A 230686-nucleotide genomic window follows, 5' to 3' on the forward strand; every position below is an offset into this window, starting at 1 on the left:
CGGGCTCTTTGTTGTAAAATCCTATAGATTTTCACTACATTCCACCCATGATATCATTCAATCTCAGGTTTCCAGAAGATCCACACGTTCCGCTCGTTCGTTCTTCTTATACTGAGTGGGGGATTCGCCCATCGTGTTTGTGAAAAGATTGGTGAAATAATTCGCATTCTGATAGCCCAGTACATGTGCAATTTCACTTATCTTCATGTCCGTTGTGATTAGCAGCCGCTTCGCTTCTATACCAAGTGAGAGTGCCCGGGGTCCTGATATCATTTCAAAAATCATGCACCGTCACACACAGCTGAATCGCGATGCCAAACGGATCCCGTACAATGCCGTATCCTGGGCTGAATTCATTTTGCTCGTAAGGTACCAGTACCTTCACGCCCTCATGTTGCATCAGAGAATGATACAGTTGATCGATTGTATTTTTATCCTTGGATTGAATACATAGTGACGTGCTGTTCCCCAGCTGCCATGCTCTCTCCGTGTCCATTGCTTCTTCCGCAATCATGACTTTGTTAACCCCAATCTCCAGCACCGAATGTGTAATATACTCATCTTGACCGGCAGAGTACTGGAAACCCGGGTTCATCTCCTTCATCTCTTTATAACTTTTCTTGAATATCACCTTGGCGCCCAGAAACTCTTCATAAAAAGCAATGGCTGCCGCCGCATCCCCGTTCATCGACAAAAATGGTATCACTTCAAAATTCATTATATTGCCTCCTTGTTCCTATTGGATTACACTTATCACTATAACAACGAAAGGTGCCAATCTATGGCACCATTAAGAGGGTTCGATATGAAAAAATCAGAACGCATGAACCAGATGCTGCGCTTCATTAATCAAAAACAACAGTTCACCCTGCAAGATCTTATGCAGGAGTTCCAGATCTCCAAACGAACCGCGATAAGAGATATCGCTTCATTGGAAGAGTTGGGGGCGCCCATCTATGTCGAATATGGACGCTACGGCGGATATCGACTGCTGCAACAGATGCAGCTGCCTCCCATATCATTTAACACAGGCGAGCTTCATGCCCTTTATTTTGCGATGCAGGCCCTCCGCAGTTTCTCCAGCTTACCCTTTCAGGTTTCTTTCCGTACCATTCATGAGAAATTTATGAGCGCGTTATCCGACAAGCAACGACAGGATATTGAGAACATTCAACACCGGGTATCCTTCCGACATACGGAGCAGATCCGCGATAGTGCACATTTGGAATTTCTGTTGATGGCTGCTGTGCAAAATATCGTGATCCAGATTACGTACGCTAATCAGCGTAGATCCCCTGATCAAAGGCAATCTCCTTCAAACCTTCCTGATTCTGAACAATCAGATCCATCATCTAGTACATCCAACACCAATAACCGCACCATTCAACCCATCTCGCTCTATGCCAGAAAAGGCTACTGGTATTGCCAGGCCTATGATCTGCACAAACAAGCGTACCGAGTGTTCCGCTGCGACCGGATCATTTCAGCCGAAGTGTCCGACGTTGAACCTTTAGCTCATGTTATTAAACTTCATGCACAGGATACCTTTTCGTTATGGGAACCATCGGAACAAGCAATTCCATTCAAATGCCTGATTGACGAAGCCGGGGTTGAACTATTCCAGCAAGAACATTTTCCATCCATGCAGATCATGCACTTCAACGAATCGGGCAGTGAATCGGCACAAACACTTCTTGTCGGTTCGTATGAACCTCACGAGCTTGACTTCATTGTGAGATATCTTGCGGGCTATGGTAAATCGATTAAGATTGTGCAGCCCGTCATCTTACAGAAAGCGTTAAGGCAGCACTATCTGGACTTGTTAGATCATGTATAAAGATACTATTTCTATATCCATCTTACTTTACATGCCTTTTAGCTCCTGCTCATGATCCACAACTTTTGAGCTTTTTTTATTGCCAATAGCCAATTGAACGATAATCTGCAACACGATGATGATAGCCAAACCATAGAATGCTTGCACGAAGCTGCCTGTCAGGTCGTGGAGCCAACCAATCGCCAGCGGCCCAAGTGCTCCAAGAATGTAGCCACCAGATTGAGTCATTGCCGACCAGCTGCTGGCTTCCTGAGCATTGCTTGTCTCATCAATCGGCAACATGAGTGCAATCGGGAACAGTCCACCTGCACCAATACCGAGCGGGATCGCCGCGAGCCACGGACTCACAGAGAGATTCAGCATCAGGACACCTATCAATTCCAACAACGCACATCCGACAAGCCAGAATACACGTCTTTGGTACCGGTGTACAAGCATGGGGATGAATAACGTTGAGGGCAGCGATATTAATGTAAATAACGTTTGGATGTTGCCGGCAGTCTCTTGGCTATATCCCTGGCTTTGAATGGCTGGCGCAAGCCAAGCGGTTAACGAATAGAAGATCGCAGCCATCAGTCCGAAGAACAAAGTTAGCACCCATGCACGCCTGTTCTTCACCGGGAGTGATGCATGAATGACAGCCGAAGTTTGTCCGGATTGCCGCTCTGTACGCGCAGACCAGGCTAATTTCAACCAGATCGGTAATGCAATGACTGCGAGTAATGCCCATGTAGCCAAAGAACCTCTCCAAGATCCACCCAGCGTATGTTGAAGCGGAACCGATAATCCCACACTAATGCTGGCCCCCATCACCATCGCAGTAGAGTAGATGCCTACCATGGCTGCTACTCGGTTAGGGAAATATTGCTTAATGAAGCTGGACAACAACGGCCCTGCCAATGCAATCCCTACACCCGACAGAAAAGAAGTGAACATCATCAACGGAGTTGCACCTACGAACAATCTCAATCCCGTACCTATCCCAATAAGGATTAAAGCCAGCACAATGGCACCTTCGTTCCCCCACCTTCTACTTAATCTTACGGAGAACGGAGCGAATATACCCATACATAATACAGGTAGTGTAGTTAAAAGACTGGCGGTCATACCGCTCAAACCCAGATCATGCTGTATGGTGCTCATTAGCGGAGAAATGGAGGTAATCGGTGGTCTTAAGTTCAGTGAAGCCAGGATAAGCGCCAAAACAATATAAAAAATTTTCATTATGGATCACCTCATGGTAGTAGTTTTGAAGCATTTACCAAGATCTTATTCTTTAATGACAAGATCTTCGGGTGGTGCACGATTAAGTATAGGATCATTAGAATGATTGAACAATACTATTATTTCTATTAAAATGATTACTAAAACCAATTATTAGAGGTGAATTCATGGAGATTCGTCAGATGGAAAACTTTATTACAGTGTGTGAGGAGCTTCATTTTACACGGGCAGCTGAGAAACTTGGTATATCTCAACCTACGTTGAGTCAACAAATACGTGGGTTGGAGGATGAACTTGGTGTTCCTTTGTTTGACCGTGTCGGCAAAAAGATTGTGATGACCCAGGCTGGGACTCTGTTTCTGGAGCACTGTGTGCAGATGGTCCGGCATGTACAGAATACCCAGGATGCGCTAGCTGAATTCCGCAATGATCAGCGGGGACGATTGGTTATCGGTGTTCTTCCATCCGATTTGGATTACCGTCTCACTCCACTGCTCGTTGATTTTCATGCCCGATTCCCCAAGGTGCAATTGAAGGTTATTTCTTCGATCTATGTTGTCAATCAAGTGTTGGAAAATGAAGTCGACATCGGCATCGAGATCACGTCTGCCCCTGATGATCGGCTTGTACGCATTCCTTTGTGTAGTGAAGAATATGTACTGGTCGTTTCTGAGAATCATGATTGGGCTGGAAGAAACACAATTGAAATTCAGGAGCTGCGTGATATCCAAACGGTGATGTTTCCCGAAGGATTTACAGGCAGAGAATTGGTTGACGGCTATTGCCGTAAATATGGATTCAGCCTAAATACCATCATGGAGACCAGTTCGGCAACCTCCATCATTAGCCTGGTCAAAGCCAACGTCGGAGGAACACTGCTGCCTTATCCTCTGATCCAAGCCATGAACGAACCCACGCTACGTTGCATCCGAATTACAGACGATCCGCCATACCGGCACTTTGAGATCATCCATCGGTCTGACCGTTATCTGACGCAATCGGCCAAAGCATTTATTGAGAAGACGATTGAGTATTTTAATCAAGGGATAGTGTAGGAGAAGAGGTATTAAAATAAAATGAAAATAAGAGAAATTGGTTTGTTGACCCATCATATTGAGGCTATAAAAGAGTTTTACACGATTTCATTGGGAATGGATCTGATGGAGGGTAGTACAACATGCGTTTCATTCCGTGCCGGAGACTCGGTCCTTTCTTTCAAGAAGGCTCCAGAGCAAGAGAAGCCATACTATCATCTAGCGTTTACGATTCCAACGAATACACTTGCTGATGCGAAAAAGTGGGCCCAAGACCGTAATATTTCGCTGCTTTCCAAAGATGGACAGGATGAATTCTATTTCCCCTACTGGGATGCAACAGCCTTCTATTTCTATGATCCGAGCGGCAACTTGATGGAATTCATCGCTCACCACTCACTCGATAATGCAGTCGATGAAGCTTTCGAAGTGAAACATCTGTTATGTATTAGTGAAATCGGTCTGCATGTCGATGATGTTCCTGAGACGATGAGCACATTGAATGGGCTTTATCAACTTGAGCCCTTTGCCGGAGACGGGAAGAAATTCTCCCCCACGGGTGATGCAGAAGGCATGTTTATTGTCCTTGATAAACAGATGCCCTTGTTCCCGGATGGGCGCATGCCTGGTGTATTTGCCACTGAAGTAAAAGTTGAAACTGGGCAGCCTGGTAGTCTGCGTTTACAGGACGATATGTACTCAATTGAATCGATTTAAAGGAAAAAACTAAAAAAGCCGAATGAACTCAGGAATATGATCCTGACCTCACTCGGCTTCCATGACTTGACTTAATTCAATTCATTTCGTACTAACCGTATACTGAAATGCACCAAAAATAATACGGCATACACCCAAGCTGGGTGAAGGATTAGAAAATAATATCAATAGCCTCTAACACATCTTGCTCCTGTTCGGATTGCCCGTTCAGGGAAATATCCTTTAACAACACCGAAGGCTGTTCGCCAATTTGGGTGATGATCATGAGCAGATCCTGAGCGAAATTGTCGATCAGATTGCGCGTAAACAACTTGGTCGCATATTCAAACTGCCCGTTCATTCCCTCATCCAAGAGCGAAATGACCAAGGTAAGGTCAAATTGGGAAACCGCATGCGTTTCCGGATAAGATTCGATCTGGATATCCCCAAAGCTTTGAACGTTATCTTCCTTCGTTTCCAGTGCAAACATGACATCGAATACAGGATTGCGGCTTTGATCGCGCGGCACCTGCAGCTTTTTCACAAGCTCTTCGAACGGATAATCCTGGTGGTCGTAGGCCCCCAGCATCGTTTCTTTGACTTCGTTCAAGTAAGCGAGGAATGTCTTCTCCCCGGATGGATAATGGCGAATCGCCAAAGTGTTGACAAACATTCCGATGAGCGGCTCCAGGTCGGCATGTGTGCGGCCCGAAACCGGCGTGCCTACAATGAAGTCTTCTTGTCCCGAGTACTTGCTGAGCAGGATTGAATAGGCAGCCGATAACACCATATAAAGGGTAGCACCGTTCTCATCGGCAATGCGCTGCAAGCTGTCGGTCATCTGCTTGTCGATGCTGAAAGGCAGCACATCTCCCTCAAAGCTGCGAGCGGCAGGTCTGACAAAGTCCGTAGGCAGTTCAAGCGTTGGCAGTTCGCCTTCCAGCATGTCCAGCCAGTAGGCTTCCTGGCGTTTCAGCCGTTCTTTTACAGGTTCGGACTGCTGCCAAGCGGCGAATTCCTTGTATTGAATCCGAAGCGGTTCCAGAGTCTCACCGTTATACAGGCGCAGCAGCTCTTCAACGAAGATGCCCATCGACATGCCATCCGTGACGATATGATGAATGTCCAACATAAGCAGATGCCGTTCCGCTCCCCATTCAACTAAGCCCACACGCAGCAGCGGCGGCCGCTCCAAATCAAAGACACGTACAAAGGCGTCCGCAATGCTTTTCGTTTCATTTTCCGTCGCTTTTGTATACTCGACAGCAAACTCCAAGTCCGAATAAATCCGTTGTACCGGTTCACCGTCGACCATTTCGAAGCCGGTTCGCAAAACTTCGTGACGAGCGATTAATCCTTTGAGCGCCGCCTCGAATTGATTCCGCTCCAAGTGCCCGACGAGAACCGTCATGCCAGACATGTTGTAGCTAAGCTCGGCGCCTTCCATCTGCTGCTGGATGTACAGCCGTTTTTGCACGGAGGAAAGCGGATAATACTCCCTTTTATCCAGAACCGGAATGGAGAGGAATTCCTGCTGCTCCAATTGGCTGATCACTTCGGCCATCGCTTCAATGGTCGAGTGCCGGAACACATCGCGCAGCGGCAGGTCCACGCTCAGCTCCTTGTGCACTTTGCTGACAAGCGTCGTCGCCCGCAGGGAGTGCCCGCCGAGGTCAAAGAAGTTGTCCGTCACGCCAATCGTGACCGGCCCGAGCACGTCCTGCCAGATGGCGACCAGTTTCGCCTCCAGTTCGGTGTGCGGTGCCACGTATTCGCGGCCTCCCCCTTCCGGCGCTGGCAGCGCCTTCCGGTCGATTTTCCCGTTTGGCGTCAGAGGTAAATGCTCCAGCTCCACGAAGTATGACGGGATCATGTAACCCGGCAACTCGCTGGCAATCGCCCGTTTCAGGTCTGCCGCCGTCAAACCTTCTTCCGCTGTATAATAAGCACACAACGCTTTCTGACCTTCTTGATCTTCCCTGACAATGACGACCGTTTCCTTCACACCACCTACACTCAGCAACTGCGACTCGATCTCCCCCGTCTCAATCCGGTATCCCCGGATTTTCGCCTGGTTGTCGATCCTGCCGATGAAGTCCACGTTACCGTCCGGCATCCACCGCGCCAAATCTCCCGTGCGATACAACCGCTCACCTGCGGTGAAAGGGCTGTCTACAAACTTCTCTTCCGTCAGCTCTGGACGGTTCAAGTACCCAAGTGCTACCCCAACGCCGCCGATAACCAACTCGCCCAGCACTCCGACGGGTACGGGATTCAGATGTGCATCCACGATGTAAAACTTCGCATTCAACCACGCTTTGCCAATCGGCACATGGCCTGTTTGCGGCAGTTTCGCCAACTCCTCGTCATAGAAACTGGAGTCAATTGCCGCTTCCGTCACACCGTAGGCGTTAATAATGCGGAACGACGAGCCAAACCGCTCCTGCAAGGTACGGTAATCCGCTACACTGCAGCTGTCCGAGCTTGTGATCAACAGCTCCATACCGCTTAACTTTAGCCCCTGCTCATGCACGTATTCCATAAACGGCACGATCAGTGCTGGTGTTGATTCAAAGATCGTCACTTGCTCCTGCTCTATCCAGTGGTGCAGACGAGACGGATCAATCCGGTCGTCCTTCGGTACAATGACCATGGTGCCTCCGTTATACAACGTGCGTGCGATATCGCCCACGAAAACATCAAACGAGAAGCTTGCGAGCTGCAGCAGTCGCACCGGGAACTGATCCAACCGGTATTCCCGTCGGTAGCCCGCTGCCGTGTTCACCAGGCTGCGATGCTCGATCATTACACCCTTGGGCTTACCCGTTGTTCCCGACGTGTAGATGACATACGCCAAGTCCTCCGGACGGGCTTCATGGAAGCTGTCCATACCGACAATATCAACATCATTTGGATAACTCTCGCCACCACCGTTCACAGCCCCCGTTAGCTTGCCGTTGACTGGATCGGGAGCACTGCTAGAGCCTTGGCCGAAGCCCATTGGCGCATTGCTTCGTTCCTCGTTGTACGATGCTTCATCGTCGAGGTACAGCACCGTCGCCAGTGCCAGTTCCTCTTCACCGAGCCAGGCTTCGGCACGCTCTCGCAGCGGTGTTTGTGTCAGCAGCACCTTCGCTCCGCTGTCTTCGAGCATAAACCGCACGCGGTCCGCCGGATAATCCGGGTCAAGCGGCACATACGCCCCTCCCGCTTTCCAGACGGCCAACACGGCCACCAGCAAATCGACCGAACGCTCGGCGAGAATGCCAACAATCTCCTCTCGGCCAATGCCGCTTCCGCGCAGCGTAGCCGCCAAGCGATTCGCCCGCACGTTCAGCTCCGCATACGTCAGCCGATCGTTCTCGTATACGACGGCTTCCGCTTCTGGCGTGTGTTCCGCCTGTTCCTCGAACAGTCGATGGAACGCTGCCACAGGAGCAACTTCCGGCTGCGCCGGGTTAAACGCGCCGACAATCTGCTCTTTTTCCTCTGCCGTTAACAAGTTAAGCTCGGCAATCGTCGCCGACGGGTTGCGGAGAATGGATTCAAGCAACTGCAAGTAGTGAACAGCCAATTTCTCCACCGTTTCGGTTTTATATAGAGCCGTGGCGTATTCAAACAGATATTCCAAGCCGTCCTCAATCTCCGTAACGTCCAAGCTGAGATCGAATTTGGACACAATTTCTTCGCTGGCATACGTCGACAGATGCAGTCCCGGAAGCTGGATTTCCACATTTTCTGTATTCTGCAAAGCAAACATCGTATCAAACAGCGGATTACGGCTTAAATCACGAGCCACGTTTACCTTATCCACCAGTTCCTCAAACGGATAATTCTGATGTTCAAAAGCACTCAGCGTTGTCTCCTTGATTTCCTTCAAGTAGTCAAGGAACGTTTTACCGGCAGCCGGGTAACTGCGGATGGCCAATGTATTAACGAACATCCCGATCAGCGGTTGAACGTCGCTATGATTTCTGCCCGCAATCGGAGTACCAACCACCACGTCTTCCTGACCTGAATATTTATGCAGAAGCACGTTATATGCCGCAAGCAGAACCATGTAAAGCGTTGCGCCGTTTTCAGCTGCAAGCCGTTTCAGACCTTCGCTTTTCTCAATATTCATAAACAATTGCAGCGTGCGGCCCTCATAGCTCTGCATAGCCGGGCGCGGATAGTCCGTCGGCATTTCCAGAACTGGCAGTTCTCCGCGGAACATGTCAATCCAGTAGGCTTCCTGCTTGGCAAGCTGCGTTTTCTGCTCGTCCGATTGCTGCCATACTGCATAATCTTTGTACTGAATGCGGAGTGGCTTGAGCGGCTCCCCGCTGTACAAGTGCACGAACTCTTCGATCAGTACGTCCATTGAAACGCCGTCCGATACGATATGATGTGTATCGAACATCAGAATGTGCCGGTCCGGCGCGAGTTCGGCAATGCCCACCCGCAGAAGTGGCGGCTTCGCTAGATCAAACGCACGAACGAATTGGCGCACCGTTTCTTCCGCCTGCTCCCCGCTGATCTGCACATATTGCACCTGGAAGGTGACCTCTTCGTAAATCCGCTGAACCGCTTCGCCTTCAACCATCTCAAAGCCGGTACGCAGCGTTTCATGACGAGCTACGAGCCCGCGGAACGCTTCTTCAAACCGGTGCCGGTCGAGCTGCCCTTCGAGCAGCATAGCTCCCGGTATGTTGTAGCTCAGCTCGCCTCCTTCCAGCTGGTTCAAGATATAGAGACGTTTCTGAGCAGAAGAGAGCGGATAATACTCGCTAGGTTCCGCAGCCGCAATAGCCGTAAACGTGCCGATCTCCAGCCGCTCCATAGCCGTAGCCATTTCCTCAACCGTCGAGTAGTGGAATACGTCGCGAAGCGGGAATTCGACGCCTAACTCCTTATGCATTTTGCTGACAAGCGTCGTCGCCCGCAGGGAGTGTCCGCCAAGGTCGAAGAAGTTGTCCGTTACGCCTACCGCCTTCTCCCGAACAAGCACATCCTGCCAAATGGCGGCTAGTTTTGCCTCAAGTTCAGTGCGCGGCGCCACGTATTCGCGGCCTCCACCTACTCCCCCTTCCGGTGCTGGCAGCCCCTTCCGGTCGATCTTTCCGTTCGGCGTCAGAGGCAGGCGCTCCAGCTCGACGAAGTACGACGGGATCATGTACCCCGGCAGTTCGCTGGCAATTGCCCGCTTCAGGTCCGCCGCCGTCAAGCCTTCTTCCGCTGTATAATAAGCACACAACGTTTTCTGACCTTCTTGATCTTCCCTGACGACGACGACCGCTTCCTTCACGCCACCTGCACTCAGCAGCTTCGCTTCAACTTCGCCCGTCTCAATCCGGTACCCCCGGATTTTCGCCTGGTTGTCGATCCGGCCGATGAAGTCCACGTTACCGTCCTCCATCCACCGTGCCAGGTCTCCCGTGCGGTACAGCCTCTCGCCCGCGGCGAACGGGCTGTCCACGAACTTCTCTTCCGTCAGCTCCGGACGGTTCAAGTACCCCCGCGCCACACCGACGCCGCCGATGACCAGCTCGCCCAGCACCCCGACCGGCACCGGATTCAGGTGCGCATCCACGATGTAGAACTTCGCATTCAGCCACGCTTTGCCAATCGGCACATGGCCCGTCTGCGGCAGCTTCGTCAACTCCTCGTCATAGAAACTGGAGTCAATTGCCGCTTCCGTCACACCGTAGGCGTTAATGATGCGGAACGATGAGCCGAACCGCTCCTGTAAGGTCCGGTAATCTGCTACGCTGCAGCTGTCCGAGCTTGTGATCAGCAGTTCCATCCCGCTCAACTCCAGCTGCTGCTCGTGCACGTACTCCAGGAACGGCACGATCAGCGCCGGTGTTGATTCAAAGATCGTCACTTGCTCCCGCTCTATCCAGTAGTGCAGACGAGACGGATCGATCCGGTCGTCCTTCGGTACAATGACCATGCTGCCTCCGTTGTACAACGTCCGTGCGATATCGCCCACAAACACGTCGAACGAAAAGCTTGCGAGTTGCAACAGCCTTACTGGGAACTGATCCAACCGGTATTCCCGTCGGTAACCCGCTGCCGTGTTCACCAGGCTGCGGTGCTCAATCATCACGCCTTTTGGCTTGCCCGTCGTTCCCGATGTATAGATGACGTACGCCAGATCCTCCGGACGGGCTTCATGGAAGCTGTCCATACCGACAGCATCATTTGGATGACTCTCATTGCGGTCGTTCACAGTCCCCGTTAGTTTGCCGGAGACTATACCGGAAACCCTACCAGAGCCCATCGGGGCATTTGCCCGATCTTCGCTGTACGACGCTTCATCGTCGAGGTACAGCACCGTCGCCAGTGCCAGTTCCTCTTCGCTGAGCCAGGCTTCGGCACGCTCTCGCAGCAGCGTTTGTGTCAGCAGCACCTTCGCTCCGCTGTCTTCCAGCATGAACCGCACGCGGTCCGCCGGATAATCCGGGTCAAGCGGTACATACGCTCCTCCCGCTTTCCAGACGGCCAGCACGGCCACCAGCAAATCGACCGAACGCTCGGCGAGAATGCCAACGATCGTCTCCCGGCCTATTCCGCTTGCACGCAGCGTTGCCGACAGGCGGTTCGCCCGCTCGTTCAGCTCCGCATACGTCAGCCGATCGTTCTCGTAGACGACGGCTTCCGCTTCCGGTGTGCGTTCCGCCTGTTCCTCGAACAGGCGATGGAAGGCGGCCACAGGAGCCACTTCCGGCTGCACCGGATTAAACACGCCGACAATTTCTTCTTTTTCCGCCGCCGTCAAAAGCTCTAACTCATTTACACGAACATTCGGATTAGCCGCAACCTGCTCCAATGCACGGGCAAAATGACCGTGCATCTGCCTAATGTCTTGCTCTCTGAATGTCAGTGCATTGTACGTAAACCGCAGCAAAATATGCTCTTCCGGAATGACGGTAATGTCCAGATCGTAGTTCGTTTGTTCCGGCGATTGGATATTAGCGATTTTCAGCGCTTCTTGTCCTCCGCCGACAACCTGCTCAATCTGTTCTTCCATCGGATAATTTTCAAAGACCATAATATGGTTGATCAAGTCGCGCTTTTGCTCACTCAGGGACTGAATTTCGAACAGTGGGAACGTTTCATATGCTCCCGATGCCAGCGCTTGATCTTGGGTTTTTCTCAAAATATCGGCTACCGTCTCCTCGGCTTTACCTTGAATACGGACCGGAATCGTATTAATAAACAGGCCAATCATGCTTTCGATGCCCGGAATTTCCGCCGGACGCCCGGATACAACGGAGCCGAATACGACATCCTCGCTGTTGTTGTATATCTGCAGGACCAGTCCCCATACAGTCTGCATAAACGTGTTGAGTGTTACCTGCTGCTGGCGCGCCACACGCTCAATTTGCCCAGTCAATCCTTTGCTGAGTTCCACATCGATTTCAGCCATTTCAAAAGCATGCTGTTTCAGCTGCGTTCTCTCCTGCGGCAGCTTGGTCTGCTGATCGTAATTGGCCAAATACTCCGACCAGTACCCCGAAGCTTTCGTTACATCTTGAGCTTCCAGCCATTCGATATACCGGGAGTACGAGGTAACCGGAGGAAGCTCTAGCGTTCGCTTCTCCTGAAACGCAAAGTACGTGTCGAACACTTCCTTGATCATGAAGGACATGCACCAGCCATCCATCAAAATGTGATGATGACTCCAAATCACATGGTAGGACTCGTCTCCTGTGCGCAAAACGGTCACACGCATAAGAGAGTCTTGGGCCAAATCGAACTTGTTCGCTTTATCCGCGCTGACAAAATCGGCTATCGTCTTCTCCGGGTGTCCATCTCTTGCAGAACGAATATCTTCAAAGTACACTTCACACTTCCGCTCGCGGAATACCACTTGAATCGGCTCGTCTCTCCAGCCGGTAATAAAGTTGGTCCGCAGCGCCTCATTCCGCTGCACCAGCGTATCCAATCCGCGGGTGAAGGCTTCCACATTCAGGCTTCCATACAGATCGAAGGTCACCTGTTCGAAGTAAGCTTCCGAATCGGCATCCAACAGGCTGTGGAACAACATCCCTTTTTGCAGCGGGGTCAGGGTGTATACATTCTCCAGTTCGCCGAGTGCCGCCGTATGTTCGGACAGCCGCTCCAGTTCCTCCACCGTCACATCTTGAAGCAGTACGTCACTAGGGGTAAGCTCCGGCCGCTCTTTTGATACGCAATGGCTGATGACTTCACGCAAGCTCGATTGAAGCAGGGTGCCCAGACGCTCAACCGTCTCCCGTTGATACTGAGTTTCCCCATAACGGATCGTGAGTTCCAACACGCCTTCCGACACCATACCGTTGATATCAAGGACATAATCCATCACAGCATTCGGACTTGAATCGGAGCCTGAGCTGAACGGAGACGGCTGCGAGCTGCTGCTTTCGTAATCCTGGTCGAACTGACCCAAATAGTTAAAACTAATCTCCGGCTCCAAAGCGAAGTACTCTCCGTCACGCGGCGCCGACAAATAACGCAGGATGCCATAGCCGATCCCTTTGTTCGGAATGCGGCGCAAGTTTTCTTTCACCTGTTTCACCTGATGACCGAGTGACTGAGCGTGACCCGACTCCAGAACGACAGGGAATTGGCTTGTAAACCAGCCTACCGTGCGCGTAATGTCCACATCTGGCAAAAGTTCTTCTCGGCCGTGGCCTTCAAGATTCACCAGAACGCGTTCCTGACCGCTCCAAGCTTGTACTGAGAGGCCCAGCGCGGCAAGCAGCAAATCGTTCATTTCCGTATGGTAAGCACGGTGAGCCTGCTTCAGCAGCTGTTCGGTTTCGTCCGCCGTCCATCGAACGGTTACGAGCCCGCTGTCCTTCAGCTTGGATTTTCCTTGTTCAAAATCTTTTGGAAGCGGCTCATGGGCCAATTGCTCGATAAACTGCCAATATGCTCTCTCACTTTCCATCGCCGGCCCGTTCGCATAATCAGCGAGCTGTTTCGCCCACGTTTGGAAGGAATCCGTTTTGAGCGGCAGACGGATCGGCTGCCCTTGCAGCGCCTGCTCATAGGCGGCAGCAAAATCCTCAAGCAGAATCCGCCAGGATACGCCGTCTACGACCAAGTGATGGATTGCGATGAGCAGATGGTCGCCGTCGTCGCAGCGGAACAAGCCAAGCTTCACCAGCGGACCGTTTTCCAGATCGATGCTCACTTGAATGTCATTTGCCTTAGCCTCTACCGCTTCTTTCACGTCGCGGGCTCCCTTGAAATCGACAACCTCCAGATCGAACAACACTTCGTTCTCCCCGGCGCCTCGGTTCCAGGCGATATAACCATTCTCGGTTTGACGATAAACCGTACGAAGAGCATCGTGATGCACGATAAGCTGACGCACCGCTTGGCGTAAAGCTTTTTCATCAAAGCCTTGCTTGGAGAACTGCATGAATGCCTGATTGCTGTGATGCACATCGGCCGGATTTTGTTCAAAGAACCAGCGCTGAATCGGGGTCAGGATAACCTCTCCCGTCACTTCGGCCTGGCTTGCCGTTCTCTCCGCCGTTTGCAACCGCAAACTAAGGGCGGAAATCGTCGGGTAATGGAACAAATCTTTCATGACCAGCTTGTACCCCGTTTGCAAAAGACGAGAAGATACCTGTAAAGCTTTAATTGAATCTCCACCAAGCGCAAAGAAATTATCCATGGTGCCAACCTGATCCACACCTAACACTGACTGCCAAACCAACGCGAGTGCTTGCTCGGCAGGAGTACACGGCGCCGTGTATGCAGCCTCGGCACGAATGCTTCCTTCCGGCACAGGCAACGCTTTGCGGTCGATCTTGCCGTTAGGTGTAAGCGGCAGTTGATCCAAGCACATGATGCGCGAAGGCACCATATGAGAAGGCAGTACGGCGTCCAGATGGGCCACAAGACCTTCCCGATCGAAGCCGGAATCCACTACGACATACCCGCACAAATATTTCTGCCCCCGCTCGTCCGTCCGGTCGATGACAAGTGCTTGACGCACCTCGGCAACATTTTTCATAGCCGCTTCAATCTCACCAAGCTCGATCCGATAACCGCGAATTTTCACCTGATTGTCGATTCGGCCGATGAAATCTACGTTGCCGTCAGGCATCCAGCGTGCCAGATCACCCGTCCGGTACAACCGCTCCCCAGCGGTGAACGGGCTGTCTACGAATTTCTCCGCCGTCAAATCCGGGCGGTTCAAGTAACCGCGGGCCACACCCGCTCCGCCGATAACCAGCTCGCCGAGCACCCCGATCGGCACCGGCTTCAGATTTGCATCCACAATGTAGAACTTGGCGTTCAGCCACGCTTTCCCGATCGGCACACTGCCCATGTTCGGCAGCTTCTCCATCGGCTCGTCATAGAAGCTGGAGTCTATCGCCGCTTCCGTTACACCGTAGCTGTTAATAATACGGAACTGCGAGCCAAAGCGCTCCTGCAAAGTGCGGTAATCCGCTACGCTGCACGCATCCGAACTTGTGATCAGCAGCTGCATCGAGCTGAGGTCCAGACCCTCGGCATACACATGCTCCATGAACGGCACGACCAGCGCCGGAGTTGATTCGAACACCGTCACGGCGTAGTCGCGAATCCAGCCATAGAGGCGGGTTGGATCAATCCGGTCTTCCTTCGGCACGATGACCATGGTTCCACCGTTGTACAGCGTCCGTGCAATGTCACCAACGAACACGTCAAACGAGAAACTGGCAAGTTGCAGCAGCCGGATCGGGAACTGATCCAGACGGTAGTCCCGCTGGTATCCCGCCGCCGTGTTCACCAAGCTGCGGTGTTCCACTGCCACGCCCTTAGGACGGCCCGTCGTACCGGAGGTGTAGATGACGTAAGCCAGATCGCCTGGCTTGTTCACATTTGCCGGATTTGATGCGAGATCCTCCGCTTGTACGTTCTGCTCAGCTTCTGCCGTGGCAGATGTTTCGACAGCAGCCGTTGCCACTTGCGCCAAAGCCTCCGCCATTATATCTGCTTCGCCCAAAGCTTGTACGCCTACAGCTGTTTCCACCGTGCCTAGGCTGTACGCCGCGGCGTCATCAAGTGCAAGCACCGTTTGCAGCGTTAAAGCTCCGTCGCTGCGCCAAGCTTCCGCCTGCTCCAACAGGCAGGTCTGCGTAAGCAACACCGATGCCCCGCTGTCCGCGAGCATATATTCGATCCGCTCCGCTGGATAGTCGGGGTCAAGCGGTACATAAGCACCTCCAGCTTTCCATACGGCGAGCACCCCGATCAGCAGCTCGGCCGAACGGTCGGCCAGAATGCCAACCACCTGTTCCGGCTTCACCCCACGTTCCCGCAGTACATACGCCAGACGATTCGCTTTGGCGTTCAGCTCCGCATACGTCAGCTTGCTGTCTTCATATACAACCGCCAGCGCTCCCGGAGTGCGTTCCGCCTGCTCCTCGAACAGCTCGTGGAACGTTCTCCCTCTCCACGACTCATCTGCTTCCAAACCTGTACCCTCTGCGGTGTATTGCTTCGCAAGAGCCGAAGACGACACGTCAAACCCGACCAATAAATTATCCTTTTCGCTGTTCGTCAATATATCCAAATCCGAAATCCGCGCTCCCGGCTGAGCCAGGATCGACGCCAAAAGCTGCTCGTAATGACCCGCCAGCCGTACCATCGTTTCCTGTCTAAACAACGAGGTAGCGTACTCGATCTTGCAAACCAACTCGTTACCCTCTTCCACGATATCCAAGCTAAGATCAAACTTCGCCGTCTTTTCCTCGATGTCAAACAGTGACCATTGCAAGCCTTCAAGAGTTAAATCCAGGCTTTCGTGCTTTTGCAAAGAAAACATGGTGTCAAACAGCGGATTTCGGCTTAAATCCCGGGTCACCTGAAGAGCTTCTACCAGTTCCTCAAACGGATAGTCCTGGTGCTCGAAGGCTCCAAGTGTCGTTTCCTTCACTTCCTGCAAGTAATCCATGAACGTCCGCTCTGCCGTCGGACCCAAGCGAAGGGCCAGCGTATTGACAAACATGCCGATTATCGGCTGCAAGTCGGCGTGAGAACGAGCGGCAATCGGAGTGCCAACTACTATATCTTCCTGTCCCGCGTATTTATGAAGTAATACAGAGTACGCAGCCAGCAGAAGCATGTACAACGTTGCCCCCGAATCGCTGGCAAGCTGTTTGAGAGCCTCGCCTTTCTCCGCATCTAGCCTAAACGTGAGCGTTTGACCGTCAAACTGTTGAACAGCTGGACGAGAGTAGTCAAGAGGCAGCTCAAGAACCGGAAGCTCGGAGCTGAATACCCCGCGCCAGTATTCCTCCTGTCGTTTGATGCGTTGACGCTGTTCCTCGGATTGCTGCCAAACGGCGTAATCCTTGTACTGAATTCGCAGCTCCGGCAATTCTTCCCCATTGTACAGCAGCACGAATTCGCGCAGCAGCACGTCCATGGAAAGGCCGTCGGAAGCAATGTGATGCATATCCAGCGCGAGCAAGAATTTTTCTTTCTCCAATTCAATCAACAGGGCGCGCAGTAAAGGCGGCTGGGTCAAGTCAAAAGGCTGAATGAAGCCTTCAAGAATGGCTGCAACCTGATCTTCGCTTGCTTGAATCTTCTCGATCTTGAAAGCGATGAGCGGGTGAATACGCTGAATCGGCTCCCCATTCATGATTTCAAAACCGGTGCGCAACATATCGTGCCGGGCCATCAAAGTAGTCAGCACATCTTCTACTTTGGCCTCGTTCAAAGCCCCTTCCAATTGCAAGGCGCTTGGGAGGTTATAATTCAGCTCCAAGCTATCCAGCTGGTGCAGGATATACAGCCTTTTTTGAGCAGAGGAAACCGTATAGTTCGCTTTCTCTTCCGCTTTTGGAATCGAGCTATGCTCTGATTCATCCAAGCTGGCAATAGCCCCGGCCATCGACTCTACCGTCATATAGCGGAACACATCGCGCAGCGGAAGTTCAACGTTCATTTCCTTCCGAATCTTGCTGACAAGGTTTGTCGCCCGCAAGGAATGCCCTCCCAGTTCGAAGAAACTGTCCATGACTCCAATGCCGGAGTAACCCAGCACTTCCTCCCAGATCTTCACAAGCCGGGACTCCGTAAGGTTACGCGGCGCTACGTATTCGACGCCCGTTTGCAAGCCGCCTTGCGGCTCCGGCAATACTTTGCGGTCCACTTTGCCGTTGGACGTCAGCGGCATGCGTTCCAGCTGCACGAAGTACGACGGGATCATGTATCCCGGCATTCCCTGGGCCAGCGAGGTTCTCATTTCGCTAACCGTAAGCGTCCGGTCCGCCACAAAGTAGGCAACAAGCGCCTTCTCGCCCCCGCTGTCCTGACGGGCGAGCACCACCGCTTCTTCCACACCCTCCACGTTCAGAAGCTGCGTCTCAATTTCGTCCAACTCGATCCGGTACCCGCGGATTTTGACCTGATGGTCGATCCGGCCGAGGTATTCAATGTTGCCGTCCGGTAGCCAGGCCGCCAAGTCGCCTGAGCGATACAGTTTTTTCCCTTCCGCAAACGGGGAATCAATGAACTTTTCCGCCGTCAAATCCGGTCGATTCAGGTATCCTCTCGCCAAGCCTTCCCCGGCTACGTACATTTCGCCTGCTACGCCGATCGGAACAGGACGACGGTTTTCATCCAGAACGTACACGCTCAGCGTTGGGATCGGCTTGCCGATATTACTTTTCGCTGCCTCCATCTCCATCCATGTGATTTCCTTATACGTCACGTGAACCGTCGTTTCGGTAATACCGTACATATTGATCAGCTTTGTCTCCGGGTACTTTGTCTTAAAACCCTTGAGCAACAGCGGGCTGAGCGCTTCGCCGCCGAAGATGACGTTGCGAATCTGCAGATCGTACGGATGGTCCGCTAAAACCTCACGCAGCAGTTGGTAGAAATATGTTGGCGTCTGGTTCAAAATCGTGACCCGTTCGCGGCTCAGCAGTGCCAGGAACTCAGCAGGATTTTTCGCCGTAAGCGGTGGTACGATAACCAGCTTGCCTCCGTACAGCAACGCTCCGTACATTTCCCAGACGGAGAAATCGAAGCAGAACGAGTGGAACAACGTCCACGTGTCGGACGGCCCAAAGTCGAACAGGTTCTTGTCGTTGAACAAAAGGCGCACGACGTTTTTATGCTCAATCAACGTGCCTTTGGGTTTGCCGGTCGTTCCCGATGTGTAGATGACATAAGCCAAGTTACCCGGGCCAGAAATTGGCTCCAGATTCGAAGCGTCCAGCGCACCAGCGGAGTCCGCCCCTTTGTCGCCCCAAACGAAATCGCCCAATTCAAGGCGCGTTCCTGCGAAGTCGGTCTTCTCATGCAAATGCTTTTGAATCAGCAATAACGGTGCGCCCGAATCCTCAATCATGAAGCGGATGCGTTCCTCCGGGTAGTCGGGATCAACAGGCACGTAGGCTCCGCCCGCTTTGAGAATCGCCAGAATGCCGACGACCATATCAAGCGAACGTTCGGCCAGAATCGCTACCAACTGATCCGCTTCAACTCCTGTCTCCCGCAGCTTACGCGCAAGGCGGTTGGATCGCTCGTTCAGTTCGCGGTAGGTCAGCTGCCGCTCGTTCATGACGGCGGCCACGTTGTCCGGGTAAAGCTTCGCCTGCTCTTCAAACAAGCCGTGAATCGTCTGCTCCCGCGGGTAGTCCGCCTCCGAATCATTGAAACCGCGCACCAGCTCGCGGATTTCCTCCTCTGTGAGCATTTCCAGCGAGGCAATATCCCTGTCTGGCGCTGCTGCGATAGTTTCGAGTAGCTTGTCATAATGTCTGGCGAACCGCTCCGCGGTCTCCTGTTTATACAAAGCCGTAGCGTACTCCAACCGGCATTCGAGCTGATCGTCCAGCTCCGAAATGTCCAGGAGCAGCTCGAACTTGGATGTTCGGTTTTCCAATGGATAAAACGATTGCTCCAGCCCCTCAATAATAATTTGCTCGTTCTCCGTATTTTGCAGGGAGAAGAACGTATCAAAGAGCGGATTCCGACCAGTCGCGCGCGGAATGTGAAGACTTTCCACCAAGTCTTCGAACAAATAATTTTGGTGTTCGAAAGCCCCGAGCGTGATGTCCTTGATTTCTTCCAGATACGAAAGGTACGGCTTGGAACGCTCCGGACGGCTGCGAATGGCCAGCGTGTTGATAAACATGCCTACGATCGGCTGCACTTCTTCCTGCGTTCTTCCCCCAATCGGCGTTCCCACGATCAGATCTTCCTGACCCGAATATTTATGCATAAGGATGGAGTAAGCAGACAACAGCACCATGTACAGGGTTGTTCCCGTCCCTGCGGCCAGTTCTTTCAGCTTTTCCGTCCGTTCTTTCCCAATATCAAACTTCACGGTCCGGCCGTCAAAACTTTGCACCGCAGGCCGCGGGAAGTCCGTCGGCAGTTCCAATACAGGCAGCTCGCCCGACAGCTGTTCCAGCCAGTACTCCTTCTGCGGCTGGATCAACAACCCGTAGGCTTCGGAATGCTGCCAAACGGCATAATCTTTGTATTGAATACGCAACGGAGCCAGCTCCTCACCCCGATACAGGCGGCTGAACTCGTCGAAAAGCAACGCTGTCGAGATGCCATCCGAGACGATGTGATGCATATCGAACAGTAGAATGTGGCGATCCTCGGCGAGTTCGATCAGGCCGATGCGAAGAAGTGGCGGCTTGGTCAGATCAAACGGGTGAAAGTATGCTTCCACCACTTGGTCCACTTCTCCCTCGCTCACCTGGAAATAATCTACAGCAAACTCCACCTCGTCATAGATGCGCTGCACAAGCTCGCCTTGAACCTGCTCGATCCCGGTACGCAGCGTCTCATGGCGCTGAATCAGCGCCCGGAACGCGTACTCTACGCGCGTGCGGTCCAGCTTGCCTTCGAGAAGAAGCGCCGCCGACATATTGTAGCTACGCTCGGCTGCGTCAAGCTGGCGCAGGACGTACAGACGCTTTTGCTCGGATGAAACCGGATAGTACTCAGCCTCTGCCGCCTTTGTAATCTCATACGTCTCCTGCTGCTTTAAACCGCTAATTCTTTGAGTAAGTTGTTCGATCGTGGTGTAGCGGAAAACCTCCCGCAACGGAACCTCGACTTGCAACTCTTTTCGAATCTTGGAAACAAGCGCGGAGGCTCGCAAGGAATGACCACCAAGGTCAAAGAAATCGTCATGGACTCCAACTCGCGCAATACCCAGCACCTGCTGCCAAATAAGCGCAAGTCTTGTTTCCAGCGTTGTACGAGGAGCCACATACTCACGGCCCACTTCTACCTCTCCGGTCGGTTCAGGTAGCGCTTTACGGTCAACTTTTCCATTCGGTGTGAGCGGAAGCTTATCAAGAGACACCAGCCGTGCCGGAACCATATGCGCAGGCAGCTCTTGTTTCAATTGGGACAACAGATCGCTCAGCTGCACGGAAGCATCCGCCGCCACGTAACCGCACAAATACTTTTGCTCCTGCTCATCCGTACGGTCAGTCACCACAGCCTGCTTGACACCCGGGAAACGCAACAGGGCCGATTCAATTTCGCCGAGTTCGATCCGGAACCCGCGAATTTTCACCTGATAGTCGATTCGGCCGATGAAGTCAACGTTGCCGTCTTCCAGCCAGCGGGCCAAATCTCCTGTCCGATACAGACGTTCGCCAGGCACAAACGGGCTGTCTGCAAACTTCTCGGTGGTTAGGTCCGGACGGTTCCAATACCCGCGCGCCACCCCGGCGCCGCCGATGACAAGCTCACCCGGAACCCCTACAGGAACCGGCTTTAACCCGGCATCGACAATGTAAAACCGGGCGTTCAGCCAGGCTTTGCCAATCGGCACATGACCCAACGATGGCAGCTTGTCCAGCGGCTCATCGTAAAAGCTGCTGTCAATGGCCGCTTCGGTAACGCCATAGCTGTTGATGATGCGGAATTGTCCGCCGAATCTTTCCTGCAGCAATCGATAATCAGTGACACTGCAAGCATCCGAGCTGGTAATCAGCAACTGCATGGAGCTGACGTCCAGACCTTCTTCATAAATATGCTGCATGAACGGCAGGATGAGCGCAGGTGTCGATTCAAATACCGTAATGTTTTGCTCCCGAATCCAGCCGTATAAGCGGTGCGGATCAATCCGGTCATCTTTTGGCACAATTACCATTGTTCCTCCGTTGTACAGCGTCCGCGCGATGTCTCCAACGAACACGTCAAACGAAAAGCTTGCCAGTTGCAGCAACCGCACCGGGAACTGATCCAACCGGTACTCGCGGCGGTACGCATCCGCCGTATTCATGAGACTACCATGCTCGATCATGACACCTTTTGGGCGTCCCGTCGTACCCGAGGTGTAAATCACATAAGCCAAGTCTTGCGGGGCATTGTCAGCAGATTCAAATTCCACGGCTGAGGTATCCCCGTTATACATCTGTTCATCGTCCATCGCATAGACAGCTTGAAGCTTCAGACGGTCATCGGCCAACCAACCTCCGGCCCCCTCCAACAGATGACGTTGCGTAAGCAGCACCGATGCTTCGCTATCGCTGAGCATGTACTCAATCCGCTCCGCTGGATAATCGGGGTCCAGCGGTACATAAGCTCCGCCGGCTTTCCATACGGCGAGCACCCCGACCAGCAGTTCCACCGAGCGATCCGCCCAGATCCCCGTAATCGTCTCCCTTCCTACGCCCTGTTCACGAAGGAGCGAGGCCAGCCGCTCGGCGCGTTCGTTCAATTCGCTGTAGGTCAGCTTTTTGTCCATGTAAACGACTGCCGGGTGATCCGGAATGTCTCGGGCAAACTTTTCAACATACCGATGAAACGCTTCTCCCTCGCTCAGTGCTGCCACCGGCGGGTTAAACACGCCCAGAATACGGTGTCTCTCCTCATCGCTCAGTAGAGAAATCTCGCGTACCCGCAGTTCGGGAGTCTCAAGAAACTGGTCCAAAACGGTTACATACTGTTCCATAATGCGATCAATCTCGGCCGTCTCGAACAGGCCGGTACGATAGGAAGCATGGAGAATGACATGGCCTTCATTCAGCATATGGTCGAAGCGCAGCAGCAAATCATCCATCTCGTGCCTGGCAAAGTGAGCCTCCAGGCGTACCTTGATTTCTTCGTACTCCACGATTTTCAAAGGCAGATATTCCAAAGACGTGCGGAACAGCTCCGAAAGATCGTTGCGGCCGTGTTGTTCGCGTAAATCCTGGATCAATTGGTTATAAGGATATTTCTGATGCCGCAGATCCGCCATATTTTCCTTGGAAACCGTTTGGATCAAGGAAAGCACGGACCCATCTGGATTCAGACCAATCCGCGTAGCCACGGTGCTGACGAACATACCGATCGTTTCTTTTTCCTTCTTGCTGGTTCGATTGGCAAAAACCGTGCCGACCGGCACATCGGTGCTGTCGGTCAGCTTATACAATAAGACGTACATGGCGGACAAAAATAATGTATATAAACTGACCTGATATTGTTCGCTAAAAGCCAGAATGCGGTCATACCGGGAACCATCCAACGTGATGGAACGTTTATTTGATTCGCTGCCAATCGAGAATGGTGGAACCGATTTAATGCCACTCGTTTCAGGCAAAGTGTTGTACTTGGTCAGCCAGTATTCCTTGCCTTTTTGATAACGCTGCGATTGCTCATATTCATGCTCAGTTGAAATATAATCCAGATAGGAAGGGGCCTGGTAACTGCTGAAGATGCCTTTGCGCAGTTCCAGGTATTTTTCCATCACCGCATGCAGCAAAGCAGTGACGGACAAGCCATCGGCAATGATATGATTTACAGTCAAATTAAGCCATACTTGGCCGTTCGCAAAATGGATCACCGTAAATTGATAGAGGTGTTCGTCGAACACACTGGCCGGTTTTTCGGTTACTTCTTTCACCCAAGCATAGAATTGTTCGGTTGTGCCTATTTCGAGGTGGCTTATCCTGGCTTGGACATTCTCCGGCTCTTCGAACCACTGCGTTGGATTTTGCAAATCCCCGCTAATGCGAATTCGGAAAGCGTCATAGGTTTTGACAATCTCTGCCGCCGCTTGCTCCAGCAGCTTTGTGTCGATCTCGCCCGTAATCTGGTAGGTCGCGGAAAGCATCGTGATGGATGTGCCCGGATTCATAATTTCCATGAACCATATCCGGCGCTGGGCTTGCGTTAATCCATATTGCTTGTTCGTATTCTCTCTCACATCGACACACTCCCGTATTAGAGATTGTTTGTAGATAGGCTTTGTACCTATAAATTGAACTAAAGATGATTTACACGGAACACTCCGATGACAGAATAACCTTCCAATCGCTGTTATCCCCAGATTTTTTCGCATCCCTTTTTCAAAGGGAAAATCCGGTGATAAAGGCGAGGTTTATGCTTCCGATGCAGCTTTCTTTCAGAAAGCTTTTAGCTCCGCTTTTTCAGGTTTTTTCTGTCCTCTCCGTTTTTATGTAAATGAATAGTTCAATTTATATAGATAGCAGCAGGAAGCCGCCCGCCGTAAAGCGGGTCTATCCGTACAGCCGCGCGTAATAACCTCCGAGCGCCAGCAGGTCCTGATGGCGACCCCGTTCGACGACCGTTCCTTGGTTCATGACCGTAATCAAATCCGCATGTTCCACCGTGCTGAGACGATGGGCAATCAGAATGGTGGTCCGCCCCTTCATCAATACGTTCAGAGCTTGCTGTACCCAATGCTGGGATTCGTTATCCAATGCAGAAGTCGCTTCGTCCAGCAGCAGAATCGGGGCGTTTTTGAGAATCGCCCGGGCGATTGCAATTCGCTGCCTTTGTCCGCCTGACAACGACGCTCCCCTCTCTCCCACCGGCGTTTTATACTGTTCAGGAAGTTCCTGAATGAAATGGTGAGCGTACGCAGCTTTGGCCGCTTCAACCACTTCTTCATCCGTTGCATCCGGGTTGCCGTAGCGGATGTTTTCCTCAATCGTGCCGGTAAACAAAAACGGCTCCTGCGGAACGTATGCAATCTGCCTGCGAATTTCGTCCAGCGTGTAATGGCCGAACGGTTTGCCCTGGAGCAGGATATCTCCGCTGTCCACAGGATAAAAGCCGAGCAGCAGCTTGATCAGCGTACTTTTGCCGCTGCCACTGGCTCCCACGATCGCAGCGACCTGACCAGGAAACACCTGCATGGACATGTCGACAAGTACCTTTTTATCTGCCTGATAGGAAAATTCCACATCGCGAAACTCCACAGCAGCCTCCGATACAAGCTCGCTACGAGAAGATCCCAGACGCTCCGGTTCCTCTTCCTCGCTTAGTACCTCTTGAATCCGGTGAGCGCCCGCGAGCGAATTTTGGGTCATTGACAGAACCATCCCCAAGTTCAACAAGGCGTGCGTCAGGTTCACTTGCAAAACTGCCAGAGCGGCGACGCTTCCCATTCCCATCAATCCGTAGGCATAAAGAAGACTGCCGATGACGATGATCCCGCAAAACGTGACGTAGCTGATAAAATGGTTCACCGCAGCCTGCATACCGTTCTTTTTCGCCGTTTGCCGAAGCGTTTGCGTCATTTGTTCGTTCAACGCCTCGTACTGGCCGTAAATCGTGCGGATACGGAACAGCTTCACAATTTGAATGCCGCCCATAAAATCTTTGAATTTTTCGGTCATTTTACCTAGCGTTTGCAAGCCTTGTTCGGACAAGACACGAATATCCCGTGCAAATTTCAGGCTGACCAGAGAGGACAGCAGCAGAATGACGAAGGATACGCCGGCAAACCGCCAATCGATCACCACCATGGAAACAATGGAGCCGATGCAGAAGACAACTTGAAGCAGCAAAACGAAGTAAACCTGCGAGAATGTAAACTCAACGGTCGTTACGTCGTTGTTCACCCGCGACAGCAAGTCCCCATGGTGCGTCTGCTCCAGGAATCTCGGCCGCACCCGGCACAGCTTGTCATAAAGACGTTTGCGGATATTCAGCACAGTCAGCTCGACACTGCGTTGATATAAGTAAATGAACCAGGGAGAAATGATATTTTCCAAGAACAGGGCCGCGCCCAAAATAATAAAGGCTTCCACCATCAGGGACGTATCTCGGGACACGGCGAAATCAACCAAGTTATGTACGACCAAGCTGAAGGCGATCAGAAACAATGTCTGGGTGAGCGCCGTTACAGCAAGGCCAATCGCGTACTGGGTTTTGCGCTTGCGGTTCATAAACGTCAGCAAGTAACCGAGTTCTTTCACTTGCGAGAGCCTTCCGCCCTTTTTCATGTGTACGACACCTCCCTGCGTTCGGCAGACTCGGTAAATTCCTGGTAGTACGACTGGGCGTACAGTCCCTTCCTCTCGAGCAATTGTTCATGAGTGCCCTTTTCGACAATATTTCCTTGTTCCATAACCCAAATTTCATCGGCGTTTTGTACCGTAGAAAGCCGGTGGGCAATAACCATGGTCGTTCTCTGCTTCATCAATACGCCCAGCGCTTCCTGAACCGCGCTTTCCGACTCCGGATCAAGAGCCGATGTGGGCTCGTCCAGCAGCAGAACGGGAGCATCCTTCAGAAAAGCCCTGGCCATTGCTATGCGCTGGCGTTGCCCACCGGACAAAAAGCCGCCGCGCTCTCCGACATACGTCTGGTAGCCGCCCTCAAGCTGCATAATGAAAGAATGAGCCTGAGCGGCTTTGGCGGCTTCGATAATCTCGTCCATCGACGCTTCTTCCCGCCCATAGCCGATATTTTCGGCGATCGTACCGCTAAATAAATATGAATCTTGGGTTACCACGGAAAAATGAGACCGAAGCTGCTCCGGATCAGCGCCGTGGATCAGGCTTCCGAACACGCGGATCTCGCCCTGATCCTCCGGAAGTGGATAAAAGCCGCATACCAGCTTAAACACCGTACTCTTCCCTCCGCCGCTCGCTCCGACAAGTGCAATCGTCTTGCCTTCCGGCACCGAGAAGCTCACATTCCGCAGAATCGGAGAACTCTCTTCATACCCGAAGGTTACGTTCTGAAACTGGATGGGGGCGGCGCTCGCTTTTGGAAGCAAACGGCCATTTTCTGTTTCAGTCGGTTGCTCGACGATTTCGGAGACCCTTCTCAGGGCACCGGTCATTTCGAACGTGCGCGTGATGAGTTCGGGAATATGCTCCAGCGGCTCCAGACACAGATTAAGCAAGTACAGGAAAGCAATCAGTTCTCCCGCGCCTAGCTGCCCGTTGTAGATCAAATAGCTACCGTAACTGACGGCGAAAATGATCGGGCTGATCATCAGCGTAGAAAGCAGCGGGTTGACCCAGGCTTCCCGCTTTTTAACGGCCAGCTTTTTTTGAGCCGTCAATTGCAGTAACACTTGGTAGGAGCGAGATAACATACCAGATAGCAGATAGCTTTTCACAATAGGTATCCCTCCAAGCGTATCCTGGAGGTTGATGTTCATTCGGCCCATGTTCGCCTGGGCTTCCTCCGTCAACTGTTCCAACTGCTTGCCGATCCATTGGGAAACCAGCAGTGCTACGGGAAATAACAGCAGGCTGTACAGCATCAGCTCCCATTGGAGATACATCAAATAAGCGAAACAGCCGATAAATAATAGCGGATGATAAAACCACTGGGCGAGGTCCCGAATCATAAATTGCTGGATGAGCTGCAGATCGTTGTTGATCCGCGACAACACGTCGCCGGAGTGCTGCTTTTCCAAATAGGGGACCGGGAGTTTGCCGATATGACGCATGACATGGTTGCGGATATCCTGCACCGCAGAGGCACTGCTTCGCTCCACACCGAAGCTCATGAAAAACTTCGCCGGCACACCGATCAAGATGACCACAAAGACCGTGTACACGATTTGCAGAACGTTTGCCCCCGCCCCACTCTCGGCCTGTGTGGTCAGCTGCTCGACCAAACGTCCCGTCCATATCTCAATAACAGCAGCGGCAATTGCGGACAGGATACCGACGATCATCCAGCCTTTGTGACGGCTTACATAGGACATCAGCCAGCGGAACGCTTTCCAGGTGGCATAAGCGGTTCGGCGCTTGGAAGGCGCCGCTGTGCGTTGTTCTTGAACAGACGTCTGCCGGTCAGCTCCCATGCAGGACCCCGGCCTCTGCTTCGATCTGCCGCTTGATTTGCACTAAGATGTCACGGATGACAACGGCCGTTTCGTCCACGCGCGCGAGTTCCAGTAACTCCTCGTGTGCGCCCTCCAGCCGGTAATCGGCGTAAGCTTGCGTCGTTGCCCTCTGCCAGGACGGCAACTGGTGCTCCAGGCGGAACGCTTCACTGTCCTTCGCAATCAGTTCGTAAATCCGGGCAGTTATCGTGCCTGAATTAATAAGCTGCGCTTCGTACGTCAAGGTGGCTTTGATCTTCCGATGAACACGCTCCCGCACGAGCGGATTGCTCATTAATTCCTTCTCTTCTTCGTCGAAATCCGCAAGCATTTCTTCAAGCTCTTTCTCAGACGTTTCATAAGGCGTGAGTGTGTCCTTAATCCACGAGTCCACCATGAGCACGTCCGTTACGGAATACCCTCTTCTTTCCATCGTTTTGACTACCTCGAACGTCAGGTTGCCTCCGAAGCAGTAACCGAGCAGCACGTAAGGTCCTTCAGGCTGGATGCGAACAATCTCATCCACATAACGGTTTAGCATGGTCTCGTAATCGGTGGCATCGTCGATAAAATCAATGCCGTAAAGCACGAACCGGCCGTCTAACCTGCTTGCAAACTCTCGGTAACCGATGCCGAAGCCGCTGCCTGGAGGGAAGCAGAACACGTTCAGATCCCCTGTTTTATTCAGCTTAATGAAGGAGTCTCCCCCTTTATCCAGACCCAGATCCTCCTCTCCAAAAGCCATGGCTTCAACGGTTACATGATGGAATTGGCGATTCAGCGGTATTTCGATGCCCGTTTCATCGTAAACGGCTTGAACGAGCCTCATCAGACTTAAGGAATTGCCTCCCAGCTCAAAAAAGTTATCCTTTACGCCGACCTGTGGAATGCCAAGCGTATCCTGCCAGACACGGGCGATCTTCATCTCGAGCAGTGTTCTCGGCGCAACATATTCCGCTCCTCCAGCCGAGGCCTCCTCCGGTAGCGGCAGCGCTTTGCGGTCAATTTTTCCGTTCGCGGTCAGTGGCATCTGCGAAAGCTGCACAAGATGCGCAGGAATCATATACCCCGGAAGCTGCTGGGCGAGCTGCTCCTTGAGTTCATTCGCCGCCAGCTTTGTTTCCGCGACGTAATAAGCAACAAGTTGCTTATGGCCGTTCGCGTCGTCCCGGGCGAGTACCACCGCTTCTTCCACGCCCTGGGCGTTCAGAAGCTGCGTCTCGATTTCGTCCAACTCGATCCGGTAACCGCGGATTTTCACCTGGTGGTCAATCCGGCCCAGGTATTCGATGTTGCCGTCCGGCAGCCAGGCCGCCAAGTCTCCCGAACGGTACAGCTTCTCCCCCTCTGCAAACGGGGAATCGACGAACTTCTCCGCCGTCAGATCCGGACGGTTCAGGTATCCTCTCGCAAGGCCTTCCCCGGCCACGTACATTTCGCCCGCTACGCCGATCGGCACTGGGCTTCGGCTTTCATCCAGGACGTACACCCTCAACGTTGGAATCGGCTTGCCGATATTGCTCTTCGCTGCCTCCATTTCGACCCACGTAATTTCCTTATACGTCACGTGAACCGTCGTTTCGGTAATGCCGTACATATTGATCAGCTTTGTCTCCGGGTACTTCGTCTTGAAGCCCTTGAGCAACAGCGGACTGAGCGCTTCGCCGCCGAAAATGACGTTGCGAATCCGCAGATCGTATGGATGATCCGCCAAGACCTTACGCAGCAGCTGATAGAAGTACGTTGGCGTCTGGTTCAAAATCGTGACCTGTTCGCGGCCCAGCAGCGCCAGAAATTCGGTCGGATTTTTCGCCGTGAGCGGCGGTACGATAACCAGCTTGCCTCCATACAACAGCGCTCCGTACATTTCCCAGACGGAGAAATCGAAGCAGAACGAGTGGAACAGCGTCCACGTGTCGAACCGCCCGAAGTCGAACAGGTTCTTGTCGTTGAACAAAAGGCGTACAACGTTTTTATGCTCGATCAACGTGCCTTTGGGTTTGCCGGTCGTTCCCGACGTGTAGATGACATATGCCAGGTTCTCCGACCCGGAAATTGGCTCCAGATTCGAAGCGTCCAGCGCACCTTCCGAGTCCGCCCCGCTGTCGCTCCAAACGAAATCATCTATTTCAAGGCGCATTCCTGCGAAGTCGGTCTTCTCATGCAAATGCTTTTGAATCAGCAATAACGGTGCACCCGAATCCTCGATCATGAAGCGGATGCGCTCCTCCGGGTAGTCGGGATCGACAGGCACGTAGGCTCCGCCCGCTTTGAGAATCGCCAGAATGCCGACAACCATATCGAGCGAACGTTCGGCCAGAATCCCTACCAGTTGGTCCGCTTCAAGTCCCGTCTCCCTCAGCTTGCGCGCAAGCCGGTTGGATCGCTCGTTCAGCTCGCGGTAGGTCAGCTGCCGTTCGTTCATGACAATGGCCACGTTGTCCGGGTATAGCTCCGCCTGTTCTTCAAACAAACCGTGAATCGTTTTCCCCCGCTCGAACCCGGTTTCGGTGTCATTAAATCGATTCAGCAATGTATCCCTCTCGTCCAAGGAAAGCACATCGGCTTGTCCAAGCTCCAGATCCGGCTGAAATACAAGCACAGACAGAAGCCGAACAAGATGGTCGGCCGCCTGTTCCACAAATGCCCGTTCGTATCGATTCCGGTCAAAGCTTATATCCAGCTCGATAGAGTCGTTTTGGCGGTCGAATCGAAAAACCGTATCTGCCGCCACCCGGTTACCCAGCGGTTCAGGATGAATCGGTGCGAAGGATGCAACGGTGTTAACGACTGGAACGCCTTCCCCTGTATAGTCCAGATGGAGCGGCTCCACCATTTTCCGAAAAGGCAGATGCTGATGCTCCAGCGCCTCGCCGATGGAGGCTTTGATGCCCCCGAGCAGCGTTTTCAGCGTAGTCTGGCTGCGTACGGACGTTTTGATCAACAGGATGTCATGTGGCGGCTGAGTCACGTCCGGGTCCCCGCTATAAGAAGGCATGCCGACCAGTACTTGATCCTGCCCGGTATATTTGAACAGCAGGCTTTTTACTCCTGCCAAAACAATCATGTACAAAGCCAGATCCGAACCATTGGCGAGGCGAATAATTCTCTCCGAGAGCTCACTCGGCAGGGTACGGTAAAGCAAGTCCGGCTCTGCCGCAACTTCGCCACCCGCAGATAATTTGGAGGATTGACTGTAGGGAAGGAAGCTCAGGCTGTCATCGTCGTCAAACTTGCTGCTCCAGTACCGTTCTTCCTTTTCAAATAAAGATTTCATTCGTACCTCCCCTAAAAATGAAGTGACCGCATGCCCCGGCGCAGGTCCGAAATAACTTGCTTTCGGCCTGCGCGTTTACGGGCTTGATTTACGGACGTGCAAGTTGTTCGCCGTCTTCCATGGGATGCGCACCACTTTCGCTTGACGGCGGAGCGCGCTTGTAATATTAGAACGCGAATTCGATCGTATCGACGGCACTCTTTGCGCCTGCCGCCGGTTTATGACATTCAATCCGACTTAGCTCAAGTTGTGGATTTTCCGCAATTTGAGAAAGTACCCGCAGGTAATCCTCGGTTAAGGTGCGGATCATCGTTTCTTTGAACAGCTTGGTGGCGTAGAAAAAGCCCCCGCTCAGCGCCCCTTCGTTTTCATACATAAACAACGTCAGATCAAACTTCGCTTCTTCCAAATGGTCAAGCTCGTAATTCTTCAGGCTGACCCCTTCCAGTTCGGCGTCGCGTTCTTCGATATTTTGCAAGTCGAAAACGGCATCGAACAACGGGAAGCGACCAGGCTCCCGCTTCACATTCAAACGCTCCACGAGTTCCTCAAATGGATAATCCTGGTTTTCAAAAGCTCCTAAAGCCGTTTCCTTTACTTCTTCCAGGTAGGACAAGAACGTTTTGTCGCCCGACGGACGATTGCGGAGCGCCAGCGTATTAACAAACATGCCGATGACCGGCTCTAAATCGGCGTTTGTTCTTCCCGCCACCGGAGTGCCCACGATTAAGTCCTCCTGACCACTGTACTTGGATAGCAGCACGGTATAAGCCGCAAGCAGCACCATGAACAGCGTGCTTTCACGCTCGGCCGCCAATTCACGCAGCCGCGCAGAGAGAGAAGTTTCGACATCGAACTCCAGATGCGCGCCTTCGTAGTTGCGAACTGTAGAACGTTCGTAGTCCATCGGCAGATCCCCCGTCGGCAACTCACCTTCGAAGGTTCGTAGCCAGTACGCTTCCTGCCGTCCTATCCGCTCTCGGTGGGCCTCCGACTGCTGCCAAACGGCATAATCCTTATATTGAATGCGTAGTGGCGGCAGTTCTTCCCCGGCGTATAAACTCGAGAACTCATCCATCACAATCGCCATCGATACGCCGTCCGACACAATATGGTGCATATCGAAAAGGAGAATATACCGGTTCGGCTCCAGTTCGACGACTCCGGCGCGCAGCAGCGGCGGCTTGCCGAGATCAAACGGACGAACGAAGTTGCGGACGATCTCCTCGATTTGAGCTGCATCCTCTGTATCCGCTTGATGATGCTCAATAGCAAAATCGACCTGCGGGTAAATCCGCTGAACCGCTTCGCCCTTCACCATTTCAAAACCGGTGCGCAATGATTCATGCCGTGTTATCAATTTCCGCAAGGCGGCTTCCAACCGCTCTAAATCAAACTTGCCTTCCACCTGCACCAGTTCCGGCATGTTGTAAAGCTGATCCGCTCCATCCAGCGTGTGCTGAATGAACAGCCGTTTCTGCGCGGAGGACAGAGGGTAGTACTCTCTCTCTTCCGCTTGAGGGATGGTCTCATGCTCCCGCCGTTCCATCCGGGCAATCGCATCGGCCATCGCCGCAATCGTGGAGTGACGGAATACGTCGCGCAGCGGGAGGTTGACGTTTAGTTCCTTAAATACCTTGCCTGCCAGTGTCGTCGCTCGCAGGGAGTGGCCGCCGATGTCGAAGAAGTTGTCGTAAACGCCAATCTCCTTCGCAAGCCCAAGCACCTCCTGCCAAATCACCGCCAGCTTCGTTTCCAGCTCATTGCGCGGTGCGACGTACTCCGTTCCACTTCCCGCTTCCCCTTCCGGCGCTGGCAGCGCCTTCCGGTCCATCTTCCCGTTCGGCGTCAGAGGCAGACGCTCCAACTCCACGAAGTACGACGGGATCATGTATCCCGGCAACTCCTGTGCCAGTGCGTTGCGCAGATCGTTCACTGCCAGCTCGATTCCGGTATCCGGTGTGTAATACGCACATAGCGCCTTTTGACCGTTCGCGTCACTTCGAACCAGCACCACCGCTTCACGCACGCCTTTCACCCGCAGCAGCTGCGACTCAATCTCGCCCGTCTCAATCCGGTAGCCCCGGATTTTCGCCTGGTTGTCGATCCTTCCGATGAAGTCCACGTTGCCGTCCTCCATCCACCGCGCCAGATCTCCCGTACGATACAGTCGCTCACCCGCAGCGAATGGACTGTCTACGAACTTCTCTTCCGTCAGCTCCGGACGATTCAAGTACCCACGTGCTACCCCAACTCCGCCGATAACCAACTCGCCCAGTACCCCGACAGGCACCGGATTCAGATGCGCATCCACGATGTAAAACTTCGCATTCAGCCACGCTTTGCCAATCGGCACATGGCCTGTCTGCGGCAGCTTCGTCAACTCCTCGTCGTAGAAACTGGAGTCAATTGCCGCTTCCGTTACGCCGTAAGCGTTGATGATGCGGAATAACGAGCCGAACCGTTCCTGCAAGGTCCGGTAATCTGCCACGCTGCAGCTGTCCGAGCTTGTGATCAACAGCTCCATCCCACTCAACTCCAGCCCCTGCTCATGCACGTACTCCAAGAACGGCACAATCAGCGCCGGTGTTGATTCGAAGATCGTCACTTGTTCCCGCTCTATCCAGTGGTGCAGACGAGACGGATCAATCCGATCGTCTTTCGGTACAATCACCATCGTGCCGCCATTGTACAGCGTACGCGCAATGTCGCCCACGAACACGTCAAACGAGAAGCTGGCGAGCTGCAGCAGACGCACCGGGAACTGATCCAACCGGTATTCGCGCCGGTACCCCGCCGCCGTGTTCACCAGGCTGCGGTGCTCGATCATTACACCCTTTGGCTTACCCGTCGTACCTGACGTGTAGATTACATAGGCCAAATCCTCTGGACGAGCTTCATGGAAGCTGTCCATACCAACAACATCAACATCATTTGGATGACTCTCGCCACCACCGTTCACAGCACCCGTCAGCTTGCTGGAGACTTTACCGGAAACCATGCTGGAGCCAAGCGGTGCATTCTCCCGGTCTTCGCTGTATGACGTTTCGTCGTCGAGGTACAGCACCTTCGCCAGTGACAGTTCCTCTTCGCCGAGCCAGGCTTCAGCACGCTCTCGCAGCGGCGTTTGTGTCAACAGCACCTTCGCTCCGCTGTCTTCCAGCATGAACCGTACGCGGTCCGCCGGATAATCCGGGTCAAGCGGTATATACGCCCCGCCCGCTTTCCAGACGGCCAGCACGGCCACCAGCAAATCGACCGAACGCTCGGCGAGAATGCCGACGATTGACTCCCGGCCGATGCCACTTGTGCGCAGTGTAGCCGCCAAGCGGTTCGCTCGTTCGTTCAGCTCCACATACGTTAGTCGGTTATTTTCATACACGACGGCTTCCGCTTTCGGTGTGCGTTCCGCCTGTTCCTCGAACAGTCGGTGGAACGCCGCCACAGGAGCCTCTTCCGGCTGCGCCGGGTTAAACGCGCAGACCATTTCTTCTTTTTCCGCTTCCGTCAGCAAATTCAGCTCGGCAATCTTCGCATCCGGATGGTTCACAATTGTCACGAGCAACTGCTCGTAATGTTTTGCCAGTCGTTCAATCGTCTCCCTTTTATAAAGAGCCGTCGCATATTCGAAGCTGTAATCCAATCCGCCGTTTTCCTCGCCCACATCCAAGCTGATATCAAACTTCGCAGTATCCAGTACGCTCGGATAAGGAATCAGGCGAAGCCCTTCCAGCTCAAATTGCTCATTCTCCGTATTTTGCATCGTAAACATCGTGTCGAAGAGTGGATTACGGCTTAAATCACGGGTGACTTGCACCTTGTCCACCAATTGTTCAAACGGATAGTTTTGATGCTCAAAGGCGTGCAGAGTTGTTTCTTTGACTTCATTCAGATATGACAAGAATGTTTTCTCCGAAGACGGATAACTGCGAATCGCCAGCGTGTTTAGGAAAATCCCGATCAACGGCTGCACATCTCCATGATTCCTTCCGGCAATCGGTGTACCAACAATCACGTCTTCCTGACCTGAATATTTGTGCAAAAGCACGTTATACGCCGCAAGCAGCACCATAAACAGTGTCGTGCCCGTTTCAGAAGCCAGCTGTTTCAAACCGTCGGTTTTTGAAGCGTCGAAGAAAAACTCCAGCGTTTGACCCTCATAGCTCTGTACAGCCGGACGTGGATAGTCAGTCGGCATTTCCAGCACCGGAAGCTCGCCTTGGAACATATCCAACCAATACGTCCCCTGATGCTGAAGCCTTTCCTGCTGCTCCTGCGAATGCTGCCAAACGGTGTAGTCTTTGTACTGAATGCGCAGCGGCTCCAATTGCTCTCCACCATACAAGCGCACGAATTCTTCAACAAAGATTTCCATCGAAACGCCGTCAGAAATAACATGATGCATGTCGTACATCAGAATATGGCGTCCCGGAGCCAGCTCAACAAGGCCTACCCTCAACAGCGGTGGCTTAGCCAAGTCAAACGGACGGACGAAACCGTGAACCACCGCTTCGACCTCTTGCTCATCCGCTTGATAGAACTCCACCGCAAAATTCACATCCTGGTAAATCCGCTGTGATGCTTCGCCGTCCACCATTTCGAACCCGGTGCGCAGCATTTCATGCCGCGTCACGAGCTTACGGAACGTTTCTTCGAACCTTGTCCGGTCCAAAGCACCTTCCAGCAGCATCGCTTCCGGCATGTTGTAGCTAAGCTCAGCACCTTCCAGCTGATTCAGGATAAAGAGACGTTTTTGAGCAAAAGATTGAGGGTACACCTCTCGGTCATCCGCCACCGGAATGGCAACGAATGTCTGCTCATCCAGCCGGTATATGACGGCAGCCATGCTCTCGATCGTGGAATGGCGGAACACGTCGCGCAGTGGCAGATCCACGTTCAAGTCTTTATGAATCTTGCTGACCAACGTTGTCGCGCGCAGGGAGTGGCCGCCGATGTCGAAGAAGTTGTCGTGAACACCAATCTCCTTCGTAAGCCCCAGCACTTCCTGCCAAATCACCGCCAGCTTCATTTCCAGCTCATTCCGCGGTGCGACATACTCCGTTCCACTCCCCGCTTCTCCTTCCGGCGCCGGCAGCGCCTTCCGGTCTATTTTCCCGTTCGGTGTCAGAGGCAGACGCTCCAGCTCCACGAAGTACGACGGGATCATGTAACCCGGCAGTTCCTGCGCAAGCGCACTGCGCAGATCGTTTACTGCCAACTCCGCTCCGGTATCCGGCGTGTAATACGCGCATAGCGCTTTCTGCCCGTTCGCGTCACTTTGAACCAGCACCACCGCTTCGCGCACACCTTCCACCCGCAGCAACTGCGACTCGATCTCACCCGTCTCGATCCGGTACCCCCGGATTTTCGCCTGGTTGTCGATTCGGCCGATGAAGTCCACGTTGCCGTCCTCCATCCACCGCGCCAAGTCGCCTGTGCGATACAGCAGCTCGCCCGCGACAAAAGGGCTGTCTACAAACTTCTCTTCAATCAGCTCCGGACGGTTCAAATACCCGCGCGCTACCCCGACTCCGCCGATAACCAGCTCGCCCAACACACCGACCGGCACCGGGTTCAGATACGCATCCACGATGTAGAAATTCGCATTCAGCCACGCTTTGCCGATTGGCACATGACCTGTCTGCGGCAGCTTCGCCAACTCCTCGTCATAGAAACTGGAGTCGATCGCCGCTTCCGTCACGCCGTAGGCGTTAATAATGCGGAACGATGAGCCAAACCGCTCCTGCAAGGTCCGGTAATCCGCCACACTGCAACTGTCCGAGCTTGTGATCAACAGCTTCATCCCGCTTAACTCAAGCCCTTGCTCGTGCACGTATTCCATAAACGGTACGATCAGTGCTGGTGTTGATTCAAAGATCGTCACTTGCTCCCGCTCTATCCAGTAGTGCAGACGAGACGGATCGATCCGGTCGTCCTTCGGTACAATGACCATGCTGCCTCCGTTGTACAACGTCCGTGCGATATCGCCCACAAACACGTCGAACGAAAAGCTTGCGAGTTGCAACAGCCTTACTGGGAACTGATCCAACCGGTATTCCCGTCGGTAACCCGCTGCCGTGTTCACCAGGCTGCGGTGCTCAATCATCACGCCTTTTGGCTTGCCCGTCGTTCCCGATGTATAGATGACGTACGCCAGATCCTCCGGACGGGCTTCATGGAAGCTGTCCATACCGACAGCATCATTTGGATGACTCTCATTGCGGTCGTTCACAGTCCCCGTTAGTTTGCCGGAGACTATACCGGAAACCCTACCAGAGCCCATCGGGGCATTTGCCCGATCTTCGCTGTACGACGCTTCATCGTCGAGGTACAGCACCGTCGCCAGTGAAAATTCCTCTTCGCCGAGCCAGGCTTCGGCACGCTCTCGCAACGGCGTTTGTGTCAGCAGTACCTTCGCTCCGCTGTCTTCCAGCATGAACCGCACGCGGTCCGCCGGATAATCCGGGTCAAGCGGTATATACGCCCCGCCCGCTTTCCAGACCGCCATCACGGCCACCAGTAGGTCTACCGAACGCTCGGCGAGAATGCCGACGATTGACTCCCGGCCGATGCCACTTGTGCGCAGTGTAGCCGCCAAGCGGTTCGCTCGTTCGTTCAGCTCCACATACGTTAGGCGGTTATTTTCATACACGACGGCTTCCGCTTTCGGTGTGCTCTCCGCCTGTTCCTCGAACAGCCGGTGGAACGCGGCCACAGGAGCCACTTCCGACTGCGCCGGGTGGAACGCGCCGAGAATTTGCTCTTTTTCATCTGCCGTCAACAAGTTCAGCTCAGCGATCTTTGCATTCGGACGGCTTACGATCGCCGCAAGCAAATGTCCAAAATGAATCGACAGCCGCCGGATCGTGCTTTCTTTATAAAGAGCCGTTGCAAATTCAAAGCTGCACTCCAGACCGCCATTTTCTTCTGTTACATCCACACTCAGGTCAAACTTGGCCGTACCGTACTCGCTAGGGTACGGGGACAATTTCAGCCCTTCCAGCTCAAACGCTGACTCCTCCAGGTTTTGCAGGGAGAACATCGTGTCAAACAGCGGGTTGCGGCTCAAATCCCGGCTAACCTGCACTTTATCGACAAGTTTTTCGAACGGATAATTCTGATGCTCGTAAGCGCCTAAGGTCGTTTCTTTCACTTCTTCCAAATACGACAGGAAGGTCTTCTCCGAAGCCGGATAATTGCGGATCGCCAGCGTGTTAACAAACATTCCGATCAAGGGCTGCATATCGCCGTGCGTTCTGCCCGCAATCGACGTGCCAACGATCAAATCATCCTGACCTGTGTATTTATGCAAAAGCACGGTATATGCGGCAAGCAACACCATATATAGCGTCGTTCCTCTTTGAGCGGCTAGCCGCTTCAAGCCTTCGTTCGTTGCCTCGTCCACAAAAGACGTCAGCGTATGTCCCTCATAGCTCTGTACAGCAGGACGCGGATAGTCCGTTGGCATTTCAAGAACCGGCAGCTCGCCCCGGTAACGGTCCAGCCAGTAAGCTTCCTCGCGTTTCAATTGTACTTTTTGCTCGTCCGATTGCTGCCATACCGCATAGTCCTTGTACTGAATGTGCAAAGGTTCTAATGACTCGCCGCCGTACAAACGAACGAGTTCCTCAACGAACACGTCCATCGAAACCCCGTCGGAGATGATATGGTGCATGTCAAACATCAGTAAATAACGATCGGCTGCCAGCTCTACGAGCTCGGCACGCAGCAACGGTGGCTTCGCCAAGTCGAAAGGTCGGATAAAAGCCTGCACGACTGCAGATGCTTCTTCCTCGTTTGCATGTCGACACACAACGGCAAAATCAACGCTCTCGTAAATACGCTGTACCGCTTCGCCTTGCACGATCTCAAATCCGGTTCGCAACGTTTCATGACGTTCGATCAGTCCGCGGAAAGCTTTCTCCAGCAGGCTGTGGTCAATCGATCCTTCGAGCAGCAGCACACCCGGCATGTTATAGCTCTGATCGGCTCCTTCCAGCTGATTCAGGATAAACAGCCGCTTCTGAGCTGAGGAAAGTGGATAATACGCTCTTTCATCTGCCAGCGGAATCGACGAGAACAACTGCTCTTCAATCCGGGAGAGGGCGAGAGCCATCTCTTCGATCGTTGAGTAGCGGAATACGTCGCGCAGAGGCAACTCGACGTTCAACTCCTGATGCACCTTGCTCACCAGTGTCGTTGCCCGCAGGGAATGGCCGCCCAAGTCAAAGAAGTTGTCATGAACCCCGATGTGTTCCAATCCGAGCACGCTTTTCCATATTTCAGCCAAGCTGGCTTCCAACGGAGTCCGAGGCGGAGTATGTCCTTCGCCCGGCTGCAAGCTCTCCTCAGGTGCCGGGAGGGAGCGGCGGTCGACCTTGCCGTTCGTCGTCAGCGGAAGCCGTTCCAACTGGATCAGGTACGCCGGGATCATATAGGCAGGAAGTTCCTGGGAAAGAACGCTCTTCAGCTCGGCCGCCGGAAGCTCACGGTCCGCTTCATAATAGGCGCAAAGCTGCTTCTCGCCGGAGGCGTTTTCCCGCGCAAATATCGTCGTTTTCCGAATTCCCTCCACTTTCTGAAGCTGAGCTTCGATCTCGCCCAGCTCAATACGGAAGCCGCGGACTTTCACTTGATCATCCGTCCGCCCCACGTATTCAATCGTGCCGTCCGGTAGCCATTTTGCCAAATCCCCTGTCCGGTACATGCGCTCTCCCGGCACAAACGGATGGTCCACAAACTTCTCCGCCGTTAGCTCCGGCCGGTTATTGTAGCCCTGTACCAAGCCTTCTCCGCCGACGCAAAGCTCCCCGGCCACGCCGATCGGCAGAAGTTTATTCTGGCTGTCGACGATATACACCGTCGTATTGCTGATCGGCCGTCCGATGGGTACGGTAACCGCGGACTCATCGACAAAGTCGACTGGAAGATACGTGGTATAAACCGTGCTTTCTGATGGGCCGTACAGGTGGTTGAGCCTGCCCGGTCCGATATGGGCGAGCGCTTTACGCACATGGCCGACCGACACGCGCTCTCCTCCGAACAAAATCACCCGGACATCCCGCAGACAGTCGACGTTCACATCCACAAGGACGTTGAAGAAAGCCGTCGTAATCAGCATGACCGAGATTCGCTCGCGCTGGATGAGATCCGCCAGCTGGCCGATTTCCAGCAAAGTCTCGTGGGGAATCAGCACCAGCCGTGCCCCGTTGGTCAAAGCACCGAAAATATCAAAAATCGCTCCGTCGAACGAATAACTCGAAAGCTGGAGGACATGATCCCGCTCAGTGATGTCGATATAATTCGTATTTCGCACGATCCGCACGATATTGCGATGCGAAACAAGGTTGCCTTTTGGCTTGCCCGTCGTGCCTGACGTATAGATGATGCAAGCCAGATCTGTCGCTTCGTTGCCCGAATTTAGATTTGTGTGGTCCTCGGGATAGAAGGACTCGTCATCCAGTAAAATCACGGAGTCCGAACCCGCCAGGCGCTCGCGCAATCGGCTTTGCGTCAGCATGACTTGCGCACCCGAATCCTCGATCAAGAAACGGATACGCTCCTCGGGATATTCCGGGTCAATCGGTACGTAAGCCGAACCGGCTTTGTGTGCCGCCAGCATACCCACCACCATATCGATGGAACGCTCAGCCATAATGGCGACCAGGCGGCCTTTGGATATCCCATGGCTACGCAAGGTACGAGCAAGGCGGTTAACGCGTTCGTTCAGCTCGCGGTAGGTCAGCTCTTGCCCATTCAAGGAGATGGCAGCTGCATCCGGGATGCGCTCCGCCTGCTCTTCGAACAATTGAATGAGCGTTTTCCCGCGCGGAAATTCCGTTGTGGTGTCGTTAAAACGTCCGAGAAGGTCAGCTTTTTCCGCCTCCGTCACAAGTGCCAGCTCGCCCACGGTAATCTCCGGGTTATCCGTCACCTGCTCCAGCAAATGAACGAGATGCCCCTTGAGCCGCTCAATGCTATCTTTATCAAACACTTCTGCGTTAAAGTCGAACCGAATTTCAATCTCGTCTCCCGGCACCACGGTGACGTTGAAGTTATAGTTTGTCTGCTCATCCATCTGAACATCAGCAATCGTCAGATCGCCGTGTTGCTGGTCCCCCGCCTGCTCCATCTGCTCGTCCACCGGATAGTTCTCAAAAGCGATGATATGGTTGATCAGGTTCTGCTTTTGCACGCTGCGGGCCTGAATTTCATACAGCGGATAGTAATCATAACGCCCGGACTCCAGTGCCCGCTCTTGAAGCTTCGCCATCAGGTCGGCGAACACGGTGTCCGCTTCACTCGTGACCCGGACCGGCACCGTATTGATGAACAGCCCGATCATGGACTCAATGCCCGGGATTTCCGCCGGTCTTCCGGCCACGACGCTACCGAATACGGCATCGTTTGTTCCGTTATATTTTTGCAGCATCACACCCCAAATAGCTTGCAGCAGTGTATTGACCGTAACCAGGCGCTGTTTCGCCACCCGGTCCATCCGCTCGCTCAAGTCCTTGCCCAGCTCGGCGGTGACGTGATCAGCCGTAAATCTGCCGTTGGGCGCCACTTCCTTTTGTCCCGGGAGTACGGTTTGCCCTTCATAACCTGCCAGGAATGCCATCCAATAGCTTGATGCCGCCTGATCGTCCTGTTTCTCCAACCATTCGAGATAGGCGCCATAATCCGATCCCTTATCTCCCGCTGACTGCTCGCCGGATGCCAAGGCCGAGTATGCCTCAAACAGCTCCTGTGTCAGCTGAGCCAGGCACCAGCCGTCCATCAAAATATGTTGGAAACTCCACAGTACATGATAACTTTGCTCTTCGGTGCGCAGGATCGTGAACCGAACGAGCGCGTCATGTTCCATATCGAAGCCGCGAAGCTTGTCCTCCTCGGCCTTTTTATCCAAGTAAGCTTGTTTCTCGTCCATCTGCAAATGAAGCAGCTCTTCATATTCAAAACCGACCGGTTTGTCGCGGTATATGATTTGCAGCGGCTCGCCCGCCGGTCCTTTCACAAAATTCGCCCGCAGCACCAGATGACGTTTCGCAAGTTCCATCCAACTCCTCTCAAAAAGTTGGACATCGAGCGCTCCCCGCATCGTAAACCGCGTCTGCTCAAAATAAGCTGCCGTTTGCCGGTCAAGCGCACTGTGGAACCACATCCCCTTCTGCATCGGCGTAAGTGAGTAAATATTTTCGATTTCCCCGAGATGCCCCGAGCGCTGGGAGATTTGCTCCAATTCTGCAATGGTCAAGCCTTTAAATTGCACGTCGCTCGGCGTCAATTCAGTGTTTTCTTTGCCTGCACAGTGGAAAATGAGGTCTCGGAGACTTTGCTCAAGCCGCTGAGCGAGGGCTTCCATCGTTTCCTTGTGATACTGCTTCCGGCTGTAGCTGAGATCGAGCGATAAAGTGCCGTCCAGCACCATACCGTTGATATCCAGCACAAAGCTGCGGGCCTGCCGGTCGCTAGCCGGGCTGCCGCTGGAATAAGAAGATATGCCGATCTCGTCCTGGTTGACATCATCGTCGAACTGGCCAAGGTAGTTAAAATTAATTTCCGGCTCTGCGCCCCAAACCAATCCATCCTCCGATTTCGAGAGATAGCGGCATATGCCGTACCCTAGCCCCTTGTTCGGAATACGCCGCAAGTTTTCCTTGACCTGTTTAATCTGATATGACAAATCTCGGGCGGTCTCCGGCTCCAGGACGACCGGAAACTTGGTCGTAAACCAGCCAACTGTACGCGTGATGTCGATATCCGTTCCGATCGATTCACGTCCGTGTCCTTCGAGATTAATCCGCACCCGTTCGTGCCCCGTCCATTTGCGTAAGGCTATGCCGAGCGCCGTTACCAAAATATCATTCATTTCGGTGTTGTAGGCACGGTGAACCCGCTTCAGTAGCAGCTCCGTTTCTTCGGGAGTCAAACGGACAAACAGCGATTCGCTTTCATGCTGCGTCGTAACGTCCGCCTCCATATCCTTCGGCACGGCCAGAACCTCCATTTGTTCCACGGCCTGCCAATAGGCCCGTTCCTTTGCCATCTCCGGACTTTGCGCGTAAGCAGCCAGCTGCTCTGACCAAGTGCGGTACGCATCTGTTTTCGCCGGGAAACGAATTCCCTCGCTTTTGCCAATCTGCTCGTAACCTAGAGCGAAATCCTCCATCAAAATGCGCCAAGATACGCCGTCTACCACGGCATGATGAACCGCGAGCAGCAAATGATCTCCGTCCTCGCACTGGAACAGTGCCGCCTTCATAAGGGGCCCGTTCACCAGATCGATGCCTGCTTGAATGTCCGTTGCCTTCCCTTCCACAACCTGCGTGGGATTCTCCGCATCCTTAAAGTCGAACACGTCAAGCGTGAACAGTCCGCCTTCCTGAATCGCGCGGGTCCGCGCGCTAAATCCTTGTTCCGTCTTGCCGAACACCATCCGCAAGGCGTCATGATGCTCGGCCAGCTTTTGCAGCACCTGATACACTATCTCTTCGTTGAAGCGATCCTTCCGGTACAGCATCACCGACTGGTTGAAATGATGCGGGTCCGCAAAGGAACTCTCGAAAAACCAATGCTGAATCGGCGTCAATGCCGTTTCACCCGTTATTTCGCCTTGATCGATGGTACGTCTGATCGGTTTCACATGCAGGCTGAGCTGTGAAATCGTCGGATATTTGAACAAATCCCGGATTTCCAGCTTGTACCCGGCTTGATGAAGCCGCGAAGATACTTGAATGGACTTGATCGAGTCTCCGCCCAGCTCAAAGAAATGATCCGTTACCCCAACACGATCGGCGTTTAATACCGCCTGCCACACATCAGCAAGCGTTCGCTCAGCTTCATTGCGGGGAGCTACGTACGCGCCGCCAGTCATTGCGTTTCCTTCCGGGGCAGGTAAAGCCTTACGATCGATTTTGTCGTTCGGCGTGAGCGGCATCCGCGGAAGCTGAACAAAATGCGCCGGAATCATGTAATTCGGCAATTTTTGCGCCAGCGCGCTTCTCAGCTCGCCGAGCGTAAGAGGGAGGCTCGCGACCAGGTAAGCGCACAATTCTTGCCCGCTTTTGCCTTCCCGCGCGATTACAATCGTCTCCTGCACCGAGTCGATCTTCAGAAGCTGCTCTTCAATCTCACCGACCTCGATTCGGAATCCACGGATTTTCACCTGATGGTCGATCCGGCCCAAGTACTCCATATTTCCGTCCGGCAGCCAGCGGGCGAGATCTCCTGTCCGGTAAAGGCGTTCTCCCGGCGCAAACGGATGTTCCACGAACTTCTCTGCCGTCAGCTCCGGTTGGTTCAGGTAACCTCTCGCAAGCCCCACGCCTGCCACGCACAGCTCGCCGTCCACTCCCGGAGGCACAAGTTGCAGGTGGGCATCCAAAATAAAAATCTGGTGATTAGCCAGCGGGCGCCCTATCGGAATGATTCTGCGCTCAGACTGCAGCTCATCCGCATCCCAAAGCGTCGTAACGATCGAAGCTTCGGTAGGGCCGTAAGCATTGAAATAATGGACCTTCGATTTCCACATCTGCACGAATTCGGCCGATACCGCCGAACCTCCCGTTACAAGCTTTGTTAAGCTGGGCAGGCGGTCCGGGTTCAAATGAGCGCTGTACGTCGGAGGCAAAATGGCAGCTGTAATCGCATGCTCGTTCATATAACTCTCGAACAGGCGAGTGTCGAGAATCGTCTCGGCCGTTGGGATGTACAAAGCCGCGCCAAAATAGAGCGCTTTGAACACTTCCCAGCAGGACGCGTCGAACGACAGGCTGGCGAATTGAACGATCCGGTCATGCTCCGTGATGCCCAGCCTGTCTGCGAACATCAGCTTCAAGCTGACCAAACCGCGATGCTCCAGCATGACCCCTTTGGGTTTGCCCGTCGTACCTGATGTATAGATGACATAAGCCAGATCATTCGGACCACTAGCCGGCTCCAGATTCGAGCCATCGTCGCTGTAAGCCTGCTCGTCATCCAGCGCCAGCACGGTCCCCTCGAACGGCACCTGCTGTAGCAGCTCCCTTTGAGTCAGCAGCAGCTGCGCGTTCGAGTTCTCCAGAATGTAGCGGATGCGTTCTTCCGGGTACTCCGGGTCGATCGGCACGTAGGCACCGCCAGCTTTCAGAACCGCCAGAATGCCAACGACCGTCTCCGGCGATCTCCGGGCCATTAAGCCTACCAACTGATTGGGCAGCACGCCGACCGATCGTAGCGTACGCGCCAGTCGGTTCGCCCGTTCGTTCAGCTCTGCGTACGAAAGCCGCCGCCCCTCAAAGACAACCGCCGTCGCTTCCGGCACCCGCTTCGCCTGCTCCTCCACGAGCTGATGAATCGTCTGATCACGGGGATAGTCCTTCTCGGTATCGTTAAAGCTTTGCAGTAATTGAAATATTTCGTCCTCTGACAGTATGTCCGCCCGCACGATGTCCAGCTCCAACTCGTGAAGCCCCACGACCAGCAGGCGATTCAGATGGCCGACGACCCGAGTCATGAACTCGGAGTCATATAAGTGCTCGTTATATGACAGCGCTAGCTGTATCGTCCCGTCGGTTAAGCTGAATTCAAAGGAACAATCCGTGACCACGTTTTGCCCGATTTCGTCCAGATGCAACTCCTTAAGGGATACTAGCGTATGGACGAAGGGTATCCCTTCAGCATATTGCAGATCCAGCTTCTCCGTCATTTTCAAGAACGGAATATGTTGATGCTGAATCGCTTCTGGCAAGGAAGTCCTCAGCTCGCTCAGAAGCGTTTTGAAAGTCGCACCCGCCGAAAGCGAGTTTTTCAAAATAACCGTATGATTAACGGATCGGCGCGTCTCCGCCTTTTTCTGTACAACCGGCATGCCGACCAGAATGTCTGAAGCTCCTGTATATTTATGCAAGAGTGCCTGAACACCGGCGAGCAAAATCATAAAAGTAGCCAGCGGAGCACCCTTGCCCATTTGAAGGACGCGCTGCGCCGCTTCCTCCGAGAGCGAACCGCCAACGGTTTTCACATTGGGCACCAGGGAGTTTGGAGCTTTGCTGTAAGGCAACCGCGTCAAGGTATAATCTTCACTACCGAATTTTTCGTTCCAAAACAAAGTTTCTTTTTCAAATGCCATCTGGATCGTTCCCCTCTCTTCATCGGTAAAAGCAATCCGGCGGAGCATATGCCGAAGCAACGCTCCAGCCTCGCTCCTCTCCTTTTCAAACATCTGACAACAACATCAATGGCTTGCGCAATGTCACCGCTTCATTTGCCCGGTTGATCGCATGCGGCAATCCTCTGCCTAGCAGCTGTCCCGCTCGGCTCCCATGCGTAAAGGGACAACAACAAGCATCGTTCTACGCAAGAGATGCGGTTACTTCGGACTCCTCTGCTTCAATAAGATTGCTGCCGACGAGTCACCCGAAGACGGGATTTGGTTTAACATGGGATTCAGAATTGGATTTGGGGATAGACGACAAGGAATGTTCCTCCTGTCGATGTAAGGCTTGCCGCAGGGTTCCAGCCGTCCAGCAGGAAGTCGACCGTACCTCCTGATTTGGCACCCGAGCTGCCTTTGAGAAGCCTATGTTTAAGGGGTATTGATACACTCTATGTACGATTTGCTTATTCCCCCACAGCCCTGGTGTGGATAAGTAAAGATTAGGCTGCAGGGTAGTGAGCTTTTCCTGACGATTAAATTTAACGAGGGTACTGCATGAGACTCAAGGAATGCTCCGTATGGCACGAACGGTACTGCCCTTGGATTGCCGGAGATTTCCATGCTGATTGACGTTACCGCAGGTAGCATGAGGAGAAAGCGCTACCTTAACATCAAGTCTGCACGCCCTCCGGAAGGCACTTTCATGCCTCTTGCCGGGGGCGGCCATCGGCTTGGCCAAGCTTAGGTCGTTACTAACAAATCCTTGGTCTCCTGAGAGATCACCTGCTGCATACTGGACTTGATAATGGCGCAGCCGGCGGTCAGATGCTCCATCGAGACGGTAAGCGGAGGCATGATCTTCAGCACACAATCTCCTCTGCCGGCTCTTTCAATGATGAGCCCGTTCTCGAAGCTGATATCCGTCACCCGCTTCGCCCCGGCTTCATCCATGAACCCCGAGACGTCAATGCCCCAGATCAGGCCGAGTCCGCGGATGGCGATGGACGGATGCAGAGGCTTGATTTCTTGATCAAGGAACGAGCGCACATACTCTTCCTTCTGCTTCACCTGAGCTTCCAGTTCGGTTCTATCCCGGAACTCGAGAGCAGCCTTCGCGGCCACAAAAGCCAGCTGGTTGCCGCGGAAGGTGCCGTTGTGCTCGCCCGGCGTCCAGATATCCAGTTCGGGCTTCAGCAGCAGGAGGGACATTGGCAGGCCGTACCCGCTGATCGACTTCGACAGGGTAATGAGATCCGGCTCGATCCCCGCACGTTCGAAGGAGAAGAATTCGCCTGTCCGGCCGCATCCTACTTGAATCTCGTCTGTAATGAGCAGAATATCGTGCCTGCGGCAAAGCTGCTGCAGCTCGCGTAGCCACTGCGCGTCGACAACGTGAATTCCTCCTTCGGCTTGTACCGTTTCAAGCAGGATCGCGGCCGGCTTATCGATTCCGGAGTGCGAATCAGTCAGGATATTCTCGATATAGCCGAGCGTATCCATTTCTGCAAAAGCCCCGCTCGGGTGCGGCATGAACGTAACTCCGTCCAGAGGAAGCCCCGCCCCTTCTCTCATGGACTTGGAGCTTGTCGCCGACAGACTGCCGAGCGACATGCCGTGGAAGCCACCCATGAATGCGAATATTCCACTTCTCTTCTTCGCCTTGCGTGCCAGCTTCAGGGCCGCTTCCACCGCATTCGTCCCTGTTGGACCGCAGAATTGAAGCTTGTAATTCAGCTTCTTCGGCTCCAGGATCCGCTCTGAGAAGCTCTGGATGAATTCACGTTTGGCCATTGTATACATATCCAGACCGTGCATAATCCGGTCGGAAGTCAAGTAATCGAGAACCCGGTCTTTAATATAATCGTTGTTATGGCCGTAATTGAGTGCCCCGGCACCTGCAAAGAAATCAATATATGCTCTTCCGTCCTCAGAATATAAAAGGTCTCCCTTGGCCCGGTCGAATACCACCGGAAAACTTCTGCAGTAAGATCTTACGTTGGATTCCAGCTTTTCAAAAATGCTCACTCACTTCATCCTCCATCGGAATTGGGATAAGGTTGGCTCCATCTTTCTGAACCTTCCTTTCTGAACCTTCTGACGTCATGGAGCAACATATTCTAGGCTGTCATTTTCCACAATTGTTGGTCCCCGCATCCCGGCTTGTTGGTTAGCCAGTAGACTGGTCTCTCGCACACAGCTTGGATGGGTATAAAAAACCCTACAATTCCATTTATTAGAATAATAGGGAATAAGACCTAGGTAGAATTATATCAAAATTTCGAAGAATGTATAGTAAAATTTTTGTTAAATTTAGTAAAACCTTTGTTAAATTTGGTCTATGGAACATAATGTGTTAATATTTTGTCAAAAAAAAGTGAATAGAGAAGAAAAAAAACGGGGATAATTTCCATAAATTGAGGGAGTCGACGCGTGTCGACATTCAGCCGGAGTACAGGATAATTCGGGATATTTCCTGTAGATATTCTCTGCCGGTGCTCCGAATCCTTGCGCTTTGCAATAACTTAACATGATTACCTGACGAATTTCTGGAAGCCTGCCTGGAAGCTGGCCGCAGCGTTCGCCCAGATGGCAGCCGGCATAGTTTTCTATCCCGCCGTCTTCACTGCGCCTCTGCTAGAGTAAAGGGCAGATAAATTCTGCTCCCCCTCATCAAACCGTACGTGAGGTTTTCCCTCATACGCTTTCCGATGTTCATCATTCATGTGCATGCAGATTACAATAGCCTTCTGATTCCGAGTTGAACGGACAATGATTTCACTTCGAGTAATGAGCTCCTCCATCGAGCGCGTTGACGCTTCTTGGCATACCATTTTGTGAGTCACTGAAGGATGTGCCAGTCACGTTTAGCCATCTTCCTTTATCGTTCGAATGATCTCGTATGCCTGATCCGCATCCTTCTTGGGGATAAGTTGGCGCTTTACGGATTGCGGATGGTAATCGCTTTCTTTTAGAAGTCGATAACATTCCTGCACGAAAAATATTTCAAATGTGAGAATTACAAAAAGGTACTCTTCCTAAGGTACTTTAAAATCCGGTGGATTTTCGTTCAATGAATGACCGCAATTTACGATGCACAAACACAAATAAGGTGGTTCTAATATTCAGAACCACCTATTTTAACTTCTGTACCTACTTTATGAATAACATCTTATTTTCAGATTTTATTTTGCTCTAATTCGCTCAAAGTCCCTTGCGATACTCCTATTAATTTCGAAAATTCAAGTTTGTTTTATTTATGTAGTTTCCGAATGCGTCTTATTTTCTCTCCAACAGTTTACATTGTTTCCCCCTTCCTTAAACATCAAAAAAGTCCTGATGACTTAGAGCCATCAGGACCATTATTTTGTTTAGACATTATTGGTTTACTGATTCTATTGATCAACCCGTTATCCATGTCATCGGACAACAAAGTAATTTGTACAGAATCCCTTACTCAACCGTTACACTCTTCGCCAGGTTACGTGGTTTATCCACATCGTGACCCAGTGCCAGAGATGCGTAGTATGCCAGCAATTGCAATGCAACTACAGACAGAGCCGGACTAAGCAATGGCAACGTCTTAGGAATCGCAAACGCTTGGTCTACAGATTTCAGCAATGGTGCTACGTGCTCTTCATACGTAATTGCCAATACATCTGCGCCACGTGCTTTCACTTCTTTGATGTTGCTCACTGTTTTCTCAAGTACGTTTTCCTGCGTTGCCAGGGCAATAACAGGGATACCGTCTTCGATCAATGCGAGCGTACCGTGTTTCAACTCACCCGCAGCATAAGCTTCAGAGTGAATGTAAGAGATCTCTTTCAGTTTCAACGATCCTTCTTGAGCTACTGCATAGTCAAGACCACGGCCGATGAAGAAGAGATGTTCATGTTTGGAGATTTGCTCTGCATATCCTTTGATTGCATCCGCTTGCTCCAACATGGATTCCACTTGCTCAGGCAATGCTTGCATCGCTGCCAGCGTGTGTGCAATCTCTTCTGCGGATTGAGTACCACGAACTTGTGCAAGGTACAGACCGAGCAAGTTGAACGCGATCAACTGCGAAGTATACGCTTTGGTAGAAGCTACTGCAATTTCAGGACCTGCCAATGTTGCGATAACATCATCTGCATCACGTGCAATGGAGCTGCCCACTACGTTCGTGATTGCCAGTACATGTGCGCCATTGGATTGTGCTTCGCGCAATGCAGCAAGCGTATCGGCAGTTTCACCGGATTGACTCACTACAATTACGAGTGTATCTTTGTGCACAATTGGGGAACGGTAACGGTACTCGGAAGCCACATCTGTTTCAACCGGAATACGCACCAATTGCTCAATCACTGTACGTCCAACCAGACCTGCATGGTACGCTGTACCACATGCAATAATTTGAATGTTACGGATATTTTTAATTTGTTCTTCTGTCATTTTCAACTCAGGAAGTTGAACCTTTTTGCCTTCATTATCGATGCGACCCAGCATTGTATCACGGTATGCTTTTGGTTGCTCATGAATTTCTTTCAGCATGAAGTGCTCGAATCCGCCTTTTTCTGCGGTTACAGCATCCCAATCGACACGAATCATTTCCCGAGAAATAAAGTTGCCTTCAATCGTCATCAATTCGACAGCATCATGTGTCAATACAGCCATTTCACCATCATTCAGAATGTACACGTTACGTGTATGTTCCAGAATTGCCGGGATGTCGGAACCAATGAAGTTCTCGCCTTCACCAATACCAATAATCAATGGGCTTGCTTGACGAACAGCTACGAGTTTCTCAGGCTCATGCTCTGTCAAGACACCCAGTGCGAATGCGCCACGCAACAACGTGATCACTTTTTGCACTGTTTTAACGATATCACCATTGTATTCACGTGCAATCAGGTGAGAGATAACCTCAGTATCTGTCTCGGAAGTGAAGGTGTGACCTTGAGCCATTAATTCGTCCTTCAGATCCAGGTAGTTCTCAATAATACCATTATGCACAACAGAGAACTTCTGGCTTCCATCGGTGTGTGGATGGGAGTTCTCATCCGATGGTTTACCATGAGTTGCCCAACGTGTGTGTCCGATTCCGGCATTACCTACCAGTGGTGTACCATCCAGCTTGGCTTCAAGGTTCGCAAGACGACCGAGAGCTTTCGTGATTTGCAGACCTTCCGGTGTGAATACCGCGATACCTGCAGAATCATAACCACGATACTCGAGTTTCTTCAATCCTTCGACCAATACCGATTGAGTGTTCTTATTACCAATATATCCAACAATACCGCACATAGTTTATTTCCTCCGTTTGTATATGAATACTGTGTAACGAAGAGAAACAGGCAGAGGCGGCATATCGGAAAAATGAGTGATTGCCTAGCGTTTCATGAATACTTGTTACCTATTCAATTATCAATGATCAGAGCGACCTCGTGTCGCCCCGCAGTCATCATAAGCTGTTATGAATGCAATCATGAATGTACATCATTTTCCCGTCCGCGTACTGTTTACGCTCTTCACGCACATTCATTTGAATTTTAGTTTAACTCTTGCACCTGCACCGGCGCGTTGTGTGGACAGTCACCTATCCATTTTCCGCAATCCGGTTTACGGCTCTGGTGCTTCACCGGGAGGTCCCCGCCGAACAATCCGAACACCTCCACCTCGTCAGCTTGATTGCCGTTGGTGTTAATCAGCCATCTCTTCGACTTAAAGATAATTCTGATCAACATCATCCCGCGCAACTCCAAGCTCTGGCGCTTGTGTAACTGTAACCTTACGTTCCTCACTTTCTGTGTCTGAATGACGACTCCACTCATTATATGCACGTCAGGTCCATTTTGCAATGGAGCAAAGTACCTGTGGCAATTTCAGCATATTTACCCACAATCCCGACCGGATAAACGGACCCATGGTCTCATCAGGCCGGGACGCAGGAATATCCATCATTAGAGGTAATTCAAAAAGTCCGCTTTTGATTACGAATCATGCCTAACGGCATCATCAGCATCGAATATGAAATTCAGCCGAAATGTCCGTTGCTCACGTAGTTTCCCTACGCTCCGCTACTCCATTTCTATCTTCATTCCATCTTCTCGGTACTGAAAACCAGACTTTTTGAACACGCACTATAAGTCCTAAATCATGTTATATTATACCCTTTACCACACAACAATTCCCTTAAGAAAACCGTATGCAGAAGTTATTTCTTACATCTTCCAGTCCTATACTAGTTCCTTTTGCACTACATCTGCGATTTGAGACACAAATTGTTCAAGTTCTTCTTTATCTGGTCCTTCCGCCATAACACGGATCAGGGATTCAGTACCTGAAGCACGAACGAGTACACGTCCATTATCGCCGAGTTGTTGTTCTACTGTAGCAATAGCCTGCTCGATCGCAGAATTGCCCTCGTATTTACTCTTATCTTCAACACGCACATTGACCAATACTTGTGGGTACTGGGTCATCAGCGCTTTTAGTTCACTCAGTTTTTTACCAGAAGCCTTGAGTGTATCCACGAGTTGAATCGCAGTCAGCATACCGTCTCCGGTTGTATTGTAATCAAGGAAAATAACGTGGCCAGACTGCTCTCCGCCCAGGTTGTAACCGCCGCGACGCATTTCTTCCATCACATACCGGTCACCTACTGCCGTTTTAGCTGTTTTCAGTGCAAGTTTCTCCGTTGCTTTGTAGAATCCAATATTACTCATAACGGTCGATACAACGGTACTGTCCTTCAACTTGCCTGCACGATTCATCGCATCACCACAGATGCACAGAATGAAGTCTCCATCCACCTCAGCGCCTGTCTCATCAATAGCAATCAGACGATCCGCATCCCCGTCAAAAGCAAGACCCAGATCCGCTTTATGTTTGAGCACTTCCTGTTTAAGGTTCTCTGGATGAGTTGATCCACATTGCTCATTAATATTCAGGCCGTTAGGCTCAGCGCCAATGGCAATGACTTCTGCACCAAGTTCACTGAACAATTTCGGTGCCAGCTCATAAGCTGCTCCGTTTGCACAGTCCAAAACAATTTTAAGACCGGAGAATGACTCATTTACAGTTGTTTTCAGGAAATCGAGGTAACGATAGCGGGATTCCTCATCCGTCGTTACGGTACCCAGACCGCCACCAACTGGCCGTGGCAATTGATCTGTCTCCGCATCCATCAGCTCTTCAATCCGGTTCTCTGTCTCATCGGACAGCTTGAAGCCATCTCCGCCAAAGAACTTGATTCCGTTATCCTCAACCGGATTGTGGGAAGCCGAGATCATCACGCCCGCATCAGCCTTCAACAAACGTGCAATGTATGCCACTCCCGGAGTGGATACAACGCCCAGACGAATCACATCAGCGCCGATGGACAACAGACCTGCAACCAGTGCGGATTCTAACATCAATCCCGAGATACGAGTATCCATGCCGATAACCACTTTCGGTCTTTCCACACCACCTGCAAGCACGTAACCACCACAACGTCCAATGCTGTAAGCCAGCTCTGCCGTTAGCTCTTTATTGGCAACCCCTCTTACACCGTCTGTACCAAAATATTTCCCCATGATTTAACTCCTTCTATTCGCATCTTATACGAGCACTGTTATTATTTTTTAAGAATTTTAGAATTAGAACGTTACGGATTTGAGCCACTTTTACTGCCACTACCGCTGTTATTGTTATTTAAATTACCTCGATTGGTTGTGCTCCCCTGTTGACCCTGATCCTGATTGTCCGTATTCGATTCCGTCTCTTCTTCACCAGGAACAGGCTCAGTTTCCCCATTTTCGACCTCGGCTGGTGTAGGGTCAGGTGCTACCGTTCCCTCATCCGTCGGTTCTTCGCCAGGAGAGGTCGTTGTATCTTCAGCCTTTTCGCTAATTTGGACCGTTGCACTCAGAGCATTAGATGATTCCTCCAGTTTGGCAAAACGGGGCAAGTCGGCTTCAAGCTTGATCTCATGCGTTCCGACCGCAAGTCCAGCAAGATCCCCCGTCAACGTGAGATCATCACTACTCAGACCCTCAAGCATACTAGCTGAGCCTGTGAGTGTGAGGTTTAGACCGCCACTTCGAGGCGTAACCAGCGTACCTTCCAGTCCATTCCCCACACCCGTAAGTGTGATGGGGACATTCGGAAAGACTTTCGTCGTCTCCTCTGCCTCGTCAAATGGTGATATGGTTACCTTGATCTGAATCGAACTAGGCTCGATTTTCTCAAAACCGGAAGGCGGCGTCAAGTCCACGTTAACTGTCGACGTACCTGACTGCTCAAACTGCGTCAGATCAAGGGTTACTTGGTCGTAGGACTGTATACCCGCAAGCGCATCCTCTGATCCATAAACCGAGACTTCTTTCACGCTAGGCTCTACCGTGGAGAGAACCAGGCCTTCAGGCAACTGTCCCGAATATTTGATTCTTAAGGGTACAGATGTATAGGGCTGATTGACCGGAACCCGGACTTCAACCGTTTGTGGCGTTATAATCGCATTTTCAATGACCTTGCCCTCAGCATCGTATGCCTGAAGCTTCACTTTTTTCTGTATGACATCTTCCTTGGCATCTTTTACGCTCACACTGCCCTGGACCTTCGCTACAGCCTCAAGTTGCCCTTCGGGCAGAGTTACCTTAACCGGACCTGAAGGTTCAATTACGGGCGTCCCAGCACTGTATCCGGCGGATGTTTCTCCTTCGGGTACAATATTCACATTGAAAGATTTGGTGCCCAATTTTTCTACATTCACGGTAACCATGGAAGGCTCCATGCTGACCACTTCTACCCCGGAAGGCAGATCAGGCACTAGCGGCAGTGTATTGGACCCATCTTTCACCTGACTCAGATCGACCAGTACCTTATAATCGTCATTGGTAAAAATCGATGTTAGCATCGAACGCTGCCCTTTGATTTCCAGCCGGACCTCATCCGTACTTAATGAAGTAAGCACATAACTGTTGCTGTCTAATCCATAAGGTTGAACAGGCACCGTACGTTCCACAACCTTATTGGTTGTCCCTGTCGTAATCGTAGGGGTGGTTGGTACTTCATCCAAATGAATCATGAACCAGAGCAGCAGGCTCACCGCGAGTGCAAGTATTTTGGCAAAGTTATTGTTGTTAAACCACTTATCCATTGTTACGTCCTCCCTTCCGTTTCCAGAAGGTTGTCCAGCCATTCTTTTTCAGATTGGATGTAGGGCGCAACTCCTCATACAGTTTGGCAATCAGCGATTCTTCCTTAATATCACGAACGACCTGTCCATTCATCGCCAGCGACACCTGTCCTGTCTCCTCAGAGACAACCAAACAGATCGCATCTGCAACTTCGGTAATCCCGATTGCTGCACGGTGGCGTGTTCCCAATTCCTTGCTGATAAACGGATTTTCGGATAATGGCAAATAACAGGCTGCCGCCGAAATTTGTTTTCCCTGTATAATGACGGCTCCATCATGGAGTGGTGTATTTGGAATAAAGATGTTAATCATCAGCTCGGAGCTGACGAGAGATTGCATCTTAATGCCCGATTCCGTGTAATCGTTCAGACCCGTTTCACGTTCAAATACGACCAATGCACCTATTTTACGCCGTGACAAATAATTAACAGACTTAATAATCTCACCAATTAACACCGTTAATTCTTCATCACTTGCTGCCGCTGAACGTCCAAACAGCTTACCGCGTCCCAATTGCTCCAGACCACGACGCAGTTCCGGCTGAAAGATAATGAACACCGCAACGACACCAAACGTAAACATCTGGTTCATTAACCATTTGAGCGTATACAGGTTTAGCCACGTACTTAATGCCCAGATCAACACAAGGAACAGAATCCCTTTTAGGAGCTGAACCGCACGCGTACCCCGCACAAGCAGAATCAGTTTGTACATAATATAGGTAACGATCAATATATCGATAACGTCCTTAATGGACTCTTTCCACGTTAAGTCAGCAAAATAATTCATAAGCCAGCCCCCGCTATCCCCATTGATGAGTAAACCCTGATCTCATATTAACCCATTAGGATTTTATATAATCCTTTGTCTCCGCATTTTTGCATCATTGGATTCCTGCAAAATGCTTATCTATATGTAGTAGTATGTTCTCTTTAGTATCTAGGTTATAACGTTAACGTTCAGGTTGCAAGTTACGGCAGTCACAAACTGCACATAACATCACATTTACCATGAATTACAAAGTTTACGTATAAAAAAAGAGTACCCCATGCAATCTGGAGGTACCCTGCTTGGTATATACCATTGAAGATTTTACCCTGTTCTAGCGATAAGCCACTTCATTTACCATATTGGTTATTTTGTACCAGAACCAGTCCAGCGCCTGATCAATACTTTTCACCTGACCTGAAATATGCGCCGTTGAAGCCTGAAACAGTTGTCCGTCGATAACCGTCAGATTGCCGTTCACATCACCATATACTTGTGCAGTTCCATTTTCTATCGTAAGATCGCCAGCAATTGACTTACCTTCAGGAACAATAACCGTGTTACCCTGAATCACGATCTGGTCCAGATTATTTCCCTTAACGACCATTTCGTTATTCTGATTCCAGAAATTCAAGGCGCTAAAGAGCATCACGACCAAAAAGAAGGCTGCCGCCGTCAGCGCGGGATGTCCTTTGACCCATTTGAGCCATGCTTGCTGTCTCTTGGGCTGGGGCAGAGCATTCATAATTCGATTGGTCAGCTCATCCGAGGCAGACGGTGAATAGTGTTTCATGGCAAAAAGTAGCATTTCCGTCTGTTCCAACTCTTTAAAGCGCATGCGACAATCCGGACAGACCACAAGGTGACTTTTCAGTTCAACCTTCTGGGCCGGGGACAACGACTCATCCAAACATTCATGCATTAAAGAGACGGCCGAGTTGCAATCCATATGAGAGCCAATCCTTTCTTAAATCACTTAGTCCATGAGCACTTAAAAAGCACGCATAAGACTTGCATACATTACATACGCATCCGTTTCGGATATGTTTCAATTAATTTCGCCCAGATTTAAAGACGTTTAACATTTATAACTTATACTCCAATTTTTTACGTAGAAAATCACGGCCCCGATGAACGCGTGTCTTGATCGTTGTTACGGGCATACCTGTCACATCACTGATTTCCTGTAGCGACAAGTCCTGTAAATATCTCAGAATCATAACGGACTTATACTTGGCTGGCAAACTGTCAATAGCCTCACGAATGAGTGTCTGCGTTTCTGACAGAAGTGCTTCACTCTCCGGTGTACGATCATCACTCGGGAGCATCGCATAACCATCAGATCCTTCCTGATCATTCAGTTCAGCATCCAAAGAGTATGAAGGTTTCTTTCTGCGCAGTCGGTCAATACACAGATTAGTCGCAATCCGGTAGATCCAGGTCGAAAACTTCTGGTTCGGATCGTACTTCTCCATATTACGAAACACACGTAAAAACGTCTCCTGCACAACGTCTTCAGCTTCATGACGATTGTTCAGCATCCGGTATGCCAAATGAAACAGCTTGTCCTTATATAGTTCAACGATTTCTGCGAAGGCTCTCTGGTCGCCCTTAAGCACCAGTTTCACAAGCCTATTCTCCAAATTGTCCACCCTTATTCCCCCAGACATGCTGATGGGTCTTCCGTCTTCTGATACCCGTCCACACTTGTAATTCACCAATCAAATCGTAAATCAACTTTGGTCAAAAATCAAGACTGTATGACAAATATCTGCCAAAAACAGTAAAAACGGGAACTCCAGCAGGAGTCCCGTTTCATCTCTCACTCCGTAGAGCAGAGAATGGAGCTTTTAGTTAACAAAGTAATGGGTACTTTGTTTCATATAATCATTCATTTGCAACAGTTTGATAATCAACCTGTATTACGCAGTCCTGCAGCGATGCCGTTGATTGTCAGCAATACTTCTCTAAGCAGTTCCGTATCATCCTCACCACGTTCGCGCATATCTCTGAGCTCGCTCAGAAGTTGAACTTGCATGTAGGACAACGGATCCACATAAGGGTTACGAAGACGAATGGATTCTTGAATAACCGGTACATCATCCAGAATTTCAGCTTCTCCGGTAATTTTAAGAATCAGCTCTTTTGTGAGCTTGAATTCAGCTTCGATCTGACCGTATATGCGATCACGCGCTTCCTTGTTGGAAGTCATGGCTGAGTACTCTTTGGCAATCACCAGATCTGCCTTGGCTACGGCCATCTGTACCGTATCAATTAATGTACGGAAGAATGGGAAGCTTGCATACATTTCTTTCAGGACAATCAGATTTTCCTCTTTATCCTGATAGTAACTTTGCAGTCCTGTTCCTGCCGCATACCATGCTGGAAGCAGATAACGACTTTGTGTCCAAGCGAATACCCAAGGGATCGCTCTCAGATCTTCAAACTTGTCGCTATTTTTTCGCTTGGACGGACGGGAACCAATATTCAGTTCACCAACCTCCGGAAGCGGTGTTGATTCTTTGAAGAAGGTGAAGAAGTCCGGATCACGGAAAATCAGATCCTGATATTTTGTCAGGGATACTTCCGAAATCTCTTTGATGATGCTGTCCCAATGGCGCTCGGATGCTGACTCTTGCGGCTCAAGACCATTGAGTGCTGCTGTGATCAGAGCCGAAGTTGCCTGTTCCAGACTGCGGTATGCAATCCCCTGAAGGGAATAACGGGAAGAAATGACCTCTCCCTGCTCCGTAATCTTGATACCTCCACCAATCGTATGCGGTGGTTGAGCAAGAATACTACGGTTGAGCGGCATACCGCCACGTCCAAGAGCTCCGCCGCGTCCATGGAAGAACTTCAGCTTAACGCCGTGTTCATTACCTACAGCCGTGATGGCATTCATTGCTACGCGCAGTTCCCAGTTGGCTGTAACCACTCCGCCATCCTTGTTACTGTCTGAATAACCAAGCATGATTTCATGGAGTTCATTGCGTCCTCTTACGCTTGCGCGGTATACAGGAAGGTTGAACAGCTTCTGCATAATATCCGAAGCCGCATGTAGATCATCAATCGTTTCAAACAATGGAACTGCCTGAAGTGTAGATGTAATTTCACCGTTGTGTCCTTTGGTGAATAAGCCCACTTCCTTCGCAAATACCATAACCTCCAGCAAATCACTTGCTCCCTGCGTCATACTGATCAGGTAACTTGTGATACAGCCGGCCCCGAACTCGTTCTGGGCACGCTTAATGGTACGGAAGACATCCAGACACTCTTTGGTTCCCTCCGTGTATTGATGATAAGGAGAAGTAAGCGGACGCGGATCATCCAGCAAACGAGCAAGCAGATCAATTTTACCGTCCTCTGTCAGACGCGCATAATCTTCTACAATGTTCATTTTGGCCAAAATCTCAGACATCGCATTTTCATGTTCCTTACTGTGCTGACGCACATCCAATGCTGCGGTATGGAAACCAAACAACTCCACTTGACGAATCATTTTGCGAATAGTCGTATCAGCCACGTAATCAGCAAAATGATGGCGCAGACTTCGATCAATAATCATCAGATCATCAATCAAATCCTGAGCGCTATGATAACGGTCAGGTTGACCTAATTTGTTCTCGTCTAATACATTGTTCAGCTTGGCAATCATATAAGCCAATTTGATGCGATATGGCTCTTTTTCATTCCGCCAGATATCCACTTTTTTCAATGTAACACAACTACGGTCCTGCTCAATCGACTGCACCAGCTCATCCGATACATGGATGATGTTCGTGCTGAAGCTGAGATGGCCCATAAGTTCAATCATAATCCGTTGGTATTCACGCAAAGCGAGCTTGCGTTGCATCAACAGCGTCTGCCATGTTACATCTGAAGTTACCGAAGGATTTCCATCCCGGTCTCCACCGATCCAGGAACCGAAACGCAAATACGTCGGCACATGCCAGTCATGGTCTGGATAAAATTTATTCAGGCAGCGTTCCAACTCCTGATATACATCCGGAAGTACGTGGAACAACGTTTCATGAAAATAATACATCCCGTTCCGCACTTCATCGAGTACAGTCGGTTTGCGGTCGCGAAGTTCATCCGTCTGCCAGAGGGTAATAACCTCATTCAGCAGTTTCTCCCGCAACTGTTCACGTTCACGCAACGTCAGCGTAGGATTATCAAGTAGCATGACATCTTCGGATATCCGTTTGTGGATGTCCAGAATAACCCGACGCATGGCTTCGGTTGGATGAGCTGTCATAACGAGTTCCAGCGATAATTCGTCCAGAATCTCTTCTACTTCCGTATGAGACAGTCCACGTTCCTTGAGATCCTGTACTGCTTTTTCTATTGATCCTGGCTGCACCGCGTTCCCTGCAGAACGCTCATAATCCCGTTTACGCCGGATCCGATGGTTTTGTTCAGCAATATTAACTAATTGAAAATAAATAGCGAAAGCCCGAATAACCTGGTGACGATTGTCCGAGTCTAATTCCTGGATCATCGTTTTGAACTCTGCATACAGTTCTGGCAGAAATTCTGCACGCAACGATTTGCTCGTTTCCCGAATCTTCTCAACGATATCTAGAAGCTCCGTGCCGCCTTGATGGACAAGAACTTCCCCGAGAATATTGCCCAGGAACCGCACGTCTCGCCGAAGCAGGTTGTTGGATTGGCTTTTGCTGGCGGTTACCATAGTTTCAGTCATGCTTATCCTCCCATCTGATCGTTCCATTCGTACACGTAAATTTGACACCTTCATAACATCATACAATAAAATGGTACGAAAATCTTTATTTTTCTACTAGAAAAAATGGGGATTATCCCCGATTTACAGCACAAAAACACGCTTTTTTATTCATTTTCTTGTTCTGCTTCAATTAATGGTCATATGCTGTCGCATGATACCTTTTTCACGTACTTTAGATAAATCAAATGTCTCATACCTATGCTTAAAAATTCATAAATATACAGTTCTTTTAGATACGATTCAATGTACGTGTTATTAAGGTTAAAACCGCATAATATCATTGTTTGAGATCAGATGCCATACGAAGAAACATGACCGGCAAAGCAAGCTTTTGTATACTTTACCACAGTGACGCAATAAATTAAAGATGTAATTATAAATTTTCTTCCTAATACAGTCTGCTTATTAGGAAAGTTTCTTATGTATGTTTGCTAACCACGTGTAATCAAAGGAATATCTTAACAGACCATTTCTACATAATGTTCTTACCTTCTTGGGCAGATTACTCTATAGGCTCTAACCAAAAAAGGAGGAATCCAAATCATGAAAAAAGCTACAACTATTATTGCTTCTGTGCTTCTTGTCGCGTCAATAGCTGGCCCTGCTGCTGCTGATGGTCATATGACCAAAGGAATGGATACAAACGGCTCCCGTGTCCAGTCTTATCAGGACACCAACTACATGGACCGTACCAACACTAACATGAACATGAATGGAAACTACCGCAACAATGGTGACTATCGTGCCAATAATGTTCGTGCTAATGCCAATACCACCGACCGTGACAACGGTATGGATTGGGGCTGGCTCGGTTTGCTGGGATTGTTGGGTTTAGCTGGCATGCGTAAAAGAGTGACAGACCATAACGAACGTTAACAGAAATTAAGGCACGTTACAATCACTACTGCTGCATTTTAGCGGTACCTCAGAAGCAGAAGTAAACACAAGAGCCAAGACCTCCCTATTTTAATTGCAAAAGGGTCTTGGCTCTTTTAAACAAGAAATGTACTCTACATATAATAATTGATGTTTTATTGCGTAAAAATACAAATAAAAGAGCCTCTGCATCTGCGAGGCCACTGAAGAACTCGCATTTTTCCTTGTAGCTACGTACCTATTACAAAAAGAAGACATCCGGATCCCTATTTTGGGATGGATGTCTTCTTTTTGTGAACCCTAAGCAAGTTAGATTCCCGAATTTATTCATCTGCTAACTTCAGTATTCGCTTTAGATTTACAGCAAATATGGCCATTGCACCTTGTAATTGCATGCCAAGTAAACCCGAGGATGTGGCTATGTCATACCCGTGTCCATGTTTGAGTTCACTGTTTTTTGCTTCAATTTTGTAACGCTCTTTGGATTTATTTTTGAAATATTCTGTTTCTTGAAATGCCATTTGTTCGGAGTGTTCTTCGGATTTAATCGAAACGGAATACGTCTTGCTTTTGGCACCTTCTTTGTAGCAACCTTCCTTTAGTGGACAACGCTTGCATTGCTCTACATCAAAATAATAGGTGTCTGTTTGGTTTGTACCGACACCTTTCTTGCCTTGACGTGCCTTGCGGAGGGCCATATGCCCAGCTGGACACACGTACAACCCTGCGTCCTTATTAAATAGGAACTTCTCTTCCTTCTTACGGTTGCCTTGCGTAATGAGTGGATTGCGTTTCGCTACAAGTTCAATCTCATTTTTATTAGTATATACAATATTATCCTTTTCGGAATAAGCTGCGTCTCCAATGACGGTCTTCACTTGCATGCCAGCTGCTTTGCTTTTTTTGATTAATTCCTGCAGTTGTTTACCATCATTTTTCTCTCCTGTTGTAATGACGGCCGCTGTAATAATCCGTTCCTCGGTCATCGCCAGATGTGTTTTATATCCAAAGAAAGCAGAGTCTGCGCTCTTGTGTCCCACTCGTGCATCGGGGTCCGCCGCCAGGCGAAGTTGCTCGACGTCATCTGCAATCGTTTCTTTCAGCAGGTTGAGAGGCTCTAGAATTTTCGGCACTTGTGCGATCCCAGATTCAGTTTCGATGAAAGCGACAAGCTTCTGGCAATACTCGATTTCACCTTCGAGTTCGTTGGTTGTATTCTTTGTCGGCATGTTGGCTTTGGCCGATTCATCCAAGGTATACACAGCTTTGCGCAATTTCCGCGCACGGTCTTGCAGAATTTCTCGTGGTGACTTCTGGTTGTAGCGTGCTTTTGTATGCGTAGCATCAACAATAATGGAATGGCTCTTCACGATATTCTGCTCGATCGCAAGCGTCACCGTTTGACCAATGAGCATGTCCAGCAAATCCATATCTTTCAATCGCAGTTTGCGAAATTTTGTCAGGGAGCTTGGGTCGATAACGGAATCTTCTGGCGCCATACCGAGAAAGTATTTGAACGACATGTCGTACTTCGAGCGTTCGACGATATCTACGTCAGACAGTTCAAAGATAGCTTTAAGCAGTAAGTATTTAAACATGCGAATAGGATCGATGGCGTTACGTCCATTGTCCAAACAATATTTAGCTTCGAGTTCTTCATAAATGAAAGTGAAATCCACGAGCTCGTTAATTTTACGGAGCATATTGTCCTTCGGAACGACGATGTCATACAGTGCCGCATAAGGACTCAGGACTAAGGTTTGTTGTTGTCGGATCATCCGCTCTCACCTACTTTTCGTGATAACCCAATTATACGCAAAAAAGGTAAGGTTCTTCAATTTTCTTGAAGAACCTTACCTTTTTCTAAATGAGAACTTTTTCAGTGGCCTCGCATCTGCAAAGGCTCTTTTATTATGTCATGTAAGCGGGTGATGGGAATCGAACCCACGCTATTAGCTTGGAAGGCTAAAGTTCTACCATTGAACTACACCCGCATAAGCATAAAATCGGGATGACACGATTTGAACATGCGACCCCCTGGTCCCAAACCAGGTGCTCTACCAAGCTGAGCTACATCCCGATACTAAAAAAATAATGGCGCGCCCTGAGAGATTCGAACTCCCGGCCTTTTGATTCGTAGTCAAACGCTCTATCCAGCTGAGCTAAGGGCGCAAAATATTGGAGCGGAAGACGGGAATCGAACCCGCGACCCTCGCCTTGGCAAGGCGATGCTCTACCGCTGAGCCACTTCCGCAAATAAGGGATGCGCGTGGAGGGACTTGAACCCCCACGTCAAAGACGCTAGATCCTAAGTCTAGTGCGTCTGCCAATTCCGCCACACGCGCATATAATGGTGAGTCATGAAGGGCTCGAACCTTCGACACCCTGATTAAAAGTCAGGTGCTCTACCAACTGAGCTAATGACTCATAATAAAATGGCTGGGGATATAGGATTTGAACCTATGCATGACGGAGTCAAAGTCCGTTGCCTTACCGCTTGGCTAATCCCCATTAAATTAGATGGTGGAGGCTGAGGGGATCGAACCCCCGACCCTCTGCTTGTAAGGCAGATGCTCTCCCAGCTGAGCTAAGCCTCCATCTATATGACCCGTAGGGGATTCGAACCCCTGTTACCTCCGTGAAAGGGAGGTGTCTTAACCCCTTGACCAACGGGCCCCATTTTCAAAGCTCTCAACCGGGATCGAACCGGTGACCTCATCCTTACCATGGATGCACTCTACCTACTGAGCTATGAGAGCAAATGGCTCCCCGAACAGGGCTCGAACCTGTGACAACTCGATTAACAGTCGAGTGCTCTACCAACTGAGCTATCAGGGAATAATATGCATTTGCGGTGCAAATGCAACTCATCGTACAACGTCCACATGCAGAGCCTGTTTTCTATGTATGATGAAAGAGTTCGCTTGGCGGCGTCCTACTCTTCCAGGACCCTGCGGTCCAAGTACCATCGGCGCTAGAGGGCTTAACGGTCGTGTTCGGGATGGGTACGTGTGGAACCCCTCCGCCATCGCCACCAAACGGGCATTTGTATAACAAATGCGTTCGCGTTCCATTCGGTCCGGGCACGGCTGTGTGGATGAATGGTTCAGCGCATCTTCAGAGTGTTGTTCTCTGAAAACTAGATTCGAAACGAAACCTACGAATTACAACTTGCATATTGGATAAGCCCTCGACCGATTAGTACTGGTCAGCTCCATGCATTGCTGCACTTCCACCCCCAGCCTATCTACCTCGTCGTCTTCAAGGGGTCTTACATACTGGGAAATCTCATCTTGAGGGGGGCTTCACGCTTAGATGCTTTCAGCGTTTATCCCTTCCGTACATAGCTACCCAGCGGTGCTCCTGGCGGAACAACTGGTACACCAGCGGTACGTCCATCCCGGTCCTCTCGTACTAAGGACAGCTCCTCTCAAATTTCCTACGCCCACGACAGATAGGGACCGAACTGTCTCACGACGTTCTGAACCCAGCTCGCGTACCGCTTTAATGGGCGAACAGCCCAACCCTTGGGACCTACTTCAGCCCCAGGATGCGATGAGCCGACATCGAGGTGCCAAACCTCCCCGTCGATGTGGACTCTTGGGGGAGATAAGCCTGTTATCCCCAGGGTAGCTTTTATCCGTTGAGCGATGGCCCTTCCATGCGGTACCACCGGATCACTAAGCCCGACTTTCGTCCCTGCTCGACTTGTAGGTCTCGCAGTCAAGCTCCCTTATGCCTTTGCACTCTTCGAATGATTTCCAACCATTCTGAGGGAACCTTTGGGCGCCTCCGTTACTCTTTAGGAGGCGACCGCCCCAGTCAAACTGCCCACCTGACACTGTCCCCGCACCGGTTTACGGTACCAGGTTAGAACCTAGATACGATCAGGGTGGTATCCCAACGTTGCCTCCACAGAAGCTGGCGCTCCTGCTTCAAAGGCTCCCACCTATCCTGTACAGATCGTACCCAAATTCAATATCAAGCTGCAGTAAAGCTCCATGGGGTCTTTCCGTCTTGTCGCGGGTAACCTGCATCTTCACAGGTATTAAAATTTCACCGGATCTCTCGTTGAGACAGCGCCCAAGTCGTTACGCCATTCGTGCGGGTCAGAATTTACCTGACAAGGAATTTCGCTACCTTAGGACCGTTATAGTTACGGCCGCCGTTTACTGGGGCTTCGGTTCACAGCTTCGGGATTGCTCCCTAACCACTCCCCTTAACCTTCCAGCACCGGGCAGGCGTCAGCCCGTATACTTCGCCTTACGGCTTCGCACAGACCTGTGTTTTTGCTAAACAGTCGCTTGGGCCTTTTCACTGCGGCCCCCTCGTGCTATTCACACTACCGGGGCACCCCTTCTCCCGAAGTTACGGGGTCATTTTGCCGAGTTCCTTAACGAGAGTTCTTCCGCGCGCCTTAGAATACTCTTCTCGCCTACCTGTGTCGGTTTGCGGTACGGGCACCATCACCTGGCTAGAGGCTTTTCTTGGCAGTGTGAGATCATGACCTTCGCTACTGTAATTTTCACTCCCCATCACAGCTCAGCCTTACAATGTGCGGATTTGCCTACACATCAGCCTTACTGCTTAGACGGACATCCATCAGTCCGCGTCACTACCCTACTGCGTCCCCCCATTGCTCATAACGGCTTACGGTGGTACAGGAATTTCGACCTGTTGTCCTTCGACTACGCCTTTCGGCCTCGCCTTAGGTCCCGACTTACCCTGAGCGGACGAGCCTTCCTCAGGAACCCTTAGGCTTTCGGCGGATCAGATTCTCACTGATCTTTTCGTTACTCATACCGGCATTCTCACTTGTGTTGTGTCCAGCGCTCCTTACGGTACACCTTCAACCCCAACACAACGCTCCCCTACCCCTGATGCAAAGCATCAAGCCATAGCTTCGGTGGTGTGTTTAGCCCCGTTACATTTTCGGCGCAGAGTCACTCGACCAGTGAGCTATTACGCACTCTTTCAATGGTGGCTGCTTCTAAGCCAACATCCTGGTTGTCTGTGCAACTCCACATCCTTTCCCACTTAACACACACTTGGGGACCTTAGCTGATGGTCTGGGCTGTTTCCCTTTTGACAATGGATCTTAGCACTCACTGTCTGACTCCCGGAAGTAAGTCTATGGCATTCGGAGTTTGACTGAGCTTGGTAACCCTTGCGGGCCCCGCACCCAATCAGTGCTCTACCTCCACGACTCTGTTTTCCGAGGCTAGCCCTAAAGCTATTTCGGGGAGAACCAGCTATCTCCGAGTTCGATTGGAATTTCTCCGCTACCCCCACCTCATCCCCGCATTTTTCAACATGCGTGGGTTCGGGCCTCCAGTGCGTGTTACCGCACCTTCACCCTGGACAGGGGTAGATCACCCGGTTTCGGGTCTACGTCCACGTACTCACTCGCCCTATTCAGACTCGCTTTCGCTGCGGCTCCGGCTCTTCACCTTAACCTTGCACGGGAACGTAACTCGCCGGTTCATTCTACAAAAGGCACGCCATCACCCCTAAAACGGGCTCTGACTTTTTGTAAGCACACGGTTTCAGGTTCTATTTCACTCCCCTTCCGGGGTGCTTTTCACCTTTCCCTCACGGTACTGCTTCACTATCGGTCGCTAGGAAGTATTTAGCCTTGGCAGATGGTCCTGCCGGATTCATACGGGGTTTCACGTGCCCCGCACTACTCGGGATCCGTCTCGGAGGGAACCAACTTTCAATTACAGGGCTTTTACCTTCTTTGGCGGGCCTTTCCAGACCTCTTCGCTTAACCGGTTCCTTTGTAACTCCATGTGAGACGTCCCACAACCCCAGAGAGCAAGCTCTCTGGTTTGGGCTTCTCCGCGTTCGCTCGCCGCTACTGACGGAATCACTATTGTTTTCTCTTCCTCAGGGTACTTAGATGTTTCAGTTCCCCTGGTATGCCTCTGCACAACCTATGTATTCAGTTGTGAGTAACTGGAAATTACCCCAGCTGGGTTTCCCCATTCGGACACCCCCGGATCAAAGCTTGCTTACAGCTCCCCGAGGCAGTTTCGTTGTTCGCCACGTCCTTCATCGGCTCCTAGCGCCTAGGCATCCTCCGTGTGCTCTTAGTAGCTTAACCATATTGCTCCGGTTTTGACTGCTCGCTTCCCTTGTTTTGCTTACGCAAAGCCAAAAGTCACTCCCATTCAATACCATCGCAAAAGCAATTAACTACCGTTTTTATTGAAACTTGTTTACACAAGTTCAGCTAAAAAGGAATGTTCTAATTCGCATTTACTTTCGTTTCGATATCTAGTTTTCAAAGAACAAACTTGTAAATCATTATTGGTGGAGCCAAGCGGGATCGAACCGCTGACCTCCTGCTTGCAAGGCAGGCGCTCTCCCAGCTGAGCTATGGCCCCATATGAAATTAAAAAATGTAGATGGTGGGCCCTGGTGGACTCGAACCACCGGCCTCACCCTTATCAGAGGTGCGCTCTAACCAACTGAGCTAAGGGCCCACATTATATATACTATTTGAACCCAAAATGGGTTACGCTTGGCGGCGTTCTACTCTCCCAGGACCCTGCGGTCCAAGTACCATCGACGCTGAAGGGCTTAACGGTCGTGTTCGGGATGGGAACGTGTGGAACCCCTTCGCTATCGCCACCAAACGTTTGAGAGTTTGAGCTCTCAAAACTGAGCAACGAGTGAGTGTTGTGCTCTTCATTTCATCCACACCGAAGTGATGGACCGAAATGAATCGCTGTCGCAGGTTCTAAGAACCTGCTGATTTGAATGTTTCCGTTACAGGAAACGATTCTCCATAGAAAGGAGGTGATCCAGCCGCACCTTCCGATACGGCTACCTTGTTACGACTTCACCCCAATCATCTATCCCACCTTCGGCGGCTGGCTCCTTGCGGTTACCCCACCGACTTCGGGTGTTATAAACTCTCGTGGTGTGACGGGCGGTGTGTACAAGACCCGGGAACGTATTCACCGCGGCATGCTGATCCGCGATTACTAGCAATTCCGACTTCATGCAGGCGAGTTGCAGCCTGCAATCCGAACTGAGACCGGCTTTGTTGGGATTGGCTCCATCTCGCGATTTCGCAGCCCGTTGTACCGGCCATTGTAGTACGTGTGTAGCCCAGGTCATAAGGGGCATGATGATTTGACGTCATCCCCACCTTCCTCCGGTTTGTCACCGGCAGTCTATCTAGAGTGCCCACCCGAAGTGCTGGCAACTAAATATAAGGGTTGCGCTCGTTGCGGGACTTAACCCAACATCTCACGACACGAGCTGACGACAACCATGCACCACCTGTCTCCTCTGTCCCGAAGGAAAGGTACATCTCTGTACCGGTCAGAGGGATGTCAAGACCTGGTAAGGTTCTTCGCGTTGCTTCGAATTAAACCACATACTCCACTGCTTGTGCGGGTCCCCGTCAATTCCTTTGAGTTTCAGTCTTGCGACCGTACTCCCCAGGCGGAGTGCTTAATGTGTTAACTTCGGCACCAAGGGTATCGAAACCCCTAACACCTAGCACTCATCGTTTACGGCGTGGACTACCAGGGTATCTAATCCTGTTTGCTCCCCACGCTTTCGCGCCTCAGCGTCAGTTACAGCCCAGAGAGTCGCCTTCGCCACTGGTGTTCCTCCACATATCTACGCATTTCACCGCTACACGTGGAATTCCACTCTCCTCTTCTGCACTCAAGTCACCCAGTTTCCAGTGCGATCCGGGGTTGAGCCCCGGGATTAAACACCAGACTTAAATGACCGCCTGCGCGCGCTTTACGCCCAATAATTCCGGACAACGCTTGCCCCCTACGTATTACCGCGGCTGCTGGCACGTAGTTAGCCGGGGCTTTCTTCTCAGGTACCGTCACCTTGAGAGCAGTTACTCTCCCAAGCGTTCTTCCCTGGCAACAGAGCTTTACGATCCGAAAACCTTCATCACTCACGCGGCATTGCTCCGTCAGGCTTTCGCCCATTGCGGAAGATTCCCTACTGCTGCCTCCCGTAGGAGTCTGGGCCGTGTCTCAGTCCCAGTGTGGCCGATCACCCTCTCAGGTCGGCTACGCATCGTCGCCTTGGTGAGCCGTTACCCCACCAACTAGCTAATGCGCCGCAGGCCCATCCCCAAGTGACAGATTGCTCCGTCTTTCCAGTTCTCTTCAGGCGAAGAAAACAACTATTCGGTATTAGCTACCGTTTCCGGTAGTTGTCCCAAACTTGAGGGCAGGTTGCCTACGTGTTACTCACCCGTCCGCCGCTAAGCATCCAGGAAGCAAGCTCCCTATCAACTCCGCTCGACTTGCATGTATTAGGCATGCCGCCAGCGTTCGTCCTGAGCCAGGATCAAACTCTCCAATAAAGTATTGAAAAGAGCGATAAGCTCATTTTGAATCTGACGAGATTAAAAATCTCATTTGTGCTCCAGCCGAATCCAAGCCAAGACTTGTTTCCAACTTTCGCGTTCATTCTGCAAGCAGAATGTTTACTCACTCGTTGTTCAGTTTTCAAAGATCAAACATTCAATTTGTTGCTGTTTTTCATGTTGTCGTCGTTTCAGCGGCGACTTTTATAATATATCATGTTGAAGTTCTCTTTGCAAGCATTATTTTTCGATTGTTTTAAATCGCTTTATTTTCATGCTTGTTTCGGTGAACAGATCCTAAAAAAGGAACGAAAATTAATTTACCATATGAATTTAGAAAGGTCAACCCTTTTTCGACAAAAAGTATAACCCTTATGACAAATTCACTATGATCATGGTTCAGAGGTACAGCACCCACTTTTAAGAGCCGCACCTCACTTCCAATACTATACAGCGAATATATGACCAGCTTCAGCATTACGGCTTCGACTTTTTCAGCTTCCCACCTCTTGCATACTTGGACAACTCTTTTGGCGGAGCAAAGCGTGCATACATGCGGAACACAGTCTTATATCGGCTCGCGATAGCATATTTGATCTCTTGGTCAAGACGATTATCACTTAGATCGAACAGCATTTCATCTAACTCTTTACGCAGCACATAGTCTAGTTCCTTGCATTCCTTCTCGTTAAACAACATACCCAGCATTAGAGTTCTCCTTTTTGTGCATAGCCTCTTTATCACACTTACACAAGTTTCATGCAACACCCCGTGCATTCGCTTTTTGTGGGTGCTGCTGGAACCCGTTTTATTGTTATGGTCAACTTTCTGAAAATTTATGAATGCCAACCATCACAAAATTTTATCCTCTCACCAGAGCATACGTAAGTGTACTTTCAATGATGGCTGCAACAAGAAGCAAGATAACAACCCAGAAGGATGCAGTTAACGTTCTGTTCATGAATACTCTCCACCGTGTACCAATCGTATTTCGTTTGTCACTTCCAAGTTGAACAAGACTTTTGATAACCAGCCCACCAAACTTCAGCCCGAATGCGCAAGCAATGATAATGACCGGAATCTCAATAATGCCATGTGGAAGTAAGCCCTTAACCACAATATCATAAAAGCTTGCCCCATAATTCATCGTGGTGTGCACTACAAATCCAAGGACCATACCATTGATTAGCAGGAAAATAACAGGCAGAATTCCAAAGAATATACCGGCATAAATGACAAGTACACTTTTGATCGCATTATTGAAAAAGATGAACAGGAAGAAGTTCCATTGCACATTGCCCCTCTGCTCCAGCCGTTCACTGACCTCGCGTAATCCTCCGATTTGGTTCAACAACAGTTCCTCCAATGGACCTGTACTCACCCATCCCGCCCCTATTCCTGCGGCAAACAAAACCAGGGACCAGATCAATGCACTGCGGATGGAACCAAGATCTTTAAGAAATGTACTGAATTTTAACATAATAACCTCCTGTAGAATCTAAAATGATGGACAAACAAGGATCAGTGACGAATAACTGGGCAGTACGAGCATACATTGGAGAGTAAACAAGCATTTCTTATGGGAGAGGGGCGCTTATTGAAATGAACTCGTTCTATGTATTTAGCGGCAAAAAGATTAAACGTTACCTGATTGTCCTGGTTGCTGCCGTCTTTGCGATCGGTATTATCTATCTGGAGAGCGGTAATGTCTCCGTATTCTCGGAGGAAGCACCATCAGCCGTCTACAGCGTTCCAACCGAGAAGAAGGTGATTGCACTAACCTTTGACATTAGCTGGGGTGATAAACGGACAGAACCGATTCTGAAAGTTCTTCAGGAGAATAAAGTGCAGAAGGCTACCTTTTTCCTTTCCTCCCCCTGGAGCAAGACACACCCCGAGATTGTCACAGCTATCAAAGATGCAGGATATGAAATTGGCAGCCATGGACACAGACATGAGAACTACAGCAGCCTGACCGAGGAAGAAATTCGCAAAGAAATTTCGACAGCTCATAGCATTTTAACCGATTTAACGGGAAAAGAACCGAAGTTACTGCGTCTGCCCAACGGGGATTTTGACAAACGTGTGCTTCAGGTAGCCAATAGTCTGAACTATCAGGTGGTGCAATGGGATACCGACTCCTTGGATTGGAAAAACCCTGGTGTACAGACGATTGTTGATCGAGTAGTTAGCAAAGCGCATCCAGGTGACATTGTGCTGCTGCATGCCAGCGATTCCTCCAAACAAACTCATGAAGCCCTCCCTGTCATTATCGACAAATTAAAAAATCAGGGATATGAATTCGTCACTGTGTCAGAGTTACTGAACCATTCCAGTGTAGAAGGTAAGGAAGTTCGTGACCAAGCCAGCGGTCAATAATTGCTAGATTATTGGAGTGACAGCTCAATTAGTGACGCAAAAGTTGAAAAGAGCTAACTAAGTTAGCTCTTTTTGGTATGTTTTTATTTTCAAAATAAAATCTATGCTCGACTTTCCTTCAACGGCTCTGTCTTTCCACTTTCATTTACGCTCTGGTTCGTCGATACATCCACCAGCCTGTGCAATATCAGCATTTGGTATGCATTACATAAGAGCAAGGGAACCACAATAAATATGGTTGCAGCATTCACATCAATGCGCAATACGCCGATCGTCTCCACTACGGTGACGGCAATCATGAAAAAGAGTGTCGGTACGAGCGCGGAAATATGAGTCAATCTCACCTTGACGTAAGCGGTAACAATTGCAGCTGCTAAAATCATGATACCTAGCACAATATCCGATATGCGTTCCCGATTCCCCCCTACGAACAGACGCAAAAACATCACGTCAAGCAGGGCTAACACCGTTAAGATAATCTGCACGATCTGCCAACCGCGCTTGGGAAATACACCTTTACCCATATAATTCAGTATCAGATATGCAAAGAAACCCATTTGTGAATACACGCTGATCATAACCCCGGATCCAAACAGGATCAGAAGATACAGAAGAAAATCATTTAACCCATTTGTCTTCTCCCCGTTCACCAGCATCATAATTAATCCCGTAACCAATGATCCCGCGGCCCCAATAAGCAAGGCTGTCCAAAACAGGAAAAACCATTTACGTAAATTCAAATGTTTTCCACCCCCGAGTGTTTATTTTACCAACCTTCTCAGCAAAAAACCATCATTGCTCAACATATTTCCCCCTTTCCCATCACATACTACATCCAGTATCTAATCAAGGAGGGATTGTACACATGAAACGGCCTTTGTGGCAGCTATGCTGTGTCGTACTGGGGCTATCCGTCATGCTTGCCGGCTGCGGTTCAGATCAGAGTTCTTCGCCTCCTCAGGGCAGTTATAAAGAGATGAAAACGATGGTTGTCGATATTTTGAAAAGTGATGAAGGCAAGAAAGCGGTGGAGGAGGCTCTTACCGGTCAAAGCTCATCCAGTGGTGAAGGCGGCGGTTCAGAAGAAGGTGGCGGCGGATCGGGTGGTGGTTCGGGAACCATTGGTATGAAAATGTTAATGCCTGTGCAATCTTCGGAACAAATACGTATTGCAGTAAAAGACACCATTACAGCTCCCGAATACCAGAAGGAATTCGAGAAGATCATGACAGATCCACAGTTTGCCGGGGAATTTGCCAAAGTGATCAACGCTCAAAGCAAACAACTTCATATGCAGTTGATCAAAGATCCCACATATCAAAAATCTGTTGGAGACATCATGAAGTCACCTGAAGTATCCAAGATGTTCATGGATATGACGAAGACTCCAGATTATCGTAAACAAACGATGACTGTTATGCAGGAAGTAATGCAGAACCCGTTGTTCCGCATGGAAGTACTCACTTTGCTCAAGAAGGTTGTGCAGGACGAATTGCAACCCAAAGTAGAAAGTGGCGGAGAAAAGGGCCAAGAGAAAGGCGGAGAACAAGAAGGTCAGGAAGGTAGCGATGGCGGAGATGGTGGAAGTGGAGATTCGGGCGGCGGAGGATCATAAACAGTAGGTGTTAATACGCACCACAGATACTGAAAAGCCTGCATCCAAGTGGACGCAGGCTTTATTTGTATTTATAACGAACATCGCGTTAGAATTTGGATTCGATGGATCGAGCCACTTCATCGTAGATGGCCCCGATACGGGAGTCTGCTTTGTATACAGACGGTGAGAAGTCAGGCTCGGAAGGATGATTATCGGGAGTACCCAAAGGAATCTGGGCAAGCAAGCTCGTATGCAGACTTTCTGCAAGCCTCCCCCCGCCTCCACGACCAAAGACATAATCCTTCTCTCCGCAACTGCCACACTCGTAATAAGCCATATTTTCAACCACACCAAGTAACTCATGATCGGTCTGGATGGCCATGGCACCTGCACGTGCTGCAACAAAAGCTGCTGTTGCATGCGGTGTAGTAACGATAATCTCCTTGCTCTGGGGCAACATCTGATGCACATCCAGAGCGACATCACCCGTACCTGGTGGCAAGTCCAGTAACATATAATCCAACTCGCCCCACTGGACATCAGTAAAGAATTGACGCAGCATCCGACCAAGCATAGGTCCGCGCCAGATTACCGGGTTGTTCTCACGAATAAAGAAACCCATCGACATAACTTTGACACCGAAACGTTCAACTGGTTGAATAACGCCATCTTCCACAACCGGATATTCTTCGATCCCCATCATGTCCGGTACACTGAAACCATAGATGTCAGCATCAATTAATCCCACCTTCTTGCCTTGACGTGCCAAGGCCGCAGCGAGATTAACCGTCACTGTTGATTTACCAACGCCGCCTTTACCACTGGCCACCGCAATAAAACGAACGCCTGATTCAGGACTTAACAGTTCATGTCCATCCAGACCCGCTGCGTGACCTTTTACGAGCACTTCGTCCCGATCTTGCTCTTCATCAGGTTGTCCCATATTCAGGCTCTCACGATCATGCTCAGAAGCTGCACGCACGCGAATATGTACATCCTTCAATCCATGCTGGGATAACAGATTACGCGCAGCATCACTCAAGGCCGTTGTATCCTCAGGTCGGTTCTCCAGTGTCACCATGGTCAGAGCCACATGATTTTCTTTCACCATAACATCACGAATCCATTCCAATTCGGTCAGACTTACTCCCAATTGCGGTTCTTGTAATGGCTGTAATAGTTCAAGTATCTGTTCTTTTGATAACATCAGACAGCACCTCAGCTTTATCTATTGGCATGTAATTTAGGTATGCTGTTCCAATTATATCATTACCTTTCTTGTTCTGACTAACTTTTAGGCCGTTCTCCTGAGGAATATCTAAGAACCCCATTGTAGATCGAAGCAGCTACTTTACGTTGGTAGGCTTCATCGGCAAGCAAACGTGCCTCTTCCGGATGAGAAAGAAAACCTACTTCTACGAGTGCTGACGGGATCTTCAAGGCCTGTAACAGATAAACCGTGTTAACCGTTTTGGCGATTCGATCTGTATTCTCCAGATTACGAACCATCTCTTGTTGAAGCAGATTGGCCAGTCCTTCGTTATCCGGATGGTTAGGTGTATAGAAAACCTGCGCTCCACTCCATCGGTTAGAAGGAACACTGTTCATGTGAATGCTGATGAAAAGATCTGCTTGCTTATCCTCTATTCGCCGCACTCTTTGCTTCAGATCTTCGGTCTTGCGTTTGGAGTATCCCTTGGTGTCCGATTCGGCCAGATCAGTGTCAATTTCTCGTGTCATAACCACTAAGGCCCCTGCCTGTTGCAAATAATCTCTCACATACAGGGCGATAGACAGGTTGATATCTTTTTCAATAACCCCCTGTTTACTCACAGCTCCTCCATCCGGACCTCCGTGTCCTGCGTCAATGGCAATGACTTTACCTGCCATTGGCAAACTCCAGTAGCCTGATGTCTTGGCGGAAGGTAACTCGTAGGACATTACTGCCACTAACATGGCTAACAGACAGAGGCTCAGCATAACCCTTTTAATTGTTTTTAACCTGATCCAGACTACAAAGTGCTTCCCCATATTTTTACGCATAAAAAAACCACCTCGTCCCTATAAATGACTCTAATCATCTATATGGGACAAGATGGACAAATATACCGTTAGGATCGGACTTGCTCCGCCATTCCTTCAATCAACACCTCAGCTACCTCAGGGCGGGTAAATTCAGGTGGAGGACACTGGCCGTCACGCAGCAACCCGCGCACTTTGGTGCCGGAAAGCGTCATGTGGTGCTCCTTATCATGTGGGCAAGTTTTGCTGGAAGCCATGTTTCCACATTTCGTACAGAAGAAGCTATGTTCGAAGAACAACGGGGTAATCCCCAGTTCCTCCGCTGTAAAGTTAGTGAAGATCTCCTGTGCTTCATACGTTCCGTAATAATCACCTACACCCGCATGATCACGACCGACGATAAAGTGGGTACAACCGTAATTTTTGCGGACCATCGCATGAAAAATAGCTTCTCGTGGTCCGGCATATCGCATAGCTGCGGGGAACACACCAAGAAACGCACGATCAGCCGGATAATAATTCTCCAGCAAAACCAGATAACTCTTCATGCGAACATCTGCCGGAACATCATCCGACTTCGTCTCTCCAACGAGTGGATTCAGGAAGAGTGCGTCTACAATCTCCATAGCACTCTTCTGGATGTACTCATGAGCCCGATGGACCGGGTTACGTGTCTGAAAACCGACTACGGTCTTCCAACCCTTCTCTTGGAAAATCTTCCGGGTATCTGCAGGATCATAATAGAACTCTTCGAACTTCACGGGTTTCGGACGATTCAGAACTTGGATTGGACCTCCTACATATGTTGCAGGACGCTCCAACAGTTTTTTAACACCCGGATGCTCTGGATCATCTGTTTTGAATACACGCCGTGCTTCTTCACCCTGATCCACTTGGTATATACTTTGGACTTCGAGCAATCCATAGGTTACCCCATCTTGATCACCAACAAGTTTCACGAGTTCACCAAGCTGAAGGGATGCCGCTTGTTTATCGTCAACAGCAAGTGTAATCGGTATACTCCAGACTGTCCCATCCGCGAGACGCATGCGTGACACAACTGAAAGATAATCTTCCTCATTCATGAAACCTTGAAGTGGTGAGAACGCCCCCACCCCAATCAGATCCAAATCTGATATCGTCCAGGTATTAATACGCAAAGAGGATAAATCCTTACTGTCTTGCAGTAGTTGCTCCCGTTCTTCTCCTTGTACGATACGCTGAACCAGCGTACCTCCATGAGGCAGAATCGATGTCATCTTGTCAGCTCCTTGTTTATCTATTATTTATGAAGGCCGCATTCCGTTTTATCATTACCAGACCAACGTCCAGCACGAGGGTCCTCGCCAGGCATAACCTGACGTGTACAATGCTCACAACCAATACTCGGGTAGTTCTGATCATGAAGCGGGTTATATACAACGTTGTTGTCACGAATATATTGCCATACATCCTCCGTCGTCCAGTGCGCAATCGGATTAAACTTCATCAGACCGAATTTTGAGTCATATTCAACCTTTTTCGAGTTAGCACGAGTTGGTGCTTGATCTCTACGGATACCTGTAATCCATGCATCATACTGAGAAAGGATACGTGTTAACGGTTCGACTTTGCGAATGTTACAGCACCCATTGGGATCAGACTTCCACAACTCTTCACCGTGTTGAGCTGCCTGTTCTTCCGGAGTAATCTTAGGTGACACGCGTACAAATTCAAGGTTGTAGTTCTCCTGCATCTTATCACGTGTTTCGTATGTTTCTTTAAAGTGAAAATCGGTATCCAGATAAAAAATATCTGTGGATGGGCTGATCTTCTGCAACATATCTACAAGTACAACATCTTCTGCACCAAAGCTACATGCAAAAGTGATATTTGGAAATGTTTCAATAGCATACCGAATGATATCCTCTGGACTGGCATGTTCCAGTTCCTCTGCCTTAGTCCGTGCCAATTCTTCTTTCTCCAACAAGTTCATCTGTGAATTTCCCCCATTCTGTATTTCAATACATCCTAAAGCCGACTAATCTAATGTGAATTATGTTTAGTATAAATCTTTCATTGGGGATGTCAATGCCTGCCATATGGTAAATTAAATCAGTTTTTGCCCATTTTTGAACGTCGCTCTTACACAATATTTTAGTTCAATTTATCCATTTCTCTGTTGATGAGATAAAAACAATGATGTTGGTTCAAGTCATTGGCCAGGTGAAAATACATCTCTTAGCCTTAGAAACCTTTGCTGCTGCTGCGTTTGGACATTTCATGTCGCCAAGAACAGCATGAAAAAATCACTGGTCGATTAAAAATGAAGAAAGAGAAGCAGAAATTTTTAAGAGGAGCAGAGTTGCGACATTTAGCGATTGATATGTAAGGGACTTTTATCGTTTCTATAAGAAATACTGATAAGGCTTCCACTAGAGAATTAAGTGGATAACAGCAAACTGAACGCATACAAGAGCTTCGGCGTGAGTCCTAATAGATGATCTTATAACGAGCTGTTACAGAGAATGGAGGTGAAATGGTGGATAGGAGCAAATCGAATGTTGTAAAACGAATTAGAGAGGTTATGTAAGATGTATTAACGCACATATTAAAGAAGTGTATTGAGGGACATTAAGAGGACATTGAAAAGTGCAATGAAGGGAAAATGCACAAGCATGAGGAGAGACATCACAGATATGAGAGCTATTGCACAAACTGATATAGTATAAGGCGGGATAGTCATGAATATATAAAAAAACCTTTGACCGAGGCCAAAGGCTTTTAATATTAACGTTTGGAGAACTGAGGTGCGCGACGAGCCGCTTTAAGACCGTATTTTTTACGCTCTTTCATACGTGGGTCACGAGTCAGGAATCCTGCTTTTTTCAGGGATGCACGGTATTCCGGATCTGCTTTCAACAGAGCGCGGGAGATACCATGACGGATAGCGCCAGCTTGACCGGAGATTCCGCCACCATGAGCGATAACAAGAACGTCATAGTTATTGAGCGTTTCTGTCAAGTTCAGTGGTTGTTTTACAATCAGTTTGAGTGTTTCCAAACCGAAGTATTCATTAATATCACGTTTATTGATGACAATGCGTCCTTCACCCGGTACAAGGCGAACACGTGCTACCGAATGTTTACGACGACCTGTCCCATAGTATTGTACTTGTGCCATGAAACTGTCCTCCTTTTAATTAACCGCGAAGTTCGTAAACTTCTGGTTTTTGTGCTGCATGTGGATGCTCAGTGCCTCTGTACGCTTTAAGTCTCAACTTCATTTTCTCTCCCATGCGAGTTTTAGGAAGCATACCGCGAACAGCCAATTCCAACATACGCTCAGGTTTGTTTTTAACCATCTCTTCAGCTGTAGTTACTTTCAAACCACCTGGGTGCATTGAGTGACGGTAGTATTTTTTACCTTGCATTTTCTTACCAGTCAATACGATTTTCTCAGCATTGATGATAACAACGAAATCGCCAGTGTCCACATGTGGAGTGAATTGTGGCTTATGTTTGCCGCGAATCAAAGCAGCTGCTTCGCTCGCCAAACGTCCGAGGGTTTTGCCTTCAGCATCAATGATGTGCCATTGGCGCTCAACTTCGTTAGGCTTCGCCATGTACGTAGTACGCATGAAAAGTTCCTCCTTAAAATGTTCAAAATCATCATTTTCATTTATCTTCGTTCGTTAAGTTATAACTTTAGGTGTTGATGGATTGTAAATTCGATGTGAACCTCTTAATTGGGGCTGTGGGAAAGCCATTAAGAAAACACAACTTTTATATTACATGATAGGAGATTAAATCGCAAGTGTTAATTAAGCTTTTCACTCACCAAATCTAATCTTTTTTGTATTCAAGATCCCAGAGCATTAAACCGCAGCTAACTGCAGTAGGTCCTGCAGCAGATCGATTACATGCAGCAATCATATTCGGTACATCAGAGGCTTTCCGTTTGCCCTCTCCGATCTCCAGCAGTGTCCCTACAATGATACGAACCATATGCTGCAAAAAGCCGTTACCACTCACATAAATGTGAATGACACCCTGATCGCGCGGATGGTCTCTGCACATTGATCGGTCCACTTCCATCCATGCTTCGTATACCGAACGGACATGATTCTCTTTCTGAGACTTGCGTGAAGCAAAAGAGGTAAAATCATACGTCCCTATGAAATGTCGTAAGCCCTCCTGCATTGCCATAATATCAAGCTTCGCATGATGATGATACTGCAGTCTTCTGTTGAATACATCCGGAAATTGATTCGCATTGACTGTATAACGATACGTTTTCTTTTTCGCTGCATAGCGAGAATGAAAATCAGCCGAAACTTCAATCGCATCAATAACGACAATATCGGAGGGTAATCTGGAGTTGAGCGCAATACACCAACGTTCAATCGGGATCTGGGACTCCGTAGGAAAATTGAAGATCTGTCTGCGAGCGTGAACACCTGCATCAGTTCGGCCTGAACCTGTAATTTTAACCTTCTCACCGGTCAAAGCACGAATCGCATCTTCAAGATGATCCTGAATGGTATTCCCACCCGGCTGAACTTGGAAGCCGTAATAGGCAGTGCCATCATAAGTTAACGTCATACATAAGTTCCGCATTATTACCACACCTTTGTTCCATACTATACATATGCCTATCCCGAACAGCAAAAGAAGCCCCTTACGGAGCTTCTATTACAGCACGAATTCCGAAATGAAGAGAAAAAAAGGGTTAATCCAGAATCGTTGATTCTGTCCCCTTTCCTCATCTCATCTGTTTTACGCGCGGTCTACCAGTTCCAAGTAAACCATTGGCGCTGCGTCACCACGACGAGGTCCCAGTTTCAGGATACGAGTGTATCCACCTGGACGCTCAGCGTAACGACCGGACAATTCGCTAAACAGTTTTTGGATTGCATCTTGCTCTCCATCGATCGTTTCGCGGCGAACATAAGCTGCCACTTGGCGACGGGCATGAAGATCTCCCTTTTTCGCTTTAGTGATCAGTTTTTCAGCAATAGAGCGAACCTCTTTTGCTTTCGCTTCAGTTGTCTGAATGCGTTCGTATAAGAACAGGTCGGTTACCAGGTCACGGAACAAAGCTTTACGTGCGCTGGAATTACGGCCCAACTTTTGGTATGCCATTGTTTTCCCTCCTTCACTTCAAGCACTCGGCTGTCTATTCTTCTGTACGGAGTCCCAAACCAAGTTCCTCAAGCTTCTCTTGAACTTCTTCCAAAGACTTGCGTCCGAGGTTACGGACTTTCATCATGTCTTCTTCCGTTTTCGTAGTCAGCTCTTGCACCGTATTAATACCGGCACGTTTGAGGCAGTTGTAGGAACGAACAGAGAGATCCAGCTCTTCGATCGTCATTTCGAGTACTTTTTCTTTTTTGTCTTCTTCTTTTTCGACCATGATCTCTGCATCTTTCGCTTCGTCTGTAAGACCCACGAAGAGCATCAAATGCTCAGTCAAAATTTTAGCGCCAAGGCTTACAGCCTCTTCAGGACGAATACTTCCATCAGTCCAAACTTCCAACGTGAGCTTGTCATAGTTGGTCACTTGACCGACACGCGTATTTTCCACAGCGTAGTTAACGCGACTGATCGGGGTGAAGATGGAATCGACTGGGATGACGCCGATCGGCTGGTCATCGCGTTTATTCCGATCTGCCTGGACGTAGCCGCGACCGCGATTGGCAAAAATACGCATGTGAAGTCTCGAACCTGGTCCGAGCGTAGCAATGTGCAAATCCGGGTTAAGGATTTCCACATCGGAGTCAGCACGGATATCTCCAGCCGTAATCGCTCCTTCGCCTTCAGCATCAATCTCGAGCACTTTCTCCTCATCCGAATGAATCTTAAGCGACAAAGCTTTCAGGTTAAGAATAACCTCCGTAACATCTTCCATTACGCCAGGAACTGTAGCAAATTCATGCAGAACGCCATCGATTTGAACCGAAGACACTGCCGCACCCGGCAGTGACGAGAGCAAGATTCGGCGAAGCGAGTTTCCAAGCGTCGTACCGTATCCGCGCTCAAGCGGTTCTACTACGAATTTCCCATAGGTGCCATCATCGTTGACGTCTACCGTCTCAATTTTCGGCTTTTCGATTTCAATCACTGCAATACCCCTCCTTCAAAACGTCGGTCCTCTATGAAACATTTACCTTCTCTTGCGAAAACATGTAGTAGTATGCCTAAACAACCATTATTAGCAGATTGTGCTGGAAATATACCACACGCAGGGGCAAATCTCATTAGACACGACGACGTTTTGGAGGACGGCATCCGTTATGCGGGACTGGAGTTACGTCTTTGATCAGGTTAACTTCAAGACCAGCAGCTTGCAAAGAGCGGATCGCTGCTTCACGGCCTGCGCCTGGTCCTTTAACCATAACCTCAACGGCTTTCATCCCATGTTCCATTGCAGCTTTGGCAGCAGTCTCAGCAGCCATTTGTGCAGCAAACGGAGTCGATTTACGGGAACCTCTGAATCCGAGACCGCCGGAGCTTGCCCACGAAATTGCATTTCCGTGAGGATCCGTAATAGTAACGATAGTGTTATTGAAAGTGGAACGGATATGCGCCACGCCAGATTCAATATTCTTACGGTCACGACGTTTAGTACGTACGACTTTTTTCGGTTTAGCCATTTTCTCTTATCCCCCCTTATTATTTCTTCTTGTTCGCTACTGTACGACGAGGACCTTTACGAGTACGAGCATTCGTTTTCGTACGTTGTCCACGAACAGGCAGACCACGACGATGACGAACTCCACGGTAACAACCGATCTCCGTCAAACGTTTAATATTCAAAGAGATTTCTCGACGCAGGTCACCTTCTACTTTGACCTCTTTATCGATACTTTCACGCAATTTGCTGACTTCATCTTCCGTCAAATCACGAACACGAGTGTCCGGATTGATGCCTGTTGTGCTCAGAATTTTCTGGGAAGTCGTTTTACCGATTCCGAAAATATAAGTCAAGGCGATCTCAACGCGCTTATCACGTGGCAAATCCACACCAGCTATACGTGCCATTTTACGCTACACCCCCTTCTTTAACCTTGTTTTTGTTTGTGTTTCGGATTTTCACAGATAACCATAACATTCCCTTTGCGGCGAATGACTTTGCATTTTTCGCAAATCGGCTTGACCGAAGGTCTTACCTTCATGTGAATTACCTCCTCAAAGTTTTGCTAAGCAAAACCCTCTTCGTAAGCATTGACCTTGTTCTACTATTGTAAAACCGGCTTCGAAGCTTTCGCAAGTTTTGCCGGGCAAAACCCGCTTCATAAGCTTCACAGTTCATTGCAACTGTCTACTACTATTTACGGTAAGTTATGCGACCTTTTGTTAAATCATAAGGCGACAACTGAACAACTACTTTGTCTCCAGTCAGGATACGGATAAAGTGCATCCGTAGTTTTCCGGAAACGTGAGCGAGAATTTGATGACCGTTCTCAAGCTCAACCTTGAATGTTGCATTCGGTAGCGGTTCGAGAACCGTACCTTCCACTTCAATGACATCTTCCTTGGCCATTAGTCAGTCTCCTTTCTCTTCAGCTTGAATGTTGGTGGATTCCAGAAATGAATGAACCGCGTAACGGAGCTTTCCATTTGTCACCCGACCACTCTCGTTTAAACTGTTCACAACCTCGCTGCTAATCATGGGCTGGAGTTCAAGATGAAGAAGATTCTTCTTCTTCGGTTGATCAAACTTACGTTTGTCTCCATCCGCAATATATACGAACTTACTGTCCGCTATAGCAACAATTACTGCGGCTTGGTCCGCATTGCGGCCTTTACGGATCTTCACAAGTTGACCGAGCTGCGGATTAGACTGACTATTCATGCCTCATCACCTACGCATTCAGTTTCGTGAAAATTTCCATACCATCTGGTGTAACTGCTACGGTGTGTTCAAAGTGGGCACATAACTTGCCATCAACCGTGACGACAGTCCAGTTATCTTCCAACGTTTTCACATACCGTCTACCTACGTTAACCATCGGCTCTATGGCCAGCACCATGCCCGCTTTAAGCCGTGGTCCCCGATCGGGAAGACCATAGTTCGGAATCTGTGGTTCTTCATGCAGATCTGCGCCTATGCCGTGACCGACATATTCACGAACTACGGAGAACCCTTCATCTTCAATATATTTCTGAATCGCATGAGATATTGTAAACAAGCGAACGTCAGGTTTTACCAGCGCCAGACCTGCGTATAATGAAGCCTCGGTAACGTCCAGAAGACGACGGGCTTCTTCGGAAATACGGCCGACCGGATAAGTCCAGGCGGAATCTCCATGATACCCCTGGTACTGCGCGCCAATGTCAAACGTAACGATATCGCCCTCGTTCAACTTGCGTTTGCCGGGAAATCCATGTACCAACTCTTCATTGACTGAAGCGCACACACTGGCAGGGAAACCGTTATAACCTTTGAAAGACGGCACAGCTCCTTGACTGCGGATATATTGATCGGCCATATGGTCAAGTTCTCCAGTCGTAATACCGGGAGCGATATGCTCTGCCAAGAGACGATGCGTTTCCGCAACAATTCTCCCTGCTTCCCTCATCAAGCCCAGTTCCGTTTCGGACTTACCAATGATCATCAATTAACCTCTCAGTAAGGACACGATTTCTTGAGAAACTTGATCGATATCCTGTTCTCCGTTCATTTGACGAAGAAGGCCTTTAGTCTCATAGAACGTGAGGAGTGGTGCTGTTTTGTTGATATACTCGTCCAGTCTTGTACCTACACTCTCTTCATTATCATCAGAGCGTTGATACAACTCACCAGCGCATTTATCACAAATACCTTCCTGCTTAGGCGGATTGAATACCACATGATAAGTGGAACCACAGTTTTTACAAATTCGACGACCCGTCAAACGAGCGAGCAATTTGTTGCGATCCACTTTCAGGTTGATTACATGATCGAGACCTGAGTTCAATCGATCCAGAATGCCATCGAGCGCTTCTGCTTGGGAAAGGGTTCTTGGAAATCCGTCCAAGAGAAAACCTTCTCTGCAGTCAGGCTGCTGCAAACGTTCTTCAACGATGCCAATGGTTACATCATCTGGTACAAGCAATCCTTGATCCATATATTCCTTGGCTTTCATGCCAATGGGAGTTCCCTGTTTGATCGCGAGACGAAATGCATCGCCTGTTGAAATATGGGGAATACCGAACTCTTTCACGATGACGTCTGCTTGCGTTCCTTTTCCTGCCCCCGGAGGGCCCATGAATAGGATGTTCACGTTATGTCACTCCCTCCAAGACTACCCTACATCAACAAACAGCACAATAGGTGCCGGCAAGTAAATCTTCACTCGACCGGTACCTATTGCCTATTTATTGATAAAACCTTTGTAGTGGCGTTTGATCAATTGGCTTTCGATTTGCTTCATCGTATCCAGCGCAACACCGATAACGATCAGGAGGGATGTTCCTCCAATTTGCGCAGATTGAGGCAAACCAGAAAGTGCCCCTAAGAATACAGGCAGAACGGAAATGACTGCCAAGAAAATGGCTCCGGCCATTGTCAAACGAGTCATGACACGGGTCAGATATTTCTCGGTTGCTTTACCCGGGCGAATGCCTGGGATGTAACCGCCGTTCTTTTTCATATTATCAGCCATCTGCTGTGGATTCATCTGTACGAAAGTATAGAAGAATGTGAAACCGAAGATCATCACGACATACAGCAACATACCCAGAGGTTTGTGCGTAGTCAGATTCTGTCCGATCCACTGTGCCCAGAGGCGATCTGCCCAGAAGTTGGCGATGATCGTTGGGAACATCAACAGCGATGATGCAAAGATGACAGGGATAACACCTGCTGCATTAATTTTCAGCGGGATATGTGTATTCTGTCCACCGTACATTTTGTTACCTACGACACGTTTAGCGTACTGTACCGGAATTTTCCGAATCGCCTGCTGAATGTAAATGACCCCTATGATGATCAGCACAATAACAATTGCGATGATTACACCTTTAAGAATATTCATAAACAGTTGGTCAGGTTGAATGAAGTCAGATTCGACCGTTTGTTTGATAATGTTAGGCACCGTAGATAGGATACCCGCAAAGATCAAGATTGAAATCCCGTTTCCTATGCCCTTCTCGGTGATCTGCTCACCAAGCCACATCAGGAATGAAGTACCAGCCGTAAGTACAATCGCAATCAAGATATAATCTGCAAATGTAGCGTTAGGTACCATCTCTGTATTGTACAAGCGGTTGAATCCGATCGACGTACCAAACGCTTGAATCAATGCCAGCCCGATGGTTAAATAACGGGTCAACTGTGCAGATTTCTTCTTACCTTGTTCACCTTGCTTTGCCCACTCCGCTAATTTAGGAATAACGTCCATGGAAAGCAACTGTACTATGATAGACGCAGTGATGTAAGGCACGATCCCGAGCGCAAAGATCGAGAACTGGAAGAGCGCTCCACCCGAGAACGTATTGAGAAGTCCAAAAACTTCTTTACCCGCAGAATTTGTCGCTTCGAACACATCTTTGTTAACTCCCGGTACGGGAACAAAGGAGCCGATGCGGTAAATGATCAGTACAAAAAGGGTAAATAATACCCTTTTGCGCAGATCTTCAACCCGCCAGATATTCTTTAGGGTCTTGAACATTAAATCACCTCGGTTGTACCGCCAGCAGCTTCAATTTTCTCAATAGCAGATTGAGAAAACTTGTTAGCTTTAACAGTCAGCTTCACAGTGACATCACCGTTACCCAGGATTTTGATTCCGGATTTAGCGTTTTTAACTACGCCGTTCGTCATCAAGAATTCTGGAGTTACTTCAGTACCTGCAGCAAAACTGTTCAGGTCTTCAGTATTCACAACTGCATATTCTTTGCGAGTTGGGTTTACAAAACCACGTTTTGGCAAGCGACGATACAATGGATTTTGTCCACCTTCGAAGCCTGGACGTACTCCACCGCCAGAACGAGCGTTTTGTCCTTTGTGACCGCGACCTGATGTTTTACCTGTACCACTACTTGGACCGCGACCAAGACGTTTACGTTCTTTGCGGGATCCAGGAGATGGTGAAAGCTCATGTAACTTCATCGTTCGTTGCACCTCCTTAAAGATTTGTGGGATTAACCCGATATTAAGCTTCTACTTCTTTAACAGCAACCAAGTGGCTTACTTTGTTAATCATACCACGGATGGCAGGATTATCGTTTTGTACCACTTTGCTATTGATTTTGCGCAAACCCAATGTTTTCACAGTTGTTCTTTGCGTCTCCGGACGTCCGATCAAGCTGCGGACGAGGGTAATTTCTAATTTAGCCATGAGAATTCCCTCCTTAACCCAGAAGCTCTTCGACGGATTTTCCGCGCAGTTTAGCCACGTCTTCAGCACGCTTCAAACGGGACAAACCTTCCAAAGTCGCATTGACCATGTTCATGGAATTCGAAGAACCCAGAGATTTTGTCAAAATGTCACCTACACCAGCAAGTTCGAGAACCGCACGTACAGGACCACCAGCGATAACACCAGTACCTTCAGATGCTGGTTTCAACAGCACGCGTCCTGCGCCGAACTTACCTGTTACCAAGTGAGGAATCGATGTTCCTACGAGTGGAACGTGTACAAGGTTTTTCTTAGCGTCTTCAATACCTTTGCGAATTGCATCAGGTACTTCGCCCGCTTTACCGATACCAGCTCCAACCCAGCCGTTGCCGTCGCCGACTACAACCAGTGCGCTAAAGCTGAAACGGCGTCCGCCTTTTACTACTTTAGCTACGCGATTAATATTTACAACTCTTTCAGTCAGTTCCAAAGTATTCGGATCTACACGCAAGTCGTTAACCTCCTTTTGAAAAATATCTTAAAACTCAAGTCCTGCTTCACGAGCCGCTTCAGCCAAAGCTGCGATACGACCATGGTACAGATATCCGCTACGGTCAAATACGATGTTGGAAACACCTTTGTCTTTCGCACGTTTAGCAACGAGTTCGCCGACTTTACGAGCTGATTCAACAGATGCACCATTTTTGATGTCAGTGCTCAATTCTTTGTCTACGGTAGACGCGGAAGCGATTGTTACACCAGCAACATCATCGATAATTTGAGCATACATATGTTTACCAGAACGGAATACGTTCAAACGAGGACGTGCTGCCGTTCCTTGGATTTTCTTACGAACACGAAGGTGTCTTTTCAGACGAGCCTTGTTTTTATCTGGTTTCGTAATCATCTCAAAGATTCACTCCTTTCAGGTTACCTCGCTGGCTTCAAAGCAGAAGCCACGGGGTATATTAGAAACACACGAAGCAAGCAAGCCGAAAGCCGCGCAAAGGCGGTAAGAGAAATCTTATTTCTTCTTACCGGCTTTACCTTCCTTACGGATGATACGCTCGCCTTCATATTTAATACCTTTACCTTTGTACGGCTCAGGTTCACGAACGGAACGGATTTTAGCAGCGTAAGCACCTACACGCTCTTTATCGATTCCGCGAACGATGATTTTCGTATTCGAAGGTACTTCGAATTCGATTCCCGCTTCTGGTGTAATTTCAACCGGGTGAGAGTAGCCAACGTTCAGAACGATTTTATCTCCGGATTTGCTTGCACGATATCCGACCCCAACCAATTCCAGAGATTTCGCGAATCCTTCAGTAACGCCGCTCACCATATTATTTACAACGCTACGCGTTGTGCCGTGCAAAGAACGGTGAGTTTTGTTATCGGAAGGACGCACAACTGTGATTTCGTTATTTTCAACTGTAACCTTCATGTCTTTATGAAGCTCACGAGTCAAAGTTCCTTTTGGTCCTTTTACCGTAATTACGGTGTTGTCCAGGGTGATGTCTACACCACTTGGTACTGTGATTGGTTTGCGACCAATACGAGACATATGTTGCACCTCCTATCTTGTGACGTTATATTACCAAACGTAGCAAACGACTTCTCCGCCGGATTTCGATTGACGAGCTTCTTTGTCCGTCATGATACCTTTAGATGTCGAGATGATCGCGATTCCCAGGCCACCAAGTACACGAGGTACTTCGTTGCTTTTCGTGTAAACACGAAGACCAGGTTTACTGATTCTTTTCAGACCAGTGATAACGCGCTCGTTATTTTGACCGTATTTCAGGAAAACACGGATAATCCCTTGTTTGTTATCATCGATAACTTCAGCGTCACGGATGAAACCTTCACGCTTCAGGATATCGGCGATTTGTTTTTTCATTGTCGAAGCAGGCATTTCTACTGTTTCGTGACGAACAGTGTTCGCGTTACGAATACGAGTAAGCATATCTGCAATTGGATCAGACATAGTCATTGTGAGTTAACCTCCTTCCCGTTCAGGACTTTTTACCAGCTTGCTTTTTTCACGCCAGGGATCTGGCCTTTATAAGCTAATTCACGGAAGCAAATTCTGCAAATTTTGAACTTTTGCAGGACCGAATGTGGACGTCCGCAACGCTCACAGCGTGTATATGCACGTACTTTAAACTTTGGTGTACGTTGTTGTTTAACTTTCATCGAAGTTTTTGCCACTTAGCCTGACACCTCCTAAATAATTTCGGAGAAAAGGGAGTCTTTCCAGACACCCGGAAACGTTATACCAACATTACTTAACGAAAGGCATTCCCATTTGCGTGAGCAATTCGCGGGACTCTTCGTCTGTTTTCGCCGTTGTTACGATGACAATATCCATACCGCGGACTTTATCAACTTTATCATACTCGATCTCTGGGAAGATCAGTTGCTCTTTCAGACCCAGTGTGTAGTTACCACGTCCATCGAATGCTTTACTCGATACACCGCGGAAGTCGCGGACACGAGGAAGCGTTACGTTGAGCAATTTATCTAGGAAGAAGTACATGCGCTCACCGCGTAATGTTACTTTCACACCGATAGGCATATTCTCACGCAGTTTGAATCCTGCGATAGATTTTTTAGCACGAGTGATTACAGGTTTTTGACCTGCGATCAGTTGCAAATCGCTTACTGCGGAATCCAACACTTTAGAGTTTTGGACAGCGTCGCCCACACCCATGTTGATAACGATTTTCTCGATTTTCGGCACTTGCATTACCGTTGTATAGTTAAACTTCTGCATCAAAGCAGGAGCGATTTCTTGCAGGTAACGTTCTTTCATTCTTGATGCCATGAATCATAGCCCTCCTTTCTCATTCGGTTCAATTAGTCGATAATTTCTCCGGAACGTTTAGCAACGCGCACTTTCTTTCCGTTATCCAAAACTTTGTAACCTACACGGGTTACTTTTCCGCTCTTCGGATCGATGTGCATTACGTTGGAAACGTGAATCGGAGCTTCCTTCTCGATAATGCCGCCTTGCGGATTTTGCTGGTTAGGCTTCTGGTGTTTTTTCACCATGTTAACACCTTCCACAAGGACGCGGTTCTCACGAGGATAAGCAGCGATGACACGGCCTTTTTTACCTTTGTCTTTACCGCTGATCACCATAACCGTATCTTCCTTTTTAACGTGAAGTTTGTTGTTATGGGATTCCAGAACTTTTTTCACTCTTGGCATTTCGTACACCTCCTGTTTCTAACATCACGAGATTAAGCTTTAGATAACTTCTGGAGCCAAGGAAACGATTTTCATGAAGTCTTTATCGCGAAGTTCGCGAGCAACTGGTCCGAAAATACGTGTTCCACGTGGGCTTCTGTCGTCTTTTACAACAACCGCTGCATTTTCATCAAAACCGATGTAGGAACCGTCTTTACGACGTACAGAACGTTTCGTACGAACGACAACCGCTCTAACTACATCACCTTTTTTGACAACGCCGCCTGGTGTTGCTTGTTTAACCGAACAAACGATCAGATCACCGATTTGAGCTGTACGACGTCCCGTACCGCCGAGTACGCGGATACACATCAGTTCCTTCGCACCGGAGTTGTCAGCCACAGTCAAACGTGTAAATGGTTGAATCATTTAGTATTCCTCCTTTCAGCAGTGCTGCTGAGCATTAGATGATAACCGCTTTTTCTACGATTTCAGTAAGTCTCCAGCGTTTATCTTTCGAAAGCGGACGAGTCTCCATGATTTTCACCGTGTCACCGATTTTCGCAGTGTTTTCTTCGTCATGTGCTTTGAATTTTTTAGTAACCTTAATGCGTTTATGGTACAAGTTGTGTTTTTTGTAAGTTTCTACAGCAACAACAATTGTTTTGTCCATTTTATCGCTGACCACTTTACCAGTTTGCACTTTACGTGCGTTACGTTCTTCGCTCATTGTTGGCCTCCTTCCTGATTACGGACGGATTGTACATCCGATCCCTAATTAACCGATTCCCAATTCTCTCTCACGGATAATGGTTTTAGCACGAGCTATTTCTTTCCGCACATCACGGATGCGAGTCGGGTTATCCAGCTGACCGGTAGCTAATTGAAAGCGGAGGTTAAAGAGTTCTTCTTTAAATCCGGCAATCTTTTGCTCGATTTCAGCAGAGGTTAGGTTGCGAAATTCACTAGCTTTCATTTGCTTCACCACCCAATTCTTCACGTTTCACGAACTTCGTTTTGATTGGCAGTTTGTGAGCGGCAAGACGCATTGCTTCGCGTGCAATTTCCTCCGGTACACCAGCAAGTTCAAACATGATCTTACCTGGTTTCACTACTGCAACCCATTTTTCTACGTTACCTTTACCGCTACCCATCCGAACCTCGAGAGGCTTTTGAGTGATTGGTTTGTCTGGGAAAATTTTGATCCAAACTTTACCACCACGTTTGATGTAACGAGTCATCGCAATACGAGCCGCTTCGATCTGACGGTTCGTAATCCAAGCCGGTTCCGTAGCTTGCAGACCGTATTCGCCAAAGTTCAGAGTCGTTCCGCCTTTAGCTTGGCCTTTCATATGTCCACGTTGTTGCTTACGGTGTTTTACACGTTTTGGTACCAACATGATTAGTTGCCTCCTTCCTTAGCAGCTTGTTTCTTAGCCGTAGGAAGAACCTCTCCACGATAGATCCATACTTTTACGCCGATACGTCCGTAAGTAGTATGAGCCTCTGCTGTACCATAGTCAATGTCAGCACGCAGTGTGTGCAGTGGAACAGTTCCTTCGCTGTAGCCTTCAGAACGTGCGATCTCAGCACCGCCAAGACGTCCGCCTACTTGAGTTTTGATACCTTTAGCACCAGAGCGCATAGTTCTTTGAATTGCTTGTTTCAGAGCACGACGGAAAGAAACGCGACGTTCCAATTGTTGTGCAATGCTTTCAGCTACAAGAATAGCGTCCAGGTCTTGATTCTTAATTTCAGAAATGTTGATGTGTACTTTTTTACCGCCAGCAATTTTCGTAATTTGGTTACGAAGATTTTCAACTTCCGAACCACCCTTACCAATAACCATACCTGGTTTAGCAGTGTGAATCGTTACGTTTACGCGGTTAGCCGCTCTCTCAATTTCTACACGAGATAAAGCGGAGTCTTTCAATTTATTTTTCAGGAATTCACGAATTCTCACGTCTTCCATCAAAAGATCACCGAAGTCTTTGCCTGCATACCACTTAGATTCCCAGTCACGGATAATTCCGACACGGAGTCCGACTGGATTTACCTTTTGGCCCACACATTTCCCCTCCTTCTACTTCTCAGATACCACCAAAGTGATGTGGCTAGTACGTTTGTTAATACGACTTGCACGTCCCATTGCACGAGGGCGGAAACGTTTCATTGTCGGTCCTTGGTTCACGTAAGCTTGCGAGATAACCAAGTTATTAACATCCAAAGAATAGTTATGTTCCGCATTCGCAATAGCGGAGTTAAGCAACTTCTCAACGATAGGAGAAGCGGATTTCGGAGTGTGACGGAGAATGGCAACCGCCTCACCTACTTGCTTGCCGCGAATCAAGTCAACAACGAGTTGAACTTTACGAGGAGCAATCCGGATAAACTTAGCATGTGCTTTTGCTTCCATTGTGTAACCTCCTCTCAAACATTAAAGATGTTCATTTATCTTCTTGTTTTCTTATCATCATCAGTATGGCCTTTGTACGTACGGGTTGGAGCGAACTCACCCAGTTTGTGTCCGACCATGTCCTCAGTTACATACACTGGCACGTGTTTACGACCATCGTAAACGCCAAATGTGTGTCCGATGAATTGTGGGAAAATTGTAGAGCGACGGGACCAGGTTTTGATTACGTTCTTCTTACCTGAAGCTTCCATCTCTTCTACCTTTTTGAGCATGTAGCCATCAATGAATGGCCCTTTTTTCAAACTGCGACCCATGTGGAGATCCTCCCTTCAAACGTAGCTATTATGCATCCGCAGATGCCTCACGAAGTTATGCACAGTGTGTATTACTTCGTGCGGCGGCGAATGATGTATTTATCAGAAGCTTTATTTTTCTTACGCGTTTTGTAACCAAGAGTAGGTTTACCCCATGGTGACATTGGCGATTTACGTCCGATTGGAGCACGACCTTCACCACCACCGTGTGGGTGATCGTTAGGGTTCATTACTACACCACGAACCTCAGGACGTTTACCCAACCAACGGCTACGACCGGCTTTACCGATTTTGATGAGCTCGTGGTCTTGGTTACCAACAGATCCGATTGTTGCGCGGCAAACTTTCAAAATACGACGAACTTCTCCTGAAGAGAGACGAACGGAAACGTATTTTTCTTCTTTACCAAGCAATTGAGCTTCTGTACCAGCAGCACGAACCAATTGTCCGCCTTTACCTGGTTTCAGCTCGATGTTGTGGATAACGGTACCCACTGGAATGTTTTCAAGTGGCAGTGCGTTACCAATTTTGATGTCTGATTCCGGTCCGGAGAATACTTGATCTCCAACTTTCAAACCTTTAGGAGCGATGATATAACGTTTCTCACCATCAGCATAGTGAATCAGAGCGATGTTAGATGTACGGTTCGGGTCATACTCAATCGTAGCAACGCGGCCCGGTATTCCATCTTTAGTACGTTTGAAGTCAATGATACGGTATTTACGTTTGTGTCCACCACCATGGTGACGAACTGTAATTTTACCTTGGTTGTTGCGGCCTGCTTGTTTACTCAACGGGGCCAACAACGATTTCTCCGGCTGATCTGTGGTGATTTCCTCAAATGTAGAAACGGACATATTCCGTCTTGCCGGGGATGTTGGTTTATACTTTTTGATTGGCACTGGGTTTCCCTCCTTACTTCAAAAATTCAATTATACAGTTTCAAAGAACTCAAGCGTTTTGCTGTCTTTTGTCAACGTTACAAACGCTTTTTTCCATTCGCTAGTATATCCGGAATAACGTCCGTACCGTTTTGGCTTAGCTGGAACACGAAGCGTGTTCACGTTTTTCACTTTTACGTTGAAAATAGCTTCTACGGCCTTTTTGATCTCGGTTTTGTTTGCACGGATATCGACTTCAAATACATATTTCAAGTCATTCATCATGTCAGCAGTACGTTCCGTAATAATCGGACGTTTTACAATATCACGAGGATCCTTCATTACGCGAGCACCTCCTCTACCTTCTGAACTGCTTCTTTCGTAATGATCAATTTGTCGTGCGAAAGCACGTCAAGAACATTAATACCGTCAGCAGCTACGAATTTCACGCCTGGAATATTCCGTGCGGAAAGAGCTACATTATCATCATAGCTAGGAGCTACGATCAAAGCCTTACGTCCCACTTTGAGGTTACTCAAGATGGCAGCAAATTCTTTAGTTTTAGGTGTGCTCAACGTGAGAGCGTCCAAAACGATAATGTCATTGTCAAGCACTTTGGATGAAAGGGCTGATTTGATCGCCAAGCGACGAACTTTCTTAGGCAGTTTATACGCATAGCTCCGTGGTGTTGGACCAAATACGATACCGCCGCCTTTCCATTGTGGTGAACGAATTGAACCTTGACGAGCGCGACCTGTACCTTTTTGTTTCCAAGGCTTACGTCCACCACCACGTACTTCAGAACGTCCTTTTACTTTGTGGGTACCTTGACGAAGGGAAGCGCGTTGCATGAGAACCGCATCGTACAGAACGTGTTGGTTCGGTTCAATTCCGAAAACCGCATCGTTCAATTCAACTTCGCCTACTTGGCTACCATCTACATTGTAAACTGATACTTTTGGCATTTTGTGTTCCTCCTTTCTTCAGTGGTTATTTTTTCACCGTTTCTTTAACTTTAATGAGACTGTTTTTCGGTCCAGGAATGGAACCTTTCACGAGCAACACGTTACGCTCAGCGTCTACTTTAACTACTTCAAGACGTTGGATTGTAACAGTATCATGTCCCATGTGCCCTGGCAGGCGTTTGCCTTTAGGAACGCGGTTAGCTTGGATCGAACCCATTGAACCTGGGCCACGGTGGTAACGCGAACCGTGTGACATAGGTCCAGTGCTTTGTCCCCAACGTTTGATAACGCCGGCAAAACCTTTACCTTTAGAAATACCCGTTACGTCAACGAATTCGCCTTCAGCGAAAATGTCAGCTTTCAGTTCTTGGCCAACTTCATATTCTGCGATGTTGATACCGCGAACTTCACGAACGTAGCGCTTAGGGGCAGTGTTCGCTTTTTTAGCGTGACCTGCTTCTGGCTTGTTAGCGTTTTTCTCTTTCTTATCGGAGTAACCGATTTGAATTGCTTCGTAGCCATCATTCTCAATGTCTTTCTTTTGCAAAACAACACAAGGGCCTGCTTCGATAACCGTTACTGGTACAACGTTACCCTCAGGTGTAAATACTTGAGTCATTCCGAGTTTTTTTCCTAAGATTGCTTTCATGTTGACACCTCTTTTCCTTTATACATGGTCTTTGTTGTAGCTAATATTACAATTTAATTTCGATATCTACACCGGACGGCAGATCCAAGCGCATCAAGGCATCCACAGTTTGTGGAGTCGGGTTAACGATGTCGATCAAACGCTTATGTGTGCGTTGTTCGAATTGTTCCCGAGAATCCTTGTACTTGTGCACCGCACGAAGAATAGTAATGATTTGTTTTTCAGTAGGAAGCGGAATCGGACCGGATACACCAGCACCCGAACGTTTTGCTGTTTCAACAATTTTCTCCGCGGATTGATCAAGAATTCTGTGGTCGTAAGCTTTCAAACGAATACGAATTTTTTGCTTTGCCATTTTAGTCCCTCCTTCTATCGCCCAATTTTTTATCGGACATACTCCGTGAAAATTTTCTAGCCACTGTCCCATGGCAAAGGGGCCGGGTGTGCCAGTAACCTCTCACATCATCGCAACGTCTCAGAACAACATTCATTATTATATAGAAAAGATAGGCGTATTGCAAGCATATTTAAGAAAAACATTTAAACTTATCTTTTCTGATGAAATGACTTCGTTTATTGCAGTGTTTATCTTCAATATACAGGCTGCCTTGCCAATCCTTCTAAACTCGTAAATGATGTTCATCTCATATGACGCAGGTTCCGAAACTTTACACATAATAAAAGAGTTCTCTATCCGATGTCGGATAAAGAACTCTTCCGAAGCTTCGTTACAGTACAATGTTACTCGTTCCAGTACACTGTTGCTTATGCTTTATTCAGCGTAAAGCCGAATTATTTTTGGATCGATGCTACGGAACCGGCACCTACTGTACGTCCGCCTTCACGAATGGAGAACTTAGTTCCTTCTTCAATCGCGATTGGGGAGATCAGGGAAACAGTAACAGTGATGTTATCACCAGGCATTACCATTTCAGTACCTTCAGGCAAGTTGATGATGCCTGTTACGTCAGTTGTACGGAAGTAGAACTGTGGACGGTAACCAGTGAAGAATGGTTTGTGACGTCCACCCTCTTCTTTAGTCAGAACGTAGATTTGAGCTGTGAATTCTGTGTGAGGTTTAACAGAACCCGGTTTAGCCAAAACTTGGCCACGCTCGATGTTGTTACGGTCAACACCACGAAGAAGTGCTCCGATGTTGTCACCAGCTTGAGCGGAATCCAGCAATTTGCGGAACATCTCAACGCCTGTTACAACAGATTTTTTAGTTTCTTCAGTGATACCAACGATTTCGATCTCTTCGCCGACTTTAACAGTACCACGCTCTACACGGCCAGTAGCAACAGTACCACGACCAGTGATGGAGAATACGTCCTCGACAGGCATCAAGAAAGGCTTGTCAGTTTGACGCTCAGGCAGTGGGATGTAAGTGTCGATCTCTTTGAACATCTCAACGATTTTTTGAGCCCACTCACCATCAGGGTTAGCCAATGCTTCACGAGCGGATCCACGAGTGATTGGAGTATCGTCACCTGGGAACTCATATTCGTTAAGAAGGTCGCGAACTTCCATCTCAACCAATTCCAACAACTCTTCGTCTTCAACCATGTCACATTTGTTCAAGAATACAACAATGTAAGGTACGCCTACTTGACGGGAGAGCAAGATGTGCTCACGAGTTTGTGGCATTGGGCCGTCAGCTGCGGATACTACCAAGATAGCTCCGTCCATTTGTGCCGCGCCAGTGATCATGTTTTTAACATAGTCGGCGTGACCTGGGCAGTCTACGTGAGCGTAGTGACGAGTGTCAGTTTCGTACTCAACGTGTGCTGTGGAGATAGTGATACCGCGCTCGCGCTCTTCTGGAGCTTTGTCGATTTGGTCGAATGCTACAGCAGCACCACCGTAAGTTTTGGACAATACAGTTGTGATTGCAGCAGTCAGAGTTGTTTTACCGTGATCGACGTGACCAATAGTACCGATGTTAACGTGTGGTTTATTACGTTCGTATTTAGCCTTTGCCATTTGAACGTGGCCTCCTTAAAATTATAATTTTATGTTTTCACTGAATGAAGTGCTCCGAAATGAATTCTTATGCACTTGCATCCAGTGTGAGAAAACTACTCGGTGCCTTTTGTTTTGGCAACGATTTCTTCAGCGATGCTCTTAGGAACTTCTTCATAGTGAGAGAGTTCCATGGAGAATACGCCGCGTCCTTGAGTACCGGAACGAAGAGTTGTAGAGTAACCAAACATTTCAGACAGAGGTACCTTAGCACGGATGATTTGAGCTCCACTACGGGAATCCATACCTTCGATGCGGCCACGACGGGAGTTCAACATACCCATTACGTCACCCATGTACTCTTCTGGAACTGTTACTTCTACTTTCATGATTGGCTCAAGCAGAACTGGTTTACACTTGTCTTTTGCTGCTTTCAGCGCCATAGATCCGGCAATTTTAAATGCCATCTCATTGGAATCGACATCATGGTAAGATCCGTCTACGATTGTAGCCTTAACGTCTACAAGCGGGAAGCCTGCAATAACGCCGTTTTTCATTTGCTCTTCAATCCCTGACAGTGCAGGTTGAATGTATTCTCTTGGAACGGAACCACCGACAACCTTACTTTCGAACTGGCTGCCTGTACCCGGCTCGAGAGGTTCGAACTCAACCCATACGTGACCGTATTGACCACGACCACCGGATTGACGTACGAATTTACCTTCAACGCGCGCTGGAGCACGGAATGTTTCACGGTAAGCTACTTGTGGTTTACCCACAGTAGTTTCAACCTTGAACTCACGACGCATACGGTCGATGATGATATCAAGGTGAAGCTCACCCATACCTGCCAAGATTGTTTGACCTGTTTCTTCGTCAGTATGAGCGCGAAGAGTTGGATCCTCTTCAGTCAACTTACCGAGAGCAACACCCATTTTATCTTGGTCAGCTTTGGTTTTAGGTTCAACGGCGATTTCGATAACCGGATCAGGGAAATTCATTGACTCCAAGATAACCGGATTTTTCTCATCACATAGTGTATCACCTGTACCCGTATCTTTCAAACCTACGGCAGCTGCAATATCACCGGAGTAAACTACAGTGATTTCTTGACGGCTGTTCGCATGCATTTGAAGGATACGACCGATACGCTCACGCTTGTTTTTAGTGGCATTCAATACATATGATCCGGATTGAAGAACACCAGAGTATACGCGGAAGAATGTCAATTTACCAACGTAAGGGTCCGTCATGATTTTGAATGCCAATGCGGAGAAAGGCTCTTCATCGGATGACTGACGGACTGCTTCAGTTCCATCTTCAAGATGACCAGTGATCGATGGAACGTCTGTTGGAGCTGGCAAGTAATCGATAACAGCATCCAACATCAGCTGAACACCTTTGTTACGATACGAGGATCCACAGATAACCGGGAAGATCTTAACATCTACAACACCTTTACGGAGAGCAGATTTGATCTCAGCAATAGTGATCTCTTCGCCTTCCAGGTATTTCATTGTCAAATCTTCGTCAAGTTCTGCAACACGCTCGATCAATTCGTTGCGAAGTTCTTCAACTTGCCCAACAAATTCCGCAGGAATTTCGGTTTCTTCAATATCTTGTCCCAGGTCATCTTTGTACATATGAGCCTTTTGTTCAACGATATCAATGATACCAGTGAAATCATTTTCAGCGCCGATTGGAAGTTGAATCGCAACAGCGTTCGCTTGAAGGCGATCACGCATGTCAGATACAACGTTCAGGAAGTCAGCACCGATGATATCCATTTTATTTACATATGCGATACGAGGTACGCCGTACTTGTCAGCCTGTCTCCATACGGTTTCGGACTGAGGCTCAACGCCTTCTTTCGCACTGAATACACCAACTGCTCCGTCCAATACACGAAGGGAACGTTCAACTTCAACAGTGAAGTCAACGTGTCCCGGGGTATCAATGATATTAACGCGGTGGCCTTTCCAAGCAGCGGTAGTTGCAGCGGAAGTAATCGTAATTCCGCGCTCCTGTTCCTGTTCCATCCAGTCCATTGTCGCAGCGCCTTCGTGTACTTCACCGATTTTGTGCGTACGTCCTGTGTAGAACAGGATCCGCTCAGTTGTCGTGGTTTTACCCGCATCAATATGAGCCATGATCCCGATATTACGTGTATTTTTCAAGGAGAACTCTCTAGCCATGAAATGGGTCTCCCTTCAAAATTGAAGTTTTTTATTGTGAACTGAATCCTACCAACGGTAGTGAGCAAACGCTTTGTTTGCTTCAGCCATTTTGTGCGTATCTTCACGTTTTTTAACGGAAGCGCCTGTGTTGTTGGAAGCGTCGATGATCTCAGCCGCCAAACGCTCTTCCATTGTTTTCTCACCGCGGTTGCGGGAGTAGTTCACGAGCCAACGTAATCCCAAAGCAGTACGTCTCTCTGGTTTCACCTCGATTGGTACTTGGTAGTTGGCACCGCCGACACGGCGAGCTTTAACTTCCAGGACTGGCATGATGTTCTTGATTGCTGCTTCAAATACTTCCATAGGGTCATTACCCGTACGTTCTTGAATCAACTTGAACGCATTATACAGAATGCTTTGAGCAACACCGCGTTTTCCGCCGATCATGATACGGTTGATTAAACGAGTAACCAACTTGCTGTTGTATAACGGATCAGGCAACACGTCTCTTTTCGTAACTGGACCTTTGCGTGGCATGGATATCCCCCTTTCTTTCTTGTTCAGCAGATCCTGTACCTTCCAGACTTAGGCCAGAAGGATTTCAGGCTTACTGCTTATAATGGTTTAGGCTTTTTTAGCTTTTGGACGTTTTGCACCGTATTTCGAACGAGCTTGCATACGGTTGTTTACGCCTGCAGTATCGAGAGCTCCACGAACGATGTGATAACGAACCCCTGCAAGGTCTTTAACTTTACCTCCGCGGATCAATACCACACTGTGCTCTTGAAGGTTATGTCCGATTCCCGGGATATAAGCAGTTACCTCGAGACGGTTCGTCAAACGAACACGGGCATACTTACGAAGTGCAGAGTTTGGTTTACGTGGAGTCATTGTACCTACACGAGTGCAGACACCACGTTTTTGTGGGGCACTGATGTTAGTAGATTCACGTTTCAAAGCGTTGAATCCTTTTTGCAAAGCTGGAGATTTTGACTTCTCAACTTTTGCTTGACGTCCTTTACGAACCAGTTGGTTAATAGTTGGCATGTGATTGCCACCCCCTTCCTCAAATATTCATGTTTCTTTATAAACCTCTTTTCGCTAAGTCCACAGACCCAGGCGGTTCATAAAAAGACAAATGAAAAGTTTTTGCCTTGGAGAATTCTTAAAAGTTCTCGGACAAAAACGTTCCTTACACTATCATTTTACGACAGCAGCCATAGCTGCTCCCACTCCAATCCCGCAAGCTTTGCCAAGATTTTTCATTGTATCCACTTTCGTGTACTTCACATTGTGTTGTTCACACAAAGCAATGATTTTGGAAGTGAGCTGCGGATCACTATCTTCTGCGACATAGACTTCAGAAGCCATACCTGTCTGCACCATCCGCATGGTCTGTTTAGTACCTATTTTGACATGAGCATCTTGCAAGGCTTTTTCATTAGACATTGTGCATTCCTCCGAATAGAACCATGTACAATCAGCTGCCCACGCACCTTTGATATATTAGCATCTAGCGCAAGCATTGTCAATGCTAATCCTAAAACATTTTTTTTAAAAGTTTACGCACATCAGGAATCGTCCGCCTGCATTATACAAGCGTCCGCCTCCTGACGTACAAAACTCTCATTTTCCTCTAAATGAGGAGAAATCTATTTAATCAACCGAAACTGGCTCGAGTTCTTCTACTGAAGATTGGCCATCTTCTGGCTCGGCAAATTTGATGCTGCGGTAACGGTGCATACCTGTACCTGCAGGAATCAATTTACCGATGATTACATTTTCCTTCAGACCGAGCAACTGATCGACTTTACCTTTGATCGCTGCATCTGTCAGTACACGTGTAGTTTCTTGGAACGAAGCCGCCGAGAGGAAGGAGTCTGTTTCCAGGGATGCTTTTGTAATACCGAGCAGGATTGGTTTGGCAACCGCTGGCTCTTTATCACTAAGAATCGCAATTTTGTTAGCTCTTTCGTACTCATGCGTATCTACGAACGATCCTGGCAACAGCGTTGTATCTCCTGCATCTACGATGCGGATTTTACGCAGCATTTGACGGATCATAACTTCAACGTGCTTGTCATTGATTTCTACGCCTTGGTTACGGTAAACGCGCTGTACTTCCTGCAAAATGTAGTTTTGTACGCCACGTACGCCTTTAATGCGCAGCATTTCTTTTGGATCGATGGAACCGTCTGTCAACTCGTCACCCGCTTCAATTTCCATGCCTTCGCTTACGCGCACACGGGAACCGTAGGTAACGGAGTATACTTTGGATTCCGCTTCACCTTGAATTTCAATTTCACGACGATCTTTCGCTTCGCGAATCTCTTTAACTACACCATCAATCTCACTGATCGTTGCTTGCCCCTTAGGATTACGAGCTTCAAACAACTCTTGGATACGCGGCAAACCTTGCGTAATATCGTCTCCGGCTACACCGCCGGTGTGGAACGTACGCATTGTAAGCTGTGTTCCTGGCTCACCAATGGATTGTGCTGCAATAATCCCAACTGCTTCACCGATCTCCACGTGTTTACCTGTCGCAAGGTTACGACCGTAACACTTCTTGCAGACACCATGACTAGCACGGCAGCTGAGTACGGAGCGAATTTGCAATTTGGTGATTCCCGCTTTGATAATCGCTTCTGCTTTATCGGAGTCAATCAATTCATTGCGACCTGCAATGATTTCTTTCGTTTCCGGATGACGAACTGTCTCGAAGCAGTATCTGCCTTCAATACGGTCGTAGAGATCTTCAATAACCTCTTTACCATCCTGAATACGACTTACCGTAAAGCCTTTATCTGTACCACAATCATCATCACGCACAATTACGTCTTGGGCTACGTCTACGAGACGACGAGTCAGGTAACCTGAATCGGCTGTACGCAGGGCTGTATCCGCCAAACCTTTACGTGCTCCGTGAGTGGAGATAAAGTACTCGAGTACTGTCAGACCTTCACGGAAGTTCGATTTAATTGGGAGTTCGATAATTCGACCGGATGGGTTGGCCATCAGACCACGCATACCGCCCAATTGGGTGATCTGCGATTTGTTACCCCGTGCTTTGGAATCTACCATCATCATGATCGAGTTGTATCGATCCATGGACTTCATCAGAATCTCAGTGATGTCATCTTTGGATTTTGACCAGATATCAATAATACGGTCATAGCGCTCTTCATTCGTTATCAGACCACGACGGTACTGATTCGTAACGATTTGTGCTTTTTCCTCAGACTGTCTAAGAATTTCAAACTTCTCAGGCGGAACGATAACATCAGATACCGCAACCGTAATACCGGCACGAGTAGAATATGTGAATCCGAGTTGTTTGATTTTATCCAAAATAACGGCTGTTTCCGTTGTGTGATAAATTTCAAAACAACGTGCAATGATGGAGCCGAGGTATTCTTTACCGACACCGCCAGCCAGAGGAGCATTCATAATAGCTTCTCTGAGATCAGCACCTTTTTCATATACAAATGAGTGATCTGCAGTACCTTGGTACAGGTTAGCACGAGTCGCATCATTGATATACGGGAAGCTTGCCGGGAAAATTTCATTGAAGATAATTTTACCGATAGTTGTCAGCAACATTCCTTCTTGCTGCTCTTCCGTGAAGCTTGTTTTACCAAGCGCCTTAACCGGAATAGCTACACGCGCATGCAGACCAGCAGTACCACGTTGGTATGCCGATACAGCTTCGTTAACTGTACGCAAGATCATACCTGTGCCCTTTTCTTCCTTGTTGTCCATAGTGAGGTAGTAAGAACCGAGCACCATATCCTGGGAAGGAGTAACAACCGGTTTACCGTCTTTCGGGTTCAAAATGTTACCTGATGCGAGCATCAGGATACGTGCTTCCGCTTGAGCTTCAGCGGACAACGGAACGTGCACGGCCATTTGGTCACCGTCAAAGTCGGCATTGTATGCCGTACATACGAGTGGGTGAAGACGAATTGCTTTACCTTCAACGAGAATCGGTTCAAATGCTTGAATACCGAGTCTGTGAAGCGTAGGGGCACGGTTCAACAGAACCGGATGCTCCTTGATTACTTCTTCAAGAACATCCCATACTTCAGGACTTACACGCTCAACTTTACGTTTCGCGCTCTTGATGTTGTGGGCAAGCCCTTTATTAACAAGCTCTTTCATAACAAAAGGCTTGAACAATTCAAGTGCCATATCTTTTGGCAGACCACACTGATACATTTTCAGGTAAGGTCCGACAACGATAACGGAACGACCAGAATAGTCAACCCGTTTACCGAGCAAGTTCTGACGGAAACGTCCTTGTTTACCTTTCAGCATGTGGCTGAGAGATTTCAATGGACGGTTACCAGGACCCGTTACCGGGCGTCCGCGACGACCATTATCGATCAATGCGTCAACAGCTTCCTGCAACATCCGTTTTTCATTTTGCACGATAATATCTGGCGCGCCCAGATCAAGCAGACGTTTCAGACGGTTGTTCCGGTTGATTACACGGCGATACAAGTCATTCAGGTCAGACGTTGCAAAACGTCCACCATCCAACTGTACCATTGGACGAAGTTCCGGCGGGATAACAGGAAGTACATCCATGATCATCCACTCTGGCTTGTTGCCGGAGTTGCGGAATGCTTCGATAACTTCCAGACGTTTGATTGCACGATTACGACGTTGTCCTTGCGCAGTCCGGAGCTCTTCTTTCAGGAACTCGAGCTCTTTGTCTATGTCAAGGTCTTGAAGCAATTTTTTAACTGCTTCTGCGCCCATACCAGCCTGGAAACCATAGCCGTATTTTTCACGGTAGCTGCGGTATTCTTTCTCGGACAACAGCTGTTTTTTCTCCAGTGGAGTTTCTCCTGGATCAGTTACAACATATGATGCAAAATAAATAATCTCTTCGAGTGATCTTGGAGACATATCCAGAGCAAGACCCATGCGGCTCGGAATACCTTTGAAGTACCAGATATGCGATACCGGAGCAGCGAGCTCAATATGGCCCATCCGTTCGCGGCGTACTTTCGCACGTGTTACTTCAACGCCACAACGATCACAGACAACGCCTTTATAACGGACGCGTTTGTATTTACCGCAATGACATTCCCAGTCTTTTGTAGGGCCAAAAATCTTTTCGCAGAACAGCCCTTCTTTTTCCGGTTTCAACGTACGATAGTTGATCGTTTCCGGTTTTTTCACTTCTCCGCGGGACCAAGAACGAATTTTCTCTGGGGAAGCAAGCCCGATCTTCATGTATTCGAAATTGTTGACGTCCAACAAGGAGCAACCCTCCTTAACCAATTCCTGTATTCTAGGTTACGCCCACTCCGGCCGAAGCCGGAGCAAGACGCGAGCCTGATGAAAAACGCCGGTCATCATGCGCTCGAAGCGGTTATTCCGCTCCGACCTCTGTACCCTCAAGGTTGAGGCTGAGCTTATCGCTCGCAGCGTCATCTTCATCGTCCATTTCTCTCATTTCAATCTCTTGCTCATCTTCACTCAAAATCTTAACGTCCATACCCAAGCTTTGCAGCTCTTTGATCAATACTTTGAATGATTCAGGAACGCCTGGTTCCGGAACATTCTCGCCTTTGACGATGGATTCATACGTTTTAACCCGACCAACAACGTCATCGGATTTAACGGTCAAGATTTCTTGCAGTGTATAAGCAGCACCGTATGCCTCAAGCGCCCATACTTCCATCTCCCCGAAACGCTGTCCACCGAATTGGGCTTTACCACCCAATGGCTGTTGCGTAACAAGTGAGTAAGGACCCGTGGAACGGGCATGGATCTTATCATCAACCATGTGTGCCAATTTGATCATGTGCATGACACCTACGGTAACTTCACGTTCAAACTCTTCACCTGTACGACCATCATACAGGACAGTTTTACCATTACGTTGCATACCTGCTTCTTCCATCGTATCGAAGACGTCATACTCCTTCGCTCCGTCGAATACAGGAGTTGCTACGTGAATACCCAGTTGCATCGCCGCCATACCCAAGTGAACCTCAAGTACTTGACCGATATTCATCCGGGAAGGTACGCCCAGTGGGTTAAGAACGATCTGAACCGGTGTACCGTCTGGCAGGAAAGGCATATCTTCTTCCGGCAAGATGCGGGCCACAACCCCTTTGTTACCGTGACGTCCGGCCATTTTATCACCCTCGGAAATTTTCCGTTTTTGAGCGATATATACACGAACGAGTTGGTTAACACCTGGAGGCAGCTCATCACCGTTTTCACGGGTAAATACTTTCACGTCTACTACGATACCGTCAGTACCATGTGGTACACGCAAGGAAGTATCACGTACTTCACGTGCTTTCTCACCGAAGATTGCATGCAAGAGACGTTCTTCTGCTGTCAGCTCCGTTACACCCTTAGGTGTTACTTTACCAACCAGAATGTCGCCAGCACTGATCTCAGCACCGATGCGGATAATACCGCGCTCATCCAAGTTACGCAACGCTTCTTCCCCAACGTTAGGGATGTCACGTGTGATCTCTTCAGGTCCGAGCTTGGTATCACGTGCTTCTGACTCATACTCCTCGATATGGATGGATGTGTATACATCTTCCTTAACGAGTTTTTCACTGAGCAAGATCGCATCCTCGTAGTTGTAACCTTCCCAAGTCATGAAGGCAACAACGACGTTACGTCCCAGAGCCAATTCACCCATTTCCGTTGAAGGACCATCAGCGAGGATATCGCCAGCTTTGACAGCAGCACCTCTTTTGACAATCGGACGCTGGTTAATGCATGTTCCTTGGTTCGAACGCATAAATTTGTGTAATTTATATTTAACGATATCGCCTTTGACTTCCTGACCGTCCACTTCTTCAACACGACGGAGCCAAATCTCGTTCGCAGAAGAACGTTCAATAATTCCGTCATAATCGGAGACAATACATACACCAGAGTCTTTTGCAGCTTTGTGCTCCATACCTGTTCCTACAAGTGGTGCTTTCGGAATCAAGAGTGGAACCGCCTGCCGCTGCATGTTTGATCCCATGAGTGCACGGTTGGAGTCATCGTTCTCAAGGAACGGGATCAGCGCTGTAGCGACGGATACAACCTGTTTAGGAGATACGTCCATGTAGTCAACTCGCTCACTCGGCATCGTAAGGATGTTATCCGACTGTTTGTTGTAACGTACAATGATCGCTTCTTCTTCAAATGTACCGTCTTCGTTCAACTTCGCATTCGCTTGCGCGATGACATAGTTGTCCTCTTCGTCCGCTGTCAGGTAATCAATTTGCTCGGTTACAATACCTGTCTTCGGATCGACCCAACGATATGGAGCTTCAATGAAGCCATATTCGTTCACACGGGCAAATGTAGACAAGGAGTTGATCAAACCGATGTTTGGTCCCTCTGGCGTCTCGATTGGACACATACGGCCATAGTGGGATGGATGGACGTCACGTACTTCCATACCTGCTCGCTCACGCGTCAAACCACCGGGTCCGAGTGCGGACAAACGACGTTTATGTGTCAACTCACCCAGCGGGTTCGTTTGATCCATAAACTGTGACAACTGGGAGCTACCAAAGAACTCTTTAATCGATGCAATAACAGGACGTATGTTGATCAATGCCTGCGGTGTAATTACGTTAGCATCCTGAATGGACATTCTCTCACGAACCACACGCTCCATACGGGACAAACCGATACGGAACTGGTTCTGCAGGAGTTCACCCACCGAACGCAAACGACGGTTACCCAGATGATCGATATCATCCGTGCTACCAATTCCCTGCAGAAGGTTAAGGAAATAACTGATGGAGGAAATGATATCCGCCGGAGTCACGTTTTTAACGGACTTGTCAATGTTTGCATTGGCAATCAGTTTGACCACTTTACCATCTTCAGTTGGTGAAAACACATCAATCGTTTGCATAGGGATATCATTGGCATCCAAAACGCCGTTGCCCACGTGGTACGTGCGGAATCCAACGCTTTTCTCCAGATACGGCATAATTTCATCCAACAAGCGACGATCAACCATTTGACCTGCTTCAGCAATGATTTCACCTGTTTCAGCGTCAACAAGTGACTCAGCCAAACGCTGGTTAAACAAACGGTTTTTGATGTGAAGTTTTTTATTCATTTTGTAACGACCCACATTAGCCAGGTCATAACGTTTTGGATCAAAGAAACGAGCTACGAGCAAGCTTTTCGCATTATCAAGCGTTGGCGGCTCGCCCGGACGAAGACGCTCATAGATCTCAATGAGTGCTTTCTCCGTGGAATCCGTGTTGTCTTTGTCCAGTGTGTTGCGGATATATTCGTCATTACCGAGCAGATCCAGAATCTCAGCATCTGTGCCAAAACCAAGTGAACGCAGGAGAACCGTAACCGGTATTTTACGTGTACGGTCGATCCGGACGTAAACAACATCCTTCGCGTCCATCTCCAGTTCGAGCCAAGCGCCGCGGTTAGGAATAACTGTAGCGGTATACGTTTTTTTGGCGTTTTTATCTACTTTGGTACTGAAGTAAACGCTAGGAGAGCGAACCAACTGGCTGACAATAACCCGTTCCGCACCATTAATAATAAATGTGCCCGTGTTGGTCATCAGCGGGAAATCTCCCATGAATACTTCCTGCTCTTTGACTTCGCCGGTTTCCTTATTAATGAGCCGGACTTTGACCCGAAGCGGTGCTGCATACGTAACGTCACGCTCTTTCGCGTCGTCTACTGTATACTTCGGTTCACCGAGACTGTAATCGATAAATTCCAAAATCAAGTTACCTGTAAAATCCTGGATCGGCGAGATATCCTGGAACATTTCGCGCAACCCTTCCTCCAAAAACCAATCATAGGATTTTTGTTGGATTTCGATCAGGTTCGGAACTTCGAGTATCTCGTTAATTCGTGCATAACTGCGCCGAGTGCGTCGACCATATTGAACAAGATGTCCTGCCAACTTAAACTCACCCCTCAATGTCTACTCACTTTAAAAATTTCGTTGCGAACCTCTGTTTGTAACCTTATAATGGTACACATACAGAGCAAAGCAATGCATCCACAAATAAAGAAAAGCCCTTACTCGAAATGTCGTTCGAAAAAAGAGCAACTTTGATCGGCGGATGTCTTTCCAAATCATTCTTATCCCCAGTTTGCCCAAAATGTACATATTATACGCCAAACGTAGGCATAATAAGCCCGTTCGGCGTAAAAAAAGGTTGACATTTTTAGTTAGCTAAAGCCAAGTAGGGCATCTTAATACTGACATTTTACAACTATACCACGACCTGAATTTCAAGTCAATAGTCCTATTGCAAAAAAAATGATCCCCTGCTTACTTTACAAACTCGGATTCAGCTTTTAGTAGATACCTCTTCCGATTTCACCGCTTTGAAAATCCGATAGCCTTTATCCTTCGTCACTTCTTCCACTCTTCCAAACAAAGATTCCAGTTTTGCTTTCGCTGACGGGGCTCCTTGCTTCTTCTGAATGACAATCCACAACGAACCGCCTACCTTCAGATGGCGATGTGCCTGTTCGAAAATAGTATGAACCGTCTCTTTCCCAGCCCGTATAGGCGGGTTGGTTAGGATAACGTCAAAATCTTGCTTTTTCACTTCAGCCAGTAGATTACTTTGCAATACCGTAACATTGTTAATTCCGTTCGTTTTTGCATTTTCCCTGGAAAGTTCAACGGCTCTCTCGTTGATATCGATCATGGTGACATGCCCATCCGGTACAAGTTTGGCTGCTGTAAGACCCATTGGCCCGTATCCACAGCCCACATCGAGAACATGAGCCCCTGATGGCAACTCTATCGCATCAATCAATACTCTGCTGCCATAATCGATTCCGTTTTTGGAAAACACACCGGCATCCGTCACGAATCGCAGACTGAATCCGCGAAGAACCGCTTCAGTTGCTCTGCGATCATGCGCTACTTGCGGTTTGTCCGAATAATAATGATTGGACACATCCTCACTCACTTTCCATTTACAATTACAGCAACAAACCCCTTGATATAAGTCAAGGGGTTTGTTGTTTTGTTCATTTAGCTTGTAATGGCTAAATTATTTAACTTCAACTGAAGCGCCTGCTTCTTCAAGCTTAGCTTTAACCGCTTCTGCTTCTTCTTTAGCAACTTTTTCTTTCAATGCTTTTGGAGCGTTGTCAACCAATTCTTTTGCTTCTTTCAGGCCAAGACCTGTGATTTCGCGAACTGCTTTGATAACGTTGATTTTGGAAGCACCAGCGCTAGTCAAGATTACGTCGAACTCGGATTGCTCAGCTTCAGCAGAAGCTACTGCACCTGCAGCAGCTACTGGAGCTGCAGCAGTTACGCCGAATTCTTCTTCGATTGCTTTAACAAGATCGTTCAATTCCAGTACAGTCATGCCTTTGATTGCTTCCAAGATTTGCTCTTTACTCATGAGTGAACCTCCATATATAATATTATTTTTTTTAATTCATTTTCCGCCTAAGCAGTATTCAGATCAAGTTGCTTACGCGCCTTGCTCTTCTTTTTCTGCAACTGCTTTAACCGCAAGCGCGAAGTTGCGCACTGGCGCTTGAAGCACGCTGAGGAGCATGGAGAGGAGTCCATCGCGGGATGGCAGTTCTGCCAATGCCTTAACTTCTTCTACTCCGATTACGCGACCTTCTACGACTGCACCTTTCAATTCCAGTGCATCGTTCTTTTTCGCGAAGTCGTTCAGAATTTTAGCTGGAGCCACAACGTCATCTACGCTGAATGCAATTGCAGTAGGACCTGTAAGAACACTATCGAGTTCTGTCAGTTCTGCTGCTGCAGCTGCACGGCGAAGCAACGAGTTTTTCAGCACTTGGAATTCGATCCCTGCTTCACGAAGTTGCTTACGCAACTCAGTTACTTGGGCAACGTTCAATCCGCGATAGTCAACAACAACAGTTGTAACGCTCTCGCGCAATTTTGCTGTTACTGCATCAACGGACTCTTGTTTTGCTTGAATCACTTTTGCGTTTGCCAATCTGTACACCTCCTGATCAAATTTATCCCATTAAGAAAAGCCTCCGTAGAATCACGAAGGCTTGATATATACTCATCATCGATTTGCATCGTTCTAAGTTCTATAATCACACCTCGGCAGGAAATTAAGCCAAATGGCACCTACTGTCTACGGCAAGCATATTCAAATGTCAACGGTCAGTCACTCGGACTCACAACTTTTATATCTTATCAAAAACAGGACAAGCCTGTCAAGAGATATTATCTAAAAGCTGCTGCGTTCACGCGTGCGCCAGGGCCCATCGTGGAAGAAAGACTAACATTCTTCAGATAAACACCTTTTGCTGCCGCTGGTTTAGCACGATTCAGAGCTTCCATGAGAGCTTTAAAGTTCTCATTCAGTTGCTCAGAAGAGAAAGAAGCTTTACCAATCGGTGCATGAATTTGACCTGCACGATCCAGACGATATTCGATTTTACCGGCTTTAATTTCTTGAACAGCCTTAGTTACATCGAAAGTTACCGTTCCGGCTTTAGGGTTAGGCATCAGACCTTTACCGCCGAGCAGTCGGCCCAATTTACCTACTTCACTCATCATATCTGGTGTCGCCACGCAGACGTCGAATTCGAACCAGCCTTGTTGGATTTTGTTGATCATGTCTGCATCACCAACATAGTCCGCGCCAGCCGCTTCCGCTTCTTTCGCTTTGTCACCTTTTGCAAATACCAATACGCGTTGTGTTTTACCTGTGCCGTGTGGCAAGACAACAACACCACGTACAGCCTGGTCTTGCTTACGAGGGTCTACACCCAAACGAACTGCTGCTTCGATTGTTTCATCGAATTTTGCAGTAGCTGCCTTTTTCACAAGCTCTACAGCTTCTGAAGGCTCGTAAGTTGCTTCGCTGTCAATCAGCTTAGCAGCTTCCAGGTATTTTTTACCGTGTTTAGCCATGTTTTATTCCTCCTTTGTGGTGTTAGCGGATATACCTCCCACATCAACCGGTCGCGAATCGACCGGTTTTACGAAGCCATGTTTCTTATGAAAATTAGTCTTCGATGGTGATACCCATGCTGCGGGCAGTACCTTCGACCATACGCATAGCGGACTCAACGTCTGCTGCATTCAGGTCAGGCATTTTTGTTTCTGCGATTTGACGAACCGCATCACGTTTAACAGTAGCAACTTTTTTCTTGTTCGGTTCGCCGGATCCTTTTTCAACTTTAGCTGCCACTTTCAACAGAACTGCTGCTGGTGGAGTTTTAGTGATGAAAGTAAAGGAACGGTCCTCGAATACAGAAATTTCAACTGGAATAATCAATCCCGCTTGATCAGCTGTACGAGCGTTGAATTCTTTACAGAATGCCATGATGTTGACACCTGCTTGACCCAAAGCTGGACCTACTGGTGGCGCTGGATTTGCTTTACCTGCTGGAATCTGCAGTTTTACCATTTTGATTACCTTTTTTGCCATGATTGACACCTCCTTGCAAAATAGTGGTTAACGGGCCTTCCAGCCCTCCCACAAGAAACTTGAAGAAACTATATCTTCTCCACTTGCGTATATTCCAACTCAAGCGGTGTTTCCCGTCCAAACATGTTCACGTGCACTTTCAACTTGCTTTTGTCTACCAAAATTTCTTCCACGGAGCCTACGAAATTCGCAAAAGGACCGACTTTAATACGTACGGATTCCTTAAGATCGAACTCAATTTTCGGCTTAGGTTCAACCATTCCCATGTGCTTCAGAATTTGTTCCACTTCTTCAGGCAACAATGCAGTTGGTTTGGACCCAGAACCTGTCGAACCGACAAATCCTGTAACACCCGGTGTGTTGCGTACAACATACCAAGAATCATCCGTCTGTACCATTTCCACCAAGACATAACCGGGGTAAACTTTACGCATAACGGTTTTTTTCTTACCGTCCTTGTTTACCACTTCTTCTTCCATAGGAACAAGAACGCGGAATATCTTGTCTTCCATGCCCATAGACTCTACGCGTTTTTCTAAATTGGCTTTGACCTTGTTCTCATACCCTGAATAGGTATGAACGACGTACCATCTTTTCTCCATATCAAGCCACCGGAACCCTTCTTAAATAATCGCTTCGATCACAAAGGAGATGCCAATGTCAATGACCCAAAAAAACAGCGTCATAACCACAACAGTACCAAGTACGATCAATGTGTAGTTGGTCAGCTCTTTACGATTAGGCCAGCGAACTTTTTTAAGTTCAGCCCAGCTTTCTGAGAAAAAGGAAATCAGAGATTTGAAACTTCGTTTCACGCCGACACCTCCAAAAACTATCTGGTTTCGCGATGAGAAGTCTGCTCGTTACAAAACTTGCAAAATTTCTTCATCTCCATGCGGTCGGGGTGATTACGCTTGTTTTTTGTCGTAGTGTAATTTCTTTGTTTGCAGTTAGTACAAGCCAAAGTAATAATTACCCGCATGATGTACACCTCCCGAAGACTTCCACATTCAAGCAGAGTCTCTAAATTGATCCTGAAAAAAAGCCATAAATTTAGGCCTACCTAAAACACTTTATCACAAGGGTATAACCATGTCAATGAAAGAATAGCCTTTCATTCATTGGGTATTACTTCCGTACAACGTACATTCGTTTCGCATCTCTGTTTTTCTCTTCTCCTGCATGGACCGAGCGATTACTAGTATAAACATTCTTTGATTTTATAAACTTGAGACACTAAAAAAAGACTCAAACACCGAGCCTTTTCCGTCAACGACAACATGTGTTTAATTATCTCGAACTTCCAGGTACTTTTCAAGTTTGCGCTTGACGCGTTGAAGTGCATTATCAATGGACTTCACATGTCTGTCCAAATCAACTGCAATCTCTTGATAAGATCTCCCGTCCAGATACAACATCAATACTTTACGTTCCAGATCACTCAGAATCTCGGACATTTTATCTTCCAGGCCCACAAACTCTTCCTGATTGATGATAAGTTCTTCCGGATCACTGACCTGGGTTCCACAAATCACATCGAGTAACGTACGATCAGACTCTTCGTCATAAATAGGCTTGTCCAGAGATACATAAGAATTAAGCGGAATATGCTTCTGACGTGTTGCTGTCTTAATCGCCGTGATGATCTGTCTTGTAATACACAGTTCGGCAAAAGCCTTGAACGAAGCCAGCTTGTCCCCTTTGAAATCTCGAATGGATTTGTAGAGGCCAATCATTCCTTCTTGAATAATATCTTCCCGGTCTGCCCCAATCAGAAAATAAGATCTTGCCTTGGCGCGTACAAAGTTACGATATTTGTTAATTAGAAACTCTAACGCTTCGCTTTCGCCTTCACGGAAAGCTTCGACAATGTCTTCGTCACTTTGGTAATCATACTTGGATAACATGATATCTTTGAGGTCGACACTCACAGACAATCCCTCCGGCTGCAACGCAAGGTACCCCGTTACTCTACTCTATGAAATATAGGATCAGTATATATGATGGTACCTCACACCGTCAACCACGCTCTGCCTAAAAAAGAACATCAATAACATAAATGTCAAGAGTTTCAATATTCTAAATTTTGTAAAAACGTGCTGTTATTCCCGGCGCCATCGCTCAAACTCTTTTAATACATCCGGACTCAACTTGCCCCCGAGTGTGTTACGCGTGGTCTTCGCCTGATCTTCTTCCAGTCGTTTCTTTAACTCTTTTTCGTTCTGCTCTACTTCAATCAGCAACTCCCTTGCAGATATGCGCAGCGCCCCCTGTCCGAATATGACATGTTGCTCTACCATATCGCTCGTAGCCACATAGATTTGGCGTCTTCGCATGCTTAGTTCCCGAACGAGTCTCTCAATGCATTCGTCTGCCGTCTCTTTTTCCTTTGTAAAATAGATCTGCACTTTGCTCTGTGTAAAGGATTTACCGAGTCCAGGCACGAGGTAGGCGTCAAACACAACAATGACTCGCCGGCCGGAGAAAGCCTGATAGTCAGCGAGCCGAAAGAGAAGCCTGTTCCGCGCCTCTTCGAGCCCACTTTCCGCCAGTCTGGTTAGCTCCGGCCAGTCGCCAATCATGTTGTACCCGTCTACAAGAAGCACATCACGGGAATCAGCCATACCTTCTATTCCTGCGCTTGACGCGAGCGGAGCACTTCATACATGACAACCCCCGCTGCCACGGAAGCATTCAGGGAATTAATCTGACCTTGCATCGGTAATTTGATCAGCACATCGCATTTCTCACGAATGAGTCGTCCCATTCCCTTGTTTTCATTGCCGATTACCAATGCCACAGGGCCGGTAAAGACTCCGTTACCAAAGACACCTTCATGAGCCGTGACATCTGTCCCTACAACCCATACACCTTCTTCTTTTAGGCGATCGATGGTCTGGCCAAGATTACTTACACGAGCCACTGGTACGTACTCCACAGCGCCTGCTGACGTTTTGGATACCGTCACTGTTACTGCTGCAGAGCGACGTTTGGGTACAATGACGCCATGCGCACCTGTGCAGTCTGCTGTCCGCAAAATGGACCCCAGATTATGAGGATCTTCAATCTCATCCAACAGGATCAGGAAAGGATGCTCATTCTTCGCTTTCGCTGCGGCAAGAATGTCTTCTACCTCCACATAAGCGTAAGGTGCCGCTTGTGCAACTACCCCCTGATGCTGAATGCCTGGTACCGTTTGATCCAGCTTACGCTTGTCCACGTGTTGAATGACAATACCCAGTTTTTTTGCTTCCGAGATAATAGGTTGAGTCAGATGTTTCTGTGCTGTATCGGCAATCCATATTTTATTAATGGTCCGGCCTGAACGCAGCGCCTCCGTCACGGAGTGTTTACCGGCAATCCATTCTTCTTCCATCGTTGTTCGATCCTCTCTGTAATGCGTTGTTTTGTTGAAATATCTATTTTTTTGTCGGCGATGGCGATTGTTGTTCCGCGTGCTCAATGCCAAGCCCGATCAGTTCAATCATGCGATCATGACGACCACTGCTGTAGAGGTAACCAATGAGACATTCAAAAGCCGTGGCATGTCTGTACTCCAAAACATCTGCATTTTTGGGTACACTACCCGACTTGGCATTCCGCCCTTGCCGGACGATATCTCGTTCTTCTTCTGTCAGTTCAGCCTCAATAGTTATAAGTATGCGGCTCTGTGCCTTCGCTGATACCAACCCGGTTGCACTACGGTGCAAATGATTGGGACGCATGTTGGCCTTCGACAACAGATATTGACGAACAGCTACCTCATATACCGCATCACCAATATAGGCCAGTGCAATAGGTGGAATCAACCTTGCAGGTCTGGAAGGAGGATACGGGAACCACCCTCCCTCTGTGACCTGCTCCTGTTGTTTTGGTGTATTTGGATGTCCTTCGCTCATTTGCGCCGCCATCTCATGCCCTGCGCCGTATCTTCAAGCAGAATGCCACGTGCAGACAATTCATCGCGAATTTCATCCGCTCTTGCCCAGTTTTTGGACTTGCGTGCTTCTACACGCTCTTCAATCAGACGTTCTACTTCCTCATCCAGAAGTTCTGGCTCTGCGTCAGTATAGATGCGCAGCACAGCATTCAATTCACTGAACAATTCGAGGAGCGCACGAATGTCTGCCGCATTGACAACTTCTTGCTGCATTAGTTGGTTGGCTTCCCCTGCCCACTCAAACATAGCAGTGATCGCATCAGGAGTATTGAAATCATCCTGCATCTTCTCGTGATACTGCTGACGAATTTGGTCGAGTCTTGCCGCAAACTCTGCTGTGATATCCTGATCTACGGTTACCGCATTCAGACGATGATTCAGGTTACCTACCGCATTCGCAATCCGGTCCACACTGTTCTGTGCCTGCTCCATCGTATCATCCGTGAAGTTCAATGGGTTGCGATAGTGGGTAGACAACATGAAATAACGAATCGCTTCGCGTTTATATTGATTCCGCAAGTCTTTAACAAGAACACCATTACCGAGTGATTTTGACATCTTCTCGTTATCAATCCGGATGAATCCATTATGCATCCAGTAGTTCGCAAGTGGTTTACCTGTTAATACCTCGGATTGGGCGCATTCGCACTCATGGTGCGGGAACTGCAAATCCTGTCCACCCCCGTGAATGTCCAGTGTATCCCCAAGGTACTCCCTAGCCATGGCGGAGCACTCAATATGCCAGCCTGGTCGACCATCGCCCCAAGGACTGGACCAATAGATCTCACCTGGTTTGGCAGCCTTCCAGAGCACGAAATCTTCGGGATGCTCTTTGCGCTCGTCCACACCCACACGGATTCCGAATTGCAGCTCCTGCAGGTTTTGCTTCGAAAGTTTGCCATATTCGCTGAATTTGCCTGTATGATAATAAACGTCACCGCCATTTTCATACGCAAATCCTTTTTCAACCAGCTCACGGATAAAATCAATGATCAGCGGCATGTTTTCCGTTACTCTCGGGTTGCTGCTTGCCTTGGGAATACCCAATCCCTCAAGGTCTTCATAATAGGCAGCAATAAACTTCTCCGCCACGTGAGGGACATCTGTCCCAAGTTGTTCTGCTTTGCGGATCAGTTTGTCATCCACATCGGTGAAGTTCACCACATAGTTCACTTCATGTCCTGTCTGTTCCAGGTATCCGCGAACCGTGTCGAAAAAGATAACGGGGCGTGCATTCCCGATATGAATGTAGTCATATACCGTGGGTCCGCACACATACATTTTTACTTTCCCTGGCTCTTGGGGAACAAAATCCTCTTTTGTACGACTCATCGTATTATAAATCTGAAGCGTCATGGTCACTTATCCTTTCATCCTATACTGCCTTTATTTATTGTATCACGTATCACGTACAGTCTCATTTTCGCGGGTATTCTGCAGTGTACGTACTTCTTTCTGCAATCGTTCGAGTTCTTGTTGCATGCTGCGCAAGGAGTCAACGACCGGATCGGGCAACTGTTGACTGAGGCGATCTACACGTCGACCGTCCTGTTTAACAATTCTGCCCGGTATTCCCACTACAGTACTGTTGGAAGGCACTTCCTTAAGCACAACGGAGTTGGCACCAATGTTACATTGATCCCCCACGCTAAATGAACCCAACACTTTGGCTCCGGATGAGATAACCACATTATTACCAATGGTCGGATGTCTCTTTCCTTTTTCTTTCCCTGTTCCGCCAAGGGTAACCCCCTGATAGATAACAACATCATCGCCAATCTCACATGTTTCTCCAATAACGACGCCCATTCCATGGTCAATAAACAACCGATTTCCGATCGTAGCTCCAGGGTGTATCTCGATCCCTGTCATAAAACGACTAACCTGCGAAATGAACCGGGCAAACGAGAACCATCTTCGCTTGTATAAAAAGTGAGCGATCCGGTGTGCCCATATCGCATGCAGCCCTGAGTAGGTAAATACCACTTCAAACCATCCCCGAGCTGCCGGATCGTTTTCGAACACCGCCTGGATATCTGATCTGATCTTCTTGAACATGCTCGTTCCCCTCTTGTTCAGGTTCCCGTCCTCCGGCTTACCGGACGGCGCGTTCCTTGGTAGTGTACTGCACACTCGCCTAAAACAAAAAACGCCCCTGCAGCATTTAGCTGCAGAGGCGTTTATCGCGGTCCCACTCTGCTCGGTTCATTCTCAAATAGAATGAGCCCTCAAGCGGTTTGGTAACGGAAACCAATCGTCGCAACCTATCCTAACGTTTTCCCATGTCATAATTGACAAAGGCAGGGCTGGATTCGGCTGTGCAGCTCACGGGCGCATTTCGACTGCTGGACAGTGGATGGCTCACAGCCACCGCAAACAAAGAAATCTCTCTTTGCTGCGGGACCATCCTCTCTGAATCTGTCCGGGTCAGTCTACTCCTCCCGATCTTTGCTGTTCTATTAGATAAATCATATCATTTAATCGTTGTGTTGTTATTATAGCGAAAAGGCCTGAGACTGACAATAACCTTCCCTCGTATCCATGGAAAATAAACCTCTGTTCAGATCCGAATAACCGGAACGTCTTGATTAAGCACCCTTTACTTGTGCAAGCAAACGTTCGATCACCGTATCACGGCCTAGCAGGACGATCGTTTGATTCAGATCCCGTCCATGCGTCTGTCCAGTCAAAGCAACACGGATTGGCATAAAGAGCTGTTTGCCCTTAAAGCCGGTCTCTTTCTGCACTTCCTTGATCAATGCAGCCATTTTGCTTGGCGTGAACTCTTCACAAGCCTGCACTTTATCCGCAAATGCCTTCAGCACCGTTGGCACTTGCTCCTCAGCAAGTACAGCTTCTCCTTCACTTTCCAGCTCCAAATTGGAACGGAAGAACACTTCTGACAATTCCACGATATCAGAGGCAGAATTCATCTGCTCCTGGTAGAGGTGTACCAAAGTATATGCCCATTCTTTTTGTTCAGCAGACAGCTCGGAAGGAATCCGTCCAGCCTTTTGCAGATGCGGAATGGCCATTTCGGCAATACGTTCCGGGTCAGCATGTTTGATATAGTGGTTGTTCAAGTGAGCCAGCTTGTGCGTGTCAAATACCGCTGGGCTCTTGGACAGACGTTTCGTATCAAAAATGGAGATCAGTTGCTCTTGTGAGAAGATCTCTTCTTCCCCTTCCGGCGACCAGCCGAGCAGGGAAATGAAGTTAAACATCGCTTCAGGCAAGTAGCCGAGTTGATCATACTGCTCAATAAACTGAATAACGGACTCATCCCGTTTACTCAGCTTCTTGTGGTTTTCATTCACGATCAGCGTCATATGACCGAATTGCGGTGGCTCCCAGCCGAGCGCTTCATAGATCATCAGTTGACGCGGCGTGTTCGAGATGTGATCTTCCCCACGCAGAACGTGGGAGATCTTCATCAAATGATCATCCACAGCAACGGCATAGTTGTATGTGGGAATGCCGTCCTTTTTCACAATGACGAAGTCACCGGATTCCTTGCTGTTGAACGAGATTGTGCCTTTAACCATATCATCAAATGTATATGTGCGCTCTTCCGGCACACGGAAACGAATACTCGCTACGCGGCCTTCCGCTTCAAACGCACTGATTTGCTCTGGAGTCAGGTCACGGTGTTTGCCAGAATAACGCGGTGTTTCTCCACGTGCTGACTGTTCCTCGCGCTCTTGCTCCAATTCTTCTTCCGTGCAGAAGCAACGGTAAGCCAGACCTTTATCCAGCAACTCCTGCGTATATTTACGATAGAGGTCCAGGCGTTCCGTTTGACGGTATGGTCCGTATTCTCCGCCCACGTCAATACTTTCGTCCCACTCAATTCCGAGCCATTTCAGGTATTTCAGTTGGCTTTCTTCACCACCGGCAATATTCCGTTTCACGTCCGTATCTTCAATACGAATAATGAATTTACCGTTATTATGTTTGGCATATAAATAGTTAAACAACGCCGTACGGGCATTCCCGATATGCAGGTGTCCCGTTGGGCTCGGCGCGTAACGCACACGAATATCCGTGCTCATATGATCCCCTCCGTCACTAATTGATTGATGATATCATACACGTACAAGGCAAACAACGGATTGAGCGGCAATGCCCTCTCCCCGTCCCGGGAATCCCAGTTGCTCTGTCGTTGTTGCTTTCACGTTCACCTGTGTTACATCCGCTTCCAGTGCCTTGGCAATAACCTCAGCCATCTGTGGGATGTAAGGAGCCATCTTTGGCTTCTGGGCAATAATCGTTGAATCGATATTCCCTAGCTTATACCCGCGATCTTTCACAAGCTGCCATACATGCTCCAGCAATTTCAGGCTGTCGGCATCTTTGAATTCCGGATCGGTATCCGGGAAGTGCTTGCCAATATCCCCAAGTGCCAGCGCACCCAAAATGGCATCACTGATCGCGTGCAACAGCACGTCTGCGTCCGAGTGACCCAGCAGTCCTTTTTCATAAGGAATCGTTACTCCGCCAATAATACACGGGCGTCCCTCTACCAGCTGATGTACATCAAATCCTTGTCCTACACGTATCATCGCTTCTTCTCTCCCCCCAGCAAAAACGCAGCATATTGCAAATCTTCCGGCGTTGTTAATTTGATATTGGTATAATTGCCTTCCACAACCTTGACCGACATTCCCTGACGTTCAGCCAGCATGGCATCATCTGTCCCCAGAAATCCGTCCTGCTCGGCTGATTCGTAGGCGGAGAGCAGGGAAGAAAGACGAAAAGCCTGCGGGGTTTGAATGCTCCACAGACTGCTGCGGTCTGGCGTCGCCGTAACGACCCCTTCCGCATTCACTTGTTTGATCGTATCCTTCACGGGAACCGCTAGCACAGCTGCTCCACCACCGGATAAGGCGGCCGCCATGCATCCCTTGATCTGCTCATGGTTCACAAAAGGACGTACCCCGTCGTGAACGAGAACCCAATCCGTCCCAAGTGCCTCAAGGCCTTTATGGACAGAATGTTGTCTCTCTTTCCCTCCGGGGATAACACGGACACGTGAATCCAGTTGGTATTCTTTTACCCAATCCTGGCAGCGTTCAACATCTGCGGCTCCGGTGACCAGCACCATCTCGCGGATCTCGTCCAGCGCAGCAAATACCTCAAGCGTATGTATGAAAACGGGCTTGTCCTGCAGCAACAGAAACTGTTTGCTCTCGGTCGTCCCCATCCGGGTTCCGCGACCTGCTGCCACAATGACAACGCCCCACCCTTTATCCATGCCGCAATCCCTGCCTTGTCTGTCAGTTTATCGTCCAAAGATATACAATATCATTCAACGATACACTACCCATCATACCGCTTTATTGGGCTTTTTCCAACAGTTTCGGCTTGGCAAAAATCATTCGTCCCGCTGAAGTCTGCAACACACTGGTCACCAGCACTTCCATCATCATGCCGATATACTCGCGTCCGCCCTCCACAACGATCATTGTGCCATCATCCAGATAGGCTACACCTTGACCATGCTCCTTGCCATCCTTGATGATCTGCACCATGATCTCCTCACCTGGCAGAACAACTGGCTTAACCGCATTGGCGAGATCATTAATGTTCAACACAGATACACCCTGGAGTTCGCACACTTTGTTCAGGTTAAAGTCATTGGTGACCACTTTGCCCTGAAGCACTTTAGCCAGTTTAACCAGTTTGCTGTCCACCTCGGAGATTTCCTCGAAATCCCCCTCGTAAATCAGGACTTTTACATCCAGCTCTTTCTGGATTTTGTTCAAAATGTCCAGTCCACGCCGTCCTCTGTTCCGCTTGAGCAGATCCGATGAATCCGCAATATGCTGCAGTTCCTCCAGAACGAATTCCGGAATTACGATCGTACCTTCAATGAATCCGGTTTTGCATATATCGGCAATACGACCATCGATAATGACGCTGGTATCCAGAATTTTATGCTCTTCTATCCGTCTATCCTCGTCTACCTCCGGATGACCCCATCGCCCAGACATCCAGAAGGCCCCCAGATCGTCTTTCTTCGCCATGGCAAGGGTGTAGCCGGAATAGGCACTAATCACCGTCAGCGCCACTTGCAGTACATCTCCTGCCGTCCCCATCCATCCCACAACAGGGTAGAGCAACAAGGCCACCAGCAATCCTGCCACAGTACCTGTAGCACCTGCAGCCAGTTCGTTCATAGGTACTTTTGCCAATGAATCAATTCCACTATGCAGCCTGTCTGCCATCAACGTACCACCAATGTTACATACAGCCATAAACATTACAGCTCCCAGCAGCGTCGATATACCAGCTCCCAGTAATCCTGCTGACTGAATCCACTCAGCCATCCATGGGACCGATTTTCCTGCCAGATGATATGCCGTGTAGCCGAACCATGCACCGCACAATCCTGTAAAAGTTAAAATGCCTTTTTTCCACATTAGTCCCTGCACCTCCTTCAATGTATCTTGATCTTTATATCCAGTATGATCCAATTCCTGAATTGCTAATCCCATCCGAAAGAACTTTTTGGAAATGTTGCAATCGTCAGTTGAAAGTAGGTAAATTATTGGCATATAATGAATTCAATTCATATCCCGAGGTGAGTGGCAAAATGAGTACGCTAAGTTTACAGGCTTTCCAGGATCAAGTTTCTGAACTGTTGCTGCGTCATCGCAGTCTGATTGATGTACTGTCCAAAACAGGACAAGCCGGAGCGTCTGTTAACCGTGCGGTGTCCAAGGCCATTACCGAATGCGGCTGCATCGAGCTGCACGCCACCAAGCAGAAATATGCCCCGGAGAGCGATATCGCTCAAACGAAAGGCCTGCTAGAAACGCATGTGGAAGGTGAATTGTGTGAGAACTGCAGAGAGGTAATCAGCTCTGAACTGGGGCGAAACCTGTTCTACATGTCGGCTCTCTGCAATCTGCTGGACATCAACATGGAAGAGGTCGTGAATCACGAATCACAGAAGTGTTCGACGTTAGGGATGTTTAATCTGTCGTAAGAAGATATGTATGTCGTTCGTAAGGGTTTCTTTTACGTAAATAGATCTGAATAAGCAAAAAGCACGCATTCTCCTGTTCGGGAGAGTACGTGCTTTCTTTGTATAATGTCTGTGCTCCATACTTAACGATCGGAAGGACGGGAAGATTTCTCATCCTTGCGCTTTTTCGCTCGACTACGCGAGGCCGCTGTTCGCACATTGTGCTTCATGCCATACAAAGCGTATAACACCAGCGGAATAAAGATCAATTTGGATAACTGCTCCGGGAAAATAACAGCTACGGCTATCGCAAATAACACAACCCATGGTGCAATCCAGATTGCCTTGCGTGGCAAACCCACCTTTTTGAAATTGGGATATTTAAGCGAACTCACCATCAGGTAAGATAACAGCAACGTAGCAATCATCATGCTGACCGGACCGATATCCTTATTGAACAAGGACAGTGTGGCCAGCACCCCGCCGGCTGCCGGAATCGGCAGACCTGTGAAGTAGCCGGGAATTCCCGGACGAACGTTAAACCGTGCAAGACGAATAGCTCCACAGATCGGAAAAGCAGCTGTTGCGACCCAGGCGAGGATCGGCATTGAATCTTGAAACGACACCATAAATATGATCAGTGCTGGTGCTGCACCAAAGGAAACCATGTCAGACAAGGAATCCAGTTCCTTGCCGAATTCACTTTGGGCATTGAGCGCACGTGCCACTCGGCCATCCAAACCATCCAGCAGCATCGCTACAATGACCATAATGGCAGCCAAACTGTAGTTTCCATCAATCGCAAGCAAAATTGCCATCATTCCAAGAAACAGATTACCCAGGGTAAAGAGATTCGGAATGAATCTGGTTAGCATCGTTGTTTCACCTCATCCATTTCAAGCCTTTATATAGGCAAACCTTACATCTGTCTATCGATAAACATCTGCTCCTGCAAACGTTTAAGGCCTTCCTTAATGGTCCGGGCACGAACTTCACCGATACCGTCCACTTCGTCCAGTTCTTCTATTGTAGCCATAATCACATGAGGCAATTGCTCGAATTGATCCACCAGGTTATGGATAATGACATTGGGCAGGCGGGGGATCTTATTTAATACCCTGAATCCGCGAGGTGCAACCGAATCCTCAGAAGTAGCCGCTGAAGAAGGATAGCCGAGCAGACGGACAATATGATGTGCATCCAGCAATTCATCGTCTGACAATCTTTTCAGTCCCACGATAATTTCACGGATTTTGTCATCACTGTCGTCACGGGCATAGTCTTTATACAGCAACCAAGCCTCTTCTTCCGTTGTACCCACAAGTTCTTCCATTTGCATGGAGATGAGTCGTCCCTCATTCCCCAACTCATGAATGTATCGTTTGATTTCGGTTTTGATCCGCATCACCATTTCGGTACGCTGAATCACATTGACCACTTCAGGAATCGTTACCAATTCCTCAAATTCCGAAGCACTCAGATTCGTAAGGGACTGTGTTAATACCGCTTTGTATTTCTCCAGGGTTTGAATCGCTTGATTCGCTTTGGTCAAAATAACCCCGATTTCCTTGAGGGAATACCGAAGTGTTCCCTGATACAAGGTAATGATATTCCGGCGCTGTGATATGGATACGACCAATTTACCCGTTTGCTTCGCTACACGCTCTGCCGTCCGGTGACGAATCCCCGTCTCTGACGAAGAGATCGAGGAGTCCGGGATTAACTGGGTATTGGCGTAAAGAATACGCTTCAAATCCTCGCTAAGAATAATCGCACCATCCATCTTGGCGAGTTCGTACAGATAGTTCGGGGAGAAATCACAGTTAATCGAGAATCCCCCATCCACCACTTCCATTACTTCAGGGCTGTATCCTACAACAAGCAGTGCGCCCGTTTTGGCGCGCAGCACATTTTCCAGACCTTCGCGGAAAGGTGTACCTGGTGCGATCAGCCTTAATAATTCGTTCATATTATCCAGTTGGCTCGAATCTTTCATCTTGTTATGCCCCCTAATCTAAAGCAACCGCTAGTGCATCTGCCACGGTATTCACACCGATCAGTTGTATCCCGCGAGGATGTTTCCAGCCCTTTAAGCTTTTTTCCGGTAAAATGACTCGCTTGAAGCCCAGCTTTGCGGCTTCCTTCACTCGTTGTTCTGCCCGTGATACGGCTCGAACCTCACCTGTCAGACCGATCTCGCCAAAGATGACGTCGTCCGGCTTGGTCGGTACATCTCTTAAACTGGATGCAATGCTGACAGCAACCGCCAAATCTACAGCGGGTTCATCCAGCCTTACTCCACCAGCCACGTTCAGATACGCATCCTGGGTCTGTAAAAACATGCCCATCCGTTTTTCCAGCACTGCAATGATCAGATTTAATCGATGCAGATCTACCCCTGTTGCCATACGGCGGGGAGAAGGGAAATGGGTGGTTGAGATTAATGCCTGCAATTCCACGAGCAGAGGACGTGTACCCTCCATACTGGCGACTACTGTTGAGCCTGCTACACCTAGTGGACGTTCCGACAAAAAGAGTTCGGACGGATTACCCACCTCACGAAGTCCATCCTCGCCCATTTCGAAAATACCAATCTCATTGGTGGAACCAAAACGGTTCTTCACCGCACGCAGCAGGCGATACGTATGATGCCGTTCTCCTTCAAAATAAAGCACGCAATCCACCATATGTTCTAACATACGTGGACCGGCAATGGCACCTTCTTTGGTAACATGCCCCACAAGAACCGTTGCAATGCCTCTGCCTTTGGCAATCCGCATGAACCTTGACGTACATTCCCTTACCTGTGCTACACTACCTGGTGCACTGGTAACTTCGGGAAGATATACCGTCTGGATGGAGTCGATGACAAGAAAATGCGGCTGGATCTGATCCACCGCTTCCTCTACACGTTCCATATTGGTTTCACACAGTACATACAACTCGGCAGATAGTGCCCCGAGACGGTCCGCCCGCAATTTGGTTTGTTTGACTGATTCCTCACCGGAAACATATAACACACGCAAACCCGAATGCGTTAAAGCATGGGACGTCTGCAACATCAACGTTGATTTACCGATACCCGGATCTCCACCCACCAGAACGAGTGAACCTGGAACGATTCCGCCACCCAATACCCGGTTCAACTCTCCGATTCCAGTCTGTACACGCGGTTCCTGACCGCTATCTATATCTATGATAGGAAGCGGTTTATCTTTACTGTCAAACAGGGGAGAATTTCTCCCTTGTGTTTTGACCACCGTCTCTGTTTCTTCCACCATTGAATTCCATGACTGACAACCCGGACACTTACCGTACCACTTGGGGGCTTCATAGCCGCATTCCGTACATTGAAACTTGGTTTTAACTTTGGCCACTTCAGCACTCCTATAATTTAGTTTTATAACAGCATTTTGCATTATTCGACGAATTTTACCCAAACTCCCTGACGTGCAGGGTTACTAAAAGTTTACCATTGTTTGAGATTTTTCGTAAAGGATTATCGCAAAGTTTACACATGTTCCTGACATAATCATGTCCGACTTCTGTCCAAAGTGCAAAAAATCCTCCCCGGCCGAAGCCGAGAAGGATTAGGGATCAATACAAGCTGAAGTTTAACTCCAAAGCTTGCTGTATATTATTTGGTTTCGATTTCCTCGTTCGAAGGAACAACCACGTCTTTTTTCGTTACAGACAGTGCACCATTCTCTTCGTCAATGAGTAATGAATCCCCTTTGATTACGTTACCTGTAAGCAACTCTTCAGACAATTTGTCCTCGATATGCTTCTGGATCGCCCGACGAAGCGGACGCGCACCGTAAGCTGGATCGAAGCCGGCTTTGGCAAGGAAATCCTTGGCATTGTCGGTGAGTTCGAAATCAACCTCGTATTCACGTAGTCGTTTGCGAAGTTCCTCACTCATGAGGGTAACAATCTCTGCAATGTGTTTCTGTTCCAGAGAGTGGAAGACGATAATTTCATCAATCCGGTTAAGGAACTCTGGACGGAAGCTTTTCTTCAGCTCATCCATGACTTTACCCTTCATGTTATCGTAATCCGCACCTGCATCCACAACCGCTGTGAAGCCAAGTGTAGAGTTACGTTTGATCGCTTCGGCACCCACGTTGGATGTCAGGATAATCAGCGTATTCCGGAAGTCAACCACGCGACCTTTGGAATCCGTGAGACGACCATCTTCAAGCACCTGGAGCAAGATATTGAATACTTCCGGATGTGCTTTCTCGATCTCATCGAGCAGGACTACGGAATATGGTTTGCGACGAACTTTCTCTGTCAGCTGACCACCTTCTTCGTATCCAACATATCCCGGAGGCGCTCCGACGAGTCGGGAAGTCGAATGCTTCTCGCCATACTCGGACATATCAATCCGGATTACTGCATTTTCATCGCCAAACATCGCTTCAGCCAGAGCACGAGCCAACTCCGTTTTACCTACCCCTGTAGGACCGAGGAAAATGAATGAACCCATCGGACGTTTTGGATCTTTCAATCCAGCACGAGCACGACGAACCGCACGGCTGACAGACTTCACGGCCTCATCCTGGCCAATGACACGTTCATGCAGAATCGATTCCAGATTCATCAGACGTTGTGTCTCTTCTTCTTTCAGCTTGTTCACCGGAATTCCTGTCCAGTTAGCTACCACTTGTGCGATATCCTCAGGTGTTACTTCGGAATCCGTGCGACCTTGTTTTTCTTTCCACTGGTTCTTCGTTACATCCAGCTCTTCACGGATTTTTTGTTCCGTATCACGCAGAGCAGCTGCTTTTTCGAACTCCTGACTTTGAACAGCAGCGTCTTTTTCCTTACGGATATCTTCCAGACGGCTCTCCAGTTGTTTCAGGTTTGGTGGGATCGTGTAAGAGTTCAATCTTACTTTGGAGCCCGCTTCATCAATCAGGTCAATCGCTTTGTCTGGCAAGAACCGGTCTGTAATGTAACGATCAGACAGTTTAACCGCCTGCACAATCGCTTCATCCGTAATTTTCACACGGTGATGCGCCTCATAACGGTCACGCAAGCCGTGCAAGATTTGAATCGCTTCTTCCGGAGAAGGCTGATCTACAGTAATCGGTTGGAAACGACGCTCAAGCGCTGCATCCTTCTCGATGTATTTGCGATATTCATCCAGTGTTGTCGCACCGATACATTGCAATTCTCCACGGGCCAGAGCCGGTTTCAAAATGTTAGAAGCATCGATGGCACCTTCAGCTCCGCCTGCGCCAATCAAGGTATGCAATTCGTCGATAAACAGGACAATGTTACCTGCTTGGCGAATCTCATCCATGATTTTTTTCAGACGATCTTCGAACTCACCACGATATTTGGTTCCAGCGACTACTGAACCCATATCCAGGGTCATTACACGTTTGTCGCGCAATGTTTCCGGAATCTCATTCGCAATGATTTTTTGTGCAAGGCCTTCAGCAATCGCTGTTTTACCTACACCTGGCTCACCGATCAATACCGGGTTGTTCTTGGTACGACGGCTGAGCACCTGGATGACACGCTCAATTTCTTTGCTACGTCCAATGACCGGATCCAGGTTGTTCTCTCTGGCATAAGCCGTGAGGTCACGTGCCAGACTGTCCAGCGTTGGTGTGCTTACATTGGCAGGTGTTCCATTATGACTGGATACAGCTTCACTGCTGCCAAGCAATTGCAGCACTTGTTGACGTGCTTTGTTCAGGCTGATACCCAGGTTATTGAGCACACGTGCTGCAACACCCTCGCCTTCACGAATTAATCCGAGCAGGATATGCTCTGTGCCTACATAGGTGTGGCCCAATTTACGAGCTTCATCCATCGACAGTTCAATTACTTTTTTCGCACGTGGCGTATATGCAATGTTGGTAGGTTGCTCTTGGCCACGGCCAATCAGCGTTTCTACTTCATCCTGAATTTTTTCTAATCCGAGTCCCAGGCCGATCAGTGCTTTGGCTGCGATGCCTTCGCCTTCACGAATGAGGCCGAGCAAAATATGCTCAGTACCGATGTTATTATGACCGAGACGGACAGCTTCTTCCTGCGCGAGTGCGAGCACCTTTTGGGCCCGTTCCGTAAATCTTCCAAACATCATATCTCCTGCACCTCCATGGTTTTGGATAAAACGAGGGGATTCAAACAATACCCGTCGTATTCTTCATATCATTTTTGTTTGCAGCCTTGCTGCGAATAAAGTCATTCGGCATTCATACATGCCTTATTATATAAAAGCCGCAATGCGGCATGAAACCATAATTCAATACAATATCAGGCTAAGCTAGGACTGCTTCGCTGCATTGATCGTATCACGAATCAACTGAGCACGGTAGATGTCACGCTCATCAGTGCGCATATCTTCCCCGAATGTTTTTTGCAAAAATCCCGGTTGAGTCATTACATTCAGCTCATTCATTACCGTGATGGACAGTCCATCCAGTAAACCGAGATCTACGCCAAGGCGTACATCCGATAAGCGCTGTGCAGCTTCTTTTGAATCAACAATGGATGCGTGGGACAATATGCCGTAAGAACGCATGACACGATCCGTAATCCGAAGTTTGGAATCGGTCATTAACCGTTCTCTGGCTGTACGCTCATGACCTATCATCTGTAACACAACACCGTGCAGGTTCTCGATGACTTCCTGTTCGGTCTGTCCCAATGTAATCTGGTTCGAGATCTGGAACAAGTTACCCATAGCTTCGCTGCCTTCGCCGTAAATTCCTCTTACCGTCAATCCCACTTGGGAAACTGCGGTTAAAATACGGCCTATCTGCTGCGTCATCACCAGGGCAGGCAGGTGCATCATAACCGATGCTCTGACACCTGTACCTACATTGGTAGGACAACTGGTTAAGTATCCTCTGCGATCATCAAAAGCATAATCCACATGCGCTTCAAAAGCATCATCTATTGCGGAAGCTTTCTCCCAGGCTTCTTTCACCTGGAACCCCGGATAGAGGCACTGGATACGAAGATGATCCTCTTCATTAATCATAATACTGACAGACTCATCCTCACTGAGAATAACCGCACCATTCCTGGATTCATTCGCAAGACTTGGACTAATGAGATGTTTCTCCACCAACACCCGTTTGTCGAGTTCGCCAATATCGGTCAGATTCAGCGTATGAAAATCTCCAAAGGTATGAACTTCATCGTATTGAAGTACTTCGCTCAGCTTATTCAGCACCTCTTCCGATTGCTCATTGGAAGCCAACATCGGAAAGGGAACATGCTGAAGGTTGCGTGCGATCCGGACACGGCTGCTAATGACGATTTCGGAATCAGCCGCATCACTGCGCATCCAGTCGCTGAGCGCCTTCTCTGTAAAGCGCAGATTAGGCATTACGCATCCCTCCTACTCATGAAAAACTTTACTCCTGAGCTATTCCTTTTTCAAGTTCCCTGATCTGGTCACGGATCTGAGCTGCCTCTTCAAATTCCTCTTGGGCGATGCTCTCCTGAAGTTCACGCTTCAGATCGGCAATTTGCCGTTTCACCTTGATGCGACCACCAGCACGTGCAGGCACTTTGCCCACATGTGACGTACTACCATGAACCCGCTTGAACAAAGGGTCCAGGCGGCTGTCAAAATATTTATAACATGAACTGCAGCCGAAACGGCCTATCTTACTAAATTGTGAATACGTCATACCACACTCTTCACATTGAAGTGCTTTAGCAGGTGGTGATCCTGCAGATCCACTTTTGCCAGCTGGATCAAAATCGAGCAACCCGGACAACAAGTTGTGAATGGAAAATCCACCTGCAGTTCCAGGGATCATCTCCCCTTTTTCACGGGCACATGACTCACAAATATGGAATTCCGTCTTCTCTCCATTCACGATCTTCGTAAAATGAAGTGTCGCCGGACGTTTATTGCACTCTTGGCACAGCATAATGATGTACCTCCTTTGACCCCGATAGTTTTCATTTACCGAGCAAAGATATTAACATCGCCTTCAACATTCTGGCACGAATTTGATCCCGGTAAGGAAGTTTGACCAATATTACCTCTCTAGATACAGCAGCTCGCATCAACCGGGCTTCCCGCTTGCTCAAGAAGCGTGCTTCTTCCAGTTGATAGATCAGACCTTCGGCAGCAGTCTGCCCGATCTCATCACCAATACTATGGTGCAAATGATTATGCAGAGCTGATTGGGCCGGTAATTCAATGCGCTGTATGCGAACATAACCACCACCGCCACGTTTACTCTCTACCAGGTATCCCTTCTCGAGGGTAAAACGTGTGCTGATGACATAATTGATCTGGGAAGGTACACATGAAAATTGATCTGCCAGATCATTACGCTGAATTTCAACCATTCCTTCGGGACTTTCATGCAAAATACTCTTCAGATATCGTTCGATAATATCAGAGATATTACGCATCCAATCATCCTCCACTGTCTGAAACGTTAAGTCAATAAGGACCCACACGCCCCCACAGAGTACACCTTCTCTACCCATTTAACCAATCAGGGAAACAGCGAATCTTGCTTCCACAGACGTCAACAGGAGAGCGAAGGAAGCACGAAGGTCCTTTAATATTCCCTTGATCCTCCGATGAAATGAATCCCGTATATTGGCGCTCATCCATCAGATTGCAGAAAGAAAGCTACTTAAGTATTAAACCTTTAGTTGACTTTGACTTTCTTTGACTTTATATACATTATAGCATATTTTGTGGGTTTGCCAAGTGGGGTCACTATTCATTTTTTACGATTTTACACGAAATATTCGCCAGACACAAAAAAACCTCTCCAAAATTGCTGGAGAAGTCCATTTGTCTTACAATAACGTCGTATTTCTATATAAGTTAATCAAGTTAAATGAAGAAGAGAAATCGTAATCAAAAGAAATCAAGCAAGTAGGTTTCCCTTTCAGGAATCGCTTGTTCCAAATCCTTGATTGCTGTGTTCGGTCCGTGAATTCTTCCGATCCGTGCCATTTCCGTTGGTCTGCGATATCCCATCAACACCGCAGTGAGGGCCTGAATATCCACCTTAATGGTCTGATCATCAGTGATTGGCTCAGATTTTTTCCATATGGACGCCGTTCCGTTCATTGCCACGTTTAATTGCCATACCCCTTCATTCCACGGAGCGTGGGCATCTTCTACCTGAAGAACAATCTGCAGCGGTGAATCCTGGCTTGCAAATGGATACTGAGATATAAACTGCTCTACACTAACGATGCGTGCCATAAAATAAGGTACAATCTCCTGTTGAATTCGTGGGTTATCCAATTGGAAAGCAAGCGTATCACTGGCTGGTGCCTGCAACGTAACTTCATCAATCATGGAATCATGATTGGCAATGAAGGTCCACAGCCCCTTCCTAGCCTCTTCATTCAGATAGATGATCTCTTTAATGGTAAACTTTTTTTCCTTTACCTCATACAGAAGATAACCTTGTGCTGTATCAGCTTCATCGTAATATACAGCCTTCTGGCTGGTCCCATTAACAAGAACTGAATTCTCCCACCGTGCATCATCCCGGACCAAGGTTCCGTTATAACGCTCAGCATAAGTACTATATACTTGATTTAATATGCCAAGACCCGGATCGCCACGCCGAATCGTCCCAGGTGTCGCTTTTTTCGAAGGCAAATGTGCTGTAGGCACTTTATATCGTTTAAATTCAACATAGGTCTCCCATCCATACTTTCGATAGAAACCAAAAGAGAATGGATGCAAGAACGAGATACTTTGTTTGTTACGGTTCATTTCTTCCAACGCATGCTTCAGCAGACCCGCTACCCAACCTTTGCGTCTATACTCTGGCCAGGTGGCTACACCGGCAATACCACCCATCTCGAACGATCTTCCATGTATATAGGTTTGAAAAGGGATAATGTGAAGTTTGGCTCCTAGCTGGCCATCCTCATATACACCCCATATATCCTGTGACGAAAACTGACTCCGCCGCTTTTCCTTTTGTTCTTCACTCATTACCACTTGAAAAGCATATTCGGAGAGTGCCATCGCTGGTTCAAAATCATTTACCGTCAATTTCTGAATTTCCATCTCATCCTGCACCCCGTTCTCTAGAATGTTGAGATCATTTTCATATGAAAGTCTGATACGCAATCTATGTATCCACTATGAGTGTGTCAGAGGATTCCTGCAAAGTCAAATAAGAGATGCTTTCGCATCCCCTAAAATAAACAAATAAAAACCACCACCGAATATCATCGGCAGTGGTTCTTCGCTTGGCGGCGTCCTACTCTCCCAGGACCCTGCGGTCCAAGTACCATCGGCGCTAGAGGGCTTAACGGTCGTGTTCGGGATGGGTACGTGTGGAACCCCTCCGCCATCGCCACCAAACGGGCATTTGTATAACAAATGCGTTCGCGTTCCATTCGGTCCGGGCACGGCTGTGTGGATGAATGGTTCAGCGCATCTTCAGAGTGTTGTTCTCTGAAAACTAGATTCGAAACGAAACCTGCGATTTACAACTTGCATATTGGATAAGCCCTCGACCGATTAGTACTGGTCAGCTCCATGCATTGCTGCACTTCCACCCCCAGCCTATCTACCTCGTCGTCTTCAAGGGGTCTTACATACTGGGAAATCTCATCTTGAGGGGGGCTTCACGCTTAGATGCTTTCAGCGTTTATCCCTTCCGTACATAGCTACCCAGCGGTGCTCCTGGCGGAACAACTGGTACACCAGCGGTACGTCCATCCCGGTCCTCTCGTACTAAGGACAGCTCCTCTCAAATTTCCTACGCCCACGACAGATAGGGACCGAACTGTCTCACGACGTTCTGAACCCAGCTCGCGTACCGCTTTAATGGGCGAACAGCCCAACCCTTGGGACCTACTTCAGCCCCAGGATGCGATGAGCCGACATCGAGGTGCCAAACCTCCCCGTCGATGTGGACTCTTGGGGGAGATAAGCCTGTTATCCCCAGGGTAGCTTTTATCCGTTGAGCGATGGCCCTTCCATGCGGTACCACCGGATCACTAAGCCCGACTTTCGTCCCTGCTCGACTTGTAGGTCTCGCAGTCAAGCTCCCTTATGCCTTTGCACTCTTCGAATGATTTCCAACCATTCTGAGGGAACCTTTGGGCGCCTCCGTTACTCTTTAGGAGGCGACCGCCCCAGTCAAACTGCCCACCTGACACTGTCCCCGTACCGGTTTACGGTACCAGGTTAGAACCTAGATACGATCAGGGTGGTATCCCAACGTTGCCTCCATGCAAGCTGGCGCTCACACTTCAAAGGCTCCCACCTATCCTGTACAGATCGTACCCAAATTCAATATCAAGCTGCAGTAAAGCTCCATGGGGTCTTTCCGTCTTGTCGCGGGTAACCTGCATCTTCACAGGTATTAAAATTTCACCGGATCTCTCGTTGAGACAGCGCCCAAGTCGTTACGCCATTCGTGCGGGTCAGAATTTACCTGACAAGGAATTTCGCTACCTTAGGACCGTTATAGTTACGGCCGCCGTTTACTGGGGCTTCGGTTCACAGCTTCGGGACGAGTCCCTAACCACTCCCCTTAACCTTCCAGCACCGGGCAGGCGTCAGCCCGTATACTTCGCCTTACGGCTTCGCACAGACCTGTGTTTTTGCTAAACAGTCGCTTGGGCCTTTTCACTGCGGCCCCCTCGTGCTATTCACACTACCGGGGCACCCCTTCTCCCGAAGTTACGGGGTCATTTTGCCGAGTTCCTTAACGAGAGTTCTTCCGCGCGCCTTAGAATACTCTTCTCGCCTACCTGTGTCGGTTTGCGGTACGGGCACCATCACCTGGCTAGAGGCTTTTCTTGGCAGTGTGAGATCATGACCTTCGCTACTGTAATTTTCACTCCCCATCACAGCTCAGCCTTACAATGTGCGGATTTGCCTACACATCAGCCTTACTGCTTAGACGGACATCCATCAGTCCGCGTCACTACCCTACTGCGTCCCCCCATTGCTCATAACGGCTTACGGTGGTACAGGAATTTCGACCTGTTGTCCTTCGACTACGCCTTTCGGCCTCGCCTTAGGTCCCGACTTACCCTGAGCGGACGAGCCTTCCTCAGGAACCCTTAGGCTTTCGGCGGATCAGATTCTCACTGATCTTTTCGTTACTCATACCGGCATTCTCACTTGTATAATGTCCAGCGCTCCTTACGGTACACCTTCAACCCTTATACAACGCTCCCCTACCCCTGATGCAAAGCATCAAGCCATAGCTTCGGTGGTGTGTTTAGCCCCGTTACATTTTCGGCGCAGAGTCACTCGACCAGTGAGCTATTACGCACTCTTTCAATGGTGGCTGCTTCTAAGCCAACATCCTGGTTGTCTGTGCAACTCCACATCCTTTCCCACTTAACACACACTTGGGGACCTTAGCTGATGGTCTGGGCTGTTTCCCTTTTGACAATGGATCTTAGCACTCACTGTCTGACTCCCGGAAGTAAGTCTATGGCATTCGGAGTTTGACTGAGCTTGGTAACCCTTGCGGGCCCCGCACCCAATCAGTGCTCTACCTCCACGACTCTGTTTTCCGAGGCTAGCCCTAAAGCTATTTCGGGGAGAACCAGCTATCTCCGAGTTCGATTGGAATTTCTCCGCTACCCCCACCTCATCCCCGCATTTTTCAACATGCGTGGGTTCGGGCCTCCAGTGCGTGTTACCGCACCTTCACCCTGGACAGGGGTAGATCACCCGGTTTCGGGTCTACGTCCACGTACTCACTCGCCCTATTCAGACTCGCTTTCGCTGCGGCTCCGGCTCTTCACCTTAACCTTGCACGGGAACGTAACTCGCCGGTTCATTCTACAAAAGGCACGCCATCACCCCTAAAACGGGCTCTGACTTTTTGTAAGCACACGGTTTCAGGTTCTATTTCACTCCCCTTCCGGGGTGCTTTTCACCTTTCCCTCACGGTACTGCTTCACTATCGGTCGCTAGGAAGTATTTAGCCTTGGCAGATGGTCCTGCCGGATTCATACGGGGTTTCACGTGCCCCGCACTACTCGGGATCCGTCTCGGAGGGAACCAACTTTCAATTACAGGGCTTTTACCTTCTTTGGCGGGCCTTTCCAGACCTCTTCGCTTAACCGGTTCCTTTGTAACTCCATGTGAGACGTCCCACAACCCCAGAGAGCAAGCTCTCTGGTTTGGGCTTCTCCGCGTTCGCTCGCCGCTACTGACGGAATCACTATTGTTTTCTCTTCCTCAGGGTACTTAGATGTTTCAGTTCCCCTGGTATGCCTCTGCACAACCTATGTATTCAGTTGTGAGTAACTGGAAATTACCCCAGCTGGGTTTCCCCATTCGGACACCCCCGGATCAAAGCTTGCTTACAGCTCCCCGAGGCAGTTTCGTTGTTCGCCACGTCCTTCATCGGCTCCTAGCGCCTAGGCATCCTCCGTGTGCTCTTAGTAGCTTAACCATTTTGCTCCGGTTTCGGTCGCTCGCTTCCCTTGGTTTGGACTGCGTCCAAATCCAAAAGTCACTCCCACCCGATACCATCGCAAAAGCAATTTAACTACCTTTATACACTTGACTTGTTTACACAAGTTCAGCTAAAAAGGAATGTTCTAATTCGCATTTACTTTCGTTTCGATATCTAGTTTTCAAAGAACAAGCCAAATAGATGAAATTGTTTGGTGGAGCCAAGCGGGATCGAACCGCTGACCTCCTGCTTGCAAGGCAGGCGCTCTCCCAGCTGAGCTATGGCCCCTCAAATTCCATCAAAACTGAACAAATGGATAAGTAACGGTGTTGCTGTTGCAGGTTCTTAGAACCTGCTGATTTGAATGTTTCCGTTACAGGAAACGATTCTCCATAGAAAGGAGGTGATCCAGCCGCACCTTCCGATACGGCTACCTTGTTACGACTTCACCCCAATCATCTATCCCACCTTCGGCGGCTGGCTCCTTGCGGTTACCCCACCGACTTCGGGTGTTATAAACTCTCGTGGTGTGACGGGCGGTGTGTACAAGACCCGGGAACGTATTCACCGCGGCATGCTGATCCGCGATTACTAGCAATTCCGACTTCATGCAGGCGAGTTGCAGCCTGCAATCCGAACTGAGACCGGCTTTGTTGGGATTGGCTCCATCTCGCGATTTCGCAGCCCGTTGTACCGGCCATTGTAGTACGTGTGTAGCCCAGGTCATAAGGGGCATGATGATTTGACGTCATCCCCACCTTCCTCCGGTTTGTCACCGGCAGTCTATCTAGAGTGCCCACCCGAAGTGCTGGCAACTAAATATAAGGGTTGCGCTCGTTGCGGGACTTAACCCAACATCTCACGACACGAGCTGACGACAACCATGCACCACCTGTCTCCTCTGTCCCGAAGGAAAGAACCATCTCTGATTCGATCAGAGGGATGTCAAGACCTGGTAAGGTTCTTCGCGTTGCTTCGAATTAAACCACATACTCCACTGCTTGTGCGGGTCCCCGTCAATTCCTTTGAGTTTCAGTCTTGCGACCGTACTCCCCAGGCGGAGTGCTTAATGTGTTAACTTCGGCACCAAGGGTATCGAAACCCCTAACACCTAGCACTCATCGTTTACGGCGTGGACTACCAGGGTATCTAATCCTGTTTGCTCCCCACGCTTTCGCGCCTCAGCGTCAGTTACAGCCCAGAGAGTCGCCTTCGCCACTGGTGTTCCTCCACATATCTACGCATTTCACCGCTACACGTGGAATTCCACTCTCCTCTTCTGCACTCAAGTCACCCAGTTTCCAGTGCGATCCGGGGTTGAGCCCCGGGATTAAACACCAGACTTAAATGACCGCCTGCGCGCGCTTTACGCCCAATAATTCCGGACAACGCTTGCCCCCTACGTATTACCGCGGCTGCTGGCACGTAGTTAGCCGGGGCTTTCTTCTCAGGTACCGTCACCTTGAGAGCAGTTACTCTCCCAAGCGTTCTTCCCTGGCAACAGAGCTTTACGATCCGAAAACCTTCATCACTCACGCGGCATTGCTCCGTCAGGCTTTCGCCCATTGCGGAAGATTCCCTACTGCTGCCTCCCGTAGGAGTCTGGGCCGTGTCTCAGTCCCAGTGTGGCCGATCACCCTCTCAGGTCGGCTACGCATCGTCGCCTTGGTGAGCCGTTACCCCACCAACTAGCTAATGCGCCGCAGGCCCATCCCCAAGTGACAGATTGCTCCGTCTTTCCAGTTCTCTTCAGGCGAAGAAAACAACTATTCGGTATTAGCTACCGTTTCCGGTAGTTGTCCCAAACTTGAGGGCAGGTTGCCTACGTGTTACTCACCCGTCCGCCGCTAACTATCAGAGAAGCAAGCTTCTCTGATAGTCCGCTCGACTTGCATGTATTAGGCATGCCGCCAGCGTTCGTCCTGAGCCAGGATCAAACTCTCCAATAAATTGAAAAGAGCGATAAGCTCATTTTGAATCTGACGATTCATTGTGAATCAAAAAGTTACTATCCATTTGTTCAGTTTTCAAGGAACTTGTATGTCCGTTTATGTTGATATTTGTCAACCGGACAAGAATCTTATCTTATCATGTTAACTAACTTACTGTCAACAATTTGTTTTCGTCAACTTTCAAATGATTATGACAATCATTCGTTTGAGGCGACAAGAAATAATATATCACGTAGCGATTTATTTAGCAAGCATTTTAATCAACCTTCTGATATCATAAAAATCTTCATCAATGGCGCCGTATCTCCAACCTATATTCGACAGATTAACACATTCTCTGAACCCAAGATGGGATACCCTTAAAATGTATTCCATATAAATGAAACAGATGATTTCTATAATACTGACTTCTATAACTATAATGAATTAAGGATCTAGATGAGGTTTAGCTCAGTCCCGATCAGGATAACGGTCCGTGCCCTCCTCTTAGTTTGAACAATGTGATCCAAAAACTCTATAATAAGGTATATAGATATAAGGATAGGGATGATCAATCGAATATTTTCTTCATATGGTTAGACTATGAACAACCGTTAACCATCTCGTATGTACCTTTACTCAGATAACACGCACTCCAATCACAGTTGGCTATTACATATCAAAGAATAGACTTAACTCATTATTAACCTACATGGGGTGATCGCGCTTGAAAGAATGGTTAAAGAATGTGCGCAAAGGTCATGGCAAAAAACTGGTTTCTATCCACGCTTGGAATGCCTGGATCGTTGTGATCCTTGCAATCTCGGGGCTTATGCTGGTTGGTGGCTTTTGGCGCGAGATACTCGGAATTGGACGTGTATGGTTAAAATGGCTACATATCGTCGTCGGGCTAGCTATGCTTGCTCCCGTAGTGTATTACTTGATTTTGGCCGGAAAGCACTGGAAACAACTCCGTAACAGGCCATGGCAGAGGGTAAATACTATAGTCGTTCTCGCCCTGTTGGTAGGATGGCTCCTCTCGGGTGTTGTATTATGGCAGTTCAAGCTGGCTGGACCACGTTGGTCAAATGCTGCACTTCTGATCCATGACCTGCTAACTTGGATAGGCTTGCCTTATATTATTTACCACTCCATCACTCGAACCAAATGGTTAAAGAACCCTGCACGTCGTGCAGTGAAAACCAATGCAACTTCAACACGAGCTCAAAATCCAGCTGATCCAGATGTCTCAATATCGGAGGAAAGCGGAACTACCGCTGCTATATCTTCTTCCCAGTTTGATCGCAATTCCGAGAAAGATTCCCTCAAAACAGAGGAGCGACCACAACCAGTTTATACACGACGAGCTTTCATCCGTTCTGCTGTGGGGGTTGGTCTCGCCGTGACTCTTGGTCCTACTTTTATATCCTGGGTAGGACGAAATCTCAAGATCGATAATAGTATTGATAGCATGCTGGAGAACGATCCTAACCGTATGGTTCCTTTGCCACAACCGCTGTCTGCCTCTTCACCTCCCATCGGAGGCGGGGCTGAAGGTCATTTCCGCGTATATACGGTTACGCCTATACCATCCTTCTCGAATGCTAACTGGTCTTTCCGAATCGATGGGCTGGTTGAACGGGCACAGGTATGGAACTGGGAACAATTCGTGAAGCTCGCGCGTACCGTACAGGTTAGTGATTTCCACTGTGTAACGGGATGGTCTGTGTATAAGAATACATGGGAAGGCATTTCTCTTGCACAGCTTTTGAAACAAGCCGGGGTAAAACCGGAAGCTCATAGTGTTAAGTTTTATTCCGGTGACGGCGTGTATACGGATGCCATTACGATGGATCAAGCGCAGATGGAGGATATTATGGTCGCTGTCATGCATGATGGCAAACCTATCCCTGCTGATCTTGGTGGTCCGGTACGGCTCGTCATTCCTCAGATGTATGCCTATAAATCGGTAAAATGGTTAAATCGCATTGAACTTATCGACAGTGAACATATCGGTTACTGGGAAGAACGAGGATATGACAAGGATGCATGGCTTACAGGCGCATCTCAGCGTATCCCTAACAATATTAGCGGATCTTAGACAGTTAAGTTTGGTGAGTGTGCATTCGTTGTAAAAAAATTTAAATACACAGCAAAAGCCCCCGATCACATATTCATGTCTTCGGGGGCCTTTTTTATATGAACTCTCTGATTACACTTTAATCCTGTGGGTTCAAAAGACGTACAAGTTCGTCCTCATCCTCAATCGTAGGAATGCCGAGATCATGGGCTTTGGTTAGTTTACTACCTGCCTTCTCTCCGGCAATAACCAAATCTGTCTTTTTCGACACACTGCCAGTCACCTTCGCTCCGAGTGCTTCCAGTCTTTGCGTCGCCTCTTCCCGCGTCAATTGGTGAAGTGTTCCGGTCAGTACGACAGTTTTGCCACTGAAGAAGGAATCTTCCACAACAACAACGGCTGACGCCTCAGGTGCCTCAGCTTTCACACCCAAGTTTAGCATTTTCTCAATCGCAGCCTGTGTAAATGGATCTGCAAAGAAGGTCACGATGCTCTCCGCCACAATACCACCGACGTCTGGTAGTTCAACCAGTTCTTCCACGGTTGCATTCATAATGGCGTGCAGATCTCGATAATGATCAGCGAGCATGCGCGTAGTAGATTTACCTGTGTTCGGAATACCCAGTGAGTATAGGAACGAAGCCAGGTCACGATCCTTACTGTGCTCTAGCGCAGCGAGAAGGTTATTGGCTTTCTTTTCCCCAAACCGTTCCAGCTTCACCAGATCATCAAATTGTAACGTATACAGGTCGGCAGGCTCACGTACGTTCAATTCATCATACAACTGAATCGCCGTTTTCTCACTGAACGTCTCGATGTCCATGGCATCACGGGAAGCAAAATGGGAAATACGTGCCACCGTTTGCGGTTTACATGCCAGTCTATTGTTACAGAATAGATGCGCTCCGCGTTGCTCCAGAGGAAATCCACATGCCGGACACTGCTCAGGGAAGATGATCTCCTCGCCATCACTCTCCTCAGTCACTTTACCCAGAATTTCAGGAATGACGTCATTGGAGCGACGGATAAAGACCCGTGTGCCCAGAGCAAACTTCAGATTTTTGCGCTCAATATCGCCGACATTGTTCAGAGTACAGTTCTGTACCGTTACCCCGGCAAGTTCAACCGGTTCTACGCGTGCCAGCGGAGTTACTTTGCCGGTACGACCTACATTCCATACCACAGCGTTAAGAACCGTCGTGGTCTCTTCTGCCTCGAATTTATATGCCACCGCCCATCGAGGGAACTTATCGGTATACCCCAGCACCTCGCGGGTGCGCATGTCCGTAATTTTGATAACAGCTCCATCGATCAGATAGTCCAGTTGACCCCGGTCCTCCTGAATGGCGGCCAGTTGCTCCATTACATCATCAAACTCATGGAAATACGTGATGGATGGATTCACTTTGAAGCGGTTCTCACGCAGGAAATCCATCATCTGCTGATGATTGGCAAACTGAATGTCATCCGAATAACCTACGTTATAAAAATAAGCATTCAGCCTACGCTCAGCCGTCGCCTTCGGATTGAGGTTGCGGAGCGCTCCCGCTGCTGCATTCCGCGCATTCTTGAGTGGTTCTGCCGCGGTCTCATTGTATCGATCCAGGACAGACAAGTTCATGATACCTTCACCCTGTACTTCAATCGTACCGCTCGTGTAAGGAATTTTGAGCGGAACGGATCGGATCGTTCTAACCTGTGCCAAAATCCCTTCGCCCACCGTACCGTTACCACGCGTAGAGGCTTGTACCAACTCACCGTTGGTGTAAGTCAAGTTCAGCGTCAATCCGTCAAACTTCAACTCGATGACATAACCTGGTTCCGGTAACGGCGTATCCGGATTTTTACTGTTATAGTCATTAATCAGTTTCAGTACACGGGTATTCCAGCTCCGTAGCTGCTCAATATTCTGCGCTTTGTCCAGACTCCATAGTGAGGATAAATGGCGATGTGGGGTAAATCCCTTGAGCAATTCGCCACCCACACGCTGAGTTGGAGAATCCGGCAGAACCATGCCGCTTTCCTGTTCCAGCGTAACCAGTTCGTCGTACAGAAGGTCATACTCCTTGTCGCTGATCTGTGGCTGATCCATCGTGTAGTACTGATAGTTATGCTGATTCAGCTCGGTAACGAGTTGCTCCATCCGGTGCATTGGGTCCATACAGGGCCATCCCTCCGTTAATTTGATCTATGTAGAACGAACACTCCTATTGCACGTGAACTCCGATAACAGAATAACTTTCCGATCGCTGTTATCCCCGGATTTCTTTTAATCCATTTTAAAAGGTGGAAATCCGGAGATAAAGGCGAACGCCGTGCTTCTTCAAGTTATTTCTGTTCTCTCCGTTATCGTGTGGATGTTAGATTGAACTTATATAGATTTCTATTCATATCAATCTGGTTTAGAAATCCCGTGAAAAAACGAGGAAAAAAGCAATTTTCCTTATGAAAGTTATTTCTGTTCTCTCCGTTATCATGCAAAAGGAAGTTTCGTTCTTATTCTACTTTGGTAATCGGGGCAAAACCGGCAAGCAGACGTTTCACGCCAACTGGAGCCGGGAATGCAATCTGCAGTTCGGTATCATTCCCTGTACCTTTGACTGCAACAATCGTGCCTGTCCCCCATTTGCCATGCTGCACTTTGTCTCCTGCCTTAAACCCTGCTTCACCATTAGAAGCTACCGGCTTGGAAGCAGATGATGGCGTAGAGTATGTTGGGCGGGAGGTACTTGTGGTCACACGTGAAGTTGGCGTGGAGGAGGTAGCAGATGAACCGCTCTTGCTTTGGTGATCAAACAGCTTGGTGCCACCACCAAAGTTACTTCCCCCACTGGAACCCAATCCACGTCCACCATATGAGCCACCTCCGCTACTGCCGCGGCGGTAACGATCACGAGCCATGGAAGTGTCTTCCTTCAGCTCATCCGGAATTTCATCCAGGAAGCGGGAAGGCGGGTTCGCTGTGGTACGGCCAAACAACGTCCGCATCTGCGCACAGGACAGGAAGAGTTGCTCTTCTGCACGAGTAATCCCCACATAAGCAAGTCGGCGTTCTTCTTCCAACTCTTCATTGTCCATAAAGGCACGGCTATGCGGGAAGACCCCTTCCTCCATACCCACGATAAAGACAACCGGGAACTCCAGACCTTTGGCGCTGTGCATAGTCATCAGGGTAACAGCATCGCTCTGATCCTCTTCATCATCGTTCATGCTATCGATGTCAGCAATCAATGCAAGATCGGTGAGGAACGAAACGAGCGTTTTGTCTTCATTATTTTTCTCAAATTCCATCGTTACCGACAGGAACTCTTCAATGTTCTCCAGCCGTGCACGGGATTCGAGTGTGTTTTCATTTTGCATCTCAAGACGGTATTGGCTCATCTCAAGAATCTTCTCGGTCAGTTCAGTTACAGACAGATACTCTACCATCTGATGCAGGGCAGCGATCATGTCATAGAACTCCACCAGCGCATTACGCGTACGGCCAGCAAAGCCAAGATCATCCACGACCTGGAGTACTCGGTAAATGGAAATTCCACGCTCTCCTGCCGCAGCCGCGAGCTTCGCTACCGTTGTATCCCCGATGCTACGCTTCGGTACATTAATGATCCGGGTGAGGCTGATATCATCATCGGGGTTGGATAACAGGCGCAGATACGCCAGAATATCCTTGATCTCTTTACGATCATAGAACTTGATGCCGCCAACAATCTGATACGGAATATCAGACTTGATCAGAATTTCCTCTATAACCCGGGACTGGGCATTGGTACGGTATAAAATGGCATGGTTCTGATAGGATTTGCCGTTCGTCACATTTTTACTAATCTCGGAGGTGACAAAATACCCCTCATCATGTTCGGAATCCGCACGGTACACCTTGATCTTCGAACCACCCTCTTTGTCCGTCCACAGTTTCTTCGGTTTACGCCCTGTATTCAGGCCGATCACTTCATTCGCTGCATTCAGGATATTGGAAGTAGAACGGTAGTTCTGCTCCAGCAAAATCGTATTTGCTTCAGGGTAGTCTTTCTCAAAGTTCAGGATGTTGCTGATATCCGCGCCACGCCAGCGATAAATCGACTGGTCACTATCCCCTACAACGCAGATGCGGTGATGACTGTCAGCGAGCATGCGGCACAGCATGTACTGTGCACGGTTCGTATCCTGATACTCGTCCACGTGAATGTACTGGAATTTCTTTTGGTAAAAGTCGAGGACCTCAGGCACTTCCTTGAACAGTTGAATGGTCTGCATAATGAGATCGTCGAAATCAAGCGAGTTGTTGGCTCTTAACCGTTTCTGATACATCTTATATACCTTCGCCACAATACCTTCGAAATAATCTCCTGCCTGCTTCTCATATTGCTCCGGACTGATCAGTTCATTCTTGGCCGTGCTCATCATCGATTGAACTGCTTTGGGCTCAAACTTCTTCGTATCAATATTCTGGTCTTTCATACAGCTGCGAATAACAGATAATTGGTCCGATGAGTCCAAAATGCTGAAGTTGGAGGTAAAGCCAATACGCTCAATATCACGACGCAGAATTCGCACGCACATGGAGTGGAACGTGGATACCCAAATGTCGCGGCCCTGAGAGCCACCAACCAGTTGGGAAACCCGGTCTTGCATCTCACGGGCGGCTTTGTTCGTAAATGTAATCGCTAAAATGCCCCACGGGGGCGCCTTCCGTGTTGCAATGAGGTAGGCAATCCGGTGTGTCAGCACACGGGTCTTGCCGGAGCCCGCTCCGGCCATAATCAGCAGCGGGCCATCCGTCGCCTCGACGGCTTGCCGTTGAGGGGGGTTAAGCCGTGCAACGGCATCATGTATATTTACAGGTTGCATGCATGCATGCTCCTTTCGTTGGTTGGTCTATAGAGCAAAATTAATAGGTTACACTCACCACTCCGATGACAGAATAATCTTCCGATCGCTGTTATTCCCGGATTTTTCGATTTACTTTTTCAAAGGTGAAAATCCGGTAATAAAGGCGAACGCTTCGCTTCTTCAGCTTATTTCTGTCCTCTACGTTCTCGTGTAAAAATTAGTTTAGCTTATATTTAAGGGTAGTTGAGATTAGAATTGAGAGAACACTTCGTTTCTTCAGATTGCTTCTGCACTCTCCGTTTCTGTGTAAACATAGTTCCTGTATACAAATCTCTTAGTAAAAGAACAATATCAGGTAATAAGAGTATGCTTAGGATTTAGCTTTCTTACAGAAAGCTTTTAGCGAGCACTTCGTTTCTCCAGCTTATTCTGTACTCTTCGTGCTCGTGTAAACGACATTACGCTCATATAACTTCTTTTTAGTAAGGGCAAAGTTCTATTTTAACAGATCATACGGGGAAAATGGGGGATTGGTAAACTAAACCGATTACACGGTTCCTTTCACAGCCAACACCGTCTCAAGTGCTTTATTCAAATCACTGTACACAATGTTACCTACCACGACAGTATCTGCCACCTCGGCAGCCTGCGAGGCTTTCTCCGGATCATCAATTCCGCCGCCGTAGATGAGGTGCGCCCGATCCAGTTGTCTGTGCGTCTCACCAACAAGCTCCATATCTCCGAACGTTCCACTGTATTCCATATATACAATGGGAAGATTGAGCAGTCGTTCTGCAGCTTGGGCATATGCCACGGCAGCTCCTGTCGTCAGTTCTGTATCCGCACCAGTCAACCGCGCTACCGTGGAGTTCGCATTAAGCACAATATAACCCTCGGCAATAAGCAAATCCCAAGGGATAAGATAACCGTAACGCTCTATGGCTTGCTGGTGGTGCCCAATCATCCATTTGCTATCCGTTGCATTCAGGACCATCGGGATAAGATAACCGTCAAACCCGGGAACAACGGCCTCCAGATCGGATACTTCAAGCACACAGGGCAATTCATAGCGACGCACGCGGGACATCAGGTCTACCGTGTTATCATAGGTAATTCCCGAAGATCCGCCAACGATAATCGCATCGGTCCCCGACATGCAGACCAGATCGAGTTCTTCGTCCGTAATTTCACGGTCCGGGTCAAGCTTAAATACATGTCTCCACTGCTTAATCATGTCTATCAACGAACATTCCTCCAGAGGTTCTTCTGCATCCTAGAAAGCTTGTAAACTAAGTCTAAGTCAGCAGACAGTGAGTGTCAATGTTCGTATAAAAAGGGGAACAGAAAAACATGAATTTTTACGGTTTCCAGGCAACACGTGTATTCATCTCATCCAGCTCCTGCTCCGTCAGCACGTCCGAGTACACCCCGTACACGCCCCATTTCTCATAGTTAGCCACCTGTTCAGTGTCATTGATGGTATGCACGTAGGTGACTGAGCCTGCATTATTCAGCTTGGCGACGAAATTATGGTTTACTTTATATTCAGGCATGGTCACGGCATCAATATCATTCATTTGCACAAAATCAACAACCTGATCTTCTGTATCCTGTGTGGCATATAACGTATAGATAATGGAAGGGAATGCATATACTTCTTTCACCGTTTCAAGCATCGGTTCGTTATAGATCTGTACAACCACCCGATCCAGCACGGATGGATCATGTTCTTTGGCAGCATCCACGAGGGATCTTAACACCTGCTGAATATCCTCATCCTTCTGTTCCTTGGTGTCGGTTACGATATACATATCCGGGTACTCAGCCAGTACATCTATAATGCCGTCTGCATCCATAGGCTGGTACATCCCCAAAATAGGCGTATTCGTGAACTCATCATGTGTCAGCGCCCCGGCCTGTTTATCCTCCGAAAGTTCTTCGTCTTGTCCTAGCGTTTTGCTCATATTAGCGGTCCACTCATGTCTGGCTACGGCTTTGCGATCCGAGGTCAACATAAAGTCGATCTCAAATACACGTGTGCCTTTCTCGTAATTGGCGATCATCGCTTCATAGGCATTGGTATATGGTTGATCACGAATGCTACCCATGGCATGGGCTATTAATCTATAAGCGGTAAATCCGTCCCGTTGTTCTTCACTCTGGCTTTCATAGGCAAAAAAGAGAGTACCTACGGTAACGATTAATAATGTTAAAACGGCGGCAATGCGTTTCATATAGCATTCACATCCTCAGTACCTTTTTGAAGATAATAGAATTTATAAGTTTTCAGCGGAGCTGAACAATTCGATTATCGCAAGAAAAACTTCAGCTAAACGCGGTCTGTCTTCTGTGAGAGTACGTCGATAGACGTTTTTCTTATAGCTAACTACCCGAATGGAGGAGGTGCAAAACAAAATAGCCGCCCGGAGGCGGCTGTTAAATGGTGGGATGAAAGATTGTAAATCAATACCGTTAGGTAATCCTAATATGCATTCTTGAGACCATTTCGAATGGTTTCCCATATGATTTTGATATCGAATAATAAAGACCAGTTTTCAATATAAAAGATATCTTGTTCAATTCGATCCTCGATTGAGGTATCTCCTCGTAGTCCCTTGCTCTGTGCTAATCCTGTTATTCCCGGGCGAACGTGGTGTTTGATCATATATTTCGGTATTTCGTCTCGGAATTGATTCACGTAGTAAGGACGTTCTGGCCTAGGGCCAACTACACTCATATGACCAAGCAAAACGTTGAAAAATTGAGGTAACTCATCTAGGCTTGTGCGTCTAATAAAAGTGCCAAAAGCCGTTCGTCGCGGATCATTCTTGGTGGACCACCCTGTGTCCATTGTGCCTTCAGGAATGACTTTCATTGAGCGGAATTTGAACATCATGAAGTTGCGTCGGTTAAGACCTACTCGCTCTTGTTTGAAGATGATCGGACCGGATGATGTCAGTCGGACACCTAGAGCAACAACAAGCATAATTGGAGAAGTCAATACGATTGCGGTTAGAGAAAACACAACGTCAAATGCCCGCTTCATCAATCGGTTCACCGCAATATCCAGTGGAATGTCGCGAACGTTAATCATGGGCATACCCGCAAAGTTATCGAAATGCGGTCGTGCTGGCAAGTAGTCAAAGAAATCAGGAATGATTAGAGTTCGTACTCCTGCCTTCTCACACACATTGATAATATGCGAATACTTATCGTGAGCATCCAGAGGTAATGCCAGAATGACTTCATCAACAAGATGCGTAGACAAGAACTCTTCCAGTTCGTCGATTCGGCCGAGAATAGGTTTGTATCTTTTCTGTTCACTCTCATCCCAGTGACGATAATCATCCAGGAATCCAGTCACTTCATATCCAAGTTCGGGATAATTCTTAAGGTTGTCATAGAAACGCTTGCCCAGTGATCCAGCACCAAGGATGAGCACAAACTGACGATTGAAGCCTTTTTTACGCAAGCGTTTCAGCTGCACTTTCACTATATAGCGATAGATCAGTGTGAATGATATATTGCCAATCATATACATGGCAAGATATGCACGAGAGATGTTTACTTCCTTGAAAAAGAACATCAGGCTCAGCAGCATGAAGAAGGCTATGCCATGAGACTGAACGATTTTCCAAAGTTCGTCTACAAATCGTTTTTTTCGCTTGGCTATATACAGAGAGGACATCAGTCCTGTGATGATGGCAAGAACTGCGTAAACCAAGCTCCACATCATATATTTCTCTATAGGTAGTGGATTTTGGTTCGTTAATAGGTCACTCTCAAATTTCAGCCACCAGGCTAGCAAGAATGAAAGCTGAATCACGCCAAAATCAGCCGCAATATACAATTGGGTTAGGAATCGTTGATTACGCCGAATCATGGGTTCACCTCGGAAGATGCTTCATTCTCCGCTCTCATGCGGGTTGCAGTCTGCCCTTGTCGAGAAGGAAGGGACAATTTGCTGCGTAGTAAAGATAACGTAAACTTGAGTGAAATCCCCATCCACACAGCCGTATTCGTGAGTAGATTGTACTTCTTCGCGTAGTGCTTACGGTGGAACACCCACATCGCTCTATGAAATTCATACGTTATTTTCAAAGGTTTACGACGAGCACTGCCGCCCTTGTAGTGCACAATATATGTACGCGGATAATAAAAAATGCCCCATCCCGCCTCTTTGATGCGATAACACCAGTCAATATCTTCTCCATACATAAAGAACGTCTCATCCAACCCGCCAACCTGCTCAATCGTCTCACGCCGCACTAGCATGAACGCACCGACAAGACAGTCAACCGGATATTCATCGTCCGGGCTGAGATGTCCGAGCTGGTACTGGTTAAACTTCGGCCGATCCGGGAAGAGACGAGAAATACCGAATGCATAATAGAATGATGCCGATGGCGTAGGAAATCCACGCTTACAAGCCTTATCCAAGGAGCCATCAGGAAGAATCACCTTGCAGCCAGATGCGCCCATCTCAGGATGGCGATCCATGAAATAGATCATGGTGTGAAGTGTATCTGGCTGGACAACCGTGTCAGAATTGAGGAGGAGGATATAGCGTCCTTTGGCTACTTCCATTCCTTGATTATTGGCTACGGCGAAACCTGTGTTGTTTTGATTAGCTATAAGTTGGACGTCCGGGTACACCTCACGAATCGCTTCCACCGAACCATCATGAGACGCATTGTCTATGACAATAACCTCGTATTGGTAAGAGGTTTGGGAGGTATACACCGATGCAAGACAGTCCAGTGTTAGCTGGCGTGTATTGAAGTTGACGATGATGATGCTGACGTCAAGAAGGTAAGTATTATTCATTTTTGATGCCTCCAGCAAAGGAGTATCTGTTGCTTGAAACATTTTAAAAACCCCTGACTTTATCTCTATGTTTAACTATTGAAAGTATAGCATATTATGGACAGATGAGTGGGGATCAGGGGTAATATCTAGAGTTTATACTTTCCTCAACACGTATATAAGCTTAAGAACAACGTCATCTAAAAATGCCTGACGATAAAAGGGCATGTTAACCGCATAACCAATTCTCTTTACTCCATTGCAATCCAGTTGGTTTAAAAAATGTTGCAAGTTCTTTTGCTGATGCGAATGTAACTTATCCCTATAGAGTTCCAAGAATAATCTCGCTTGATTACTCAAAATTGAATGATTCTTTCCATTCACGAAACGGTTCCACCTGTTCTTCCATTTTATAAACCATTTATCATTGCTCCCGCCAAGAACATTCCCTTGATGTTGCCGATACAAAATGGTTGGTTCTTCATCAAAAATCACTTCACCAAAAGAGCTAACAAAAAGATATATCCACCAATCATGCATGATGATGTGAGTTAGATCAGAAGGGACATTCGCCCTGATCTGCTCGAATGTGACTGGGTTCAAGACCATGGTACAACCAACACAACAGTTTTCTACCAGAGCATTATACATGCTGAGCAGCTTTGGAGGCAGATGAGGCCATACGTTCAGATAGTTCAAATCCTGATCTACCATTTGTGTAGAAGAACAATACATCAGCGGTACGTCTAATGGCCCGGACTGCAATTTCGTAACAGCTCTACTCAGTTTGTACGGCTTCCATACATCGTCTTGATCACAAAATGCATAGAAGTCGTATATAGGCTGCGTTTGACGCATTAATTCAAAAAAACTTCCGATTACGCCTACATTTTCACCTTCAATCATACGAATCTGATCCCGATATGCCTTGGCATACCCACGAACTTTCTGGACAGTTTCATCGGAAGAACCATCATCTCTGATATGAATGTGAAGGTCTACCTGACTCTGTGCGAGAAGGCTTTTGAGTTGTTCATCAATATACTTTGCTCCATTATATGTAGAAAGCATGACACATACTTTAGGCTGGTTCACGTTTCACCTCAAAAATTAACTTTTCTTCATTATATACGAAAACTCCCGCCCAGAAATACCAGAGCGAGAGTTACCTAAAAGGAATGTTATACTTATTTAGTTTCCGACAAGGAACAAATAAACTCTTTTAGTCCGTCCCGCCATGAGCGGAAATCCGTCAAGCCATTTGTCCGAATGGACATGTGGTCCATAACTGAATTGACGGGCCTAGGAGCCGGTCTGGGAAACTGTTCGGTTGTGCAAGGTTCCAATTTTGCTTGAATGGATACCCCTCCAGTGGTTTGAGCCTCCTCAAATATAGCCTGAGTAAATTCATACCATGTACAGGTGCCACTATTGGAGGCGTGATATATTCCATACATTTCTGTAGCCATGAGTTCCATAAGGAATCCTGCCAAATCTACAGTATACGTAGGTGACCCTTTTTGGTCATGTACTACCTGTAACTTTGGTTTTTCCTGACCCAGCTTCAGCATCGTTTTGACAAAATTATTCCCGTAAAGGCCGTAAACCCAAGAAGTACGCACAACAAACCATTTGGAGGACAACGACTGTACCAGTAATTCTCCTGCTCGTTTGGACTTGCCATACACACTTTGCGGGTTCGTATCATCGTATTCCTGATAGGGATTTAACGAGTTGCCATCAAATACATAGTCCGTACTAATATAAATTAGTTTAGCTCCTGCTCTTTCTGCCGCTACAGCAACATTGCGTGTTCCTACCGCATTCACCTTATATGCACCATCGATATCCATCTCCGCTGCATCTACCGCTGTATAAGATGCACAATGAATGACCACTTCAGGATGATAGGAGGAGATGACTTCGTTACACTGTGCCTGATTGGTAATATCCATCCGATCCCGATCACAAGCAAGAACAGAATGCCCCTCCTTCTCCAAAAGAAGAACGACATCCCGTCCCAATTGTCCGTTTGCTCCCGTAACCAAAACCTTCATTACTTCACGTCTCCCAATCGAGAGCCATATTGCTTGGCATAGTACTGTTGATACACTCCAGATTGAATACGGGTCCACCATTCCTTGTTATCCAGGTACCATTGAATGGTCTCCTTGATCCCGGTTTCAAACGTATGCTTCGGCTTCCAGCCGAGTTCAGACATCGTCTTCGTCGGGTCGATGCCATATCTGCGGTCATGCCCCGGCCGGTCTTGCACGTATTTGATTAAGGATTCTGGCTTACCAAGTTGCTCCAAAATGGTTTTCACAATGTGCACATTAGTTCGTTCATTATTGCCACCGATGTTGTATACTTCACCGTTACGTCCTTGATGAATCACCAAGTCAATGGCACTACAGTGGTCTTCAACATAGAGCCAGTCCCGGATGTTTAATCCATCTCCATACACAGGCAAGGCTTCATCAGCAAGGGCACGGGAGATCATAAGTGGGATTAGCTTCTCAGGAAACTGGTACGGGCCGTAGTTGTTGGAACAACGTGTGATATTTACGGGCAAACCAAAAGTTTCATGATATGCGCGCACAAGCAAGTCTCCACCAGCTTTGGATGCCGAATAAGGACTGTTCGGTTGTAATGGAGTCTCTTCTGTAAAGAGACCTGTTGGGCCAAGCGAGCCATACACCTCATCCGTTGATACTTGAACGAATTTGGAGATATTGTGTTTTTTGGCTGCCTCAAGCAGTGCTTGGGTACCATTCACATTCGTTCGTACAAACACATCCGGTTCCAAAATGCTGCGGTCTACATGAGATTCGGCTGCAAAGTTAACGACAACGTCCACACCTTGGCCAATCAGGCGATCCATCTCGGCAGCATCTGTAATGTCTGCTTTGACAAAAGTATGGTTTTTGTTGCCTTCAAGTGATTTCAAGTTTTCTAGATTACCTGCATACGTCAGAGCATCTACATTAATAATTTCGTAATCAGGATGCTGCTCCAACATATACATCACAAAATTACTTCCAATAAAACCGGCCCCGCCGGTAACGAGCAGTTTCATAGTGTTGGAACCTCCTAATTACTTCACTTCGAAATTAAAATTGATCTCCGCATCTTGAAGTAAACGATGCCTTTGGTCTTTTTCTGACAAAGTCGGACTAGATGTAGGCCAATCAATTCCAAGAGCCGGGTCACTCCATAATATGCCGCGATCGTTCTCCGGGGAATAGTATTCGTCCACTTTGTACAAGACTTGGGTATTTGGTACCAGAGTACAAAAGCCATGAGCAAACCCTTTAGGTACTAGTAACTGACGGTGATTATGTTCACTCAGGATGAAACCCTCCCACTGTCCGAAGGTGGGTGATCCTTGACGAATGTCCACGATAACATCGTAAATCGCACCGGAAATAACCCGAATCAACTTGGTTTGTGCTTTAGGGTTAAGTTGGTAGTGCAATCCGCGCAACACACCGGGCTGAGCAGATAAGGATTGGTTATCCTGAATAAACTTGCAGTTGATTCCTTGTTGATTCATGAGCTGCTCATTGTAACTTTCCATAAAAAAACCCCGGTGATCCCCATGAACCACCGGTTCAATCAAACAGGCGCCTGTCAGCTTAGAAGGAGTGATCTTCAATGTTTTCGCCATCCCTTCTCTTCTATAACTTTAACTTCCCGAACTCGTCACCGAATGCAATATCTCGCGCCAATTCATTGGCCCTTGCCAACGACGCGTGAGTACCTGCGTCTGTCCACCAACCCTTAAGTATATCGTAGGTAAGATTTCCTTGATCGATATATACATTGTTTACGTCTGTGATTTCCAATTCGCCTCTTGCAGAAGGCTTTAATGTTTTAATGATCTTGAAGACTTCGCTATCAAACATATATATGCCTGTTACCGCATATTTGCTTTTGGGTTTCTGCGGTTTTTCTTCAATGGATACGATGCGATCGCCGTGTAACTCGGGCACTCCGAAGCGATGAGGATCGTCGACTTCTTGTATCAATATTTTAGCTCCGGATTTTTGCTCGCGGAAATTGGTCACATACTCTGTAATGTCGTCCTCGAACACGTTATCACCCAGGATAACCACCATTTGGTCATCACCTGTAAATTGTTCTGCCAATCCAAGCGCTTGAGCTATTCCTCCTGCTTCATCTTGAACTCGATATGTGAATGAGACACCTATATCACTTCCGCTACCTAAAAGATTAACAACGTCTCCCATATGTTCTTTGCCGGTAATCACCATGATGTCGGTAAGGCCAGCTTGTTTCAATTTATATGCAGAATGGAAGATCATCGGATACTTTCCTACAGGAAGCAAGTGCTTATTAGTTACCTTAGTTAAAGGAAAAAGGCGGGATCCTGTCCCGCCAGCAAGAATTATAGCTTTCACATATAACCAACCTTCCCATATAAATGAAATTTAAATTTCAACATACTCTTTTACTATTTCATGTATCTGCATTACTCTCATTTCCCAAGTATGTGAATTGAGAAATGAACGCCCTTCCTTTGTTTCAATCTTCCTTAGTTTACCTGACATGAGATCTTCAATAATTCTGAATAATTCTCTTTCATCTGAATATAGATTTACGAAAGAACCGAACTTGTCCATTTCCTCATACTTTACTGCTATAATAGGTTTCTCAAATTTAATATATTCATATATTTTCACAGGATCTACAGAGCGAATCAATTCACTTAATTTAAAGGGCATGACAAGAGCATCTGCGTTAACACCATATTTAGGTAAAGTATGATGATCAACTGGTCCAAGCATAGTTAACCGAGGGTGATCAGCAATTTCCGTATCTATTGGCCCTATTAAGGTGACAGTAATACTTTTAAATCGTTCTAAAACTTTTATGATCAAATCAAAATCAAACCAATCTCCAACAGTCCCTATATAGGTTAAATTGAAACCCTCATTTTTCCTCTCTTCATTCTGGTAATCAGAAATATCTAATTCCAGAAGTCCAGCACTGATCCCATTATTAATAACAAATGGTTCTCTTCTATAGTCATCCCTATAATTCATAATAATTTTATTCTTCAAATACTCTGAAGATGCAAAAATAAAATCCGAGTTCCTAATTAATTTCTGTTCTTTTTCGGTTGCATCTTTTTGCATCCATAAAGGACTGGCTGAGTAAAATCCCGTAAAGTCATCCATGCAGTCGTAGATCACTATTTTGTTAGCAAGCACGCTGACCGGAATAAAATCTAAAATGATTGGCGAAGTAACCCATATTATCTGATAATCAATCAACAACTTTTTTAAAAGTGAAGAATTAACCCTCTGTTCAAACCAACGAACTATGGAAGAACGAGCGGATAAGGGTAATTTTCGCAAAACGAAAGTGTCCGTTTGTGAGTAAGTAACCTTTGGATTACTTATTTTTTTAGCATTTTTGTCGATTAGTTTCTTCACATAGAACAAATCTATGGAGCAAGATTTCGTTAATTCCTCAAATAAAAAATGCGGACGTTGTTTGATCCAGTTCCAGTCAACATGCATTATATATGCAGTTTTATTTTCGATCAGACATCAACTTCCTTTTCCATTATTTAATTATTTTTGTTTTGTATCAGATGTAATTCTTTCTGTATAGTTGAACTATACCCGCTCTGGTTTCGAACACGTTCAGCAGCATTCTTGGACAATAGGTTAAATAATTGAGGATCATTGTACAATGTTTTTATTCCCTTAGCTAAACCCTCGTAATTCTCACCAGCTACCAAAATTCCACAAGTATCATCTACAAATTCAGGTACAGCAGCAACTCTAGTAGTGATAGGTACTAGCCCAGATGACATCGACTCATCTCGTGATACACCTTGGCTATCCATGCGTGTAGGCACTAAAAATATACCGTTATCTTTATGCATGCGGGAAATTTCTTCTGTTCTTAAAAATCTTTCATCAAGAGTAACATTTTTGAATTTCTTTAGCGGTCTTGTAAGATCTTTAAATAACGTTCCTCTGCCTACAATATGAAAATGCAATTCTTTAAAAAAAGGCTCTTTAGATAATTTGATGATCGCTTTTATTGTAAGGTCGTTAGCATATGTTAGATCATTAAACGGCCTGATAGTGAGGACCCTCTTACGCATTTCAGGAGATTTTTCAACGTAGCCAAAATTCTCACCATTTATAAAATTGTGAATAACACTGTACCTTTCTTCTTCGAGTCTAATTCCAATATCCTCAAAAGAAGTACTTGCCAAGTATCTGGACACAAATATAAAATGCATATTATAGTCTATCTTGGTTTGAGCGATTTCGAATAAACCCCTCCAGAATTTCAATTTATTTTCTGTTGCGATCTTTGCCTCTTTAATTTGTTCAGACGTAGAATAATTATAATCTCTTCGCCACCATGTTTGGATGTCAGATCCATGAACCCAAATTAATACCCTCTTCCCTCTAATGTTATCTTTAATAGAATCCCATAATTTCTCCGATAAGAAATGTATCAGGACAGTATCAAATTCTCCATATAAAAGAGCGTTATTGATGGTCAGTGAATATCCGGATGAAACATCTATACCATCGAATTCATAATAGCAGTCGGGATATTTTTCATTTATTTTGAAGACATCAACAAGGAGGCCTCTTTTTTTATACTCAATAATTCTATTGTGGACAAAAGCATATCTATACAAGTCATCGTAATTGGGATAATGGTCTGCAACAAGCAGAATGTTAGACTTCCCTACGAATGTCCCCTTCAATTCTGTTTCACAAGTATCAGTTTTGAAACCTAGCGATCTTTCATTAGGAATTCTATTGGTCGCATTAAGCAGCTTCTCCATAGAAACTCCAGAATCCCTACATCTAATATCATCCACGATATCACATTCTATTTCAGAATAATCCATACAGTAATTAAATTCATCTATTGAAAAACTAGGAATTCTAAAGGTAGCATCTTCTATTGAATAACTTAAATCCTCAAGTTCCCTACACGAAAAGTCCATCGATTTTAATAAGCTCCTCCTAACATGAGCTTGCTCAACCTCGATGTAGGTTTTGTGCTCTCCTTCACAAATGGTTTCCCCGTTTTCTTGATAATAATACATTCCCTTTGTTATTACAGAATAATCAGTATATTTATAGCCAAGCCACAAATCTAATAGATAGTTCTCTCCATAATAATCTTGATTCGAAAAAAAAGTTATATAACTAAAATTACATTTTAACCTATCAAAAAAAAGCTCATCTGCTCTTTCCACAAATTCAATACCTTTAGGTAAAGCAGGCGTATCGAAATATAACTTCATATTCGTAATGAGGAACAATTTTGTTTCTTGATATGATTGCTTATTATAACTATTTACTACATGCTCGAAATCTTCCTTACTTTTGACGCTACTTATCACCGCAATGCTACCATTTTTAATCTCGTATTTATTTTTATATATTGTATTGATTAAATATATTAGTCTCTCATGATAAGTGTGTTCCAAAAGAACCTTTCTCAATCCGAGCAACCTAAATTTGTTGTAGTAAGAATCTGAAGATAATTTTCCAAGTTGTTGTTCCAAACTTGTTTCATCATCAGTACAGATGACCAAATCACCAAACATATTGCGTACCGCTCTGGAATAGTTACTGATGACGACAGTATTGGATGCTAATAGTTCAAACACTCTTCGTGCACACATACTTTGAGATTGCTTTACAGAGTTCATATTAATACTATAGCGATAACCTTTGTAAGCCTTGCTAATTTCACTTGGACTCAGATTCCCTCTAATGAATTTAGAGTACTTCCTCGGAAATTTATAAGGAGATTTTTTATTTCTGAAATTTCGATCAAAAATATCCAAATCTTCAGTTTTATTCCTACCAATAGTATTAACTATGCTTTCAAAATCCTTTACTCTCTCTGGATAACGTCTGTAATAAGCTCCCGCAAAGGAAAACTTGTTCTCCCGTTGATGCAACTCTACTGGATTATGATATTTAGTTTGAGCCGCAAAAGGCAATAAGAAGACTCTATCATGTCCTAACTGCTGTTTATAGGATCTGATACAATCTATATCTGTAGTGAATACGAAATCAACATGCTTAGCTACTGATATAAAAGTCTCAAAATGGACAGGATCCTCTTTATTCCAAAAAACAGTTGGAATGTTGTGCTTTTTGCAGTACGTCAGCAATTCAAGTAACCCTTCACTGAAATAAGATATTTGTGTATTCCAAAGTTGATCTTTTCCTCCCCAAGCTGATTCCAGGAAAAAAAAATCAGGATTAAATGATTCCAATTCCTTTCTCCACTGATTAGGGGTTAATTGCTTAACAATACATTCGGGGTTAAAGGAATTGAATGTGAACTCATCCATTATGCATGCCATTTTAAGTTCGCTAACATGTTGGATACTTCTCCTTTTAAAGTAGGATTTGGAGTCCATATCATCTATTTTTTTGTAACCATGACCTTTCAGCAGTTTAGCTTCAGCAAGATCCAGCTCTATAAGTTTGTCATTCACATAATTAATATCCATATTTATCCTTTCTAAAAATCAAAATCCGTCTGGAATTCTTTTCTTGTACTTCCAATACTTCAAAGTAAGCTTGGCTAATTTAGCATTACTTAATAGATTATATTTTTTTTTCACATTTTCATATTTCGCTTCCAATTCTTTAAAAGCTATTACAGCATCCCTGTACTTTAACAAAGTTTCTCTCTCACTTCGAATTCTTTCTAGCAATTCGTTATTTCTTTCTTCGAGTTCTAATTTGGAAAAGTTATCCTTGAAATCGTTGCAGAATCTCCCGGTAAAGACTATAGCATCTTCAAAAACTACAACTCCATGGATTCTCAGATCCCTTATTTCCTCTAATATTTTAACGACCTTAATTGTTGTTTCTTTTTTATTAAACGTTGCAATTAGATATATACTTGTCTGTTCATGAAAATATCTTTTGATTTTTTCCAAGTTCAATTGTTTTAATAATTTCAAGTCGTAAATAACATTGTCGAACCATATTTCTCTATTAACGTCGGTTATAACCTTTTGAAATCTTTTTTCTATATGGGACATTTCTACATAGTTAAAAGAAATTTTTGAAATAACTGCATTATTATCTCGCAATTCCCCTATTTCTAAAAGGCTGTTTCCTTCAATGTTTAGATTCAGCCATTCAATTATTTCATTCATAATTTCACCTTCATTCAAAGTAATATCTAAGAACTAACATTACTAACGTTTATGACTTAGCAGAAATTCAGCTATCCCTCACACATAAAGCATTGGAATTATGGTATTGTAGTAAAGAAACTTTTGTTGAAAATACTCGTTTTTTGTGATGATTCTAAATTTCTCGCTAAGAAAACTACTCTTAATATAGCATAAAAAGGAGCACGTAAAATTTATGAAGACAATATGTGTAATAGGTATGGGATATATTGGTTTACCTACAGCAATTACTTTTGCAAAACATGGAATGAAAGTTCACGGAGTAGACGTTAATCCATTAGTTATATCTAAACTAGCTAAAGGAGAAATACACATTGAAGAGCCTGGACTACAGGAAATGCTGGACTCAGTCGTATTAACAAAGAGTTTAACTTTCGGTACAGCCCCTACAACATCTGATGTTTATATTATTTCTGTCCCCACTCCAATTACATCAGATAAGACGGCTGACCTAAGCTATGTCGAATCAGCTACTATAGCTTTATTACCTTACTTGAAACCCGGAGCCTTGGTTGTATTGGAATCAACAGTTCCACCAAGAACCGTAGAGGATACTCTTATCCCTATATTGTCTCAAAGTGGATTGGAAATTGGTGAAGATCTATTTGTCTCACATTCACCAGAGCGGGTCCTTCCTGGAAAATTATTAGAAGAGTTGATTAGCAATGATCGGGTTATCGGTGGTATAAATGACAAATCAACGGAGATGACAATAGAACTCTATAGCCAATTTGTTAAAGGTAGAATGCATCCCACTGATGCTACTACTGCTGAAATGGTAAAATTAATGGAAAACACCTATAGAGACGTAAACATTGCCCTAGCCAACGAACTGGCGATGATTGCTCAATCTATAGGTTTCAACGTTTGGGAAGCAATTAATCTTGCCAATTATCATCCTAGAGTGAACATCCACAAACCAGGCCCTGGGGTCGGTGGCCATTGCATAGCAGTTGATCCCTGGTTTATTTATGAGCAAGCACCTAGCCTTGCCAAAATTGTTGGTACTTCAAGAGAAATAAACGATCAGATGCCTTTATATGTGGCTAAACTAACCAAAGAGTTACTTAAAGAAACATCCACTCCTAAAATAGCTGTTCTTGGGCTAGCCTTTAAAGGAAATGTTGATGATATGAGGGAAAGCCCTGCATTAACTGTTGTTAATGCGCTCAAAGACTTTTCAACTGTTGCAGTCTTTGATCCACACATTAAACAGGAACATACTTTAAAAGTAGAGACATTTGAACAATGTATAGAGAATGCGGACATTTTACTTATACTAACTGATCATGATGAGTTTAAAGCTCTCTCACCGGAAACAGTATCAAGATTTATGCGCACTAAAGTTATTTTTGACACACGAAATATCATTGATATAAAACAGTGGAAGGATTTCGGGTTTAAAGTTCAACTTTTAGGTGATTCGACGTACGTACGAACAAAAAACGACATTTTGTCTACTAGTAGTTCACTGTGAGTGCTAACGCATTTTCGGTCTTAATCAGGGAGGAAGTATCTTGACAGTCCAAAATTACGAATCGACTTCTTTAATGGATGGAACTATTTTCTGGGGACTCAGAAATGAATATATCTTCACAACTTTAAAGAAAACACGTTCATTCTATGAGAGCAAAGAGTTAACATCAATTGAAAAGTATGTTACTCCAAACCCTGTGATTTATGATATCGGCGCAAATATTGGGAATCACACATTATATTTCAGCAAATATATGAATCCCGAGACAATCTATGCATTTGAACCTGTTCCCGCTAATTTTGACCTGCTCCAGAAAAATGTGGAAAGTAACAATTTAAACAATGTAATACTACACAATGTCGCTGTAGGTAAGAGTAGGAAAAAAACTTCTGTGAAAATTAACGAGAATAATATGGGAGAGTGTAGATTATATGATGACCCTGAAGGTGATATTAGTGTAATTCCCATTGATGAAGAAAATTATAAACGGCCGAATTTAGTGAAAATTGATGTGGAAGGTTATGAACTTGACGTTCTACAAGGAATGATCAATATACTTGAAAAATCTTCACCAACGATATGGATTGAAATAAATGAGAATTTCAATCAAGTAGATCACTTCCTATCAGAGTTAGAATATGAACTTGTAGAGAAAAATAACTTCAACTTCATTTATGTAAAAGTAAAGGATCAAACACAACGCATATCCGCCCTAATCAATTTCAAAAAAAATATGGTGCATCAAAATAATGAGTTAACTAAAGATAAATGGAACCTTAATAATTGGTTAACTTCTTCCAAAGAGAAGATTTCAGCGTTTGAAAAAGAAAGTAACAGGGAACTCACTACATCAACACTATTTTACAAAACCTTCAAAAACATTGCTGAACACCCTCTATTGAATCTATATAACATGAATGATGCTCCAGAAAAGGAGGATTATTCAACTGAAGAACTATATGCAGTTGTTTTAGAAATCACGAATAAATTACATGAAATTCATTTAGAACGAGAGACTATATCAACTGAATTAAAAATGCATTCTAGTACTGTTGAAGAATTAGAATCATTGCTTAAACAAACTAAATTAGATAAGCAGGATTTGCAAACCAGGTTACTAGGTCATATTAAAGCTGAAAAGCAGCTTCTGCATGAGATTAAAAACATGCATTCGTACTATCAGCTCCTTGAGGCACGCTATTTAAGATTAAAAAATTCTTTACCTGGGAAGATCTTGGTTCCAATTTTAAAAAAATATAAATATATAAAAAACAAGAAAAGGTAGGATGTTAAATATTGAATATTCAACATATCTTAAAACGTATCAACCATTTAAACGAGGAAGAAAGAGCTCTAATTGCACTGACAGAAAAAAAAGAAATAAGTTTATTCCATGAAAAAGAGTGGTTCTCATCAAGCCCAAGTTTGTTGATCCAGAATGAATCACTCGTTATTACAGAAGATATAACTTCTTATTTATCCTTTCAGGAGCAGAACAATAGTTTTGAACTCAGTCCTAAGAATTCTATATTTACGGAATTGCCATACGAATTAGCAATCGAATTTTATGGCAACATCTTAGAATTAGCAAAAGTTGAACTTTACATTATTACCTATAAAAACAAAAAAAAGAGTGATATTTTCGTTATCCCCCTAAATTCAACTCAAAAGCTATCTTTGGCATTATATGATAGCATTCGAATTGCCTTGAGAATCAAAGGCAAAGGTTCTTTTAAACTAAAAAATCTTGTTTTGAAGCCTGTAACAATCGAATCTTCCTGTGTCTATCAAGAGATTGATAATTATAATCCACAAATTCAAGACCTTAAGAAACTTAAAATCGCAATGATTGCTGATGAATTCACTTATGAAAGTTTTAAAAATGAATGTCACCTTATCTATCTTTCTCCAAGCAATTGGAAAGAAACTATGATTAGAGAGAAACCTCGTGTATTTTTTTGCGAATCGGCTTGGAGTGGTAAAGATTCATCGAAACGTGAGTGGAAAGGTAAAGTATATAGTAGTATTAACTTTAAAAGTGAAAATAGGACCGAACTGCTAGAAATACTGCAGTATTGCAAAACAAACAAAATAAAGACGGTTTTTTGGAATAAAGAGGATCCGTCTCACTACGAAGATAAAGTTCATAATTTTATCGATACAGCTTTGAAATTCGACTACATTTTCACAACTGCATACGAATGTGTAGATCGTTATAAATCAGAATATGGTCATTCCAATATTTATCCATTAATGTTTGCCGTTCAACCAGCACAATTTAATCCTATAGATGTATATCAAAGAACTGATAAATTTGTTTTTGCCGGAAGTTATTACAAACAACACCCTGACAGATGTACCGCAATGGAAAGCTTATTCAACTTACTTTTAGAAAATAGTCGGGAGCTAGTTATATATGATAGACACTATTATAGCGATGATGAAAACCATACTTTTCCATCCAATTACAAGAAAAATATTCAACCTTCGCTACCATATTCACAGATTGATAAAGCTTATAAGGGTTCATATTATGCTATTAATATTAATACTGAAACCAACTCAAAAACAATGTTTGCCCGTAGAGTTTTCGAATTAATCGCTTCTAATACTACAGTCATTAGTAATTACTCCAAAGGTATGGATGAAGTTTTCGGTGATTTAGTTTTCATGTTTAAACCTGATGATCCAATTTACAACCAAAACACGTTACAACGTCTTGATGCGGTTGATCACAACGCTTTGAAATTAAAAGCATTGCGTTATGTATTGAAATATCACACTTATAACGATCGCTTACACTATATATTGGAACAAATTGGTTTTGTCCCCCTAAAAAAAGATCCTTCAGTGTTAGCAATAGTCAAAGTAAGCGAAGAGAACGAATTATTAACTGCAATTTCCTTATTCAGTCAACAAACTTACCAAAATAAGAAGTTACTAATTATAAACATTATGCATGACAGTATGATTACATCAGAATGGTTAAGGAAGTACAGTGATGAATCAGTATTTATCACTGATTTAAATATGATTACTAATTATAAAGTGACTTTAGAAGATTTTATGGAGAACATTGATTATTTCTCCCTACTAAATTCAAAATATTACTACGGAAACCATTACCTTTCTGATATGATGCTTAGTTACAAATATTTAAACCAAGAATTGATTGTTGTGAAAGATCCATCACAGTCACAGTATCAATATGTAAGCCATGGTTCATTAAATGCATCCATGTTTCCGAAATCAGCTTTACGTTTCCTTGATGTATTTTCAAATGATTTTAATTCACTTAGCTATTTGCATAAAATAGGTTATCAGCTATTTAATATCGATCATTATAACATCTTATATCCTGAAACAAATATCATAGAAGAGCAAGTGAAAATAAATATTTAAGCAGGTGCAAAAAATGTACAACGTTAGTGTTATTATCCCTGTATACAACGCAGCCTATAAAATAAGAAAAACTGTTTCTTCCATATTAAATCAAACAATGGATTTCAATAAAATCGAAATCATTCTAGTAGACGATAAATCCACAGATAATTCGGTTGAAATAATTAATACTTACGTATCTTATTACGAAAATATAAAACTATACCAATTACAAGAGAATTCTGGAAGTCCTTCAAAGCCGAGAAATCTTGGTATCAGAAAAGCTCAATCTGACTATATTATATTTCTTGATAGTGACGATATCCTTCACGAACACTCATGCCAACAACTCTATAGTGCAGTACAAGAAGACAACTTAGACATCGTAAGAGGCTACTTACAGGTAGTAAAGGAAAACAGAAAATTTATAGCAAATAGATTAGATTTACCTTCTGTTTCCACGATGTCCAAACAAGACCTAATACAAACTTTTGTTTCAAAACAAAGCTCTACCATAATGGGAATTTACAACAAAAAATTTCTTACTGAAAACGAAATATTCTTTGACGAAGAAATTAGAATGGGTGAAGATACGCTTTTTTTGAGCAAATGTTATGTCAATACTACCAAAATATCTTATATTGATAAATGCATTTTTGATTACATGAAAAGGGATGAAATTCATAACTTATCCAGCACTCAATCCTATGGATCTAAAGAGTTGAATGACCATATTACGGTTTGGGAAAATACACAAAAAATATTAAGCACTATAAATATAGATTATTATAAATCCCGACTTCCTATTGGATTTAGATCTGTACTCGAGAGCATCCGAAATTATTCTGACGGAAAGATTCCACAAAATGACTTTGAAAGACTTCATAAATTTCTGAAGAAAGTGTCTTACATTATTCCGATGATGAACTTACCAAGAAGATTGCAAGAAATCTGTGATAGTATCTTGAATAATGATTTTAATCTTTTTGTTCAAAATTCTAAAAAAAGATTATTAGTTAATGGTTATGACTTGAAATTTATAAAACCATTGCTCCCATATTTAATGAAAAATTATGAAGTCAAAATCGATGAATGGACTGGCCATGATACCCATGATACAGAAAGAAGTATTCAACTATTGAAATGGACTGATATCATTTTATGTGAGTGGATGTTAGGTAACGCTGTGTGGTACTCTAAAAATAAGCGCCCTGATCAAATATTGTTCATTCGTATGCATCGATTTGAACTTACCAGAGAGTTTGGCATGGAGATCGAAAAGAAAAATGTAGATGCCTATATTACAGTAAGTGCTTTATATTACGAGAAATTTATTGAAAAGTTCCAGCTCCCTCGTTCTAAAATGAAACTAATTCCTAACTACGTGGACATAAAAAAATTTAAAAATAACAAGCTCACAGGTTCACAATTTAACATTGCCATTATGGGTGCCCTTCCATCTTTGAAGAGATTGGATTTAGGTGTTGAGATTTTGGAACAATTAAATAAAAAAAATCCGAGATACCAATTGCATGTTCTCGGTCACAAACCCGAAGAAGTATCATGGCTCTGGAAGCTAGACAATGAACGGAAATATTATGAAGATATTTATACCAAAATTAACAATAATCCATTTTTGGAAACATCAGTTGTTTTTGCAGGCTGGCAGGATAGCTCTGAATATTTGAAATCAATTGGTTATGTCATATCTACTAGTGATTTGGAGAGTTTCCATCTTGCTCCTGCTGAAGGAATGGCTTCTGGAAGTATAGCGCTCTTATTATCTTGGCCAGGAGTCGAGTATATCTATCCTCGTGAATACCTAATGTCCACTGCTTCAGAAATTGCAGATAAAATTCTGTCACTAAATGAAAGTAATCAATATGAAGAAATGACTACCATAGCTACAGAGTTTATTACATCCTATGATATTAATAATGTCGTAAAAGAATATAAAAAGTTAATTAATCGTAATTTTTTGCAGAAAAATTAGAACCAAAAATTTGTTTTCTAAAACAGAGGTGAAGCATGCAAAACATCATACTTCCTAATAGTATCGAAAAATACAAAATATACTCCGGAAAACTATCCAAGAAAATTAATTATTATTTTGAATCCTCAGAGGAGCTATCGGGTGGCTCAAAAATAAAATCCATACTCTCGCATCACAAAGATGTAATTCAAACATTTAGTGATAGAACAGAAAGATTTCAACTTAAACTTACTGAGCGTGAACTTAGTAATGGAGATCGTTTCGTTTTTTTCAATATTGAAAATTACTCTGAAAAAAAACAGACTATAAAATTTTCCTTAGTGTTCACAAACACTAAGGACTGTGTAGCTGAGGATCTCAGTAATTATTATCGTGCACCTTCCTATAGTAACAGATACGGGGAAAATAAATTAACCTTACCAAGCTTATTCCTTTCCTCTGATACTGCAGATGTTTTCATCTCAAAAGGAATTGTCTATTTAAATAATAATTTATTGTACGAAGATTTAACTAAAAGTAAAACAAAAAAATTAATTTGCGAAACTAATGATATTAGATATAAGCAAGAAGATTCCGCAGTTCACTTAAATGTTTTATTGCAAATACCAGCGGGGAAAAATATGGACCAGTTTTTATTGTTAAGTGAGCATTCATTGTTTGCTTCCAAACAAACGTTGACCTCTTACTTTACCGATGCTGGAATTTCTGTAGAGAATAACGATGTCCGCTTCAATATGTGGATAACTCCTGAAGGTACCTATACTAAGTTACCTTATTCAATCGAACCCTTCGATAAAGATGCATACGGTGTAAGTCTTCATCATATGTCAAAGAAGGTGCTTCTCCGTTATTACAACAATGATAAAGATCGTTTTTTCTTTGATTTAGTCTATAATGCAGTAATCCAAGTTTTTGGATACAGGCCGCATCATAAGGGGCTATTTTTAACCGAATATACCTCAACTTGGCTAAAGAAAGATTTCTCAATTAGAGCACCTTACATTGATACTAGATTGAATGAAACGTTTGCTTTAGTCATTCAAGATTCCAAAAAAATCTTACCTTTTGAGGAACTTCATAACTTCTATCTCAGATATGCTGATTTTTTAGTGAGCTACTCAGAGTCAAATTCTCTCTTATTAGTTGAAGAAGGTGCTTATTATATTCCAGATTATTTCTCATTGAATGATAATGCCAGTTTAACTCATTCTAGTCTTAATCACCAATTAGGGATTATAAATTATCTATTTTCTATTCTATTTAAGGAAGATGTTTCCAATAAAGAGGCTTACTCTATGGTTGCATTATCAATATTAAAAGCTATCGATCTGACCTACACATTCTGGATTCAAGATAGTGGGGATCTCTTCTATAAAATATCCTATCATAATAATGAACTTGTTTATTCTGATAATGATTATATCTATGTTACCCTAATAGATCTATTGATTGTTCAAAAGAATATAATTGATCTTTATGGAGAAAAACGGAAGTCAATTGATACTTTAATAAAAAGCAAACTAAGATATCTAGACTCTCAAAACTTTGGCCTGAATGATCCCCATTCGAAATTACCCCCGAACGAGGATATAAATTCTAGGTCCATGGCTGAAAAGCTAGCAAGTAATTTAAACTATTTTTGAAATTTAAGCAAGGAGATACTAATGACAATTTATATAAAAAATTTTATAAAATATAAAGACCTCATCATTGAAATTATAAAAAGAGACATTCAATTAAAATACAAAAATTCACTCTTGGGTATTTTGTGGAGCTTTTTAAATCCTCTTTTGTTTATGATCGTGTTGACATTGATCTTTCAAGAACTTTTTTCAAGTAACATTGAGCACTTTGCATTGTATGTCCTAACCGGTAGATTAATGTATTCTTGCTTTTCTGAAACAACAAATTATGCTATGCAGTCAATTGTTTCGAACGCTGCTTTAATAAAGAAAATCTACGTTCCTAAGTACTTTTTTCCCATATCAAAAGTAGGTTCTTCCTTTATAAACACATTACTTGCAATGTTGTCAATAATTCCAGTTATGATAGTAAGCGGAATACAATTCACTACAATTAATTTATTGTTTGTATTCCCTCTTTTATACATGTTGCTGTTTAGTGTAGGTATCGGATTAATTTTAACTACAATTTATGTATTTTTCAGAGACTTACAACATTTATATTCACTGGCTCTGGTAATCATTATGTATACTTCGGCAATTTTCTATCCAGCAACCATTATACCTGATCAACTATTACCAATCATCCAGTTTAATCCTGTATTTACAACGACAGAAATGTTCAGAGATATATTGATATATAATACTATTCCATCGATAAACGATCACATCTTTAATTTATTGTACTCTCTCTTTTTCGTGGCCTTTGGGCTTTTCCTATTTTATAAGAAACAGGATAAATTCATATTTTATTTGTAACTGAATGGGGTTGAACTAATGGATATTGCAATAAGAGTAGAACACGTCTCCATGAAGTATAGGATAATTGGCGGTAAAGTTAACTCTTTGAAAGAATTCTTCGTTAATAGTTTGAAACGAAAAGTCACTTATGAAGAATTTGAAGCATTGAATGATATTAATTTTAATGTTGATAAGGGAGAAGTCTTTGGTATTGTAGGTTTGAATGGAGCTGGAAAAAGTACTCTGTTAAAAATAGTTGCAGGAGTCATGAAACCTACCTCTGGATCAATTGAGCGTAACGGTTCTTTAGTTCCTCTACTTGAGCTCGGGGGAGGATTTAATGGTGAATTATCCGGTCTAGAGAATATTTACCTTAACGCACTCTACCTAGGATATTCAAAAAAATTCATTCAACAAAAGGTTGATGAAATCATTGAATTTTCAGAACTGGAGAAATTCATAAATACACCTTTGAAAAATTACTCATCCGGTATGAAAGCTCGATTGGGATTTTCAATTGCTACACTGGTTAAACCTGAAATTTTAATCGTGGATGAAGTACTGTCTGTGGGGGATTATAAATTCAAGGAAAAGTCTGAGGCTAAAATGAAATCTCTCATGACCTCCGGAACTACCGTATTATTTGTATCTCACTCTATAGAACAAATGAAAAGCATGTGTGATCGAGTTCTATGGTTGGATCAAGGACAAGTTAAAGAAATTGGACCAGCAGTTGAAATATGTGAGAAATATCAATCGAAATAAATCTCGATAAAGTCCACATCTTTCAGTTCAATCGGTTCTGAAAAAATCACAAAAAATGCTTAATTAGATTTTTTACAAGTAAGCAGTTTTAAAGTCTGTCTTGATGGCGTAAGAAGTGACTACAAATAGATCTACAAATAGATAATACGTTCAGTATAATATCTAAATTCATCAGCATTTTTGTCAATATGAGAAAAGGAGAATCATACTTTGTCGAATCAAGTATACGGAAAAAAAATAAAGACGTCGAACAAGACCAGTTCCCGCTCAACTTCGCCGCTGCTATGGACTCTTACCATAGGACTTATCTTTTTTTTACTCTGGTCGTCATTTCAAGTTGCGTTATTTAACGGACAATTACTTCAATTTGAGGGGCCTATTTATTGGGCGCTCATGATTACAACCTTCCTGTTCATCATATGGACTTTGGTCTACTACAAAACTATCACACTAGACTCCCAACGAGATTGGCTCAAATTAGTCGTTATTCTATTGCCAATTACTTACATGCTATCGCTTATTAATGCAGCCTCTAATTACTTAGCAGTTAACATGATCTTGATTCAGTGTATTTATGCAATGTTGTTCGTCATGACGATGTACCTGCTCCAGAACAAACAAATCAATCATGTCATACAATCTTCCTTAATAGGACTTGCATATATAATTGTCGGATTTGGTCTATTGAATTGGCTGGGAGCCTTCAGTTTTACGGGTAAGTTAGTCGGTTGGTTCTCTTCAGGCGTAGTTAATGGGGTATACAACCAAGCGATATGGAATGATTCTAACGGTCCACGGCTTGCATCTGTATTCCAGTACCCGAATACATATGCAGCGTTTTTGATGGCTTTTCTGTTCATTAGCATCTTTAGTCTGATCCGCACAAGAAAAGTGTACATGCAGATGTTTCATGGTTTTATGCTTGTTCCCATCTTGCTGTCCCTGTTGCTTACATTGTCGCGTACAGGTCTTGTAATGATGCCAATCGTTTTCGTGATCATCCTGTTGTTGCTTAAACCAGCAAAACAAATCTTATGGTTCATTTATCTTGTTATTTCAGGAATAGGAACATTAGCTATCTTGAATCCAGTCAATACGGCCGGACTCGAATTGCAGCAAAAGTTCACTGCTGAACTTGCAGCCAAAGGTTGGATCTATCTGGTTGCAGCATCCATAGTTGTCGCAATCATCATCTGGGCTATTCAACGTTGGATCGCTCCCAAGTTGGAAACAAAGCTCCATACCTGGGGTAAACGTAAAGGCTCAAGCCTGTGGATCCCGCTCGGCTCAGCGCTGCTCGCCATTATCGCAGCAGTGTTGCTGTTGGGTACCAGCGTTCGCAACATTTTGCCTGATAGTATCAGTACGCGTCTGGAAAACATCAACTTCCAGCAGCACAGTGTCCTGGAACGAATCACCTTCTACAAAGATGCTGCCAAGGTCATTGCAGATTACCCATTGATTGGTGCAGGTGGTGGGGCTTGGACCGTACTGTATGAAAAGTATCAGAACAATCCATATGTTAGTGCACAAGCGCATAACTTCTTCATGCAGTACCTGGTTGAAGTCGGAATTATCGGATTTATCATTTTCATGTCATTTATTCTGTATATCTTCTATCAATTCGTTCGCAGCTACTTGCGAAGAGACGAAAACGAAAGAGAGTCACATTTTGTATTTTTCATTTTGTCCATGACTATTCTGGTATTGAGTCTTCTCGATTTCAATATGAGTTACGTCTTCATCGGCATGCTGGTGTTTATCGGGTTTGGAGGCATGGCTGCAGCGATTGAACCACGACCTGTTCAACGTTTAAAAGTAAGCCCTAGTACAGCTAGAGGAATCTATACCACGATTGCTGGAATTTCTATAATACTACTCTTGATTGTATCGGTACGATTTTTACAAGCAAATCAATATGCGAAAATAGCCAAAGAGGTCGCTCAAAATAGCCAGGACTTCCAAGAGATAAAAGCTGCATTAGAAAAAGATTTATCCATTCGTAGTACACATACTGATTCATTGCTAACACTCTCTTCCTTGTATAAACAAGGCTATGAGCAAACTAAGGACGACCAGTTCTATAACACTTCTCTTGAACTACTTCAAAGAGGCAATGTAGCTGAACCATATAATAAGAGTATAGTAATCCAACTGATACATTTATATGATCTAAGAGCAGATTATGATGCAGCCTATGCTCTCCAAAAAGAGTACGCCGCTAACTACGTCTGGAATATGGAATGGTATGAGCAGTTAATCACCCGTTCATTCGATCTAGGATATCAAGCGCTTGGACAAGGCGATACAGCTAAGAAGGAATCTTATTTCACTTCAGGTCTGGAAGCCTATCAGCATGTTGTTGATGGAGTAGAACATCTACAGACTCTCCCTGATGGACAGCTTCAAGGACAGCCGTTCGAGCTGACTCCAACAATGATTCTGAACGCAGGGAAAATGAAATTCATGTTAAACGATTCAGCTGGAGCCGCTACTATCCTTAAGGGTGGAATTGCAGAAGATCTGACCGATGCTACCAACCGTGAAATTGCTCGTTGGTACCTTGCGGCCCTAACTAAAGATGGGCAACAAGATCAAGCTATATATGATAAGCTTATCGCTGTCGCACCTAACGAAGCAGACGAGATTAAACAGATAGCAGAACTGAATTTCTAATAACAAAATGCACTAGTGGTCCTCAATAATTCCACACACAAAAAAGGTTTGCCCTCATCAAAGGGCAAACCTTTTTTGTGATCTAATTCATTAGGGATGTGTTAGTTCGATTCTGTTATCTTCTTTAAATACTTCAACAAATCCTCCCGAAGGTCCGGGCGTTGCAACGCATAATGTATGGACGTTTCAATAAAACCTAACTTCTCGCCAACATCATGACGCAGTCCATCAAAATGATATGCGAGAATCTGCCGTTGTTCGTTCAATCGGGACAAGGCATCTGTGAGCTGAATTTCTCCTCCGACGCCAGCCGATTGCTGACCCAGGATCTCAAAGATATCCGGTGTAAGAATATAACGTCCCATAATGGCCAGGTTCGAGGGCGAATCTTCGGTCTTCGGTTTCTCAATTAAGCGGCGCGCACGAAAGACACGATCATCGGTAGGGGTCAACAACTCTCCATCCACAATCCCGTAACGGGACACCTCGCTCCAATCAACAGGCTGTACACCAACAATCGGAGATTGCAGTTCATCGTAGACATCGATCATCTGCTTCAGGCAGGGATGTTCCGCTTCTACAATATCGTCCCCTAACAGGACGGCAAAAGGTTCATTGCCGATAAACTTACGGGCACACCAAATGGCGTGACCAAGTCCCTTTGGTTCCTTTTGACGGATATAATGAATGTCTGCCATCTCGGAGGGTTTGCGGACTTCGTTCAGCAAGTCCCATTTCTGTTTATCCGCTAGATTCTGCTCCAGCTCAAAAGAGTAGTCGAAGTGATCTTCAATGGCCCGCTTCCCTTTACCTGTCACAATAATGATATCTTCAATGCCTGAAGCGACAGCTTCTTCAATAATGTACTGGATCGTTGGCTTGTCCACGATGGGTAGCATTTCCTTGGGCATCGCCTTGGTGGCAGGCAGAAACCGGGTACCCAGCCCTGCGGCTGGAATAATCGCTTTGCGAATACGCATACGAACCCACTCCTTTTGCTAAACAAGTTGAACTAAAGCATATTTACACTTACTACTCCGATGACAGAACAACCTTCCGATCGCTGTTATCCCCAGATTTTTTAATTCACTTTTACAAAGGTGAAAATCTGGGGATAGCGTATGCTTCCGATGCAGCTTTCTTTCAGAAAGCTTTTAGGCGAACGCTCCGCTTCTCCAGCCTTTTTCTGTCCTCTACGTTTCTCGTGTAAATGATTAGTCCAACTTGTATAGATTCATATATTTAATGATTCATATTGCTAGGATGCTTGGACTTCATTATACCATCAACAATTCGCGGATATCCTGTTCGGATAAGGTCGTTGATCCCCCATCTCCCGGTTCGATCACTTCGGCAATTAAGTCCTTCTTCCGCTGCTGGAGTTCCAAAATCTTCTCTTCGATCGTACCTTCGGTAACCAGGCGGATGACTTGCACCACTTGTTTCTGTCCCATGCGATGGGCACGGCCAATCGCCTGTTCTTCCACCGCGGGATTCCACCATAGATCATATAATATAACGGTATCTGCCCCTGTTAAATTTAGTCCGGTACCTCCTGCTTTCAGGGAGATTAAGAACAGTTCAGCTTCGCCCTCATTAAATCTGTGGCACATCTCGACACGGCTCTGCGCAGGGGTCTGACCATCAAGATAGAACAGGGTTCTTCCCTGTGCAGCCAGCGTCTGACGAATCAGGTTCAACATGCTCGCAAATTGGGAGAAGATGAGAATTCGTTTGCCTGAAGCCAAACAATCCTCGACCGTTTCAAGCAACTGTTCCATTTTCCCGGAATCGCCTTGATATCCTTCAACAAAGAGGGCCGGATGACAACACAACTGACGCAAACGCGTGATGCCAGCCAAAATTTTGATACGATTCTTCTGGAATCCGTTATCCTCCATATCCTTTGATGCTTCATCCTGAAGCTCGGAGAGGTACGCGGCGTACAGTTTCTTCTGTTCAACCGTGAGCTCTGACCGCTGTACCGTTTCAATTCGATCAGGCAACTCCTCCAGCACATCCTTCTTCAGGCGGCGCAGAATAAACGGACGTACCATCCGCGAGATCCGTTCCGGAGGAAGGTCGCGGAATCTTCTGTAACTCGGAAATAACCCAGGAAATACCGCTTCAAAAATGGACCATAATTCATCCAGCGAGTTCTCTACAGGCGTTCCTGTGAGTGCAAAACGACGTGGGGCCTGAATTTGTTTCACTGCCTGCGCGGTCTGGGAAGAAGCATTTTTGATCGCCTGAGCTTCATCCAGAATGAGTGTATGGAATGTTCGGCCCAGGTAGGTGTCCAAATCCCGTCTCAACAGAGGATACGACGTCACAATCACATCTGCCTCATCCATGCCTGAAAGCATGCTGGCTCGTTCTTCTTTCTGACCGGCAGCGATCAGGACTTTCAGATGCGGGGCGAACCGCGCAAACTCATTAGCCCAGTTATAGGTTAGCGAGGCAGGCACCACGACAAGTACCGGAGGATGAATGACCCTCGTTCGGATCGTCAGTCCATCCTGCTGCATCGTGGACCATAGGCCGTCCGTATTCTCTGAGGCCATCTTATCCAATGGGAGACCAGTTTCGGGGTCGATGCCGGCAGTAGTCTCCGTTGTACTCCCCCATAGCGATCCGCTCTCCCGGTATTTATTAACGTCCGTATGGTCAATATTGTACTCGGGCTTTTCCTGAAGCACCGCTGTAATATAGGCGATGCTTTGCAATGTTTTGCCAAGTCCCATATCATCCGCCAGAATCCCGCCAAAACGATAATAGGCGAGGGTACGCAGCCACTGGTATCCACTGTTCTGATAATCCCGCAGGATGGGAGTGAGAGCTTCTGGCAATGCAAAATCCATCCGCTCGGGATCTCGGAGATCATCAAGGAAACGTTTCAGAGAGCCTCCCCACTTCACATGACCTGAAACTTCATCTCTGCCTGGCAATTGTAATGCCCGAACAGCCGGAAGCCGGATATGGCTGCTCTTGATGTCATCTGCTCCCAGTCCGAGTGAATCGGCCATGTGAGCGAAGCTGTCTGCACCTTCATTTTCAAGCGAGAGAAAGACACCACTCTTGAGACGGAAATACGGTTTCTTTTCCACAATGCGGCGCATGAGTTCCTGAAGCTCCTGCTCGTCCACACCTTCCATCTCGAATGAAATCTCCAGCCAGTCGAGCCCCTTCCCCAAGTCTGCCCGGACTTTCGGAGGTTTGGAAGAGGATTGCATCATAGCCTTCACGGCGTTCGGCATATAGATGTCTACCTGCTTCTCAAGCTCAGGCAACAGATGATACATGACATCATATATTGCATCTTCCCGTTCGCTCGCCCAGACACTACCATCCCTTTCGAGAAAGGATCGATCAAGCCGTTCAATCAGATTCCGTTCTTTGTATCGATCACGCACCAAAATAACCTTTTTCTCTTCTTCATCTATCAAATACTCTGCCAGCGGATTAATAACCATGACCTCATAGTCGAATTCCAGACGTGCTGTAATACGTTCACGATAGAAGTCGATGTACAGCTTCGGTGAAAGTTCCGGTTCCGCGATCTGTTCACGCACCTGCGAATCAATGGACAGATGTCCGAGCGTACGCAGTTCTGGCACGACATGTTGAACAAACTCATCCACCTGCTGGGTCGAAATATCAATACTTTCCTTGATCCCATATGAAGTGAGCGCCCCACTCAAGTCCTCCAGACTTCGCATCTGCATAGGCTCCAACATGTGCAACTGTCCTTCCACCACGGCGGCATCATAGGCAGGAAGAAGAATTAGTTCACGCAGTCCGGAAATTTCAAGCTGATATCCTTCATTCGTTCCCTGGGCAATCCGGTAAAACAAAGGCAGTACGCCCTCACCCAGCGTAAGTGGTCCATTGGCAAATCCCGTGCCCTCCATCCGGCTGTCAGCCTGTAGTAGTAATTCCAGCAGTGGCTTCCATACGAGCGGAGCGATTAATATATCCCGTCCGTCCGAAGCTCCCAGATAACCGGAGATGGATTGGCGATAGGCCTCTTCACTCTGCCTCATTCGAATGAGCATTGAGAGAATGGCCTGATCCTGCGGAGTGAAAACATGCATCAGTGGATCATAGTGGAACAGTTTGGTAAATGACATCGGTTCGCCCTTCTCGATGCAGTTCAGGAATTGCTTCACTTTCTGCACCACATACAGACGTTTGTTACCCACTTTCAATTCAAGAGCGAGTTTCCCGCCACCCTTGTGAACTTGTATCAGCTTGCATATAAACTGAACCTGCAATTCTTCCCGCAGGGAGGAGCGGGTGACAGGAGCGGTGTATTTACGGTCATTGCCATGCAGAGGTCTCCGATCCTTGGCAAACATCGACAGAATCTGATCCGCTGTACGGTAAGAAGGTTTATCTGCTGAGCGACCCCAACCCGAAGCTGAGCTTGGACGACCTGCCTGGGAGAATGGAGACGCCGTGGGTTTCGAAGCAGTATTAAGCTGCTGAGCGGAATTGGCAGACGAATCAGGACGCTCCCAATGACTCTCTTCGACCAGTGTACCCACTCTGGAAATAGTGCCTGGACCAGAGGTAGTGTCCCGCCTGGAATCGAATTGGGATGATTCTTTCCTTTTCCCGTCATCAGCCTTTCCGACCTTCTTTCCCTCCTCATTGTTCGCTGAGTGGTCTCCCAGTTCTTCCGCCCGTTCGTGGATTGCCAGCAGTACAGCCGCGACATGTTTACAATAGTCATAATAATTTCCATACGCGGGACAGTTGCAATAAGCTTCAATCTCGCCCGTTTCATCCAGATCCACCGTTACTTTATATCGTTTGGTGCCTCGGACTACAGCATTGTAATGACGCTCATCCTCACTGACCACCAGATTGGTCACCCTGCCAGACAGGTTGTAATCTTCTCCCCGCTTAAATGCCGTGACTCCGCACAGCAATTTGATATCCATGATTGTGAATGGCGCCACGCTTCTTCGCCTCCTAGCCTTTTACAGAAAAAACCCCAAGAGCTCCGTAAAGCAGAGATTGGGGTTGCTGTTTATTTCACCAATTGACCACGTGTAACGCCCAGTTGGTTCGTTGCTTTTAGTGTTTTCCAGACTTGTGTACCACTGATCTCGCCGCGCAGTGCACGGTTGTACAGATCAATTACTTCGCGTACCTGCTCTGGTGTCTCTTCCAGGAATTCCACACGGTAACGGGATACACCCAGATCCATAAAGTTGGTCAGATACTCGGCACCTGACTGCTCCACTGCATTGTATACCGTATTACGACAGCCTTCATCCACACGTACAGGGTGAGACATACCGATCCGGTCTTGCAATGATGCACGCTGTTCTTCACAAGGACGTCCACAGTTTGTAAAGTCTGTTCCTTCACTCATGAACGTACAGTATACACAGTGCTCGGTGTGGAACATCGGCAGATGCTGATGGATAACCACTTCAGTCTGACTTGTACGGGAGTGGCCCAGCAAATCAACCATTTGTTGAATGTTCAGGTCATAGGATGGGGTAATCCAGTCACATCCGGCTTCCAGGAACAATTCTACTGCTTTGTGATTGGCGATATTCAATGAGAAGTCACCGATCAGTTCAGGGTGCTTCGCGTCCGGGTTTTCCATCCGGTGGCGAAGGTAGAAGTACAGTGCACCTGTATTACGTACCAATACCGCATCTGGCTTCAGACGCAGGATGTTGTTATGATATCCGTTCTCCCCAGGCATGTGAATACGCGGCGTTGCCAGCGCGATCTTGCGACCAGCGGCATGCACAGCTTCCACGGCTGCCGGGAACTGTTTGATAAACTCGAAGTCGGCATAGATCATGCCGATCCCCGCTTCAATCGCTGCCTCCACTTGTGGCAGGCTGCGGCATAGTGCGGTCAGCTCTGCTTGACCGCGAGCGACTGGTGATGCCGGTTTAACCGAATCGCCGTACACATCTACCGCTCGTTTCACGTAGACGGGCGGTTTAGGACGCTCGCCCGCGAGTTGTTCTACCGCCTGACGGCGAATGTTATTCAACTCGCGCATCGGGATGATGACGTCACCGTGCAGGTTGACGTCCATTCCTTCCAACTGGAACACGGTGCCTCCCAGACGTCCGAACTGCTCTTCGAGCAATTCATGCGTCATTGGACGCTTCTGCGCGATGTCCAGTTCCATCTCGGAATCAATCCGGACGGTCGTGCCCTTCTGCACGTCTGTCCACCACGTGCTAAGCGGCTGCCCCGGGCTGCCGATGACTTTTACTTTCACCGGGAATACGCGGTATGGCTTCTCGGTCTCGAAGCTTTGACGCAGACGTTTGTCCAGCGCCGGGTCATTCGTTTTCCACACTTTGTCGCCAACCTTCACACGGCGCAGATCCACGTCACTGCGGCCTGGAACGACATCAACGATCCAACCCTCTTCTGCTTCGCCTTCGAGTTTTACGCCTTTGCGACGTACATCGTATACACGTCCGCCCTCTTCCTTCTGAGTGGGGTCTCCGGCGTCAAATACAATCCCGTCTCCACGTTTCACGGGTGCGTCCAGCTTCAGAACCACACCATCGCGCAACACTTGATCTACATGACCGAGGTAGACACCACGGCTTTTCGGGAATGTTCCATCCACCAGTTCTTTGTTGTTTGTACCGCTCAGGAAACCATGTGTGAATCCGCGGGAGAAGCTTTGCTGCAATTCGCGAACTTCTTCCTTGCTTGGCGGCGTGTTATCTCCATCAAAATAACGGTCAATCGCTTTGCGGTATTTGCTTACGACGTTCGCTACGTATTCCGGCGTTTTGAGACGTCCTTCAATTTTGAACGAAGTCACTCCTGCTTCAATCAGTTCCGGCATCAGGTCAATCGCTGCCAGATCCTTCGGAGACAACAGATAAGCTACATCACCCATCGGTTTGTGCACCCCATCCACCATCAGGTCGTATGGCAAACGACAAGCTTGGGCGCACTCCCCACGGTTCGCCGAACGCCCTCCCCACATTTCGGAAGTCAGACACTGCCCCGAGTAGGATACACACAGCGCGCCATGAACAAATACTTCCATTGGAAGCTTCGCCTGTTCACCAATCTTCTGGATCTGCTTCAGATTGTTCTCCCGTCCCAGAACAACACGTTCCATATCAAACGGCTTCGTGAACTCGACCGCTTCCGGTGAGGTAATTGTCATCTGTGTTGAACCGTGAATCGGGAAATCCGGCGAGATCTCGCGGATCATCTTCACCAAACCCAAATCCTGAACAATTACAGCGTCCACACCTGCATCGACACAAGCGTCAATGAGTTCTTTGGCATCCGTCAATTCATTTTCAAAAATCAATATATTAAAGGTCAAAAAACCTTTTACGCCATAACTGTGCAAAAACGCCATAATCTCTGGCAGCTCGTCCATGCGAAAATTGTTCGCCCGTGCCCGTGCATTAAACTTTTCGACTCCGAAGAAAATGGCATCTGCGCCATTGGCTACCGCCGAACGCATACAATCCCAGTCACCAGCGGGTGCCAGAAGTTCAACGTCTTCTCTTCGTATTGTTGCTGTTTTCATGTAGATCCTCCCCATAACCGGCTATCCGCCGGATTTCATCCCTATATCCTTAACGCCGCCTGAAAACACCAAGCCTAAACCTGTACCTTATCCGGTACACCTGCATTGTCACGGTATTGTTATATCTATCTATTATGTCTGTATTGCCTGAACTCCAAGCTTACAGTCATTCCTATTCATTAGATCAGTAGTCATAACTCCTGAACTAGTATAGTGTACCACTTCTGCACCGACTCTTCTACGTTTTCCTGAAAAAACCGTTTACCATTTTCATTTCCATTAAGATTTACACTAGACACTCCGATTGCAGTACCATCTTCTGATCGCTGTTACCCCCAGATTTTTTTAATTTCCTATTCTAAAGGGGAAAATCTGGTGATAAACGCGCACGCTTCGCTTCTTCAGATCGGTTCTGCACTCTTCGTCCCAGTGTAAATATTTAATTACTCTTATACAGGAAACAAATAAGCCGGAAGGTTACTGACCCTCCGGCATCAATCTCTATTATTTAATAAATGTAAATGAGTTCACTGCTTTTTCCAATGCTGCCGCCTGAACTTCTGTCTTATTGGCATCATTCAGGCCACTTGTGATCGTATAGGTTGTTCCGTCCTTTTCAAACACGATCTGGCGACCCGCATATGGCACTCCTTTGTCCAGTTCATGATACGTAAAGGAAAATGCAGGCACACCCGCAAACGTCAGCTCCTCACTGCCAAGCAGCTTGAAGTTCTTACGTGTTTTGGTGGCTTCGGCATAAGCCTCTCTCAGCTGGCTGACCGTCATCTCGATCGATTTGTCTTCGCTCGCCGCAATGGAGAATTCTCCGCCCGTGAAGGTGTACACCACAGGTGAATATTCGAATCGATCACTGTAAGGTGTCCAGTAACGCGGAATATCTACACTGTAATGATAACGTTTGGACGTACGTGTAAGTGTCTTCGTTTTGTCTGTCAAATAAGGATCTTCATCCAGCTGACCGAAATGTTCGGCAACCGTATCAAAATCAATCTCCACACTCTTCATAATCCGTTCAAACCATGCCCGATCTGCAACCTGCTCCTCAGGGAACGTATACTCTGCATAATATCGATACCCATTCTTCTGCAAAAGAACATCGAACTCGGTCTGCCAGCCCCCACCAAAGTTATAACGGAATTCATTCACCTCGGCAGTCTCTCCCGAGATATCCATCGTATATGAGCCAACCGGCTCGTAACTCTCTGGCGTAAATGTCTCACGCATCCACCTATCCAGTTGACCGCTCCAGTCTTTTACCGTTGTACCGGCCTTCGCGGATGTGACACGCCATTGCAGATACGCACCATCCTTGGCTTCATAGATCATCTGATTGTTGTCGATCGACCAGCCAGCAGGAATCTTCAATTCAATACCATAGTCATCATTCCACGCAGAGCGCATGCCATTATCTACGGTGGACAGATCCTTGATCGTTCGATCCGACTCCGCATAGGTTGGCTGGAATGAATTGAGCAGCGCCGCACGTTTGCCCAGATCTTTGTAATTCAAGGCTTGATAATCAGCGAGGTACACATCATATTGACGACCTTCATTGAGATACTGGCGCATCTCCCACAACATGCCGTCTGCATCTTTCACAATAATCCGGGCATATGGCGTTTTGCCTTTTGACACCGCTTCACGATCCAGTACGGTATCTCCTGATTGTTTGGCTTCCTGCACGAGTTGTTGCAACAAATCATCCGAATCCAGAGCCACATCCTGGTCGCTGACGTACACTTCAAGATAATAACTGTTGTCCGCTGCGCCGAAAGTCATCATGCGCTCCTGCTCACCGCTCTGGAAAACCATGAGATCTGCAGGATAGTTAATGGACCAGCCGTAAAAGCTGTTGCCGATTCTGGTTTTGCCTTCATCCGGATGAAGGCCATCCTCATCGTCCACCGAATCATCGGTTTGCAACAGACGAATCACCATTTCTCCGGAACTGCTTGGAGCAAGCGTCGCACCGATTCCAGCAGCTATCGGACGAAGTGGAACCATGAGTACGCCATTCACCATCTTGGGAGCAGCACCCATCTCATGTTTTACACCATCCACCCAGGCAATTGTACTGCCAATCGTCAGAGTCACCGTGTGCGGGCCTTCCTTGATTTTGACGACATCATTTTTCTCCAGCCGGATTTCACTGCCAAATGCTTTCTTGAACACACCTACAGGCACCATCGTAACACCCTTGAACTTGTACGGTTTGGCTATGGCCTGCTTATCGCCGTTAATGTAAGCGCTCGTGCTACCCGCTTTGACCCGTAGTTCACTTGTCGTCAGATCAGATGCCCATACAGGCAGTGCCGCGCCAATGGTCAGCATCCCGATTAATACACCTGTGCTCAGCACACGTATCCATGACTTTTTCATTCCGTTCTTTCGTCCTCTCTCCATCCGGGCTGATCGCCAGGCTTTATTGTTCTTCATCTGCAAGGAAGGCCCCTTCTTCATCGTCCTGAATGTCTGCGCGATCAGCAAGCACCAACGTGCGGGTGACGATATCGCCATCCGATTGCATCAACAGCTTTACCCTTTGCCCAGGCAGATACTTTTTGAGCAACTCATTGATATCCACGACTGAGGACACACGTGTGCCCGCCACACTATAGATGACATCGCCCTCTTTGATTTTGGCTTTTTTTGCTTCAGGAGACAGTACACCCGTGATCGTTAATGGATCATCTGTAGGCAGACCCACTATGGCAGACCAGCTTTCTTCCAGCTGTAATCCCAGACTCGCACGTTTTATTTTGCCATATTTAAAAAACTGATCGATGATATATTGAACGGTATCCACCGGAATCGAAAATCCCAAGCTTTCTACGCCGACCGCAGAGAACTTCATGGAATTGATACCGACTACCTCACCCTTCAGGTTGACCAGCGGTCCTCCGCTATTTCCTGGGTTAATGGCCGTGTCAGTCTGAATCAACCGATAGGTCGCCTCAACACCACGATTCAAGCCGCTAATTACCCCTACCGTTGCAGAGTTGCGCAAGGAAAAGGAAATCGGCGTACCTATGGCGATCACGGTCTCTCCAACAGAGGTTTGTGAAGCTTTGGCGAAGCTCGCCGGTTTGAGTGATTTGGCATTGATTTTGATTAGCGCGAGATCACTTAGTGCATCACTGTATGTTTTCGTAATTTTGTATGTATTGCCATCCGTCGTAACGACCACCGGATTCGTTAATCCTTCGATTACGTGAGCATTCGTCACGATCCATCCGTTGGACCGGATAATGACACCTGTACCATGTGCAAGATTATAGCGGTCGTCTGATGATGCACCTTCCTGCACTTCGGTAGATTTCCCAATAATGCCTACGACCGAAGGAGATACCTTTTCGATCACTTTGGGGATGGCTTCACTTCCCTTGTACGTGTACGTTCCTGATTTGGCATCATATTGTCCACTTCCACCAACTGCCTTGAGCAGATCCTTGGTGTTCACATAGACTTGACCGTCTACCACTTTCGCTTGCATTGCTGCTTTGGATTCAGCCGCACCGGCCGTTGCCGCTACACTAATCGAGAGTACAGCAGCCATCAGTATGGCTATCCCCTTTTTACCCAACACGCTCATATTCTCACCTGACCCTCTCTATACATCCTTCTTGCGCGACTCGACATCGGATTCATCGCTGAATCTATTCTCTCTTTCTCTCATCTGCAATTCCGGTATCCCTCAATGTATCATACAGAATCTGGATATACAATTGTTTTAAGTCCTATTTTAGTAGAGAAGGTAGAATCTTGTTCAATCGTTCAGTATAAACGAAAAAAACACCCTCCATGTCTCCCGTGGAAAGTGTTCCTCCATACCTCTTTTGGCTTATATTCCATTCACTTCAGTGGCCTTCCTACTGACCAAACCAACCGGTTATCATCGCATAATCCGTCATCAGAAATACCAGCAGACTGACTACTGCAAATCCGATCGCAAACAGATTCTTCTTCGGTGCCCGAAGGAGGCGAACGACTCCGATGAAAATCAGGATCGTAAATAAGATGACAAAAATATCAAATGCATTAAAATTCGATGTGCTCGCCGTGGCAGCTTCTGCAAACAGCATGGATAGACAGACCTCCTCACCATAGTTGAACAGCTAACGCATACCCTAATATCTTCCTCTATGTTATCTGTACCCTGCTTGTAATGCAAGCCCTATCATCCATAAAAATGAAAAAAATCCAATTTGGCTGAATATCCCTGCAATGCTTGCCCTACATATATGTAAACACTTTCACGAAAACATTCTATATAAGTTGAATTAATCATTTACACCATAACGGTGAGGACAGAAAAAACCTGAAAAAGCGAAGCGTTCGCTTAAAAGCTTTCTGAAAGAAAGCTGTATCGGAAGCATAAGCTATATCACCGGATTTCCCCTTGAGGAAGACTCTACATATTCCAAAAATAAAACCCTTCCTGTCGGAAGCAGAGCACATCAGATCATAATCCAATGCCTCACACTTCTCGAAAAGAAGGGCTTGTTCACTATCGTTTTTCGTTCAATAAACTCAGACTACAAGAACTTAGTCCACCAATTGCAGTGCCTTGCTCCGCTCGGTATCCCGCTCCAGAACCGGCTTCAAGTACTTGCCCGTATAGGAAGCTTCCACTTGAATGATATCCTCAGGTGTTCCGGTTGCAACAATGGTACCTCCACCGCTACCACCTTCCGGCCCTAGATCGACAACATAGTCTGCCGTTTTGATCACATCCAGGTTATGCTCGATTACCAACACCGATTCCCCGGAATCCACCAAACGGTGTAGTACGTTCAACAAACGATCGATATCATCGACATGCAAACCGGTTGTCGGCTCATCGAGGATGTAGATGGTTTTCCCTGTACTGCGACGATACAGCTCGGAAGCAAGCTTCACCCGCTGGGCTTCACCACCAGACAATGTGGTTGCAGGTTGTCCCAGATTGATATAACCCAGACCCACATCCATCAGCGTCTGCATTTTGCGATGGATCTTCGGAATGTTCTCGAAGAACTGGGTTGCATCTTCAACCGTCATTTCCAGCACATCGGAAATATTTCTATTTTTATATTTCACTTCAAGCGTTTCCCGGTTGTATCGTTTGCCTTTGCAGACTTCACAAGGAACATAAACGTCGGGCAAGAAGTGCATCTCAATTTTGATAATGCCGTCTCCACGGCAGGCTTCACAACGTCCGCCTTTGATATTGAAGCTGAATCGGCCTTTCTTGTATCCACGTACCTTGGCTTCATTCGTCTGAGCAAACAGATCCCGGATATCATCAAAGACACCTGTATACGTAGCCGGGTTGGAACGTGGTGTCCGCCCGATTGGCGACTGGTCAATATCGATGACTTTATCGATATGTTCCAGACCACGAATCTCTTTATGTTGACCCGGGCGTACCCGAGCGCGATTCAGATCACGTGCCAGCGTTTTGTACAGGATCTCATTGATCAATGTGGATTTACCTGAGCCAGACACACCCGTTACCGCAGTAAATACACCCACTGGAATCTTCACATTCAGATTCTTCAGGTTATTTTCTTTGGCTCCGCGTACTTCCAACCAGCGGTCTCCTACACTTCTACGTTCTGTACGAATCGGAATGAACTTGCGTCCACTCAGATATTGACCGGTTAATGAGTTCTCATCGTTCATGATCTCTTCCGGTGTACCCTGTGACATGATGGTACCTCCGTGGATACCTGCACCAGGGCCAATATCAATAATATAGTCGGCAGCCATCATCGTATCCTCATCATGTTCAACCACGATCAACGTGTTGCCAATGTCCCGCATATGCGCGAGCGTTGAGATCAAACGGTCATTATCCCGTTGGTGCAATCCGATACTTGGCTCATCCAGAATGTACAGTACCCCCATCAGGCTGGAACCAATCTGTGTGGCCAGTCTGATTCGCTGAGCTTCCCCACCGGACAACGTTCCAGCGGCACGACTTAGCGTAAGGTAATCCAGACCTACGTTCACGAGGAAGCCGAGACGACTGTTGATTTCTTTCAAAATCAGTTTGGCAATCGTCTGCTCTTTCTCACTCAATTCCAATGAATCGAAGAATCGGCCAGCTTCACCAATGGACAGACTAGTCACATACGCCATGTTGTGATCGTTGATCGTAACTGCGAGACTTTCCCGTTTCAAACGCTGACCTTTACACGTACCACAAGGCTTCGCGCTCATGTAACCTTCGATGAATTCACGGATACCTTCAGATGCTGTATCACGGTAACGACGCTCCAGATTATTGACGATACCTTCAAAGGTAACTAGTGCTTCCTTGCGTTGTCCAAAATCATTCTCATACCGGAAACGGATTTTCTCCGTACCTGTACCCTGCAACAACTTATTCATCTGTTCAGTTGGCAGATCTTCGACAGGTACATTTTGCGGAATGTTGAAGTGTTCACATACCGACTTCAGGAACTGTGGATAATAGGTCGATGTTCCACCTGTCCATGCATCAAAAGCGCCATCTTCGATCGTCTTGCTGCGATCCGGTACGAGCAGATCAGGGTCAACGATCATTTTGACACCTAACCCGTCACAATCCGGGCAAGCGCCGAAAGGACTGTTAAAAGAAAACATCCGCGGTGCAAGCTCTTCAATACTGAATCCGCACACCGGGCAGGCAAAGTTGGAGCTGAAACGTAGCTCTTCTTCACCCATAATGTCCACGAGGAGTTGTCCTCCGGATAAATTAAGTGCTGTTTCAATGGAGTCGGCCAGACGTGCCTGTACATCATCCTTAACAACGATCCGGTCAACGACCACTTCAATCGTATGCTTCTTGTTTTTCTCCAATTGAATATCTTCTGACAGGTCACGCAGCTCTCCGTTCACCCGTACACGGACAAAGCCCTGCTTGGACACATCGGCAAATACACTTTTATGCTCGCCCTTACGGCCCGAGATAATGGGTGCCAATATCTGCAACCGGGTACGCTCTGGATATTGCATAATGCGGTCAACCATTTGTTCTACGGTCTGGGAACTGATCTCAACGCCGTGATCCGGACAATGTGGATGACCCACGCGTGCAAATAACAGACGCAGGTAATCATAGATTTCCGTCACGGTTCCAACCGTGGAACGCGGGTTACGGCTTGTAGTTTTCTGATCTATTGAAATGGCAGGAGACAATCCTTCAATGGAATCGACATCTGGCTTCTCCATCTGTCCCAGAAACTGCCTTGCATAGGCTGACAATGATTCTACATAACGCCGCTGTCCTTCGGCATAGATGGTGTCAAAAGCCAGTGAGGACTTCCCTGAGCCACTCAGGCCGGTCAATACGACAAAGCGGTCGCGCGGGATGGTAATGTCGATGTTCTTCAGGTTATGCGCTCGTGCACCTTTAATGACAATGTTATCGCTCGCCAATAGTATTCATCCTCTCAGTGTGTTAATCCAAACCTTTTTAAAGGCTTTTTCGATCCCTCCCAAACCCTCCCTTCCAAGGGAGGGCCCCAGAGGGCGCAGCCCTCTGGACACCCGAAACAAGCGGTGCAACAGTGAGGGGTCGGGTCTTGCTATGTGAAGGATTGTCGTATGCCCGCGGCTCCGCATAAGGTTTCGGCCAATTGCCGGCACCTTATGCGGCCGCTCTACTGCGAGGTGACGCTCTCGGCTTCGCCTGTTCGCGACTAGGTCGCCATTGCCTTCGGCTCGGCTCCAAGGGCAATACCGAGGCGCTCTCGGCTTCGCCCTGGTCGCGGCAGGTCGCCATTGCCTTCGGCTCGGCTCCAAGTTCTACACCGGGACGCTCTCGGCTTCGCCTTGGTCGCGGCAGGTCGCCATTGCCTTTGGCTCGGCTCCAAGTTCAACACCGGTGACGCTCTCGGCTTCGCCCTGGTCGCGGCAGGTCGCCATTGCCTTCGGCTCGGCTCCAAGTTCAACACCGGGACGCTCTCGGTTTCGCCTTGGTCGCGACAGGTCGCCATTGCCTTCGGCTCGGCTCCAAGTTCAACACCGGGGCGCTCTCGGCTTCGCCTGTTCGCGGCAATGTCGCCATTGCCTTCGGCTCGGCTCCAAGTTCAACACCGGGGCGCTCTCAACTCCCAGAGGGACACGACTCCCGAATGCTTTCTATAAACCTTTTAACCAAATTCAACTTTTCTATCAGTATAGACCTGATTTCAAGATTTCAACATCTCTTATTATCGGTAGATATAGATGATTTCCTTACTCAACAAGAGAACGGCCAATTGGCCGTTCTCTTGTTACAGATCTCTCTTTTATAGTGCATATGAATGAGCAGTATCTTATTCAGCGCGAAGTTCCAGCAACGCATCGCGAAGCTCGGCAGCACGCTCAAACTGCAGGTTTTTGGCTGCATCTTTCATCTCTACCTCCAGGCGCTGAATAAGCGCCTGGCGATCTTTCTTCGACATCTTCTCGGCAGCGCCTGTGAGATAGTCTTTCTTGGATTCGGCAACTTTGGTTGCCTCAATCACATCACGCACTTTTTTGCGAATCGTCTGTGGTGTAATGCCATGTTTCTCGTTGTACTCGATCTGAATCGCACGACGACGTTCGGTTTCCTTTATCGCCTTATCCATCGAATCGGTCACTTTGTCACCGTATAGAATAACGCGACCCTCGCTGTTCCGCGCGGCACGACCAATCGTTTGGATTAGTGAGCGTTCGGAACGCAGGAATCCTTCCTTATCGGCATCCAATATAGCTACGAGGGATACTTCCGGCAGATCGAGGCCTTCCCGGAGCAAGTTGATTCCGATTAGGACATGGAAAACGCCCAACCTTAGATCACGTAAAATCGCCATCCGTTCCAACGTCTTGATCTCAGAGTGCAGATAACGAACCTTGATTCCAACTTCCTTCAGATAATCCGTCAGGTCCTCGGACATCTTCTTCGTTAATGTTGTAATCAACACACGCTCGTCTTTGGCAATCCGGTCGTTAATCTCACCGATCAAGTCATCGATCTGTCCCTTCGTTGGGCGCAGTTCAATGATTGGATCAAGCAGTCCGGTTGGACGGATAATCTGTTGCACCATCGTATCGGTATGCTCAATCTCATACGGGCCCGGTGTAGCCGATACATAAATAATCTGATCCATCTTGCCTTCGAACTCTTCAAATTTGAGCGGACGATTATCCAGCGCTGACGGCAAACGGAAGCCATGCTCAACCAATACCGTCTTCCGCGCCTGGTCACCGTTGTACATCGCACGGATCTGCGGCAGGGTCACATGAGACTCATCGACCACGATCAACATGTCATCCGGGAAGTAATCCATTAGTGTATACGGTGTATCGCCGCGTTCGCGGAAGGTCAGCGGGCCTGAATAGTTCTCAATCCCCGAACAGAAGCCGACTTCCTTCATCATCTCGATATCGTATCGTGTGCGCTGCTCCAGTCGCTGAGCCTCCAGCAATTTCCCTTGTTCACGCAACACTTCAAGACGCTCCTCCAGTTCACGCTCGATGTTCACCAGTGCAACCTTCATCGTCTCTTCTTGCGTTACGAAGTGAGACGCCGGGAAGATGGCAATATGTTCACGTTCACCAATCAATTCACCGGTTAACACATCAATCTCCGTAATTTTCTCGATCTCATCACCGAACAATTCAACTCGAATCGCATGTTCGCCCTTGGAGGCAGGGAAGATCTCTACGACATCCCCACGGACACGGAATGTCCCCCGTACAAAGTTAATGTCATTCCGCTGATACTGAATCTCTACCAGTCGGGACAAAATCTGATTACGCGGTTTTTCCATGCCTACCCGGAGTGACAGCAACATGCTGGAATACGAATGCGGTGAACCCAAACCATAAATACAGGACACACTCGCTACAATGATGACATCCCTGCGCTCAAACAACGAACTGGTTGCTGCGTGACGCAGTTTGTCAATCTCTTCATTAATACTTGAATCCTTCTCGATATACGTATCGGAGGACGGGATATATGCTTCTGGCTGAAAATAATCGTAATAACTGACGAAATACTCAACCATGTTGTTAGGAAAAAAATCTTTGAACTCACTTGCAAGCTGTGCCGCCAGCGTCTTGTTGTGCGCAATAATCAGTGTCGGCCGTTGCAACTGGGCTATGGTCTGTGCAACGGTGAACGTCTTACCTGTACCCGTCGCACCCAGCAGTGTCTGATACCTTTTCCCCTCCTGAACACCCTTCACCAATTCTTTGATGGCTGCAGGCTGATCACCTTGGGGAGAAAACTCTGACTCGATTTCGAACGTTTTGTCGCTCATTATAATATCGCTCATTGCCGTATCTCACCCTATCGTCTAAAATAATAGTCACTATATATTGTCGAAGTTCCCCGAATTTTCATATGGGAAAACTTATAGTAATAGGAATATTTGTTCCCGTTCAATTATACCTTGTTCGTTTTAGTGATGCAAACGTGAAATGAAGACAGGAGTGGATTAATTTATGGATATTGCGACACTTATCGGTATTATTGCCGGAATTGCCGCAGTCATCAGCGGTTTTTTGTGGGAAGGCGGTCAACTGTCCGGTCTCATGCAAAAAACGGCTGCTTTAATTGTATTTGGTGGAACGATTGCTGCTGTGGTTGCTAGTTTCCCTGCGCATCGCCTGCGTACGATTCCAGCTGCCCTTCGTATGGCTTTTGGACGTAACAATAATGAATCAGGCTTGTGGGTTGAGGAATTGGTCGAGATGTCTTCGATTGCACGCCGCTCAGGTGTGCTTGCATTGGAACGCAAAGTTATGGATCATCCGCATCCATTTTTGCAAGACGGTATTCAGATGGTTGTCGATGGCACGGATCAGGATGTGGTTCGCCAGATCCTGGAGATGGAGATCGATTCTATTGAACAAAAACATGAGGGCTACGCCAAAATCTTCGAATCCGCTGGTGGGTACGCCCCAACTATGGGCATCATCGGAACCGTGATGGGACTCATTCAGGTCCTTGGCAGTTTGACCGATCCAACCGGACTCGGACCTGCTATTGCTGTTGCATTTACCGCAACCCTGTATGGGGTCGCCAGTGCGAACCTTATCTTTTTGCCCATTGCCTCCAAGATCAAATCCAGGGGTGCTGACGAAGTTCAGACCATGGAAATGCTGCTCGAAGGTGTACTTGCCATTCAGAACGGTGAGAATCCACAGCTTGTACGCAAAAGACTGGAGTCTTTCACCCTCACGCATCGTCAGGTTATACGCCCCCTAGCAAAGGAGGGATTGGATGAGTCGGCGCAGTAAACGGCGCGGAAAACGTGAAACTGTCGACTATCGGGATCGCTGGATGATTACCTATGCCGATCTCATTACCCTGCTTTTGATCTTTTTTGTCATCATGTATGCCATGAGCAATCTGGATTCGGGTAAATATGACGTCGTTACTCAATCGTTACAACAAACATTCCACGCATCCGACTCTATACTTGAGCTTGGTGAGGGACTCGGTGAGAAACCCGGACAGACGATTACAGAGACTCCACCATCCGAGGTGCAGGGTGAAGATCCTTCAAAAGCCCCTTCCGATTCCGGGACAGCAACACCAGAAGATGACAACAAACCCCTCACAGAACGGGAAGAACAGTTCAGATCACAGGAGCAGGAATTGCAAAATCTGTTCAATGTGATTACCCAATATATCGAGGATAATAAACTGGAAAACCAGATTTTTGTTGCGGACAAGCCGCAGGGCCTCTCCATTACCCTCAGTGACCGCTTCCTGTTTGATCAGGGACAGGCCGCTTTAAAGGGTGGTGCAGCACCAACGCTCAGCAAGCTTGCCAGTCTGTTCCGTGATCTGAACACCGTTGTCAGCATTGAGGGTCACACCGATAATGTTCCTGTGGGGGCAAACTCCGCCTATACGGATAACTGGCAGCTTTCCGGGGAACGCGCACTGTCTGTATTGCGATTTTTTCTGGATACAGAGAAGCTTAACCCTGACAGCTTCCAATATGCCGGATATGCGGATACTCGCCCAACGGGTGACAACACCACAGCGGCTGGCAGACAAAAGAACCGTCGAGTGGAAATTACTGTCTTACGTCAGCTCCAACCTTAATCTTCAACATTTCGCATAATGTATCATTACATTCTTCATTTTTAACATAAAGAGCACGTTCTGGCTGAATTACACTCAGGCAGAACGTGCTTTTTGTAACCTGTATAGTGTGCAGTCAGATCCCATATCCCGTTATTCCAGTTATCCATCTACCCCTGGCTGACTGGGACGCAGAATTGCAGAACCAACCGTCAGCAAAATGATAGCCATACCAAACAAAATCAATAGCGGCAGGGTAATATCCGATAACGTACCGCCAGCGGAGATCGTTTCCACCGCCTGAATGGCCCATTTCTGCGGAACTACGTTAGCGAGCTTCTGCATATAGTCCGGCATGAAACTGATCGGCCAAAAACAACCACCTATCATACATGTTGGCATAATGATAAGTGAATTTAACATATTCGCATTTTTGGAATTCCGGATCAATCCTGCAACAGTACTTGCGATTCCCATGGAGACCAGCATGAATGCCGACAATATTATGAAATGAATTCCAAAAGGAATACCGGCATCATAGTGCAGCAACCATCTGCTGACTCCCAAAACCATCACAATCTGAATCATACCAATGACAAAGCTGCCCAGAAAATTGCCTAGTGCAATCTCATATGCGCGGACAGGTGCCGTATATACTCTGGCCATCGTTCGTTTCCTCCGATCTTCCATAATAACAGCTACTGCACTGGTCAGCAGACCCATCATAAACATAATTGTAAATCCAGTCACATTGTTCAGGCCTGGCTTGGGATAGATCTGCAGATCGGTGACTTCACCAGCAACCTGTTGCTTTCCTATCTCCTGTAATAACAGTTTAAACGGCTTCTGTGCGCTCTCCAGTACGTCCATCTCACTTGAGACTCGACCTGCCGCCACCGTAACAGCTGAAGCAGATTGTTGCAGGCCTCTCGTCAAACCTTCAACTGCTGCTCGCAGTGTATAAGAACCTTCGCTTATACGCAGTTCCACCAGTTGAATTTCGGTTGCCTTACCTTGTAACAGATCCTCCGTATAATTTGCCGGAATGATGATGCCAGAACTTCCTTTTTGCTGAGCGATAGCTTCCTTCACTTCAGCTTCGTTGTTCATTGGCTTGAGCAAATATTCCTCTTTGCCAGCAAGTTCACGAATCATCCATGTCCCTGCCACCCCTGCATCTTCATTGACGTAGGGAATGACCGTGCGTGTACTCTGCTCACTTCCAAAAAGAGCTACCGCACCTGTAACCACCAGGCAAGGCAGAATTAGAAACGTAATGAAGCCCATTTTACGGCCAAGTGTACGTCTGATCATCAACCAGGCTATGTGCAGACTATTCATATCGATATCCTGCCTTTCTATAGATCAATCCTGAGATGGCCAGTAAAACAGCGCAGACCACGCCTAGCATCAGTATGTTATATACTATCTCTCCTACAGGTGCATCCAGCATCATTCTCAGAAAACTTTGGAGCGCCCAGTGATTAACCGTAAATTCGCTAAGACGTTGCACCAAATCAACCGGAATGGGCCTGAACCCACCACTGATGAATGTCATGACAATAATGATGCCTTGTAAGGTTGCACCGGCCGATGCCGTGCTTTTGCATACCAGGGATACAATAATGCCGAGGGTCATAGATGCCAAAGTGATGAGAACACAAGTTAGCACAATATACCCAGGATACGTTCCCCAATCTACACCGTAGAACCAATATGTCATAAGGATGATCGTCGTTGCCTGTAAAAAAGCGAGCAGACTATTGCCGGCAATTTTCCCGGCAAAGATCACTCCGTTACCTATCGGCGCAGCCTGAAGGCGGATCAGCGTTCGGTTATCCCGCTCTCCAAAAAGGCTGGTACTTGTTGTCATACCCGAATACAACATGAACATCGCCAGCATGGAAGCTGCATAGTATTGGGAGGCGCTGTAGGAAGTACCTGTCTTTCCGGGATTAATGACAGTAATGGAAGTCGAGTTCGCTCCATTAGACTCCAAGCCAGAGGTCATGGCAGCAATCACTTCCGGGCCTAACTCTTTGCTAATCGCCATCTGTCGATTCCATTCATCCGTAAACCGTGTGAACAAGGTTTCGCCCAAGGTATTGAGCGTGCTGTCCTTTCCACGTATCCATTGCAACCGCGCCTCTTTCCCCATCATCACGTTTTGTTCAAAATCTGAAGGAATCATTACGGCAAAGTCGAGCTTGCCAGTGCGCAGCAAATGGACAGCCTCTTCTTCTGTCGTAAAGTTCTGTACCTTAACCATCTCAGCTACCGCAGGAGCATTCACAAATGAATCCAACGCTTGACTAACCGTATCTGAACCTCCGCCTGATTCCGAATTCATATGGATTATCCCTACACGTACAGAATCCGGAATGACATCTTCCGCCGTCCCCATCGTACTGGAAAGGGCCGTGCCCAATATGAAAATCAGTAACAACGGTAGAACAAACAGGTTCAACACCACAGTTCGAATCTCAAGAATACGTCTTAACTCAAAGATGCAAATATACCATATATTCATCTCTTGCTCCCCCTAGTCCCGAAGCGTACGCCCGGTCAGATTGAGGAACAATGTTTCCAGATCAGGCTCTTCCACCTTGAGTGACTGAATGGATATTTCATGTTTGCTGCAAATGAAGAGCAGGTCCTGTAGATCCTGCTGTGCCGAAGGCAGCGTAATCGTCAGGATATTCTCCGAAACGTCTACCATTCGCACGCGGGGGTGAAGTTTCAGTTCTTCCAAGACGTCGGGACTGATACCGGAAGTGGAGAGCACTACTTTTTCCTCCGATGCTACCCGTTCTCTCAGCTCTGCTTCAGTTCCGCAGGCAATGATTCGCCCCTGATCCATAATCGCAACCCGGTGACTAATTGCCGCCACTTCCTCCATGTAATGACTTGTATAGATAATCGTTGAGCCCATCTTGTTGAGTGTGCGTACCGATTCAAGAATATGATTACGAGATTGCGGATCAATGCCGACTGTCGGTTCATCCATAATAATCAGTTCCGGGCGATGTGTAATCGCACATGCGATGTTTAACCTGCGTTTCATCCCGCCGGAGAAGGTCGAGGGGGCATCCTTTGCTTTATCCTGTAAGCCGACAAATGCAAGGGACTCCTGCACTCTTTCCTTAAGCAATTTTCCACGCAGTCCATACAATCGGGCAAAAAAGGTCACATTCTCCGCAGCAGACATGGTTTCATATAAAGCCAGATCCTGCGGCACCAGTCCGATCTTGCGTTTTACTTCAAGCGGTCGCTCCTTGACCGATATGCCCTCCAACCTGATTTCCCCCTGATCCATATTCAGGAGACCTGCAATCATGCTGATGGTGGTACTTTTCCCTGCTCCATTGGGACCGAGCAATCCAAAAATTTCGCCTTTGCCAACACTAAGATTCAAATGATCCACTGACAGCCTGCTGCCGTATCGTTTCACGACATGATCCACTTCAAGTATGCCCATCTCTTTAACGCCCCTTTTCCGGTTCGACTTCCGCCGCTGTATTTCATAATTTTATTGTAACGGATCGCAATCTGTAGCAAAGGTACGAAAAGTCATGAATCGAAGGTGACTTAAGTCATCTCCTGATTCGAATGATGCATATGGTATAATCAAGGGCGCATTACCGAGAGATTTTCTACTCCACTTTTTATATAAAGGATGTCACAACCATATGCCGATGCGGTTTCTGCAATACGGATTGATTATCGTTCCAGCAGTGCTGTACCTGTTGATGCTGCCCTTGGAAAACGAAGCCGTCTACACCCTGTATGTCATCATCGCGCTTGGACTCTCCGTGTGGAAAGATTTCACCCGTTCAAGTACACAGCAGTGGCTGCTGCTTCTGGTCCAAATACTCTGGAACTGCTGGCTGATGGCTTGGTATGGACCATTTATGGTATTCCTCTCTCTATCCGTGCTCTACGTGTATATGTACAGACTGGAGGGGAGTCAGCGGTGGTTGATGTTTGGAAGTCAGCTTGTGGCAAGCAATGTGGCATTGCATTGGCATTATTCTCACCCACAAGCAATGCAGTCAGGGTTAACCACACTGTATACAAACGCCGCCACTGTATTCTCCGCAGAGACAACAGCGGTGGTTCTTGGCAACCTGCTTTTGCTCATCATAGCATCTCTGTCCTGGCAGGGATCCAGAACGGCGAGCAGCCGCGGACAACTGGAACAAGTCTACGACGAGCTTCGCAGCAAACATTACGAGCTACAAGAAACGCGTGCGCAGCTGCTGTTATTTACAAAGCAACTTGAAGGAGCGGCTCAGGCAGAGGAACGAACCCGTATCTCAAGACAACTTCATGACGATATCGGGCATCGACTGATTCGCACCAAAATGATGTCGGAAGCCGCCCTGCTGACCCTCCCTCGAAATAGGGAACAAGGAACGGAAATGGTGAGACAGATTCGCGATCAATTGGCCGACAGTATGGATGATATGCGCAAGACCTTGCACAAACTGCAACCGGATTCCTATGTTTCCACTACCTACGCACTGGATCGTCTCCTTGAAGAAGTGGGCAGAGATACCGGCGTGAAGACAAATTATGAAGTTCATGGCCCATCTCATGTGCTGTATCCCAGCATACAGATTGTTTTGTACAAAAATGCCAAAGAAGCCTTAACCAATGCCCTGCGACACGGAAATGCTTCTTCGATCACAGTAGAGTTGGTATTCGGGGCTCAGGAAGTCTGTATGAGTGTAAGTAATGATGGCAAAATTAATCCCCATTCTTCCAAGGGAAATGGCATAGGACAGGAGGGCATGCGTCTGCGGACACAAATGGTGGGAGGAGCCCTGGAGATTCAACCGGCTTATCCATATACGGTGATTACACGCATTCCAATAACCAACCCAATGCATATACTCTGAAAAAGGAAGTGAATGTTCTCATGTCCGAACGGAATGATGTAAACAACAAGAATGATTCAGCCCACCCTCCGCTTATCCGGCTGATTCTCACCGACGATGACTATTTCATTCGCGAGAGCCTTAAAGTACTGCTTGGACTCGGCTCTGGCATTAGTGTTACAGGCACAGCCTCAAATGGACAGGAAGCGTTGGAATTGCTTGAAGCAGGAACGCCTGCGGACGTGGTTTTAATGGATATTCGGATGCCGGAATGTGACGGAGTTGAAGGTACCAAACGCATAAAGGTACGTTTTCCTGAGATCCAGGTGCTCATGCTGACTACGTTTGACGACGATGAGTATATTATTCAGGCATTGCAGAATGGAGCAAGTGGTTATTTACTCAAAAATGTCCCCCCCGAGCGGATCATTCAAGGCATCAAGACCGTACATAACGGTGATATGTTAATTCATCCGGATATTGCCCGCAAGCTAACAGGCCTTCTTCGTCCTTCTCCAACTTCCCAGACACAGGACCCAATCGAAGCCTATGGACTCACACGTATGGAGCTGGCGGTTGCCGAGGCTATATCGGAAGGGTTATCCAATAAAGAAATTGCAGCCAAACTGTTCCTCAGTGAAGGTACGGTCAAAAATTATGTCACGGATATTCTCGGTAAGCTGAGCTTGCGTGATCGGACCCAAATCGCCATCTTTATGTTAAAAAAATAACAAAAAGGTATTTCCCTTGCCTGTGACGGCCCTCGGAAATACCTTTTTCCTTTTTCATTGCTTGATTTATGCAACATACTTCATCACGTATGCTTAGTTACATCTCTATGGACCCTTTGTCACTGGCCACAGGGGCTGGTGGTAACGCCAATGGAGCTTCGTCCCTTTGTGGTTTTTTCAGGCGGGCAAACAATTTGAGATTAATGATATGGAACAGCGTCAGTGGACGTAACCGAATCGCCCAGACCTCGTGATTGTCAGGTGCCATAATGACCCCAAGCTGATGATGCTCCCCTTCATAGATCGCTCGTTGCATGAACTTGCTTTCTCCCTGGTGATTGCGTACCTCGAGTTTGCAAAAAGCCGGGTTCATCCGCAGAGCACGATGCAACTCTTCCGGTGAATGAACCAACTTACCATTCACCTTGTACAACGTCTCTCCTGCTTCAATCCCCAAATCTGCAGCAGGACTCTCCGGAATAACAGCTAATACTTTCAACCCATGCTGCGGATGAACAAATACCGGACTGCGATTTTGCTCTTCAAACGCGCTGTACCATACCAGAAATTCATGTCCAATAAATGCAATCAGCGCGGCAACCACCATGAGTGGAGACCACCATGCAGCAAGCAAACTGAACACGAGCAGGGTTGTCCCATAAAACATCAACCGTTTTGACGAGATCTGCACCTTCTGGCCTGGGAGCATACTCTGCGTTACCTCACCAAATCCGAGCATGATCGGCAGCGCAACCAGCATATAACTATGTCCCGCATTCATAAGCGGATTCCATGCCAGCTCTGCGCCACCTCCTGTGACTGGAACAAGAATCAGTAGGGGAATGGCCCAGAATTGTTGCAGTTGATATCCGCCCACCAGTTTACCGCGTTTTCCCTCGAAGAGAAGCGGTGATGCCATCGATACCCCCTGCATGCGTACCAGCAAAGCCTCACCCATATGCAGAAGGGCCGCCAGGACAAGCAGTGCAGGCATGTCCAATGTACGTAGCGTCTCCGTGATACTGCCCATCCATCCCGATGGCTGCCAGCCTGAAGCCAGATTCAAACCAAATTGCAACACACCCAACAATCCGGCCGCGTAAGCAAAGCACAGATATCGGATACGGAACAAGGATAGAACTAGCGTTGCAGCCCATATGCATATCAGGCTTCCCAGTGTAAGATGTGCACCCAGGAATAGGGACACAATTGAGACGATGGTACCAATGAGTATGCCTCCGAGCACCGCTCGGATCGTCTGGGTTATCGAGCTTTGCAAACGAACATGAAACAATTTACGTTCTTGTAGTAACTGACGATGATAGATGAGCGCAATGAGAATCACCGCTATATAATAAAACGGCTGAATAAACAACTGCAACAATGCTTCTCCTAATGTAGTTAACCACGGCCATACCCATTCCATTGTGGTCGGTCACTCCTCTCCTTCAGCCGGTTCAGAAAAAAAGAAGGCTGAAAATCAGCCTTCTTTATGGCTTCGACACTGCGGACGAAATATCCTTTGAGACATTTTCGATCGCGCGTTTCAGCTGTGCATCATATTGAGGATTGGCAATACGTTCAATCAGAGCCGCTTCGAGTGATTCAGCGGTTTTCTCATCAATCTGGCCTGTGGCCTGGATGCCTTTTTGCTTCTGGAATGCCTTGACCGCTTCTTCTGTCTTCTGGTCGTAGTATCCGTCCACACGATCCGGTTTGAAATCGAGTCCTCTCAGCATCGTCTGCGCACTTTTCACATCCGTGCTATTGCTGTCATATTTAAGTGGTAACTTCTCTTTGTTAATCGGTGCCACCGAGAAGTAATCCGGTTGGTCTACCGCAATATCCGGTTTGATTCCTTTTTCATGAATCCAGTCCCCGTTCGGAGTGAGCCACTTGGCAATGGTAATCTTCAGCAAGCTGCCGTCACCCATTTGCTTGTCATAACTCGTCTGCACGGTTCCTTTACCAAAGGAGTTTTCACCGATCAACTTAGCGCCTGCTGACTGTTGTAATGCTCCGGCCAAAATCTCCGACGCACTCGCGCTACCTTTGTTCATCAAGACTGTGATTGGATAAGCTTTGGCTGATCCATTCGATTTACTTTGTTCCTTCTTGCCGTTCTTGTCTTCAACTTGCACAATAACCTTGCCTTTAGGAACGAACTGTTCAGCAATATCAATGACAACTTGCAGTACACCGCCTGGGTCATTACGTACATCGATGACCAGACCTTTCATGTTCTGCTTCTCAAGCTTCGCCAATTCTTCCTTGAAGCGATCGCCTGTATTGAGAGAGAATTGGGTAATGGCAATAACGCCAATTCCGCCATCCTCCATGTGCGCATATACGGTCTCCAGATCAATGTCATCCCGTACAATAACAAATTCAATCAGTTCGGAAGATCCAGCACGTTTAACTTGTACCTTCGCTTCACTGCCCTTTGGACCTCTGATTTTATTAACAGCCTTGTTCAGTTCCAAACCTTGCAGGGATTCTCCGTTCACAGACATAATCATGTCTTTCGCACGAATACCCGCTTTCTCGGCAGGTGATCCTTTGATCGGGGAAACAACAACGACGTTTCCGTCCTGTGAGGATACCTCTGCGCCAATACCGGTAAATGAACCTTCGATCGACTCTTCAAACTGGGCAGCCGTTTCCTGCCCCATATAGTTGGAGTACGGATCACCAAGGGATTCCATCATGCCGTTGATCGCACCGTCAATCAATTTGGTCTGATCCACGTCTTTATAGTAGTTGCTTGAGATCAAATCCATCGCGGTTTCAATCTTCTTCATATCGTTCTTCTGCTGCGTATTGCCGGTTACACTGGCCAGCAAACCTTCGCCCGCTGTAGTCTGGCTCGCTATCCCCGGATAAGTCATCAATACCAGGGTTAACAAACTACCGCCAAGGAGACCCACAATGACAAGCAGTAGCGCCGATCTTTTTTTCATCATCCGTTTGTCACCGCCTTTAGTTTTGAAGCGTGTCAGATTCCATTATTGACAGAATCCATTCCCTGAACATGCCAGCTTAGTATATGTCTAGCTTGTACGGAATATGTTTTTTCCATTCGGTCTGGGGACAAGGAATTTACAGATAATTCATTGGATTGACTGCCGTACCATTGTCTCGTACTTCAAAGTGCAAGTGAGGTCCAGTAGAGTTCCCTGTATTTCCTGACTCAGCAATGGTATCACCCTTGCTCACGGTGTCACCCTTGCTGACTTTAAATCCACCTTCGCGTAAGTGACCATATAACGTCCATAACCCGCCACCATGGTCCACAATAACCGTATAGCCATATCCGCTATACCATTCAGCCATGATCACGATTCCGCCAGAGGCAGCGTGTACAGAGGTTCCCACAGGCACAGCGAAATCAACACCGTTATGCATCTTACCCACTACACCTGTAATTGGATGGGTACGGGGACCGAATGGAGAAGAAATGCGTCCTCCAGATACCGGTCTTGAGAAGATACCATTACCGGATGAATACGTGACCTCACTGCTGCTATCCGAGCTGACTCTGGTTGGCGTCTTGGCTGCAGCTTTCGCCCGAGCGGCTGCTGCGGCTTTTGCTTTGGCTGCGGCTGCTGCCTGTTGTTCACGCAATTTATTTTTCTCTTGAAGAAGTGCCGAACGTTTGCTGGCAATCTGCATCAATACATCTTCCTGCTCTTGTGTCAGCTCTTCTGATTCTTCAATCTTAGCATCATATGAAGCGAGAAGCACTTGCTTTTCCGCTTCTTTTTCATTCAATTGGGACTTGCGCTGTTTCTTCTGTGCATACAGACTCTTGGCTTCCGCATATTGCTGATCCAGTTCTGCTTTTTTGTCCACAACCAGCTGCTTGTCCGATTTATGTTCATCCAGCAGATGCTGATCCTGATCCACGATCGTTTTGAGTGAATCCGCACGAGTCAGAAAATCAGTGAAGCTGGTGGAAGTCAACAATACATCCAGATAGGATACAGCACCGTCCGTATACATCAGACGCACACGTGACTCCAAAAGTTTCTCCCTTGCAACAATACGTTCTTCTGCCGCTTGAAGGTCTTTCTTGGTTGTACGGAGATCTTCCTCCGTGTTCTCGATCTGCAAGGATACGCTGGCCAGTTCATCACTAACGACATTGATCTGTTCCATGACAACCTTCAGATAAGCATTGGTTTTGTTCTTGTAATGCTGAGCTTCCTTTTTGTTGGAAGCTGCTTTTTTCTGCTCCTGCTTGGCAGTAGCTGCCTTGTTCTCCAGTTGCTGAATCTGCTGGTCAATATCGCTGATGCTACTCTTGGCATATCCGTCAGAAGGTTGAAGCGTCATACCGGCCAATAACGTAAAGGCCAGCAGCGAAGCGGTTTTTTTCAAAATGATGATCCCCCATCCTATGATTTCACAAGAAAGCAACCTGCACAGGTGGTGAACAGCATGTTCTTTGCTTTCTTCAATCTTAAACGACTCCGTCTTTCCTACATATCGTCAAACAGCGTCCATGAATGAACCTGCTCTACCATTCTTTTCGACATATTCTGCAATTTGATCGTTGAAAACAAGTTTAAACGTTGAGTGATTTCCGAATGGACAGTGTACTTCCCAAAATACCTACCAGCACACCAAGTCCGATCAACAGTGTTCCAAACAGCAGCCAGATTTCGCCGAGCGGAATCAAGTTAAGCATCTGCATGAATACATCCTGACCAATCGTGGCCATTAACTGGCCATATCCAACGAATAACACCCCAACCGTAATGACCGAGCCAATAAATCCAATGAGTGCACCTTCAATAAAGAAAGGCCAACGAATAAAGGTGTTGGTTGCGCCAACCAGCTTCATAATGCCGATCTCCCGGCGACGGGCCAGAATCGTTACGCGAATCGTATTCGAGATCAGGAACATGGACATCAGACCCAGTCCCCCGACAAAAATAAATCCGATATTACGAACTAGTTTCGTAAATTTGAATAATACTTCCACCGTTTCCTTGCCGTAGTTCACTTTCATGATCGGCTTCTCCGGGTGTTTTTCGTTCAAAGCTTCGATTTTTTGCGCTACAAAAGCCACGGTTTCCGGTTCAATGACCTCAACTTCAATGGTCTCCGGCAGTGGATTGTTATCTACATCGAAACCGCTAAGCACATTATCTGCACTCTCTCCAAGACGTTCACGGAACTCCTTGAGTCCTTCTTCCTTGGAAACAAAACGGATCTCACTTACTTCTGGCATCGCGCTGATTTCTTCCTCCAGTGTGTTACGCAGGTTCTCGTCCACATTCAGTTCGAGGAACGTGCTGATCTCCACCTGGCTATCAACCTGATTCGCCATGGAATTTACATTGAGCACCAGCAACATGAACACGCCAAGAATTAACAGCGACACAATAATGGACATGATGGAGGCTACAGACATCCAGCCGTTGCGGAATACGTTTTTGAATCCCTCCCGCAGATGGCGCAAGAGAGTACTAAAATTCATAACCGTATTCCCCTCTCATCTGATCCCGTACAATCTGTCCACGTTCAATGGCGATTACCCGTTTACGCATCGTGTTTACGATATCTTTGTTGTGGGTCGCCATAACAATGGTTGTCCCCCGGAAATTAATCTCATCCAGCAGTTGCATAATGCCCCATGACGTCTCCGGATCGAGGTTTCCTGTAGGCTCATCCGCGATAATAACCGATGGGTTATTGACGATAGCCCGGGCAATGGCAATACGTTGCTGTTCTCCACCCGAGAGCTGTGAAGGTTCGCGATTTGCCTTACTCCGCAGTCCCACCAAGTCGAGCACTTCCATCACCCGTTTTTTGATATGACGCTTCGGTGCTTCAATAACTTCCATCGCAAATGCCACATTCTCAAATGCTGTCATCCGTGGCAGCAGACGAAAATCCTGGAACACAACGCCGATGTTACGACGCACATAAGGAATCTTTCTTGGCTTCAACTTACCAATATTAAATCCGTTAATGGATATTTGTCCTTTGGTCGGAACTTCTTCTCTGTACATCAATTTCATAAATGTCGATTTGCCTGCGCCGGACGGACCGACGATATAGACAAATTCATTGCGGTCGATCTTCACCGACACCCCTTGTAATGCGTGGGTCCCATTGGCGTAGGTCTTCCACACGTCCTGCATTTCTATCACATCATCACTTCCTGCTCACATAGTTAGCCATTATCATTTCGACACAATCCCGGCATTTCCTTTAAAAAGACCTGATTTTCATCAGGAAAAAATCCACGTTGTCCCTGTTTTGATGGTGAAGCATGGATTCATATGAAGTTTATTGTAACAAATTTGTTACCTATTGAGTACCCGAAAGTTTTCCTGCATTGGATCATATATATAGAAAGTGTTACAAAGTCGGGAACAACTGAAGTATAAAGGAGCGTACGGTTATGAAAAAAATACATCTGACGGTCATTGTTCTATTCTCCATCCTCTTGATCGGCTCCGCGTCCTATGGATTGTTGTATATGTACGTAAATCAGCCTGCCATACCTAAAGACGTCCATGTTGGTGGCTGGGCGGTTGAAGGGAAGAATCGTAAGGAGGTTTTGCATGCACTCGATGAACGGATCCAAAAGCTGGAGGACTGGCCTATCACCCTTGAAGTAACTGAACCAAACCCCAACACCATGACGCATACCGCAGCCCAGGTAGGAGTGAGCTACAACGTTAACCACTTTAAGTCCGCAATACAGCAGCTTGAGGAAGGTAACCTGTGGGAACGCACATATGCACGTTATCATTTTCCGAAAGAGTTCTCTCTGGATATGAGCTACGACTTACGGCCACTTCAAGAATATCTCAGTCCTGCTTGGGAAAAAGAAACCTTCGGGACACCTGCGAACGCCGTTCGCCGCATTACCGCAAGTGACAACGTCCAGTACATCCCGGAAAAGGGCGTCCGACGTATTGATTGGGATACACTCACAAGTCTCATTCAGACGAAGCTGCATCGGGATTTCAGCGTACTGAACCCGGATGAGAAACCCGCACCACTGCTGATCCAGATACCACTGTATACGTTGAAACCTGAGGTAACCCTTGATTCACTGCGCCACGAAGGCATTGACCGGAAGATCATCCAGTTCTCCACGGGTCTTGGCAATAGCAGTGAAGGCCGGATACATAATGTCAGCGCAGCCGCGGAAGCGATTAACGGTATGATTTTGCCTCCGGATGCGGTGTTCGATTATGAGAAGGTCGTCCGTAAAGCTGAAAAGGATTATGGGTTTCGTGAGGCCCCGGTCATTGTGAACGGAAGACTAACCCCCGGGATTGGGGGTGGAATCTGCCAGGTATCCAGTACGGTGTATAACGCAGCACTGTTGACGGGTCTCGATATTATTGAGCGTCGCAATCACTCCCTGCCCGTCAAATACTTGCCGAAAGGATTGGATGCCACCTTTGCCTCGGGAGCCATCAATTTTCGCTTCAAAAACAATACAGGCAAGTCCTTGCTGATCCATGCCGAAGTGAAAAACCGAAGTTTGATGGTGAAATTTTTCGGCACATTCCCGGAGAATGTCAGTTATGCCCTTGAATCTCGCACCATTGAAACATTAAGTGTTCCAGTGAAATATGTATCCAGTACTGTACTGCCTGATGGTGCACAGCAGGTGCTGCAAAACGGACAGCCTGGATATATTGTTGAGACGGTGCGAACCAAGACAGTAGACGGCAAAGTCGTTGAATCCAAAACGATTACACGCGATACGTACAAAGCTCAGAATCGTCTGATTGCCCGCTCAGGTCATAGCAGCTTGCCTGATCCACAAGGGCCTTCTGTTGTGGAGGACGGGATTAGCGATACAAAACAGCCTTAAATTTTTTAATCAAAGCAACTGACAACTTGCAGATCACGGAATGGTACAAAGAATATCCTGTCGTAATTCATGAATAAGCATAAGCTGATCATACGAAAACAAAAAGACACACTTCCCATCCATGTTGAGGATATGCGAGAAGTGTGTCTTTCCATGTTGTTTTAATGTAGGTTATTCGAGTTTTAATAAACTACGTTTAGCCCCTATACGTAACTTATGGTTTACTGTATAACGGTTTAGTGACCACCTGTGTATTCGCCTTGTTCTTCGCCTACGACCATCTTCTCTTTCCCCATGAAGAAGGAAGCCATCAATGCGAGTGCAGCCGGGATTGCAGCCCAGGCAAATAACTGCACGATGGAAGAAGACAGCGCATGTGTGATGGTGTCGAGCACCTGAGGCGGAATCGCCTGTCTGAGTTCTGGTGACAGTAATGCATGTGGATCGGTCAGATCCACTCCCTGAGGCATACCGCCCGCTGAAGCACCGCCTGCTTCCGCGGCTGAACCAGCGAGGGCATCGTTCATATTACGCGTAAATACCTGGCTCTGTACGATCCCAAAGATCGTAATCCCCATCGTCATGCCGAGGGACCGCAAAAAGTTAAGTGTAGAACTCGCCGCACCGCGTCTTTGCGGTTCAAACGCGTTCATAGCTGCATTGCTGAGTACGGAGAACGAAGCGCCGACACCCAGACCAACCAATACCATGAATATGCGAATCGTCCACAGAGACGAGCTTTCATCCAGCGTAGTCAGCAATCCGAGTCCGAGGACCAACAGTGCCAACGTAGGAATCATAATGTTACGATACTTGATTTTGGTCATCAACACCCCGCCCATGGACGCCGTCACAACGGACCCGAGCATCATGGGCAACAGCACGAGACCCGAGTTGGTTGCTTTACCACCAAGTACACCCTGAATGAAGATCGGAATGTACACGGATGCAGTAATGAATGCCGCGCCACTGAACATGGCGATAACGTTACTGGACCAATACACTCGATTACGGAACATATTAAAAGAAATGATTGGTTCCTTGGCTTTCGTCTCCGCGTATAGGAAGAGCAGCGTGAGCACAATGAATCCGGCAAACAAGCCAAGGATCTGCCAGGAACCCCAGGCAAACGTTTTGCCACCCAATTCCAGACCAAAGATCAGGCACACAACAGCACCAATCAACGTTATAGCACCCACCCAGTCGATCTGTTGGGATTGGTGCTGATGAGATTCCTTATAGAAAAATGCAATAAATAGAAACGCAATCAGACCAAGCGGCAGGTTGATATAAAATACCCACTCCCATGTCGCATACTGGGTAATGTAAGCACCGAGCAGTGGTCCGAATACACTGGACAGGCCGAACACCGCTCCAAACAATCCACCCAATTTACCGCGTGATTCTGGTGCAACCACATCAAACATGATGGTAAAGGCAATCGGCACCAGTGCACCTGCACCAATACCTTGGATCGCTCTGTACATCGTCAATTCCACAATAGACGTTGCCGTTCCGCACAGTGCTGAGCCAAGCATAAACACAATGATACCAAACACAAAAAACTTCTTCCGTCCATACATATCCGATAGCTTACCGAAGATTGGCATTCCGGCCATCTCAGCTACCATGTACGCGGAGGTAACCCAGACGAACTTGTCGAGCCCACCCAGCTTCCCGACAATATCCCCCATCGCCGTTGCCACAATGGTATTATCCATCGAGGCCATTAGTATGCTGAGCAGTAACCCTGCCAGCACCAATCCAATACTGTTTTTACGCGCAACCATTGTACTCAATCTCTCCATTCACGCTCTATTCATATGACTGCATTAGTATATCCGAAAAGAAGTTTTCGTTAATCAGTCCAAGGACCGATTGCTTTGCGCCAAAACTTCCGATTGCGGATGAATTTGCAGAGATGAACGGTATTCCACTGTACCAATCCGGCAGCCTGGACCGATTTTTATTTTATCGCCACGGACAATCTCGGCCTCCGTATTCTCTAATTCAATATCGTCACCTTCGATAATCTGTGCCTTGAGAATCGATTTACTCCCCGTAAACAAGTCATTCAACCGGCCACTCTTCACCGAGATGATGGAACCGCCCATTTCCTTGACCTCGGATGGACCCATGATTTTGAGTGTCATCTGTTCAGCGCTGAGCATACCCGCTATCGTCAAACGCCCGTTCAGCTTGATACTTTCCGCCTGACAATCCCCTGAAAGATGAAGCTCACCTACCACTTTTATATGCTCGACTTTGGCATGCAGGCCAGAGGTATGGATTCCATCCTGACCATCACTGCCGGCAGTTCGCTCTGTCAGAGTAAGGGTTCCCGTGATTTTAATCTCTGTGGATTCAAGCGATCCGTATATGACCGAGGTACCCGTACATTTGAAACGATCACAATATAGAGTGTCGTTGAAGGACGCGTCCCCTACGACCTTGACCTTGCCGTACACGCCCCCAGCAGAACTGCCATCACCAACGATGCTGATATCCATTTTTTTGTCCAACGAACGCCCCGGATTGTTATTCATGTCGATCCCATCCCTTTCTCTCCATATCCAAACTTTAAATTCGCTGACTGCTGCCCACCTTGGCATCTCGATCAACCTCAAGTTCACCTGAATATTCGACCAGCCTGATGTTACAGCCACGACCGATATGAATGTTGCTCCCCCGAACAATATCAGCCTCCGTATCTTCCAGTACAATCTCATCTCCCTCAATTAAGGATGTCTTGAATGAAGGGGTCCCGCCCAGACCAATACTTTTCCAAAATCCATTCTGTTGCTCCTTGCGACGAATATCGATACGCTCTCCGCCAATCTCTTTAGCCGAAGAAGATGTGTGCAGCCTGATCTCCACTGTTCCCGCATTCAGTAAGCCGCTGATCTTAATATTGCCCTGTACATTCAGGGACTCACATTGGACATCCCCTTCAATATCGATCACACCGCCAATATCAATTCGTTCCCCATCCACTCTTCCACGTACGGTACACTTTCCGTTCACTTCAAGCTCAGGGCTATGGAGATCTCCGTTAATCGTCGTCATGCCGTCCACACGAACACGAGAGCTGGTCAATGGACCATTCAACGTGCACATCCCGTTAATCGTTGCACTCTCGGAGCTCAAAGCGCCATGCATCTTCAATGTTCCATTTACTTCCATAGAGGTGCAGTCCAGGTTACCGTTCACCTTAGCCATGCCATCAATAGATACACGGTGAAACTCCCCGCCTGCCGTTTGACTCATGCCCGCCACATTCAGATCATTCCGCTTATTCCGCTCTGCCATAGATGATCCTCTCCCTATCCCAATTTGAGTTTTAATTCTTCCATAAATGTTCCCATCGGCTGCCTAAGAATCACCTTCACACCATTGTCAAAATAAAACTCCGTTCCTGCTGTCACCAGCATGAATGATGGGACACCCATCTTACGGGTAAGCACCAGTTCGCTGGGTTTGCCTGTAAAACGATAATAATGTTCAGACATGACATCAATTAGCAACGCACCCTCTTGCCGAGTAATGTCTCCACTCATTAACAACTTATCTAGAACATACAGCATCATAATCTGCTCCAAAGTATGTAGCGGTTGTTCCAGACCTGCTTCTTGCAACAGATCCAGTGATACTTGTGAAACAATGTTTCGCTCTAACAGTTGTGAAGCAGACATCTCCACTTCGCCCAATGTAGGTGAGAACACGTCTGCCAGCTCATCCAGCGACAATCCGTCTTTCATGTTGAGAATCTTATCAATACGAAGTAATATCTGCTGTTTGGGAAAAAAGGTCTCTTGTCCGGTGTAGGACGACTTCCGAATGAACCATTCTTCCGGAATGAGATTTTTCCGCTTCCAGCGGTATAACTGGCCGTATGAGATACCTGTCAGGTCCAGCAATTCTTTTTTGGAGATCAAATCATCCGTCATATATGGTCCCCCTTTATATTGAAATGAGTGTAACATAACATTGTTACGTTGTAAACTGAGTAGGAAAATAGTTGATCATTCCTCCAATGAACCATTCCACTCCTGTGAGTTAATCTGTTGTACACTATATGATTCGGGCATATTCTTGCAAGGTTTCCTACAGTGGATCTTGTTATTGCATTGGATGGGCATAACGTATAACCTGTTAAATATAGGCACTTAAAAGCCATTAGGGAGCCCAACTCCCATCTATCTCTCTAGTCAGGACACTCGGTTAATGAACTTATGAAAGGGGTTTCTTATACTTATGGCACTTATTAAATGTGATTTTTACTCGGATACGCTTGGATTGAGCACGAGCATGCATGTCATTCTGCCGCAACAAACCCACAATCAGATTGGTATGGAAAATGTGACAGGCAAAGGACTGCACCCAACCCTGTACCTGCTGCACGGTCTATCTGATGATGATTCCATCTGGCTACGCCGGACTTCCATTGAACGTTATGTGGCCAACCTCGGGATCGCTGTTGTTATGCCACAGGTTCACCGCAGCTTCTATACAGACATGGCAGAAGGCGGACAATACTGGTCGTTTATCAGTGAGGAACTGCCAGCGCTCGCACGCTCTTTCTTCCCACTGTCACCAAAGCGCGAGGATAACTTCGTTGCTGGTTTATCTATGGGTGGTTATGGTGCGTTCAAGCTGGCCCTTCGTAAACCAGCACAATACGCTGCAGCTGCAAGTTTGTCTGGAGCACTCGATATGGCTGCACATATGGACAATGCTTCGTCAGGTTTACAACAGGCCGAGTTAAAACGAATTTTTGGAGCAGAGGTAGCGGGTACGGATAATGATCTGCTCCATTTGTTAAGAGAGAGTTCTTCAAACCAAGGTCCAAGACCTCAACTCTACCAATGTTGTGGAACGGAAGATTTCCTGTATGAGGATAATCAAACCTTCCGTCAAGCCTGTGAACAGACGGACTTCGAACTGACATACCAGGAAGAGCCTGGTGAACATGAATGGGGCTACTGGGATGCCAAAATCCAGGATGTATTGAAATGGTTGCCTTTGCCGAAACGGGACTAGTAAAACATTGTAAATATATCCAGATCACTTCTTTGTCGCTATAAAACACAAAAAAGCAGGCCATTGAGAACAAATTCTCTGGCCTGCTTTTGGCATTGTACACCTTGATAAACTATATTAGCGGTGGTATTAACCGCGGTTCGTAATCCATTGCTCGGTAATCTCCAATACCTTCTCACTGCGTCCAATGGCTTCAGCGACCTGACCCGAAGCTGTTCCGCCGTATACATTACGAGCGTTCACTACCGCTTCAGGTTGAAGCACATCATAGATCCGCTCATCGAACAGTGGTGAGAACTGACGGAATTCATCAATCGTCAGATCCAGCAAATACTTGCTGTTCTGGATGCAGTACAGCACCGTTTTACCAATCACTTCATGCGCCTGACGGAAAGGCAAGCCTTCGCCTACGAGGAAGTCGGCAATATCCGTAGCGTTGGAGAAATCCTGGTTGACCGCTTGACGCATCCGATCCTTGTTCACTGTCATTGTTGCGATCATTGGAGCGAACAGTTGCAGTGCACCCTCCAGCGTCGCTACCGTGTCGAACATGCCTTCTTTGTCTTCCTGCATGTCTTTGTTATAAGCCAATGGAAGAGATTTCAGTACCGTCAGCAAACCGATCAGGTTGCCGTACACACGTCCTGTTTTACCACGAACGAGTTCGGGAACGTCCGGATTTTTCTTCTGAGGCATGATGCTGCTGCCTGTGCAGAACGCGTCATCCAGCTCAACAAATCCAAACTCCGTGCTGCTCCACAGTACCAGCTCTTCACTCAGACGGGACAAGTGAGTCATGATGAGCGAAGCCGCTGCCAGGAACTCAACGATGAAGTCACGGTCGCTTACTGCGTCCAGACTGTTCTCGTACACGCCATCGAAGCCCAGTTGTTCCGCCACAAAATGACGGTCAATCGGGAATGTTGTGCCCGCGAGCGCACCTGCGCCCAGCGGCAAGATGTTAATGCGTTTGTAGCTGTCCATCATACGCTCCGCATCCCGTTGGAACATGGATACATATGCCATCAGGTGATGGGCGAACAAAATTGGCTGTGCACGTTGAAGATGTGTATAACCCGGTACAATCGTATCGAGGTTATCTTTCGCTTGTCCGATCAGTGCTTCCTGCAAGGAATGCAGCATGCCCACAAATCCAACCACGCGCTCGCGCAGGTATAGGTGCATATCGGTTGCAACCTGGTCGTTCCGGCTACGGCCTGTATGTAATTTTCCGCCTACAGGACCAATCGTCTCGATCAGGTTTTTCTCAATATTCATGTGGATGTCTTCGTCCGATACGGAAAATTCCACTTCACCTGCACGGATTTTGTGCAGAACGGTGATCAATCCTTCTTTGATGGTCTCCACATCTTCCGCTGGCAGAATGCCGCATTTGCCGAGCATGGTCACATGGGCCAGACTGCCCTGAATGTCTTCCTCTGCCAAAGCTTTGTCAAAATTGATCGATGCCGTATATTCCTCAACCAAATGATTGGTTTGTTTCGTAAAACGTCCTCCCCACAGCTTGCTCACGGTGAGTACTCCCCTTTCGCTCATGGACAAAGCCGCTCCTGCCAGATGTGCAAGAACGGCCCGCCTTGTCAGTTATAGTCATGCAGCATAATGTGCACGTTTGAATTAGTTTTTGTTTTGCTCCACGCCGGAGTTTACTTTCAAACGCAGTGCATTCAGGCGGATAAAGCCTGTTGCATCGCCTTGATCGTAGGCTTGCGTTGGGTCAGCTTCCATCGTAGCGATGTCCGGATTGTAGAGGCTGACAGGACTTTTCACGCCTGCGCCAATGATGTTGCCTTTGTACAGTTTCACACGAACCGTACCTGTAACATTTTTCTGGCTTTCAGTCACCAGCGCTTGCAGCGCCAGACGTTCCGGTGCGAACCAGAAGCCGTTGTAAACGAGTGTGCTGTAACGTGTGATCAGGCTATCACGCAGGTTCATCACTTCACGGTCCATCGTGATGGATTCCATTTTGCGATGTGCCGTGAACAAGATTGTTCCACCCGGTGTTTCGTACACGCCACGGCTCTTCATACCAACAAAACGGTTCTCAACCATATCTACACGGCCAATACCATGTTTGCCACCCAGTTCGTTCAGTTGCTCCATCACTTGTAGCGGGCTCAAGCGCTCACCGTTCAGTGCAACACAGTCGCCTTGTTCGAACTCCAGTTCAACATATTCTGCTTGATCCGGTGCATCTTCAGGCGCACTACTCAGGAGGAACATGTCTTTGTTCTCATCTGCGCTTGGATCGAACCAAGGATCTTCAAGCACACCGCTCTCATAGCTGATATGCAGCAGGTTACGGTCTGTCGAGTACGGTTTAGCCGCAGATGCGGTTACCGGAATGCCATGTTTTTCAGCGTAAGCAATCATCTCGGCACGTCCCGGGAACTGGTTACGGAATTCTTCCAGACGCCAAGGTGCAATTACGTTAATGTCTGGTGTCAGCGCGGCCGCGTTCAACTCAAAGCGAACTTGGTCATTTCCTTTACCTGTAGCGCCGTGAGCGATGGCTGTAGCGCCTTCTGCACGAGCGATATCCACCATACGTTTAGCAATCAGTGGACGAGCGATACTTGTACCAAGCAGGTATTGTCCTTCATAGAGGGCACCCGCCTGGAACATCGGATAGATGAAATCTTTTGCGAACTCATCGCGCAGATCGTCGATATATACTTTGGAAGCGCCTGTTGCCAGTGCTTTTTCCTCCAAGCCGTCCAATTCATCCTTTTGCCCGATATCCGCTGTGAATGCGATAATTTCAGCATCGTACGTTTCTTTCAACCATTTCAAAATTACAGATGTGTCCAACCCGCCTGAATACGCGAGTACAATTTTTTCTTTAGCCATGTGTGGTGGTCCTCCCCAAGATCAGTTGCTATAAACTTTTATCTATCATCGCGAAATCTGCGCCTAAAATCAACCCATAAAGGCAAACAGCATCTATTCGCTCATTAATGCAGCCATTAATGCTTTCTGTGCATGCAAGCGATTCTCCGCCTGATCAAAGATCAGGGAGTTCGGTCCGTCAATTACACCGGCACTCACTTCTTCGCCGCGGTGTGCTGGCAGACAGTGCAAGAACATGTAGTCCGGCTTCGCGCCTTTCATCAGTTCCTCGTCCACTTGATATGCCGCAAATGCCTGCTCCCGAATCTTCTGCTCTTCTTCAAAGCCCATGCTTGCCCATACATCCGTGTACACGATATCTGCATCTTTGGCTGCTTCTTGTGCACTGTAGGTTACAGTCACTTCAGACCCGCTCTCCTTTGCAATGATGCGTGCCTGCTCCACAACTGCACTATCCGGCTCATAACCTTCTGGCGTTGCTACAGCAACATGCATACCCATCTTCGCTGCTCCGAGCATCAGGGAGTGTGCCATGTTGTTGCCATCTCCGATGTAAGCCATTTTCAGACCTGCGAGCTTGCCTTTGTGCTCCAGCACCGTTTGGAAGTCGGCCAGTACCTGACAAGGATGCGCTGCATCGCTCAGACCGTTAATGACTGGAACATCAGCATGCTCTGCCAGTTCAGTTACATTATGGTGTCCAAAGGTACGAATCATGATGCCGTCCAGGTAACGGGACAATACTTTGGCTGTATCATGTGTTGTTTCCCCGCGACCCAGCTGGATATCATTTTTGCTCAGGAAGAGTGCGTGTCCGCCCAATTGGAACATGCCCACTTCAAAGGATACACGCGTACGTGTGGATGATTTTTCAAAAATAAGGCCGATCGTTTTACCTTTCAACGGTTGAAAAGGTACACCGCTTTTTTGCTTGCCTTTAATCTCAATCGCGAGATCAAGCAGATAACGAATCTCCTCGGCCGTGTAGTCCGTGAATTCGATAAAATCCCGGCCTCTCAGATCAATCTTCTGAATCTTTTCCGTCTGTTGTGCTGTCATCTATAATGTCCTCCTTATTTCCGGTTCCCTGCACCCGCATGGGCAGAAGAGAGAGCAACGTTGACACTTTGCCTTGGTGCTTCTCAAGTTTATTCATTTCCACCTTCTGCAAGTTCACCGCGCGGCTACAGGGATTCATCATCGTTCTGCTTCGAGGCCGGTAATGGCCCCGAGACAGAAAGGTTCTCATTTTTATATTAGGCTTTCGCAGCTACGTGCTCTTCGATCAATGTGGCTACCAGGGATACCGCCTCGTCGATCTCTTCTTTGCTCACATACAGGTTCGGAAGCAAACGAATTACATTTGGTCCTGCAGAGACGAACAAGATCCCGCGTTTTTGCCCAGCAAGCACAATATCACCTACCGGCTCAGCACATTCGATGCCGACCAACAATCCCATACCACGAACTTCCTTCACAAAGGAATTGCCGGCCAAACGATCCCGCAGGGAGCTCATCAGGTATTCACCCATCTCCGCTGCACGCTCTGGCAAACGATCTTCCAGCATCGTCTCGATTGTTGCAATCACAACGGATGAAGCAAGTGGTGTCCCGCCAAATGTCGTCGCATGGCTGCCTGGCGTGAAGGCATCCCGCAAGAAGCCTTTACCTAGCATCGCGCCTACAGGGAAACCACTACCGATACCTTTGGCAACGGTGAACACGTCTGGCTCAATGCCATAATGTTCGTGTGCAAACAGTTTACCTGTACGTCCCATTCCTGTTTGTACTTCATCGACAATCAACAGCAACCCATGTTCGTCACACAGTTTCCGTAAATGCTTGACGAAATCTGGTTCAACGGGATATACACCACCCTCGGCCTGAACCATCTCCAGCATAATAGCTGCTGTGTTGGGCCCGATTGCCGACTCCAATGCAGGGATATCATGCAAAGGTACGGTTACAAAGCCAGCTGGTAATGGCAAAAATCCTTCTTTCACCTTATCCTGTCCGGTTGCTGTCAGTGTAGCGAGTGTCCGCCCATGAAAGGACTGGGCAAATGTGATCACTTCATAGCGATCTGTGCCTTTCACCTTCTGGTGATAACGACGTGCCACCTTAATGGCTGCTTCGTTCGCTTCGGCACCACTGTTACAGAAGAACACTGCATCAGCGCACGTATTGGCTGTCAGCAATGCTGCTGCCTTCTCCTGGCCTGGAATCTGGAACAGGTTGGACACATGCCACAGCTCATCAATCTGAGCTTTCAGCTTGGCTCCGACTTTCTCCGGTGCATGGCCCAGGCTAGTTACAGCGAGTCCGCACATGAAATCGAGATAACGGTTGCCTTGCTCATCCCATAACCAGCTGCCTTTACCTTTGACCAGACTGATTGGATAACGCGCATACGTTTGGAAAAGCGAGCTTTCCGTCTGTGCCGCTGCACCTGTTGCTGTTGCGCCCGCTACCGCTGTGCCAGAACCTGGCTGTTCGTTGCCTTTTGCCATCACCATATCACTCCTATTGTTTGGTGCAACGGCAATCATATAAGAGCCCTGATTTACACTAGACCACTCCGATTGCAGAATCATCTTTTGAACGCCTGCATACTCCACTTCGATGACAGAACAACCTTCCGATCGCTGTTATCCCCGGATTTTTTTGATTGTCCCTTAAAGGGGAAAATCCGGGGATAAAGGCGCACGCTCCGCTTCTTCAGGTTATTTCTGTCCTCTCCGTTATGCATTTTTATTCTTCAGATTGGTTCTGCACCCTACGTTATTGTGTGTGTAATATTAGATTTCTTAAATAAAAAAGCCGTGCACATTTTTTTATTTACTATCAGAACATGAACACCCTAGCGCACGGAGAAAATTATTGCATACGGATAATTCTTGTTCCGATGATTTCTCCGCCGAGTACACGGCTCAGGATTTGAGGTTCGCTGCCGTCTACGATGACGACCTCACGTACTTGACCATGGATACATGCGATTGCTGCACGCACTTTGGGAATCATGCCGCCATAGATTTCTCCGGTCTGGATCATGTCCTCAATCTCCTGTACAGATACGAGTGGTAGTACTTTTTTCTCCCCGGCTACGTTCTTCATGATGCCAGGAACATCGGTCACGACGATCATCCGACTTACGCCTAGATGAGACGCCACTGCACCTGCAGCTGTATCTGCGTTAATGTTGTAGCGTTGTCCGGTTGCATCTACACCAACTGGCGCAATAACCGGCATGTAACCCATATTTACAATCCCTTGGATAATTTCTGCATTCACGCTTGTGACATCGCCTACCCAACCGATCTCTGCGTGGTTTGTAACAGGTTTAGCCTGAATCAGACCACCGTCCACGCCGGATAAGCCTAGTGCATGACCGCCCACACGTTGAATCAGGCGTACGATCTGTTTGTTGATACTTCCAGCGAGCACCATCTCCACTACGTCCAGCACAGGTTCAGTCGTTTTGCGTAGGCCGTTAACGAATTCGGTTTCGATACCGAGCTTCGCCAGGTTATCCGAGATCGCAGGACCTCCACCATGTACGATGACTGGCTGCGTACCCTGAGACTGCAAATCACGCAGATCCGCAAAGAAAGACTCGGGCAATGCTGCCAACGTGCTGCCTCCACATTTCATGACAAACATCTGCTTCTCTGTGCTCGCTTCCGTTGCGGTACTCTCGTTTGGCATTGTTGAATTCATGAGGGCAACTCCTTTCGTTCAAATATTCTAAAAGGCTTAACACTTAATAAATCCATGTTAGACAGGTTTAGCCGTTACAAATTCGGATCGTTCTTTTGATCGCTGTTGTCTCCAGGTTTTTTGATTCCCTTTTTTAAAGGGGAAACCCGGAGACAGCTTATGCTTCCGACGCAGCTTTCTTTCAGAAAGCTTTTAGGCGCACGCTTCGCTTCTACAGAATCGATTCCGACTTTTTCACTATCCCCGTCATGTTCAGACTCGTAAAGTTTAATCCTTATAGATGTTCTAAATGTTATTACAAAGCAGCTTTCAATCATGAAGCTGCTAGATTAATAAAACTAACCACAAATTATTACGTGCGGTATGCCGCGTTAATTCGGACGTAGTCATACGTCAGGTCACAGCCCCAAGCTGTTGCTGTTCCTTCGCCGTGATGCAGATCCACCACGATGCGAACTGTATCGGTCTGCAAATAGGCCAATGCCGCTTCTTCGTCAAACACGACTGGACGGGACTGGGCGAGTACCGAGATATCTCCCAAACGAATATCCACCGTATCCGGGTTCACTGGCTGTCCTGCACGTCCTACGGCTGCAATAATCCGTCCCCAGTTGGCGTCAGCGCCGAACATGGCGGATTTCACCAGACTGGACCCGATGACGGTTTTGGCGATTGCTTGCGCGGATTCATCACTTACCGCACCTGTAACTTCTACCTCGACCAGTTTGGTTGCTCCTTCGCCATCACGAGCAATGGCTTTGGCCAGCACTTGGCATACATAGGTGAAGCCGGCTGCAAAAGCTTCCCAATCCGGGTGCTCCATCGTCAGCTCTTCATTGCCTGCATATCCACTGGACATGGCTACCAGCATGTCGTTTGTACTCGTATCCCCATCGACTGTAATCATGTTGAATGTATGATTCGTTGCCTGGCGCAACAGGCGCTGCAACGCTTCTGCACCAATGACCGCGTCAGAGGTCATGAACGCGAGCATTGTCGCCATATTCGGATGAATCATACCCGAGCCTTTGGCGGCTCCCGCAATCGTAACCGTCTTGCCGTTAACCAGAACGGAGACGCAGGCTTCCTTTTTCACCAAATCCGTTGTCAGAATCGCTTGTGAAAATTGTTCCGCCTCATTAGACTCCTTGCCCATATGCGCTGGAAGACCAGTAATGCCTGAATGCACAGCATCCATTTTGAGCAATTCCCCAATGACACCTGTAGATGCCACAGCCACGTCCTCTTCTGCCACACCCAACTCACGCGCAGCGGCGGAACGCATCGCATAAGCATCTTCTTCCCCTTGTTGCCCTGTACATGCATTGGCATTACCACTGTTAACGATAACAGCTTGAAGGCGTCCATTGCTTAAGCTTTCGCGCGTTACTTTGAGTGGTGCAGCTTGAAACACGTTCGTCGTGTATACAGCAGCAGCTGTAGCTGGTACATCACAGCGGATCGCTCCGATGTCATTGCGAGATGTCTTTTTCAATCCGCAGTGAAGTCCACCAGCAGTGAATCCCCCAGGGGTTACAATTGTTCCGTTCTCAACCACGGTAAAACTCTGTTGCTCCACATTTGTTCCCATATCATATCCCCCGTATGCGTTCAGCTATATGCCGATGATCCGCCTGCCTAACCTGATCCGATCTCCCTAAGTTGACTCCGAGAAAGCACTTTACATCGAATGTTCCAGTACTCCTCCTGAATTCCAATCCTTATGGATATACCGGTGTCATGTTCAGCCCGAGGTTCTCCTCCCATCCCATCATCAGGTTCATATTTTGAATCGCTTGCCCGGAAGCACCCTTCACCAGGTTGTCAATGACCGAAATAATCGTCAAACGCCCTGTGCGAGGATCTACCGCAAATCCGATATCACAATAGTTGGATCCGTACACTTCCTTGGTAGAAGGCCAGATGCCCGGTTCACGTACACGTACGAAAGGTTTGTTTTCATAATATTTGCGGTACAAATCCACGATCTCCCGGTCAATGTGTTCCCCAACGAGGTTTGCATACATCGTACTCATGATTCCACGTGTCATTGGCACCAGATGTGTTGTAAATGTAACCGTAACAGGCGTTCCTGTTATATCACCAAGCACTTGTTCGATCTCGGGAATATGTTGGTGTTTGTTCAGTTTATAAGCTTTGAAATTCTCATTCATCTCTGCATAATGGTTTGTCAGACTTGTTCCGCGTCCCGCTCCGGATACGCCTGATTTGGCATCAATAATAATAGTAGAAGGATCAATCCAGCCTGCCTCTACTGCAGGGATCAGTCCAAGAAGTGTAGCCGTTGGATAACAGCCTGGGTTCGATATGAAATTCTGTCCCTTCACCTTTTCACCGTACACCTCAGCCATGCCGTACACCGCTTGTTCCAGCAAAGCAGCTGGAGGCGCCGAATGTTTGTACCACTCTTCGTACACCGTTCCATCCTTGAGTCTGAAATCGCCAGACAAATCAATGACCTTAAGCCCTGCTGCCAGCAGGCTTGGTACGAGCTTTGCACTTACGCCGGACGGGGTCGCTGTGAATACCAGATCCGCACGACTCGCAATTTCAGCCGGATCGACGCCGTCGAGTGGCCTGTGAATCACGTCCGTCAAATGCGGAAACCCATCTGCGATGGACTCACCACTGCTCGATGATGAGATCACTGATGTGATTTCAACCTGCGGATGGTTCTGGAAAAAACGAATCAGCTCCACCCCGCCGTAGCCGGTGGAACCGACGATTGCTACTTTTAATTTGTTATTCACTCTCGCTCCCCCAATCTCGATGTATGCGCTACTTGTGCTATGCCCTTGCCTGAATGAGGCTTGAACACAGCAATTCCGTCGCTTATATGCATATTTGTGTATTATTATACGACTCTGGTTATATAAATACAACACTCTATCATCAATTTCACATGGATTTCCATCCAATCCGAACATATCTTTTTTTAACATCCGGGACGGATAGGTATACTTCTGTTAAAATACGTATTAGTAGGAAACATTACAATCAGGGTCTCATTCATAACTAACCTGCTAGTCAAGGACATATGAATAGATTCATGATGGTCATTATGAGACGTGGGGGACTATAGTGCATATCGAATCCATTTTACTTATTGTGCTCCTGGGCCTGAATATTATTTTTGCGGCAGCAGTCGTTTTCTTCGAACGGAAGGATGCCAGCGCTTCCTGGGCTTGGCTGCTCGTCTTGAACTTTATTCCGGTGTTTGGGTTTGTACTTTATCTTTTAACCGGTCAGAACCTAACCCGATACCGGCTTTTCCAATGGAAAGAACGTAAAAAGCTCGGGCTAGAGGAACGTATTGAAGCCCAACTCACGCAGTTGCACGATAACCGTACCCCCTTCCGCAACCAAGCAACCGAGAGTAGCCAGGACATGATCTATATGAACCTGAAGCAGAACGGTGCTCTGTTGACAGAGGATAATGCGGTTGAGATCATTACGGACGGAACAGACAAGTTCCAGCGGCTATTGGATGACATCGAAGCGGCCAAAGATCACGTGCACGTGCAATATTACATTTATAGAGGCGACCGTCTGGGTAAAAGAATTCGGGATGCACTCATCCGCAAAGCGCGGGAAGGCATCAAAGTCCGATTACTGTATGACGCGCTCGGATCACGGCGGGTATCGAAACGCTTTTTCAAAGAATTGCGTGAAGCAGGCGGTTTGGTTGAAGTCTTTTTCCCATCCAAATTCAGTCTGATCAACTTGCGTATGAACTACCGGAACCACCGGAAGATTGTCATCATCGATGGTAACCTTGGCTACACGGGCGGGTTTAATGTTGGAGATGAGTATCTTGGCTTAAACTCGAAATTCGGTTACTGGCGTGACACACACCTGCGTATTCAAGGGAATGCCGTTCACGCACTGCAGACCCGTTTCCTCCTGGATTGGAATGAAGCGTCCAAGCAACACGACACACCTTATGTTCCCGCGCATTTCCCTCATATCGAGGGTACAGGAAAGATTGCCATGCAGATTGTCTCCAGTGGGCCGGATGCAGAGACCGAGCATATCAAGAACAGTTATCTCAAGATGATTAACGGGGCCAAACAATCGATTCTGATTCAAACGCCTTATTTTATCCCGGATGCCAGTGTATTCGAAGCTATTCGTCTCGCGTGTCTGTCCGGCATTGATGTTCGCATCATGATTCCAAATAAACCCGACCACGCCTTTGTATATTGGGCTACATTATCTTACATTGGTGAGTTGTTGAAGGTTGGCGCCAAAGTATTTATATATGATAATGGCTTCATTCATGCCAAAACACTTATCATTGACAGCTTGGTTGCATCCGTGGGAACCGCCAATATTGACTACCGCAGTTTCCGGTTGAACTTTGAGGTTAATGCTTTTATGTACGATGAGACGATTGCGACAGCACTTGTACATACCTTTGAGCATGACCTGCATGTATCGCGGGAGATGACGCTGGAGGAATACAAAAAACGCAGTCTAATTATCCGCTTCAAAGAAGCGATTTCCCGTCTGTTATCTCCGATTTTGTAGCAGTTAATAATAGTAGAAAAACAGGTACATCCTCTCCGCCATTTCGGAGAAGAGTGTGCCTGCTTTTTTTTTTGATGAAGTCATTTTTATTAAACTTGTATGGCTCACTCGCCATATTTTAGACTCTGTTCACACATGTTCTCCCCGCTTAAAACCTTCGCCGAGCACTTCGTGCGCGTTACTGATAATGACAAAAGCGCCCGGGTCCACGGACCGGATCAACGCTTTGAGTCTAGGCACCTCATTTTGCCCAACCACGACCATCAGTACCGTTCGTTGATCGTCGGTGTAACCGCCTTTGGCTTCCAGCTTCGTTAATCCGCGATCCAGATCATCCAGAATCACTTTGCTAATCGCTTCCGTCTGGTTGGAGATAATATAAGCCACCTTGGAGAAGCCCAGCCCCATCTCAACGGCATCGATCACTTTACCAGTAACATACAACCCAATCAGCGCATAGAGAGACTGCTCCAATGACAAAACAAATGCAGCCATAATAATAACCGTGGCATCCATAATGACGACACATAGAGAGTAACTCAGTCCACTGTACTTCTGCACGATTCTGGCAAGAATACTCATGCCCCCTGTTGATCCTCTACCCCGGTATACAATTCCGATTCCCAGACCAACGCCAATTCCGCCATACAGTGAACCAAGAAGCGGATTCGTTGTTGGAATGGCCCAATCCTTCGTGAGATAGACTAACAGTGGCAGGACAATACTGCCCAGTACTGAGCGAACACCGTACTGCTTCCCAATGAGCAGGAAACCCGCGATCAGAAGTGGGATGTTAATCGCCCACTGGGTGTATGCCGGCTCCAGATTGAGCCACTCTTTGCCCAGGATCGATAACCCGGACACCCCACCTGAAGCGATCTGATTCGGTAATAAAAATAAATTAAAGGCCACTGCGATTAAAAACGAGCCTACAATGATAGACACCGTATCCACCACGTTCCTCCATGGGCCATTGAGTGGAATGAGGGTAGTTATCCTCTTTTTGCGGTTATTGTGAAGTTGTGATCGTTGTTGCATGTCATCGTGCTCTCCTTTTGTCTGTAAACTCAAAAAAAGCTCCTGTACACACCAGCATACGCCTACACGTATGGGTCCATACAGGAACTTATATTAATCCGTTTCTACTTTAATCTGGCTACGCAAATAACCATCGATGAATGCATCGAGGTCGCCGTCCATTACTGCTCCTGTGTTTCCAGTCTCTACACTTGTACGGTGATCCTTTACCATACTATAGGGATGGAACACATAGGAGCGAATCTGGCTACCCCATGAAATATCCGATTGATCTCCTCGGATTTCATCCAGCTGTTGTTTTTGCTCTTCAATTTTACGCTCATACAATTTCGAACGGAGCATCGTCATCGCTCGCTCACGGTTCTTGATCTGTGAACGTTCATTCTGACACGTTACAACCACACCTGTCGGAAGGTGAGTAATCCGTACGGCAGAGTCGGTGGTATTGATATGCTGTCCACCCGCGCCACTTGCCCGGTACGTATCGATCTTGAGATCCTCTGTGCGGATGTCCAATTCAATCGTATCATCAATCTCCGGTACCACATCACAGGATACGAAGGACGTATGTCTACGGCCCGATGAGTCAAAAGGAGAGATCCGCACTAGTCGGTGTACACCCTTCTCGGCTTTCAGATAACCGTAAGCGTTATGTCCCTTGATCGACAACGTAACACTCTTGATCCCAGCCTCATCACCTGGCAGATAATCCAATACCTCAACCTTGAAGCCACGCTTCTCGGACCAACGTGTGTACATCCGGAGCAGCATCTGTCCCCAATCCTGGGACTCGGTACCACCCGCACCCGGGTGAAGCTCCAGAATCGCATTCATCTTGTCGTATGGTTGATTCAGCAGAAGCTGAAGTTCGAACTCTGCAACCTTATTCACGATCGCTGTAATACTGTTACCGATCTCGGTAGCGAGGCCTTCGTCGCCTTCTTCATCCGCCAGTTCTATCATCATTACCGCATCATCGTAGTCCTGCTGAAGTTTGGTGTATTGATCCACAGATCCCTTCACCGCATTTAGCTCAGCGATTACGGATTGCGCCTTGTCACTATCGTCCCAGAAATCGGGGGCAGACATCTTCACTTCGAAGTTGCCGATCATCTCTTGCTTCAGATCTAAGTCAAAGAGACCCCCTAAGGTTTGTTAGTTTCTTGCCTATTTCACGCAGGTCATGCTTCACGTTTGGATCGATCATGTGCAATTCCTCTTTTCATTAAGATAAGCTCCCCGCATCCAGGGCATTCCTCCAGATCAAGTATCCGATGCGTCACCTTGGTGTTGAGACTACTGTTGTATCAGTATATCTCTTCCACGTGATCATGGTCATATTATTATAACTATGCACCATTAACCGGTTTTGCATCCTTCACTTCATCCTATGGAATACCCGGCTGCGAGGAGCCGTTCATGTCACCCGTGTATAGAAAAACCTTTAACTACTCTTGACCGTGGCAGTGTTTGAACTTCTTACCACTACCGCATGGGCATGGATCGTTACGTCCGATTTGGTCAGAAACCTTCACTGGACGTTTCTCAGCAGGCTCACCGCTTGTCGAGATCTGACTTTCCTCAACAACCGCTTGACGCTCCTGATTGCTCTCGATCTGCGCTCTCATCACATAAGTCGCTACTTCTTCTTGAATCGAAGCGATCATTTGATGGAACATCTCGAAGCCTTCGAACTGGTACTCACGCAGTGGATCTGTACCTCCGTAGGCACGAAGGTGGATACCTTGACGCAATTGATCCATTGCATCAATATGATCCATCCACTTGCTGTCTACTGCACGAAGCACAACCACTTTCTCGAACTCACGAACCATCTCTTCGCCAATTCGCTCTTCACGTGCATTGTACTTGTTCTGAACTTTCTCAAACAGGTACTCGATAATCTCTTCTGCTTCCTTACCCCACAGATCATCTTTGGTTATCGAACCATCATCCAGCAATTTGCTGTTCATGTAGTCGGCAACTTCCTGCAGCTCCCAGTTCTCCGGAATATCGTCACTGCAGTGTGCTTCAACGATACGTTCAATGGATGGCTTGATCATATCCATAACGATCTGTTTGATATTCTCGGATTCCAGTACCTCACGGCGCTGTTTATATATAATTTCACGTTGCTGGTTCATTACATCATCATATTGGAGAACGACTTTACGCACGTCAAAGTTGTTACCTTCAACACGCTTCTGCGCTGATTCTACTGCACGGGTAATCATCCGGCTCTCGATCGGTTGGTCTTCTTCAAAACCAAGGCGCTCCATCATGTTCAGTACATTGTCTGCACCGAAACGTCTCATCAATTCATCGCCGAGAGACAGATAGAATTGTGTTGAACCCGGGTCACCTTGACGTCCCGCACGACCACGCAGCTGATTATCAATCCGGCGTGATTCGTGACGCTCTGTACCGATAATATGAAGGCCGCCTACTTCGGCTACACCTTCACCCAAGATAATATCCGTACCCCGTCCAGCCATGTTGGTTGCAATCGTTACTGCACCCGCTTGTCCAGCTCCTGTGATGATCTCTGCTTCTTCAGCGTGGTACTTGGCGTTCAGTACCTGGTGTTTTACACCACGGCGCTTGAGCATGTCAGACAGGCGCTCCGAGTTCTCGATGGATACTGTACCTACCAGAACCGGCTGGTTCTTACTGTGGCGTGCCACAATCTCTTCTACAACCGCATTGAACTTGCCATCGATGCTCTTGTACACGACATCTGCCATGTCATCGCGTTTGTTCGGACGGTTGGTTGGAATTTGCAGTACTTCGAGACCGTAGATTTTTTTGAACTCTTCTTCCTCGGTTTTCGCTGTACCCGTCATACCAGCCAGTTTACGATACATCCGGAAATAGTTCTGGAATGTAATTGTAGCAAGTGTCATGCTCTCGTTCTGTACTTCAATGCCCTCTTTGGCTTCAATCGCTTGGTGCAATCCATCACTGTAACGACGTCCAGACATCAGACGACCTGTGAATTCATCGACGATCATGACTTCCTCATCACTCACCACATAATCCACGTCACGACGCATGATTACGTTCGCTTTCAAGCCCTGTACAATGTGATGGTTGAGAGTTACGTTCGCATGATCATATAAGTTCTCGATACCGAATGCTTTCTCTGCTTTTGCCACGCCGGCCTCAGTCAACGCTACGGATTTCACCTTGATGTCTACCGTAAAGTCTTCTTCCGGAACCAGACGCTTCACAAAACGATCTGCTGCATAGTACATGTCCGTCGACTTCTGAGCTTGTCCGGAGATAATGAGTGGCGTACGCGCCTCATCGACCAGGATGGAGTCTACTTCATCAATGATACAGAAGAACAATGGACGTTGTACCATTTGCTCTTTGTACAGCACCATGTTGTCACGCAGATAGTCAAAACCAAATTCGTTGTTCGTTCCGTACGTAATATCACATGCATAAGCATGTTGTTTCAAAGCATGGTCCATACCACTCAGGTTAACCCCTACCGTCATGCCCATGAATTCGTAGATTTGTCCCATTTCCTGGCTATCCCGCTGTGCCAAATAGTCATTGACCGTAACCACGTGTACACCTTTGGACATCAATGCGTTCAGATATACCGGAAGTGTCCCTACCAGTGTTTTACCTTCACCCGTTTTCATCTCGGAAATACGGCCTTCATGCAGAGCGATACCGCCCAGCATCTGTACATCGTAGTGACGTTTGCCCAGTACACGGCGTGAAGCCTCACGTACGGTAGCAAATGCCTCTGGAAGAAGTTCATCTGTCGTTTCTCCCTTTTCAATACGAGCACGGTATTCGTCCGTTTTACCTTTCAGTTGTTCATCAGACAACGCCTGAAATTGTGGTTCCAGTTTATTGATCACATCGACCGTCTTCATCAGACGTTTAACATCACGTTCGTTCATGTCGCCGAAGATCTTTTTGACAAGTCCTAGCATGGTATACCCCTTTCGTGCAAAACAGAATAGACCCCCTGTTGCCGCCACGCGACACCATCGGATGGATGTTGCATCCACTTGCCTCGGGGTGACAAACAATATAATTTGAGCTTAATGAAGGTTACACTTTATCAATTCAGCTGCCAGAATGTCCTTTCGATCGCTGTTATCCCCTGATTTCTTTTTAACTCTTCTCAGAGGTGGAAATCCGGTGATAAAGCGTACGCTTCCGATGTAGCTTTCTTTCAGAAAGCTTTCAGGCGAACGCTTCGCTTCTACAGGTCATTTCTGCCCTCTTCGTCATCCGTGTAAAAATCAAATTCAAATCATATGCTAATAAGTAATATAGGATGAATCAACTCCAGGCTTGCCAAGGGTTCCTCATGAAGCTGATTCGGTATTCAAACGGTTTCGGTTATTAAAAACTAGCCGAAGCCTGAGCCTTGCGAATCATGTTCATGGTGCTGTGCCTGTCATTGAATATGATTAGCGATCATTCGTTGACAATTCTCCATCAGGACAATGATTCTCTTTGCATAAATTGTAACAGTTTGTAAGGGCCGCCGCAACACGCCACGGCACACTTCTTCGAACTTCTGAGACATATCAAATCGAGTTTAAGTGCAAAAAATCATAGTCGTTAGCGGAAGCGTCCGATTGTCATGTTTCGTTTTGCAGGATAGACGGCCCTGTCAACGAATTTTGTTGGTAGATTTGGATAGAAATTCAATATACAATTCTCGAATGCATGTGTACGAATATTTTCGTAACCATCTGAATCTGGCAGTAAACTTGTACAGTTTGTGCTTCTTCTTACTATCTATTAGACGCAGCAGCATAGGGAATAGTTTCACCATTTTATTTCCAAAGGTTATTTCCCAGCTCCTCTACGCACAAAAGAGCCCCATCCCCTAAGGGATGGAAGCTCTTGTTAAATCTAATCCAGGAAACTACAGTCCCTGTGTTCATTATTATTAGATATTCATATGCAAGTTCGATCCGATGATCCTGTACGTTAAGATTAACCTTGTTCGATCAATCCGTACTTACCATCGTTCCGTTTGTAAACAACGCTAACTTCTTCACTGTCAATGTTGGAGAATACGAAGAAATTGTGACCAACCATGTTCATTTGGAGGATGGCCTCTTCCACGTCCATTGGTTTCAACATAAAGCGTTTCGTCCGTACGACTTCCAGATCATCTTCATCCGTGTCCACATCAAGTTCAGCTGTAGCTACAGTACCTGTTGGATCTTCAACGAAGAGTGTTTTCAGGCTACCTTCCTGGCGGAACTTACGGTTAATTTTGGTTTTATGTTTGCGGATCTGACGTTCCAGCTTGTCTACCACGGAGTCAATGGATGCGTACATATCGTCGCTCTCATCCTCAGCGCGGAGCACAATGCCTTTCAAAGGGATCGTCACCTCTACCGTATGCAAACCTCTCGTCGTGCTCAATGTAACAGCACCGTCAGAGTTAAGGGGTGCATCGAAATACTTCTCGAGTCTACTCAACTTTTTGTCGACATAATCCTTCAAAGCATCAGTAACCTCGATTTGTTGACCTCGAATACTTAAATTCATAGGGCACTCCTCCTTTTTCCTTTGCCACTTCATTATAACACGAATGTAAGCGCGATGTAAAAACTACCGGTGACCGAATAATGACATCTGTTCTAGCCACATCTGCCAACGTAGGCATGACGCCATATTTCGCGATATTTCATCATATTCAGCCATAATCGCAAATTTACATGCTATGTCTTATTAGGCACTTGATGATGTAATTAACCCATTTTGAGCTAGCTCAATCTAATATGTAAAATGAACTGCAATCTATCTCTAGAATCTATTAAATTCTCTAGAATAATGTCGTCTGAATGATCCTCAAATCTGTAATCTATTAGAACAAAAAAAGACCCCGGGACTTACCGGAGTCTGATGCTAGCGATAATTCAATTTGGTAACCATCTAACCATATATGTAGGTCGGATTGTCCGGATGATTATAATTTGATTACGTTAGCTGCTTGCGGTCCACGCGCGCCTTCGACGATGTCGAATTCTACGGATTGACCTTCTTCCAAAGTTTTGAATCCTTCGGATTGAATTGCGGAGAAATGTACGAATACGTCGCCGCCGTCTTCAGTCTCAATGAAACCGTAACCTTTTTCTGCGTTGAACCATTTTACTTTACCTTGCATGCACTAACATTCCCTTCGTCATCAAATGAAGTGAAGCTTTCGGCCTTAACCTCTGCCCACAATTCAGATAATACCATCCAAAGTTATCCATTGTCAATTGGAAACGTAAATGTTTTCTTGGAATTTTTTGTAGATTAATTGAAGGTTTTGAGGAATCGTGGGGGATTTTGTAGAGCTAGGTTATTTAAACAGCGTTAATCTCCCTTGGAATCAGGAACCTTCGAACCCCCGATTGTTCTTGATTTGCCAATGGAGCCTAGAATGATTAGTATTTGAGCTGTTTGAGAACTGCCCCCTTGCTCTGGGAATATAAAGCCAATATGTATTTTTCAATTAGACGGATTGTCAAGTCAAGTGCGACAGTTCCTCTATGAAAGATTCGTGAGCAGTCTTCCAACCTAAGCATTTTCTTGGTCTGTGATTGATTAAATCCAGGGAGTGGGCTAGATCTTCATCCTCCACTTGAGCGAAATCGGTGCCCTTGGGGTGAAACTCTCGAAGTAATCCATTCCCATTTTCGTTGGAACCGCGTTGCCAAGATGAATACGGGTCAGCAAAATAAACATGGAGGCCGTGGGTCGTTTCCAGATTGGCGTAGCAAGCAAACTCCTTCCCACGGTCAGCGGTTGCGGTGAGGAAGGCCCCTTTGGGGTACTGTGAGATGACTACACCAAGCGCGATCTCCATGGACAATGCCGTACGATCAGGCATGAGAATAGCGGTATATAGACGCGTTTTACGTTCAATGAGTGTGGCTACGCAACCTTTACTTTTCCCACGGCCCGATACGACGGTATCCAGTTCCCAGTGCCCAAAGGTTTCACGGGAACGGACTTCTTTCTTTCGGACGATCTGAAATGGTTCTGCCAATGGCGAATTTACCGCGATTTTCTGCGGGTTTCTGACGCTTCCCTTTGTGACGTAAGACTTGTAATGTACCCTTGAACCAGACGTCCTGTGTAGATCCAGCGATAGATGGTTTTAAAGGAGACCGCAGGCAGGCCATCGGCGCGGAACCATTCCGTGATTTGTTCTGGAGGCCATGTTGCCCCCAATTTTTCCGCAAAGGAAGCTCAGACGTCTGACCATTTACCGGGAGAGACCGAAGCCTTGCGGCGTTCCTGATAAGCACTCTGGGCAATGTCAGCCTGATAAGGTTGCGATGAAGCCGTGCGTCCCAACTCACCGCTAATAGTTGAAGGATGCCGACCCAACTCCTTGGCAATCGCTCGTGAACTTTTGCCTTGCTGATGGAGGATTTCTAGCTTGCTGCGTTCGATTATGCTAAGATGTGTGTAGCTCATGGTGGATTCTCCTTGTGTGAATGGTTGTGTGAGAACTTTCATTCTACACGAATTCGGCCATGGGCCCTTTTTTATTTATTTCCAGTAGGTGTCGCACTTCATATTACAATCCGTCCTCATCTTTATTCACCCGTCTACCTATTTATTTCAACTTAAATTTCAAGTTGATATCTTTCCATTTCAGCTTATGCTATGCCGCAACAATGCAATAACCTTTTCTAATTCAGCATCCGTCATGTTCGTATCCGACGGAAGGCAGATCCCCTGTTCAAAGACGGTAGCTGCGACATCCATCCCTTCAAAGTGGGAGTAGTAATCATTATTTTTAAAAATGGGCTGAATATGCATTGGTTTCCATATCGGGCGAGATTCAATATTGTTGGAATCCAAAACATTAATGGCCTGTTCGGGTCTGACTCCGGTCAGCTGTGGATCAAGAAGCATCGTAGTCAGCCAATGGGTCGATCGCCCATAGGTCTGCTCCCCTAGAATGGTCACACCAGTGATTGTTGCCAGCTCGTCTGCATAATGCTGACGGATCTCTCGTTTGCGTGCAATACGTTCTTC

At 47.3% G+C, this 230686-nt stretch carries 164 protein-coding genes, 14 tRNA genes, 7 rRNA genes, 1 pseudogene and 1 other annotated feature (1 of these 187 running past the window's edge); of the genes and pseudogenes, 23 read left to right on the forward strand and 163 right to left on the reverse strand.

Annotation, left to right across the window (positions count from 1 at the left end; all coding sequences use genetic code 11):
- Window positions 1–63 precede the first annotated feature (63 nt).
- Together AC1S8V_RS26180 and AC1S8V_RS26185 are read right to left on the reverse strand one after the other, a co-directional pair.
- Window positions 64–285, reverse strand: coding sequence for a helix-turn-helix domain-containing protein (locus AC1S8V_RS26180; protein WP_482071361.1), 222 nt, complete (start codon window positions 283–285; stop codon window positions 64–66).
- A complete protein-coding gene (locus AC1S8V_RS26185; protein WP_482071362.1) occupies window positions 275–718 on the reverse strand; it encodes a VOC family protein in 444 nt (147 codons plus the stop codon). The genes AC1S8V_RS26180 and AC1S8V_RS26185 overlap by 11 nt, the downstream gene beginning before the upstream one ends.
- A gap of 87 nt (window positions 719–805) precedes the next feature.
- Here AC1S8V_RS26185 and AC1S8V_RS26190 point away from each other — a divergent pair, with 87 nt between their 5' ends.
- Entirely contained in the window at window positions 806–1837 is a 1032-nt protein-coding gene (locus AC1S8V_RS26190) for a helix-turn-helix transcriptional regulator (RefSeq protein ID WP_482071363.1), read from the forward strand.
- A 27-nt stretch (window positions 1838–1864) separates the two neighbouring features.
- Here AC1S8V_RS26190 and AC1S8V_RS26195 read toward each other — a convergent pair whose 3' ends face one another.
- Window positions 1865–3061 (reverse strand): MFS transporter, encoded by a 1197-nt coding sequence (locus AC1S8V_RS26195; RefSeq protein WP_482071364.1) that lies wholly within the window; start codon window positions 3059–3061, stop codon window positions 1865–1867.
- Between the two features lie 167 nt (window positions 3062–3228).
- On the opposite strand from AC1S8V_RS26195, the gene AC1S8V_RS26200 reads away from it, so the two are divergent.
- Both AC1S8V_RS26200 and AC1S8V_RS26205 read left to right on the forward strand, forming a co-directional pair.
- Entirely contained in the window at window positions 3229–4116 is an 888-nt protein-coding gene (locus AC1S8V_RS26200; protein WP_482071365.1) for a LysR family transcriptional regulator, read from the forward strand.
- 21 nt (window positions 4117–4137) lie between these two features.
- Window positions 4138–4812: a VOC family protein gene (locus AC1S8V_RS26205; RefSeq protein WP_482071366.1), complete on the forward strand. Its 675-nt coding sequence runs from the start codon at window positions 4138–4140 to the stop codon at window positions 4810–4812.
- A 151-nt stretch (window positions 4813–4963) separates the two neighbouring features.
- Here the strand turns inward: AC1S8V_RS26205 and AC1S8V_RS26210 are convergent, their stop codons facing one another.
- The 14 genes from AC1S8V_RS26210 to ppc all read right to left on the reverse strand — a co-directional run bounded on the left by AC1S8V_RS26210 (window position 4964) and on the right by ppc (window position 60888).
- On the reverse strand, window positions 4964–23947 hold the full coding sequence (locus AC1S8V_RS26210) for a non-ribosomal peptide synthase/polyketide synthase (protein WP_482071367.1): 18984 nt from the start codon (window positions 23945–23947) through the stop codon (window positions 4964–4966).
- Between the two features lie 313 nt (window positions 23948–24260).
- Complete coding sequence (locus tag AC1S8V_RS26215; RefSeq protein WP_482071368.1) at window positions 24261–25994, reverse strand: ABC transporter ATP-binding protein; 1734 nt, start codon at window positions 25992–25994, stop codon at window positions 24261–24263.
- The gene (locus tag AC1S8V_RS26220; RefSeq protein WP_482071369.1) at window positions 25991–27817 is read right to left on the reverse strand and encodes an ABC transporter ATP-binding protein; all 1827 of its coding nucleotides are present in this window, start codon (window positions 27815–27817) and stop codon (window positions 25991–25993) included. The genes AC1S8V_RS26215 and AC1S8V_RS26220 overlap by 4 nt, the downstream gene beginning before the upstream one ends.
- Window positions 27807–31115: a non-ribosomal peptide synthetase gene (locus AC1S8V_RS26225; RefSeq protein ID WP_482071370.1), complete on the reverse strand. Its 3309-nt coding sequence runs from the start codon at window positions 31113–31115 to the stop codon at window positions 27807–27809. The genes AC1S8V_RS26220 and AC1S8V_RS26225 overlap by 11 nt, the downstream gene beginning before the upstream one ends.
- A gap of 166 nt (window positions 31116–31281) precedes the next feature.
- Window positions 31282–46320: an amino acid adenylation domain-containing protein gene (locus AC1S8V_RS26230; protein WP_482071371.1), complete on the reverse strand. Its 15039-nt coding sequence runs from the start codon at window positions 46318–46320 to the stop codon at window positions 31282–31284.
- A 675-nt stretch (window positions 46321–46995) separates the two neighbouring features.
- Window positions 46996–48279, reverse strand: a complete 1284-nt coding sequence (gene ectB, locus AC1S8V_RS26235; RefSeq protein ID WP_076217242.1) for a diaminobutyrate--2-oxoglutarate transaminase — start codon at window positions 48277–48279, stop codon at window positions 46996–46998.
- Between the two features lie 1425 nt (window positions 48280–49704).
- Entirely contained in the window at window positions 49705–51537 is a 1833-nt protein-coding gene (gene glmS, locus AC1S8V_RS26240; RefSeq protein WP_482071372.1) for a glutamine--fructose-6-phosphate transaminase (isomerizing), read from the reverse strand.
- 245 nt (window positions 51538–51782) lie between these two features.
- The gene (locus AC1S8V_RS26245) at window positions 51783–52091 is read right to left on the reverse strand and encodes a hypothetical protein (RefSeq protein WP_482071373.1); all 309 of its coding nucleotides are present in this window, start codon (window positions 52089–52091) and stop codon (window positions 51783–51785) included.
- 378 nt (window positions 52092–52469) lie between these two features.
- On the reverse strand, window positions 52470–53810 hold the full coding sequence (gene glmM / locus AC1S8V_RS26250; protein ID WP_482071374.1) for a phosphoglucosamine mutase: 1341 nt from the start codon (window positions 53808–53810) through the stop codon (window positions 52470–52472).
- 71 nt (window positions 53811–53881) lie between these two features.
- The gene (locus tag AC1S8V_RS26255) at window positions 53882–55375 is read right to left on the reverse strand and encodes a CdaR family protein (protein WP_482071375.1); all 1494 of its coding nucleotides are present in this window, start codon (window positions 55373–55375) and stop codon (window positions 53882–53884) included.
- Entirely contained in the window at window positions 55368–56204 is an 837-nt protein-coding gene (gene cdaA, locus AC1S8V_RS26260) for a diadenylate cyclase CdaA (RefSeq protein ID WP_145325921.1), read from the reverse strand. Before cdaA ends, AC1S8V_RS26255 begins: the two co-directional genes overlap by 8 nt.
- A gap of 313 nt (window positions 56205–56517) precedes the next feature.
- Complete coding sequence (locus tag AC1S8V_RS26265) at window positions 56518–57132, reverse strand: zf-HC2 domain-containing protein (protein WP_482071376.1); 615 nt, start codon at window positions 57130–57132, stop codon at window positions 56518–56520.
- Between the two features lie 136 nt (window positions 57133–57268).
- Complete coding sequence (gene sigW / locus AC1S8V_RS26270; protein ID WP_017692117.1) at window positions 57269–57835, reverse strand: RNA polymerase sigma factor SigW; 567 nt, start codon at window positions 57833–57835, stop codon at window positions 57269–57271.
- A 260-nt stretch (window positions 57836–58095) separates the two neighbouring features.
- Window positions 58096–60888 (reverse strand): phosphoenolpyruvate carboxylase, encoded by a 2793-nt coding sequence (ppc, locus tag AC1S8V_RS26275; protein WP_482071377.1) that lies wholly within the window; start codon window positions 60886–60888, stop codon window positions 58096–58098.
- A 585-nt stretch (window positions 60889–61473) separates the two neighbouring features.
- On the opposite strand from ppc, the gene AC1S8V_RS26280 reads away from it, so the two are divergent.
- The gene (locus AC1S8V_RS26280) at window positions 61474–61806 is read left to right on the forward strand and encodes a WGxxGxxG family protein (RefSeq protein ID WP_482071378.1); all 333 of its coding nucleotides are present in this window, start codon (window positions 61474–61476) and stop codon (window positions 61804–61806) included.
- Window positions 61807–62129: 323 nt separating this feature from the next.
- Here the strand turns inward: AC1S8V_RS26280 and AC1S8V_RS26285 are convergent, their stop codons facing one another.
- The 20 genes from AC1S8V_RS26285 to AC1S8V_RS26380 all read right to left on the reverse strand — a co-directional run bounded on the left by AC1S8V_RS26285 (window position 62130) and on the right by AC1S8V_RS26380 (window position 71639).
- The gene (locus tag AC1S8V_RS26285; protein ID WP_482071379.1) at window positions 62130–63584 is read right to left on the reverse strand and encodes an IS1182 family transposase; all 1455 of its coding nucleotides are present in this window, start codon (window positions 63582–63584) and stop codon (window positions 62130–62132) included.
- 145 nt (window positions 63585–63729) lie between these two features.
- A tRNA-Gly gene (locus tag AC1S8V_RS26290) sits at window positions 63730–63800 on the reverse strand.
- Between the two features lie 12 nt (window positions 63801–63812).
- Window positions 63813–63886, reverse strand: a tRNA-Pro gene (locus AC1S8V_RS26295).
- A gap of 15 nt (window positions 63887–63901) precedes the next feature.
- Window positions 63902–63978 (reverse strand) — tRNA-Arg (locus AC1S8V_RS26300).
- A 7-nt stretch (window positions 63979–63985) separates the two neighbouring features.
- Window positions 63986–64060: transfer RNA gene (locus AC1S8V_RS26305), tRNA-Gly, on the reverse strand.
- Between the two features lie 10 nt (window positions 64061–64070).
- A tRNA-Leu gene (locus AC1S8V_RS26310) sits at window positions 64071–64151 on the reverse strand.
- 6 nt (window positions 64152–64157) lie between these two features.
- A tRNA-Lys gene (locus AC1S8V_RS26315) sits at window positions 64158–64233 on the reverse strand.
- 9 nt (window positions 64234–64242) lie between these two features.
- A tRNA-Gln gene (locus AC1S8V_RS26320) sits at window positions 64243–64317 on the reverse strand.
- A 10-nt stretch (window positions 64318–64327) separates the two neighbouring features.
- Window positions 64328–64403, reverse strand: a tRNA-Val gene (locus AC1S8V_RS26325).
- A 7-nt stretch (window positions 64404–64410) separates the two neighbouring features.
- Window positions 64411–64482: transfer RNA gene (locus AC1S8V_RS26330), tRNA-Glu, on the reverse strand.
- Window positions 64483–64492: 10 nt separating this feature from the next.
- A tRNA-Thr gene (locus tag AC1S8V_RS26335) sits at window positions 64493–64565 on the reverse strand.
- 3 nt (window positions 64566–64568) lie between these two features.
- Window positions 64569–64644 (reverse strand) — tRNA-Asn (locus tag AC1S8V_RS26340).
- Between the two features lie 84 nt (window positions 64645–64728).
- Window positions 64729–64845 (reverse strand): 5S ribosomal RNA (gene rrf, locus AC1S8V_RS26345).
- 139 nt (window positions 64846–64984) lie between these two features.
- Window positions 64985–67912, reverse strand: a 23S ribosomal RNA gene (locus AC1S8V_RS26350).
- Window positions 67913–68119: 207 nt separating this feature from the next.
- A tRNA-Ala gene (locus tag AC1S8V_RS26355) sits at window positions 68120–68195 on the reverse strand.
- Window positions 68196–68217: 22 nt separating this feature from the next.
- Window positions 68218–68294 (reverse strand) — tRNA-Ile (locus AC1S8V_RS26360).
- A gap of 36 nt (window positions 68295–68330) precedes the next feature.
- Window positions 68331–68447, reverse strand: a 5S ribosomal RNA gene (rrf, locus tag AC1S8V_RS26365).
- A gap of 156 nt (window positions 68448–68603) precedes the next feature.
- Window positions 68604–70156, reverse strand: a 16S ribosomal RNA gene (locus AC1S8V_RS26370).
- Together the 16S, 23S and 5S rRNA genes with 13 tRNA genes alongside form the textbook arrangement of a ribosomal RNA operon.
- A gap of 480 nt (window positions 70157–70636) precedes the next feature.
- Window positions 70637–70867, reverse strand: coding sequence for a hypothetical protein (locus AC1S8V_RS26375; protein ID WP_017692114.1), 231 nt, complete (start codon window positions 70865–70867; stop codon window positions 70637–70639).
- Window positions 70868–71021: 154 nt separating this feature from the next.
- Entirely contained in the window at window positions 71022–71639 is a 618-nt protein-coding gene (locus tag AC1S8V_RS26380) for a stage II sporulation protein M (protein ID WP_482071380.1), read from the reverse strand.
- A 122-nt stretch (window positions 71640–71761) separates the two neighbouring features.
- Here AC1S8V_RS26380 and pdaB point away from each other — a divergent pair, with 122 nt between their 5' ends.
- The gene (gene pdaB, locus AC1S8V_RS26385; protein WP_145326559.1) at window positions 71762–72538 is read left to right on the forward strand and encodes a polysaccharide deacetylase family sporulation protein PdaB; all 777 of its coding nucleotides are present in this window, start codon (window positions 71762–71764) and stop codon (window positions 72536–72538) included.
- 101 nt (window positions 72539–72639) lie between these two features.
- Here pdaB and AC1S8V_RS26390 read toward each other — a convergent pair whose 3' ends face one another.
- Window positions 72640–73278, reverse strand: a complete 639-nt coding sequence (locus AC1S8V_RS26390) for a KinB-signaling pathway activation protein (RefSeq protein WP_482071381.1) — start codon at window positions 73276–73278, stop codon at window positions 72640–72642.
- A 125-nt stretch (window positions 73279–73403) separates the two neighbouring features.
- Here AC1S8V_RS26390 and gerD point away from each other — a divergent pair, with 125 nt between their 5' ends.
- Entirely contained in the window at window positions 73404–74153 is a 750-nt protein-coding gene (gerD, locus tag AC1S8V_RS26395; protein ID WP_482071382.1) for a spore germination lipoprotein GerD, read from the forward strand.
- Between the two features lie 88 nt (window positions 74154–74241).
- On the opposite strand, the gene AC1S8V_RS26400 is transcribed toward gerD, so the two are convergent.
- The 64 genes from AC1S8V_RS26400 to AC1S8V_RS26715 all read right to left on the reverse strand — a co-directional run bounded on the left by AC1S8V_RS26400 (window position 74242) and on the right by AC1S8V_RS26715 (window position 122811).
- Complete coding sequence (locus AC1S8V_RS26400) at window positions 74242–75342, reverse strand: Mrp/NBP35 family ATP-binding protein (protein ID WP_145326562.1); 1101 nt, start codon at window positions 75340–75342, stop codon at window positions 74242–74244.
- Between the two features lie 80 nt (window positions 75343–75422).
- Window positions 75423–76091 carry an N-acetylmuramoyl-L-alanine amidase CwlD gene (gene cwlD / locus AC1S8V_RS26405; RefSeq protein ID WP_482071383.1) on the reverse strand — a complete coding sequence of 223 codons (669 nt, stop codon included), beginning with the start codon at window positions 76089–76091 and terminating at the stop codon, window positions 75423–75425.
- A gap of 155 nt (window positions 76092–76246) precedes the next feature.
- Entirely contained in the window at window positions 76247–77416 is a 1170-nt protein-coding gene (sat, locus tag AC1S8V_RS26410) for a sulfate adenylyltransferase (protein ID WP_482071384.1), read from the reverse strand.
- Window positions 77417–77439: 23 nt separating this feature from the next.
- Entirely contained in the window at window positions 77440–78132 is a 693-nt protein-coding gene (locus AC1S8V_RS26415; protein ID WP_124118836.1) for a phosphoadenylyl-sulfate reductase, read from the reverse strand.
- Window positions 78133–78926: 794 nt separating this feature from the next.
- Window positions 78927–79319: a 30S ribosomal protein S9 gene (gene rpsI / locus AC1S8V_RS26420; protein ID WP_017692105.1), complete on the reverse strand. Its 393-nt coding sequence runs from the start codon at window positions 79317–79319 to the stop codon at window positions 78927–78929.
- Window positions 79320–79338: 19 nt separating this feature from the next.
- Window positions 79339–79776, reverse strand: coding sequence for a 50S ribosomal protein L13 (gene rplM, locus AC1S8V_RS26425; protein WP_024633564.1), 438 nt, complete (start codon window positions 79774–79776; stop codon window positions 79339–79341).
- Window positions 79777–79981: 205 nt separating this feature from the next.
- Entirely contained in the window at window positions 79982–80755 is a 774-nt protein-coding gene (gene truA, locus AC1S8V_RS26430) for a tRNA pseudouridine(38-40) synthase TruA (protein WP_076216861.1), read from the reverse strand.
- A 159-nt stretch (window positions 80756–80914) separates the two neighbouring features.
- Entirely contained in the window at window positions 80915–81280 is a 366-nt protein-coding gene (gene rplQ / locus AC1S8V_RS26435) for a 50S ribosomal protein L17 (RefSeq protein ID WP_017692102.1), read from the reverse strand.
- 34 nt (window positions 81281–81314) lie between these two features.
- Window positions 81315–82259 carry a DNA-directed RNA polymerase subunit alpha gene (locus AC1S8V_RS26440; protein ID WP_017692101.1) on the reverse strand — a complete coding sequence of 315 codons (945 nt, stop codon included), beginning with the start codon at window positions 82257–82259 and terminating at the stop codon, window positions 81315–81317.
- Between the two features lie 136 nt (window positions 82260–82395).
- Window positions 82396–82791 (reverse strand): 30S ribosomal protein S11, encoded by a 396-nt coding sequence (rpsK, locus tag AC1S8V_RS26445; protein ID WP_017692100.1) that lies wholly within the window; start codon window positions 82789–82791, stop codon window positions 82396–82398.
- 19 nt (window positions 82792–82810) lie between these two features.
- On the reverse strand, window positions 82811–83179 hold the full coding sequence (rpsM, locus tag AC1S8V_RS26450) for a 30S ribosomal protein S13 (protein WP_062329455.1): 369 nt from the start codon (window positions 83177–83179) through the stop codon (window positions 82811–82813).
- A gap of 20 nt (window positions 83180–83199) precedes the next feature.
- A complete protein-coding gene (gene rpmJ / locus AC1S8V_RS26455) occupies window positions 83200–83313 on the reverse strand; it encodes a 50S ribosomal protein L36 (protein WP_003333770.1) in 114 nt (37 codons plus the stop codon).
- Window positions 83314–83465: 152 nt separating this feature from the next.
- Window positions 83466–83681 carry a translation initiation factor IF-1 gene (infA, locus tag AC1S8V_RS26460; protein WP_017692098.1) on the reverse strand — a complete coding sequence of 72 codons (216 nt, stop codon included), beginning with the start codon at window positions 83679–83681 and terminating at the stop codon, window positions 83466–83468.
- Window positions 83682–83684: 3 nt separating this feature from the next.
- A complete protein-coding gene (locus AC1S8V_RS26465) occupies window positions 83685–83993 on the reverse strand; it encodes a KOW domain-containing RNA-binding protein (RefSeq protein ID WP_091039171.1) in 309 nt (102 codons plus the stop codon).
- A gap of 10 nt (window positions 83994–84003) precedes the next feature.
- Window positions 84004–84756, reverse strand: coding sequence for a type I methionyl aminopeptidase (gene map / locus AC1S8V_RS26470; RefSeq protein WP_036607191.1), 753 nt, complete (start codon window positions 84754–84756; stop codon window positions 84004–84006).
- A gap of 3 nt (window positions 84757–84759) precedes the next feature.
- Complete coding sequence (locus tag AC1S8V_RS26475) at window positions 84760–85404, reverse strand: adenylate kinase (RefSeq protein WP_036607188.1); 645 nt, start codon at window positions 85402–85404, stop codon at window positions 84760–84762.
- Between the two features lie 90 nt (window positions 85405–85494).
- Entirely contained in the window at window positions 85495–86793 is a 1299-nt protein-coding gene (secY, locus tag AC1S8V_RS26480; protein WP_076216860.1) for a preprotein translocase subunit SecY, read from the reverse strand.
- Complete coding sequence (gene rplO, locus AC1S8V_RS26485) at window positions 86793–87233, reverse strand: 50S ribosomal protein L15 (RefSeq protein ID WP_062836188.1); 441 nt, start codon at window positions 87231–87233, stop codon at window positions 86793–86795. Before rplO ends, secY begins: the two co-directional genes overlap by 1 nt.
- Before the next feature lie 43 nt (window positions 87234–87276).
- Window positions 87277–87462 carry a 50S ribosomal protein L30 gene (gene rpmD / locus AC1S8V_RS26490; protein WP_017692092.1) on the reverse strand — a complete coding sequence of 62 codons (186 nt, stop codon included), beginning with the start codon at window positions 87460–87462 and terminating at the stop codon, window positions 87277–87279.
- A gap of 13 nt (window positions 87463–87475) precedes the next feature.
- On the reverse strand, window positions 87476–87973 hold the full coding sequence (rpsE, locus tag AC1S8V_RS26495) for a 30S ribosomal protein S5 (RefSeq protein WP_017692091.1): 498 nt from the start codon (window positions 87971–87973) through the stop codon (window positions 87476–87478).
- Between the two features lie 27 nt (window positions 87974–88000).
- Window positions 88001–88369, reverse strand: a complete 369-nt coding sequence (rplR, locus tag AC1S8V_RS26500) for a 50S ribosomal protein L18 (RefSeq protein ID WP_017692090.1) — start codon at window positions 88367–88369, stop codon at window positions 88001–88003.
- Window positions 88370–88486: 117 nt separating this feature from the next.
- Window positions 88487–89029, reverse strand: coding sequence for a 50S ribosomal protein L6 (gene rplF, locus AC1S8V_RS26505; RefSeq protein WP_017692089.1), 543 nt, complete (start codon window positions 89027–89029; stop codon window positions 88487–88489).
- Window positions 89030–89059: 30 nt separating this feature from the next.
- Entirely contained in the window at window positions 89060–89458 is a 399-nt protein-coding gene (rpsH, locus tag AC1S8V_RS26510) for a 30S ribosomal protein S8 (RefSeq protein WP_017692088.1), read from the reverse strand.
- A gap of 32 nt (window positions 89459–89490) precedes the next feature.
- Window positions 89491–89676 carry a type Z 30S ribosomal protein S14 gene (locus AC1S8V_RS26515; protein ID WP_013312154.1) on the reverse strand — a complete coding sequence of 62 codons (186 nt, stop codon included), beginning with the start codon at window positions 89674–89676 and terminating at the stop codon, window positions 89491–89493.
- A gap of 73 nt (window positions 89677–89749) precedes the next feature.
- Complete coding sequence (gene rplE, locus AC1S8V_RS26520) at window positions 89750–90292, reverse strand: 50S ribosomal protein L5 (RefSeq protein ID WP_221825249.1); 543 nt, start codon at window positions 90290–90292, stop codon at window positions 89750–89752.
- A gap of 32 nt (window positions 90293–90324) precedes the next feature.
- Window positions 90325–90678 (reverse strand): 50S ribosomal protein L24, encoded by a 354-nt coding sequence (rplX, locus tag AC1S8V_RS26525; protein ID WP_017692086.1) that lies wholly within the window; start codon window positions 90676–90678, stop codon window positions 90325–90327.
- Between the two features lie 39 nt (window positions 90679–90717).
- Window positions 90718–91086, reverse strand: coding sequence for a 50S ribosomal protein L14 (gene rplN / locus AC1S8V_RS26530; RefSeq protein ID WP_017692085.1), 369 nt, complete (start codon window positions 91084–91086; stop codon window positions 90718–90720).
- 34 nt (window positions 91087–91120) lie between these two features.
- Window positions 91121–91387, reverse strand: coding sequence for a 30S ribosomal protein S17 (rpsQ, locus tag AC1S8V_RS26535; RefSeq protein ID WP_017692084.1), 267 nt, complete (start codon window positions 91385–91387; stop codon window positions 91121–91123).
- 48 nt (window positions 91388–91435) lie between these two features.
- Window positions 91436–91633, reverse strand: a complete 198-nt coding sequence (gene rpmC, locus AC1S8V_RS26540; protein WP_017692083.1) for a 50S ribosomal protein L29 — start codon at window positions 91631–91633, stop codon at window positions 91436–91438.
- Window positions 91623–92057 carry a 50S ribosomal protein L16 gene (gene rplP / locus AC1S8V_RS26545; RefSeq protein ID WP_017692082.1) on the reverse strand — a complete coding sequence of 145 codons (435 nt, stop codon included), beginning with the start codon at window positions 92055–92057 and terminating at the stop codon, window positions 91623–91625. The genes rpmC and rplP overlap by 11 nt, the downstream gene beginning before the upstream one ends.
- Window positions 92058–92059: 2 nt before the next feature.
- Window positions 92060–92725: a 30S ribosomal protein S3 gene (gene rpsC, locus AC1S8V_RS26550; RefSeq protein WP_145326569.1), complete on the reverse strand. Its 666-nt coding sequence runs from the start codon at window positions 92723–92725 to the stop codon at window positions 92060–92062.
- A 15-nt stretch (window positions 92726–92740) separates the two neighbouring features.
- On the reverse strand, window positions 92741–93073 hold the full coding sequence (gene rplV, locus AC1S8V_RS26555; protein ID WP_024633583.1) for a 50S ribosomal protein L22: 333 nt from the start codon (window positions 93071–93073) through the stop codon (window positions 92741–92743).
- A 35-nt stretch (window positions 93074–93108) separates the two neighbouring features.
- A complete protein-coding gene (gene rpsS / locus AC1S8V_RS26560) occupies window positions 93109–93387 on the reverse strand; it encodes a 30S ribosomal protein S19 (RefSeq protein ID WP_062836183.1) in 279 nt (92 codons plus the stop codon).
- A gap of 71 nt (window positions 93388–93458) precedes the next feature.
- Window positions 93459–94289 (reverse strand): 50S ribosomal protein L2, encoded by an 831-nt coding sequence (rplB, locus tag AC1S8V_RS26565; protein ID WP_024633585.1) that lies wholly within the window; start codon window positions 94287–94289, stop codon window positions 93459–93461.
- A gap of 30 nt (window positions 94290–94319) precedes the next feature.
- On the reverse strand, window positions 94320–94610 hold the full coding sequence (gene rplW / locus AC1S8V_RS26570) for a 50S ribosomal protein L23 (RefSeq protein WP_017692077.1): 291 nt from the start codon (window positions 94608–94610) through the stop codon (window positions 94320–94322).
- A complete protein-coding gene (rplD, locus tag AC1S8V_RS26575) occupies window positions 94610–95233 on the reverse strand; it encodes a 50S ribosomal protein L4 (RefSeq protein ID WP_017692076.1) in 624 nt (207 codons plus the stop codon). Before rplD ends, rplW begins: the two co-directional genes overlap by 1 nt.
- Window positions 95234–95258: 25 nt before the next feature.
- Window positions 95259–95882 carry a 50S ribosomal protein L3 gene (gene rplC, locus AC1S8V_RS26580; RefSeq protein ID WP_024633587.1) on the reverse strand — a complete coding sequence of 208 codons (624 nt, stop codon included), beginning with the start codon at window positions 95880–95882 and terminating at the stop codon, window positions 95259–95261.
- A gap of 46 nt (window positions 95883–95928) precedes the next feature.
- Entirely contained in the window at window positions 95929–96237 is a 309-nt protein-coding gene (gene rpsJ, locus AC1S8V_RS26585; protein ID WP_017692074.1) for a 30S ribosomal protein S10, read from the reverse strand.
- Window positions 96238–96674: 437 nt separating this feature from the next.
- Complete coding sequence (tuf, locus tag AC1S8V_RS26590) at window positions 96675–97865, reverse strand: elongation factor Tu (RefSeq protein ID WP_062836181.1); 1191 nt, start codon at window positions 97863–97865, stop codon at window positions 96675–96677.
- 95 nt (window positions 97866–97960) lie between these two features.
- Window positions 97961–100039, reverse strand: a complete 2079-nt coding sequence (gene fusA, locus AC1S8V_RS26595; RefSeq protein ID WP_482071385.1) for an elongation factor G — start codon at window positions 100037–100039, stop codon at window positions 97961–97963.
- Between the two features lie 48 nt (window positions 100040–100087).
- The gene (gene rpsG / locus AC1S8V_RS26600; protein WP_017692071.1) at window positions 100088–100558 is read right to left on the reverse strand and encodes a 30S ribosomal protein S7; all 471 of its coding nucleotides are present in this window, start codon (window positions 100556–100558) and stop codon (window positions 100088–100090) included.
- 87 nt (window positions 100559–100645) lie between these two features.
- A complete protein-coding gene (gene rpsL / locus AC1S8V_RS26605; RefSeq protein ID WP_017692070.1) occupies window positions 100646–101068 on the reverse strand; it encodes a 30S ribosomal protein S12 in 423 nt (140 codons plus the stop codon).
- Window positions 101069–101221: 153 nt separating this feature from the next.
- A complete protein-coding gene (locus AC1S8V_RS26610) occupies window positions 101222–101470 on the reverse strand; it encodes a ribosomal L7Ae/L30e/S12e/Gadd45 family protein (protein WP_047841123.1) in 249 nt (82 codons plus the stop codon).
- A gap of 207 nt (window positions 101471–101677) precedes the next feature.
- On the reverse strand, window positions 101678–105292 hold the full coding sequence (gene rpoC, locus AC1S8V_RS26615; RefSeq protein ID WP_091039166.1) for a DNA-directed RNA polymerase subunit beta': 3615 nt from the start codon (window positions 105290–105292) through the stop codon (window positions 101678–101680).
- 112 nt (window positions 105293–105404) lie between these two features.
- Window positions 105405–108950, reverse strand: coding sequence for a DNA-directed RNA polymerase subunit beta (gene rpoB / locus AC1S8V_RS26620; RefSeq protein ID WP_091039164.1), 3546 nt, complete (start codon window positions 108948–108950; stop codon window positions 105405–105407).
- 394 nt (window positions 108951–109344) lie between these two features.
- Window positions 109345–109965, reverse strand: a complete 621-nt coding sequence (locus AC1S8V_RS26625) for a class I SAM-dependent methyltransferase (protein WP_482074591.1) — start codon at window positions 109963–109965, stop codon at window positions 109345–109347.
- Window positions 109966–110061: 96 nt separating this feature from the next.
- A complete protein-coding gene (rplL, locus tag AC1S8V_RS26630) occupies window positions 110062–110421 on the reverse strand; it encodes a 50S ribosomal protein L7/L12 (protein WP_017692065.1) in 360 nt (119 codons plus the stop codon).
- A 72-nt stretch (window positions 110422–110493) separates the two neighbouring features.
- Window positions 110494–110997 (reverse strand): 50S ribosomal protein L10, encoded by a 504-nt coding sequence (gene rplJ, locus AC1S8V_RS26635; RefSeq protein ID WP_017692064.1) that lies wholly within the window; start codon window positions 110995–110997, stop codon window positions 110494–110496.
- A 24-nt stretch (window positions 110998–111021) separates the two neighbouring features.
- Window positions 111022–111168, reverse strand: a sequence feature (ribosomal protein L10 leader region).
- 68 nt (window positions 111169–111236) lie between these two features.
- A complete protein-coding gene (rplA, locus tag AC1S8V_RS26640) occupies window positions 111237–111929 on the reverse strand; it encodes a 50S ribosomal protein L1 (RefSeq protein WP_017692063.1) in 693 nt (230 codons plus the stop codon).
- A 94-nt stretch (window positions 111930–112023) separates the two neighbouring features.
- Window positions 112024–112449 (reverse strand): 50S ribosomal protein L11, encoded by a 426-nt coding sequence (gene rplK / locus AC1S8V_RS26645; protein WP_017692062.1) that lies wholly within the window; start codon window positions 112447–112449, stop codon window positions 112024–112026.
- A gap of 68 nt (window positions 112450–112517) precedes the next feature.
- Entirely contained in the window at window positions 112518–113051 is a 534-nt protein-coding gene (gene nusG, locus AC1S8V_RS26650; RefSeq protein WP_017692061.1) for a transcription termination/antitermination protein NusG, read from the reverse strand.
- A 21-nt stretch (window positions 113052–113072) separates the two neighbouring features.
- Complete coding sequence (gene secE, locus AC1S8V_RS26655) at window positions 113073–113264, reverse strand: preprotein translocase subunit SecE (protein ID WP_017692060.1); 192 nt, start codon at window positions 113262–113264, stop codon at window positions 113073–113075.
- A gap of 17 nt (window positions 113265–113281) precedes the next feature.
- On the reverse strand, window positions 113282–113431 hold the full coding sequence (gene rpmG / locus AC1S8V_RS26660; RefSeq protein ID WP_072735843.1) for a 50S ribosomal protein L33: 150 nt from the start codon (window positions 113429–113431) through the stop codon (window positions 113282–113284).
- 304 nt (window positions 113432–113735) lie between these two features.
- Window positions 113736–114380 (reverse strand): RNA polymerase sporulation sigma factor SigH, encoded by a 645-nt coding sequence (sigH, locus tag AC1S8V_RS26665; RefSeq protein WP_017692059.1) that lies wholly within the window; start codon window positions 114378–114380, stop codon window positions 113736–113738.
- A 171-nt stretch (window positions 114381–114551) separates the two neighbouring features.
- On the reverse strand, window positions 114552–115073 hold the full coding sequence (locus AC1S8V_RS26670; protein WP_169483038.1) for an NYN domain-containing protein: 522 nt from the start codon (window positions 115071–115073) through the stop codon (window positions 114552–114554).
- Between the two features lie 5 nt (window positions 115074–115078).
- The gene (rlmB, locus tag AC1S8V_RS26675; RefSeq protein ID WP_017692057.1) at window positions 115079–115825 is read right to left on the reverse strand and encodes a 23S rRNA (guanosine(2251)-2'-O)-methyltransferase RlmB; all 747 of its coding nucleotides are present in this window, start codon (window positions 115823–115825) and stop codon (window positions 115079–115081) included.
- 43 nt (window positions 115826–115868) lie between these two features.
- Window positions 115869–116348, reverse strand: a complete 480-nt coding sequence (locus tag AC1S8V_RS26680; protein ID WP_482071386.1) for a Mini-ribonuclease 3 — start codon at window positions 116346–116348, stop codon at window positions 115869–115871.
- Window positions 116345–117745: a cysteine--tRNA ligase gene (gene cysS / locus AC1S8V_RS26685; RefSeq protein WP_482071387.1), complete on the reverse strand. Its 1401-nt coding sequence runs from the start codon at window positions 117743–117745 to the stop codon at window positions 116345–116347. Before cysS ends, AC1S8V_RS26680 begins: the two co-directional genes overlap by 4 nt.
- Window positions 117746–117787: 42 nt before the next feature.
- Window positions 117788–118447 (reverse strand): serine O-acetyltransferase, encoded by a 660-nt coding sequence (gene cysE / locus AC1S8V_RS26690; RefSeq protein WP_482071388.1) that lies wholly within the window; start codon window positions 118445–118447, stop codon window positions 117788–117790.
- Between the two features lie 211 nt (window positions 118448–118658).
- Window positions 118659–118796, reverse strand: a complete 138-nt coding sequence (locus AC1S8V_RS26695; protein WP_482071389.1) for a hypothetical protein — start codon at window positions 118794–118796, stop codon at window positions 118659–118661.
- 181 nt (window positions 118797–118977) lie between these two features.
- Window positions 118978–120441 carry a glutamate--tRNA ligase gene (gene gltX / locus AC1S8V_RS26700; RefSeq protein ID WP_482071390.1) on the reverse strand — a complete coding sequence of 488 codons (1464 nt, stop codon included), beginning with the start codon at window positions 120439–120441 and terminating at the stop codon, window positions 118978–118980.
- Window positions 120442–120474: 33 nt separating this feature from the next.
- A complete protein-coding gene (gene ispF, locus AC1S8V_RS26705) occupies window positions 120475–120951 on the reverse strand; it encodes a 2-C-methyl-D-erythritol 2,4-cyclodiphosphate synthase (protein ID WP_017692052.1) in 477 nt (158 codons plus the stop codon).
- Window positions 120948–121643 carry a 2-C-methyl-D-erythritol 4-phosphate cytidylyltransferase gene (gene ispD, locus AC1S8V_RS26710; RefSeq protein ID WP_482071391.1) on the reverse strand — a complete coding sequence of 232 codons (696 nt, stop codon included), beginning with the start codon at window positions 121641–121643 and terminating at the stop codon, window positions 120948–120950. Before ispD ends, ispF begins: the two co-directional genes overlap by 4 nt.
- Window positions 121644–121725: 82 nt before the next feature.
- Window positions 121726–122811, reverse strand: coding sequence for a PIN/TRAM domain-containing protein (locus AC1S8V_RS26715; RefSeq protein WP_482071392.1), 1086 nt, complete (start codon window positions 122809–122811; stop codon window positions 121726–121728).
- A 173-nt stretch (window positions 122812–122984) separates the two neighbouring features.
- On the opposite strand from AC1S8V_RS26715, the gene AC1S8V_RS26720 reads away from it, so the two are divergent.
- Window positions 122985–123380, forward strand: a complete 396-nt coding sequence (locus AC1S8V_RS26720; protein ID WP_017692049.1) for a nucleoside triphosphate pyrophosphohydrolase family protein — start codon at window positions 122985–122987, stop codon at window positions 123378–123380.
- Window positions 123381–123502: 122 nt separating this feature from the next.
- On the opposite strand, the gene pssA is transcribed toward AC1S8V_RS26720, so the two are convergent.
- From pssA to AC1S8V_RS26780, 12 genes are all read right to left on the reverse strand, one after another.
- Complete coding sequence (gene pssA / locus AC1S8V_RS26725) at window positions 123503–124234, reverse strand: CDP-diacylglycerol--serine O-phosphatidyltransferase (protein WP_145326580.1); 732 nt, start codon at window positions 124232–124234, stop codon at window positions 123503–123505.
- A 44-nt stretch (window positions 124235–124278) separates the two neighbouring features.
- Window positions 124279–125355 (reverse strand): DNA integrity scanning diadenylate cyclase DisA, encoded by a 1077-nt coding sequence (gene disA, locus AC1S8V_RS26730; RefSeq protein WP_062836168.1) that lies wholly within the window; start codon window positions 125353–125355, stop codon window positions 124279–124281.
- Between the two features lie 13 nt (window positions 125356–125368).
- The gene (gene radA / locus AC1S8V_RS26735; protein ID WP_036671578.1) at window positions 125369–126736 is read right to left on the reverse strand and encodes a DNA repair protein RadA; all 1368 of its coding nucleotides are present in this window, start codon (window positions 126734–126736) and stop codon (window positions 125369–125371) included.
- A gap of 260 nt (window positions 126737–126996) precedes the next feature.
- Window positions 126997–129459, reverse strand: a complete 2463-nt coding sequence (locus tag AC1S8V_RS26740; protein ID WP_215077835.1) for an ATP-dependent Clp protease ATP-binding subunit — start codon at window positions 129457–129459, stop codon at window positions 126997–126999.
- A gap of 183 nt (window positions 129460–129642) precedes the next feature.
- On the reverse strand, window positions 129643–130713 hold the full coding sequence (gene mcsB, locus AC1S8V_RS26745) for a protein-arginine kinase McsB (RefSeq protein WP_482071393.1): 1071 nt from the start codon (window positions 130711–130713) through the stop codon (window positions 129643–129645).
- A 28-nt stretch (window positions 130714–130741) separates the two neighbouring features.
- Window positions 130742–131266, reverse strand: a complete 525-nt coding sequence (mcsA, locus tag AC1S8V_RS26750) for a protein-arginine kinase activator protein McsA (RefSeq protein WP_482071394.1) — start codon at window positions 131264–131266, stop codon at window positions 130742–130744.
- 31 nt (window positions 131267–131297) lie between these two features.
- Window positions 131298–131759, reverse strand: a complete 462-nt coding sequence (locus tag AC1S8V_RS26755; RefSeq protein ID WP_482071395.1) for a CtsR family transcriptional regulator — start codon at window positions 131757–131759, stop codon at window positions 131298–131300.
- 460 nt (window positions 131760–132219) lie between these two features.
- Window positions 132220–133395 (reverse strand): GNAT family N-acetyltransferase, encoded by a 1176-nt coding sequence (locus AC1S8V_RS26760; protein ID WP_482071396.1) that lies wholly within the window; start codon window positions 133393–133395, stop codon window positions 132220–132222.
- A 183-nt stretch (window positions 133396–133578) separates the two neighbouring features.
- A 5S ribosomal RNA gene (rrf, locus tag AC1S8V_RS26765) occupies window positions 133579–133695 on the reverse strand.
- Window positions 133696–133834: 139 nt separating this feature from the next.
- Window positions 133835–136762, reverse strand: a 23S ribosomal RNA gene (locus AC1S8V_RS26770).
- Window positions 136763–136977: 215 nt separating this feature from the next.
- Window positions 136978–137053, reverse strand: a tRNA-Ala gene (locus AC1S8V_RS26775).
- 108 nt (window positions 137054–137161) lie between these two features.
- Window positions 137162–138714, reverse strand: a 16S ribosomal RNA gene (locus AC1S8V_RS26780).
- A 709-nt stretch (window positions 138715–139423) separates the two neighbouring features.
- On the opposite strand from AC1S8V_RS26780, the gene AC1S8V_RS26785 reads away from it, so the two are divergent.
- Complete coding sequence (locus AC1S8V_RS26785) at window positions 139424–140797, forward strand: molybdopterin-dependent oxidoreductase (RefSeq protein WP_482071397.1); 1374 nt, start codon at window positions 139424–139426, stop codon at window positions 140795–140797.
- Between the two features lie 118 nt (window positions 140798–140915).
- On the opposite strand, the gene ligA is transcribed toward AC1S8V_RS26785, so the two are convergent.
- From ligA to AC1S8V_RS26855, 14 genes are all read right to left on the reverse strand, one after another.
- Window positions 140916–142937, reverse strand: a complete 2022-nt coding sequence (gene ligA / locus AC1S8V_RS26790; RefSeq protein WP_482071398.1) for an NAD-dependent DNA ligase LigA — start codon at window positions 142935–142937, stop codon at window positions 140916–140918.
- A gap of 335 nt (window positions 142938–143272) precedes the next feature.
- Entirely contained in the window at window positions 143273–145627 is a 2355-nt protein-coding gene (pcrA, locus tag AC1S8V_RS26795) for a DNA helicase PcrA (RefSeq protein ID WP_482071399.1), read from the reverse strand.
- Window positions 145628–146156: 529 nt separating this feature from the next.
- Window positions 146157–146852 carry a heptaprenylglyceryl phosphate synthase gene (gene pcrB, locus AC1S8V_RS26800; protein WP_482071400.1) on the reverse strand — a complete coding sequence of 232 codons (696 nt, stop codon included), beginning with the start codon at window positions 146850–146852 and terminating at the stop codon, window positions 146157–146159.
- 115 nt (window positions 146853–146967) lie between these two features.
- A complete protein-coding gene (locus AC1S8V_RS26805) occupies window positions 146968–147843 on the reverse strand; it encodes a phosphatidylinositol-specific phospholipase C/glycerophosphodiester phosphodiesterase family protein (RefSeq protein ID WP_482071401.1) in 876 nt (291 codons plus the stop codon).
- Window positions 147844–148091: 248 nt separating this feature from the next.
- The gene (locus AC1S8V_RS26810; protein WP_482071402.1) at window positions 148092–149492 is read right to left on the reverse strand and encodes an undecaprenyl-phosphate glucose phosphotransferase; all 1401 of its coding nucleotides are present in this window, start codon (window positions 149490–149492) and stop codon (window positions 148092–148094) included.
- The gene (locus AC1S8V_RS26815) at window positions 149489–150436 is read right to left on the reverse strand and encodes a glycosyltransferase family 2 protein (protein WP_482071403.1); all 948 of its coding nucleotides are present in this window, start codon (window positions 150434–150436) and stop codon (window positions 149489–149491) included. Before AC1S8V_RS26815 ends, AC1S8V_RS26810 begins: the two co-directional genes overlap by 4 nt.
- Window positions 150437–150571: 135 nt before the next feature.
- Window positions 150572–151510 (reverse strand): glycosyltransferase family 2 protein, encoded by a 939-nt coding sequence (locus AC1S8V_RS26820; RefSeq protein WP_482071404.1) that lies wholly within the window; start codon window positions 151508–151510, stop codon window positions 150572–150574.
- 92 nt (window positions 151511–151602) lie between these two features.
- The gene (rfbD, locus tag AC1S8V_RS26825) at window positions 151603–152472 is read right to left on the reverse strand and encodes a dTDP-4-dehydrorhamnose reductase (protein WP_482071405.1); all 870 of its coding nucleotides are present in this window, start codon (window positions 152470–152472) and stop codon (window positions 151603–151605) included.
- Window positions 152472–153494 (reverse strand): dTDP-glucose 4,6-dehydratase, encoded by a 1023-nt coding sequence (gene rfbB / locus AC1S8V_RS26830; RefSeq protein ID WP_482071406.1) that lies wholly within the window; start codon window positions 153492–153494, stop codon window positions 152472–152474. Before rfbB ends, rfbD begins: the two co-directional genes overlap by 1 nt.
- An 18-nt stretch (window positions 153495–153512) precedes the next feature.
- Window positions 153513–154085, reverse strand: coding sequence for a dTDP-4-dehydrorhamnose 3,5-epimerase (gene rfbC / locus AC1S8V_RS26835; RefSeq protein WP_482071407.1), 573 nt, complete (start codon window positions 154083–154085; stop codon window positions 153513–153515).
- 10 nt (window positions 154086–154095) lie between these two features.
- Window positions 154096–154839, reverse strand: a complete 744-nt coding sequence (locus AC1S8V_RS26840) for a sugar phosphate nucleotidyltransferase (protein WP_482071408.1) — start codon at window positions 154837–154839, stop codon at window positions 154096–154098.
- Window positions 154840–154869: 30 nt separating this feature from the next.
- Entirely contained in the window at window positions 154870–155964 is a 1095-nt protein-coding gene (locus AC1S8V_RS26845; protein ID WP_482071409.1) for a glycosyltransferase family protein, read from the reverse strand.
- Window positions 155965–156014: 50 nt separating this feature from the next.
- Window positions 156015–158942 (reverse strand): glycosyltransferase family protein, encoded by a 2928-nt coding sequence (locus tag AC1S8V_RS26850; RefSeq protein WP_482071410.1) that lies wholly within the window; start codon window positions 158940–158942, stop codon window positions 156015–156017.
- 33 nt (window positions 158943–158975) lie between these two features.
- A complete protein-coding gene (locus AC1S8V_RS26855; protein WP_482071411.1) occupies window positions 158976–159614 on the reverse strand; it encodes a hypothetical protein in 639 nt (212 codons plus the stop codon).
- A gap of 214 nt (window positions 159615–159828) precedes the next feature.
- Here AC1S8V_RS26855 and AC1S8V_RS26860 point away from each other — a divergent pair, with 214 nt between their 5' ends.
- The 8 genes from AC1S8V_RS26860 to AC1S8V_RS26895 all read left to right on the forward strand — a co-directional run bounded on the left by AC1S8V_RS26860 (window position 159829) and on the right by AC1S8V_RS26895 (window position 172368).
- Window positions 159829–161130 carry a nucleotide sugar dehydrogenase gene (locus AC1S8V_RS26860; RefSeq protein WP_482071412.1) on the forward strand — a complete coding sequence of 434 codons (1302 nt, stop codon included), beginning with the start codon at window positions 159829–159831 and terminating at the stop codon, window positions 161128–161130.
- Between the two features lie 40 nt (window positions 161131–161170).
- Window positions 161171–162415 carry an FkbM family methyltransferase gene (locus AC1S8V_RS26865; protein WP_482071413.1) on the forward strand — a complete coding sequence of 415 codons (1245 nt, stop codon included), beginning with the start codon at window positions 161171–161173 and terminating at the stop codon, window positions 162413–162415.
- An 11-nt stretch (window positions 162416–162426) separates the two neighbouring features.
- Window positions 162427–164532, forward strand: coding sequence for a CgeB family protein (locus AC1S8V_RS26870; protein WP_482071414.1), 2106 nt, complete (start codon window positions 162427–162429; stop codon window positions 164530–164532).
- A gap of 13 nt (window positions 164533–164545) precedes the next feature.
- Window positions 164546–166504, forward strand: a complete 1959-nt coding sequence (locus AC1S8V_RS26875) for a glycosyltransferase (protein WP_482071415.1) — start codon at window positions 164546–164548, stop codon at window positions 166502–166504.
- 35 nt (window positions 166505–166539) lie between these two features.
- Window positions 166540–168147 (forward strand): hypothetical protein, encoded by a 1608-nt coding sequence (locus AC1S8V_RS26880; RefSeq protein WP_482071416.1) that lies wholly within the window; start codon window positions 166540–166542, stop codon window positions 168145–168147.
- 21 nt (window positions 168148–168168) lie between these two features.
- Window positions 168169–168945 carry an ABC transporter permease gene (locus AC1S8V_RS26885; RefSeq protein ID WP_482071417.1) on the forward strand — a complete coding sequence of 259 codons (777 nt, stop codon included), beginning with the start codon at window positions 168169–168171 and terminating at the stop codon, window positions 168943–168945.
- 18 nt (window positions 168946–168963) lie between these two features.
- Complete coding sequence (locus AC1S8V_RS26890; RefSeq protein ID WP_482071418.1) at window positions 168964–169692, forward strand: ABC transporter ATP-binding protein; 729 nt, start codon at window positions 168964–168966, stop codon at window positions 169690–169692.
- 210 nt (window positions 169693–169902) lie between these two features.
- A complete protein-coding gene (locus AC1S8V_RS26895) occupies window positions 169903–172368 on the forward strand; it encodes an O-antigen ligase family protein (RefSeq protein ID WP_482071419.1) in 2466 nt (821 codons plus the stop codon).
- Window positions 172369–172469: 101 nt separating this feature from the next.
- Here the strand turns inward: AC1S8V_RS26895 and galU are convergent, their stop codons facing one another.
- The 8 genes from galU to uvrB form a co-directional block, all read right to left on the reverse strand.
- Window positions 172470–173348, reverse strand: coding sequence for a UTP--glucose-1-phosphate uridylyltransferase GalU (gene galU / locus AC1S8V_RS26900; protein ID WP_145324293.1), 879 nt, complete (start codon window positions 173346–173348; stop codon window positions 172470–172472).
- Between the two features lie 297 nt (window positions 173349–173645).
- Window positions 173646–177332: a DEAD/DEAH box helicase gene (locus AC1S8V_RS26905; RefSeq protein WP_482071420.1), complete on the reverse strand. Its 3687-nt coding sequence runs from the start codon at window positions 177330–177332 to the stop codon at window positions 173646–173648.
- A 71-nt stretch (window positions 177333–177403) separates the two neighbouring features.
- Window positions 177404–179917 carry a U32 family peptidase gene (locus tag AC1S8V_RS26910; RefSeq protein WP_482071421.1) on the reverse strand — a complete coding sequence of 838 codons (2514 nt, stop codon included), beginning with the start codon at window positions 179915–179917 and terminating at the stop codon, window positions 177404–177406.
- Between the two features lie 504 nt (window positions 179918–180421).
- Complete coding sequence (locus tag AC1S8V_RS26915; protein WP_482071422.1) at window positions 180422–182374, reverse strand: stalk domain-containing protein; 1953 nt, start codon at window positions 182372–182374, stop codon at window positions 180422–180424.
- Window positions 182361–183530, reverse strand: a complete 1170-nt coding sequence (locus tag AC1S8V_RS26920) for a S1C family serine protease (RefSeq protein ID WP_482071423.1) — start codon at window positions 183528–183530, stop codon at window positions 182361–182363. Before AC1S8V_RS26920 ends, AC1S8V_RS26915 begins: the two co-directional genes overlap by 14 nt.
- Before the next feature lie 277 nt (window positions 183531–183807).
- Window positions 183808–184020 (reverse strand): hypothetical protein, encoded by a 213-nt coding sequence (locus tag AC1S8V_RS26925; protein WP_253441215.1) that lies wholly within the window; start codon window positions 184018–184020, stop codon window positions 183808–183810.
- Between the two features lie 463 nt (window positions 184021–184483).
- Entirely contained in the window at window positions 184484–187342 is a 2859-nt protein-coding gene (gene uvrA, locus AC1S8V_RS26930) for an excinuclease ABC subunit UvrA (protein WP_482071424.1), read from the reverse strand.
- A gap of 881 nt (window positions 187343–188223) precedes the next feature.
- A complete protein-coding gene (gene uvrB / locus AC1S8V_RS26935) occupies window positions 188224–190215 on the reverse strand; it encodes an excinuclease ABC subunit UvrB (RefSeq protein ID WP_482071425.1) in 1992 nt (663 codons plus the stop codon).
- A gap of 169 nt (window positions 190216–190384) precedes the next feature.
- On the opposite strand from uvrB, the gene AC1S8V_RS26940 reads away from it, so the two are divergent.
- Window positions 190385–191182, forward strand: a complete 798-nt coding sequence (locus AC1S8V_RS26940; protein WP_482071426.1) for a flagellar motor protein — start codon at window positions 190385–190387, stop codon at window positions 191180–191182.
- Window positions 191166–191999 carry a flagellar motor protein MotB gene (locus AC1S8V_RS26945; protein ID WP_482071427.1) on the forward strand — a complete coding sequence of 278 codons (834 nt, stop codon included), beginning with the start codon at window positions 191166–191168 and terminating at the stop codon, window positions 191997–191999. The genes AC1S8V_RS26940 and AC1S8V_RS26945 overlap by 17 nt, the downstream gene beginning before the upstream one ends.
- A gap of 141 nt (window positions 192000–192140) precedes the next feature.
- Here AC1S8V_RS26945 and AC1S8V_RS26950 read toward each other — a convergent pair whose 3' ends face one another.
- From AC1S8V_RS26950 to AC1S8V_RS26960, 3 genes are read right to left on the reverse strand one after another with little or no spacing between them, the layout of a single operon-like run.
- The gene (locus AC1S8V_RS26950) at window positions 192141–193319 is read right to left on the reverse strand and encodes an ABC transporter permease (RefSeq protein WP_482071428.1); all 1179 of its coding nucleotides are present in this window, start codon (window positions 193317–193319) and stop codon (window positions 192141–192143) included.
- The gene (locus AC1S8V_RS26955; RefSeq protein ID WP_482071429.1) at window positions 193312–194508 is read right to left on the reverse strand and encodes an ABC transporter permease; all 1197 of its coding nucleotides are present in this window, start codon (window positions 194506–194508) and stop codon (window positions 193312–193314) included. Before AC1S8V_RS26955 ends, AC1S8V_RS26950 begins: the two co-directional genes overlap by 8 nt.
- 12 nt (window positions 194509–194520) lie before the next feature.
- The gene (locus AC1S8V_RS26960; RefSeq protein WP_482071430.1) at window positions 194521–195456 is read right to left on the reverse strand and encodes an ABC transporter ATP-binding protein; all 936 of its coding nucleotides are present in this window, start codon (window positions 195454–195456) and stop codon (window positions 194521–194523) included.
- A 211-nt stretch (window positions 195457–195667) separates the two neighbouring features.
- Here AC1S8V_RS26960 and AC1S8V_RS26965 point away from each other — a divergent pair, with 211 nt between their 5' ends.
- A complete protein-coding gene (locus tag AC1S8V_RS26965; protein WP_482071431.1) occupies window positions 195668–196879 on the forward strand; it encodes a sensor histidine kinase in 1212 nt (403 codons plus the stop codon).
- 20 nt (window positions 196880–196899) lie between these two features.
- The gene (locus AC1S8V_RS26970) at window positions 196900–197589 is read left to right on the forward strand and encodes a response regulator transcription factor (protein ID WP_482071432.1); all 690 of its coding nucleotides are present in this window, start codon (window positions 196900–196902) and stop codon (window positions 197587–197589) included.
- 97 nt (window positions 197590–197686) lie between these two features.
- Here AC1S8V_RS26970 and AC1S8V_RS26975 read toward each other — a convergent pair whose 3' ends face one another.
- The 5 genes from AC1S8V_RS26975 to ftsE form a co-directional block, all read right to left on the reverse strand.
- A complete protein-coding gene (locus AC1S8V_RS26975) occupies window positions 197687–199015 on the reverse strand; it encodes a PDZ domain-containing protein (RefSeq protein ID WP_482071433.1) in 1329 nt (442 codons plus the stop codon).
- A gap of 64 nt (window positions 199016–199079) precedes the next feature.
- The gene (locus AC1S8V_RS26980) at window positions 199080–200552 is read right to left on the reverse strand and encodes a S41 family peptidase (protein ID WP_482071434.1); all 1473 of its coding nucleotides are present in this window, start codon (window positions 200550–200552) and stop codon (window positions 199080–199082) included.
- Window positions 200553–200688: 136 nt separating this feature from the next.
- Entirely contained in the window at window positions 200689–201969 is a 1281-nt protein-coding gene (locus AC1S8V_RS26985; RefSeq protein ID WP_482071435.1) for a murein hydrolase activator EnvC family protein, read from the reverse strand.
- Window positions 201970–202156: 187 nt separating this feature from the next.
- Window positions 202157–203074 carry a permease-like cell division protein FtsX gene (ftsX, locus tag AC1S8V_RS26990; RefSeq protein WP_482071436.1) on the reverse strand — a complete coding sequence of 306 codons (918 nt, stop codon included), beginning with the start codon at window positions 203072–203074 and terminating at the stop codon, window positions 202157–202159.
- Window positions 203064–203750, reverse strand: coding sequence for a cell division ATP-binding protein FtsE (gene ftsE / locus AC1S8V_RS26995; RefSeq protein ID WP_024631580.1), 687 nt, complete (start codon window positions 203748–203750; stop codon window positions 203064–203066). Before ftsE ends, ftsX begins: the two co-directional genes overlap by 11 nt.
- Before the next feature lie 254 nt (window positions 203751–204004).
- Here ftsE and AC1S8V_RS27000 point away from each other — a divergent pair, with 254 nt between their 5' ends.
- Window positions 204005–205438, forward strand: a complete 1434-nt coding sequence (locus tag AC1S8V_RS27000; protein WP_482071437.1) for a VanW family protein — start codon at window positions 204005–204007, stop codon at window positions 205436–205438.
- A 236-nt stretch (window positions 205439–205674) separates the two neighbouring features.
- Here AC1S8V_RS27000 and AC1S8V_RS27005 read toward each other — a convergent pair whose 3' ends face one another.
- The 4 genes from AC1S8V_RS27005 to AC1S8V_RS27020 all read right to left on the reverse strand — a co-directional run bounded on the left by AC1S8V_RS27005 (window position 205675) and on the right by AC1S8V_RS27020 (window position 209385).
- Window positions 205675–207228, reverse strand: coding sequence for an MDR family MFS transporter (locus tag AC1S8V_RS27005; RefSeq protein WP_482074592.1), 1554 nt, complete (start codon window positions 207226–207228; stop codon window positions 205675–205677).
- Window positions 207229–207300: 72 nt separating this feature from the next.
- The gene (locus tag AC1S8V_RS27010) at window positions 207301–207984 is read right to left on the reverse strand and encodes a hypothetical protein (RefSeq protein ID WP_482071438.1); all 684 of its coding nucleotides are present in this window, start codon (window positions 207982–207984) and stop codon (window positions 207301–207303) included.
- A gap of 34 nt (window positions 207985–208018) precedes the next feature.
- Window positions 208019–208747, reverse strand: a complete 729-nt coding sequence (locus tag AC1S8V_RS27015; protein WP_482071439.1) for a polymer-forming cytoskeletal protein — start codon at window positions 208745–208747, stop codon at window positions 208019–208021.
- A 14-nt stretch (window positions 208748–208761) separates the two neighbouring features.
- Window positions 208762–209385 carry a YhbD family protein gene (locus AC1S8V_RS27020; RefSeq protein WP_482071440.1) on the reverse strand — a complete coding sequence of 208 codons (624 nt, stop codon included), beginning with the start codon at window positions 209383–209385 and terminating at the stop codon, window positions 208762–208764.
- A gap of 307 nt (window positions 209386–209692) precedes the next feature.
- Here AC1S8V_RS27020 and AC1S8V_RS27025 point away from each other — a divergent pair, with 307 nt between their 5' ends.
- On the forward strand, window positions 209693–210478 hold the full coding sequence (locus tag AC1S8V_RS27025; RefSeq protein ID WP_482071441.1) for an alpha/beta hydrolase: 786 nt from the start codon (window positions 209693–209695) through the stop codon (window positions 210476–210478).
- Window positions 210479–210607: 129 nt separating this feature from the next.
- On the opposite strand, the gene argH is transcribed toward AC1S8V_RS27025, so the two are convergent.
- The 8 genes from argH to argC form a co-directional block, all read right to left on the reverse strand.
- On the reverse strand, window positions 210608–212011 hold the full coding sequence (argH, locus tag AC1S8V_RS27030; protein ID WP_482074593.1) for an argininosuccinate lyase: 1404 nt from the start codon (window positions 212009–212011) through the stop codon (window positions 210608–210610).
- 105 nt (window positions 212012–212116) lie between these two features.
- Window positions 212117–213352, reverse strand: coding sequence for an argininosuccinate synthase (locus AC1S8V_RS27035; protein ID WP_017692004.1), 1236 nt, complete (start codon window positions 213350–213352; stop codon window positions 212117–212119).
- 93 nt (window positions 213353–213445) lie between these two features.
- Window positions 213446–214411, reverse strand: a complete 966-nt coding sequence (argF, locus tag AC1S8V_RS27040) for an ornithine carbamoyltransferase (protein ID WP_482071442.1) — start codon at window positions 214409–214411, stop codon at window positions 213446–213448.
- On the reverse strand, window positions 214374–214529 hold the full coding sequence (locus AC1S8V_RS27045; protein ID WP_482071443.1) for a hypothetical protein: 156 nt from the start codon (window positions 214527–214529) through the stop codon (window positions 214374–214376). The genes argF and AC1S8V_RS27045 overlap by 38 nt, the downstream gene beginning before the upstream one ends.
- A 79-nt stretch (window positions 214530–214608) precedes the next feature.
- Window positions 214609–215862 (reverse strand): acetylornithine transaminase, encoded by a 1254-nt coding sequence (locus tag AC1S8V_RS27050; RefSeq protein ID WP_482071444.1) that lies wholly within the window; start codon window positions 215860–215862, stop codon window positions 214609–214611.
- 367 nt (window positions 215863–216229) lie between these two features.
- Window positions 216230–217069: an acetylglutamate kinase gene (argB, locus tag AC1S8V_RS27055; RefSeq protein WP_482071445.1), complete on the reverse strand. Its 840-nt coding sequence runs from the start codon at window positions 217067–217069 to the stop codon at window positions 216230–216232.
- A gap of 352 nt (window positions 217070–217421) precedes the next feature.
- Complete coding sequence (gene argJ, locus AC1S8V_RS27060; RefSeq protein WP_482071446.1) at window positions 217422–218660, reverse strand: bifunctional glutamate N-acetyltransferase/amino-acid acetyltransferase ArgJ; 1239 nt, start codon at window positions 218658–218660, stop codon at window positions 217422–217424.
- A gap of 130 nt (window positions 218661–218790) precedes the next feature.
- The gene (argC, locus tag AC1S8V_RS27065; RefSeq protein ID WP_482071447.1) at window positions 218791–219840 is read right to left on the reverse strand and encodes an N-acetyl-gamma-glutamyl-phosphate reductase; all 1050 of its coding nucleotides are present in this window, start codon (window positions 219838–219840) and stop codon (window positions 218791–218793) included.
- Window positions 219841–220171: 331 nt separating this feature from the next.
- On the opposite strand from argC, the gene cls reads away from it, so the two are divergent.
- On the forward strand, window positions 220172–221620 hold the full coding sequence (cls, locus tag AC1S8V_RS27070) for a cardiolipin synthase (protein ID WP_482071448.1): 1449 nt from the start codon (window positions 220172–220174) through the stop codon (window positions 221618–221620).
- A 129-nt stretch (window positions 221621–221749) separates the two neighbouring features.
- Here cls and AC1S8V_RS27075 read toward each other — a convergent pair whose 3' ends face one another.
- The 7 genes and pseudogenes from AC1S8V_RS27075 to AC1S8V_RS27105 all read right to left on the reverse strand — a co-directional run.
- Entirely contained in the window at window positions 221750–222658 is a 909-nt protein-coding gene (locus tag AC1S8V_RS27075) for a YitT family protein (RefSeq protein ID WP_482071449.1), read from the reverse strand.
- Window positions 222659–222751: 93 nt separating this feature from the next.
- Window positions 222752–223865 (reverse strand): peptide chain release factor 2 gene (prfB, locus tag AC1S8V_RS27080; RefSeq protein ID WP_482071450.1). Its coding sequence is split into 2 segments (ribosomal slippage): window positions 222752–223792 and window positions 223794–223865, totalling 1113 coding nucleotides; the frame shifts between segments, so codons are not numbered across the junction.
- Window positions 223866–224106: 241 nt separating this feature from the next.
- A complete protein-coding gene (secA, locus tag AC1S8V_RS27085) occupies window positions 224107–226611 on the reverse strand; it encodes a preprotein translocase subunit SecA (protein WP_482071451.1) in 2505 nt (834 codons plus the stop codon).
- A gap of 1021 nt (window positions 226612–227632) precedes the next feature.
- Window positions 227633–228196 (reverse strand): ribosome hibernation-promoting factor, HPF/YfiA family, encoded by a 564-nt coding sequence (hpf, locus tag AC1S8V_RS27090; protein WP_482071452.1) that lies wholly within the window; start codon window positions 228194–228196, stop codon window positions 227633–227635.
- Window positions 228197–228617: 421 nt separating this feature from the next.
- Entirely contained in the window at window positions 228618–228815 is a 198-nt protein-coding gene (locus tag AC1S8V_RS27095) for a cold shock domain-containing protein (protein WP_024631599.1), read from the reverse strand.
- 345 nt (window positions 228816–229160) lie between these two features.
- Window positions 229161–230119: pseudogene (locus AC1S8V_RS27100) on the reverse strand (IS30 family transposase).
- 180 nt (window positions 230120–230299) lie between these two features.
- On the reverse strand, window positions 230300–230686 hold the 3' portion of the coding sequence (locus AC1S8V_RS27105; RefSeq protein ID WP_482074594.1) for an aminotransferase class I/II-fold pyridoxal phosphate-dependent enzyme. 759 nt of this gene lie beyond the right edge of the window; only the last 387 of its 1146 coding nucleotides appear in the window; its start codon lies beyond the right edge, outside the window — the gene reads right to left on this strand; it ends in the stop codon at window positions 230300–230302.

This window comes from Paenibacillus sp. B46(2026) (assembly GCF_056786355.1).

Bases quoted from the DNA above. Each gene is read 5' to 3' on its own strand.
- AC1S8V_RS26180 (WP_482071361.1), bottom strand. From the start codon at position 285: ATGATTTTTGAAATGATATCAGGACCCCGGGCACTCTCACTTGGTATA.
- AC1S8V_RS26185 (WP_482071362.1), bottom strand. From the start codon at position 718: ATGAATTTTGAAGTGATACCATTTTTGTCGATGAACGGGGATGCGGCG.
- AC1S8V_RS26190 (WP_482071363.1), top strand. From the start codon at position 806: ATGAAAAAATCAGAACGCATGAACCAGATGCTGCGCTTCATTAATCAA.
- AC1S8V_RS26195 (WP_482071364.1), bottom strand. From the start codon at position 3,061: ATGAAAATTTTTTATATTGTTTTGGCGCTTATCCTGGCTTCACTGAAC.
- AC1S8V_RS26200 (WP_482071365.1), top strand. From the start codon at position 3,229: ATGGAGATTCGTCAGATGGAAAACTTTATTACAGTGTGTGAGGAGCTT.
- AC1S8V_RS26205 (WP_482071366.1), top strand. From the start codon at position 4,138: ATGAAAATAAGAGAAATTGGTTTGTTGACCCATCATATTGAGGCTATA.
- AC1S8V_RS26215 (WP_482071368.1), bottom strand. From the start codon at position 25,994: ATGAAAAAGGGCGGAAGGCTCTCGCAAGTGAAAGAACTCGGTTACTTG.
- AC1S8V_RS26220 (WP_482071369.1), bottom strand. From the start codon at position 27,817: ATGGGAGCTGACCGGCAGACGTCTGTTCAAGAACAACGCACAGCGGCG.
- AC1S8V_RS26225 (WP_482071370.1), bottom strand. From the start codon at position 31,115: ATGAAATCTTTATTTGAAAAGGAAGAACGGTACTGGAGCAGCAAGTTT.
- AC1S8V_RS26230 (WP_482071371.1), bottom strand. From the start codon at position 46,320: ATGTTTGAAAAGGAGAGGAGCGAGGCTGGAGCGTTGCTTCGGCATATG.
- glmS (WP_482071372.1), bottom strand. From the start codon at position 51,537: ATGTGCGGTATTGTTGGATATATTGGTAATAAGAACACTCAATCGGTA.
- glmM (WP_482071374.1), bottom strand. From the start codon at position 53,810: ATGGGGAAATATTTTGGTACAGACGGTGTAAGAGGGGTTGCCAATAAA.
- AC1S8V_RS26255 (WP_482071375.1), bottom strand. From the start codon at position 55,375: ATGGATAAGTGGTTTAACAACAATAACTTTGCCAAAATACTTGCACTC.
- cdaA (WP_145325921.1), bottom strand. From the start codon at position 56,204: ATGAATTATTTTGCTGACTTAACGTGGAAAGAGTCCATTAAGGACGTT.
- AC1S8V_RS26265 (WP_482071376.1), bottom strand. From the start codon at position 57,132: ATGGATTGCAACTCGGCCGTCTCTTTAATGCATGAATGTTTGGATGAG.
- ppc (WP_482071377.1), bottom strand. From the start codon at position 60,888: ATGACTGAAACTATGGTAACCGCCAGCAAAAGCCAATCCAACAACCTG.
- AC1S8V_RS26280 (WP_482071378.1), top strand. From the start codon at position 61,474: ATGAAAAAAGCTACAACTATTATTGCTTCTGTGCTTCTTGTCGCGTCA.
- AC1S8V_RS26285 (WP_482071379.1), bottom strand. From the start codon at position 63,584: ATGATCCGACAACAACAAACCTTAGTCCTGAGTCCTTATGCGGCACTG.
- AC1S8V_RS26375 (WP_017692114.1), bottom strand. From the start codon at position 70,867: ATGCTGGGTATGTTGTTTAACGAGAAGGAATGCAAGGAACTAGACTAT.
- AC1S8V_RS26380 (WP_482071380.1), bottom strand. From the start codon at position 71,639: ATGTTAAAATTCAGTACATTTCTTAAAGATCTTGGTTCCATCCGCAGT.
- pdaB (WP_145326559.1), top strand. From the start codon at position 71,762: ATGAACTCGTTCTATGTATTTAGCGGCAAAAAGATTAAACGTTACCTG.
- gerD (WP_482071382.1), top strand. From the start codon at position 73,404: ATGAAACGGCCTTTGTGGCAGCTATGCTGTGTCGTACTGGGGCTATCC.
- AC1S8V_RS26400 (WP_145326562.1), bottom strand. From the start codon at position 75,342: ATGTTATCAAAAGAACAGATACTTGAACTATTACAGCCATTACAAGAA.
- cwlD (WP_482071383.1), bottom strand. From the start codon at position 76,091: ATGTTAGTGGCAGTAATGTCCTACGAGTTACCTTCCGCCAAGACATCA.
- sat (WP_482071384.1), bottom strand. From the start codon at position 77,416: ATGACATCGATTCTGCCTCATGGAGGTACGCTGGTTCAGCGTATCGTA.
- AC1S8V_RS26415 (WP_124118836.1), bottom strand. From the start codon at position 78,132: ATGAACTTGTTGGAGAAAGAAGAATTGGCACGGACTAAGGCAGAGGAA.
- rpsI (WP_017692105.1), bottom strand. From the start codon at position 79,319: ATGGCACAAGTACAATACTATGGGACAGGTCGTCGTAAACATTCGGTA.
- rplM (WP_024633564.1), bottom strand. From the start codon at position 79,776: ATGCGTACTACGTACATGGCGAAGCCTAACGAAGTTGAGCGCCAATGG.
- truA (WP_076216861.1), bottom strand. From the start codon at position 80,755: ATGCGGAACTTATGTATGACGTTAACTTATGATGGCACTGCCTATTAC.
- rplQ (WP_017692102.1), bottom strand. From the start codon at position 81,280: ATGGCATACCAAAAGTTGGGCCGTAATTCCAGCGCACGTAAAGCTTTG.
- rpsK (WP_017692100.1), bottom strand. From the start codon at position 82,791: ATGGCTAAACCGAAAAAAGTCGTACGTACTAAACGTCGTGACCGTAAG.
- rpsM (WP_062329455.1), bottom strand. From the start codon at position 83,179: ATGGCACGTATAGCTGGTGTGGATTTGCCACGTGATAAGCGCGTTGAG.
- rpmJ (WP_003333770.1), bottom strand. From the start codon at position 83,313: ATGAAGGTAAGACCTTCGGTCAAGCCGATTTGCGAAAAATGCAAAGTC.
- infA (WP_017692098.1), bottom strand. From the start codon at position 83,681: ATGGCCAAGGAAGATGTCATTGAAGTGGAAGGTACGGTTCTCGAACCG.
- AC1S8V_RS26465 (WP_091039171.1), bottom strand. From the start codon at position 83,993: ATGAATAGTCAGTCTAATCCGCAGCTCGGTCAACTTGTGAAGATCCGT.
- map (WP_036607191.1), bottom strand. From the start codon at position 84,756: ATGATCATTGGTAAGTCCGAAACGGAACTGGGCTTGATGAGGGAAGCA.
- secY (WP_076216860.1), bottom strand. From the start codon at position 86,793: ATGTTCAAGACCCTAAAGAATATCTGGCGGGTTGAAGATCTGCGCAAA.
- rplO (WP_062836188.1), bottom strand. From the start codon at position 87,233: ATGAAGTTACATGAGCTTTCACCATCTCCTGGATCCCGCAAAGAACGT.
- rpmD (WP_017692092.1), bottom strand. From the start codon at position 87,462: ATGGCTAAATTAGAAATTACCCTCGTCCGCAGCTTGATCGGACGTCCG.
- rplR (WP_017692090.1), bottom strand. From the start codon at position 88,369: ATGATTACGAAACCAGATAAAAACAAGGCTCGTCTGAAAAGACACCTT.
- rplF (WP_017692089.1), bottom strand. From the start codon at position 89,029: ATGTCTCGTATTGGTCGCAAACCAATCACAGTACCAAGTGGTGTAGAC.
- rpsH (WP_017692088.1), bottom strand. From the start codon at position 89,458: ATGACTATGTCTGATCCAATTGCAGATATGCTTACTCGTATTCGTAAC.
- rplE (WP_221825249.1), bottom strand. From the start codon at position 90,292: ATGGCATCAAGAATGAAAGAACGTTACCTGCAAGAAATCGCTCCTGCT.
- rplX (WP_017692086.1), bottom strand. From the start codon at position 90,678: ATGCCAAGAGTGAAAAAAGTTCTGGAATCCCATAACAACAAACTTCAC.
- rplN (WP_017692085.1), bottom strand. From the start codon at position 91,086: ATGATTCAACCATTTACACGTTTGACTGTGGCTGACAACTCCGGTGCG.
- rpsQ (WP_017692084.1), bottom strand. From the start codon at position 91,387: ATGAGCGAAGAACGTAACGCACGTAAAGTGCAAACTGGTAAAGTGGTC.
- rpmC (WP_017692083.1), bottom strand. From the start codon at position 91,633: ATGAAAGCTAGTGAATTTCGCAACCTAACCTCTGCTGAAATCGAGCAA.
- rplP (WP_017692082.1), bottom strand. From the start codon at position 92,057: ATGTTGGTACCAAAACGTGTAAAACACCGTAAGCAACAACGTGGACAT.
- rplV (WP_024633583.1), bottom strand. From the start codon at position 93,073: ATGGAAGCAAAAGCACATGCTAAGTTTATCCGGATTGCTCCTCGTAAA.
- rpsS (WP_062836183.1), bottom strand. From the start codon at position 93,387: ATGGGTCGCAGTTTGAAAAAAGGGCCATTCATTGATGGCTACATGCTC.
- rplW (WP_017692077.1), bottom strand. From the start codon at position 94,610: ATGAAGGATCCTCGTGATATTGTAAAACGTCCGATTATTACGGAACGT.
- rplD (WP_017692076.1), bottom strand. From the start codon at position 95,233: ATGCCAAAAGTATCAGTTTACAATGTAGATGGTAGCCAAGTAGGCGAA.
- rplC (WP_024633587.1), bottom strand. From the start codon at position 95,882: ATGAAAGCAATCTTAGGAAAAAAACTCGGAATGACTCAAGTATTTACA.
- rpsJ (WP_017692074.1), bottom strand. From the start codon at position 96,237: ATGGCAAAGCAAAAAATTCGTATTCGTTTGAAAGCTTACGACCACAGA.
- tuf (WP_062836181.1), bottom strand. From the start codon at position 97,865: ATGGCAAAGGCTAAATACGAACGTAATAAACCACACGTTAACATCGGT.
- fusA (WP_482071385.1), bottom strand. From the start codon at position 100,039: ATGGCTAGAGAGTTCTCCTTGAAAAATACACGTAATATCGGGATCATG.
- rpsG (WP_017692071.1), bottom strand. From the start codon at position 100,558: ATGCCACGCAAAGGTCCAGTTACGAAAAGAGACGTGTTGCCTGATCCG.
- rpsL (WP_017692070.1), bottom strand. From the start codon at position 101,068: ATGCCAACTATTAACCAACTGGTTCGTAAAGGACGTCAAGCAAAAGTT.
- AC1S8V_RS26610 (WP_047841123.1), bottom strand. From the start codon at position 101,470: ATGTCTAATGAAAAAGCCTTGCAAGATGCTCATGTCAAAATAGGTACT.
- rplL (WP_017692065.1), bottom strand. From the start codon at position 110,421: ATGAGTAAAGAGCAAATCTTGGAAGCAATCAAAGGCATGACTGTACTG.
- rplA (WP_017692063.1), bottom strand. From the start codon at position 111,929: ATGGCTAAACACGGTAAAAAATACCTGGAAGCTGCTAAGCTGATTGAC.
- rplK (WP_017692062.1), bottom strand. From the start codon at position 112,449: ATGGCAAAAAAGGTAATCAAAATGGTAAAACTGCAGATTCCAGCAGGT.
- nusG (WP_017692061.1), bottom strand. From the start codon at position 113,051: ATGGAGAAAAGATGGTACGTCGTTCATACCTATTCAGGGTATGAGAAC.
- rpmG (WP_072735843.1), bottom strand. From the start codon at position 113,431: ATGCGGGTAATTATTACTTTGGCTTGTACTAACTGCAAACAAAGAAAT.
- AC1S8V_RS26670 (WP_169483038.1), bottom strand. From the start codon at position 115,073: ATGGCTGATTCCCGTGATGTGCTTCTTGTAGACGGGTACAACATGATT.
- rlmB (WP_017692057.1), bottom strand. From the start codon at position 115,825: ATGGAAGAAGAATGGATTGCCGGTAAACACTCCGTGACGGAGGCGCTG.
- AC1S8V_RS26680 (WP_482071386.1), bottom strand. From the start codon at position 116,348: ATGAGCGAAGGACATCCAAATACACCAAAACAACAGGAGCAGGTCACA.
- cysS (WP_482071387.1), bottom strand. From the start codon at position 117,745: ATGACGCTTCAGATTTATAATACGATGAGTCGTACAAAAGAGGATTTT.
- cysE (WP_482071388.1), bottom strand. From the start codon at position 118,447: ATGTTCAAGAAGATCAGATCAGATATCCAGGCGGTGTTCGAAAACGAT.
- AC1S8V_RS26695 (WP_482071389.1), bottom strand. From the start codon at position 118,796: ATGGTCCCGCAGCAAAGAGAGATTTCTTTGTTTGCGGTGGCTGTGAGC.
- gltX (WP_482071390.1), bottom strand. From the start codon at position 120,441: ATGAGCACGGATATTCGTGTGCGTTACGCGCCGAGCCCAACGGGACAC.
- ispF (WP_017692052.1), bottom strand. From the start codon at position 120,951: ATGATACGTGTAGGACAAGGATTTGATGTACATCAGCTGGTAGAGGGA.
- ispD (WP_482071391.1), bottom strand. From the start codon at position 121,643: ATGGATAAAGGGTGGGGCGTTGTCATTGTGGCAGCAGGTCGCGGAACC.
- AC1S8V_RS26715 (WP_482071392.1), bottom strand. From the start codon at position 122,811: ATGTGGAAAAAAGGCATTTTAACTTTTACAGGATTGTGCGGTGCATGG.
- AC1S8V_RS26720 (WP_017692049.1), top strand. From the start codon at position 122,985: ATGAGTACGCTAAGTTTACAGGCTTTCCAGGATCAAGTTTCTGAACTG.
- pssA (WP_145326580.1), bottom strand. From the start codon at position 124,234: ATGCTAACCAGATTCATTCCGAATCTCTTTACCCTGGGTAATCTGTTT.
- disA (WP_062836168.1), bottom strand. From the start codon at position 125,355: ATGAAAGATTCGAGCCAACTGGATAATATGAACGAATTATTAAGGCTG.
- AC1S8V_RS26740 (WP_215077835.1), bottom strand. From the start codon at position 129,459: ATGATGTTTGGAAGATTTACGGAACGGGCCCAAAAGGTGCTCGCACTC.
- mcsB (WP_482071393.1), bottom strand. From the start codon at position 130,713: ATGCCTAATCTGCGCTTTACAGAGAAGGCGCTCAGCGACTGGATGCGC.
- mcsA (WP_482071394.1), bottom strand. From the start codon at position 131,266: ATGCTGTGCCAAGAGTGCAATAAACGTCCGGCGACACTTCATTTTACG.
- AC1S8V_RS26755 (WP_482071395.1), bottom strand. From the start codon at position 131,759: ATGCGTAATATCTCTGATATTATCGAACGATATCTGAAGAGTATTTTG.
- AC1S8V_RS26760 (WP_482071396.1), bottom strand. From the start codon at position 133,395: ATGGAAATTCAGAAATTGACGGTAAATGATTTTGAACCAGCGATGGCA.
- ligA (WP_482071398.1), bottom strand. From the start codon at position 142,937: ATGGACCCAATGCACCGGATGGAGCAACTCGTTACCGAGCTGAATCAG.
- pcrA (WP_482071399.1), bottom strand. From the start codon at position 145,627: ATGCAACCTGTAAATATACATGATGCCGTTGCACGGCTTAACCCCCCT.
- AC1S8V_RS26805 (WP_482071401.1), bottom strand. From the start codon at position 147,843: ATGAAACGCATTGCCGCCGTTTTAACATTATTAATCGTTACCGTAGGT.
- AC1S8V_RS26810 (WP_482071402.1), bottom strand. From the start codon at position 149,492: ATGATTCGGCGTAATCAACGATTCCTAACCCAATTGTATATTGCGGCT.
- AC1S8V_RS26815 (WP_482071403.1), bottom strand. From the start codon at position 150,436: ATGAATAATACTTACCTTCTTGACGTCAGCATCATCATCGTCAACTTC.
- rfbD (WP_482071405.1), bottom strand. From the start codon at position 152,472: ATGAAGGTTTTGGTTACGGGAGCAAACGGACAATTGGGACGGGATGTC.
- rfbB (WP_482071406.1), bottom strand. From the start codon at position 153,494: ATGAAACTGCTCGTTACCGGCGGGGCCGGTTTTATTGGAAGTAATTTT.
- rfbC (WP_482071407.1), bottom strand. From the start codon at position 154,085: ATGGCGAAAACATTGAAGATCACTCCTTCTAAGCTGACAGGCGCCTGT.
- AC1S8V_RS26845 (WP_482071409.1), bottom strand. From the start codon at position 155,964: ATGCATGTTGACTGGAACTGGATCAAACAACGTCCGCATTTTTTATTT.
- AC1S8V_RS26855 (WP_482071411.1), bottom strand. From the start codon at position 159,614: ATGAATGAAATAATTGAATGGCTGAATCTAAACATTGAAGGAAACAGC.
- AC1S8V_RS26860 (WP_482071412.1), top strand. From the start codon at position 159,829: ATGAAGACAATATGTGTAATAGGTATGGGATATATTGGTTTACCTACA.
- AC1S8V_RS26875 (WP_482071415.1), top strand. From the start codon at position 164,546: ATGTACAACGTTAGTGTTATTATCCCTGTATACAACGCAGCCTATAAA.
- AC1S8V_RS26880 (WP_482071416.1), top strand. From the start codon at position 166,540: ATGCAAAACATCATACTTCCTAATAGTATCGAAAAATACAAAATATAC.
- AC1S8V_RS26885 (WP_482071417.1), top strand. From the start codon at position 168,169: ATGACAATTTATATAAAAAATTTTATAAAATATAAAGACCTCATCATT.
- AC1S8V_RS26890 (WP_482071418.1), top strand. From the start codon at position 168,964: ATGGATATTGCAATAAGAGTAGAACACGTCTCCATGAAGTATAGGATA.
- galU (WP_145324293.1), bottom strand. From the start codon at position 173,348: ATGCGTATTCGCAAAGCGATTATTCCAGCCGCAGGGCTGGGTACCCGG.
- AC1S8V_RS26910 (WP_482071421.1), bottom strand. From the start codon at position 179,917: ATGAAAACAGCAACAATACGAAGAGAAGACGTTGAACTTCTGGCACCC.
- AC1S8V_RS26915 (WP_482071422.1), bottom strand. From the start codon at position 182,374: ATGAAGAACAATAAAGCCTGGCGATCAGCCCGGATGGAGAGAGGACGA.
- AC1S8V_RS26920 (WP_482071423.1), bottom strand. From the start codon at position 183,530: ATGAGCGTGTTGGGTAAAAAGGGGATAGCCATACTGATGGCTGCTGTA.
- AC1S8V_RS26925 (WP_253441215.1), bottom strand. From the start codon at position 184,020: ATGCTGTTTGCAGAAGCTGCCACGGCGAGCACATCGAATTTTAATGCA.
- uvrB (WP_482071425.1), bottom strand. From the start codon at position 190,215: ATGAGCGATATTATAATGAGCGACAAAACGTTCGAAATCGAGTCAGAG.
- AC1S8V_RS26940 (WP_482071426.1), top strand. From the start codon at position 190,385: ATGGATATTGCGACACTTATCGGTATTATTGCCGGAATTGCCGCAGTC.
- AC1S8V_RS26945 (WP_482071427.1), top strand. From the start codon at position 191,166: ATGAGTCGGCGCAGTAAACGGCGCGGAAAACGTGAAACTGTCGACTAT.
- AC1S8V_RS26950 (WP_482071428.1), bottom strand. From the start codon at position 193,319: ATGAATAGTCTGCACATAGCCTGGTTGATGATCAGACGTACACTTGGC.
- AC1S8V_RS26955 (WP_482071429.1), bottom strand. From the start codon at position 194,508: ATGAATATATGGTATATTTGCATCTTTGAGTTAAGACGTATTCTTGAG.
- AC1S8V_RS26960 (WP_482071430.1), bottom strand. From the start codon at position 195,456: ATGGGCATACTTGAAGTGGATCATGTCGTGAAACGATACGGCAGCAGG.
- AC1S8V_RS26965 (WP_482071431.1), top strand. From the start codon at position 195,668: ATGCCGATGCGGTTTCTGCAATACGGATTGATTATCGTTCCAGCAGTG.
- AC1S8V_RS26970 (WP_482071432.1), top strand. From the start codon at position 196,900: ATGTCCGAACGGAATGATGTAAACAACAAGAATGATTCAGCCCACCCT.
- AC1S8V_RS26975 (WP_482071433.1), bottom strand. From the start codon at position 199,015: ATGGAATGGGTATGGCCGTGGTTAACTACATTAGGAGAAGCATTGTTG.
- AC1S8V_RS26980 (WP_482071434.1), bottom strand. From the start codon at position 200,552: ATGATGAAAAAAAGATCGGCGCTACTGCTTGTCATTGTGGGTCTCCTT.
- ftsX (WP_482071436.1), bottom strand. From the start codon at position 203,074: ATGAATTTTAGTACTCTCTTGCGCCATCTGCGGGAGGGATTCAAAAAC.
- AC1S8V_RS27000 (WP_482071437.1), top strand. From the start codon at position 204,005: ATGAAAAAAATACATCTGACGGTCATTGTTCTATTCTCCATCCTCTTG.
- AC1S8V_RS27005 (WP_482074592.1), bottom strand. From the start codon at position 207,228: ATGGTTGCGCGTAAAAACAGTATTGGATTGGTGCTGGCAGGGTTACTG.
- AC1S8V_RS27010 (WP_482071438.1), bottom strand. From the start codon at position 207,984: ATGAATAACAATCCGGGGCGTTCGTTGGACAAAAAAATGGATATCAGC.
- AC1S8V_RS27015 (WP_482071439.1), bottom strand. From the start codon at position 208,747: ATGGCAGAGCGGAATAAGCGGAATGATCTGAATGTGGCGGGCATGAGT.
- AC1S8V_RS27020 (WP_482071440.1), bottom strand. From the start codon at position 209,385: ATGACGGATGATTTGATCTCCAAAAAAGAATTGCTGGACCTGACAGGT.
- AC1S8V_RS27025 (WP_482071441.1), top strand. From the start codon at position 209,693: ATGGCACTTATTAAATGTGATTTTTACTCGGATACGCTTGGATTGAGC.
- AC1S8V_RS27035 (WP_017692004.1), bottom strand. From the start codon at position 213,352: ATGGCTAAAGAAAAAATTGTACTCGCGTATTCAGGCGGGTTGGACACA.
- argF (WP_482071442.1), bottom strand. From the start codon at position 214,411: ATGACAGCACAACAGACGGAAAAGATTCAGAAGATTGATCTGAGAGGC.
- AC1S8V_RS27050 (WP_482071444.1), bottom strand. From the start codon at position 215,862: ATGGCAAAAGGCAACGAACAGCCAGGTTCTGGCACAGCGGTAGCGGGC.
- argB (WP_482071445.1), bottom strand. From the start codon at position 217,069: ATGAATTCAACAATGCCAAACGAGAGTACCGCAACGGAAGCGAGCACA.
- argJ (WP_482071446.1), bottom strand. From the start codon at position 218,660: ATGGGAACAAATGTGGAGCAACAGAGTTTTACCGTGGTTGAGAACGGA.
- AC1S8V_RS27075 (WP_482071449.1), bottom strand. From the start codon at position 222,658: ATGCAACAACGATCACAACTTCACAATAACCGCAAAAAGAGGATAACT.
- secA (WP_482071451.1), bottom strand. From the start codon at position 226,611: ATGCTAGGACTTGTCAAAAAGATCTTCGGCGACATGAACGAACGTGAT.
- hpf (WP_482071452.1), bottom strand. From the start codon at position 228,196: ATGAATTTAAGTATTCGAGGTCAACAAATCGAGGTTACTGATGCTTTG.
- AC1S8V_RS27095 (WP_024631599.1), bottom strand. From the start codon at position 228,815: ATGCAAGGTAAAGTAAAATGGTTCAACGCAGAAAAAGGTTACGGTTTC.